Origin of the sequence: Moraxella haemolytica (assembly GCF_030177935.1) — a bacterium.
Classification (GTDB): domain Bacteria; phylum Pseudomonadota; class Gammaproteobacteria; order Pseudomonadales; family Moraxellaceae; genus Moraxella; species Moraxella haemolytica.
Window position 1 is genome coordinate 230,686 of sequence record NZ_CP089974.1, and the last position, 230,686, is coordinate 461,371.

Here is a 230,686-nt window from a genome sequence, read left to right on the forward strand (position 1 = left end):
CTGTTGATTTGTCCAATGTGTAGCCACGAGTGGATCGCAGGGGAGTTACAAGCTGATGTACCTACCATCAAAGATGCGGTGGGTAATGTGCTTGCTGATGGCGATAGCGTAACTGTGATTAAGGATTTGAAGGTTAAAGGTTCGTCCACGCCAATTAAGGTTGGTACGAAAGTTAAATCCATTCGCCTGATTTATGATGCACCTGATGACCATGACATTGATTGTAAGGTTGATGGCTTTGGGGCGATGAAATTAAAATCATCTGTCGTAAAAAAGGCTTAATGCCTAACCATTATTTTATATCGCCTTAGAAATTCACTCGTGGAAGTTGAATCAGCCATAAGGAGACGCAATGACTCAAGTAACTGCCGACCAAATATTATTTGAAAAAGCCAAACGCCATATCCCAGGGGGGGTTAATTCTCCTGTTCGTGCCTTTACTGGTGTGGGGGGTACGCCTGTTTTTATCAGTCGTGCAAAAGGGGCGTATATCTATGACACCGAAGATAAGCCCTACATAGATTATGTTGGTTCATGGGGACCTATGATTTTGGGTCATGCTCATGATAGCGTCATTGAAGCGGTTAAAATGGCTGCTGCTGATGGCTTGTCGTTTGGTGCACCAACGCCGTTTGAGACGACAATGGCGGATTTGATTTGTGAGTTAATTCCGCACATTGAACTGATTCGCATGGTGTCATCTGGCACAGAAGCAACCATGAGTGCCATTCGTCTGGCTCGTGGCTATACAGGGCGAGATAAAATCGTTAAATTTGAAGGCTGTTATCATGGTCATTCTGATAGCCTGCTGGTAAAGGCTGGTTCTGGTATGCTAGATATTGGCGAACCGACATCAAAGGGTGTGCCTGCCGATTTTGCTAAGCATACCGTTACCTTGCCCTATAATGATGTAGTGGCATTAAAACAAGCCTTTGCAAAGTTTGGTGGCGAGTTTGCCTGCGTTATTTTAGAGCCGATTGCAGGCAATATGAACATGGTCATTCCATCTCAAGAGTTTCATGATGCCTTGCGTCAGCTGTGCGATGAGCATGGTGTGGTATTGATTTTTGATGAGGTTATGACAGGTTTTCGTGTGGGATTAAAAGGGGCAAGTCATCATTTTGGCATTACGCCTGATTTGACCACCTTTGGCAAAATCATCGGAGCAGGTCTGCCTGTTGGAGCATTCGGCGGAAAGCGTGAGATTATGGAACATATCGCCCCTTTGGGTGGAGTATATCAAGCAGGTACGCTCTCTGGAAACCCACTTGCCATGCGTGCAGGCAAGGCGATGTTTGATGAGCTTGTTTGCCCAAACTTCTATGAAGAACTGACCTCTAAAACCAAGTATCTACTAAAGGGCTTGCAAGAAAAAGCAGACAAACATGGCGTTGTCTTTACTACTTGTTCGGTAGGCGGTATGTTTGGTATGTTCTTTAATGATACCTTGCCAAAGAATTTTAACGATGTGGCAGGTGCAGATACCAAGCGGTTTAATCAGTTTTTTCACGCCATGCTCAAGCAGGGTGTGTATCTTGCTCCATCTGCTTTTGAGGCGTCGTTCATGTCATCTGCTCATACTTATGAGGATTTAGACCGAACCATTGAATGTGCTGACAGGGCGTTTGGTGAATTGGCATCAGGTTAAGAATGAGCTACCAAGTCAAGCAGTCTGGTGGTTTATCAATGATAAAATGAGACTTATATCTGATGGATGTATGTAGAGTCTCCCTTGATTTTTTATCATCAATAACCATCAATCATTATTATAAAAAAATTTTGCCCTATGCAATTTGGAAAGATTAACCATGTTAAGTAAAATTATTGGTAGTGTTATCGGTACTAAAAATGAGCGTGAACTAAAGCGTATGCGTAAGATTGTGGCGACAATCAACGCCCTAGAGCCTAGTATTTCTGCGTTATCTGATGATGAATTACGCCAAAAAACCACCGAGTTTAAAGAGCGTCATGCTAACGGTGAAAGTTTAGACAAGCTACTACCAGAGGCGTTTGCGGTGTGTCGTGAAGCATCTAAACGAGTCAATGGTATGCGTCATTATGATGTACAGCTCATTGGTGGCATCACACTCCATGAGGGCAAAATCGCTGAGATGAAGACAGGTGAGGGTAAAACCCTGATGGGTACGCTAGCCATGTACATCAATGCCATCAGCGGTAAAGGCGTGCATGTTGTTACGGTTAATGACTACTTGGCAAGCCGTGATGCGGAGCTAAATCGCCCGTTATTTAATTTCTTGGGGCTAACGGTTGGCGTGATTTATAGTCAGCAGCCGCCACATGAGAAGTTTGACGCCTATCGTGCTGACATCACTTATGGCACAAACAACGAATACGGCTTTGATTATCTGCGTGATAACATGGTATTTAGCCTTGATGAGAAAAAGCAGCGTCCTTTGAACTACTGTATCATTGATGAGATTGATAGTATTTTGATTGACGAGGCTCGCACACCACTGATTATCTCAGGTCAGGCAGAAGATTCTGCCGAGCTGTACTCACTAATCAACACCATCGTGCCACGCTTGATACGCTCAGAAGATGAAGAGGCGAACAAGGAGAATAAAGATGGTGATTTTTGGATTGATGAGAAAAACCGTGCCATTGAGATTAGCGAAAAAGGCTACGAGAAGATAGAGAAATTTTTAATAGAGGTGGGTGAGCTTGGCGAAAAAGAAAGTTTGTATAGTCCTGCTCGCCTACCGCTATTGGCTCATGTACAAGCTGCCATCAGAGCACACCATATTTTCATCAAAAATATTCACTACATTGTCCATGAAGGTGAGGTCATCATTGTTGATGAAAATACAGGCCGTACCATGCCAGGGCGTCGTTGGAGCGAAGGTCTGCATCAAGCGGTAGAAGCCAAAGAAGGGGTTGAAATACAAGCTGAAAACCAGACGATGGCAACCACCACTTTCCAAAATTACTTCCGTCTATATGACAAACTATCAGGCATGACAGGTACGGCAGATACCGAAGCGGCAGAATTTAAGTCTACTTATGATTTGGATGTGGTCATCATTCCAACGCATCGTCCGATTGCTCGTATTGACATGGATGACCAAATTTTCTTAACCAAACTGGGCAAATATCAAGGCATCATCAAAGAGATTCAGCAAATCACTGCCAAAGGTGCTCCGGTACTGGTAGGTACGGCGACCATTGAAGCATCTGAAGAGCTATCACATCTACTTGATCAAGCAGGCATTGTCCATAATGTCTTAAATGCCAAGCAACACGAACGAGAAGCGGAAATTATCGCTCAAGCAGGCAGACCCCGTGCTGTTACCATCGCCACCAACATGGCAGGTCGTGGTACGGATATCATTTTGGGTGGCAACTGGCAAGCTCAGGTTGAAAATCTACACGAATTGACTGAGAATCAAAAAGCTGAGCTACAAGCTGACTGGCAGATTAAGAACGAGCAGGTGAAAGCAGCAGGCGGTCTGCATATCATCGGTTCAGAACGCCACGAATCTCGCCGTATTGATAACCAGTTGCGTGGTCGTGCTGGTCGTCAGGGCGACCCTGGTCAGTCAAGGTTTTTCCTATCTTTAGAAGATGACTTGATGCGTATTTTTGCAGGCGAGCGTGTGGTTAATATGTTCCGTGCGATGGGTCTAAAAGAGGATGAAGCGATTGAGCATAAGATGGTTTCTCGTTCCATTGAGGGTGCTCAGGGCAAGGTTGAGGCACGAGACTTTGATGCCAGAAAAAACCTACTCAAATACGATGATGTTGCCAATGAACAGCGTAAAGTTATTTACTCGCAGCGTGATGATTTACTTGGTCAAGCCAATCTAAAAGAATCCATCAAAGAGATGCACCATGAGGTATACAATGCTTTGATTGCACAGTTTGTGCCACCTGGCTCGGTTGATGACCAGTGGAATATTGATGGGTTAGAAGATGAGATTGAAGACGCATTTCGTTTTTATATGCCAATCAATGATTGGCTTGATGCTGACCGCCGTCTTGATGAAGAGGGTTTGCGTCAAAAAGTGGTGGAGACGGCAATCGCTCGCTATGAGGACAGAAGAGCTCAGATGGGTGAGGACAGTGCGGTTCAGCTTGAGCGTCATTTTATGCTACAAAGCCTTGACCGCCATTGGAAGGAGCATCTTACCCAGATGGATCAGTTGCGTAAGGGCATTCATCTTCGTAGTTATGCTCAAAAGAATCCAGAACAAGAGTATAAGCGTGAGTCTTTTGAGTTATTTCAATCCATGCTTGGTGCGATTAAATCAGATGTGGTGCAGGACTTGGCTCGCATCCATGTGCCAACACCAGAAGAATTGGCTGCTTTAGAAGAAGAACGCCGCCGACAAATTGAACAGATGCGAATGCAGTTTGAACACGAAGTGGCGGGTGCGAGTGATGAGACGGCACGCAATGTATCTAATGAAGGACAGCCTGTCTTTACTCAAAATATCACCTTTGTGCATACGCCTACTGCCATTGATGAAACCCAAGCAGAGCGTATGGCAGATGAAGATGTCATCATTCCGCCAAACATCAACCGTAATGCACCTTGTCCGTGTGGCAGCGGTCTAAAATATAAGCAGTGCCATGGCAAGATTTCTTAATGGGCTGTAAAAAGGGCGTTTGGAATGATGGTTACAATCTTTTTGATTACCCATAAATAGACGGGTATTCGCCTGTCTGGTTTTTATTTTTTGATGTGCTGATTTAAATAATAAAAGCCATCTTTCCATATGGGCTATGATATCATAAAATAGACACCTTAGTGATGATAGCGATTGGTTTTGGAGAGGGTGATGCAAAAGTTTGTTTATGCGGTATTAAGTTTGGTGGTTATGGTGAGTGCCTGTTCAAAAACAGAAGAATCGCCGATAGAAAAAGCAGAAATGATGGAGGTTGTGCCAATGTCTGCCGAGCCTGCCGAGCCGACTGTACGACCTGCTACTGATGATGAGACCGTAGATATTGATACGAACAACCAAGCATTAACAATGACCGATCAAGATGAGATGGAGCAGGAAATCATAGAATCAGTGGATGGGGAAATCCCATCGGAGCTGATTCGGTAAGCAGTGAGATTGACTTAATAAAACCAAAAGACTGTTTGTTGTAAAACACACCCCAAAAGTTAGATGCTAAACTAACCTTTGGGGTGTTTTTAATGGCAAATACATATTAGTTTTTACCATGATGGACACCGTGAGGTAAGCTCAAATACATTTTATAACAATTTCATAGCAAAACTTGGTGATTTATGTGATGAAATTGAGTTAAGATGACAGTGTAATTCTTGCTGACAGTCTTTTTTGACTGATAGATAGATAATTTTAATTTAGACTGCTTTAAGTTTGGAATTTATCAGTGGTCTTATCAATAAATGGGAGTTTTATCATGAGTATTTTTAGTTTTGCCAAAGAAATCGGCGACAAGATTTTTAATCGCAATAAACAAGAACAAATATCTACTGATGCTACACCAGTGACCACCGAACCAACCGCACAAGAAATTGCTAACTTGCTACTTGCTCGCATACAAGCCAATGCTAATATTAACGCCCTAAAGGTCAGCTACAATGGCGATACTGACACGGTGGTACTGACAGGTGAGGCGGCATCACAAGCCGATCGTGAAAAAGCAGTGCTAGCAGCAGGTAATGTACAGCATGTTGCACAAGTGGACGACCAGCTGACTGTGGCAACGCCAGAGCCTGAGTCTCGTTTTTATACCGTACAATCTGGCGATACACTATCTAAAATCGCCAAAGAAATGTACGGCAATGCCAATGAATACAATAAAATCTTTGAGGCAAATCGCCCACTACTTACGCATCCTGATAAAATTTATGTTGGTCAGGTGCTTCGTATTCCTGCATAAGTCGTAGATTAAAAAGACCGTTATAGAACGGTCTTTTTTATGAGTATTGTGAGCGGTTTTTATTATTGGCAGTGAGCTTGTAATGCTTGTTCTGTTTGGGTTTTTCTGTCATGTATTTGTTTGGCAGTCATCTCGTGGCGACTGCCTTTAGCGTCAATCTCGTATATTACACCATTGGCACTAAGTGCAGCTAAGTTATCACGCAGGGTCTGGCATTGTTGCTGTTTGATGGGGTCGTGAGTGATTGGGGTCTTGTGATGAAAGTGCAGAACCTGAAAGCTACCTTGTGGCGGTAGCTGACTATAACGAGGCTCGCCATGCGTGCCAATGCTATAATAAATCGGCAGGGCGAATGTGTGCATGGACAGGCAGATGGCAAGCAGTGATAGATATCTTATCATAAGGTCTGATGAGCAACTAGATGGGTTTATTGTAGCATGATTAGCTGGGAGTATGATGAAATAGTGGGTATTCTTTGACCTTAATCTGGCATTTAAAATGGAAATCATGTATTCAATAATTGTTAAAAATAGATAAAAAGCAGTTGGCAAAATGCTCATTTTAGGGTAATATACTCAAATTGATTTTTAATAACTTATTATTCAAGAAGTTATTTATTTTATAAACAATAGTTATTGATTGATAATTATTGAACAATTCAATAAAAGTCGGCGTAGCTCACTCAACAGCTCCGTTTGTTATCAAACCATGAACAAATTACCGTTTGCTTGTGCGTTTTTTAACATTGCTTGGACTTATCGGTCTGCAAGATAGTAGAAATTCATCCTTTCTTTGCCCTGTGGGGCTGTCTTTATATGCCTTTTGTCCTTTTGGGTCTGTATCGAGCCATGTCTATTTGGTAAATTTATCCCATGTTGGATAAAAAGGATACACCATGACATACAGTGCATTTCATGAAAATCAAGCCAAACTTGCTCGTGGCGAAACCGTTACCATGAGTGGTGGCGAGTTACTTGTACAAGCCTTGGTAGATGAAGGCGTAACACACATTTTTGGCTACCCTGGCGGGGCGGTACTGCATATCTACGATGCCCTGTTTAAGCAAGATAGAATTGAGCATATCCTAGTTCGCCATGAGCAGGCAGCAGGACATATGGCTGATGCCTATAGTCGTGTAACAGGGCGTACTGGTGTTGTGCTTGCCACATCAGGACCTGGTGTAACCAATACCGTTACCGCTATTGCCACTGCCTTTATGGATAGTATTCCGATGGTTGTTTTGGCAGGACAAGTGCCAAGCACGCTGATTGGTGATGATGCTTTCCAAGAGTGTGATATGGTTGGCATTTCTCGCCCTATTGTCAAGCACAGCTTTGTGGTGAGAGACCCAAAAGACATTCCTGCCATCATCAAAAAAGCCTTTTATCTTGCAAGCTCTGGTAGGCCCGGACCTGTGGTTGTTGATATCCCTAAAGACATGACCAATCCTGCCGATAAGTTTGATTACTTCATGCCAGAGTCGGTCAATCTGCGTTCTTATCAGCCCAACCTTAAAGGTCATGCCGGTCAAATCAAAAAGGCGGTGGATTTACTGCTATCTGCCAAACGCCCTATACTGTATTCAGGGGGTGGTGTGGTTCAAGGTGGTGCTTCTGATGAGCTTCGTGAGTTTGCCAATCTATTAAAACTACCTGTAACCAGCACCTTGATGGGGCTTGGGGCATATCCTGCCACGAGCGAGCAGTTCGTTGGTATGTTGGGTATGCACGGCACCTATGAAGCCAATATGACCATGCATCATGCTGATGTTATTGTGGCGGTAGGGGCAAGATTTGATGACCGTGTTACCAATAATGTCAAAAAATTCTGCCCAAATGCGACCATTATCCATATTGACATTGACCCAACTTCTATCTCAAAAACCATTACCGCTCATATCCCTATTGTCGGTGATGTCAAGCCTGTCTTGACAGAGATGGTGAATGTCATCAAATCAAGCGACAGACGCCTTGATGAGCACGCTCTGAATGATTGGTGGAAGCAGATTGGTGAATGGCGTAAGCGTCATGGACTGCGTTATGGTGCTGACACAGACGCACCCATTCACGCCATCATGCCGCAGCGTGTGGTTGAGACGCTTTATAAACTGACAGACGGCAAGGCAATCATTACATCTGATGTTGGTCAGCATCAGATGTTCACCGCTCTTTATTATAAATATGACGAGCCACGCCAATGGCTAAACTCTGGTGGACTTGGCACGATGGGCGTGGGCTTGCCTTATGCGATGGCGGCCAAACTTGCCCGCCCCGAAAAGACGGTGGTGTGTATCACAGGCGAAGGCTCAATCCAGATGAATATCCAAGAGCTGTCCACCTGTTTGCAGTACAATCTGCCTGTTAAGATTTTGAATTTAAATAATGCTCAGCTTGGCATGGTAAAACAGTGGCAAGATATGCTCTATGAGGCTCGCCATGCCCAAAGCTATATGCAATCGTTGCCTGATTTTGTCAAACTTGCCGAAAGTTATGGGCATAAAGGCGTCAAAATCACCAATCCTGCAACGATGGAAGCCGAGCTAAAAGCAGCCTTAGAGATGGACGGCTTGGTGTTCATTGATGTCTATGTGGATAAGGCAGAGCATGTCTATCCAATGCAAGTGGCAGGACAATCCATGCGTGATATGTGGTTATCAAAAGGGGAGCGTACCTAATGGCACAAGTACAAAAACATCTGATTTCTGTGTTGATGGAAAACGAAGCAGGCTCGCTGTCTCGTGTGGTTGGGCTATTTAGCCAGCGCGGTTATAACATTGATACGCTCAATGTGGCGGCGACCGAAGACCCTACGCTATCACGACTAACCTTGACCACGATTACCACCGCTGATAAGATTGAGCAGATTACCAAACAACTGCACAAACTCATTGAAGTCGTCAAAGTCCAAAACCTATCTGAGGTCTCTGGTGGTAATCAGATTGAGCGTGAGCTGATGCTCATCAAAGTGCGAGCGACTGGGGCATACCGTGAAGAGGTGTATCGCACGGTGGATATATTCCGAGCCCAAATCGTGGATGTGTCCGCAAACCTTTATACCATTCTTATCACAGGCGATGCAGGCAAGTTGGACGGCTTTATTGAAGTTGTTGGGCGTGATAAAATCCTAGAAGTAGTACGCTCTGGCGTGATTGGCATTGCACGAGGCGAGCGGACTTTAAGCCTATAATGCCAAAAGTTGTCTAAAAGGTCGTGCCATCATCTCCAAGACCAATCGGCAGGTTGTTTTAGATGTACCGAACACATTGGCTGATGCTTAAAGATAAGCTTTGAGTGAATGGTAAGTATGGCTTGGTATGCTTTTTAGACCATCATCGAAATTTATTATACAACATTAACCCAACGCCATTTATGGCAATTTTTAAGGAAACTCGTATGAGCTTAAATATCTATTATGACAAAGATTGTGATTTGTCTATCATTCAAGGCAAAAAAGTTGCCATCATCGGTTATGGCTCGCAAGGTCATGCCCACGCCCTAAACCTAAAAGACAGTGGCGTTGATGTTACTGTGGGTTTGCGTGCAGGCTCTGCGTCTTGGAAAAAGGCTGAGAACACTGGTCTAAAAGTTGCCGAAACTGCCGAAGCGGTCGCTGGTGCTGATGTGGTGATGATTTTGACCCCTGATGAATTTCAGCGTCAGCTTTATAAAGAAGTGATTGAGCCAAATATCAAACAAGGTGCAACGCTTGCTTTTGCTCATGGTTTTGCCATTCACTATAACCAAGTGGAACCTCGTGCCGACCTTGATGTGATTATGGTTGCACCAAAAGCTCCTGGTCATACCGTGCGTTCTGAGTTCGTCAAAGGCGGCGGCATTCCTGATTTGATCGCTATCTGGCGTGATGTATCAGGTCAAGCCAAACAAGTGGCGTTGTCTTATGCCTCTGGCGTGGGTGGCGGTCGCTCTGGCATCATTGAAACCACCTTTAAAGATGAGACTGAGACCGACCTATTCGGTGAGCAAGCCGTTCTGTGTGGCGGTGCGGTTGAGCTTGTCAAAATGGGCTTTGAGACTCTAGTGGAAGCAGGATATGCTCCAGAGATGGCGTATTTTGAGTGCTTGCATGAACTAAAACTGATTGTGGATTTGATGTATGAAGGCGGTATTGCTGACATGAACTACTCAATCTCTAACAATGCAGAATATGGCGAGTATGTAACAGGTGTAGAGGTCATCAATGACCAATCTCGTGAAGCCATGCGTCATGCGTTGAAGCGTATCCAATCTGGCGAATACGCCAAGATGTTTATCGCTGAAGGTCAACTAAACTATCCATCAATGACCGCTCGCCGCCGTAACACTGCCGAGCATGAAATTGAAAAAACAGGTGCCAAATTGCGTGCGATGATGCCTTGGATTGGCGGTAATAAAATCATTGATAAAGAGAAAAATTAATCTTTTTTGATTGATTGACAAAACAGCTGTCCTTTAAGACGGCTGTTTTGTTTTGGTTTTTTTGATTAAAAATTCTATGTGCTGTGTTAAATTTTAATAAAATTCATGTAAAATAATGGCTTTTTGGGTGTAAATGTATGAGTAAAGGGGTGTGCGGTGTTGGTAAGTTTTGAGCAGATGTTTGTCATGGCAAGTGCTGTTGTGGCGGTGTTGGTGTGGATTGAATCAAGCTGGACCTTAAAAAATGCAGGCAAACTTCCTGAAGTGAGTGCGTTTGCTATCATCAGTCTGATCAGCTCAGCATGGTTTGTGGCATCTGGCTTGGCGTTGTTTTTCTTGGAGCTGGACAACCTGCAAATGAGCGTGGCGGCTGTTTATGGTCTGTACTGTGTGGCAGGCTGGTTTTATAGCGCCAAACTCATCTCGGCAACGAATATTGATGACCCTAGGGATTTGGTTATTCCTGAAAAGTATCTTAATTTTAGCCGTTCATTTGCATTGGTTTTTTTGGCGTTGTGCATCTTTGTGCTTTTGGTGCCAAAACTGCCCATTGTCACCGCCTTTGGTTACAAATAAATATGCAATCGGTAAAAATAATCCCCAATTTCCCCGCAGAATCTGCTATAATTAAACTTGACTTCGGTCGTGGTATTTATGTATCTTTGTTTTTACCAAACGCTTAGGCGAGTGTTAAAACGACTTTGAAACTTGCGGACAAGTGGGTTTTAGGGCGTATTTGAACCATCTGTGAACTTGTTGAACTTAGTGATAGCTTGATTTATTGTATTGGTTGAGTAAGCGTCTTTCTACATTTAGGCTTATTTTGCAGTTTTGGCAACATAAATATTTATTTTCGGTAATTTTGCCATTTTCAATCATATATAGGAAAGTTCTCATGTCAAACAAAGTTCAAGGCACAGTAAAGTGGTTCAATGAAGCCAAAGGTTTTGGTTTTATTGCCCAAGACAATGGCGGTCAAGATGTTTTCGCTCATTACAGTGCTATTGTAGACAGCGGTTTTAAAACCCTAGCTGAAGGTCAAAAAGTTGCTTTCATTCTAGGCGAAGGCAAAAAAGGTCTACAAGCTGAAGAGATTAAAAAACTTTAATCTTATAAAGTAATCTTTATAAAACACCCAAATATTTTTTGGGTGTTTTTTTATGGACATTGTTTGCGAGTGATTTTTGGTATGGAGATTTTATGTGTTGGTATTGCTTGATGGCTATGGGACGGCTTTAGGTGCTAAGATGTATTTGGGGCTATCTTGGCGATTGGTGCTTTAAGAGATGATGGCGTAAGAGACAATAAGACAAGAAATAATAAGATAAAAATCTTGGTGCGTCATTTATGAATCATGACCGCCCATTCACACGAACAATTTGACCAAAAATTATAAATTTTAGATAATCTGTCATGGCACAAAGCTAATAAATGTGATATATTCTTAGCAGTTATCATTTCTTAAACGACTAAAAACGGAGTGAACCATGAAGGTATTAGTTGCTGTAAAGCGTGTGGTTGACCACAATGTGAAAGTACGAGTTAAGGCAGATGAATCAGGTGTGGAATTGACCAATGCCAAGATGAGCATTAACCCATTTTGTGAAATCGCCATTGAAGAGGCGGTGCGCCTAAAAGAAAAAGGCATTGCAACAGAAATCATCGCCGTGTCTATTGGGGCAACTCAATCTCAAGAACAGCTTCGCTCGGCATTGGCACTGGGTGCAGATCGTGGCATATTGGTTGAGACTGATGCCAAGACCTATCCGCTACAAGTCGCCAAAATCCTAAAAGGTGTGGCGGAGTCTGAAGGTGCAAGCATCATTTTGTTGGGCAAACAAGCCATTGATGATGACAACAATCAAACAGGTCAAATGCTGTCGGCACTTATGAATGCTTCCCAAGGTACTTTTGCTTCAGAGGTGGTGGTGAATGGCGATAAAGTAACGGTAACTCGTGAGATTGATGGCGGATTGCAGACGGTTGAGCTGTCTTTGCCTGCCATCATCACAACTGACCTGCGTCTAAACGAACCTCGTTTCCCAAAACTGCCAAACATCATGGCGGCCAAGAAAAAATCTTTGGATATCAAAACGCCTGCTGACTTTGGGGTGGATATGAGTTCAAAATTAAGCACTCTAAAAGTAGTAGCTCCTGCTGAGCGTAGTGCAGGCGTGAAGGTAGCGAGTGTTGATGAGCTGATTGATAAACTTAAAAATGAAGCCAAAGTCATCTAAGATGGTGTATGATTATCACAAAGTCGGTCAAAAAAGGATAAAAATATGAGTATATTAGTCTATGCTGAACACGATAATAATGAACTAAAATCTGCAACCTTATCAGCTATCACGGCAGCTGGTCAAATTGATGCTGATGTGCATGTTTTGGTGGCAGGTGCAAACGCACAAGCTGTCGCTGATGCCGCCACTCAAGTGGCAGGCGTGAGCAAGGTGCTTTTGGCGGACAACCCTGCTTTTACTCATCAACTGGCTGAGAACATTGCACCATTGGTGGTAGAGCTATCAGGTATGTATAGCCACATCATCGCCCCTGCAACCACAACAGGCAAAAACTTTTTGCCACGCACGGCAGCCCTTTTAGATGTCAGCATGGTATCAGACATCACGGCGGTCATTGATGCCAAAACCTTTGAACGCCCAATTTATGCAGGCAATGCCATCGCGACTGTACGAAGTGAAGAAGAGAAGATTGTCCTAACTGTGCGTACAACTGCCTTTGATGCCGCTGCTACCACTGGCGGTAGTGCAAGCATTGAGAATGTCGGTGTTGGCAATGATGCAGGCAAATCGCTATTCATTAAAGAAGAGCTTGCCAAATCCGACCGACCAGAGTTAACCTCGGCAGATATCGTGGTATCTGGTGGTCGTGCCTTAGCAAGTGGTGAGAACTTTACCAAATATATCGAGCCACTGGCGGATAAATTGGGTGCGGCAGTGGGTGCAAGCCGTGCAGCAGTAGATGCAGGATTTGTACCAAACGATCTACAGGTTGGTCAAACAGGCAAAATCGTTGCACCCAATCTATACATCGCTGCAGGTATCTCAGGTGCGATTCAGCACTTGGCAGGCATGAAAGACTCTAAGGTCATCGTGGCGATTAATAATGATCCAGAAGCACCGATTGCTCAAGTAGCGGATTATTTCTTGGAAGCTGATATTTTTACTGCACTGCCAGAGCTGACTGAGAAGCTATAAACCGAGAAGTTACAATAAGCTAAAAATGCTAAGCCATTAAGATGCTAGATCATCAATATGGCACGCATGAATCAGTAACAAAAATCCCTATCTTGGATGATGGGGATTTTTTTGGTTAGTCGTTAGGTATGGTCAAAAATACTAATTCTGGACGATTAAAGATTCTGGGGATAAAGCGTGTGGATTTTGTGGCAAGTCCACGACTGACGATGAACTGGCTGTGTTGGCTGTAAGATTGGCTGTTGTCAAAGTGATATTCACCGCCTGCGTATTTTGGAAACAAGCCTTGATTTGGGGCGAATAAGCCATTTAGCACATAAGGAATGCGCCATTGACCACCGTGTGCATGACCGCTAACGATAAAATCAAAGGGGTACTGTAGATAGCTATCAATATATTCAGGGCGATGAGCGAGTAGGATATTGATGTTGCTTGGATTGGCAGACTGTCCAACCGTGCGTAAGTCTTGATGAAATTTTTCTATCAGAACAGGGTCTGATACGCCATGAATGCGTAAATTACTGGCTTTGCCATCAATCGGCACAACCGCACTTTCACCGTGTAGAATCTTAATGCCGTAGCGTTGGATTTTTTGTTCTATCTTGGCATACTCGCTAGCTGGCAGATATAGCTCGTGATTGCCATTGACATAGTACACATTCGGTGTGATGGCGGTGAGCTGACTAAGCAGAGTATCGGTGTGCGTTTGTGGCATTTGATCATCATAAATATCGCCACCCAATAAAATCATCTCAGGGCGTCTGTCTTTTAGTGGTTTAATCAACTCAATCTGCCCATCGCCATAAAAATTACCATGTAAGTCGGTGATGATGGCGACGGTGATGCTCTGATCATCTGGCGTGCCTTGATGAGCGTGGTATTCTTTGATGATGAGTCTATCATCGATGGCGATGAGTGTGATGACGGCTAAGATAACAAAGCTCATCAGTAATCTTGGGGTTAGTCTGTATTTCATGATGTTTTATGATGAGATGGGTGGCTTGGCAAACTGACGCTGACGCAGTATCTCATACAGGCATACACTGCCTGCTACGCCGACATTTAGGCTTTCTTGTCCGTATTGGGGTAGGGTGAGAGGGGTGGCACTCTCTAGTAGTAGCCTGTCCACGCCAGAACCTTCATGCCCCATGATTAGTGCCAACGGCTGGGTCAAGTCTTTATGGTAGATCAGTCCATCTGCGTGCGAGGTCGTGGCGTATAATGGCACTTTGACGAACTCAAAAATCTCATCAATACTCACATTGTCATAGATATCTAAGCTAAAATTCGCCCCCATACCGGCCCTAAGCGTCTTAGGATTATAGGTGTGGGCTGTGCCTGTGGTGCAGATTACAGTATCAAAACCTGTGGCACTGGCTGTTCTAAGTAGTGTGCCTAGATTGCCTGTGTCTTGAATGCCATTGATGATCAAACAGTCTTTGATTATCTTTTGGTGTAGTGTCAAATTTGGTATCGTGATGACCGCCATGATTGGCAAGCACTCGCCTAGCGTGCGGATGTTTTTATATAGAGTGTCGCTGATGATGACAGGCTGTTTATTGAGTCTGCTTATCAAATCTTGGATTTCGGCATTTGCCAAACCGCTTTCGCTGATGATTGTGGTGATGGGTGTTTTATTTGCTTTTAGGTAAGCGTCTAATAAATGCACTCCTTCAATGACCGTTTGAGCTAATTTTTTGCGTTTTTTTGGGTCGGTGAGTAGGGCGTGGGCGGTTTTGATTAGGGGGTTGTCTTTACTTGTGATTAAGTTCATTGTGATGACCGTTTTTGAAAAAATAAAAACCGACAAATTGATGGTTTTTATTTGTATGAAGTTGATTGCAATTATGCAGGCTCACCATTTGCCAAAATTCCTGCCTGATCGTGTAGTGCCTTGACATACGACACTTCTTCTTTTGCACCCAGTACCACAGGGATACGCTGATGGATACTGGTAGGCGTGATGTCCATGATACGCTGTACACCATCTCTACTGGCACCGCCTGCTTGTTCTATGATGAAGCTCATGGGGTTGGCTTCGTACATGAGACGAAGTTTGCCAGCTTTGCCGGCAATCTTGGTATCAAATGGATACATAAATACCCCGCCACGCATCAAGATGCGATGCACATCGGCAATCATCGCTGCCACCCAACGCATATTATAATCTTTGTTGCGTACACCTGCATCGCCTTGAGTTAGCTCTTCAATGTACTGTGCAATGGGCGGTAGCCAATATCGGCGATTAGAAGCGTTGATGGCGTATTCGGCGGTATGTACGCTGATTTGGACATCATCGTTAATGAGTATGTAGCTTTGGGTGGCAGGGTCTAGGCTAAACATCGCCACACCTGACCCAAAAGTTACTGCTAGCATGGTGGAAGTGCCATAGATAAAGTAGCCAGAGGCGACTTGGTGTTTGCCTGCTTGTAAAAAGTCTGTCTCTACTGCTTGTTGTCCTTGATTATGATAAGGCAAGATAGAAAAAATCGTACCAACAGTCATGTTGATATCAATATTGCTTGAGCCATCTAGCGGATCAAAAGCGACTAGTAGTGTGCCACCAGCATTGGCAGGGCTAATCTCGTCAAGCTCTTCACTTGCCACACCTGCACAGTTGGGGTTGGCAAGTAAGGCATCGAGCAGTAGATCGTTAGAGATGACATCAAGTTTTTTTTGGGTTTCGCCCTGCACATTCATGGCATCTGCTTCGCCATGAATACCCGCCAATGCCCCTTTATCAAGCAGGTGGCTGATGGCGATACTGGCTTTAGCAAGCGTAGTCATGGTGCTAGCAATCGCTGAAGTGGTGTGGGTTTCTAGGTATTGGGCAAGGGTGGCCATGTAGTGTCCTTTATATAGATACATCAGTATAAATGCTCACAAGCATTCGCTTATGAAAGACTGGATATTTGTTATGTTTAGGGTTGGTCTTAGTTGGACAATCAGGTTGTTTGAATGTGATTATTTTAACATGATTTGGCAGGCTTTGGCTAATGTTTCAAGGTTTTTATCCAGTCAGTCAAGCCAAACACGGATACCAATTAGGCAAGGATAAAAACTAAGCTAAAAAACTAAGCCTTGTTAGTCAAGCAATCTAGTTCTTAGTCTTAGTTTTGCGACCTAATCTTTAATGTGCCATCTAAGATTGTAAGGTGTGGTTCATGGGTGTGGTTTATTGATGTGCAATCATTTTAAGTTTTTGCTAAATGTATAATAACATCTTGTTGGTTGTAAAGATAAAAGACAAATGGACTGTGTTCTAGATGTTAGTCTAGCCAAAGACCTATAAGTGGTAATCTGTGAGAAGTGCCACACTATGTGAGCCGATAAGTACTTGGAGAGACGCCATAGTGTGCCTTAAATGCACGATTAAAATGTGTCTGTGAGCCAAAACCTGTCTCAATGGCAATTTGCAAGACCGACTGCTGATTGGTACGCAAAAGCTTTGCGGCATATTCAAGACGCATGGTTTTGACAAAGGTATGTGGTGCTACTCCCAATGTTTTTTGAAATAGCCTAACGAGTGTTGAGCGAGATAAATGCAATTGTTCGCACATTGCAGATATACTAAAATCATCGTCAGGTTTGCTAGCAATCTTTGCAATCAATTCTGATAATCTAGGATGCTGATATGCCCTTAATACACCGCCTAGTTTTTCGGCAGGCAAGGCACGCAAAACATATACGAGTATTGACTGAGCTAAATTATCAACCAAAAACGCATTACCCATTTGCTTGGGATTTTGAGATTCGTCAATCATCAATGCTACTAACGGATGTAGCGTTTGTTCATTTAAAGTTACAATAAAAAAATCTGGCAGGCTTGCCAATAAGGTACTGTGCTTATCTGCATAAAAGTTTAAGCAAAGCATTGTACAATCGGTCTGATTGCTAATTTGATTGACCAAAAACGCCCCTGACATACTTTGAATGGCACAAGTGGTATCAACCAAACGATGCGTACCAGTATTGACATTTTGTATGCAGTGGTTTATTCCACAAAATAAGGCGATATCACCAGCTTTTAAGATATAAGTTTTGTTTTTTACCACAAGCTGTACTGTGCCTTTGGTTACGATGTGTAGCATGGTTTGCCCTGCTGTGGGCTGTTGTTCTATTTGCCACTCACCCCCCAAACGACAATCTATATGTACGCCTGCATGAAGTTGTGCCAGCGTTAATAAGCTATCTAACATAAACCTTCCTAATGAATTAATTGTACTATTTTTTGAAACAAAAAGATAAGTACAACAAATAAATATCTTTATAATAGCACCATCGCAACGCAATTATACTTTAATATTGCGACCAATCAAAAACTAATTTTTAATAAAGGAGACTGCCCATGTCTTTTGCTGACTGGAAACACATCACCAACCACACCAAACAATCTTTTGGCAAACTGGGTAAAACCAACCCAAAAATGCTAGAAGCCTATCAGGTTTTAGATAGTGCAGCTGCCGCTGAAGCTCTGGACGAAAAAACTCGTGAGCTCATCGCAATCGCTGTTGCCATAACCACTCGTTGTGAAAGCTGTATTGGTGTACACGCTCAAAAAGCTCTAGCTGCAGGAGCAACTGATTCGGAAATTGCAGGGGCATTGGCAACAGCCATCTCATTGAATGCAGGTGCTGCTTATGCTTATTCACTGCGAGCCTTAGAAGCGATAGAATCCCACAAATAAGATGTCTTGTCATTGATTGTTTTCTATCAACATTGTTTAATTTAAAAAGTAGTTATTTTAGAGGTAGTCATGCAAAATACAGACATCAACCAATCGCAATTACCAGATGATGGAGCAAAAATTGATCAAAACCGCCGTGATGCGTTGGGTTTTGGTACAGTCGCAATGGCAGCTGGTGTGATGGGTGCATTGGGTATTGGTGGTCATGCTCACGCCAAAACAGCTGCGACAATAGTGGCCGACCCTTATGCTGAACCAAAGCAGTATGGGCTAGAGCGATCTGGTATGACCATCAATCCTAAGCGAGTAGCTTTGGTGGTTGTGGACCCACAAAATGATTTTTTGAGCCCAAATGGTGTCATGTGGGAAGTCTTAAAAGACAGTATCCAACAAAACAACACCGTAGAAAATATTGAAGCTCTGTTTCAGGCTGCAAAAAAGGTTGATATGCCTGTCTTTGTTTCGCCACACTACTATTACCCCACCGACCATCAGTGGCAGTTTATGGCACCGGGCGAAAATTTTATGCACACAACCAATATGTTTGCTCGCAAAGGTGCTTATACCATGGAAGGTTTTGAAGGTTCTGGTGCTGATTTTGTTGAGCGCTATAAAAAATATATCTATGACGGCAAAACTGTCATCGCATCGCCACACAAAATTTTTGGTCCAGAGACTAATGATGTGGTGTTGCAATTACGCAAGCATAAAATTGACCAAGTCATTTTGGCGGGCATGGCAGCAAATTTATGCATTGAATCGCATTTGCGTGAACTTGTAGAGCAGGGTTTTGAGGTCGCTGTTGTTAAAGATGCTACCGCAGGACCACGCATTCCTGAAGGTGATGGTTATTTGGCGGCATTAATTAATTATCGTATTATTGCCAACGACCTTTGGACAACCAAAGAAGCTGTTGCCAAAATGGGTGCATGATATTCTTTTATCAAAAACGCACAAATCTTTTTGTGCGTTTTTGTTTTTGGGTTATTGGCTAATAAAGAGAAGTGTATGCACACCAATCATGGGTTTTTTGATAAGTTATTGCTACCACCTATCGCTTTTTTTGGCATACCAATGGGTCTAGGGGCGTTAAGTATTGCGTGGTATCGTGCCGAAAATGTATTTTTGGTTAGTCATTATGTTAGCGCTGCATTAGGTTTGGGGGCGTTTGCCATTTGGCTGTTTTTATTCATTTTATATGTTTGCAAAGCAGTTTCTTCTCCCAAGCATTTTTTGGGTGAATTGCATTATTCAGCACGATTGTCATTGCCAGTGCTGATACTAATTGGTGCAATGGTTGTGGGTGAAATTTGGGTTTTATGGGGATATGTTAATATTGGTCAAGCGTTTATTGTTGCTTCAATTCTACTACAGCTAAGCTACAATGTTTGGCAGATTGGCTCTTTATGGCGTGGCGATACATTTACTCAAAATACCACACTGCCACATTTTTATTTGCCCACCATTGCAGGTAATTTTATTAGTGCTAACGCATTAGCATTACTGGGTTACAAGGATTTGGCATTGCTATTTTTTGGTGCAGGTATGTTTGCATGGATGATGTTTGAGCCTGTGCTATTGCAACATATTCGCACTCAAAGTGTTGTGAAAGAATTGCGTGCTACTTTTGGTATTATTTTGGCCCCTGCTTTTGTAGGAGCAAGTGCCTACATATCGGTGGTGGGCACGGTAGATATTTTTGTAAAAATGTTGTTTGGTTACGGTATTTTGCAGTTGTTGTTTTTGTTGCGATTATTACCATGGATTGCTAAAGGAGGTGTAGGACCAAGTTTTTGGAGTTTTTCATTTGGTTTGGCATCTATGGCTAATGTCTCGGTATTGCTTTATCAGCACCAAAGTTTGTATTTTCTTGATATGGTATTATTTGCATTTGCCAATATGGTTATATTAATACTGATGGGAATTAGCATCAGGGCGTATCGGTAATTTATAAAAAAAGGTCTGTAAATTTGACCGGTAAATCTGGTAATCTGGTAATCTTGTGCTTGTGGTGTTTTTATGGTCGTTGGGGTGTTTTATAGCTTCTTTTAATAAAGTTGTGGCGATTTAACATTGATAAGTTTCAACCAGTATATCCTAATGGTTTTTGGTTTTGAAGCGTGCGTGTACTGATGGTAAATTGGTTGGTGGGTTCTTGATAGGGATTATTAAGTTGTGCTAATGTCGTTTGTTGGTGGCTTTGCGAGTATGCCATAGAGCGAGTATGCCATAGAGCGAGTATGCCATAGACCTGATGGTGTGTTTTTTTGGTATATAAAAAAGAGCCTAAAATTAGGCTCTTTTTTATAGAGAAAAGAGAGATTATTTCTTTTCTGCAGCATCAGCAGCGTCTTTTGCAGCGTCAGCAGCCTCTTGTGCATTTTCAGCAGTAGCTTCAGCTTGTTCGCCAGCACCAGCTTGTGCATTAGCGGCAGCAGTAGCAGCGGTTTCAGCAGCTTGTTCTGCAGTAGCAGCAGCTTCTTGTGCAGCAGCGTCAGCAGGAGCTTCAGCAGCGGCTTCTTGTGCTTCTACAGCAGCTTCTTGTGCAGCAGCGGCAGCGTCAGCAGCTTCTTCAGCAGGCTTTGAGCAAGCAGTTAGAGCTAGAGAAGCGATAAGAGCAGTTAGAGCTAGTTTAGTTTTCATGGTAGTCTCCATAGATTAAGTGAGTTGGCAATCGTATGAATGAAATATTTAGAAAAATCTAGGCAAGTGCAAATACACTTGCCTTTCAGTTCCATATATCTTAGCATACTTTGTTGTAAAGTGAATTATATAGTAATTTTGCAAAAATAAAAAACAATATTCTTTGAGAATTGTTGTAAAAATGTAACAAAATATTTCTACAACATTGCCTTAAAGGGTTTGTCTCTCATTGAGCTAAAAATATACCATATAGATGCTTGTTTTCTTGCATCAATAGAATCTATACGGCTGTTTATAATAACACAAAGCCCACTCAATCGCAAATATCCTGTATTTATCTAACGACATGATGGGCAGATTGTGGTGTTTTTAAGATGAGTTTGATGCTTTTTTGGTCATGTTGCTAAAAAATTCATCGTTGGTCTTTGAGTCTTTTAGGCGATCAATCAAAAACTCAACGGCTTGCGAATCATCCATTGGTTGTAGCAGTTTTCTAAGCACCCAAACTCGTCTGAGCGTCTCTTCATCAAGCAGTCTTTCCTCACGGCGAGTGGATGACTTTTTGATGTTGATGGCAGGGAATATACGGCGTTCAGCAAGGTCTCGCTCAAGGGTGATTTCTTGGTTACCTGTGCCTTTAAACTCTTCAAAGATGACGCTGTCCATCTTTGAGCCTGTGTCAATTAGGGCGGTTGAGATGATGGTTAAACTGCCACCTTCTTCAATGTTGCGTGCCGCACCAAAAAAACGCTTAGGGCGTTCTAGGGCGTTGGCATCCACACCACCTGTTAGGACTTTACCACTTGAAGGAATGACAGTATTATAAGCACGAGCCAAACGGGTAATGCTATCTAATAGAATAACGACATCCTGCTTATGCTCGACCAAGCGTTTTGCTTTTTCGATGACCATTTCAGCGACTTGAATATGACGCTGTGGCGGTTCGTCAAAGGTAGAGGCGACCACCTCGCCACGCACGGTACGCTGCATTTCGGTAACCTCTTCAGGGCGTTCATCAATAAGCAATACGATTAGATAGCACTCTGGATGGTTTTTGGCGATGGCTTGGGCGACATTTTGTAGTAGTACTGTCTTACCTGCTTTAGGCGGAGCGACGATGATGGAACGCTGACCTTTGCCGATGGGGGCAATTAAGTCAATCAAGCGACCTGTTAGGTCTTCTGTTGTACCATTGCCTTGTTCTAGCGTTAGCTGTTTGGTGGGGAAAAGGGGGGTTAAGTTCTCAAAGATTAGCTTGTGGCGACTGCGGTCTGGCGTATCAAAGTTAATCTCACTCACCTTTAAAAGAGCAAAATAGCGTTCTTGTTCTTTGGGTGGGCGGATTTGCCCTGCGATGGAGTCGCCTGTTTGTAAGTTAAAACGGCGAATCTGACTTGGGCTGACATAGATGTCGTCAGGACCTGCCAGATATGAACCCTCTGATGACCGCAAAAAACCAAAACCGTCAGGCAAAATCTCTAGCACGCCATCTCCATAGATGGGCTCGCCATTGCGGGCGTGGGTTTTTAAGATGGCAAAAATGATGTCTTGTTTACGGCTGCGTGCCATGTTCTCAAGCCCCATTTGCTCGGCAATGGATAATAGCTCGGCAACGGACTTTCTTTTAAGTTCGGTTAGGTTCATGGGTAGGTCTTTGGGGATTTGTCATAAAAGAGATGGTCAAATAGTATGGCGACCAAAAAATATGAAAAGTATAGAGAATGTCGCTAGATGTGTGCGACTGGTGCATAATAATACGAGTTTTTTGTCATAAAATCAAGGGGCGAATAAAAAAAGACCTGCAAAAAGCAAGCCTTTCTTTTTTCTTTGGAAGTTTATAGATGCTTATCAAGCAAATCGGCAAGTTCTGATTTTGGACGACTGCCAACGATGGTATCTACTTTTTCGCCATTTTTAAAGACAAATAGGGTAGGAATACTACGAATGCCATAGCGTGCAGCAGTTTCTGGGTTGTCATCAACATTGACTTTAACGATGCTGACACGACCTTCATAGTCTGTCGCTAAGTCTTCTAGGGTTGGAGCGATGGCTTTGCATGGACCGCACCAAGGTGCCCAAAAATCTACAAGCACAGGATTTTTAGATTCTAAAACATCTTGGTTAAAGTTGGCGTCAGTGGTGTTAATGATAGACATAATTAAGCCCTTTTTTTGGGTGAATGTAAGTAGTAAATGGTGTGTATGGCAAATTTTTCAAGTTTGGTGGTTGCGAAATTTGCAATGCTTTTGGGTGCATACGATACTTGGATAATGCCAAGTATCGCAGTCATTGAATGTGCTATAATAACAAAAATCTACCAAAAAGGCAGTGTTTTTGCCATTAAATTTGTCAATAATCAACATTAACTTCACCAAACCAATCCTAATAATGTACCGATGAATCAAATTACTAAGAAGCATGACCGCCTAAGCGATGATAAAATCATTGCCATGAATGCCCAAGAGACGAGTTTTAATGACGGATTTTTTCAAGATTTTATTCAATCCATCACCGTTTATGAAGATGAAGATATTTGGGTGGGTAATAAGCCAGCGGGACTGCTGAGCGTTGATGGGCGAGTGCTGAAAGTTAGCCTACAATCACGGCTACTTAGGGTCTATCCAAACATCAAGCTGATTCATCGGCTGGATATGGATACCTCAGGGCTTATCATTTTTGCCAAACATGAGCAAGCCCAAAGCCATATCTCAAAGCAATTTATAGACCGCATTCCCACCAAAGAATATCAAGCGGTGGTGTTTGGTACGGTGCTAATGGATGATAAACAAGGCGTAATTGATGTGCCTGTGCGTTATGAACCAAGCACTAAGCCACGCCATATTGTTGATACCACATGGTCAAAAAATGCTCTGACGCATTATCAAGTACTGCATCATGAACTGCGTACTGACAACAAGGGCGATGTGTATCCTGTTACACGAGTTGCCCTAAAACCCATCACAGGGCGTAGTCATCAGCTACGAGTACACATGGTGCATATTGGTCATGTGATGATAGGCGACCCTATCTATGCTGAGAGCGTGGCCTTAGAGCTTGCTCCACGCCTAAACCTGCACGCCCACAAGCTTCGCCTAAAACACCCAGTGAACGGGGCGTGGATGAACTGGCAAAGTGAAGTGCCATTTTAATGGTGCGACTGATACAAATAAAACCCACATTCATGCGAGTTTTATTTGTATATGAACTTTTTATTTGTATATGGGCTGTAGTATCTGGGCGAACAAGTTTTATAATAGACCGCTGACTATTGCACTTTGATATAGTCTTTTGGCACGGCTACCTGTGCCACAAAAGACCATCACAGGGCTAGGTAGCTCACCTAGTATCTTGGCAAACTGCGTTACCATATCAAAAGACAAACTTTCTCCATCAATCGGTAAATGACGGTACGCCAACCCTGTGCTGTTGGCACTTTTTTCCAGTTCGTCTGCTGTCGGTTGATTGCTACATTCGTCATCAAAACGAAGATTGATGATGCTTTTAAAGCCAAGATTGGCAATAGCTTGGCATTGGCAAGGATAGATTTGTTTATATAGGGTGATGGTGTTGGTGTTCATGTTATTATCCGTATAAATGGTTGTCAAGCTATCAAAAGATGTGCCTATCTTAGCGAAGTTTTTACCATGATTCAATGTTAATTTCGCATAAGGTTATTCCAAAAAAATAAAAATTAGCAAAAATTTTATCAATTAGGAATAAAAGCTCGCCGACCAATATTACATACCACCCCAGTCATCGCCCTTGTATTTTAGAGTATCAAAGGCAAGTTTGGTGCTTAAAAATATCTTGCCAGACAGATTGTTTAATAAGTCGCTGTCTTTTAGAATGTCCATGACAGGACCTTTAACTTCAGCAAAATGCAGGCGTTTGCCTTGATTTTTGATTTCTTGATTAAAAGACAACAGCATCTCTTGTGCGGTTAAATCAATGTGATTAACCGCAGTCATGATAATGATGACATTACGGCAGTCTGGGTGTGCGTAGTAGAGCTTACGCAGGGTATCGTGAATGGTAATGGCGTTGCCAAAATATAGGCTTTCATCAATGCGTACCATCAGTAAATCATCAAAAGTAGTGGCCTTGTGCCGAGCAATGTCTCGAAAATGACCACTATCGCCAATTTGCCCAATGATGGCGATATTCACACGATGCGAGCGATAAATCATCAAAATAAAGCTCATCAAAAGACCGGCAATCAGCCCAATGTTCAACCCAAAGATAATCGCTGTAAAAAAACACAACACAAAGCAAATAGCGTCTGCCTTGCCGTGTTTTAGGGCGGATTTTAGGGTGCTGATATCCACCATGGAGATGACGGAGCTTACGATGATGGCAGAGAGAACCGCATAAGGCAAGCCTGTAAGGTATTGCCCAACAAATACCAAAATCATCAAAATGCCAATCGCACACACCACTGATGCAAAAGGTGTTTTTGCCCCCAGTCCTATATTTAAGCTGGTTCGAGAGATACCGCCTGCCACTGTAAAGCCACCCGATAGACTGCTGGCAATATTGGCAAAGCCAAGCCCTAGTAGCTCTTTATTGTTATCAAAGGGTTGTTCATGAATGCGGGCGTAGTTGCTAGCAACTGCTGAACTTGAGATGAAAGCCACCAATGCGATGAGCAGTGCTGACGGCAAAAGGTCAATCAAGACGCTAAAAGATAAGATGGGAACACTCAGCTTTGGTAATCCTGTGGGCAGCGGCTCAAGCAGTCGTAAATCTAAGGCTTGCCAGTTGAACTGATTTGCCAAGATGATGGACAGTATGGTGATGACAAAGACCGTCATTCGTTTGGCGAAATCTGCTTTGGACTTGGGTAGCCATGCCCATAGTATGCTAACATAGCGGTTTGCTAGCAAGATGATGAGCGTGCCAATGCCAAGTAATACGGTGCTTGATTTGAAGTGAAAATCACTTCCTTGTAGGTTGCCAATGATGTCAATAAGGCTACCACCGATGATGGGCAATCCTGTGATGTTTTTTATTTGGCTAATGACAATCAAGACTGCCGCCGCACTGACAAAGCCACTTGATACACCACGACTGACAAATTGCATGATCCAACCAATTCTAAACAAACTGGCAAAGCATAAAATCATACCAACCATCATCGCCAAAGTGATGGATAATGCCAGATATTCGGTTGTATTTGGGGTGTAGCCTGATAAGGCACTGGCGGTCATGATGGCGGTTACTGCCACCGGTCCGACCGCACTGACATTGCTTGAGCCGATATAGGCATAGACCAAAGTGGGGACGATGGAAGCGTATAACCCTATGATGGGCGGTAAGCCCGCTAAAGTAGCATAACCAAGACTTTGGGGAATGACAAGTACCGCCATCATTAAGCCTGCAATTAAGTCATTGTTGATGAGTTGTGGGCGTTGTTTTAGAGTATTAAACCAAGCAGGAATGATAAACATGACAAAAAAATAAGCCGTAAAAAATGCGACTTATTTTGGGGGATTTTTATGCACTTGTCAAAATTTTATTGTTTTATATGGTTTTTGTGTTATTTTTCGCCATAGATTTTGATGTTTTGGGCAAAAGCACAATTTTTTTGACGAGCAGCGATGAGCATTGCATCATGTTCACCATAAAGCCGAGCAAGAGTATTGGTGCGTGCAGTGCGAGCTGATGAACCAGAGCCTACGCCAAAACTGATGGTTGGATAAATACCACTATGACCGCCAGTAATACCGATACCGATTCCTGTTGATGATAATGAAATCTGCTGATTTTGGGTTTTTTCAGCAAGTATGCTAACACGAGCCACTTCACTTTGTAGGTAATGACAATCATGGGTAGTGTAGTTATTTGGGCTGATATATTGGGGTACAATGTTGGTGGTGGCACAGCCTGTCAAAGTTACGGCGAGTATTGTTAGAGTAATGCTTATTTTTCTCATGGTTGGTATTTTATATTTGTGGTTGGTTTTGATTACTCAAAAGGCGATAAGTGTTATTTGCTGAGTTGGCGGTAGTGACATCTATTTGGTTTAGATGGTTGGTTATTTACAGGTTAATATCCATTCAAGTTAATGTAGATGTTGTCCTGCACAGTTGGGGCTATTGGGGGCTCGACCTAATGCTGCCCATTCATCTGGTGTATAGGCGTGAATGGCGAGTGCGTGAATGCTACCGCCATTTGCCATCAAAAGTGGTTGAACTGCCAAATACACCATCTGATGTCTTGCCACCAAGCGTTTGTCAATAAAACCTTGACTGACTACCACTAGCTTAAAATGGCTTTCTTTGCCCTCAAAATAACCTGCGTGTTTGTGGCTTTCGTTCTCAAGCGACAGATGGGTGGGTAGTAGGGTTTGCATGGCTTGGATGATGGCATCTTGGGTGGGTGTGTTCATTATAACTCTTACTGATCGCAACAAAAGACGGTGGATAAAAGACAGTAGGTGCGTTTTTATGTCAATTCAATTATAATAAAAGCCAATCAAAATACAAGTACCAGCTACAAAAAAGCACAAAACTTCTCATGATTTTTAAAGGTAATCCCATGACAGATATGATTGATATTCCGCCACCGCCAGAGCCACCAGAAGATGATGAATGTTGCAACAGTGGTTGTGAGGAGATGTGTGTGTTTGAGATTTATCGTCGTGAAAAGTTGGAGTACGATGCCAAATACGATATGCTAACACGCACCACAAATGACAATCGCCATGACTAAGTTGGCTGATGAATATATAGATGTTGTCGTCATCGGAGCAGGGGCATCAGGATTGTTTTGTGCATTTCAGACTGCACTTTATGGTAAGCGAGTGCTGGTACTAGACCATGCCAATAAAGCAGGTAAAAAGATTCTCATGTCGGGCGGTGGGCGATGCAACTTCATCAATCGTCATGTGTCTGCTAATGAATTTATCGGTCAAAATCGCCACTTTGTCAAATCTGCCCTTAGTCGTTATACGAGTGATGATTTTATTAAATTGGTGGAAAAACATGGCATCACCTACCACGAAAAGGCACGAGGCGAGCTGTTTTGTGATAATTCGTCTAAAGATATTTTAAATCTACTGCTTAATGAATGTAGCACGGCAGGCGTGGAGATTCGCTTAAACACAGCAATACAAAACATTAAAAAAGACACTGATTGTGATGACTTTCATCTGAGCGTATCGACAAAAGCTGGTAAATCTTATGAGATTGGTTGCCGTTCGTTGGTGATTGCCACAGGAGGGTTGTCGATTCCAACTCTAGGGGCAAGTGGCTTTGGTTATCAAGTTGCCACGCAGTTTGGACATACGATTATGCCTACTCAGGCTTCACTTGTGCCATTTACCTTTACTGACCAGTTGGGTGAGTTGATGAAGACGCTAGCAGGACTTAGCCTTGAGGTTACTGCTTTTAATGATAAGGCGAGCTTTCAGTTACCCATGCTCTTTACTCATCGTGGGTTGTCAGGGCCTGCCATGCTACAGTTATCAAATTATTGGCAGTTGGGCGAGATGATTGGCATTGATTTGTTGCCATCTTGTGATGTATCGGAGTTGCTGATTACCGCCAAAAAGATGTGTCCAAAACAGCACATTCGTACCGTGCTTGCACTACATTTTCCAAAAAAGCTGTTAATGGTACTACAAGCCATCTTTTGGGAGAAATTTTGCGATATTGAGCTGGCTAATATTAAAGATAAGGACTTAATTGATATTGCTAAACGCATCAACGCATGGCAGATTAAGCCTTCAGGCACAGAAGGCTATCGTGTGGCGGAGGTTACTCGTGGTGGTGTGAGTACTGATGAGGTTAAGGGCAAGACAATGGAGAGCAAATTATGCAATAGGCTGTATTTTATTGGTGAAGTACTTGATGTAACAGGGCATTTGGGTGGTTTTAACTTCGCATGGGCTTGGGCGAGTGCTTATGTGTGTAGTGAGGCGATAGGAGTGGATTGGTGATGGTTACTAAGACCAAAAAGTAAATAACCACTGCAGATTTTATTGCCTAAGAAGTGCGTTTTTTTATTGCGTTGTTATGAGTGTTACTAAGTCGTTGACCGCCATACTTCCTGTCATATGGGGTGTGTCGGTGTGGTTTAAGGTGGTAAGCCTATCAAGAAAATCAGATTTTTGAATCAAATATGCCCCAAGGCTGATTAGATGGGGGTTTTCAAGTTGGCAATCAATCAGTTTAACATCTGCTTGTTTTGCCAATATCGTCATTGCCCAAAAAGCAATCTTGGAGGCATCGGTGCGAGTATGAAACATACTCTCGCCACAGAATATTGCCCCAAACTGCAAGCCATACAGTCCGCCAATCAGCTCACTGTCTTTTGGTACACCTTCCCAAATCTCTACGCTGATTGCCACACCAAGTTCATGTAAGCGTGCATAGGCATCTAGCATCTCATCGTTTATCCAAGTGTCGTTAGTATAGCTTCTTGGAGCTGCACAGGCACGCATAACTTGCCTAAAAGCAAGGTTGGTGCTGATTTGCCAAGCATTCTTTTTGGCGGTGCGAATGAGTGATTTTGTTGGGTAGAATTCATCTGGGTATAGCACACAGCGAGTGGGCGGACACCACCAACAAATAGGGTCGCCATCTGAATACCAAGGAAATACCCCTGTGCGGTAGGCATTGAGCAGGGTGGCGGTGGATAAGTCTGCCCCTGCACCCACAAAACCATTTTCATCAGCCATATCTACCACGCTATTAAAATCAAAGGCAGAGCGATCAGCAATGGCGTGTAAGTCAGTAAGGCTTGGGAGGTGCATGGAGGTCATTGTTGGGTTGGTTTGACTGGCGATATTAAGACTTTAAAATAATAACACAAAATTGGTGTGCTTAGAATCACTAAAAAGGCGAGTTAAAAACACGCCTTTTTTGGTTATTTGTTAGTGATTAAGATGTCGGTAATCACAAGCCATCTAGGTATTTTTCGGCATCAAGGGCTGCCATACAGCCTGTACCTGCCGATGTGATGGCTTGGCGGTAGATGTGGTCAGCAACATCACCTGCAGCAAACACCCCTGATACGCTGGTGGCAGTGGCATTACCATTTAGTCCACTGTTTACCACGATATAGCCATCTTTCATGGTGAGTTGACCATCAAAGATGGTAGTATTTGGCTTATGTCCGATGGCAACGAACATGCCCATTGCGTCTAGTTGCTTGGTAGTGCCATCAGTGTTTTCAATGATAACGCCTGTTACACCCATCTCGTCGCCTACGACTTCTTTGACGGAGCTGTTCCACTCAATAGAGATGTTGCCGTTTTTGACTTTCTCAAACAGTTGGTCTTGCATGATTTTTTCGGCACGCAGGCTATCACGGCGATGCACGAGTGTTACATGGCTTGCAATGTTAGATAGATACAATGCTTCTTCAACAGCAGTGTTGCCACCGCCAATGACGACCACTTTTTGATTTTTATAAAAAAATCCATCACAAGTAGCACAGGCTGATACCCCTTGCCCCATGAATTTGGCTTCGCTTTCTAATCCTAGATACTGAGCAGTTGCCCCTGTAGCGATGATGAGTGCATCACAAGTATAACTGCCACTGTCACCATTTAAAGTGAAGGGACGATTGGTTAAATCCACGCTAGAAATGTGGTCGTAGATGAGCTGTGTGCCAAAGCGTTCGGCATGTTCTTTCATTTCTTCGACCAGTGCTGTACCGGTCAGACCATGGCGACCACCTGGCCAATTATCAATCTCGGTGGTGGTGGTCAGTTGCCCGCCGACAGTCAAGCCAGTAATGATGACGGGATTGAGATTTGCACGAGCGGCATAGACGGCTGCTGAATAGCCAGCAGGACCTGAGCCTAGGATGATGAGTTGATGGTGTGCCATGATAATTCCAAATGAGCCAATATCTGAATAAATCCAATAAACCTTAAAAAGCGTTTTAAAGCAGTTTGCCAAAGTATAGGGGAGGTGGGACAAAAAAACAAGATGGAATCATGAAATTTGCTGATTTATTGGCAAAAATGAGCAAATGATACATTAGAACCTGCGTTGTTGGGGGTGTTGTGAGTGCTTTTGTAAAATGGTGTGAAATATTTTGCGATATCAAGCAGTTATCCTATATAATATCTGGTTTATTCATCTATCATCATTTTTTGCCATGAAAATAAATCAGCTGTTACAAAATGAGTCCATCAATCAACTCTTAGGTAGGTTGCCTTTGGTACAGCGTCTGCTGTTTAGTGTGGTTGGTATGGCAATCTTGGCATTTTTGTTCATCTCTTTGTTGTCTTACAACCCAACCGATCCTGCATGGTCGCATATGGGTAGTAGCCAAGAGGTTAGCAATGTGGGCGGTCGTTTGGGGGCCTGGCTTTCTGATATTTTATTGTCATTTTTTGGTTTTGGGGCGTGGTTTTTATTGCTTGTGCCAGCTTATGAACTTGCCAAGCTGTGGTGGGGTCGTAATTCTGTTGTATGGGTTTTGCGTGTATTGGCTTATGCGTTTTTGTTGGCGTGTATCAGTGGTATTGCCGCACAGCTAGGTGCATGGTGGCAAGACAAGGCGGCAGACTTTGGTGGTGTTTTAGGGTATGAGTTCATGGCATCGCTGTCAAGTGTGCTAGGCGTGCCAGTATCGGTGGGCTTTTTGGTGTTGATGGCATTGCTTGTGGCAACTTTAACCTTTGATATTCATTGGTTGTCTTTGTGGCGACAATTTCGCAATACCCCAAGTAATGATGACATGACAGATGAATCATCGCCACAGACAGACGAGGGTTGGGGTGATGATGAACTGATTATTAGTCAAGTAAAACCAAAAGTACCAGCCTATCAACCACATAATCACGAGGGGGCACTTGAGAGCTTCTTGGTAAATTCTGGGCTGCGTGATGAGCTACTGGCAAAAAAACAAGCCGAAGAGGAAGCGAAAAAACAAGAAGAAGCTAAAAAACAAGAAGAGATTCAAAAGCAGGCAGAGGCTCAAAAACAAGCCGAGTTTGCTGTACAAGACTATGGTAGTATCGATGGTATTGAGCAAACTCAAGATGAACAAGATGATGTTTTTGTTCAGGATGTGCAGATAGATTCTCAAGCTGGTGATGCGATGGATTCTCCATCTGATCCATTAGAGTATCAGCCTTATAATGATACAATCCATCAAGCCGATGATCAGCTTGACCGGCAAGACATTTATAGAAATAATGCTGATGCTGATGCTGTGGCAACAATTGAGCATATTGATTACAATGCTATTGGTGTCATAGAGCGGTCAGATGAACCCACCGCTTTTGGCGGAGTGGACATGGCTTCTTTGACCAGTTTACATGACACCCCTGATGACAAAGATGAATCAGAACCTGCCAAACCGTTGGTGAATAAAATGGCAGGCGTGGCGTCAGGTACGGTACGACCGAAGTCGCACGCCATGAGCGAGCTTGAATATCGCATGAGCCTAAGTCCTGTGCCATCTCTTGATATCTTGGATCCAAGATCTCAAAAAATCATCACCTATACGCAAGAAGAGTTGCAACAGCTTTCTGAGTTGCTAGAGATTAAAATGCAGGAATTTAATATTAAAGCCAGCGTTGTCTCGGCGATGGTTGGTCCTGTAGTAACTCGCTTTGAGGTGGATTTGGCACCAGGGGTTAAGGCAAGTCGTGTGATTAAAATTTCGCAGGATTTGGCACGCTCCATGCGAATGACTTCTTTGCGTGTGATTCCTGTGATTGCAGGCAAATCATACATCGGCATTGAAGTGCCAAATCGCAAACGCCAAATCGTTGGTTTGATTGAGTTGTTAGATACCAAAGAGTATCAAGATCCAGAAGCAGGCATTAGTATCGCCATTGGTGCAAGCATTAGCGGAAAACCGATTATTGCGGATCTTGCCAAAGCACCGCATATGCTGGTTGCTGGTACGACAGGCTCTGGTAAATCGGTACTGGTGAACTCATTTTTGATGTCCATGTTATTAAAATATACGCCAGATGAGTTAAAACTGGTGCTGATCGACCCAAAACAGCTTGAGCTTGCCAACTATGCTGACATTCCGCATCTGCTTACGCCTGTGATTACCGATATGACAGAGGCAACCGCTGCATTGAACTGGTGTGTTACTGAGATGGAGCATCGCTATCGACTGATGAGTAAGTTGCGTGTGCGTAATATTGCTGCTTTTAACCAAAAAATCATCGAAGCTGAAAGACTGGGCGAGCCTATCTTAGATCCATTATGGAGTGCGTCCGAGCATATAAGTGGTACTGTGCCACGCCAAAAGCCGCTACCAAAAATTGTCGTTGTGGCAGATGAATTTGCTGATATGATCATGCAGTTAGGCAAAACTGCTGAAGAGCCGATTGTTCGCCTTGCCCAAAAATCTCGAGCTGCAGGCATTCATCTGATTTTGGCGACACAGCGACCTGTGGCGACGGTTGTTACCGGTCTTATCAAGTCCAACATTCCTGTGCGTGTTGCTTTGCGTGTCAACTCGGCAACAGACAGTCGCATCATCATCGAGGAGTCTGGTGCTGAGAATATGCTTGGACATGGTGATATGATGTTTTTAGCACCTGGTGCGATTGAGACAGAGCGTGTACACGGAGCGTATGTTAAAGACGATGAGGTCAATCGTGTTACTGATGCTTGGCGTGAGCGAGGTGTGCCAGATTATATTGACCTTAGCCAAAGTTATACTTTTGAAGGTGAAGGGTCTGGCGATAGTGGCAGCGGCATTGATGATGAGTATTTTGATTTGGCGGTGGCACACATTTTGGATACTCGCAAGGTTTCTATCTCTGCATTACAGCGTAAATTTAGCATCGGCTATAACCGTGCTGCTCGCATCGTGGATATGATGGAGGAGCGAGGTGTGGTAAGTGCTGCTGATAATACCGGCAAACGCCAAATTCTCATGTAGTGCTATCTGTATGCACAAATGCAGTCCCATCGTAAATAAGTGTTGTGGTTGGCTGACCTTTGTGATTAAAAATTTTTTGGGCGGTCTTGATAAATAAAAGGTTGGTTTGGAGTAAGGATGGATTTGCAAGGTTATTTACCGCTCATTGTGGTGCTTGGTGTGGCTGGGTTTTTACTTGGCAATATATTTGCCTTAAAGCCGAAGGCAGGAGAGGTGCGAGTGGCGGATTTTCGTCTGCTAGCAAGAACATATGGCTTTAACCCTAAATTGATTCCTAGACCAGATTGGCTGCCCACCAGAGTACAACAACACAGTCATCATGCTCCAAAAAATGATTTGGTGGTCAGTTATGGTGTTGTTTGTGATGAGTGGCGATTGTCTTTTGTGCGACTGATTGTCAAAGATGGTAAGTGGTGCGTGGTGGATGCTGACAAGGGGATTCTTTATGATAAAGCCGATGGCGTGACACTTCCAGTAGAGATAATGAGCCACGCTTTAGGACTACAGGTTAAAGCGAACAGTGTTGTGCTGTATTGGCAAGATGTTCATTATCAATCATCAAGAGGGGTACAAAAACTAGATAAAAAGCTAGCCCAAGCTGACTTACAAACACTCAAGCAAGCCCTGCTAGATTTTGGCAATCAACTCAATCAGCGTGCATGATAGATAAGATATCAAAACATAGATAATCAAAACCTAAAAGACCAACAGCAATTAGGATAAGCGATACAAATTACGCTGCCATCTTGTCATGATGGGGAATTGTGTGTTATTTTATAAAAAACGATACTTGGGCATCGTGCCCACAGATAAACGCTTAATTTTAAACACATCATCAAGCCAAGACAGTTTGGTTTATTTTATAAAAAAGTTTAAAAGGTAACTCATGGCATCATCCACCAAAAAAACCACAAAATCCAGTCAGACCGCCCCAAAAGTCTCTTCCAAAGGTAAATCACTGGTTATTGTGGAGTCGCCCGCCAAAGCCAAAACAATCAATAAGTATCTGGGCAATGATTTTATTGTGCGTTCTAGCGTGGGTCATGTGCGAGATTTGCCTGTAAGTGGTACAGATAAGACCAAAAAAACCAAAAGCGATGAGACAGGATTGTCTCGTGAAGAAAAGTCGCAGCGAGCCTTGGTTAGACGCATGGGGGTGGATCCAGAGCATGATTGGGCGGCGGTCTATGAGATTTTGCCCAACAAAACCAAAGTAATCAAAGAGCTAAAAGCACTGGCTAAAGATGCAGATGCCATCTACCTAGCAACCGACTTGGACCGAGAAGGAGAAGCGATTGCGTGGCATCTAAAAGAAGTCATCGGCGGTAGTGATGACAAATACAGTCGTGTGGTGTTCAACGAAATTACTAAAGCTGCTGTACAAAACGCCTTTGAACGCCCAGACAAGCTGAATATTGACCGTGTTAACGCTCAGCAGGCAAGACGCTTTTTGGATCGTGTGGTCGGCTTTATGGTATCGCCGTTGCTGTGGGCGAAGGTGGCTCGTGGATTGTCAGCAGGGCGTGTCCAAAGCGTGGCAACTCGTCTGGTGGTTGAGCGAGAGCGAGAAATTCGTGCCTTTGTTCCTGTGGAATATTGGGAGATTCATACCAATAATCAGGCAGGTGGCGAGACTTTGCGATTAGAGGCAGTCAAGCATCAAGGTAAGACCTTAAAACTTGCCAATGAAGATGAGACGACCGCCATCGTTAATCTGCTATCTTGTGCCGACTTTACCGTCTCTGCCATTGAAGAAAAACCTACGCAATCAAAGGCATCTGCACCGTTCATCACATCAACTTTGCAGCAGGCAGCAAGTACTCGCTTAGGCTTTAGCGTCAAAAAAACGATGATTTTGGCTCAGCGTTTGTATGAAGCAGGTTTTATTACCTATATGCGTACTGACTCAACTTTTTTGAGCCAAGATGCGTTGATGGCAGTGCGTGGCTATATCCAAGAGAATTTTGGGTCGGCATATCTGCCAGACAAGCCTAATTTTTATAGCAATAAGCAAAATGCTCAAGAGGCACACGAAGCGATTCGTCCTTCTAATGTCGCCATCAAAGCAAGCCAACTGACGGCGATGGAAAGAGACGCTCAGCGTCTATATGAGCTGATTTGGCGACAATTCGTGGCGTGTCAGATGACGCCTGCTCGCTATCGTTCGGTAAATCTACTGGTGGACGCCGGCGGTGTGGAACTAAAAGCAAAAGGGCGAACGCTTGTTTTTGATGGCTACACCAAAGTTCAGCCACCTGCCAAAAGTGATGATGTGTTGTTGCCAAATGTGCAAGTAGGTGAAAAACTGCCACTCATCAACATTGAACCCAGTCAGCATTTCACCAAGCCACCTGCTAGATATTCTGAAGCCAGTTTGGTTAAAGAGCTTGAAAGTCGTGGTATTGGGCGACCATCAACTTATGCGTCCATCATTTCTACCATTCAAGAGCGTGGCTATGTCCGCCTTGAAAATAAACGCCTATATGCCGAAAAGATGGGTGATATTGTTACTGAAAGATTGATTGAGAGTTTTCCTGATTTGATGGACTATGCGTTCACTGCAGGATTAGAAGATAAACTTGATGAAGTGGCTCAGGGTCATCAAGACTGGAAGGTGGTGCTTGATGCGTTCTATGGTGATTTTAAGGGCAAACTAGATACTGCCAAAGGCAAAGACGGCATGCGTCCGAACAATCCAACTAATATTCCAGATGTACATTGTGATTTGTGTAGTCGTCCTATGCAGATTCGCACGGGGTCAACAGGGGTGTTTTTGGGCTGTACAGGCTATAATCTACCCCCTAAAGAACGCTGTAAAGGCACAAAAAATCTCATGCCAACATCGGCACTTATCTTTGATGCTGATGATGAATCAGCAGAGGTCAATGCTCTGATGGAGAAAAAACGCTGTCCTAAATGTAATGCGGCGATGGAGAGCTATATTGTTGATGGCGGTCGTAAGTTACATATTTGTGGCAATAACCCTGACTGTGATGGCTATGTACTTGAACATGGTGTTTTTGAAGTGGCTGGTGCGGATAATAATCAAGCGGCACCGACCATTGACTGCGATAAATGTGATGGGCATATGACGCTAAAGACAGGGCGTTTTGGGGCATATTTTGCGTGCAATCAATGCGATAATACCAGAAAGGTGTTAAAAAATGGTGAAGCGGCTCCGCCACGCATGACGGCGATTAGTATGCCAAACCTGCGTTCTCAAAAATTTGATGATCATTATGTGTTGCGTGAAGGAGCGGCGGGACTGTTTTTGGCAGCAAGTAAATTCCCAAAAATCCGTGAAACCCGTCCGCCAAAATTAAGTGAGCTTCGCCCCATCAAAGATGAGCTTGAGCCAAAATTTGCTTATCTGTTTGACGCTCCTGATGTTGATGATGTAGGCAACCCAACCATTCTTCGCTGGTCTCGCAAAAATGCTGAACAATATATCGGTTCAGAAAAAGATGGCAAGGCAACTCGCTTTGCTTTGGTGTGGCGTGATGGCAAGTGGGTACAAGATTAATCATCATCTATCAAGATAACCTACCAAAGATGTTTTGTCCAAGACGGTCAAGCATAATAAAAAACCAACAAAAAGCCAATCTGTTCTGATTGGCTTTTTGTTTTATTGGGCTATCGGCTTACTGTCTTTATACCAAAATCTCATATCTTTTAGGTAATGGGGATAAAAAATAAGACAACCTAATGATTGTCTTATTGTGATGCTATTTTTTAGGATTTTTGAAAAAGATATAAACAAAATGAGGCGGTAACCTCAAAATTATTTTGGGTTTTTAGGGTGGTTTTTTTGTCTAATTTGGCCTTGTAGGTGTAGGGAGTCATGTCTATCAAATCAGATAGACTTTGGCTGTCCAAGCATAGCGGTGCGTCAATCTGCCACTCATCAATCAGCGTAAACTCTGGCGATAATTCTGCGATAAATTTGGTGGGCTCATGTAGATTGACACGCTCAAACAACTGCTGACGCATGGCGTACAGATGGTGTGGGGCGGGCGTAGCGATGAGTAAATAACCGTTTGGTTTTAGCACTCTTGCCATCTGACTTTTTGGTAAAGGGCTAAACAGACTTGTGCAAATATCCATGCTTTCATCTGCTACAGGCAACACTGCACCTGTACCCACCACCCAGTTGATATACTTACCTACTGCTTGGTTTTTATAAGTTTTTGAAGCGGTGATGATGGCTGTTTTGGCGATGTCAAGTCCGATGACTTGACGCTCATGATTGGCAAAAACGCTAGTATAGTAGCCCTCGCCACAGCCGATGTCTAGCACACGATTGGGTGCAAGTTCATTGATGATTTTTCCCACTTTATCTCTTAATGGTTCATAAAATCCACCTGACAAAAAGCGTCTGCGTGCCTGCACAGACTCTGGCGTATCGCCTGCGGTATGACTGTTTTTGTGCTGAACCACATGTAAGTTAACATAGCCGTCCTTGCTGATGTCATAGCAATGACCCTGATGGCAAATATAACTGTTGGTTTTTAAAATAAGATCGGTACGGCAAATGGGGCAATTTAGCATAAGGTGGCTCATACTGGCAAACAAGAACGATTTTACCCTTTTTGTGGGCGTAGTCAAGCGTGTATAGCGTCTTTGAGTGTGCCGCAAAAACGCCAAATCAATGTGGTATTCGCTAGCATATTACTCGGCAAGTGCGTCCGCTCCTTTTGCTCCACCGCTGATAATCGTGGTAGGTTTGGCAGGCAAACTATTGATGGCTTGGCAAAGACTCTTATAATCATCAAGGCCTTGTGAGCCGATGATGGCAAGGTTCATTTTGCTCCTGGTGTTTTTTGCTAATCAGTGCGTAAAGCATTGATACTTTAACTTATACTTGAGTCTTGAAAAATTACCGTTTTCAAAGAATCTTTAATTTGCTTTTCTAATATTTTACTTTGCTCAAACAAATCACCCAGAGTTTGTTCAAAATCTTGCATTTTGGCATTGAATTCACTCTCGCTAATATCCACATAGTCAATTTTAATATCAAAATATTGCCCCGCACTTAGACTGCAATTTTTACTGGCAATTTCATCATAACTCACCACCACACTAAAATCTTCTACTGCTTGTTTATTGGCAAAAGTTTCACAAATTTTATTTTCTTCATCAATGCTAAGTACCGTTTTTTGATTTTTGCCATCTTTGATTTTTTCGCCCAAATTGGACGCATCAATCAAAATCACTTTATCTTTATTGCTTTTATCCAAAAATAAAATAGACACATTGGTGCCAGTGTTCGCAAAAATATTAGACGGCATAGACACTACGCCAGCTAGCATTCTATTTTTTACCAAATATTCACGGATTTTTTTATCAATACCACTTTGGGCGGTAATAAAGCCAGTTGGCAATACAATCGCCGCTTTTCCTGTGTCTTTTAGGCTAGCGATAATATGCTGAATAAATAGCTGATAAATCTCCATTTTATTCTTGTTTTTTGTCTTAGTTTTCGGAATCCCTGCAAAAAACCGTTCTTTATTTTCTTTGCTGTCTAGTTGCTCTCTAAAATCACTAAAATCCAATTTAAAGGGTGGATTAGACACAATGAAATCAAACTTTTTAAGCCCGCCATTTTCTTTATGCTGTGGATTTAATACAGTATTACCTTGAATGACATTGCCAATAGAATGGGGTAGATTATTTAGAATCAAATTTAAACGCAATAAATTGGACGATTTTTGGGAAATATCTTGGGTATAAATTGCACATTTATCCTCGCCAATGATATGCGCCACACTCATCAAAAGAGAACCAGAACCTGCGGACGGGTCATAGACACTTTGACTTTTTAATTGCCCTCTTTGGTCGTATGGCACAAGGATTTGTGCCATAATTGACGCAACGGCATTTGGCGTATAATATTCGGCATATTTTCCGCCTGAATTACTGTTATAATCTTTGATAAGATATTCAAAAATATCGGCATAAAAATCATATTTTTGATTAAAAATATGTTCAAAACTAAATCCACTAATTTTACCTATAATCGCACGGCAAAAATCATCTCGTTTGCTTGGGTCGGAAATATATTGGCTTAATCGCTCAAATAACACTACTTTTGCACCGCCATCGGTTTTTACAGCGTATAATTCGGCATTCTTAGTCGCAATATCAAATAGCGTATCATCAAATAAATTGGCAAAGCCCGCTTCATTTTGGCGAACGGATAAATAAGAAATGAGATGGTGCGGCTTTAAAATTGCTGTATTGGGTAATTGTAGATACAATAGCTCCTGTTCATCATCGCTCATTTGGGTATAATAAGCCTGCCAGTCGTTACCATAGTTTGCCAATGTTTTATCAATGGCTTTAACATCATAAGCAAATTTATCATTAAGATATTTGTACAAAAATACTTGGGTAATGATTTTAAATTCATTACCATCATTGCCCAATCCAAAATTAGCACAAATGGTTTTTAGACTGTCAATCATTTGATGGGTTTTTACTTTTAGGTCGGTCATTTTATTTTCTCCAAAATTTTTAAACTATCTTTATCAATTCCCATTGATGTTAATTTGACATTCGGTAGCGTTGGAAAATCATTATCAATTAAATCAATAATCTTTTTATGCCACTGATAATGCAAAGTATATTGAGAAACCAAATACCAAATTACGATAATTCTTGCAAACAGTCGTTCTTGCTGATGTTTTTGTAATTGAAATTGCTTAAAATAATCAGCGTTTAACTGATTGATTGGATTGTATTTTCTATTCCAAATACGGCTATGATGAGCAGATTGATTTCTAATGATATTGATTTGTTCAAGCCAATTTTTTAAAACTCTTTGATTGTTAATATTAAATTGCCTAGCAATCAGTTTTTGATAACGCCCCTTTAACAAAGAATAATATTTTGACAGCATACCAAAATCCCAAGTTTCAATTACCACCCAAAAAGGCAAAGGTTTATTTGTTGTATTATGCCATATCACAAAATCATCACGACTTTTGTTGATTTTATCATTTAGTTTGTTTTTCCATTCTTGATAAGAAGTCATATATTTTGGGTCAATGTATTGGCTATCCAAATAAGCCAATGGGTCAAAACGAGCCATTTCGTGAGCAATAATAGAACGCAAATTAATTTCTAGTCGCTCTATTGCGTCCAATAATAGAATGCGTAATTTTTTATCAAAAATATAAAGCTGATACACTTGATGAAAGTCGGTATTTGGCAAAAAATCATCACTCAATGTGTTATCTACATTTGGCTTACGGCAAATATGCCAAAATCCAGACAGGCGATAATAGCCAACTTGGGTGAGTTTTTTGAGAGTGTAATCGGTATCGGTCATTTGCATTTGACGCAGACGAAGCAAATCAACCAATTCGTGATATTCTTTAAAAGGTTTGGTTGGGGGGTTAGCTTGGGTCATTATAAAAAATCATAGACAAAACAAGGGGCTAGTATGATTGCCCACCCAAAAAAGAGTAAACAAACAGAGACTAACCCACGATTAAGATCATTATAACACAAATTGTGTATCCGAGCAACCACTAAGCGTTGCCTTGTCCATCACCAATCCCCACCTGCCCATTCATCAGCATTGGTAATAAAAAATCTCGTAATTGGGTGAGTTGCTGGTTTTGAATAGAATTATTTTTAATTTTTTCAAAAAAATACTTTATCTTTAAATGGTATTCTTTTAATAAATCCAACTTAGGATATAAGACAATAATACTCTCAAAATCCGCCTTATTCATATTTGCAAATGTATTGCCAGTTTTTGCCTTACCTTTTACAAAAAAGTCATTTAAAGCAAAATACAAAAAATACATATTATAATCATTATTAAAAACAATTGAGTTAATTTGTTGATTTGTTTGAGACCTTTCTGTGCTAAAACCAATCAAACCAATTGTTGCAATACAAGATACACACAAACTATCTTTTGGAATATATTTTTTGCTTTGGCTATTAGCCCCTAATATTGATAATTTTTGTTCTACATTAACAATAAAAGCATTATTCCTAATATCGCCTATTGTAATAAACGGAATATCATTACCAAAATTATTTTCATTTTGAGTTGAGGGCGTTTTGCCTGTAATAATATTTTGTTCAATATCCCCCAATTTCTTAACCCCCCAACCCTTAGGAATTTCCCTTTTTAACACTTCATTATAAATCATCTCTCCGCCAGACGATTGATAGGGTTTGCCATTTTCATCAGGAAAATCAAACTGCACAAACCAATAATCATAAATCGTTTTTGCCATCTGCTCTAGTTGGACATTGATTTGATTGTTTAGGGCGATTTTTTGGTCTAATTGGGATAGAATTTTGGCAATAGATTGTTGGGTTTTTAGGTTTGGAATGGATAATTCCATCATATCAAAAGTTGATAAATTGATAGAACCAAAAACTGAACCTTGACTTTTAACTTGTAGATTTCTAACATAATTTTTTAAAATGTAATACAAAAAATCTTCGTTAATAATATCTTTTTTCGCTCTTAATCCAAAACAGGATTGATTAAAAGCCATTGGTTTTCCAATTTGTGATAAAGCTCCAACTGTTCCTCTTGCTGAAATAATTGTATCACCTATATTCAATATCTTTGTACTACTTTCTTTTAATCCTTTTTCGGTAATTGTTTTTTCTGAATGATAAACAAATCTATCATCATTATTAAAATCCGCAACTGATAGCCAACCAATATTACCATTCCAATATTCATTATTATTTGTTGCTGGTGTACCGCCACTAATAATATCAATAATATTACTTAATTTAACCACTTTCATTACAATTCCTCCAATCTATTCGCCATATATTCTTTGACCAATAATCCATTGATTTGGTTAATAAGTGGTGCGGTAATGTTCAGTGATTTTTCTTTAAATTCCCCAATCAAAATCGCCCCTGATTGTTTGCTAAAATAAGCCTCATTATCCAGCATTTGCTCCAAATTTAATACTTTTTCGTCAAGCCCCTCTTTGGTATTTAATAACACTTCACGCAGGGCGAGTTTATCGGTGTTTAGCGTTGGCAATATATTTTGTTCGTTTAGGCGTTTTTCTATTCGCACATATTTTTTATCGCCATTGTATTTGGTACGGATTAGCTCATTTTGGCGATTTAATTCTTTCATTTGTTTGTATAAATCATCAAGCAATGAAATGTTTTCGCTCATTTGTTCTTGCCCAACTTCGGATAGGTTTTTCTTGGCAAAAATGCGTTCTAGCTCCTCTTTTAGAGCGATAAATTTTGGGTCTTCTTGGTCAAAATTATCATTAAAAACGCCTTGTGTGCGAACAAAACTGTCTTTTAAATCTTCGGCAAGACGCAGTTCATTTTCGCCCACTTTCACAAAGCTAAAATACACATCTTCCAATGCCAAATTGAGTAGATTGCTATTATCGCCTTGTTCTAATTTTTCTTTTAGGTTTAATAAATCAATGCGATTAGCGGTCTCTTTATACAAATCATTTAATTTATCAAAATCCAGTAAAGACAATTTGTCATAATCGCCTTGAAAACGAATGATATTATAAAGCTGTCTGGATAATTCAAGGGATTTTTTGAGTGTGTGTAATGTGTCTTTATTGTCTATTTGATTGATTTGCTGACTAAAAATCTCGGCATTGTCCGTATCATAATCCGCCAATGTATTTTTGATAAAATGAATGTCGGCGATAATTTCATCGTCATTTTTAAACATTTGTGAATAATGGGTAAAGTCATCGCCAAGCTCACTTTGCAATTCATCAAAATAGGCTTTATTGGTTTTGTCAAATTCTTTACTAATATCAGCAAAATCTACAATATAGCCGTATTTATAGTCTTTATAAGTGCGATTAACCCGTGTAATGGCTTGTAATAAATTATGCTCTTTGATAATCCGCCCAAAATACAGTTTTTTTAGGCGTGGTGCGTCAAATCCTGTTAAAAGCATATTATAGACAAACAGAATGTCTATCTTACCTGCTTTATAGTCATCAACCCGATCTTTGCGAGTGGATTTATCGCCAATATCATGCAAGATTAACGCACAAGTATGTTTGCTTGCATATTTTTGATTAAATAACTCAAACATCATTTTGGCTTGTTCGCTACTATCGCAAATAACCATTGCTCCAAGTGTGTCATCATTATTGAGTTGACGAAAACGCACAAAATCCTTAATAATATAATCCAACATTGGCTCTACAAATCGTCTGTGAGCATAGACTTGTTTTTTATCAAAACTACCTTGTTCTATTTGCCACTGTTTTATGGCTTCTTGCATTTGCTCTTTAAATTGGCTTTCAATATTTTCACGAATGAGCCTCAGTGTATAACCATCTGCAATAGAATCATTATAATAATATTTATGAATATAATCGCCAAACAGTTTTTTGGACGATGAATTACCCAACAATGGCGTGCCTGTTAAGCCAATTTTTATGGCATTTTTATCTGACTGGGTCAAATTTGCCAAAAAAGACCCTGTGGGATTATAACTTCTATGCACTTCGTCCAAAAAATAAATGCGTTGTATGTTTAGATTATAATCATTTTGACTGGTTGCTTTGGCATCATCGGCAAATTTTTGGATATTCACCACGGTAATTTCATTTTTGCCTTGATGATTATGGCTAATATCGGATTTAATAGAACGAGTAAATTCATCTTTTGAATCTACTGTATGCACAAGTAGCCCACGAGCGGTAAATTCTTTTTTGGCTTGTTCTAATAAATCCAATCTATCCACAATAAAATAAAATTTTGGCACAATATGTTGTTTGGCATAATAATCGGTCAAATGACGCACATTATAAAAACTAAGTGCAGTTTTTCCACTGCCTTGTGTATGCCAAATAATACCGCTTTTTTTACCTTGTTCTAAGGCGTGTTTAATGGCAAAAGAGGCAAATACTTGCGGATAACGCATAATGTGTTTTTGATAAGGGGTATTACCACTATGATTTTGCACATAAGCAATGCTATAGCGAAGCATGAATGCCAATCTCTCACGGCTTAATAACTGCGTACATAATTGATTGGTGGGCGTATCGGCTGATTGGTTGGCAATAAACTCTTTATTATGCAATAAAGCAGGTTCATTTACATCTTTTAAGATCGTGATTTTGTCATCAGTGGTCAGATCAGATAAAATTGAAGCGGTATTTTGAGCAAACGGTTTGTCTTCTTTAAAAAAATGAAGGGTGATTTGGGTATTGGGTGTGCTATAAAATGCTCCTGTTAATTGGCTTTCTGGCATATTATTGGAACATAAAATTAGTTGGGTAATATTCATAAATGATTTAAAGCGTTGGTTTTTGATACGCTCATTCATTCTGTGTTGTTCTGCCAAAATGCCTTGTTGATTATTTGGTTTTTTGACCTCAATAAATATTAGCGGCAAGCCGTTAATCAGTAGGGTAATATCAGGGCGAAATTCATCATCGCCATTTTGATAAGTTAATTCGGTTACTACATTAAATTGATTATTATGAAAATTATCAAAATCTATGAGTTTTGGGCGGTCAATGCTAGATGATTGGTCAATTAAGCGTTCATAAAACACTTTGCCCAAATCATCATAATTTAACTCCAAATAAATATCCATCAATACTCTATCTATATCGCTATCTTGTAGATTGAGTGTTGGGTTTATTTTGTCAATGGATTGCTTGAAAATATCCGTAAAAATATTGCTCTTTTTATCCCAAACGGCATCTTTTAAAGACAGATATTGATAGCCGAGTCGCATTAAATGCAAAATGGCAGGGATTTTAACACGGGTGTTTTCATTAAAAATTTGGGACATTGTGTGGCTCGCTTAATCATCAGTGTTACTTTGGAACACTTTTATTTAATATCACATTTGTTTGTACCAAACATCAAATCAATGCTCTCTAGTCGCCCTAAATTCCACTTCAGGATACCGCTCTTGCATGAGCTGTAAATTGACACGGCTTGGGGCAAGGTAAGTCAAATAACCACCACCGTCCACCGACAGCTGGTCGTGAGCCTTTTTCTTGAATTTCTCAAACGCCACTTTATCATCACAATGTACCCAACGCACCGTTGCGATAGAAATCGGCTCAAACGCACATTGTACTTTGTATTCTTCAGCCAAGCGATGAGCCACTACTTCAAATTGTAGCACGCCTACCGCACCCAAAATAAGGTCGTTGTTGATTTGGGGCATAAATACTTGTGTTGCTCCTTCTTCGGAGAGCTGTTGCAAGCCTTTTTGTAATTGCTTGGATTTTAGGGGGTCTTTTAGCACCACACGGCGGAATAGTTCAGGAGCGAAGTGTGGAATGCCTGTAAAATTTAAGGTCTCGCTACTGGTGAAACTATCGCCAATCTGGATTGTGCCGTGATTGTGCAGACCGATAATATCGCCTGCGTATGCTTCTTCTAGGCTTTCACGGTCGCCTGCTAGGAACATCAATGCGTCCGAGACACGCACCTCTTTGCCAATGCGTACATGATTCATTTTCATGCCTCTTTCGTATTTGCCAGAGCAAATTCGCATAAAGGCGATACGGTCTCGGTGTTTGGGGTCCATGTTGGCTTGAATTTTAAAGACAAAGCCTGTAAAACTTGGCTCATCGGCACGAACAATTCTCTCTACAGCGGTATGGTCTTTTGGGGCTGGAGCATATTTGGTTAGGGTATCTAGCACCATATTGACGCCAAAGTTACCCAGTGCTGTACCAAATAGCACTGGCGTTTGTCGTCCTGCCAAAAACTCCGCTTCGTCCCAATCACCGAATGCCATTTCAGCAAGCTCTACTCCCTCAACAAACTCATTCCACAAAAGCTCACCCAGACGGTTTTTGATACTGTCGTGGTTATAACCGTCCAAACTTTCAATGGCGGTGATTTGTGTGCCAAAGCCTTTTTTATAAAGATAAGTTTTGCCGTCCAAAAAGCTGTACACACCGACAAAATCCTGCCCCATGCCAATAGGATAGCAAAATGGCACGCATTTGATTTTTAGTACGCTTTCAATCTCATCAAGCAAGGCAAGTGGATTTTGGATTTCACGGTCCAGCTTATTAACAAAGCTGATGATCGGTGTGTCTCGCATGCGACAGACTTCCATCAGCTTGATGGTGCGTTCTTCCACACCTTTTGCCCCATCAATGACCATCAAGGCAGAGTCTACAGCCGTCAGCGTGCGATAGGTGTCTTCACTAAAATCAGCGTGTCCGGGTGTATCTAGTAAATTTACCATGCAATCAGCATAAGGAAACTGCATGACCGATGTGGTGATAGAGATACCACGCTCTTGTTCCATGCTCATCCAGTCTGAGGTAGCGTGTTTGTCGGTTTTGCGAGATTTGACCTCGCCTGCACTTTGAATGACCTGTCCCCACAATAGCAGTTTTTCGGTCATTGTGGTCTTACCTGCGTCAGGGTGACTAATAATAGCAAAAGTGCGTCGTTGTTGGATCTGTTCTAGTGTTTTTTTCATAAAAATTACCAAAAAAATAATGCGATTGATTTGGGCAATTATAGCACAGCTAAAAAAAACCTGCATTTGTGGTGCAGGTTTTAGATGAAATAAGATGGTTCTGGCTAAATATCATAACTGTGGCTAATCACTTAGCATCACCCAATGATTTTGGGTGATGCTAAGTGATGGGTGGCTCCCTTTGCCTTTTTTATCAAAGCCAAAAAACCGCTCCAGATGAACACGAAAAAATCATCTTATACTTCAGATGTTGGCTTTGTGATAGAATTGATCGGTGCTATAATCAGCCATTATCTCATAGGAAAAGTTCATGTCCGAATTCAACAAAACCAAAGGTATAAAACGCATCATCAAAACCTTATCTTATTCTAAAGATGGTTTTAAAGTTGCTTTAAAAGAACCTGCTATTTTTCAGCTCTTGTTGTTACATTTGCCCCTAGCAGGCTTGGCACTGTTGCTTGATTTTACTTTGGCGGTCAAGATGGTATTAATCGTTGGTTCGTTTTTGTCGCTCATTGTGGAGTTTATTAACACCGCTGTGGAAGCTGCCGTTGACCATACTTCCATGGAAATCCACCCCCTTGCCAAAATCGCCAAAGATGTTGGTTCGTCAGCTCAGTCTTTGGCACTCATACTGGTGGCGGTGCTGTGGGGTATGGCGGTTTTTGGTACTTAAAAAAGTCATTGTGTTTACTGTTGGCTTATCAAAAGTTGCCATCACGGTAGAAATTTTGGGTATAATAGAATAAATTCTTCCTATGTTTAATACCCATGACCTACACCACCATTCCAAATCTTGCCACCTTTGACACCACAAACATTGACAAAAACCGTCCCCCTGTGGTGTTGGTGGATGGCTCGTATTACCTGTTTCGTTGCTTTCATGGTTTGCCACCGCTTGCCAACAAAAACGGCTTGCCCACCAATGCCATTCGTGGCGTCCTAAATGCTTTAGGCAAACTCATCAAAAGATATCATCCTACTCACATGGCAGTCGCCTTTGACACCAAAGCACCTACCTTTCGTCATGAGTTGTCGCAAGCCTATAAAGCTCACCGTCCGCCGATGGATGACGACTTGCGAGTGCAGATTCCTTATGTTCATCAGATGATTGAAAAATTGGGCATACCGCTCATCAAAATTGATGGTTTTGAGGCAGATGACATCATCGGTACGCTTGCCCACACTGCTTGTCAGAACGGCTATCCTGTGATTATCTCCACAGGTGATAAGGACATGGCACAGCTTGTGAACGATTGCGTGATTTTGGAGGATAGTTTTAAGGATAAAATCACCGATGTGGCAGGCGTGCTTGATAAGTTCGGTGTACACAACACCCAAATCGCCGACTATCTAACACTCATGGGCGATGCCTCAGATGGTATTGCAGGCATTCCTAAAGTTGGGGCAAAAACCGCCAGTAAGCTACTTACCGATTATGGTGATATTGATGGTATTTTGGCGAATTTGGCAAACATTAAAGGCGTGGTTGGCAAGAACATTGCCGAACATCAAGACGACATTCCCCTAAATCGTACGCTTGCTACGATTGTTACTAATTTAAAGTTGCCTGTGTCGTTTGATGAATTAAAGTTGGACGATAGCCAAAGTGCCAGCTTAGGACGAGCCAAAGCACTGTACCAATTATTCAATGAGCTAGAATTTAAAAAAGAAATGGCGGAGCAAGCGGCGTTATTAAGATTGGCTGATGAATCTGTCAAGAAAGATGTACTGGTCAGCACTGATAATGATTTTGGCAATCATCAATCAAATGATGACGCATTAACCCGTGATTTGTCAGATGGACTGGGCGTTAAGCCTTTGCCCATCAAAGATGGTGGGTATCGCACCATTACTACTCTTGATGATTTTAATGTCTTGATTGGTCAATTAAAATCCAGTCCTTATTTTGCCATTGATACCGAAACCACCGACATTAACTGGCAAAAGGCGAAGTTGGTTGGCATTAGCATTGCCACCGCCAATTATGAAGGTTATTATATCCCTGTGGGGCATACGGGTGATTTTGATATTTTGATAGACAGTCAATTAGACATAGCATTTGTGCTAAATGAGCTAAAGCCTATTTTACAAGACCCTAAGATTGGTAAAATCGGTCAGCACATCAAATACGACAGCCACATCTTTAAAAAATACGGCATTGAGATTATTAACTGGCAGATGGATACCATGCTGGCCAGCTATGTGATTAACAGTGTCGCCACTCGGCACAACATGGATGATTTGGCAAGTCATTATCTGGGTGTAAATACCACCACTTTTGAGGAGGTGGCAGGCAAGGGGGCAAAACAGATTAGTTTTGATAAGGTAGCACTGGACAAAGCAAGCGACTATGCTTGTGAAGATGCGGACATTACTTATCGTTTATTTAGTGTGTTTGATGAATATCTACAGCAAGATAAAAATGCTAAAGATTTGCTTGAAAAATTAGAAATTCCCACCGCCCAAATACTTGCCCAAATGGAATATGACGGCATTTTAATTAAGCCTGAATTTTTAAATCAGTTGTCATTGACATTTGATAATCAAATTTATGGCTTGGAGCAAAAAGCCCATGAGTTGGCAGGGGAGGCTTTTAACCTTGCCAGTCCAAAACAGCTTGGAGAAATTTTGTTTGGTAAATTGGGCATATCAGGTGGTAAAAAAACCAAAACAGGGCAATATTCTACTTCAGAGGCGACCCTTGCCAAGATAGATCATCCACTTGTAGAGATTGTGCTAGAACATAGAAGCTTGTCCAAACTCAAAAGCACCTATACAGATGCACTCATCAAGGCTTGCGATGAGAGTGGGCGAGTGCATACCAGTTATCATCAGGCTTTGACGAGTACAGGGCGGTTGTCATCATCAGATCCTAATTTACAAAATATCCCCATTCGTACGGAGACAGGTCGGCAGATTCGTAAGGCCTTTGTTGCACCAAAGGGGCGTGTGATACTGGCGGCGGATTATTCACAAATTGAGCTTAGGCTTATGGCTCATTTTAGTGGCGATGAGAGTCTGATTAGTGCTTTTAATAATAATTTAGACATTCACACTGCCACCGCTGCTGAGATTATGGGTAAAAATCTAGATGAGGTTACATCCATTGAGAGGCGTTCGGCTAAGGCGGTGAATTTTGGGCTACTGTATGGCATGGGTGTGTTTGGGCTTGCCAAACAGCTTGGCGTAACCAATGATGTGGCTAAAGATTATATCCAACGCTACTTTGCCAGATATCCTGCGATTAATGACTACATGGACAACACAAAAAATCATGCCAAAGAGATGGGCTATGTTACCACAATCTTGGGTCGTAAACTCTACACCCCTGATATCAACTCATCTAATGCAATGATAAGACAAGGGGCGCAGAGAGCCAGTATTAACGCCCCCTTGCAAGGCAGTGCTGCCGAAATCATCAAACTTGCGATGATTGCGGTCAATCAGACTCTACCCAAAGACCATGCCAAACTGCTACTCCAAGTCCACGATGAGCTTGTCTTTGAGGTGGATAGTGATAAGGTAGATGAGATTGGAGAGCTGATTAAAACTGCCATGCAAAATGTGCTAACCGACACCGCCCAAAAGTTGGGTTGGGTGGTGGATTTTGCCGTACCACTTGTGGTGGAGATTGGTGTGGGGCAAAATTGGGACGAGGCTCATTGATGGGCTAGATTGATGGTTGGTGGAATGCAAGACCATTGAGAAAGATTTGATGAAATAGCCATAAAAAACCTTATTTGCCAATAGGGCTTTTTTATTTTCAAATCGCAACCTTAGTAGATTTATGATAAAATAGCCATCAAACACCGCCATGATGCACGATTAACAACAAAAATTCATTCAAGGACTTATCATGATTAGCCAACACAAGTTTGATTGCTTAGCAGAGCAGGGCTATACGCACATTCCCCTTGTCAAAAAACGCCTGATGGATGATGCAACCCCTGTGTCAGTCTTCGCTAATTTGCGTAAATTTTTTACATCAGCGTATTTGTTTGAGTCGGTGGTGGGCGGTGAACGCTGGGCAAGATATTCGATGATTGGATTGGGCTCAGATATTATCATTGAATACCTTGATGATAAGGTGGTATTAAAAGACACTCGTGCTGATACTGTTAGTACCTACGATGAAAATCCTTTTGATTTTATTCGTCAATTTATGGCAAATTACCAAACACCAAGCCAAAACGAACTGCCCGAATTACCTGCATTCAGCGGAGGGCTTGTGGGCTATTTTGGTTATGATATGATACGAGTGATTGAGCCGTCTGTAGGAGCGTCTCACGCCCCAAATCCCTTGCAGTTGCCTGATATGTGGTTGACTTTATCATCATCGGTGGTGGTTTTTGATAATCTAGAGCATACTTTATCCATCGTTGTTTACGCCGACGCCAAAGCCAAAGATGGCTACAAAAAAGCACTAAGACACCTAGATGTCATTGAAAACTTGCTTTCGCATAAACCTGATTTGTCGGTAAAAAAACAACCGTTGCCACACTTTATTTCACAAACTGGGCAAAATAAATTCTGTACCGATGTGGATCGCATCAAAGAATACATCAAGGCAGGCGATGTCATGCAGGTTGTACCCGCTCAGCGTTTGTCAGGTGAGTTTGATGGCGACCCATTGGCGGTGTATCGAGCTTTGCGTTATCTAAATCCATCGCCTTATTTATTTTTAATTGAGGCTCAGACTTCTGGTGATGAGTCATTTGCCATTGTGGGTGCATCGCCTGAGATTTTGTCTCGCATTGAGACAGTGGGTGATGAACGCAAAGTAACAGTAAGACCGCTTGCGGGTACTCGTCGGCGTGGCGTGGATTTGGCGGAAGATTTGGCGTTGGAAGCAGAGCTTTTAGCTGACCAAAAAGAGATTGCTGAACACTTGATGCTCATTGACTTGGGGCGTAATGACATTGGGCGAGTGTGCGACATCGGCACGGTAAAAGTTACAGATAAAATGTTCATCGAACGCTATTCGCAAGTCATGCACATCGCCAGCAATGTTGAGGGCGTGGTATCGGCGGATAAAGATGCGTTAGATGTGTTCTGTGCTACCTTTCCTGCCGGTACGCTCTCAGGGGCTCCCAAGATTCGTGCCATGCAAATCATAGATGAGGTTGAGCCTGTTCGCCGTAGTGTATTTGGTGGTTCGGTCGGTTATTTGGGTTGGTCTGGCAACATGGATACTGCCATTGCCATTCGTACTGCTGTACTAAAAGACGGTCAAGTCCATATTCAAGCAGGGGCAGGGGTGGTCGCTGACTCCAACCCTGCGGCTGAGTGGGACGAAACCAACAAAAAAGCCTTGGCCATCGTCAAAGCGGTTGAGATGGCGTGTGGTGGGCTTGCGGTTTAATTATAATTTTTCACAGATTTGTAAATTTGGCTGAACAAAGTCGTCCCAAGCGATGTATTTGGCTAAATGTTCTTTATAATAATTTTCTACCTGACAAATAAGCGGGCGATCGTCGTAAATTAAACATAAATTGGTGCCATCATCAAAATGCCGACAAGCACCATCGCCACGATTCAAATAAGCGGTATGCTCACTTAAATTGACATGGCGACAGCATTTGCCACAGGAAGTGCATGGAAAAGGCGTAAGATTATCCATGTAATTTTTTAGCTTTGTTGTGTAGCCATGACATGGTACTGGCACTATCTCCCATTTTATAGGGTAGGTCTATGCCACGCCTATCTACTTCGGCTTGCAAGATTTGCCCTTTTTCAGTTTCATTGCTAGCGTAGCTAAGAGCATTGGATAGATCTTTTAGTTCCTGAGGGTTGAGATTGAACTCTATTTTAGCAAGATTGGCAACATAGATGTTTAGTTTGGCATTGATTTCTTTCATATGATCCAAAAAGGCATCGTATTTATTTTTGAAACCATTTAAATATTGCCACACTTTCTGCATGATGGGGCTGTGATAAATCAAGTAACGAATACCCATCATTAAAAGACCTGTGAATAACGCACTAATAAAAGCGGCAACCTCTGTGCCAAAAGGGAAGGTTAAGATTGTTGCCAATTTCTGATGAAGCATAACGCCTAGTATGGTAGCAATGCTTGCAAGGATAAGTTGGGTAATCTCTCTCCAAATCGCCAAATGTTAACCGTTGAGGGTTCAACACCAAAAGTTTGACGATCTGTACTAAGTTGCTAAAAGATTCACGAATGAGCTTTCCCACCAGTTTTGTACTGGTTGAAAAAAATATTTAAAACAGTTTTGGTGATGCTATTTAGGATGCCAGCAATAAAATTATCTTTAAAGGCATTCAATACATCTTGAAATCTTAATTTGACTCTGTTGAAAATACTCTTCAAGGCACTCTTTAATTTACCCCAAAGCATCTCAAGGCTGAAATCTGTTTAGCATTTCTTTAAAATATCTGGTATAGCTTTTCGTAATTCAAACCAAATTTCTGCCAGTATTAGTCCTATAGCCTGCCTTGCCCCCATGCGAAATCCTTGGCTAATGGCGGTTTGCCCTGCATTTTTAAGAAATTTGCTACTGGTATAATAAGCCTTATTAATATCTTTATTATATACACGGCGTGCTTGTTTATCAGCCTCCATTATTGCGTTTTTATCAACACTTTTTAGGGCTTTGAGATGTTCTTCATTCTTGCGTATTTCTTGTTTTAAATCTAAGACCTCCTGACCATGAGCATCCGGTGGTAGGCTAGCCAATTTTTTTGTTATCTTGGATTTTTTTGCTCGCAATTCTTGATGGTTTTAGGGAAAGTTTCATTCAAATATTTTTCAATAGAATGTTGGCTTTTGGTAATATTAATTTTGTCATATGTGGACTGAAAATTGCTATTTTGATTGGCAAGATCTGGACCATCTAGACCTGCCAAAACTCTGCCTGTGTCATCATGAACTTCTTTGGCAGATATAATATGGTCAAGATGACGCTTCTCACCTTGTTTCATTGTTGTATTGCGATAGGCATCATGCAATTCACCTGATTGATGTTTTTGCTTATCTTCTCTGCCTTTGTTGATATAATTTTTATGTGAATGATAAGCATGAGCATCATAATCTCCCCGATTTTCATAGGTAGACCGAGCTTCATCAGTTGCCCATATGCCTTGACGGGCATTGTGAATGGTATCTACATCACCGCCTTTTTTATCTTCAAATAGTAAAAAATCCAAGCCAAAAGTGGTTACAAGGCTATGAGTAACAGTCCTGTTCAGCTCGCCTGTCCAATCAAACTTTTCTGTTGTTATCATTGCTACCTGCCAAATTAAGGTGCCATCAGTCATTTTAAATGTATCCAAAATGACTGATGGATGATAGAGATTGAGTATTTTTATGATGCGTATTGCTTACTGGCTATGACTGCTTCATCCATAACCTCTTGCATTTGCTCATCATTTAGGACATTGAACCCATCTTCTTGTTGTAATACAGGCGAGCCGTTTTCATTATAGATGATCTCGCCATCGCTTGTTTTGATTTTAAATATGGGTATGGTCATGACATCTGCTAGTATGCTAGCAAGGGTATAACCATTTTCAATTTCTCGATGAATAGCCTTGTCTTGTTCAATGATGTCAAGCCTGTCGGTTTTCACGAGTTCTGCTACGGCTTTTAAATCATCTAAGTAATATATAAACTCTCCATAAATGTCATCAACATTTTTGGTGATAACTTCGACATAGCTAGTTAAATTTTTTAAATAAGCACATGATTTATTTACTTGTTCGGTGTAGTCTCTTACTTCCTGTCTGATTGACCTTGCTTTTTCTAAAGCGTCTTCGGCATGGGAGGCAAAAGCCCAACCTGTTATGGCAATCACAGGTGCTGCAACCACGCCACTTAGAATCATAGGGCCTCCAGTTATACCTAAGCCACCTGCTGCCAATGAACCACCACCAATGGCTGCCATGGTTGCATTGTAAGCTGCTACACCTGATAGAGCGGCTATCGGTGTGCCTGTAGAAGCTGCTGCCAATGCCATGGTGCTACCATAAACAGCGTAAGCTGCTGCACTACCACCTGCTACACCGCCAACAAGTTTGCCTGCATAAGCAATGGTGTTCATAGAGATGGCTTCAATTTTTTGTAATTCTAACTCTGGAAGATCAATAGTCAAGGGTTGCTTCTTATTGCTGTTGATTTTACCCAATAGCTCATCTGCAATTTCTTGAAACTGATGTATGTCCTGCCCAATTTTCAAGTAAAGCTCACCTAGATCGTCCAATCTTTTTTTAGCACGCTTATCGGCTTTTTCTAGTTGGGCTTTCTTAGACTCATATTGATCTTTGGCACGCTCAAGAATCTCATCGGCGGTGTTTTTGTCTTGATAGCCGTCTTAGGCTTTTTTAGCACCATAAATAGTACTTGCCGCAGCAAGACCGCCTAGAATAAGTGGTAATGGCATGGTTCGTCTCCTTAAAAAATGCTGATAATCAGCGGGTTTAAAATAAATTTAATTTAAATATGACCTTAATTCACTCTCAAGCCTATCTTGCCATTCTTTTGGCTCGATAATGGTCAAATGCGGTATCCAACATCGTATAATGGGCGATAATTCGTCATAATGCCAAACGGTGCTTTGTACGAGCCAGTTGCCACCGGCTTGCTCAGAGATGATGGATTGTTTGGGTAAAATTTGCCTTTGCTGAAAATAGGATATGACCTTTTGACTAACATTGATCAGAACGGTTATTTCTTGTTGCCCAAGCCAAATACTAGCATCGCTTCTAATAATTGCTTCAATGTTGCCATGTTTGACAAAGTGGTCTGTGCTGATACTTAAACTGTGAATTTTGCCCAATCGATAGTTTTTTAATTTTTCATTTTCCATGCCTACTAAGTACCAATACCCTTCTTTAAAAATCAGTTTATAGGGATGGATACTGCGTTCTTTGTTGTCATAATGACAGTGGATGATTTGGCGATGGATAATGGCATGATCTAGCTGTTTCATCATTTCATTGAGCGTTTGACTGTTTTCATAGGAATGATGATGAATGTGATATGGGCTGTCTGAATTCTGCCGAATCAGTTCTCTTAAAAACCCAATATCCATATTTGGTAGCAGGTTGTGAACACCGATGAGTTTTAAAAGCTCGCTCAATTCTTTGTGAGTTAAATTAAACCGTCGTGTATTATCCAGATAAACGACTCCTCGCTCACGCACAAGAGGTAGGTAACATTCCATGCGATTCAAATCACGGCGAATGGTCTTATCACAAACATCGTATTCTTTCGCTATCGCTTTAGTGCTTAGCTTCTCGTTGCTGTTTAGACGGATAAAAATATCGGCAAATCTGTCTGCCAATCGTTCGTGTTTATTGCTCATGTGTTTTATAATCGTTTGTTGCCTTGTTAATATATAGCAAAACGCCAATAATTGCATGAAAAAATTGTACTCATTTTGAGTAAATCATGCAATATGATGTAAATAAGTCGGCTATGACTAAAAGTATTCACACCGCTCAAATGATGAGTCTGCGAACATGGTTGTATCATGAACGCAAAGCTCAAAACCTATCCATGCGTACACTTGCTCAACGATTGGGTCGTCCTCACTCCTTCGTCCAACGGGTAGAGAATGGCGATCGTCGTCTGGATATGGTTAAATTTGTTCAATATTGCCAAGCTCTCAATGTTGACCCTAGGGTAGGGCTTAAACTGATTCTTTGTATAGAATAAATCATATGATGGACAGGTTGTGTTCGTAATAATAAGATTTGTTCTTTAAATTAAAAATTAATTGATGACAACCTTATCATCATTAAAATGGGACGATTACCCATAAAAAATACAGATATGGTGGTGGCAGTGAAATACCTGACATTGAAACATGATTTGGATATTAAGAATCTTTGATAAAATAAATCAATAAAAAACAATAGCTTATAAAATTATTTTAAAATTAATAAAAAAATAACTTGCACAATATGAAATTTATGTTATTATACGCACCACTTAGGAAACACCGCCGGCTTAGCTCAGTTGGTAGAGCAACTGACTTGTAATCAGTAGGTCGCCAGTTCGATTCCGGCAGCCGGCACCACTCCTAAGAAATCTTTCAGATATAGCCCTGTTGTTAGGCTTAATCTTTTAAATGACCATTAAAAGATATATCTGTACCAAATTGGTGGGGTTGGGGAGCGGTCAAACCCAACAGACTGTAACTCTGTCGCGAAAGCTTCGAAGGTTCGAATCCTTCCCCCACCACCATATTTATACTACCTTATATTTACTGCCCTGCGGGTGTAGTTTAGTGGTAGAACCTCAGCCTTCCAAGCTGATGGTGCGGGTTCGATTCCCGCCACCCGCTCCATTTTGCTCTTATAGCTCAGCGGTAGAGCACTCCCTTGGTAAGGGAGAGGTCTCGAGTTCAATTCTCGATAAGAGCTCCATATTTATTAGCTTTTTAATAAGTTTGTCCGTTAGATTTACTTGTCATTTAGATTTTTATTTTCTGTATTCTTAGCTAGAATATGGATTTTTTTGTATTTAAAAAATCCATATTGCCAACTTTATGCCAGAGGTAAATTTTGGCAAATGATGGTAATTATTGGTGAGACAAGAACCGTCATTCATGCAGATGAAAGCCTACAATAAAGCAATACCGCTTATTGGTGTTGGGTTTGTCTTTTGATGGCGATTATACTAAGTGTATGTTGGCTGTATGCCCATCTTATTCTATGACTTTAGAACAGTTCTCCTGTAGTTTTGCACCAAATGGGTGTATATGTGCAACAAAATGGCTATCAAAGCATGCAATGATGACAACCAAAAACAGCAAATATTGACTAACTTCTGAATGCACAAAGGATGTTAAATTGATATTTGGCTTGACTGTTTATTGGTGATGATGTTTTATTTAGTAGGTGTGCTGATTGCTTGTGAGAAATGATGATGTGGGGGTTTTATGGGGCATCTTTGCTGTTGCTGACTGATATACAGATTGGGCGATGGTGATTTTTGTGAGCTACGCCATGCGAAGAAAAGCCATGTAAAACCTGTTTGATGGTTGCAAACACTTGGTTGTGTGTTATAATAGAAGAGATATAGCAAATAATTTGCTAGATGGCTCGATAGAATAATGGGCAATCATTATTTTATTTTTTAAACAACATGAGGATATACTTATGGCCAAAGCCAAGTTCGAACGTAACAAACCACACGTAAATGTAGGCACCATCGGTCACGTTGACCACGGTAAAACCACACTAACTGCTGCTATCGCTACTGTTGCTGCTAAGCACCACGGTGGTGAAGCTAAAGACTATGCTGCTATTGACTCAGCTCCTGAAGAAAAAGCACGTGGTATTACCATTAACACTTCTCACATTGAATACGACACTCAAGCTCGTCACTACGCACACGTAGACTGCCCAGGCCACGCTGACTATGTTAAAAACATGATCACTGGTGCAGCTCAAATGGACGGTGCTATCTTGGTTGTTGCTGCAACTGACGGCCCAATGCCACAAACTCGTGAGCACATCCTACTATCTCGTCAGGTTGGCGTACCATACATCATGGTATTTATGAACAAGTGTGACCTTGTTGATGACGAAGAGCTACTAGAGCTAGTAGAAATGGAAGTGCGTGAACTTCTATCTGACTACGACTTCCCAGGTGATGACACACCAATCATCAAAGGTTCTGCACTACTAGGTCTAAACGGTGATCAAGGTCAATATGGCGAACCAGCTATCCTTGAGCTACTAGACACTCTAGACAGCTATATCCCAGAGCCAGAGCGTGACATCGATCGTCCATTCCTAATGCCAATCGAAGATGTATTCTCAATCTCTGGTCGTGGTACTGTTGTAACTGGTCGTGTTGAGTCTGGTATCATCAAAGTTGGTGATGAAGTTGAAATCGTTGGTATCAAAGACACTGCTAAGACTACCTGTACTGGTGTTGAAATGTTCCGTAAGCTACTAGACGAAGGTCGTGCTGGCGAGAACTGTGGTGTACTACTTCGTGGTACTAAGCGTGAAGAAGTTCAGCGTGGTCAAGTACTTGCTAAGCCAGGTTCAATCACTCCGCACACTCAATTTGACGCAGAAGTATACGTACTATCAAAAGAAGAAGGTGGTCGTCACACGCCATTCCTAAATGGCTATCGCCCACAATTCTACTTCCGTACTACTGACGTAACTGGCGCCATCACTCTACAAGAAGGTACTGAAATGGTTATGCCTGGCGACAACGTTGAGATGAGTGTCGAGCTTATCCACCCAATCGCTATGGACAAAGGTCTACGCTTCGCTATCCGTGAAGGTGGTCGTACTGTAGGTGCTGGTGTTGTTGCTAATGTTAAAGGCTAATCTTTAACAAACCAACACAAACCAAAACAAAGCATCAGCTTTAACCCAAAACCCCTGCCAGAGATGGTGGGGGTTTTTGGTTGGGTGGTAAAAAATTATAATTAAGACTTGTATTTTTAAAAAAACCTGCTATAATAGCAGTCCTTAACACCTTAGGCGATTGGCTCAATTGGTAGAGCATCGGTCTCCAAAACCGAGGGTTGGGGGTTCGAGTCCCTCATCGCCTGCCATCTTATCTTTCCATACCATTCTTTTAATCATAAAAAATTGGTCACTCCAAGGCAATCTTCTGCATGAGCGATAATAAACATTTTGATTCACAAGCTGAAACTGTGGCGTCAAATAGCTCAGGCCAGCAAAAAAAACCAATTATCATATCCAAAGAAAATGTTGTCGAAGTTGCAAAAAAGCGTTCGGGAACAGACTACATTCTTTGGCTTTTAGCGATTGTTGTGTTGATTGGTGCAACCCTTGCTCCTGAATATTTGCCAAGATACTGGGTTTATGCAAATGACATTTGGATTCAGCTTGGAATTACGGTGGTTTTGGTTGTTTTTGCTATTGTGTGTTTAGCACTTACTCATCAAGGCAGAGCTTTTAAGACCTTGCTAAAAGATGCAGGCATTGAGCTAAGACGAGTAACTTGGCCAAGTAAAGACGAAACCATTCGCTATACTTGGCAGACAGTTTTGGCAATAATTATTTTTGGGCTAGTCATTTGGCTTTTAGATAATGTTTTTAACAAAATTGTTGGTTTTATTTTAAATTAATTCATTTTTAAATTGATTCAAGGGTGATGCGATGCGTTGGTATATTATCCAAGCATTTTCAGGTTATGAAAAGCAAGTACAAAGGTCTTTGATTGAGCGTATCAAACGCAGTGAATTTGCTGAATCTTTTGGTGATGTGCTTGTGCCAACCGAAGAAGTTATCGAGATGCGTGACGGTAAAAAACGCACAGTTGAGCACAAGCTGTTCCCTGGTTATGTCTTGATTAATATGGAGATGACCGAAGATACTTGGCATATCGTTAGAAGCTGTCCGAATATCACAGGTTTTATCGGAGGCACTCCAGAAAACCCAGCACCTATTACCAAAGCTGAAGCTGACCGTATCTTAAACCGCATTCAAAAGGGTAACGATGCCCCTCGTCCAAAAACCATGTTTGAACCTGGCGAAGAAGTGCTGGTGATTGATGGTCCATTTACCGACTTTAAAGGCTTGGTTAAAAAAGTTGATTACGATAAATCAAAATTACATTTGACTGTCAGCGTGTTCAATCGCCCAACGGAAGTTGAGCTTGAGTTCACTAAAGTTGAAAAGATTAATTAGTTTTGATATAATTTAATTTTTGCTCTAGGCGTTGCTTAGGGCTTTTCGTTGAATTAAATATTGATTTAATTCTTAACCCTGGGGAGCTATTTTAGCGTTATTACCCACCATTGGAGAGAATCTCATGGCAAAGAAGATTGATGGCTACATCAAGCTACAAGTGCCTGCTGGTAAGGCAAACCCATCACCACCGATTGGTCCAGCTTTGGGTCAAAAAGGTGTGAATATCATGGCTTTTTGTAAAGAGTTTAATGCAGCATCTGCAAACTTTGAGCCAGGCTTGCCAATCCCAGTTGTTATCACTGTTTTTAACGACAAGTCTTTCACTTTCATCATGAAGTCGCCACCTGCGGCAGTCCTACTGCGTAAAGCAGCTGGCATTGCTAAAGGTTCTAGTGTACCTAACAAAGACAAAGTTGGTACAGTAACTCGTGCACAACTAGAAGAAATCGTAAAAACCAAAGAGGCAGACCTAACCGCTGCTGAACTTGAAGCGGCAATTCGTACTATTGCAGGTACTGCTCGCTCAATGGGTCTAAATGTGGAGGGTGTATAATGGCTAAGCTAACTAAGCGTCAAAAGCTAATCAACGAGAAAGTTGATACTAAAAAACTATACACCATCGAAGAAGCAGTTGCGATTTTGAATGATTTGCCAGCAGCAAAATTCAAAGAGTCTATTGATATCGCCATCAATCTAGGTGTTGACCCTCGTAAGTCAGACCAAGTTGTTCGTGGTGCTACCAATCTACCTGCAGGTACTGGTAAAACTAAGCGTGTTGCAGTATTTGCTCAAGGTGCGGCTGCTGAAGCTGCTAAAGAAGCTGGTGCTGATGTTGTTGGTTTTGAAGACTTGGCAGAAAGCATTAAAGCTGGCAACCTTGACTTTGATGTGGTAATCGCATCTCCAGACGCAATGCGTGTGGTTGGTCAATTGGGTACTGTACTTGGTCCACGCGGTCTCATGCCAAACCCAAAAGTTGGCACAGTAACTGCCGATGTTGCTACTGCGGTTAAAAACACCAAAGCAGGTCAGGCACAATACCGTGTTGATAAAGCAGGTATTATCCATGCTTCTATCGGTCAAGTTGGTTTTACTGGTGAGCAAATCGAACAAAACGCAACTGCTTTATTGAACGATTTAAAGCGTGCTAAACCAGCGACCTCTAAAGGTATTTATATTAAGAAAATTACCTTGTCTAGCACCATGGGTCCTGGCATCGCCATCGATCCAGTACCGCACCGTGCGAACAAGTAAGAGATAATTGTGGCGGACGCTTAGTCAGATAATTCTTGATTTTTTCGGCGTTTTGCTTATAATACTCAATTTCGTTGCTAGTTTTCCCGTTATCAAAATTAGCAACGCCATATTTTTAGTTCAGCACAGCGGGTTGTGCTGTCTAAGACCGTAGGTGTGATTGATTGTTTTCAAGCAATTACCTAAATTATGAATAAAACCATAAGCCTACGCAGACGGAAAGACGATAAGTCGCCGTATTTTGGTGTAGATTTTTTAAATCTATAAAACTTGCTTATTATCCGCATGGATAATAAATATGGAGACAACCCATGGCACTAAATCTTCAAAACAAACAAGCAATTGTTGCTGAAGTAAATGAAGCTGCCAAAGGTGCGCTCTCTGCTGTTGTTGCCGATTCTCGTGGCGTAACAGTAGCACAGATGACCGAACTTCGTAAATCGGCTCGTGCAGCAGGTGTTGATATGCGTATCGTGCGTAATACTTTATTACGCCGTGCCCTAGAAGATACCGATTTTGCTTGCATGAACGATACATTCGTTGGTCCTACTCTAATTGCATTTTCAAATGAACACCCAGGTGCAGCAGCACGCTTGTTCAAAGAATTTGCAAAGGGCAACGACAAGTTCGAAATCAAAGGCGCAGCTTTTGAAGGCGAATTTATTGATGCAAAATCAATCGATAAACTTGCAACACTACCAACCTACGACGAAGCTATTGCTCGTTTGATGGGTACAATGAAAGAAGCGGCAGCTGGCAAACTTGCGCGTACTTTGGCTGCACTTCGAGACAAACTGCAAGCAGAAGCGGCTTAATTTTTCCAAATATTTTAAAAATTATCCGTTTAATTTATTTTATACTCTTATTTCATAGGAACAATTGCTATGTCACTAACTAACGAACAAATTCTAGATGCAATCGCAGAAAAATCAGTAATGGAAATCGTTGAGCTTATCTCTGCGATGGAAGAAAAATTCGGCGTGTCTGCAGCAGCTCTAGCAGCAGCTCCAGCAGCTGGCGGCGAAGCAGCAGCAGCTGAAGAAAAAGACGACTTCAATGTTGTTCTAACTTCTGGCGGCGACAAGAAAGTAGCTGTTATTAAAGTAGTTCGTGAAGTAACTGGTCTAGGTCTAAAAGAAGCTAAAGACCTAGTTGAAGGTGCTCCACAAACTATCAAAGAAGGTGCATCTAAAGCTGAAGCTGAAGAGCTTAAGAAGAAACTTGAAGAAGCTGGCGCAAGCGTTGAGCTTAAGTAATTTTAGTCATCAGTTGCCATTGATGATTTAATGGTCTGATTAAAATGATTTAAAAAAGCCAATTTTGCATTTGCAATTTTGGCTTTTTTATTGGTTTTAAATCAAGGTTTGGTATATATACCAAATCTATCATGCGTTATCTTGCTTTGGTTCATCTGATGGCAAGTGGTTTTGTCATACTTGACAATAATTTGTATTGTGAAATATGTAGTATTTTAGACAACGACTGTTTGATTGATATATTTGCAGATTGTTAGATTGGCTACCTAGCTGGATTATCCCAAATTGATGCAAATTATTTATGTTATGCTTGCTTTTTATGATTATTTTTGTTAGAATTTATTATTTGACCTTTTGTGTTAGTTGTTCTTGTCAAGCAGAAAACACAAACTAAAAGGACAAACATACCCTATGCAAAACGACTTAATTTGTAATTAACCAAAGAAATAGCTAAATATCGCTTGGTATTTGGCATTTTGTCGTGTTTGTTTGATATGCAGTAGGGGCGTATCTGACAAATTGCGTGGGTTTTATGGGCGTTTGACAGCCGTCCCTTTATTGACAGTATTTCATTTTTAAAGGTTGGCTCTTGTTTTTGCAATGGGCTTTTCCAAATTAACGTAAGGAATCTTAATGGCTTATTCTTATACCGAAAAGAAACGCATTCGTAAAAGTTTTTCTAGACTTCCAGACGTCATGGATGTACCGTATCTATTGGCAATCCAAGTAGATTCTTACGAGCAGTTCTTACAAGAACACAAAAAGCCAAAAGAGCGTGCTAATGTTGGTCTGCAAGCTGCTTTTTCATCAATTTTCCCAATCGCTAGCCACTCTGGTAACGCTGAGCTTCAGTTTGTTGAGTATTATTTGGGTGAACCTGAATTTGATGAGCGTGAGTGTATCATGCGTGGCTCAACTTTTGCTGCACCACTGCGTGTAAAAATTCGTTTGGTCATTAAAGATAAGGACAGCAAAGATAAAGATAGCAAGGCGGCAATCAAAGACATTCGTGAGCAGAGTGTCTTTATGGGCGAAATTCCGCTGATGACAGACAATGGTACTTTCATCATCAATGGTACCGAGCGTGTCATCGTATCGCAGCTGCATCGTTCGCCAGGTGTTTTCTTTGACCATGATAAGGGCAAATCGCATTCAAGTGGTAAGGTGCTTTATAATGCTCGCATCATTCCTTATCGTGGTTCTTGGCTTGACTTTGAGTTTGATGTTAAAGATTTGGTGTATGTGCGTATTGACCGTCGCCGTAAGTTGCTTGCCACCATTATTTTGCGTGCAATCGGTATGGAGACAGCAGACATTCTATCTACCTTCTTTGAAACGGTTGAGGTTTATAAAGGTGATGAATCGTTTGAAATTGAGCTGATTGCTGAACACTTGCAAGGTGAAATGGCTCAATTTGACATTGTATCGCCTGAAGGTAAGGTCATTGTTGAGCAAGGTAAGCGTATTAATGCTCGCCGTATCAAGGAAATCCAAGCATCCGGTATGACAAAACTTGCTGTGCCTGATGAGTATCTGTATGAGCGTATTTTAGCAGAGGATATTGTTTATCACGATGAAGTGATTGCCCGTGCCAATACCTTAATCAACCATGATCTTTTGGTAAAATTGGCGGACAAGAGCATTAAAGGCTTTAAGATTTTATTCACTAACGACATTGACCATGGTGCGTACATTGCCGATACCTTGCGTGCTGATACCGTGATGTCTCGTGAAGAGGCATTGATTGAGATCTACAAGGTGATGCGTCCAGGTGAGCCGCCAACGCTAGAAACTGCTGAAAAATTGTTTGAACAAATGTTCTTTAGCCAAGAGCGTTACGATTTGTCCAATGTCGGTCGCATGAAGTTCAATCGCCGTTTGGGTCGTGATTTTATCGATACTGATGACATTGATGTACAGCGTGAACAAGGCGTACTATCTAATCAAGACATCATTGATGTACTAAAAGAGCTGATTGAAATTCGCAACGGTCGTGGCGAAGTGGATGATATTGATCATCTGGGCAACCGCCGTATCCGTTCAGTGGGCGAGATGACAGAGAATCAATTCCGTATTGGTTTGGCTCGTGTGGAGCGTGCAGTTAAAGAGCGTCTGACAACTGCAGAGTCAGATAGCCTATCGCCACAAGATTTAATTAACTCAAAACCTGTGGCAGCAGCGATGAAAGAATTCTTTGGTTCATCGCAGTTATCGCAGTTTATGGATCAAAACAACCCGCTTTCAGAGATTACCCATAAGCGTCGTGTATCAGCACTTGGTCCTGGTGGTTTGACTCGTGAGCGTGCAGGCTTTGAGGTGCGAGATGTGCATAATACGCACTATGGTCGTGTCTGTCCGATTGAGACACCTGAAGGTCCAAACATTGGTTTGATTAACTCTTTGGCAGTATTTGCTAAGACCAATAACTTTGGCTTTTTGGAGACGCCGTATCGCCGTGTTATCGATGGCAAGGTAACTGACGACATTGAATACATGTCAGCCATTGAAGAGGTGGGTTCGGTGATTGCACAGGCAGACTCGCCAATGAACGAAAATGGCGAACTGACCGAAGAGATGGTCATGGTGCGTTATCAGGGTGAATCGGTGCGTATGGGTGTGGATAAGGTTACCCATATGGATGTATCGCCACGCCAAGTTGTCTCGGTGGCAGCGTCTTTGATTCCGTTCCTTGAACACGATGATGCTAACCGTGCCTTGATGGGTGCGAACATGCAGCGTCAAGCTGTACCGACTTTGCGTTCTGATAAACCGCTTGTGGGTACTGGCATGGAGCGTCATGTGGCTCGTGATAGTGGTGTGTGTGTGGTCGCTAAGCGTGGTGGTGTGATTGAAGAAGTTGATGCCAGCCGTGTCATCGTGCGTGTTAATGAGAGCGAGATGACCGTTGGTGAAGCGGGCATTGATATTTATAATTTGATTAAGTACACCCGTTCCAACCAAAATACCTGTATTAACCAACGCATTATTGTCAACGAAGGCGATGTGATTGCTCGAGGAGACATCTTGGCTGATGGACCATCGACCGATTTGGGTGAATTGGCACTTGGTCAGAACATGCGTGTGGCGTTCATGCCGTGGAATGGCTATAACTTTGAGGACTCCATCTTATTGTCCGAGCGAGTGGTACAAGAAGATCGGTTTACTACCATTCATATCCAAGAGCTAACCTGTGTGGCTCGTGATACCAAGCTAGGCCCCGAAGAAATCACTGGCGATATTCCGAATGTGGGTGAGGCAGCGCTTGCCAACCTTGATGAGGCAGGTATTGTCTATATCGGTGCTGAAGTGGATGCGGGTGATATTTTGGTCGGTAAAGTAACACCAAAAGGCGAAAGTCAGCTAACCCCAGAAGAAAAGCTACTTCGTGCCATCTTTGGTGAAAAGGCAGCCGATGTTAAAGATACTTCACTTCGTGTACCATCATCAACTAAGGGTACAGTAATTGATGTGCAGGTATTTACTCGTGATGGTTTAGAAAAAGACAGTCGTGCCAAAGCCATTGAAAAGGCAATGTTGGACAACTATCGCAAAGACTTAAAAGAAGAGTTGGTGATTTTTGAAGCGGCGGCTCGTGGTCGTATCGTACATCTGCTTGATGGCGAGGTAGTAAGTGGCGGTGCAGGCTTTAAGGCAGGTACAGTATTGACAGCAGTGGATATGGAGCATTTATCTCTTGAAAGTTTGTTGGACATTCAACCCGCCAAAGAGGAAGTCTCTGAGCGTTTGACCCAAATCTCTGAATATCTGACTGACAAGCAAAAAGAGATTGATAACAAATTTGCTGAGAAAAAACGCAAATTGACCGCAGGCGATGATCTGGCACATGGTGTACAAAAAATCGTTAAGGTGTATTTGGCAGTGAAACGCCGTATTCAACCTGGTGATAAGATGGCAGGTCGCCATGGTAACAAAGGTGTTGTTTCTCGCATCATGCCTGTTGAGGACATGCCGTATGATGAAAAAGGCAATCCTGTTGATATCGTACTAAACCCACTGGGTGTACCTTCTCGTATGAACATCGGTCAGGTGCTAGAGACGCATTTAGGTATGGCGGCTCGTGGTCTTGGCGACAAAATCAATGAGATGATGCGTGCTCAGGCAGCTGTAGGCGAACTTCGTGAATTCTTGGATAAGATTTATAACAAAGTTGGCGGCGAGCAGGTGGATTTAGACAGCTTGTCAGATGAAGATATCTTGGCAATGTCTGAGAACCTGCGTGCTGGTGTGCCGATGGGTACAGCCGTCTTTGATGGTGCTAAAGAGAGTCAAATCAAAGAGCTTTTAGAGTTGGCAGGTCTTGATAAATCAGGTCAGCAAACACTGTATGACGGAAGAACGGGCAAGAAATTTGACCGTCCTGTTACGGTGGGCTATATGTATATGCTTAAATTGAACCACTTGGTTGATGATAAGATGCACGCTCGTTCAACAGGTTCATACTCACTAGTAACACAACAACCACTTGGTGGTAAAGCACAGTTTGGTGGTCAGCGTTTTGGTGAGATGGAGGTTTGGGCACTTGAGGCATACGGTGCAACTTATACTTTACAAGAGATGTTGACTGTGAAGTCGGACGATGTTGAAGGTCGTACACGCATGTATAAAAACATCGTTGACGGTGAGCAATACATGAACCCAGGTATGCCAGAGTCGTTTAATGTATTGACCAAAGAAATTCGCTCACTGGGCATTAACATTGACTTAAAAGAAAAGAAAAAATAAGCCAAGCCTAAAAGATGAGCATTAATCCAGACACAAGGGTGTCTGGATTACCGAATTGACGAATATAACGGAGAATCCTTTTGAAAGATTTATTAGACATCATGAAAGGCCCTGCCGATACAGGCATCAAAGAGTTTGACAGTATTCAGATTTCTTTGGCAAGTCCTGATACCATCAAATCTTGGTCGCATGGCGAAGTTAAAAAACCTGAAACCATCAATTATCGTACCTTCAAACCTGAGCGTGATGGTCTATTCTGTGCCAAAATCTTTGGGCCTGTCAAGGATTTTGAATGTCTGTGTGGTAAATACAAACGCCGCAAATTCCAAGGCATCATCTGTGAAAAATGTGGTGTAGAAGTTACTGCCGCTAAAGTGCGTCGTGATCGCATGGGTCATATTGAGCTTGCCAGTCCTGTGGCTCATATCTGGTTCTTAAAATCACTACCAAGTCGCATCGGTCTATTACTTGATATTACGCTTCGTGATATTGAGCGTGTTCTATATTTTGAAAGCTATATCGTTACTGATCCTGGCATGACTGCTCTTGAAAAGTATCAGTTGCTTGATGATGAAGAATATTTTACCGCACTTGAACAATATGGCGATGAATTCATTGCTAAAATGGGTGCAGAAGCGGTTCAAGACCTATTAAAAGATATTGATGTTGATGGTGAGATTGATGAGTTGCGTGCGGAGATTCCACAAACCAGCTCTGAAACCAAGCTAAAAAAGATGGCAAAACGCTTACAGCTACTTGAATCATTCCGTGATTCTGGCAACAAGCCTGAATGGATGGTAATGACCATTTTGCCAGTATTGCCACCTGATTTGCGTCCGCTTGTGCCACTTGAAGGTGGTCGCTTTGCTACCTCTGATTTGAACGACTTGTATCGCCGAGTTATTAACCGTAATAACCGTCTAAAACGCCTACTTGAGCTAAACGCCCCTGATATTATCGTGCGTAACGAAAAGCGTATGCTACAAGAAGCAGTGGACGCATTACTTGATAATGGTCGTCGTGGTCGTGCAATTACTGGCTCAAATAAACGCCCACTAAAATCACTTGCTGACATGATTAAAGGTAAGCAAGGTCGCTTCCGTCAAAACCTATTGGGTAAGCGTGTAGACTATTCTGGTCGTTCGGTGATTGTGGTTGGTCCTACTCTTCGTCTGCATCAGTGCGGTCTGCCTAAGAAAATGGCACTTGAGTTGTTCAAACCATTTACTTACGCCAAGCTACTACAAAATAATATTGCTCAGACTATTAAAGCCGCCAAGAAAATGGTAGAGCGTGAAGAGCCTGCGGTTTGGGATATGTTGGCGAGCGTGATTCGTGAACACCCTGTATTGCTCAACCGTGCACCAACGCTACACCGTTTGGGCTTGCAAGCATTTGAACCTGTGCTGATTGAAGGTAAAGCAATTCAGTTACACCCTCTTGTCTGTGCGGCATTTAACGCCGACTTTGACGGTGACCAGATGGCGGTGCATGTGCCATTGACATTAGAAGCTCAGCTTGAAGCCCGTGCACTGATGATGTCAACGAACAACATTCTATCGCCAGCTAATGGTGAGCCAATTATCGTACCGTCTCAGGATGTGGTCTTAGGATTGTATTATATCAGCCGTAGCCATATCGGTGCTAAAGGCGAGAACATGGTGTTTAGTACGGTCAATGAAGCACTGCGTGCGATTGGCTCAGAAGATTTGTCGGTCAATGCTAAAATCAAAGTTCGTGTTACTGAGACCATCATTGATGAAAGAACCGGTGAAAGAACCACCAAAACCGAAATTAAAGACACTGTTGCAGGTCGTCTTTTGATTTGGAATATCATGCCAGAAGGTATGGCATTTAGTGAATGCAACCTTGAGATGACCAAGAAAAACATCTCTAAGCTACTTAATTCATGCTATCGTAAACTGGGTGTGAAAGAGTCGGTTCTTTTTGCTGACCATTTGATGTATCTAGGTTTTGCCCAAGCGACCTTGTCGGGCATTTCTATTGGTATGGAAGACATGGTCATTCCACCAACCAAAAAAGAGATCATGGATGCTGCCGATTCAGAAGTGCGTGAGATTGAACAGCAGTTTGAACAAGGCTTTGTCACTGCAGGTGAACGCTATAACAAAGTCGTTGATATCTGGTCTAGAACTTCTGATAAAATCGCCAATGCGATGATGGATAACCTATCAACCGATGAAGTTGTGAACAGCGAGGGTGAAGTTGAGCGTGAAAAATCTTTCAACTCAATTTATATGATGGCGGACTCTGGTGCTCGTGGTAGTGCCACGCAGATTCGTCAGCTTGCTGGTATGCGTGGTCTGATGGCAAAACCAGATGGTTCGATTATTGAGACACCAATTAAAGCAAACTTCCGTGAAGGTCTGACGGTACTTCAGTACTTTATCTCAACGCACGGTGCGCGTAAGGGTCTTGCTGATACCGCACTTAAGACAGCGAATTCTGGTTATCTAACCCGCCGTTTGGTTGATGTGGCACAAGACTTGGTCATTACCACTGATGACTGTGGCACGCAGGCAGGTCAGCGTATGACTCCTGTTATTGATGGTGGTGAGATTGTTGAGCGTCTAGGCGACCGTGTATTGGGTCGTGTTATTGCCAAAGATGTGCTTGATGCTGACAATCAAGTGATTGCAGAGGCAGGTACTTTGATTGATGAGCGTATGGTTGAAAAGTTAGATGCCAATGCCATTGATGAAGTTTATGTGCGTTCGGTGATTACCTGTGAGTCAGGACATGGGGTGTGTGCTAAGTGTTACGGTCGTGATCTGGCTCGTGGACACCTTGTGAATATCGGCGAATCTGTGGGTGTCATGGCGGCACAGTCTATCGGTGAACCTGGTACACAGCTGACCATGCGTACATTCCACGTGGGTGGTGCGGCATCGGCAGCAGCTGTTGATAACAGTGTATCGGTAGGTAGCAATGGTTCTGTGCGTTTCCATAACATGAAGACTGTTGAGCATGCTGATGGTCATCTGGTGGTTGTTTCTCGTTCAGCTGAAATCGGTGTGGCAGACAGTCAAGGTCGTGAGCGTGAACGCTATAAAGTGCCTTATGGTTCAAATATCTTGCTTCGTGATGGTGCAGAAGTGGCTGCAGGCGATGTCATTGCCAAATGGGACCCACACACCCACCCAATCATCACCGAGTTTGCAGGTACAGCACGCTTTAGCGACATCACTGATGGCATGACCGCTACTGTAAAAGTGGACGAAACCACCGGTATGAGCTCTTTTGAAATCTTGGCAAGTAAAGACCGCCCAAGTATTGCCAAAGACTTGCGTCCTGCGATTATCTTGGATACTAAAGAAGGCAAAGAAGTGGTTTATTTCCTGCCTGCCGAGACGGTTATCCGTGTATCAGAAGGTGAGCAAGTAACAGCAGGTTCGGTGCTTGGTCGTGTGCCACAAGCCACTTCTGGTACTAAAGATATTACTGGTGGTCTGCCACGAGTTGCCGACCTATTTGAAGCACGCCGTCCAAAAGATCATGCAATCATGGCAGAAATGAGTGGTGTGGTGTCATTTGGTAAAGAAACTAAAGGCAAAAACCGCTTTATCATCACCGATGAAGATGGCAATGTCCATGAAGAGCTGATTCCAAAATGGCGTCAAATCAATGTGTTTGAAGGTGAAACGGTTGAGCGTGGCGAGGTGGTATCTGATGGTCCGCTAAATCCCCATGACATCTTACGCCTAAAAGGTGAAACAGCACTTGCGAACTACATTGTAAATGAAGTGCAAGAAGTGTATCGCTTACAAGGTGTTAAGATTAACGATAAGCACATTGAAGTTATTGTGCGTCAGATGTTGCGTAAAGTTGAGATTGTTGATGGCGGTGATTCTAGCTACTTTAAAGGCGACCAAGCTGAATATACCAAGATTCGTGCTCTCAATGAGGAATTGATAGCCAATGACAAGTTCCCAGTACAGTATGAGCGTCAGCTATTAGGTATTACCAAGGCATCGCTTGCAACGGAGAGCTTCATTTCAGCAGCGTCGTTCCAAGAGACTACCCGTGTCCTAACAGCAGCAGCAACAATGGGCAAAGTCGATGACCTAGCAGGTCTAAAAGAGAATGTCGTGGTTGGTCGTCTGATTCCGGCAGGTACAGGTTTGGCATATCATCAAAACCGCCAACGCAAAGCACAGCTAGAAAAAGAGGCTGAGATGGCAAGTGCAGATATTGGCTTGAGCGATGAACTGCTCACTCCTATTGAAACTTTGCCAACAGAAGACAGCTTTGCTAAAGCCTTCGCTGATGAATTGGGACAAAACAGCTAATCAGCTCATCAAAAAGCTCATCATATGTGGTGGGCTTTTTGTTTATGACGGTATTTAAGGCGGTATCACAAGTTGGAATTATCTGAATTAGTATCGCCAGTTTTATGGATATTTAAGCGAAGATAATTTGCAATCAATATCTGATGTGTGACATACTTTTTGCTTACCTTATTAGTTGAGAGTTTTTTATGACCTTATCACTCCAAAAAGACAAAATTCGCTTCTTATTATTAGAAGGTGTGCATGAAAATGCCCTAAAGGTGCTAAATGATGCAGGCTATACGAATATTGAATACATTAAATCAGCACTTGATGAAGCCGTTTTGATTGAAAAAATCAAAGATGTGCATTTCATTGGTATTCGTTCTCGCACACAGCTGACTCGTCAGGTGCTAGAATCTGCCGAAAAGTTGATTGCAATCGGCTGTTTTTGTATCGGTACCAACCAAGTGGATTTGGATGCAGCTCTTGAGTTGGGTATTCCTGTGTTTAATGCACCATATTCAAATACGCGTTCGGTTGCAGAACTGGTACTTGCCGAGACCATCATGCTCATGCGTGGCATTCCTGAAAAAAATGCAGTTGTGCATCGTGGTGGTTGGAATAAGTCTGCCAAAGACAGTTATGAAGTGCGTGGAAAGACGATGGGTATTGTCGGCTATGGTTCTATCGGCTCACAACTGTCTGTGCTGTGTGAGGCACTGGGAATGAAAGTGATTTATCATGATGCGGTTACCAAACTTCCGTTGGGCAATGCTTCGCAGGTGGGTAGTTTTGATGAACTGCTTGCTCAAGCAGATGTTGTTACCCTGCATGTCCCTGATTTGCCAAGCACTCGCAACATGATGACCAAGACAGAATTTGCCAAGATGAAAGACGGTGCGTTGTTTATCAATGCGGCTCGTGGCGGATGTGTGGATATTGATGCATTGGCTGATGCACTAACCAGCGGTAAAATCTTAGGGGCGGCGATTGATGTTTTCCCAAAAGAACCAAAGTCAGCTGATGAAGAGTTTGCCTCGCCACTGCGTAAGTTTGATAATGTTATCTTAACTCCGCATGTGGGTGGATCAACCCAAGAAGCACAGGCGAACATTGGTCTTGAAGTAGCCGAAAAATTCGTGAAGTATTCGGATCAAGGCGACACCACCAGTGCGGTGAATTTCCCGAATGTTTCTATCCCATTCACCACAGGTACGCACCGCCTATTACACATTCATCGCAATGTTCCAGGCGTATTGTCTCAGATTAACGCATCATTTGCTGATGCAGGCATTAATATCGCCGCACAGTCTTTGATGACTAAAGGCGATATCGGTTATCTGGTGATGGATGTCGATGACAACGATTCATGCAAGGCAATGGAGCGTCTGCGTGCTGTGCCTGAAACCATTAAGGTGCGTGTTTTATTCTAAACGCAGACTTAGAAGATTGCTTTTATTTTATAGTACTTTTCTTGGTAAAATACAAAGAAGATGATTTAGATGGAGAGTATCATGATAACTGATTTTGATGTGCAATTTGATTATGATTATATCGCTATTGGTGGTGGGTCTGGTGGCATTGCCTCTGCCAACCGTGCAGCAATGTACGGACAAAAAACCGCCATTATTGAAAGTACGCACATTGGCGGTACTTGTGTGAATGTCGGCTGTGTACCAAAAAAAGTCTTGTGGTATGGAGCGAATCTAGCGGAGCATATCCATAAATACGCACCCGATTATGGCTTTGGGTTAACTGTAAAAGAGTTTAATTTTAAAACTTTGGTGGATAATCGCACCGCTTATATCAATCGCATTCATAAATCCTATCAAAAAGGCTTTGATAAAAACAATGTTACCGTCATTCGTGGCTTTGCTAAATTTATTGACAAGCACACTCTTGAGATTGATAAGGGTAATGGTGAAAAAGAGACGGTTACCGCTCGCCATATTCTCATTGCCACAGGGGGTAAGCCGATGGTTCCCAATATTGATGGAGCTCAATTTGGCGAGACTTCTGATGATTTTTTTGAATGGGAAAATTTACCAAAATCAGTTGCAATCGTTGGTTCTGGCTATATCGGCGTAGAGCTTGCAGGAGTGTTAAATGCTCTTGGGGTAGAGACGCATTTGATTGTGCGAGGCGATCGAATCTTAAAGAATTTTGATGAAGCAATCATTGATGAACTTGGTCATATTATGCAAAATGATGGCATTATTTTTCATTATCAAAAAGAACCAAGTAAGATTGACAAGAATGATGACAATTCATTAACCATTCACTGTGGCGATACAATCATTACAACTGAAAAACTTATCTGGGCAACAGGGCGAAAAGCCAATACGGATCAGTTGAATTTGGATAAAGTTGGGGTAAAAACCAATAATAAAGGCGAAATCATTGTAGATGAATATCAAAACACAAGCGTAGATAATATCTTTGCGGTGGGCGATATCATACAAAATGGCATACAGCTTACCCCCATAGCGGTGGCGGCCGGACGCAGACTGTCTGAGCGACTATTTAACAACAAACCGAACGAGCGTTTGGATTATCATAATGTCCCTAGCGTAATTTTTAGTCATCCGCCTGTTGGTACAGTGGGCTTGTCTGAAAAAGAAGCAAAAGCCCAATTTGATGATGTTAAAGTCTATACCTCTACCTTTACACCAATGCTATCTGCCATCACCAGTCATCGTCAACCTTGCAAAATGAAGCTTATCTGTGCAGGTGATGATAAAAAAGTCGTAGGACTGCACGGCGTGGGCTTTGGGGTGGATGAGATGATTCAAGGCTTTGCTGTGGCGATCAAGATGGGAGCAACCAAGGCAGACTTTGATGATACTGTTGCCATTCATCCGACAGGGAGTGAAGAGTTTGTAACAATGAGATGAGTTAGACTTACCATAAAAAAGACAAATCATATTGGTGATTTGTCTTTTTCTTATTTGCGTAAAGCGTGTATCTGTGTTTTAATTCAGTTTAATTTATTTTCCTATCACTCTCTCAAATCCAATCATCTGCCCATCAATCAGTCGCATGAATAGGGTGTCTGGGTAATTATCCGCCACATATTTTTGTAAAAATGCTAAAGTGTCACTACTGATGTCTGGGTCGGTGTCAAAGTGATGGTTAAACACCATGCCAAACAGAGTAAGTCCACGAGAGCGTATCGCTTCAAGGGTCAATAGTGTATGATTGATACTGCCTAAGCGTGCCGATGTTACCACGATGACAGGATAACACTGTGTGGCAATGTAGTCTAGTGTGAGCAGATTATCGGTGATTGGTGCAAGCACACCACCTGCTCCTTCTAGTAGTACGATGTCAAAGTGAGTGTGTAGTTTTTTGGTGGCGTGTGTGATGATGTCGGTATTTAAAGAGCGGTTTTCTAGGCGTGCTGAGAGATGCGGACTGGCGGGCTTGGTCAGGACAATGGGGCAAGTTGTGCCGTCTATGTCAAGCTCGTGCAGTTTTATGCCCATCAGCTTTCGATGAGTTATGATGTCATCAGCAATGTCGCCTGTTACACCTGTTTGGATTAATTTTTGGGTGATGACAGAGTTGCCATGTAACATGAGGTGGCGAGCCAGTATGCCTGTGGCATAGGTTTTACCAATATCTGTATCTATGCCTGTGATGAAGTAGGTGGTCATGATTAACCTTATCTTTGGTGGTTAAAATATTCGTGCAGTAACTTGATGAGATTGGCACATAACATCTTTAAGTCCTCATCGCTTATAATATAAGCAGGCATGAGATAAACGAGTTTGCCAAAGGGTCGCACCCAAATGCCATATTTGGGCAATAGTCGCTGAAAGGTTGGCATATCTATCATCTGCTTCATCTCAATGACTGCAATTGCTCCAAGTACTCGCACATCATAGACCTCCTTCCATGAAATTAGCTGTTGTAGGTGGGTGTTTAGTTTGTTTTGCATTTTCTGTGCTACATAGGCACTGTCGTGCTGCCATACTAGGTCAATGCTGGCAGAAGCAATCGCACAAGCAAGCGGATTGCCCATAAAAGTTGGGCCGTGCATGAGTGCAGGGTAGGGGCTATTGTGTAGAGTGTCGGCGATTTTGGCTGTACTCATTACTGCTCCAAAACTCATATAACCCCCTGTCAATGCTTTACCCAGTGTCATGATATCAGGGCAGATATTAGCGTGGCTGACAGCGAACATCTGTCCGCTTCGTCCAAAGCCTGTGGCAATCTCATCGCAGATGAGTAATACATCGTAATACTGACACAAGGCGTGCAGATGTGCTAGATATTGGGGTGAATAAAACCGCATACCGCCTGCACCTTGCACGATAGGCTCGATGATGAACCCTGCTAGCTTGTCATGATACCGCCCAAAAAAATTATCCATCTGTAAGCGAGTATCATCATCTAGGGGTGTATCAAATCCCATCGGCGGTGCTGGCAAAAAGTACTGTACAGGTAATTGACTACCATACAGGGTGTGCATGCTGTTCACAGGGTCGCAGACGCTCATGGCGTGCCAAGTATCGCCATGATAGCCAGAGTGTGTGCTACCGAAAGCATTTTTATGTGGTGTGCCACGAGCCATTTGATATTGTAGTGCCATTTTTAGGGCGACTTCTACCGCCACGCTACCACTATCAGCATAAAAAATTTTGGTTAGGTTTTTTGGGGTGATGCCAAGCAGTTTTTGCCCAAGCTCTATGGCGGGCGTATGAGTCAGCCCACCGAACATTACATGGCTCATTTTACCGATTTGCTCTGTTACGGCTTGGTTTAAAATAGGGTGATTGTAGCCGTGAATGCTTGCCCACCATGATGACATGCCGTCAATCAGTGATGTGCCATCAGCCATATACAGACGCACGCCGTTGGCATGGCTAATGAGATGATTGTCATAGCTTGGTGGTAAGCTGGCGTATGGATGCCATAGATGTGTACGGTCAAAGGTGGTTAATTGGTCTAAGATGTCAGGGTTGGTCAAATCATAAAGATTCATTTACATCTGCCCTAAAATATGTGTGGATTTGGGGTATTATAAAGGATTTACTAACTGTGGAACAATCTTTTTGGCAATCGGTCAAACCAAACAGACCGATCAATAAAAAAACCGCTCATCAAGAACGGTTTTATCTATGATTTAAGCATGATGTATCTTAAAGCAGTTTGACTGAAAGTCAAATCATGCTTTTTGTACAGCCAAAGCTTGCAGTGCTTCGGGCGATGACCATAAGCCTTCTAGGTCATAGAATTCACGGGCTTCACGAGTCATGATATGCACGACTACCGCTCCTAAGTCCACAAGCGTCCAATCGCTGTCTTTGTCGCCTTCACGACCTAGTGGCATAAGCCCTGATTCCTTGGCTTTTGCTCCGAGCTTATCCGCCAGTGCTTTAACATGGCGTTTGGAGGTGGCATTGGCGATGATGATGCGTTCAGCTACTTCGGTTAAATGCTCTACTGTCATCACGGTGATTTCGGTAGCTTTTAGGTCGTCTAGTGCTTCGGTAGCAAGGGCGACTTGTTCATCTAAAGTCAGTTTTTGGGTGTTGGTTTGGTTTGTCATTGTAGATACTTTAAAATTTTTACCAGATAAACTGATTATTATAGCACATTTTAATCAGTTTCGCCATAAAGTGCGTTGCGGTAAATATAATCTAGCACACTGGGGGCTAAGCCCTCGCCTGCTTTTGGGTCTTTTTTGGCAATCTGTGTCCGAATTTGGCCAGATGACATGGCATAAATGGGGGTGTGGTCTTGATAAATTTTACCGTTGTTATCCAAAAAATCACCCAGATTATCGGTTAAATTCTCCAAAATCTGTGGGCTAAATTCGCCATGTTGGATAAAATCACCACGCCAAAATGCCCAAATTTTGACAAAATCTAAAATCTCATTGCTATCTTTCCAAGTCGGTAGAGTGTACAGGCTGTCTTGCCCTAGGATAAAAATCAGTTGGTCGTTAGGGTGGGCTTGCCTAAGTAGTCGCACGGTATCAATGGTGTAGATGGGCGGTGTGCGGTCAAGTTCGCAGGTCTCAATGCCAATCGGCGTGCCATCGGTGGCAAGGCGTAACATGGTAAGGCGATGCTCATCAGTCGTAGGCTTACCCTTAAATGGGTTACCCTTGGTGGGCATGAGCGAGACGCTGATGGGGTCGGTGGCAGCCTGACTTAAAGCATGATGCACGCTCATTGCCATTGATAGATGTGATGAATGCACAGGGTCAAAGGAGCCACCAAGAAAGGCACGAATGGTCATGGCTGATTGGGTAAATGGATTTGTGCTAGTGTAGCAGAAGTTGGTTAGAGTGGCAAATGACCTAGCTTTCCGTCTTATTATGAAAGGAAAAAAAGAGAGGTTAATCTTTGATGGGCTTTGTAACTAGCCTTTGAATGTTGAAAAAGAGCGATAAATTAACAAAATGATAAAAACGATGAACATAACCTGTGTGATGATTGCCCATCGCCTAAGCAATCATCAGTGCTGATGAGATAATTTGTTTAAATAAACCTTAATGTTGCTTTAAAAATCACATCTTTACCCCATTAAGTCAATATCAATCAGATAATCCATCAAAGGCAACCTATGGCACACGAATTTATCAGCATTAAAGGTGCTCGTACGCACAACCTAAAAAATATCGATGTGGACATTCCACGAGATAAGCTTGTGGTGATTACAGGTCTTTCAGGTTCTGGAAAATCATCACTCGCTTTTGATACGCTTTATGCTGAAGGGCAACGCCGTTATGTCGAAAGTTTATCCGCTTATGCTCGCCAATTTTTAAGTCAGATGGATAAGCCTGAGGTGGATAGTATTGAGGGTCTTTCTCCTGCCATCGCCATTGAACAAAAATCCACCAACCACAACCCTCGTTCTACCGTTGGTACGATTACCGAAGTCTATGATTACCTACGCCTACTATTTGCAAGAGTTGGTACACCCCATTGTCCAGAACATGACTTGCCAATGGTCGCCCAAACGGTCAGTGAAATGGTGGATGATATTCTTGCTAAACCTGATGGCACAAAACTGATGCTTCTAGCACCTGTTGTGCGTGAACGAAAGGGCGAGCATCTTGCCCTGTTGGAGAGGTTGCAGGCACAAGGTTTTACCAAATTTCGCATTGACGGTGCGGTCTACGATGTGGACGAGCTACCCACTCTTGCTAAGACGCACAAACACACCATTGAGGTGGTGGTGGATAGATTTAAGGTGCGAGATGATTTGGGTAATCGAGTGGCAGAAAGTTTGGAGACTGCCTTAAGATTGGGTAATGACATTGTCATCGTCCATCATATGGACGGGGCTGATGAAGCTGTTTTGTCCGCCAAGCATTCTTGTCCTGTCTGTGATAGGGTGGTTAGTGAGTTAGAGCCACGCCTTTTTAGTTTTAATAATCCTGCTGGGGCTTGCCCATCGTGTGATGGTCTGGGCAAGCGTCAGTATTTCTCTGCCGAGCGGATTGTTGCCGAGCCTGCAAAATCCATCAATCAAGGGGCAATACATGGTTGGGACAAACGCCATGCTTATTATTTTGGGCTGTTGACCACAGTCTGTACGCATTTTGGTATTGATATGGATAAGCCGTGGCAGGAATTACTCAAAAAAGAGCAAAACATCATCTTAAACGGTTCTGGCAAAGAAAAGATTGTCTTTAATTTTACCGATGAAAGGGGGCGTAAGACAACTAAGACCGTACCGTTTGAGGGGATTTTACCTTATCTAGAACGCCGTTATCATAGCACTACCAGTAACATTGTGAGAGATGAGCTGGCTCAATACCTTTCGGATACTACTTGTAATGTCTGCAATGGTGTGCGTCTAAACGACATTGCTCGTCATGTCAAAGTGGACGGTCGTGGCGTGGGGGATATCATTCATCTTCCCATCGGTCAGGCATGGCAATATTATGAAAATCTGCACATTAGCGGACTTAAAGGCGAGGTGGCGGATAAGATTTTTAAAGAAATTCGTGAACGGTTGGGATTTTTGACTAAGGTGGGCTTAGAATATCTAACCCTTGCTCGTTCTGCTGAGACATTGTCAGGAGGTGAGGCACAGCGAATCCGTTTGGCAAGTCAAATCGGTGCAGGGCTCATGGGAGTCATGTATGTGCTTGATGAGCCGTCCATCGGACTGCACCAAAGAGATAATGACCGTTTGTTATCCACTCTAACGCATCTTAGGGATTTGGGCAACACGGTTATTGTCGTGGAGCATGACGAAGATGCCATCTGTATGGCAGATTATATCATTGATATTGGTGTGGGAGCAGGCGTGCATGGCGGAAGAGTGATTGCTGCAGGAACGGCAGATGAAATTGCCAAAAATAATGACTCCTTAACAGGGCAGTATTTGTCAGGTAAAAAACGCATTGAAGTCCCTAAAGTTCGTCATACTGCCAAGATGGGTGAGGTCAAAAAAGGCAAAAAGACGGTATCTGAACCTTTATATATCCGTCTAGAAGGAGCAAAAGGCAACAACCTAAAAAATGTTAATCTAGAAATTCCCATCGGTGTGATGACCTGCATCACAGGTGTGTCAGGCTCTGGCAAATCTACGCTCATCAATCGTACGCTCATGCCACTATCTGCCACATACCTAAATAATGCCACGACATTAGTACCCGAAAGTTACGATAAAATCACAGGGCTTGAGCATCTTGATAAGATGGTGGATATAGACCAAAGCCCCATTGGTCGTACCCCTCGTTCTAATCCTGCTACTTATACAGGGGTGTTTACGCTCATACGAGACCTATTCACCCAAACGCCTGAGGCAAGAGCTAGGGGATATAAAGCAGGGCGTTTTAGCTTCAATGTTAAGGGTGGTCGCTGCGAGGCTTGTCAAGGCGATGGCATGATTAAGGTGGAAATGCACTTTTTACCCGATATGTATGTGCCGTGCGATGTCTGTGATGGTAAACGCTACAATCGTGAGACGCTAGAGGTGCATTATAAAGGCAAGTCCATCAGTCAAGTGCTAGACATGACGGTGGAAAATGCACTTAGTTTCTTTGAGGCGATTCCTGCGATTCATCGCAAATTAGAAGCACTCATGCAAGTGGGACTGGGTTATATTCAGCTTGGTCAATCTGCCACGACATTATCGGGAGGTGAAGCCCAAAGGGTGAAACTTGCCAAAGAACTTGCCAAACGAGACACAGGGCAGACTTTATATATCCTAGATGAACCGACCACAGGACTGCATTTTCATGATATCAAAAAACTACTTGATATCCTGCACACCCTTAGAGATAAGGGTAATACGGTGGTGGTTATTGAGCATAATCTGGATGTAATTAAGACTGCTGACCATATCGTTGATTTGGGCTACGAAGGTGGTGATGGCGGTGGCATGATTGTTGCGACAGGAACGCCAGAGAAGGTGGCACAAGATGAGAAATCTCATACAGGGCGTTTTTTAAAAGGTGTGCTTGAAAAGGGATAAGTAGCAAAATTTTTGATGGTTGATTGTGCATCTGATGACGGTAGCGATGATGATTTATGCTATCGTCATGATGGAGCAAAAACATGATGGGTGTTTGATTAAATTTGCTACCATGAAAGCAAATTCCCAAAGATGTACAAGGCGAGCAAAAAAAGACTGGTAATTTTGCGAAATTTTCGTTAAAGTAGGCATACAGGCTTAGTTGAATAACAAGAATGGTCTGTGTAATAGGTGTTTTATATTTATATTAGTTAATGATAGAGTAGCTTATGAGTAGTGTGAATAAGGTAATCATTGTTGGTCGCTTGGGCAATGACCCAGAAGTGCGTTCTTTTCAAAATGGCGGCGGCGTTACGAATATTTCAGTAGCGACAAGCGAGCGTTGGACAGATAAAAATACAGGCGATCGTAAAGAGCAGACAGAATGGCATCGCATCAGTCTCTTTAACCGCTTGGGAGAGATTGCAGCTCAGTACTTGCGTAAAGGCAGTATGGTTTATATTGAAGGTAGCCTACAGACTCGTAAATACACAGATTCACAAGGCATTGAGCGATATAGCACAGAGATTCGTGCGTCAGAGATGCGTATGCTAAGCTCAAATAATGAGCAAGGTGGCTTTGGAGGCAATCAAGGCGGTTTTGGTAATAACTATAACGGCGGTAACAACTACGGCAATCAAGGTGGCTACCAAAACCAAAATAACCAACAGTGGGGCAATAACCAAAATCGTAATTTTAATAATAATTACAACCAAGATTACCCACAGGCAAATCAGGGTTTTGGTAATCAGGGCAATCCGAATGCTCAATATCAAAATGGATTTGCCAACCAAGCCAATCAGGGCGGACAGCCACCAATTCAAAGTCCAAACGCCAATCAAAACAACATGGCACAAAACAATTCTTTTGGTACGCCTAGTATGGCAAAACCAGAATCCACACCACCTGCTGCCAGTAAGCCAACACCTTCTACGGTGGTGGCAGATGATGACATGCCGTTTTAATTCATCAAGACTGGCAGTAATAACAAAAAAAAACAGCTGTATTTCAGCTGTTTTTTGTTTTTGGATACCTTTTTGATAATATGATTGCTTTGTGGGTGTCACAAACCTTTGGTGGTTGAGTGCTGATTATGCGTTCGTTTAAACGCATAAATTAAGACATTAGCGGAAAATATGTGGCACAAAAAGACTGGTATCCTTGGTGATGGCAGTATAATCTTCTCTTACGCCAATGCCTGCTGCACCATGCCCAACAATCCAGCTGCCAACTAAAGTATGCATGGTTTGACCTTGATTGTTGGTAAAGGTGGGTAGGGCGTGTGCTTGCTGATAGACATGACCTTCTTTGCCATAAATACCCTCAGTTTGCTCGGTTTTATTATCATGATACAGTGTGATATTTGCCCCTTCACGGGAAAAAAAGGGTTTTTTGACATAATTGCCACCAAGCATTTTTTCATCAAGATAAGCAGGCAGTAGATTTGGGTGATTGGGGAATAGCTCCCATAGTACAGCAAGCAGAGCTTTGTTGCTAAACAGTAGTTTATAAGCAGGTTCGATAAACTGGGTGCTACTGTTTGCAATGTACTGTCCAAACTCTTCTTCAACAAGCCACTCCCAAGGGTATAATTTGAACAGCTGATGAATGGAGTTTTCTTGTAGATCTACGAATGCTTTATCATGATGGCGATAACCAATGTCGTGAATATCAATAAACTGTGTATCAAGACCTGCCTGTATCGCCACATCTTGTAGGTAGCGAGTGGTAATGTAGTCTTCTTGATTACCGGCAACAGCAGTAAAGTATAATGGATGCTCACTTTTTAGGGCTTGAAATTCCACCAAAAGACGCTCGTGAATGCTGTTGAATTGGTCAGCGTCAGACAGCTCGCTACCTCGTGCTTGTAGCCAATACCACTGTGCCACGCTACCTTCAAAAAGTGATGTGGGTGTGTCGGCATTGTACTCATACATTTTGGGTGGATTGGTGCCATCATAGCATAAATCAAAGCGACCATAGAGAGTTGGCAGGCGTGCCTTAAAACTCTGTTCAATTAAGGTGGCGGTGTGATCATTGATGCCCAATTTATCATAATCGCCTGTTTGTATGATGTGATTGGTGGCAGCAAAGTACATACGATGTAGGTCTTCGGTAACACGCTCAAGCTCATCAATCTGCGACTCGCTAAACACATAACACGCATCTTCTTGCCAGTAGTTGCCATCAACACTGTGGTAATCAAAGCCGATGCGATTCATCTCATCTTGCCAGTTGGGGCGTGGGGTGATACTGATGCGTTTCACGAGGTTGCCCCAACGCTTGAGCTTGAAGCACTGTTGCCAAAGCCGCCACGAGTTGTGCCATCTTGGTTCTGAGCTTGGGGACTTTGATAATTTTGTGTGCTTTGGGCGGCACTTTGGCGAGTGCCTGTGTTTTGATTGCCGGTAGCATTATTGGCATTGGCGGTGTTGGTATTTGTACGATTGACTGGTTGCTGTGTGGTGGTTGGTGTCTGAGAGGCACGAGATGCGTCCGCCACTCGGTTGTTGGCGGCTTTGGTTGCAAGGTAGCCTGCCGCTGCACCTGCCGCTGCTCCCGCCAGCAAAGCCGTACCAGCACCCATGCCATCTTGTGCTTCGCTTGTTGTAGCTTGTTCATCGACCTGCTCTTGGGGTAGTATTCCTGTTGCTTGTGCTTCTAGTTCGGCAGCAGCGGTATTCACGGCTTCTGCTTGTTGGCGTGCTTGGGCGGCAGCTAGGCGTGCTTGGGCTTCAGCAAGCTCTCGTTCAGCGTCTGCCAATAATTGCTCATTGGTTTTTGGGGTATCGTTTGGAGCTGGATAGCAGGCACTAAGCCCAATGGCACTGGCACCTAGTAGAACAAGTGAGATGTGAGAGGACTTGCGAGACTTTCTAGAAAGTGGGACGGTGTTTGACATTAACTTTTGACCTCGGTTTAATTGAATAAATGATTAAAATTGATAATATCATACGAAGAATAATATCGTATAGTTAATAATATTATGCGGATAAATGAATGATTTTACAAGAATTTTTTGCATCAAAAAAATTGCTTGTTTTTGGTAGGTATATTCCCCAATTGGTCAAGTCGTGATATAATTTAGGTGATTTATGGTCAGTATTTTGATTTCTTTATCCAATCAAGTGGTAATTCCCATGTCTGATAACACTCGCAATAGAGGTGTGCAAACAGGTTTTTTTGGTCGTCTGTGGCAAGGTTTTTTGACGACAGTTGGCACAGAGCGGTTCTTTCATATTTTTTCACCATGGGTGAAATGGCTGTCTGTGATTGCAGTAGTGCTGTTGGGTGTGGGAACGGTTTGGGGTCTGGGTTTTGCACCACCTGACTATCTACAGGGCAACAGCTATCGCATCATCTTTATTCATGTGCCGGCGGCCAGTCTTGCGATGAGTATTTATTTTGCTTTGGCAGCACTTGGTGTGATTTTTTTGGTATGGAAAATCAAAACTGCCAACATTGTCGCCCAAGCCATTGCCCCTATTGGATTCATTTTTTGTGTGCTAAGTTTGCTGACTGGCTCTATCTGGGGCAAGCCCACTTGGGGTACTTATTGGGTGTGGGACGCACGCTTAACCAGTATGCTTATTTTGGCGTTTTTGTATGTGGGTGTTATGGCGTTATTCTCCGCTTTTGAACATAGCCAAAACCGTGGTAAGGCAGCAGCAATCTTATCCGTTGTGGGGGCGGTTAATTTACCCATCATCAAATATTCGGTGGAGTGGTGGAATACCTTGCATCAAGGGGCGACTTTTACCATCACCAACGCCCCAAAGATGTCGCCAAGTATGTGGGTGCCACTATTGGTGATGCTACTTGGTATGTATTTTTTGGTGGCGGCACTTGCCATCTATCGTACCAACTCTTTGATTTTATCCCGTGAATATAATAAAGCATGGGTACAAAAACTACTCAACAAGCCAGCAAACCATTCATCATAAGGTAGCAAGCGATGACACCATATTTTTCAACTTTTAGTGATTTGATTGATATGCAGGGGCATGGTGCATTTGTATGGCTGTGCTATGGCATTACTTTTTTATCGCTCGTTGCACTGATTATCTATGTCATCTCTGAACGCAAAAACACTTTAATTAGGCTAAAGCGACAATCAGGATCTCATCAAAAAAATGATCGCCTAACCAATAAACAACGAAAGGCACTGGGTAATCAGCACGCTAGCCAATCCTGATTTTTAAGTGCGATAGCAATACAAACAGACAATCCAAAAAAAGATACCGTCATGAACAATGTAAGACAAAAAAAACTGATGTGGGTGATTGCCATGCTTATTGGGACAATCATTGCAGTTGGGCTGATTTTATACGCCATTCGCCAGCAGACTGACTATTATTTTGATCCGACTGCCATCGCCACAGGGCAAGCTCCTGAAGCAAAGCGTATTCGTGCAGGTGGTATGGTGGTGGCAGGTAGTGTCAAGCGAGACCCAGTCGATCAGCTAAACATTCAGTTTCAGATCACTGACTACAAAAAAATCGTGCCTGTAACCTATCGTGGGGTTTTGCCTGATTTGTTTGCCGAAAACTCTGGTATTGTGGCAACAGGCGAGTTAAAAAATGGTGTCTTTGTGGCGTCAGAAGTGCTTGCTAAGCATGATGAAAACTATATGCCGCCAGAAGTAGCAAAATCTCTCAAGCAAGAACACGCAGCACAAGGCACGGATGTCAGCGGTGAACAGTTCACACCTGCTGCACCAATGAGTGAGATTGATGGGCGATCAAGTGATTAAACATAATGTTTGGCATTCTTTGATGATTAGATATTGGCTGCCTTCAACAATTTGATTTACCTAAATCATTTAAATAAACCCCTTTGAGCAATGAATACTCAAAGGGGTTTTGCTTGGGATAAGGCTTGAATTACCAGCCTTTAACCACGCCGTCTTTAAATTGTTTTTTCGCTTCAGCTTCCACTTCATCAGTTTGATAGGCTTTAACGAAGTTTTGTACCGCCTCTGAATCTTTATTATCGCTACGAGCCACGATGATATTGACATACGGTGAATCTTTAGCCTCAACAAAGATGCCGTCTTGAGCGGTTAAGCCTGCCTGACCTGCATAGTTGTTATTAACAACTGCTAGGGCAACATCATCTAGAGCACGAGCTGCCACAGAAGTATCCACTTCTTTGATGACTAAATTTTTTGGGTTTTCAATGATGTCTAGCGATGTTGAAAGTAGGTTGGTGTTGTCTTTTAGCTTGATCAGACCTTGTTTTTCAAGCAAAATTAACGCACGAGCTAGGTTTGATGGGTCGTTTGGTACAGCGATGGTTGCACCGTCTTGTAACTCATCAAGTGATTTGATTTTTTTAGAATAGCCAGCCAATGGATATACGAAAGTATTGCCCACGATTTCAAGGTTGGTCAGTCCTTTTTTCTTGCTGTCTTCGTCAAGATAAGGTTTGTGTTGCATGGCGTTGGCATCTAGATCGCCTTTGGAGACAGCTTCGTTTGGTAAGGCGTAGTCGTTGAATTCAACATATTCAACAGTCAGACCGTATTTTTCTTTGGCGACTTTAGCAGCTACTTCTGCCACAGCGTGTTCAGGACCGCTCATTACGCCTACTTTAATGGTTTGAGCGTCAGCAGGGGCGGATTGCTCAGCTTGTCTGTCGTTGCCACAACCGACCAATGCGATGCTAGAAGCTAGGATGCACAGTCCAAAAAATTTATTTAATTTCATGATGATTACCCTGTATGGTAAAATGGATGATGATAAAAATGCCTATAAAAAAATAACATTTTGGCATATTAAACCACAAATCGCCAATGCAATTCAATATGCAATGAAGAAAAGTTTAATCATTTAGTTATTCTTTTTTGGAATATGTTATTTGATGGATTATTGTCAATCAGCGGTGATCAACCCGTGTCGCCAAAGCATCACCTAATTTTTGGCAAATCATGACAATCGCAACAATGATGATGGTTGCAATCCATTTAACATAAACCATGCCACGATGCTCGCCGTAGCTGATGGCAAGATTACCCAGTCCACCACCACCGACCACACCTGCCATCGCTGAATAACCAATGAGTGTAACGAGTGTTAAAGTGATGGCATTGATAATCATGGGCAGGCTTTCTGGCAGATAGTATTTGCTGATAACCTGCCAATGTGTTGCCCCCATTGATTGTGCTGCTTCGGTCAGCCCTGTGGGAATTTCAGCAAGTGCGTTAGCGGTTAGGCGTGCCATAAAGGGAATGGCGGCGGCACTTAATGGGACGATGGCAGCGGTTGTGCCAAGCGTTGTTCCTACCAAAAAGCGTGTTACAGGCATCAATACAATAAGCAAGATAATAAATGGCACAGAGCGACCAATGTTGATGATGGCATCAAGCAGGCGAAACAAAGCTATGTTTTGTAGAATTCTTCCTTTGCCTGTTAAGAATGCCACAAAACCAAATGGCACACCCACCAGCACGGCGATCAAAGTTGCCACCAGACCCATATAGATGGTCTCATAGGTGGATTGAGCGACCATCTGCCACATCTTGGGGTGTAGCTCGGTCATAAAATCGGTATAAATCTTATCCCACATAACCCAAAACCTCCAAACCTACACCGTGTGCCGTCAAGTATTCATTTGCCTGCATGATGGCGGTTGAACTACCCATTAACTCGGCAATGGTAAAACCAAATTTCACACCACCTACATAATCCATCTGCGAAGTTAAGATGCTAAATTCTACACCAAACTGCTTACTCGCTTGCGAAAACAACGGCGAGTCCACAGAGTTGCCACTAAATTCGTATTTCACCACAGGATAAGCGGTATCATGACTGGGTTTGGTGTGTAGCTTTGCTAAGAACTCGTCGGGCAATCCTAGATGAAAGGTGGAATCAATGAATGTTTTGGCGACTTGTGTTTTTGGATTGGCAAAAATCTCGCTTACTTTGCCTTGCTCTATTAGCATGCCTTTGTCAATCACTGCCACTTTATCGCAGATGCGTTTGACCACATCCATTTCATGCGTGATGAGCAAAATGGTGATGCCAAGCGTTTTATTGATATGCTTTAATAATGCTAAGATGGTTTGTGTGGTAGCAGGGTCTAAAGCGGAAGTTGCTTCATCGCACAGCAACACTTTAGGGTCTGATGCCAAAGCTCGTGCGATGGCGACTCGCTGTTTTTGACCGCCTGACAGATTGGCAGGATAGGTGTCGTGCTTATCGTTTAATCCGACAAGTTGGGTCAGCTCGCCCACTTTTTGGCGAATCATACTTTTGGGCGTGCCTGATAGTTCAAGTGGTAGGGCAATGTTCTCAAAGACTGTGCGAGAGTGCAACAAGTTGAAATGCTGAAAAATCATGCCAATCTTTCGTCTTGCCTTGATTAGCTCAGCTTCAGATAAGTTGGTCAGCACTACGCCATCAACCGTTACTGTACCTGAGCTTGGTCGCTCTAGTAAGTTGACGCAACGGATGAGAGTGGACTTACCTGCCCCTGATGAACCGATGATGCCAAAAATCTCGCCTTGCTTAATCGTAAGATCGGTTGGCTGTACGGCGGTGAAGCTGGTGGACTGCCCATCTTTTTGAATGTGAAATACCTTGCTGACTTGGTGCAACTGTATCATAGATGTGGTCATAAGTGATGAAATATTGTCAATAAAATCAATAAAAACTGTGCAAAACCACATAGTATAGCACAGTTTTTGATTTGGCGACTGTATCTGTGTTGGGTGTTGAAAGGGTCATCATTAGACTGTATAAGTTTTGATAAACTCATCTATCTGCGTACAAAGAATCTGCCACAGCCTTGCTTGTGCATCTAGGCTACCCCATGCGTTGTGCGGTGTAAAAAAGACTCTGGGGTGGTCTTTTAGGGTGAGTAGTGGGTCATCATCAGTGAACGGTTCGGACCCAAACACATCAGCACCATAACCTAAAATCTGACCTTGTGTTAATGCCTGTGCGATGGCATGACTATCCACCACACCACCGCGTGCAACATTGATGATGGCGGGCTGTTTTTGCATTAGGGCGATGGTATCATGATTGATAAGATATGCTGTATCGTCAGTTAAGGGGCAATGCAAGCTGATTACATCGGCTGCTGCCAACACCTCTTCAAAGGTGGTGTAGTTGTCATCTCTTGGTGGTTTGCCACGGCGTTCGGCAAGTAGTACTGTCATGCCAAAAGCTTGTGCAATGCGTGCGACATTTTGACCGATATTACCACCGCCAATGATGCCTAAGGTCTTGCCCGATAAATCAAAAATTGGTTCATCAATCAAACAAAACCGCCCATCTGCCTGCCAAGTACCATCGGTCGCCTGCTTGTGATAGGTGCTGGCGGCTCGCATGACATTAAGCATGAGCATAAAGGTATGTTCTGGCACGGTTACGGTTGAATAGCCTGTAACATTTCGCCATGCCACACCTTGTTCATCACAGGTCTTAGTATCGATGTTGTTGATGCCTGTGGCGGTTATATGAATGAGCTTAAGATTGGGTAGGCTTTTGATGATGTTGGCGGTGAGATTAACTTTGTTGGTAATGATGATGTCGGCATCAGCACAGCGTTCAATGATGACTGCTTCGTCATTAGGTGTGTTGTCATAGCGGACATATTCACTGACGGATATGGGTAAGGACAAATCGGTCTTGTTTGAAAAAGTGTCGGTGTCTAAAAATACAGCTTTCATGGGTGTGCCTTAATATGAACAGATGGTGTGCTAATCATAGTGACTGATGAGATAGTTTATCATATCGTACAATCTAATAAATATCAAACGAAGTTGGTTTATCCTTTGATGAACATTTTAGCAAAATCCAACCACTTGAAATCATTGAAATCGCCATCATCAATAAACAAAGTGCTAAATGTATAAATTTTTAGTAAAATAGTTTATTTATAACGATAATTTAATTTTGCATAAACCTTAAAAAGAGTGTTGTATGAGTCAATTTGCCATCGGTCAGCGTTATCTGTCGGATTCTGAAAGTAATCTTGGGCTTGGGGTTGTCATTGATGTTAATGACCGTTGTGTATCAGTGTTATTTCCGCAGTCTGAAGAGACTCGTGTCTATGCCAAAGCATCTGCTTTACTGTCTCGTGTGGTGTTTTGTGCTGGCGATACAATCAGTGACCAAGATGGCAATCAGTATGTTGTGGCACACTGTGAAGATGTCTCTGGGGTCATGCGTTATCATCTCACTTGCGGTAAATCGCTGATGGAGACTCGTTTGGCGGCGAACATTACCCTTGCTAAGCCATTGGAGCGACTGTTGGCAGGTCGCATTGAAAATGGCGAGCGATATGACTTACGCCAAGATGCCCTAAAATTACAAGCCATGCTATCACGCCATCCCTTGCGTGGCTTAATGGGGGCTCGTGTGGACATCATTCGCCACCAGCTTTATATTGCTCATGAAGTTGGCAAACGCCTATCGCCTCGGGTGTTGTTGGCAGATGAGGTGGGTCTGGGCAAGACCATTGAAGCTGGGCTTATTATCCACCAACAAATCATCACAGGCAAGGCAGGTCGTGTGCTTATCTTGGTGCCTGATAGCTTACAATACCAATGGATGATTGAGCTAAAACGCCGATTTAATTTGAATTTCTCAATTTTTGATTTGGTGTGTACGGCATCGATTAAAGAGCATAACCCTGAACAAAATGTCTTTGCGACCGAGCAGTTCATCATTGCAGGTATTGATCTTTTATTAGACCATCATGACTTGTATGAGCAGGCATTTGCTGCAGGTTTTGATTTACTTGTGGTGGATGAGGCACACCATTTGCAATGGGGCAGTGACAACGGTGGCAATGATAAATATGAATTGGTGGCAGATTTTGCCAATCACACCGTAGGCGTGCTGTTATTAACCGCTACGCCAGAACAGCTTGGTATAGAGAGTCATTTTGCTCGCTTAAGATTGCTTGATCCGCATCGTTTTGATGATTTAGATGATTTTATTGCATCGCAAGAGGCTTTTGCTGATGTGGCGATGGTTGCTAACTTACTCATCGAGGGTCAGTCATTATCCGATAAGCAAATCAAAGCAATCGCAGGGCTACTTGGCTTTGAGGTGGCTCAGCTTGCCGATATCAATCATAACGACAAACTTCGCACGCACATCATCAACGAGCTACTGGATCGTCATGGCACAGGGCGTGTGCTGTTTCGTAATACTCGTGATAGTGTGCAAGGTTTTTATGGTCGTACCAGTATTCCGTATCCACTGCCCCTACCGACTGCTTGGCAGGGGACACATTATACGCATGGTAAATTGCGTGAGCAGCTGTGGGGCGAGGAAAACTATCCAGATGGCTCTTGGCTTGAATCTGATCCACGAGTCAGCTGGTTGATTGACTTATTAAAAGAAAAACTTCGCCACAAAAAAGTGCTACTCATCGCCAGAAGTGGAGCAACGATTGAGAGTCTTGAGGCGGTGTTGCGACTGCACGCAGGTATTCGTACGGCAATTTTTACTGAGCAGATGAGCTTGTTGGAGCGAGATCAAGCGGCGGCATATTTTGTCGATGTTGATGGTGCACAGATTCTGCTATGCTCAGAGATTGGCTCGGAGGGGCGTAATTTTCAGTTTGTTCAGGATTTGGTATTGTTTGATTTGCCCGCCAATCCCGATACGCTAGAACAGCGAATCGGTCGTCTTGATCGCATTGGGCAGATTGCCAAGATTAATCTGCATGTGCCTTTCGTTGCAGGGACTGCCCAAGAACGCTTGTATAATTGGTATGACGGGGCTTTAAATATCTTTAATCAAATCAGCCCAACCGCCCAAACTGTGCAAGAGCATTTTATTGCTGATCTAAAACCTTTGCTTGAAAGTGGCAATGACAAAGAGAGTTGCGAAGCACTTGCTCAGCTTATTGCACAAGGCTCGTTGTTGCGTGCCGAGCTAGAAGAAGAGCTACAAATGGGCAGAGACAGACTGCTTGAATACAACTCATGCCGTCCGAATGTGGCATCTCGCATTGAGCAGGCGATGGCAGAGCTTGATGAAGCGGAGCTACTACCGATGTTCCTTGACCGTTATTTTGAAGCGGTGAACATTGATTATAGCATACAGCGTGATGATTCATGGGTAGTGCATCCTATTGACAGTCAAGAAGCAGACATTGAAGGTGTTGATTCTTTGCCTTTTGGCGAAGATGGCATGACTTTAACCTTTAATCGCAAGCAGGCACTTTGTCGTGAAGACATGGACTATATGACCTGTGAACATCCGCTTGTTACTGGTATTCTTGAGCTTGTTACAACAAGCACTTTTGGTAATACGCAGGTTGCTTTACTGAAATCGGCTGCTATGCCACAGGGCATGATTTTGGTGGAAAATCACTTCCGTGTGGAGGTGGTTGCACCTAAGCACCTAAACCTATCTGCCTATTTGCCGCAGCAGGTATTAAGAGTGCTTTTGACCGAGCAGGGCAATGACTTGACGACACTTGCCACGCCAGAAAAAATCATGCCACTCATTGAGCGATTGGATAAATCTCGAGCCAGACAGGTCATTAAAGCACGCACCGTTGTTATTGAAACACAAGCAGATAAGGCAAAACAAATCGCCCAAAATCAGCTTGCTACTATCGCCCAAGAGAGCATCGCAAGCTATCAAGAGTATCTAAATAAGGAAATTGGTCGCCTAAAACGACTTCAGCAGGTCAACCCCAATGTCCGAGATGATGAGATTTTGGCATTAGAGAAAATGCTTGCTCAGGGTGTAGAGGCATTAAGCAATCTTTCTTTGGTGCCTGATAGTATTCGTGTGTTGGTGTGTGTTAAACCAAGCTAATTGTTGTATTACTAAGACACAAAAAATCTTAAGGAAAAGCCATGCCACATCTAACCATAGAGATTAGTCAAGACCTAAAGATTGACGAGGCTCAGTTACTGATGCATCTGAATCAAGCCCTGTTTGCAACAGGAGAATTTAAGGCAGCTAAAGACATCAAAAGTCGAATTCATCGCACTGATGCCAGCTTGATTGGACTTGGTGATGATGGTTTGTTGTTTGTCTCAGCACGCCTTGCCATCATGGCTGGGCGTAGTGAAAATACCAAACACGAGTTGGTTGCTTTGGTATTAAAAAACCTGCAAGAAGTGGTGGGCAAATACAACACCCAAGTACAATACACAGTGGACTTACAAGAGCTGTCTTCTTATTATCAAAAAGTCATCGCCTAATAGCCATGTTGCCATTCATGGTTATCATCAATGAAATGGCTAGCGATTTAAAACATTATCTTAAGAAAAGTCATCTTAAGACAGGCTATCAACCATGGCTGATGAAAATCTATTTAAGGGAATATCATGTCGTTTGCACAAGTTTTTACTCGTTCGGTCGTTGGTTTGCACGCTTCATCGGTGATGGTGGAGGTGCATCTGTCTCAGGGTATGCCTGCTTTGACGATTGTGGGTCTGGCAGAGGCGGCAGTGCGTGAGAGTAAAGATCGTGTGCGTTCAGCACTCATCAATAGTGATTTTGATTTTCCTAGTCGCCGCCTGACAATTAACCTTGCCCCTGCAGATTTGCCAAAAGATGGCTCAAGGCTTGATTTGCCGATTGCGATTGGTATTTTGGCGGCAAGTGGTCAGCTTGATGAACGGATTTTAAAGGATTTTGAATTTGTGGGCGAACTTGCCCTAAATGGAGAGCTTCGCCCCATCTCTGGAGCGTTGGCGATTGCTCTTGCCATCAAGCAGATGGACAAGCCAAAAGTGCTTATCGTCCCAAAAGATAATGCACAAGAAGCCACTAGGGTGTCTGGGGTGGTGGTGCTTGGGGCGGACAGTTTGCAGGCGGTATGTCGCCATTTAGATGTAGTGTGTGGGATAAGTCATGAGCAGAGTGATTTGATTGCACCGACTATCGTGCAGCCAACCCAAGATGAGGCGGTTTATCCGTTGGATTTGGCAGATGTCAAGGGTCAAAACCATGCACGCAGAGCACTTGAGGTGGCAGCGGCAGGTGGGCATTCATTGTTATTTAAAGGACCACCAGGTTCAGGAAAGACCTTAATGGCAAGCAGATTACCCAGTATTTTGCCACCGTTAATGGATGTGGATGCCTTGGAGGTGGCGAGCGTGTATTCGGTGGCAGGTGTGCCTTGTGATTATGGCGTGCGTCCATTTAGGCAGGTTCATCATACGGTCTCTGGTGTGGCCTTGGTTGGTGGTGGCTCACGCCCAAAACCAGGAGAGATTTCGTTGGCTCATAAAGGCGTGCTTTTTTTAGACGAATTGCCAGAATTTGATAAAAAAGTGCTAGAAGTACTAAGACAGCCCATTGAATCTAAACAAATCATCATCAGTCGTGCCAACAGTCAGGTGGCGTTCCCTGCCGATTTTCAGCTTATCGCCGCCATGAATCCTTGTCCGTGTGGTTATCATGGTGATGGAAGTAATCGTTGCCATTGCAAGAGCGATCAGGTGCGTCGCTATCAAGATAAGGTGTCAGGACCGCTACTTGATAGAGTTGACTTACATATCCATGTGCCTGCATTGCCGTTAGATGATCTGCAAAACGCTCCTGCAGGAGAGAGTTCATCAAGTGTTAGGGCTCGTGTGGTTAAGGCTCATCAAAGACAGCTAGACAGACAGGGCAAGCTAAACAGTCAGCTATCACCCAGCGAGGTGGATCGATTTATCCATCTAGGCGAGTCGCAGCAGATGCTGATTAAGACTGCCCAAGCCAGATTAAATCTATCTGCTCGTAGTTATCATCGCATCCTAAAAGTTGCCCGCACTTTGGCGGATTTGGCAGATGCTAATGAGATTGGTGTGACTCATGTGGCTGAAGCATTGAGCTATCGTGGCTAAAATGAATAATAATGAATAATTAAAGGTCTAACAAAGCGGTAAACTGGCAATTTTGTTGGCTATCCATATTACCTGTTGATGTCGTTCATGTAATTGCTATAAGCAGACGGCATCATCAATACAGTGCAGGTGGTCAGTCATCACGATGGTGGTTTAGAATAAACGCTACCAACGAACCAAAGTCATCAAAAATCGCATCAGGCTTGCTGATTGCGATTGATTCACCGTAATTATAACCATAGCTTAGGGCAAGCGTTGTCATGTTTGCACTTTTGCCTGCTAAGATGTCATTTTTTGAGTCGCCTACCATGATGGACTGACAGACATCAATACTTAGTGTTTGACAAATGTGGTATAGCGGGTCGGGATTGGGTTTTTTGGTGGATAGGGTATCACCATCAACCACGCAATCAAACATATCCAACCAGCCCATATTTGCCAAAATCTGTGGTAAAAACTGGGTGGGTTTGTTGGTGCAGATGGCGAGCTTGAATCCTTGTTGCTTTAGGCAAATCAGTCCTTCTTTGACATTGGCGTAGGCGGTTGTGTTGTCATGGCAGTCGTGATAAGTTGTCAAAAATAACTCATGAGCTTCATCTAATCGCTCGAGAGTGATACCTGCCCAGTTGATGGCACGCTCAACCAGTTTTAATGAACCATTGCCCACCCAAGTCCGTACAAGCTCTTCGCCAGCAGTACAGCTACCCAAGATTAGCAAAGTCTTATCAATGGCGTCTGTCAAATCAGGCACGCTGTCAATGAGTGTGCCGTCTAGGTCAAAGATAACAAGTGATTTTGGGGTGGTATTCATTTTTCTGGTCTTTTTAATGATTTTGGTCAATGACCTTAAAACTAAAAATGACGCAACTGGCATCAAACATACCATGCTGACAGTTGGTTTATCATTTTGATGGGTTGGGCGGTTATTTAGGCATTGTAGCATAAATTATTTTTTTAAAAAACTTACCAATGGTGCAATAAATAGCCATTTACCATCAACCATGCCGAACGAATGACTAAAAATCTGCCTATCGTTGTTTGGATTGACAATCTTATTGTTTGAATAAAATGACGGCGGGTCTAGAAATGCTAACGGAATGTTGCAAGAAATGAGAAAATGTTGTTAATATGGGAATAATGTTTGCAAAAATTTACATTTTAATCTATAAACACATACAGCTATTAAGAAATATTCTGTTACTATAGTCTCAATGCCACAGAGCGTAAGTTTTAGCTCTTGGCGTATTTTAAAAACTTTATAAACAAAAGCAAGCGGTGCTTAACCGCATTTTAGGAGAACTCAATGAAAACTCTAAATAAAGCAATCCTAGCACTAGGCATCTCATCAGTTTTGGCAGTAAGTGCAAACGCCGCCATCACTTATGGTTCATTGACATCAGGTCAGCCTTATGTTGGTTTGAAAGCTGGTCAGATTGATATCGATGGCGTTCCAGGTAAAGCGACTGCTTATGGCATTTATGGTGGCTACAACTTTGATCAAAACTTGGGTGTAGAAGTAGAATATATCGATTCTAAGAACAAAAATTATACTACAAGTGCAGGCAGCTACAAAGCTGATGCCAAAACTTATGGTATCTATGGTACTTACCGTTATAACTTCAACAATACACCAGTTTATGCAAAAGGTAAGCTAGGTCTGGCAAAAACTGATGTAGAGAAGAAACAACTTAATGGTGCTAGCACTGTTAAATCAAATACCACTGGTTTAGCAGGTGGTGTTGCAGTTGGTTTTAACGCCACACCAAATGTTAGCCTAGAAGCAGGCTTTAACTACCTAGATTCAAATGCTAACATGGGTAGTGTTGGTGCTCACCTAAAATTCTAATCTAATAAGTTTATTAGAACAGAATCAAAAACAGCCGTCATCATGATGGCTGTTTTTTTGTTTTAAGTTGTCTAAAGTACAAATACGGTTAAAATAAAGCAGTACCACAGACGGGTACTGCTGTATCAACTGGCTACAATAGATTATTTGCGGTCAGGTAAGCTGATGCTCATCTCTAGCATATCAATATCATCTTCGTAATGATGATTGATATTGACATTGTCCAACTGTACGCCATTGACATATTTATTGACCACCTCTAAAATCTCTCGTTTCATTTGTTCGATACGGTCAGAAGTTAGGCGAGTGTTTAGACGGTTGGAGCTTGCAACGATGACCTTTAAGCGGTCTTTGGCAATATCAGCACTGCTTGGTGTTTCATTACCACCAAATAATAATGCCCAAAATCCTTTTTTCATGGATTAACCCCCAAATAGCTTAGCAAAAAAACCTTTCTTTTTCACTTCTATATGACGAAGTGGACGTTCTTCACCTAAGAATCTTGCTACGATGTCATCATAGCATTGACCTGCGGCTGATTCTGGGTAGTGGATTACGGGCTGACCATGGTTTGATGCTTCTAGCACGGCATTGCTTTCAGGGATTACACCGATGAGTGGCACACGCAGAATTTCGTTGGCAATGGTGTCAAGATCCATCATCTCGCCTTGAGCGACACGCTCTGGATTGTAGCGATTGATTACGAGATGCTCACGCACTGATGAACCTTCTTCAACTTTTTTGGTACGAGATTGCAAAATACCGATGATGCGGTCAGAGTCTCGCACGCTCGATACCTCTGGATTGGTTACGATGAGTGCTTCATCGGCGTGGTACATGGCAAGCTGTGCGCCACGCTCAATGCCTGCTGGACTGTCGCAGATGATATAGTCAAAACTTAGGTCTTCTGATAACTCTTTGATGACATCTGCTACGCCTTCATCGGTCAGAGCATCTTTATCACGGGTTTGTGAAGCAGGTAGGATATATAAGTTTTCTAGTTGTTTATCTCTGACTAGGGCTTGAGTTAGTTTGGTATTGCCACTGATGACATCAACAAAGTCATAAACGATACGATTCTCACAGCCCATGATCAGATCAAGATTTCGCAGACCCACATCGAAGTCGATGATGGCAGTTTTGTAACCTCGCTTCGCCAAACCTGCACCAAATGATGCACTTGTGGTGGTCTTGCCAACGCCACCTTTACCTGAAGTAACTACAATAATTTTCGCCACAGTGGCACTCCTTATTATCCAAAATAGCACACTGTCAAAACCTATGGTGGATAAGCCTATGGATTTGACAAAAAAATGTTAAATTTTATTAGCTTAGCATAGCACATTTTGCTTTTTTATCATAGATTATCTGATGGCTAGATAAAAAGCACAATATAAAACCATCGGTTGCTAAGATGACCACCATTTGCAATACAACCATGGGTAAACCACCAAAAGCTTTATCCGCTTAGTAGGTGGTTTTTATTTTCTTAATCGGGTAGTCTGTTAAATACCAAGCCTATTTCTTGATCGTAGCTGACCTTGACCGCTTTGCCAATTAGCTCGCTAGGGATATCTTCAGATAAGCAGTAAGTGCCTGCGACCGCAACTAGGGTTGGGTTGAATTTTTGACAAAATATGTGTGCATCCTTGTCGCCTGTCGCACCTGCCACCAAGCGACCTAAACCATGACCGTAGATATGTAGATTGCTGTCGGTAATGGCTTCTCCACCTTGATTGACACCACCTAAGATGGTTAGGTCGCCACCGAAGTGATGGACGCTTTGTCCTGAGCGTATCAGCTGTTCATGCAGATTTTGGGTGCTGATGGTCTCATCAGGTAGGTCAGGGTGGTCAGCTTTGTTGGTTGATTGTGTATTTTGCGATTTGGGTTTTTCGGTGGTGGCTAATTGATCTAGGCGTTTACCATCAGTAGGTAAGATGGCAAGACGCAGTTTTTTTGCTTGCTTATTGAGTGCTCCATCGACCACGCCAATAGGCTGTACACCAAGTTTCCATAACAGCTCAACCAATTTATCCAAATCTAAGTCGGTATCACTGTCAATCATGACAGGAATATTCTTGGTGATTTGACTGTCTTGTAGTGTTTTGGTCAATTCTTTTTGAATATCGCCCAAGTTGTCAGTATTGATTTTGATTCGGCTAAAGGTTAGCATTTTTCCGAATAATTGAATGGCTTTACTCATGATAATCAACCGTTAATTGTTTGGTTAGAATACAACAATGCTTTTATTAAAAGTAAGATTGTAGCATTTTTTTAATGGTGAAAAAACACCGCTCAGGCATTATTTTACAGGCTGTTTGCATTGGTCATCTTTTATGAATCCCATCAATGTTCTGATACGGCTGTTTTTAGTTGCACGCTGTGTTTCCATTGCTGAATTTTAATTTGTTGCTCAAAGGCAGTGATGCTATCTTCAACAATGTTGAAAATCAGATGTTGCAAGGCGGTTCGGTCGGTGTCAATACTTGAGACGCCTTTGGCGATTTGTACCATCAGGGCATCTAGCGTCTGAGGTGAGAACAGATGAGCATTGATGGCGGTGGTAACATTTTCACCGATATGCTTGCCAATATGAGTGATTTGATTTTCAATCAGATGTCCTGCTATCGGAATGAGTTTAAGATATTTTCGGAACTCGGGTGTGTCTATAAGAGCTCGTTCAACCGCAAGTCCAATATCACTAGATAGCTGTTCGCCTGTTTGGTGCATAAATGCCTGTTGAAGTCTAGGGCTAAGCTCATCTCTTAACAGTTCAAGCAAGGCGGCCTCAAAGGTATCCCGATTTTTATTGATGGTGTCTTGAATGAGTTTGTCGTGTGTGTTTGAGTGTCGCAGTTGTTCACGGATATTATCAGTGGCGGTTAAGATGACACGGTCAGACAGCTCTTCAAGTACCACGCCATAATAAAATTTTCCCGAGTTAATCCAGCGTTTTGGAATGATTTGAATGCCAACATCATGCAGTCTTTTGATGATGACACCTGCACGCAAAAGACGCAACGCACGCAACGCAGGAAAGCAACCAAGTGTCTCGTACCAATGCACAAAAGGAAAGAAAAACCAGCGATGATAAGTATGATTGACAATCGCAAGCACCCAGCGAATAGACAGCTCAATCACCCAAAATGCAGTAAATATACCGCCGATGAGTGTCAGTTGCTCATGATGATGGTGTTGATAAGTCATCAATAATCCTTCAAGCCCTGTCCATTTGGCAATATAACCGCTCAACGCACTCATTAAAATGTTGTCGGCAAAAATCAACAACAAATCCACCACAAGCAACGCCAGCATGATGATGTCGTAGGCGATTTTTAGATGTCTGGGACGCTGTTGGTGCTCACCACCAAATAATGGTATGACATCTTGTGGAACTTCGTGTGGCTGTGGAATGCTCAACTCGTCTAGCTGGGGTGTTTGTCGCATGGTAATCTTAGTTGGTTATTGGTGAAATGAAAGTGATCTGATGTGCACAATGATGGGCTGTCAGGCCGTATCTTAAAAGACTGTTAGTCAAATTCATTGAGCATAGCATCAATACGGCGGTCTTTGGCTTGCCATATCTCATCAAGCCAAGCAAACAGATTGGCTTTGACTTCATCATTTTGGTTGTATTGTCCATCTTTTAGTGCCAAAAACAGCTCACCATCCATGTTTAGATGACGAATATCTACGCTAAGGCGAGACAGTTTTCCTTGCCATAGGTCGCTATATTGTGGTGTGCCATCTGGGTAAACTAAGGTCATATCCAAGATGCCGTCAATTTTATCACCAAGACTACTGATGGCAAGTGCCAATCCGCCTGCCTTAGGTCTTAATAAGTGTTTGTAGGGGGATTTTTGAGCGGTATGTTTGGCAGGGGTGAAGCGTGTACCCTCCAAATAGTTAAGTAGCACAAAGGGCTTATCAGCAAGCAGCTCACAGGCACGGCGAGCTTCGTTTAAGTCTCGGTTGGCAAGTTCGGGGTTTTTTTGGATTTGTTCTTTGGTGTGCCGTTTCATCATCGGAAAGTCAAGAAAATAAAAGGTCTGCCCAACGATGGGGATATAAATGAGCTCATGCTTAGCAAAAAATCTCGTGATGGGCAAGATGCCTTCACTAACATACTGAATAATACTTGTATCCACCCATGACTGATGGTTACAAATCAATAGGTATTTACCGTTTGGATTTAGGTCGTCAGGCACGCTAATACGCCAGTCTTTGGCGGGCAAAACTTTATCAATGATTAGGTTGTTTGAATGAATCCAATAATTTGCCATGCCGATGACGGCTTTATCAGCGATTTTGGATTTTTTGAGCATTTTAGCTAAACCTGCAGTATATAAAGGGATGGATAATCCAACACTGTTAGCGACAATACTGCCTGCACCGATGGCAAATGAGAGTTTTTGGGCAAGTTTTGGGGATGTGTCATATAGTTTTTGAAAAAAGGGCAAAGTACTGCGTTGTTTTTTTTGGGTGGCTGTATTCATAAGATTATCCGAGTTGGTATTTTGATGGCTTATCTAGAGCTTGTTTTTGAGTGTTTTTGCATTTATTATTACCGATGATGCAATAAAATATTCAAAATATGCCACCGCAAGAAAATTACATTTATTTTACCAAATTTTTATTAAAAAGATGAATAAATGTTTCTTAAATGATGCAGAAAACCGCTGTTGAAACTTTTTGATACAATATTGATGATAATTTATCGTCATTTAATTAACAGATGATTGGTGTAGTATGGCAGGTGTTGTGAAATTTGGGTGTGATTTTATAAAATGATGAACAATGAGAGAAGGTTATGCGTAGGAAGTAGATGGCTCCATAAAAACTACACCAATAAGATACAGACTTATAACAGATAAGTAGGTTTTTTCATTCATAATACATTACAATAAGCGTCCCAATGTACATTTGGGTTCATGTGGATTGCTTTGAATTGATTTTAAGACCTTAAGGAGTCTATCATGAACATCAAAATGAAACTATTGGCAGTATCTGTAGCATCTAGCGTAGTCATTGCAGGTTGTGCCAGTACAGGTGTCCAAGTTAATGACAATGCCAAAAAAGCTGGTATTGGTGCATTGGCAGGTGCTTTAGGTGGCTTGGTTATCTCTAAGGCTACAGGTGGTGAAAAGACAAGTCGTGATGCTGCCATTGGTGCGGTGGTTGGTGCAGGCGTTGGTGCATATATGAGCAAGCAAGAAGTTCGCCTAAAACAGCAGACCGCAGGCACGGGCATTGGAGTTACTCGTGACCCCATGACCAATAATATTCATCTATCAATCCCAGAGGCGATTACTTTTAATGTGGGTCGCTATGACATCAAGCCAGGATCATACAGTACTCTAAACCAAGTGGCGGCCACCCTAAATCAGTATCATCAGACCAATGTGGTTGTGAATGGTTATGCGTCTATTGAGGGTAGTCGGAATGCCAACCAAATTTTATCACAAAACCGAGCCAATGCCGTTGCGAACTATCTGACCAATCGTGGCGTAAGTGCCAGCCGCATCACTGCCATCGGTCGTGGCGTAACCACCCAGTTTGGCAATGGTTATGAGCCAAACCGCCGTGTTGAATTAACCATTATCGCCCCAAAAAGTCTCAATTAATCAGTTTAGAGACTTTGTAATTATCATAGAATAATAAAAAACAGGTTGGGCAATACCAATCTGTTTTTATTTTATGTGGATTGTTTATTGTGTCTGGTATAATTGTAACTAGACTTTACCTTAAACCGACCTTTGTGGCATCCTTTTTTAATTAAGCAAAACGCACATGGATATAACCAATTTAACACTGCTGTATGCTGAGCATGGCATTCGCCTTGTCATCACCAAAAAATCGGTGAAGAACATCAATTTTCGTATTAAAGCAGGCGAGTGCTTGGTAAGCGTACCATATTTGGCAGATGAGATGGTGGTGATTAAGGCGGTGCAAGGCCGTCTAACTTGGGCATATCATGCCAGTAATAAATTAAAGCAAAGACAGGAATCCTTACAGTCTGGTTTGATGACGCTGTGGGGTGAGACGGTTGATTGGTCTTTAGATCAAGAAGTGGTGCTGATGTTGTATCGTCAGGCATTGACCGAAAAAATCCCCACCTTGATGCAAAAATGGCAACCCATCGTTGGCAAAAGTGCCAAAGAGGTGCGTATCAAAACCATGACAACCCGATGGGGAAGCTGTAATACTCGTGATGCTAGAATTTGGCTTTCTACTTATCTGCCGGCCTATCCTTATGAATGCACTGAATATGTCTTTGTGCATGAACTATGCCATCTGATTCATGCCAATCATGGGCAATACTTTTGGCAAGAAGTAAAAAAAGCCATGCCAGATTATGAGCGTTGGCATGGTCTTTTAAGGGGTCGTATTGATGGTTAAATATTGCTCTTACGCTTGTTGTGAGTCGCTGGCATCAGCAGACAAGGTTTTACTAAATATCTCGCTAAGCAGACGCACATCATCAACTCTGGCGTAATTGAGACGAGTAATGAATGCCAATCGGCGATGTGGACCTTTCTCGGCTAAGGGCATGCTATTAATATCATGCGTGTTAGACAGTTGGTCAAGTGCCATTTTTGGTATGAGTGTCGTACCCATGCCTGATAATGCCATCTGTATGATTGTGTTTAGGCTAGCATCAGAAAAACCTGTTCTTATCTCTGCTTTATTCATCTGACACACCGACAGCACCTGATCGGTTAGGCAATGCCCCTCGCCCAGCAATAATAGATTGGTCTTGGATAGCTCATCGCTTGTGATGTGTTTGGCATCGATATGTTTTTTGCCTTTTGGGAAAATTGCAAAAAAGTCCTCCGCCCAAAACTCAAATACATGCAATCCTTCTATGGGATAAGGTAGGGCGATGATGGCGGTATCAATATGCCCATAGCGTACCTGCTCGATGAGTCGTTCGGTTTGTTTTTCGGTGATGGACAGTTCAAAATCTTGATACTGTTCTTTTAAGGTGGGTAATACTTTTGGCAGTAGGTAGGGGGCGACAGTTGGGATAATGCCGATGGACATGGGGTAGGCGAGTGGCGATTGATGGCTATGAGCACGAGTTATCAAATCGTTAATCTCGCTAAAGATACGCTGTGCTCTGTCCAAAATCTCTTCGCCAATGGGTGTGATGAGTACCTGCTTGTTATTACGCTCAAAAATCTGTGTATCCAACTGTTTTTCAAGTTCGGCAATCCCTAGACTCAAGGCGGATTGAGAAATATTGCATTCTTCGGCGGCACGCTTAAAGTGTTTGTATTTGGCAACTGAAAGTGCAAATTCTAACTGGCGTAGGGTAATCATAAAATACCTTTTTTAAATGTTAAAATGCAAAGTCTGTGCACCTAGATCATATTAAAGCAAAATAAAACCGTTGGCAGTTTTAACGGTGGAAACGCTCGGCTTTTTTCGTTATAATAACAAAGTAGGCAGTAAATTGCTACTGCATAATTCAACCCACAATAAAAAAGGTGAAGTTATGACCGCAATCATCAATCAACATATCCCAGAATTTACTACCGAAGCATTCGTTAATGGAGAGTTCAAAACCATCTCTACTGCCGATGTTAAAGGCAAGTGGGCAATCTTCATGTTCTACCCACACGACTTTACTTTCGTATGCCCAACAGAACTAGAAGATATGGCTGATCATTATGAAGAGCTAAAAGCTCTTGGTGTGGAAGTATATGCTGTATCTACCGACACACATTTTGTTCATAAAGCATGGCACGACGCTTCGCCTGCGATTGGTAAAGTAAAATACCCGATGCTAGGTGATGGCACTGGTGCGATTACTCGTGGCTTTAATGTCATGATTGAAGGTCAGCACGCTGCACTTCGTGGCACTTTCTTGGTTGACCCAGAAGGATTGATTAAGGTTGCTGAGATTCATGATTTAGGTATCGGTCGTTCTGCTAAAGACATGATTCGTAAAGTAAAAGCTGCTCAGTATGTGCGTGATAATGATGGTGATGTTTGTCCAGCGGCTTGGGAAGCAGGTCAAGAGACCTTGAAGCCTAGCCTAGACTTGGTTGGTAAAATCTAATCTTGGGATTTAAAATCAACCAAATTGGTATCTAAGCTAGCATAAACAATAAAAATCGTCTCGTTTGGGGCGATTTTTATTGCTTTTATGATTTAGGTGTAACAAAGACTTAAAATAAAAAGCCCAAGTCTTACAACTTGGGCTTGTAGCATAAGCAGTGATGGTTAATGACCAATCATGCTTTGGTTTGTAGGTATTTATATAGCTCGTCTTTGAGTCCAAGTTTTTTACGCTTGAGACCTTCAATCTCTTCAGCACGGCTAGCAGCTGCCACAGGGTCATTTTCTAGATTGGTGATTTCTTCGTCTAAATTATTGTGTTCATCAAAAAGCTTGATAAAATGCAGGTCATTTTCAGTTTTTAATTTGGTAATAAGTTCTCGGTATTCTGGGAACATGACATTCTCCTTGGGTTTCATTGGTTTTTTACACCCTATTTTTTGGGGTGTAAAAGTATCTTATCAAAATTACCCTGCTTTAGCAAGGGTTAAAAAGTGCATAAAATGGGCGGTATGGACACTTGAAAAATAGGTGTTTAAAAATCCAAATTTACATTTTGGGCGGATAACCTTATAATGTGATGATACTGCTTTTTTATCAATATAAATTCAATTTTAGGTAAATACCATGTTAGATAAATCATTACTTGATGCTGTTACTACATATAGTGCTAATATGAGTCGCCCAATCCAGATGGTCATTGGTCAAGGTGAACACGCTAAGCGTGCTGAACTGATTCATTTTCTTGAGCAGATTGCTAATTGCTCGGATAAAATCGGTTTTGATAAATCGGTTGTGGATATTGATTTGTCGCCCATGAGCTTTAAAATCACCACAGAAAATAAAGATACAGGCATCGTATTTAGTGGCATACCAGGAGGTCATGAATTTACTTCATTGATTTTGGCAATTCTGCAGGCGGGTGGGCATACGCTAAAATTGGATGAGAGTATTCAGGATTTGGTCAAGCGTATTCAACAGCCACTAAAATTCCAGACCTTTGTTTCTTTGTCTTGCCATAATTGTCCTGATGTGGTACAAGCCCTAAATCAGTTTGCTCTGCTTAATCCTAGCATTGACAATGAAATGATTGATGGCGGTGTTTTCTCAGAGCTTGTGGCAGATAATAACATTCAGGGTGTGCCTGCAGTCTTTTTAAATGGTAAGCCGTTTTTAAATGGTAAGGTAGATACCGCACGCATCATTGATAAATTACAAGCTGAGTATCCAGACCTATTGGCGAAGGGTGTGACAGAACAGCTTGAAACTCAAGATGTTACTGTCATTGGTGGTGGACCTGCAGGTTCGGCTGCTGCCATCTATACCGCTCGTAAAGGTCTTAAAGTAGCGTTGGTTGCTGACCGTATTGGTGGGCAAGTCAAAGATACCCAAGACATTGAAAACCTAATTTCTATACCACTGACCAATGGTAATACTTTGGCGGCAAATCTTTCAACCCATATCAAAGAATATGACATCACTGTCAAAGAGCATGTGAGTGTATCTGCCATTGAAGAGGTTGAAGAGGGTTATCAAGTAACACTAAATACAGGCATGAGCTGGATTTCACGCACGCTAATCATTGCCACAGGAGCGAAATGGCGTAAACTTGGTGTGGCTGGCGAAGATGAAAATATTGGTAATGGTGTGGCGTATTGTCCGCATTGTGATGGTCCATTCTTTAAAGGCAAGCCGGTTGCGGTCATCGGTGGCGGTAACTCTGGTGTGGAAGCAGCACTGGACTTGGCGGGCATTGTTAAGCATGTTACGGTGTTAGAATTTGGCGACAAATTGCGTGCTGACCAAGTGCTGATTGACAAGGCTAAAGCTCGTGATAACATCACTATTATCAAAAATGCTGCCACACAGCAAATTACTGCTAATGGTGGCAAAGTGGACGGCTTGATTTACCAAGACCGAGTGTCTGGTGAAAATGTAACATTGCCTTTGAATGCGGTATTTGTACAAATTGGGCTGGTGCCAAGTTCTGAGATGGTGAAAGATTTGGTTAATATTACACCGCAAGGTGAGATTGAAATTGATGCCAAATGCCGTACCAATAAAGCAGGTATCTTTGCCTGTGGCGATGTTACCACTGTGCCGTATAAGCAAATTAATATTGCAATGGGTGAAGGTTCAAAAGCAGGTTTGTCTGCCTTTGAATATCTAATGATGAATTCTTGATTGATAATAAAATCAAAACACGCTCATAATGGGCGTGTTTTTCTGGGGGTTTTTATATACCAACCGAAACCCAATATACTACAATACCAACCTAGCAGTAAATCATAAAAGACCACCAATGACATACTCACCCAACTTAAGCTTCATTAAGTGGTTTTGAGGTCAGATTGAGGGATTCGGCAAGATTGGATATTGGATTGCCTTAACAAGTTGTTCTTTTATTTTATGTGGATTTGTGGTGGTTTTTTGGGTTCGGTTGATATAAAGTAATAGGGAAGTCTTTTTTATTTGTTGTAGTTAGATTGTATATTTAAGTATCAAAAACACCCCAAAGCCCTATAAAATTTTGGGGTGCGGTTTGGTTTGATTGGGCATTATTTTTCAAATGCCCGACTTGGTATTCCTTGCTCTTTTAACCATTGTTGATTTTTTGTTTTGACGGCATGAATTTCTTCATCCATAAAGGCTTGAGATTTTCCAGGGAATTTGTTTAAAGCATAAATGTACAACACGACGCCCAATACCATCCATCCTGCAAAAATTGCCCATTCCATAGGGGTGAGTGCGGAAGCACTACCAGGCAAATACAAAGATGCCATTGCGATTGCACAGATAACAGCAATCACACCGACCGTCTGACCCAAGGGAATGATGATAGGACGCACCATAGAAGTTGGCTCTTTGATACGCAGCACCAAAAATGCTAAAGCGACCAACATATAAGCTATGATAACCCCAAAGCCACTTGCATTCACCAGCCAAACAAGCATTTTACGTCCAAATAATGGGGCAAGTGTCGCTAGGCTACCAAGTAGCAAAATGGCAGTTGCGGGCGTGTTGTATTTTGGGTGTAATTTGCCTAAAAAAGCAGGTAGCATATACGATTTTGACATGGCATAAATCAAGCGACTGCCACCAATCAAAAACGCATTCCAACTAGACAAGATGCCCAAAATCCCTGCAATAACAAGCAATGTACCTGCCCATTTGCCATTCCATGCCAAAGTCATGGCATCGGCGGTTGCCAGTTTGGACTCAGTGGCTTGGGTCATATCCAGTACCGAACCAACGCTCCACGCCACACCCATGTACCAAACCACTGCAATAATGAGTGATATCATCAAATACAGGGCGATTTTTGGGCGAGTTAGGTCAATTTCTTCGGCAGCTTGGGGAATGACATCAAAGCCAACAAACAAAAATGGAATCATAATCATCACGCTCATAATACCCGACCATTTGTTTTCCGTAAAGGTCGGTACTCTGTCAAACCCTGCTTCTGGATTAAAAAGTAATGCCCCAATAAACAGCATAATACCTACTGATAAAATACCGAAGACAGTCAATTTTTGAAACCATGAGCTTACTTCAATACCACGAATGTTCAGCCAAGTGACTAAAATAGAGCCAATAATTCCAACCAGCACCCAAGTGGCATATACATCCCAGCCTGCGACATTATAAAGATAACCTTGATTATAGTTTGGAATCAGATATTCAACCACCGTTGGCAGGGCAACTGCTTCAAATGCTACCACTGCTAAATAGCCAAATAGCATACACCAAGAGCATAAAAAAGAAATGTGAATGCCCATCGCACGGTGTGTATAAGTATGTTCACCACCTGTAACAGGCATCGATGCAGCAAGCTCGGCGTAGGTCAAACCGATAAATAAAATTGCCAGACCACCCAAAAAAATTGCCAACATTGCTCCAATGAGCCCTGCTGACTGCACCCAGCCACCTGCCAAGACGACCCAGCCCCAACCAATCATTGCCCCAAATGCTAAGGCAATGACATCGCTGGTTTTTAAAGATTTTCTAAATTGTATTTGTGACATAGTATCTCCTTGCTGTTATGGTAAGTTGTATTTACCACAATGATTCCTTATATTTGAAGGTATGCAATGCATTGACCAATTCAATGCCGCACACCTCACAACCTTATTTACGGCAAAGATTTAGAGATAATTGCCAATGCCTCGTCCAATACTTCATCTTGTATAGTCAAAGGCACCATCACACGAATGCTGTTAAAATACATACCGCAGGTGGCAATCATTAGTCCGTTTTCAAAGCAGTTGTTTTTAAGTGTTGTCGCCGCCGACACATCAGGATTGCCATCTTTATCCACAAGGTCAAAGGCGAGCATTGCCCCTTTGTGGCGGATATGGGCGATTTTAGGGTGGTTTAATCCTGCTAAGAAAGTAGCGATTTTTTCGCCAATTTGACGACTTTTTTCTAGCAAATTTTCTTCTTCAATAATTTCTAATACTTTTAATGCCGCCACACAACCTAAAGGACTACCTGCATAAGTACCACCCAATCCGCCTGCTTGCGGTGCGTCCATAATATCGGCACGACCAATGAGTGCTGAAATTGGATAGCCGCCTGCCAAACTCTTGGCACTGGTAATCAGGTCAGGCTCAACGCCAAGTTGCTCGGCAGCAAACAGCGTACCTGTCCGTCCAAAACCACATTGCACTTCATCAAAAATCAATACAATGCCATGCTCATCACAAATTTCACGCAGTTTTTTGGCGTAGCTTGGGGTCAATTGATGAAAGCCTCCTTCGCCTTGCACGGGTTCTACAATGATGGCTGCTACTTCAGATGGGTCAATATCCGCCTTAAAAATCATCTCCAAATCTTTTAAGGCAGCTTCTTCGCTAATACCTGTTGCTGGCGATGGGAATGATGCATGAAAGATGGAAGCGGGCATTGGACCAAAGCTTTTTTTATAGGGAATGACCTTGCCTGTCAAACCCATTGTCAAAAGTGTGCGGCCATGCCAACCACCAACAAAGGCAATGACGCCTGCACGCCCTGTTTTGGCACGAGCAATTTTAATAGCATTTTCAACAGTTTCAGCACCTGTGGTTAGCAAAAATGCTTTTTTGTCGCCACTGATGGGGGCTTTTTCGCACAAGGCAACATAGCTTTCGTAGCTTACTATTTGCCCTGATGTATGGGAAAAATTGTCCAGTTGTGCCTTGACTGCCTCTACAATTTTGGGGTGGCTGTGTCCTGTATTGAGCACACCAATACCTGCTACAAAGTCAATGTAGCGTTTGCCGTCCACATCCCAAATTTCGCTGTTGTTGGCTTTTTGAGCAAAGACAGGAAATGAAACACCAAGCCCTTTGGGTAGGGTTTTGAGACGGCGTGCCAATAAGTCTTGATTAGTTGCCATAAAAATACTCCTTATGTATTTGGCTAAAAAATTATGAAAAAATCGTATTTAGAAATGATCAATTAACCAACATCTGCGCACCAATATTTGATGGTAATGTAGTCTTCAATACCGTATTTTGAGCCTTCACGTCCAAAACCGGACTGCTTGACACCACCAAATGGGGCAACTTCCGTTGAAAGCAGCCCTGTATTTTGGGCAACCATGCCGTATTCTAGCCTTTCTGACACACGCCATGACCTTCCCAAATCATTAGTATAAAAATACGCTGCCAAGCCATAGATGGTGTCGTTCGCCTGTTGAAGTACTTCTTCTTCGGTGTCAAAAACAAACACAGGGGCGATTGGACCAAAAATTTCTTGGCTAAAAATATCCATATTGGATGTAATGTCGGTGATGATGGTTGGGTTAAAGGTGAGCTTGCTAATAGGATTTTTGTCGCCCCCTGCGATGAGTGTCGCCCCTTTATCTAAGGCATCTTTTAATAAACCTTGTACTTTTTCCATTGCCTTGTCATTAATCAGTGGTCCGATGGTGATATTTTCGTCCAAGCCATTGCCGACTGTTAGGCTGTTAAGTTTATTTGCAAAGCGTTTTAAGAATTCGTCTTTAATGCCTGCCTGCACATAAACACGGTTGGTACAGACACACGTTTGCCCCGCATTTCTGTACTTAGATACCATTAAACCATCAATAGCTTTATCAAGATCGGCATCATCAAAAATGATAAAGGGGGCGTTGCCACCAAGCTCTAAGGATAGTTTTTTTATTGTGTTGGCACATTGCGACATTAAGAGTTTGCCAACAGCTGTTGAGCCTGTAAAAGAAAGTTTGTGTATGCGTGGGTCGGATGTTAAAACGCCACCTATAGTACTGGCATCGCCTGTCACCACTTGCAAAACACCATCAGGTAAGCCCGCCTGTCTTGCCAGTTCCATCAGGGCAAGTGCGGAAAAGGGTGTTTGGGTGTCAGGCTTAACAATCATCGTACAGCCAGCTGCAAGGGCGGGGGCGACTTTTCTAGCAATCATTGCTGATGGGAAATTCCATGGTGTGATGGCGGCACATACGCCAATGGGCTGTTTTAAAATGGTATAGCGCAAGGCTGGGTTTGGAGCGGGAATGACATCGCCATAGACACGCTTGCCTTCTTCGGCATACCAGCGAATGTAACTGTTGGCGTAGTTAATTTCACCCTTTGCTTCAGCTAAGGGCTTGCCTTGCTCTAAGGTCAAAATGCGGGCAAGGTCATCAAGATTGACATCAATCAAATCTGCCCATTTATGCAAAATCTTGCCTCGTGCGGCGGCGGTGAGTTTTGCCCAGTTTTTTTGGGCATTTGTGGCGGCAGTTACCGAATGGGTGACTTCTTCGGCAGATAAATCAGGTACATTTCCCAAAAATTCGCCATTAAAGGGATTGTGAATGGCAATCACTGCCCCGCTCTTGGCAGACATCCAGCTATTATCAATGAAGCAGGCGGTTTTAAATAGGGCGGGATTGTTTAAATTCAAGGGGTTGGTCATGCGTTGTTCCTTTATTTGGTTCAGTATAATGAACTATTATTCAAAATTTGGGACTCAAACTTATTATAAAGATGAATTGGGTTGTTTGGCAAGGGATTTTTTGCAAAAAAAGCATTAAATTGTTACAATAACGGCAATATCCTTAAGGTAACCTCTCATGTCCCAGATACCAACCAGCGTCCCCGCTTTAGACAAGGCCTTTGCTATTTTGGATTATGTAACCGAATCGCCACGCCCTGTCAGTGCCGCTCAAATTGCTAAAGATTTAGGCTTACCTAAAAGCAGTATGCATAATCTTTTAAATACCTTGCTTCAAAAAGGCGTGCTTAGGCGAGATGAGAACAATTTGTTTTTTTTGGGGTCGTATTTACTATATTGGGCGGGCAAATTTGAACAGCAACAAGAAGTAATTGCCTTGTTTTATGAGCTGATTTTGTCTGAGCCTATGTTGGCATTAAATACCATTACACTATCTACGCTTGACCATGCCAAAGGCGAAGTGGTGTATTTGGCGTGCCATGAAAGTCCATTGCCACTTGGGTTTACCTTTCGGGCAGGCGTACGCGTGCCAGCGGCATTTTCGGCAACAGGTAAGGCGATGATGAGCACTTTGCCTTTTGAAGATGTGCGTGCGATGTATGCTGATGGCCTGCCTATACCCTTTACACCAAACAGTGTACAGAGCTTTGAAGTGCTGGCAGGCGAATTTGAACAAGTTAAACAAACACACACTTCACTGGACAATGGGCAACTTAGAATGGGTATGTATTGTTTGGGGACCTATATTAGAAATGTGCATGGCAAGGCGGTAGCAGGGCTTGCCGCCAGTTTTCCTTATCATGAGTATGAACAAAAAAAGGAAGAGGTGAGCGTGTCTTTAATTGCCCTTGCTAGTAAAATAGAGAATCGGCTTGGGTTTGTGGAGTAAGTAATTAAACTAAAGGGGGGCTGACGTAGATTAAGTTCAAGCCCCACACCATTTTCTCAAAGTTCTCAGCTTTTGTGATGATGTACTGTAATTAAATCTAAACTCACATTCTTTGATAAAAAGATGAAAAGTTTTTCTTGTTAATACCATTGTATTTGCTAAGTGCTCAAATGCCTTTATGAATGCCACCAAAATAGCTTTCATCAAGCCTTATCTTGCCATCAAGGGGTTTTTAGCTTTTTGAGCTAAATGACATTCTATCGCAAGTTAAGATTTTTTGGCGGAATAAGGCTGTTATTTAAGTGTGACTGTCTAAGTACTCCTAACAAATAAAACAAACCCCAAGTTATTTTGGGGTTTGTTGTTTTGGGTAGTTGTTTTTTATAGCAAATATTTAATGCTTATGTTTATCAAAAAAAGCAATTAAGTCTTTTTTGATTTGCTTTTCTCGTTGGGTAATATCTTCTTTTAGCCAGTCATCTTTTGGATAATTTGCCAATTCTTGTATAACAGTAATTTTTGATTGGCTGTATTTTTCTTTCTTTTTACCAAAATAACCATTACCTGCTTGGATATTTAGTTTTGTTTCAAGAACAATTTTATTCCCAATATTATTCAAATAAGTATCCGCATCATTTTTGTTCCAACCATTGTAATTGGTGTCTTGCCATTTGGTTGGAAAAATATGCTCAATATCAAAATTACCATCTATTAAGTCTTTTTGATTTTTATTTAAATAAGCGTGTAAAATCAATAAAGCTCTTGTTATTTTTGATGATGAATGCTCACTAATTCTTTGCAAAAACAAATCACTATGTAATTCAAAATCATATTGGTATTGATGATTGGTTGATTTTTCAAATGCAACACAGGCTTTAAAAATATTATCTTTAATTGCATTGACGGTGGGCTTATCAATAAATTTTGCAAATAAAAATGACAATAAATTTTCCAACATCTGTTCAAAAAGACTTTCAAAATTTTCATCATCTTTATATTTCATAAAGAAAACACTTACCGCATATCTCCAATAGTCATTGGGGTAATGACGAAAGCAATTTAACCATTTTTTTGAATTGAGTGAAAATTTGTAATTAACACCACTATCTTTATAGTTTTGAAAAATAAACTTCCAAAAATTTGCTAATTCAAGAATTTCTAAAATATTAACTTTATCAAGCTGTGCGGATTTATTTTCTGTATAAAATCTACGCAAGCCAATTTCTTTTCCAGCATTACCGTCCCTTGCTCTTAAAATGTGCATATAATAACGAAACACATCATCAATACTAATATTGGCTTGTTTACAAATTTGCGTTAATTCTTTCCAAGTATCGGTAAAGTCTTTTCTATCTTTGCTCTTTTTATACAGTTGAGCCTTAAAAATATCTGCATCAGATAGCGGTAAACCACGATTATTTAATGTGGAAAAAATTGTGAGTGCAGTATCTTGGGTATCGCATTCAATCGGTAAAATAATACATTGGCTAATAATGGTAATGCACAGTTCTTTCCAAGCCATTGGACTTTTTTGTGCAAACTCATTACACTTTTTTTGAAAAAACAAATAATTTTTTGAATAATTGTCATTGTTATTTTGGTTGGCGATACCATTTTCTAAAATATCACGAAATATTAAGTTGTCTTGCTCGGTAATGACTTCTGAGACGATGTGAATTTTGCTTTTGTCATCTACTTTTTGGGAAATTTTATTGATATCCCAAAGGCAAGGAGCTAATTGGTTTTTAAGACCAATAACTTGTTCATCTTCTTGCATTTCTTCTAATTGCTTATAAAATGCTCTCAATAATAACATCAGCGATGTGGTTCGTTGCTGACCGTCAATTAGTTCAGATTGCTTTTTGTTTGGATAATAGACAATTGTTCCCAAAAAATAATTATCGTCATCACTTTCTTGATTATTAAAAAAATCAATAATATCATTCCAAAGCGTTTCACAATTTTCAATATCCCACTCATAAGGTCTTTGATAATCTGGAATAAAAAAATGTGTATTTGTAAACAATTCACTAATGGATTTTTTATTAACGGTGAGTTCTGCCATTGCATCGCTCCTGAATTTACTTAAAAACTTTAAAAAAATTCAAACACCAATTTGGTATTTGAATTTTATCGCATTAAATCAACTTCTTCAACAATTCATTCACCTGTGCTGGATTGGCTTTACCACGACTGGCTTTCATCACTTGTCCGACCAGTCCATTAAAGGCTTTTTCTTTTCCGCCTTTATATTCATCAACCATTGCTTGATTATTTGCCAAAACTTCTTTAATAATCGCTTCAATCGCCCCTGTGTTGGTTTCTTGTTTTAGCCCTTGCTCATCAATAATGCCATCGGCACTTTTATCAGATTCCCAAAGATAATTAAACACTTCTTTGGCGATTTTACCACTGATGGTATTATCCAAAATACGGGCGATAAGTCCTGCTAAGCGTTCGGCATTGATGGGTGAATTGATAATGCTTAGCTCGTTTTTATTTAATGAGCCTAATAAATCGCCCATGATCCAGTTGGCTGCAATTTTGGCATTATTCTTACCGACTTTTTCAATAACTTCTAGAAAATAATCAGATAATTCTCGGCTGCCGTTTAACACATTGGCATCATAAGCTGATAGACCTAACTCATTGGCAAAGCGTTCTTTTCGCACGCTTGGCAACTCTGGCATTGCTTTTTTAATTGCTTGTAATGTTTCATCGCTAATCAGCACAGGCAATAAATCAGGGCAGGGGAAGTAGCGATAATCGTTGGCTTCTTCTTTGGTTCGCATTGCTCGTGTTTCGTCTTTTTGAGGGTCATAAAGCCTTGTGGCTTGAATGATTTTTCCGCCATCTTCTAGCACATCAATTTGACGCTCAATTTCTGACTTAATCGCTCGTTCAATAAAGCGAAATGAGTTTAGGTTTTTTAATTCACAGCGAGTGCCAAAGGGTGTGTTCGGCTTATGCACTGAGACATTGATGTCAGCACGGAAACTGCCTTCTGCCATAATCGCATCTGATATGCCAAGCCATGTAACCAGTTCGTGAATGGTTTTAACATAGGCAACTGCTTCGTCTGCTGAGCGAATGTCAGGTTCGGAGACGACTTCAATAAGTGGTGTACCAGCACGGTTTAAGTCCACGCCTGTCATCTGTGGCACGGCATCGTGTACGGATTTACCTGCGTCTTCTTCAAGGTGGGCTCTTGTGATGCCAATGCGTTTGGTGTATTCATCTTTTGCCCCTGCGTTTACAAGGATATCAATATAACCTTGCCCTACGATAGGGTGTGCCATTTGGCTAGTTTGATAGCCTTTTGGTAAGTCTGGGTAGAAGTAGTTTTTGCGGTCAAAGGCGTTCATTTGTCCGATTTGGGCGTTTACCCCTAAGCCAAATTTGACCGCCTTTTCAACGACATCGGCGTTCAACACTGGCAATACGCCGGGCATTGCCAAATCAATGATGTTGGCTTGTGTGTTGGGTTCTTGCCCAAATTCGGTACTGGCGGGCGAGAAAATTTTGGTGGCGGTGTTTAATTGGCAATGGATTTCAATGCCGATAACAACTTCATAGCCGTCAATTAGGGGGGCTTGGTTAGTCATAAATTTTCCTATTAACTATAAAAATTTAATGGGTTATAAAAATGGATAAATTTCTTTACCAATTTGTGCCATTATTTCATCTTTTTGATTTTTAAAATCAAGGGATTTACCATCATGTGGCTGAGTGATAAATAAGCTGACAAAATAAGATTTATTATTTTCATTCCAAATCACAGCAATGATATTTTTTGATTCACTACCTGTGCCTGTTTTGTCGCCAATTCGCCAATTTTTTGGTAAATATTTTCTCAATAAATTATCAGCAACTTTATCATTGATAAGCCAAGTTATCAACTGTTCTTTGCTTTGATTGGATAGGATATTGTCTGTAATCAATGCTTTTAGGCTTCTTGTATAAGGAATTGGTTTTGCGGTATCACTGGTTTCACCATAATGTGAGCGATTTAGTAAAGGTTCATTATTTGCTAACACCATATCCGCCCCAATCTCTTTCAAAAATTGATTGAATGCAGTCAAGCCCCCAGCTCTATCCAACAAGATATTGGCAGAGCCATTATCACTCAGTGTTATGGTAGCTTCGCACAATTCACTAATAGAAATTGGTTTATTTTCATTAAAGTATTTTTTGCAGACAGGAGAATATTCTATCAAATCGCTTTCTTTAATAATGATTTTTTCATTTAAATCCAATTTTCCTTTATCTACAAGTAATAATATATGGCTTGCGATAAAGGCTTTAATGGTGCTATTAACAGGAAAATATTCATCACCACGATGGCTGGATATTTCACCACTGTCAGCAATAATCGTCATACCAATTTTGGCATTAAATTTATTTTCCCAAATTGGCAATATTTCTTTTAATTTATTTTGTAATAAATTTGGATTTTTTGTTATCTTGTCATTAGGTAAATGGTTATTGGATAAACTCGTTTTGCATCCAGTTAATAAATTGCCAGAAAAAATAATAGGTAGTGCCAATAAGGTTTTTTGTAAAAAATGACGGCGTTGCATCATTATCTCCTTTTATTGCTTGGGATAAATTTATCATTTATCCCAAATCCAAAATCACTTCACCAAATCCGGCATCTCTTGATGAAACTTGGTATTCGCCTGATACACATGAGCGGTTTTTAGAAGTTCGCTTTCCGCCCAATGTTTGCCAATCAGCTGTAAGCCCACAGGCAAGCCACCAACAAAGCCCACAGGGTGCGACAAACTTGGTAAGCCCGCCAAATTCACGCCAATGGTATAGACATCGCCCATATAGATTTCGGCAGGGGAGAGATTTTCGCCAAGTTTATAGGCAACCGTTGGGGCGGTTGGCGTGGCGATGATGTCGCAGGTTTCAAAGGCTTTTAAAAAGTCGTTTAAAATCAATCGTCTTACCTTTTGAGCCTTGACATAATACGCATCAAAATAACCTGCACTTAGGGCATAAGTTCCCATAATGATACGGCGTTGCACTTCCGCCCCAAAGCCTTCCGAGCGTGAACGAGTGTACAAATCGTGCAAATCGGCAGGATTTTCACAGCGATAGCCATAGCGGACACCGTCAAAGCGAGATAGGTTGGAGCTGGCTTCGGCAGGGGCAAGAAGATAATAAGTGGCAAGGGTAATTTGTGGGTCGGTCAAATGCACATCTACCAAAGTCGCCCCTAAGTCTTGATAGACTTTTAAAGCGTCTTCAATTTTGGCTTTAACATCAGCATTTAACCCTATGCCAAAATATTCTTGCGGTACGCCCACTTTTAGTCCGCTAAGTGGTTTGTCGCTTGGTACTTTGTCAAGCTCGCCCACCCAGTTGGGTACTTGTAAATTGACACTCGTACTGTCTTTTGGGTCAAAGCCTGCCATCGCCTGTAAAAGATAGGCACAATCTACAGCTGACCGCCCAAACGCTCCTGCTTGATCTAGGCTTGATGCATATGCCACCATGCCAAAGCGAGATACTCGCCCATAAGTGGGCTTGATGCCTGTTACCCCACAGAAACTGGCGGGCTGGCGAATTGAGCCACCTGTGTCTGAGCCTGTAGCAACAGGCACAAAGCCACTTGCTACCGCAGAAGCACTGCCACCAGACGAACCGCCAGGCACTCGATCCAAGTCATAGGGATTGTGTACTGCTCCGAAGTAGGATTTTTCATTGTCCGAACCCATGGCAAATTCGTCCATGTTGAGCTTGCCAAGACTGATAAATCCTTGATTTGCAATATTTTCTACCAAAGTGGCACTATAAGGGGCGACAAAGTTTGACAGCATTTTTGAGCCACAAGTGGTCAAAACGCCTTGGGTGCATAAGTTGTCTTTGTGAGCCATCGGTACGCCCAATAGGGGGCGAGTGTCGCCATTTGCTCTTAACTCATCGGCAAGTTTGGCTTGTTCTAGGGCAGATTCAGCCGTTACGGTAATAAAACTATTGATTGCCTTATCGTGGGTGGCGATACGGTCTAAAAAGTGCTGGGTTAATTCAACCGAGCTAAATTGTTTGGTTTGTAAACCATCGGCAAGTTCACGGACGGACAGGGTGTGGAAGTTTGTCATGATTTTCTCTTAATTGGTATGTTTTAAAGTAAGTAATCTTGGGCTATTGCTTTGTTGATTTGGGGTTGTATGACCTTTTGACGCATGGTCTTTAAAAAAAGTTTTTGTGTGGGCGATGTTCTTTTTGATGCTTAAGCTTATAAAAATAAAGTTTTAATACTTTTGGCGTATTTTAAAAACTTCTATCATCTGCCCAAACACTGATCATGTTTGAGATATTGGATGGGGTCTGTGTTTAAGACTCCAAGTTTTTATCCCTTAGGGCTCCAATGTTACCAAATCAAGTTTTGCCCCTGTGATATGCTTCTTATTGCCATCTGTGTGATACAAGATGCACTGTTGGCGACAAGGTTTAGGTTGCTTCATGGGGCTTAGTCATTGTGCTATTCAATCACCTGCGGAACCAAATATAACCCATCTTGTACAGCGGGGGCGATCTTTTGATTGGCTTCACGATTGACCCCAAGACCGTTTGCGTCCACTACATCTGGGCGTAGCATTTGCACGCCATCATGAACATTGGTCAGGGGTTTAATATCATCAGTGTTCACTTGTGATAGTACATCCATCATGGATAAGATTTTGCCAATATCTTTAGCGTAACTGTCGCACTTGACATCGTCAATGGCAAGGCGAGAGAGTTTGGCGACATTTAAGATATCAGTACTGGTTAGGGTATTGCTCATGATTAATCCTATTTGCTGACTTATTTAGTAGAAAAATGCTTTGGTATCGGTTGTATAAAATGGTGCTTATTGTAACATATCTTGATAATTGACAACATCTTTAACACTTATTTTGCTCAAAACTTGATCATAAAAATCCCAAAAAACCATGTGTCTTACTTGTTTTTGGGGTTTTTGGGTGTAAAATAAGGTATAATTTGAGCTTGTCGTGCTTTTTTAAGATTTTAAATGAAAGCTGGTTGGTCATGGGTACTGATAGATTAGAGGGTTTGGTATGCGTGTGATTTTGGCATCTACTTCGCCACGCCGTCAAGAGTTGCTAAGAGTGGCAGGTGTGGATTTTGATATCATGAATGCACCGATTGATGAATCTTGCTATGACAACGAGCGTGCGACAGATTATGCCATGCGTATGGTGCATGCCAAAGCGGATAGGGCGATTGAGCTGATGGGTGATGATGAAGCACTTATTATTACTGCAGACACCATTGGCGTGTTAGAAGATGGTCAGGTGCTGACCAAACCCACCGATAAAGACGATGCTTTTGCCATGTGGGCTAAGCTATCAGGGGCGACACATGAGATTTGGACGGCGGTGTGTGTCAGTGGTATTCAAGGTGGTCGATTGACTGCTAGGCAGAGCATGATTTGCCGTACTCAAGTCCACTTTGTGAAACTGAGCAATCAGATGATGGTGCGTTATTGGCAGACAGGCGAGCCTGCGGATAAAGCAGGAGCGTATGCCATTCAGGGCGGTGCGATGGCGTGGGTTAAGGAAATTAACGGCAGTTATACCAATGTGGTGGGGTTACCCCTTGCTCAAACGCTAGAGCTGATGACTCAGGTGGTGGATATGATGAAAACTGATTGTGCTAATTAAAACCAAAATATCACTCATTAAAAAACCAATCGTATTTAAATACAATTTACAAACAAACTTAAAAAGACCAATTAGCATGACCAAAGAAATTTTAATCAATCATCTGCCCATGCAGACACGCCTTGCTGTGGTACAAGATGGCGTACTTGATGAGATATACATTGAAAATCATCGTCAGCTAGGACAAGTTGGTGATGTTTATTTGGGAACGGTGGTGCGTATTTTGACAGGTATGCAGGCGGTCTTTGTGGATATTGGTTTGGCTCGTACAGCCTTTTTGCACATTGATGATGTGAAACAGTCCGCCCAAAAATCTAACTTTAAGATAGAGCAGTTATTTTATCAGGGTGAGCGTATCTTGGTGCAGATTATCAAAGGTGGGGTGGGGGATAAAGGGGTAAGATTGACCACGGACATTGCATTGGTCGGTCGTTACTTGGTCTATCGCCCTTTGGGTGTGGGTGTTGGCTTGTCATCACGCATTAAACCACAAAAAGAACGCCAACGATTAAAGCATGTGCTATCCACCCTAATAACACAAAAAGGCGTGATGGGGGGTGTCGTTGTGCGTACGGCAGCGACCAAGATGGATGAAGATGGTCTAGATGGGGATTTAAATCGTCTGTATCATCTTTGGCAGGCACTCAGCGATGGTTTCACCAAAGCTAAAACTCACAAGCTCAAACATCAGCTCATCCATCAAGAGCTACCCTTGCCTTTACGCCATCTAAGAGACAGTTCGCTTGATGATTTGCAAATTTGGGTGGATGATGAACAGATGTATCACAGTATTCAGGATTTTTTCTTGCAAATTGTGCCATCTGGTCTATCACAGCTTCATCGGTACGCCTACCATAAGCCACTGTTTGATAAGTACGATGTAGAAGAACAAATTCAGCAGGCACTAAAGAGTAGGGTTGATTTGCCTTTAGGCGGTTATTTGGTGATTGACCAAACCGAAGCCATGACAACCATTGATGTCAATACGGGTTCATATGTGGGTAAGCATTCGCCACAACAGACCATCTATCAGATTAACTTAGAGGCGGTTTGGGCTATTGTCAGACAGATTCGTTTGCGACAGCTTGGCGGTATCATCATTCTCGATTTTATTGACATGAAAGCACAGCACCATAAAGATGCGGTATTAAGCACCCTAAAGCACGAACTAAGCCGTGATAAGACGCCAACGCATATCATGTCCGTAAGTCCATTGGGGCTGATTGAGATGGCACGCAAACGAACCCATCAGAGCCTTGCTCAGCAGCTTTGTCAGCCTTGTGAGGCGTGTTGCGGTACTGGTATGGTAAAAAGTAACGAGACGGTTGCTTTTGAGATTATTCGCAAAATTGTGCAGACGATCGGGTGTTCTGCTCACAAGCCTATTGTCATTGATATTCTTGCTGCCCCAGTGGTGATAGACCATTTAGCTGTCCATGAAAAAAGCATGGTGCAACACTTGGAGCATACGCTCAATGCACAAATACAACTAAAAGTTGCCACCAACTATCATCAAGAGCAGTACGCCATCAGCCATCATTCAGCCATCATTGATGATTTTTAAAAGATGATGTTAAAATAACTGAAAAAATAAATGAGCCTGACATTGTTTTTGGTATGGTTAATGAGATAAGCCCAAAAGATTGGGGTATGTTTTTCACAAAAACACAAGAGCCAATAAGCGAAGAATATCCAATAAAAATATTGTCATTCACCCATAAAAACTGAATAAAAAACTTGCATTAAGTCATTTTTAATGTATAATATGGTTTCATTATATTTTAGCGTTGCGCTTTTTGATCCGCTTTATCGTGATTGAAAAGAATAAATTTGATAAAAATTGTTCTCTACAAAAATGATAGAGAATTAAAAAGGACAACGCCACAGCCGAAGCATCGTTTTTGGCACTATAACAACACCCCTGCTGTCTAGTATTTTTACATGACGGGCAGGGATTGGATTATTTTGTCTAAAAGCATTGCTTTTGACAAAAGAGTTGAAAAAAATGGTATAGCTGAAGTCATCTTGTGATGATGGAAGTTTTATAAAGCACTTAATTTAGGAGCTTGTTGGCATGGCTAACCAGAGAATCCGTATCCGACTAAAGTCTTTTGACCATCGTCTGATTGACCAGTCGGCACAAGAGATTGTCGATACTGCAAAGCGCACAGGCGCACAAGTTTGTGGCCCTGTTCCCTTGCCGACTCGTATTGAGCGGTTCAATGTATTGACATCACCACACGTCAACAAAGACGCTCGCGACCAGTATGAAATTCGCACCCACAAACGCATGATTGACATCGTACAGCCTACTGATAAAACAGTAGATGCATTGATGAAATTGGATTTGGCTGCCGGTGTTGATGTTCAAATCGCCCTAGGCTAATTGAACTTAACTGGTTTAATATAAACTATTATTAAAGTAAGAGGTCTAAAATGGCGATTGGTTTAGTCGGTAAAAAATGCGGCATGACCCGAATCTTTACTGAAGCAGGTGTATCTATCCCTGTAACAGTAGTCGAGGTTGACGCAAACCGCATCTCTCAAATCAAAACAGTAGACACCGATGGCTATAACGCAATTCAAATCACTACTGGTGTGCGTCGTGACAGCCGTGTAACTGCTGCCCAAAAGGGACACTTCGCAAAAGCTGGCGTAGCCGCTGGTCGTGGTGTTTGGGAATTCCGTGCAGACGAGAGCGAATTAGAAGGTCGTGAAGTCGGTGCAAACATTTTGGTAGATTTATTTGAAGTTGGTCAGCTAGTTGATATTACTGGCCAGTCTAAAGGTAAAGGCTTCCAAGGTGGTGTAAAGCGTCACAACTTCCGCACTCAAGATGCAACTCACGGTAACTCTGTATCACACCGTGTACTTGGTTCTACTGGTCAAAACCAGACTCCAGGTAAAGTATTCAAAGGCAAAAAGATGCCAGGACAAATGGGTAACAAGCGTGTTACTGTACAAGGTCTTGAAATCGTGTCTATTGATGCTGAAAAAGGTGTACTGGTTATCAAAGGCGCACTTCCAGGTGCTAATGGTGGCGATGTAATCGTCCGTCCGTCAGTCAAAGCCTAGTTGAGGGGATTAACGTGAATTTAAAAACTGTTACAGGTGCGGCGGTTGAACTATCAGAAACGACTTTTGGTCGTGAGTTCAATGAAGCCTTGGTACACCAAGTCGTAACTGCATACCTAGCTGGTGCTCGTCAAGGTACTCGTGCACAAAAAACTCGTGGCGAAGTTTCTGGCGGTGGTAAAAAGCCATGGCGTCAAAAAGGTACTGGCCGTGCTCGTGCTGGTTCTATCCGTAGCCCAATTTGGGTTGGTGGTGGCCGTGCATTTGCAGCAAAACCACAAGACTGGTCACAAAAAGTAAATAGAAAAATGTATCGCGGTGCAATGCAATGCATTTTGGCAGAGCTAGTACGCCAAGAGCGTTTGGTATTGGTTGACAACATCACTGTTGATGCACCAAAAACCAAAGGTTTGGTTGCAAAATTAGCAGAGCTAAATGCACCACGCGCATTGATTGTTACTCATGAAGTTGATGAGAATTTGTACTTAGCTGCTCGCAATATCCCACATGTAAATGTATTGGGTACTCGTGAGGTTGACCCTGTAAGCTTGGTTTCTTTTGATAAAGTTATCATGACTGTGGAAGCTGCCAAACAATTTGAGGAGACACTAGCATGAGTAACGCAAGATTATATCAAGTGCTAAAAGCCCCTGTATTCTCTGAAAAATCTCAGCGTCTTGGCGACAGCTTGGGCGTTCAAGTTTTCAAAGTTGACAGCAATGCAACAAAACGCGACATCAAACAAGCTGTTGAGCTAATGTTTGAAGGTGTTGAGGTTGTTAAAGTAAACACCCTAAATACTAAAGGTAAAACTAAGCGTTTTGGTCGTATTGTGGGCAAACGCTCTGATGTTAAAAAAGCGTATGTAACCTTAAAGTCAGGTTCAGACGTACAAATCGGTGCTGGTGAGGAAGTCACTAGTGAAACAGCGACTAACGAATAAGGATACAAGACATGCCTATCGTAAAAGCAAAACCTACATCACCAGGTCGCCGCTTTGTTGAAAAAGTAGTGCATCCACACCTTTATAAAGGTCGTCCTTATGCACCACTTGTTGAATCAAAAGCAAAAACTGGTGGCCGTAACAACAACGGCCGTATCACTACCCGTCATATTGGTGGTGGTCACAAACAACATTACCGTCTGATTGACTTTAAACGCAATAAAGATGGTATCGTTGCAACTGTTGAACGCATTGAATACGATCCAAACCGTACTGCACACATTGCTCTATTAAAGTATGCAGATGGTGAGCGTCGTTATATCATTGCACCTAAAAAATTGGCTGTAGGCGATCAGGTTCAATCTGGTGAGAATTCTCCAATTCGTCCAGGTAACTGCTTGCCACTTAAAAATATCCCAGTGGGTACTGTTATTCACAACATCGAACTAAAAATCGGCAAGGGTGCACAAATCGCTCGTTCTGCTGGTGCTGCAGTTCAGCTGTTGGGTCGTGACGGTGCTTATGTGATTGTTCGTTTGCGTTCGGGCGAGACCCGTCGTATTCACGCTAATTGCCGTGCGGTTATTGGTGAAGTGTCCAACACTGAAAACAACCTAAAATCACTTGGTAAAGCAGGTGCAGCACGCTGGCGTGGTGTTCGTCCTACCGTTCGTGGTACGGCAATGAACCCGATTGATCACCCACACGGTGGTGGTGAAGGACGCAATTTTGGTAAACATCCTACCAGTCCTTGGGGTCAGAAAGCTAAGGGTCTTAAGACTCGTTCTAACAAGCGTACTGACAATATGATCATCCGTCGCCGTCGTGCCAAGAAATAAAGGAAAAGTTTCATGCCTCGTTCATTGAAAAAAGGCCCATTTATCGATGCGCATTTGTTTGCCAAGGTTGAAGATGCTCTTGAGAGCAACAGTCGCAAACCAATCAAGACTTGGTCACGCCGCTCGATGATTCTGCCACAAATGGTAGGTCTAACCATCTCAGTTCACAATGGTCGTACTCATGTACCTGTTATTGTGAGCGAGCAAATGGTTGGCCATAAACTTGGTGAATTCGCCCCAACCCGTTCATATCGTGGTCATGGCGTTGATAAGAAATCTAAGAGATAAGGTGCTACCATGGAAGTAACTGCAAAATTACGTGGTGCTGCTATTTCGGCACAAAAAGTAAGATTGGTTGCGGACGAAGTTCGTGGTAAGCCAATTGAGCGCGCTTTGGATATCTTGACCTTTAGTAATAAAAAAGGTGCTAAACTGGTTAAGAAATGCTTGCAATCAGCCATTGCTAATGCTGAGCACAACAATGGCTTGGATATTGACACCTTGCGTGTTTCCACCATCTATGTTGATGAAGGCATTACTTTGAAGCGTATTATGCCCCGTGCCAAGGGTCGTGCTGACCGCATCAGCAAACGCACTTGTCACATCACTGTTAAAGTAGGAGCATAATCATGGGTCAAAAAGTTCATCCAATTGGTATTCGCTTGGGCGTTGTCAAAAAGCACAATGCAAACTGGTACGCAAGTCCAAAGCAATACTCAGAATACCTACTAAACGACTTTAAGGTGCGTGATTTTCTACGCAACAAGCTAAAAGAGGCAATGGTAAGTAATATTAGTATTGAGCGTCCTACGGGTGCTGCTAAGATTACCATTCACTCAGCTCGTCCTGGCGTGATTATCGGTAAGCAAGGGGCGGATATTGAAGCTCTGCAAAAAGAACTTACCAAAATCATGGGTGTTCCTGCACAAGTTAATATCAAGGAAATCACTCAGCCTGACCTAGATGCTCGTTTGGTTGCTGTTGGTATCGCCAACCAGCTAGAACGCCGTGTGATGTTCCGTCGTGCGATGAAGCGTGCGGTACAAAACAGCATGCGTTCAGGTGCTCAAGGTATTAAAGTTGAGCTATCTGGTCGTCTAGGCGGTGCAGAAATCGCTCGTACTGAGTGGTATCGTGAAGGTCGTGTGCCTCTACATACTCTTCGTGCTGACATCGATTACGCAGAAGTGCGTGCAGAAACCACTTATGGTACCATCGGTGTAAAAGTGTGGATTTTCCGTGGTGAAATTCTAGATGGCATGAACAGCGTCTATAACCCAGTGGTTGAAGAGAAAGCCCGTGCACCAAAACGCCGTGGCCGTACCAACAGCCGTCGTAATTCAGACAAGGGGTAAGCTATGTTGCAACCAAAACGTACCAAATTCCGTAAAATGCACAAAGGCCGTAATACAGGTCTTGCTCAACGCGGTAACACCGTTGCATTTGGTGAAATTGGTCTAAAATCTATCGGTCGTGGTCGCATGACTGCTCGCCAAATTGAAGCAGCTCGTCGTACCATTACTCGTCGCATTAAGCGTGGCGGTAAAATTTGGATTCGTGTATTCCCAGACAAGCCAATTACCGAGAAACCTTTAGAAGTTCGTATGGGTAAAGGTAAAGGTCCAGTTGAGTACTGGGTAGCTGAGATTAAGCCTGGTAAAATGCTATACGAAATCCAAGGTGTCAGCGAGGAATTAGCGCGCGAAGCTCTAACTTTAGCATCGGCAAAACTACCCTTTAAAACAACTATTGTTAAACGGACGGTTATGTAATGAAAACCAACGAATTACGCGAAAAATCAGTAGAAGAGTTGGCTCAATTGCTTGACGAAAAGCAGCTTGATGCATTCCGTCTGCGTATGGCAAAAGCTACGGGTCAGCTGGGCAATACTCACGAAGTTAAGGCAAATCGTCGTACGATTGCAAAAATCTTGACTTTGATTAACGAAAAACAAAGAGGCGACGCATGAGCGAGAACATCCAAACTCAAGAAGTTGGCGTTGTAACTGGTAAAGTTGTTAGCAACAAAATGGACAAATCTATTACCGTCCTTGTTGAACGCCAAATTCGCCACCCAATGTATGGCAAGCAAGTTCGCCGTTCTACCAAGCTAAAAGCTCACGACGAGAATAATGTTTGTCAAGAAGGCGATATCGTTCGTATCAAAGAAACTCGTCCTATCTCAAAAACCAAGTCTTGGACTTTGGTTGATGTGGTCGAGACTGCGGTAAAAATTTAAGTGATTTGCATTAAAAGTCATTTACTAGTATAATGTACATCTTTATAGATGTTCATCCATTAAATATGTACAAGCATTGTGCATATTTAATGGCGAATGGCTTTTATTGCTTTATTTATTATGGAGTAATGCGATGATTCAGACTGAAACAATGCTGGAAGTTGCAGATAACAGTGGTGCAAGACGCGTTCAGTGTATCAAAGTACTGGGTGGCTCGCATCGTCGTTACGCATCAGTTGGCGACATTATCAAGGTAACGGTTAAAGAAGCCATTCCTCGTGGTCGTGTTAAAAAAGGCGACGTGATGAATGCGGTAGTTGTGCGCACTAAGAAAGGTGTGCGTCGTCCAGATGGTTCTGTATTACGTTTTGATGACAATGCGGCGGTTATTCTAAACAATAACAAAGCCCCAATTGCAACTCGTATTTTTGGACCTGTTACCCGTGAACTACGTGGTGAACAATTCATGAAAATTGTTTCACTAGCACCTGAAGTACTGTAACCTTTTAGAGGCTATTATGGCAAAGTTACGCAAAGGCGACACCGTGGTTGTGATTGCTGGCAAAGATAAAGGCAAGCAAGGCACAATTTTGGCGGTTAAAGCAGACCGTGTAAAAGTTGAAGGCATCAACATTGTAACCAAACACCAAAAACCTAACCAAATGCTAGGTAAAGAAGGTGGCATTGTTAAGCAAGAAGCATTTTTACACATTTCAAATGTTGCAATTTATAATGCAGCAACCCAAAAAGCAGATCGTGTTGCTTACCAAGTAAACGAAGAGGGCAAAAAAGTCCGTATCTATCGTTCTACTGGTGAAGTAGTGGCGACTGCATAAGAGACCAAGGGTATATAGTAATGGCAAGATTAAAATCTTTATACAATGACGAGCTAAAGCAAAAAATCAAAGATGAGCTTGGCTTGGAAAATGTAATGCAAGTGCCAAAAATCACCAAAATCACTCTAAACATGGGTGTTGGCGGTGCGGCACAGGATAAAAAACTATTAGAAGGTGCGTTGGCTGACATGACCGCAATCGCTGGTCAAAAACCTGTAGTAACCAAAGCACGCAAATCAGTGGCCGGCTTTAAAATTCGTGAAGAATGGCCGATTGGTTGTAAAGTTACTCTTCGTGGCGAACAGATGTATGAATTCTTAGATCGTCTTATTGCCATTGCGATTCCTCGTATTCGTGATTTCCGTGGTTTTTCAGCAAAAGCATTTGATGGTCGTGGCAATTACTCATTGGGCATCAAAGAGCAGATCGTTTTCCCAGAAGTTGATTTTGATAAGATTGATCGCATCCGTGGTCTAGACATCACTATCACTACTACAGCTGCTAATGATGATCAAGGTCGTGCATTGCTAAAAGCATTCGGCTTCCCATTTAGATAAGGTAAATGTTATGGCTAAGAAAAGCATGATTAATCGCGAACTAAAACGCGAAAAAACAGTTGCTAAGTACGCCGAAAAGCGTGCAAAATTAAAAGCGGTAATCAGTGACATCAATGCAAGTGATGAAGAGCGTCTAGAGGCAATGCTTGCTCTGCAAACACTACCACGCAATTCTTCACCAGTACGCCTACGCAATCGTTGTGGCTTAACTGGTCGTCCACATGGTTATTTCCGTAAATTTGGTTTATCACGCAATAAATTGCGTGAGCGTGTAATGCAAGGTGATGTACCTGGCGTTCGTAAAGCAAGCTGGTAAGGAGTATCGCAATGAGTATGCAAGATCCTGTTGCTGATATGCTAACCCGCATTCGCAACGCACAATCAAGAAACAAGCCATCTGTTGCAATGCCTGCTTCTAAGCTTCGTAAATCTATTGCTGACCTATTGGTTGCAGAAGGTTACCTAGCTGGTGCAGAAGTTAGTGACATTGAGAATGGTAAAAAAGTTCTAACTGTAGAACTTAAGTACTACCAAGGAAAAGGCGTTATTGAGACTCTAAAACGCTACAGCCGTCCTGGTCTTCGTCAATACCGTGGTAAAGATGAGCTACCAAGTGTTCAAAAAGGCTTGGGTGTTGCCATCATTTCTACAAGCAAAGGCATCATGAGTGATCGTGCTGCTCGTGCTGCTGGTATTGGTGGTGAAGTAATAGCATTGGTTGCCTAATAAACAACTGATAAAATTACAAAAAGATAAAAATCCTTGGTTTACGCCAAGGATTTTTTCTGTTATAATAATTTGCTTATTTAAATAATCTCTAAGTTTTATGTACAAAACTTTTATTTTTATTTAAAAAAGCATGGTTTCATTGCCATCATTTGATGGCGTTTTATTATCATTTAAGGAAAACTCCTATGTCTCGTGTGGCTAAAGCCCCTGTAACGCTACCAGCTGGTACCAGCGTTACTTTGAACGGTCAGCAGGTTGAAGTTAAAGGCAAGAACGGTTCTTTGTTTTTACGCCTGCATGATTTGGTCGAGCTAAAACAAGAAGATGGCGTTGTTACGCTTTCTCCTATTGCTGACACTAAAGAAGCGTGGATGCACACTGGTACAGTGCGTGCATTAATCAACAACATGGTTCATGGTGTAAGTAATGGTTTTGAGCGTCGCCTACAACTTATCGGTGTTGGTTATCGTGCACAGGTTGCAGGTAACAAAGTAAACCTAAGCCTAGGCTTTTCTCATCCAATCGAGTATACGCTACCTGAAGGCGTTACTGCAGAAAGCCCAAGCCAAACTGAAATCGTTTTGAAATCAAGCGACAAGCAAAAGTTGGGTCAAGCAGCAGCAAAAATTCGTAGCTTCCGTCTGCCTGAGCCTTATAAAGGTAAAGGTGTTCGTTATAGCGACGAAGTGGTTCTTCGCAAAGAAGCTAAGAAAAAATAAGTAAGGTGAGCAAACATGTTCGATAAAAAATCAGCTCGTCTTCGCCGAGCGAAAAAAACCCGTGCACACATCCGTCACTTAGGCGTTAATCGTTTGACTGTCACTCGCACTCCACGCCATATCTATGCTCAAGTTATCTCACCAACAGGTGGTGTCGTTGTTGCTCAGGCTTCAACTTTAGATGCTACTCTTCGTTCTGGTGCTACTGGTAATGTTGAAGCAGCAAAAGCTGTTGGTGCACTCATCGCTGAGCGTGCAAAAGCAGCAGGCATCACTAAAGTTGCATTTGACCGTAGTGGTTTTAAATATCATGGCCGCGTAAAAGCACTAGCAGACGCAGCCCGTGAAAATGGATTGGAGTTCTAATCATGGCAAAAGTTGAACAAACTGACGGTTTGGTAGAAAAATTGGTTGTTGTTGATCGTGTAGCAAAAGTTGTAAAAGGCGGTCGTATCTTCTCTTTCACTGCTCTAACAGTAGTTGGTGATGGTAATGGTCGTGTAGGTTTTGGTCGTGGTAAAGCCCGTGAAGTGCCTGCTGCTATCCAAAAAGCACTTGAAGCTGCCAAGCGTAACATGATTACTGTTGAATTGGCAGGGCATACCCTACAACATCCAATCAACGCACGCCATGGTGCATCTAAAGTGTATATGCAACCAGCATCTGAAGGTACAGGTGTTATTGCTGGTGGTGCAATGCGTGCAGTTCTTGAAGTTGCAGGCGTTCAAAACGTATTGGCTAAGTGCTACGGCTCAACTAATGCAGCCAATGTTGTACAAGCGACTTTCAAAGGCTTGCGTGACATGGTTTCACCAGAACAAGTTGCCGCTAAGCGTGGTAAATCTATAGAAGAAATTTTGGGTTAAGAAGTAGGTAAGTTACGATGAAAACAATTAAAGTTACTCAAGTAAAATCGAGTAGTCATCGCTTAGCAAGCCACAAAGCTTGCCTAAAAGGTTTAGGACTACGTCGTATCGGTCATACTGTTGAAGTTGAAGACACTCCTTCAATTCGTGGTATGGTAAATCGTGTAAATTACATGGTTAAAGTGGAGGAAGCGTAATGGGTCTGCGTTTAAATGAATTAGCACCTGCACTAGGTGCAAAAAAGACCGCCCAGCGTCGTGGTCGTGGTATCGGTTCTGGTCTTGGTAAGACTGGTGGTCGTGGTATCAAAGGTCAAACTTCACGCTCAGGTTCAAGCATTCCAGCAGGTTTTGAAGGCGGTCAAATGCCGATCTATCGCCGTTTGCCAAAATTTGGTTTCACCAGCCAACTAGCACTAACTACTGCTGAAGTTCGTCTGTCTGAGCTAAATAAAATCGAAGGCGATGTGGTTAGCGTTGACACTCTAAAAGCTGCTAACATTATCCGTGGCGATATGAAGCGTGCTCGCGTCATCCTATCTGGCGAAATTAGCCGTGCTTTGACCTTTAAAGGTGTAAAAGTAACTAAAGGTGCAAAACAAGCAATCGAAGCTGCTGGCGGTAGCATCGAGGAGTAATGTCGTGTCAAAACATTCAGCGTCCAAATCAAATATTCCATTAAATCCTTTCGTGTTTATCCGTAAATACGACGAGCTTTGGAATCGTATTCTTTTTTTAATTGGTGCGTTGATTGTTTATCGTCTAGGTTCACATGTACCTGTACCAGGCATGAATCCAATACGCTTGGCTGAGTTTTTTGAAGCTGGTGAGAATACTTTTTTGGGCATGTTTAACATGTTCTCTGGTGGTTCTCTTGAGCGTATGTCCATTATGGCACTTGGAATCATGCCTTATATCTCAGCATCGATTGTGGTGCAGATGATGTCGGCTGTTGTGCCTTCTTTGGAAGCACTTAAAAAAGAAGGTGAAGCAGGGCGTAGAACATTAAATAAATATACCCGCCAAGGTACTTTGGCATTGGCTTTTGTGCAGGCGGTAGGTATGTCGGCAGGGTTAATTTCACAGAATCTAACTCTATCGACAGGTTCGAGTTTCTATATTCCTGCGGTAACATCTCTTGTTGCAGGTTCCATGTTTTTGATGTGGTTGGGTGAACAAATTACTGAGCGTGGTATTGGTAACGGTATTTCTATGCTGATTCTTGCCAGTATTGTGGCAAGTGCACCAAACATGATTGGAGGCATCTTTGCTAATAGCACAGGTGGCAGTAAGGAGCTTTTAACCGCTTTCGTTTTTGCCATTTTGGGTATTGCTGTTACTGCTGCTATCGTTTTTATTGAACGAGCTCAACGCAGAGTGCCAGTGAACTATGCTCAAAAACAGCAGGAAGGACGCAAGGTTTATGCTCAGCAGCAATCTCATTTGCCATTAAAAATCAATATGGCGGGTGTGATTCCTGCAATTTTTGCCAGTTCTTTGCTTATGTTACCAGCCAGTTTGGGACATTTTTCAACTCCAACTGAAAACCCAACGCTGTTCCAAAGTTTTATTCAAAATATTTCTTTGGTTTTGCAGCCTGATGCACCGCTTTATTTACTGCTTTTTGGTGGGATGGTTATCTTCTTCTGTTATTTTTATACAGCTTTGATGTTCAATCCCAAAGAGGTTGCTGAAAACCTAAAGCGTAGTGGTGCATATATCCCAGGTATTAGACCTGGACAACAGACCAAGCGTTATTTAGACTTTGTTTTAAATCGCCTAACATTTATTGGTGCAATGTATATGGCAATCATTTGCTTGATGCCAATGATTGTACAATCATCATTTGGTCAAGCCATTCCGTTAGGTGGTACATCTTTGTTGATTATGGTAGTTGTTTTGATGGATTTCATTGCTCAGATTCAAGCACATTTGATGACTCATCAATATCATAATCAGACTTTAATTAAATCGCCAAACAACCAATAGTTGGTGTACTTTAGGAGCATGACATGAAAGTTCAAGCATCAGTTAAAAAGATTTGCGGCAGTTGCAAAATTGTTCGTCGCAAAGGCAAGGTTCTAGTTATCTGTAGCTCAGAACCACGCCACAAGCAACGCCAAGGTTAATTGTTACAAATTAATCCTTGCAAATTAGTAGCGGATAATGTATTATCCGCTAATTGCCATATCAATCTGTTATTTGAACAGATTGTTAGAGTAAACCTAGCAAATACAATTGTATTTGTGCTAATGGAGAGAAGTTAATGGCTCGTATTGCCGGTGTAAACATTCCGGACAACAAACACGCTGTGATTTCACTAACTTACATTTTTGGTATAGGGCGTACTACAGCTAAGCAAATCCTTGCTACTGTTGGTATCAACGAAACCACTAAAATTGGTCAGTTGGATGATGTACAGCTAGATGCTGTCCGTGCTGAAGTTGCAAATTACACTACTGAAGGTGACCTTCGTCGTGAAATTTCAATGAATATCAAGCGTTTGGTCGATTTGGGTTGCTACCGTGGTCTTCGCCACCGTCGTGGTCTACCTGTAAATGGTCAACGCACTAAAACTAACGCGCGTACCCGTAAAGGTCCACGCAAAGCAATTAAAAAGTAACTAATTTAGGAAGCTAAAAGATGGCAAAAGACACCCGTAGCCGCAAAAAAGTGGCTCGCCGTTCGGTATCTGAAGGTATCGCCCATATTCATGCGTCTTTTAATAACACCATTGTAACCATTACCGACCGTCAAGGTAATGCATTGGCTTGGGCCACCTCAGGTGGACAAGGCTTCCGTGGTTCACGTAAATCAACACCTTTTGCTGCACAGGTTGCTGCTGAAGTTGCTGGTAAAGCAGCTCAAGAAACCTATGGTGTTAAAAATGTTGATGTCTTGGTTAAAGGTCCAGGACCAGGTCGTGAGTCTGCGGTTCGTGCATTAGGTGCATTGGGTTATAAAATTAACAGCATTAGTGATGTAACCCCAATTCCACACAACGGCTGCCGCCCGCCTAAGAAACGCCGCGTTTAAGGAGAAAGACACATGGCCCGTTATATTGGTCCAAAATTAAAATTATCACGCCGTGAAGGTACTGATTTGCAGCTCAAATCAGGTGTAAAGCCTTATGATGTGAAAACTAAGAAAGCTAGTCGTGCACCTGGTCAGCATGGCAACAGCCAAAATAAAACTTCTGAATACGCATCGCAACTTCGTGAGAAGCAAAAAGTAAAACGCATGTATGGTGTGCTTGAGCGTCAATTCTCAAACTACTATAAAGAAGCTGCCCGTATGCGTGGTGCAACTGGTGAAAACCTATTAGGCATGCTAGAGCGTCGCTTAGATAATGTTGTGTATCGTATGGGTTTTGGTGCAACGCGTGCAGAAGCTCGCCAGCTTGTTAGCCATCGTGCAATCTTGCTTAAAAAAGCAGGTCGTGATGAGTTTGTTCGTGTGAACATTCCATCAATCCAAGTACAAGATGGTGATGTAATCGCTGTTCACGAAAAGTCAAAAGAGCAATTGCGTATCAAAAATGCTATTGAACTTGCGACTCAACGCGGTATTCCAGAATGGCTAGAAGTTGATCACAGCAAACTTCAAGGTACTTTCAAAACTGCACCAGAGCGTAGTGAACTACCTGCTGAAATCAACGAAAGCTTGATTGTTGAGCTATATTCTAAATAATCCGAATTAATCATCGAGGTGACACTATGACAAATGCAACTGAGTTTCTAACACCTAGTGCCATTCATGTGGATGCGGTTAATGAAACGACTGCTAAGGTCACGCTCGAGCCGTTAGAAAGAGGTTTTGGGCATACGCTAGGTAATGCCCTTCGCCGTATTCTACTTTCTTCATTGTCTGGTGCTGCAGTTATTGAAGCAGAGATTGAAGGTGTGGATCATGAATATTCTACACTTGAAGGCCTGCAAGAAGATGTGCTTGATTTGCTTTTAAACCTAAAAGGTTTGGCAATCACACTGCATGACCAAAATGAAGCTTATTTGACTTTGGACAAGCAAGGTGCAGGTGTTGTTACTGCTGCTGATCTTGAGTTGCCACACAATGTAGAGATTGCTAACCCTGATTTGGTGTTAGGAACTCTTAGTGAGCGTGGTCATCTGAAGATGCGTTTGCGTGTAGTAACAGGTCGTGGCTATGAGCCTGCCAACCAACGCCGTGAAGATGCAAACTCTAAAGCAATTGGTCGCTTAAAACTTGATGCAAGTTTTAGCCCAATTCTGCGTGTTGCTTATGATGTTGAAAATGCTCGTGTTGAGCAGCGTACCGACCTAGACAAGCTTATCATTGAGCTTGAGACTAACGGTACCATCGATCCAGAAGAAGCAATTCGTAAAGCGGCAACCATTTTGCAACAACAAATCGCAATTTTTGTGGATTTGGAAGCAGAAGAAGTGGTTGAGCCTGTCAAAGAGAAAGAAGAGATTGACCCTGTGCTATTACGCCCAGTGGATGATCTTGAACTAACGGTTCGCTCAGCAAATTGCTTAAAAGCTGAAAACATTTATTATATTGGTGATTTGGTACAGCGTTCAGAAACTGAACTGCTTAAGACCCCAAATCTTGGTAAGAAATCATTGACCGAAATCAAGGATGTACTTGCGTCTAAGGGCTTGGAGTTAGGCATGCGTTTAGAGACATGGCCACCAAGCGATTTGAGAGTTGATGATCGTTTTTCTTATCGTAGCCGTTAATTTAAAGGATACTGACCATGCGACATCGTAATAGTGGCGTAAAGCTGGGTCGCACCAGCAGCCATCGTAAGGCAATGTTCCAAAACATGACTAATTCTTTGTTTGAACATGAGCTAATCAAAACCACTTTGGTTAAGGCAAAAGAGCTACGCCGTGTAGCTGAGCCTCTAATCACATTGGCGAAAGAAGATAGTGTTGCTAACCGCCGTTTGGCATTTAACCGCACTCGTAACAAGGTAATCGTTGGTAAACTATTCAACGAACTAGGTCCTCGTTACAAAACTCGCCCAGGTGGTTACCTGCGTATCATCAAGTGCGGTCATCGTGATGGCGATAATGCACCGATGGCATATGTTGAGCTAGTTGACCGCCCATAATTGGTTTTCTACTCAAAAAAATCCCAGTCTAGACTGGGATTTTTGTTTTGGTGCTTTAAATTTTAAATGATGAGACTTGGATTGTTATTTATGACGGTTGGGTGATTTGATTGGATTGAATTTATTGTATCTGCATTTACCGCTAAAATGTATGTCATGTATGTCAAAGCGATCTAATCTGATAAATCACTCAAATTAACGACTTCTATTGTTTGGATATTTTCAATCATATCAATATTGACCAGTACATCAATTTGATTGCTTAATACATCTTCAATGTCATAGGGGGTCTCGGTGTTCATCAATTGACCATCTAGGTCGCTGATGACCAAAGGTTCGCCAACAACATCAAGTAGGGAGGCAAGTGGTGTGTATTCGCTAAACTGTATGCCAATCAACTTCTTTTTGTTGAGCAGGTGCTTGGGTGTCTGCTTACTTGCTTCTAGAATAAATCGTTTGGCAGATGTGTCGCATGATTTGATTTGGCGAAATTGGGCATTATTGATGTTGGCGTAGTTTGTCGCATCGCTGATGTTTTTGCAGATTAGCGTTGATGGCTCGCTTTGTACGATTTGATTGATATGAGCAAGATGATTTGTTGTATGCTTAGCCTGAGAGTGTGTCAATAAAGCATAGCCTGATTCGGTTGGATAAGCGATAATTTTGCCTTCTTTTAATGTATTGGCGATTTGTTCTAGTAGTCTGGTTTGTGGATTTTTTGGGTGTAAATAAAGTGTTTGCATGACTTATCTCTTGTATTGTTAGTGAAAGTGGGTTGGTGTAAATCCTTGACAAAGGCGTAGCAATATCCACAGCAACCTTTTGGCATCTCTAGGCAGGGTGTTTGGCGTGCTTAGATAGTCTTGTGCCTTAGCATAAACATCGGTGGCAAAAGTGCTTTTACTGGTATCAAAATCTGCATTCAGATTGTCTTGAGAAACATAAAAATAGCGTCCACAGGCTTGATTGAGTAAGCACTCAATGGCTTGGGGCTTGATTTCTACTTGTTCAAAGATGGCTTGGGTCTGTTCATTTCGTCCGTCCGATTCATACCAATAACCAAAGTCATTGAGAGTGCGTCTTGCTTTGCCGGCGATACACCAATGACTGATTTCGTGCAGGCTACTGGCAAAAAAACCATGAGCAAACTCAATTCTTGCAGGATTTTTGTCGTCAGCAGGGAAATATTCAGGTTCGCCATCGCCCCGAACGAGCGTGGTGGGCATCATGCCAATGTCGGGTTGGTTAAATAAATGATTAAATAAACTGATGAGCCAGTCGGTGAGTGCCTTATCATCATTTTTATCGATACTCTGCCAGTGTGAGGCATATGTTTGCCATGCTGTGGCATCAATGTTTTGACTGAGTTTGGCAATGTCTTTTGTGAGAGATTCATCAAAAAACAACTGTTGCCATAGTGATTGAATGTGTATTTTTTGGTCAGATGGGTTGATATTAAGATTTGGGGATAATGTGCTAAAATCAACAGATTGCATAAAAAACACCATGAAATTTTGTTGTTTGTTATTATAGCATTATTTATTTGATGGGCGTTGAGGATAATTTTGTCAGTCAAGTGTAATCAAGCATTATAAAAATTATCGTGAAAATTTATTGATTTTATGAAATAATAAGGCAATACGAATTAGGAATTTATAATGAACAAGGCAACAAACCCATCTTTAGATTTGGCAAATAAAGAATTTCCTGCCAATATCGTGCTTGAAAAGTGGGCGGATATTGGTTTTGTGTGGTCTGGCGAGGTAGCGGTGGCGAGCTTTGAGCGTCTGTCCACTCATGTTAATCTAACCAACCAAACAAGACAGCATAAGAACCTGACCGTTCAGGTTAATTTACAAAAAACTTTAGGCATCTTGTGGCTAACTTTTGATGTTGTTGGTGAGCTTATCGTGTCCTGTCAGCGTTGTTTGGAGGATATGAATATTGACATAATCAATCAGTATCGTTTGGCGATTTTATCGCATGAGAGCCAAATTGAGCAGGTAAAAGACGCTGAATATGTACTGGTTGATGAAATCAATGGCGAAGGGGTGAGAAAAATGCTACCCATTCAAGATTTGCTTGAAGATGAGCTGCTGCTTGTCTTGCCACTATCGCCACGCCACAGCGAATGCGAGATGCCGATTGAGATGGTAGATGCCAATGACGATGATGAGATGGCGGATAACCCATTTGCGGCACTGGCTGCATTAAAAGGCAAGCTCAATTAAAAGATTATTTGGCATAAATTGGCATAAAATAGAAAGTTTTGTAATTTTTTGCGTTTATGCTTTGAAAATAGTGAAATTTTTTAGTATAATACAGCGTTTATTGTGCTTATTAAAGATGTCAAAGCAAAAGGTGCTATGCTTTGAGTTGTGTTAATGCAACGGTCATCCATAAAACGCACGACCATTTTTATTGTTTATTTGGCGATTTAGGTGTTAAATTGCCTTAATTTGACGAATTTTAGGAGCTATCATGGCAGTTCAACAAAACCGCAAAAGCCGTTCACGCCGCGACATGCGTCGTTCACACGACCGTATGGTAGTGAGCACTATCAGCATTGATTCTACTACTGGCGAAAAACATCTTCGCCACCATGCGACCAAAGATGGTTTCTACCGTGGTCGCCAACTGTTCAAGGTAAGCCAAAACAGCTAATCGGTAGATTATGATTGCAAAAGCCAGGCTGTATTGTTCATCAATACACTTGGCTTTTTTGTGCTTACGATGAGCAAGATTTCGTTATGTTATATTAAAAATTTACACAAAAATTAGTAAACAAATGTTTATTTTTTTATGATAAAATGCACATCAATTTTTATGTTAATTGTTTAAATGCAGTGATTAAAAATCCATAACAAGGTGTTTTATGACAGAAAATAATACAGCCAAACGCATTGCCGTTGTTTTTCCAGGTCAAGGTTCGCAGACTGTGGGAATGATGAATGAGTTGGCAGAGCATTTTTCAGTAGTTAAAGCGGTCTTTGATGAGGCGAGTGCAACTTTGGGTTTTGATCTCTGGGAGATCACTCAAGACGAAGAGCGTCTGCACAAGACACAGTACACACAACCTGCATTGGTGGCAGCGAGTGTCGCCATTTGGCGTGTTATCAGTGAAAAATTATCTGTTCAAGGTTTGACGCCTGTGTGTTTGGCAGGGCATTCTTTGGGTGAGTACAGTGCGTTGGTGGCAAGTGGCGTATTAAGTTTATCTGATGCGGTTAAACTTGTGCATGAACGAGGAAAATATATGACAGATGCGGTTCTTGGTATTGATACGCAGATGGCGGCGGTGCTTGGGCTAGATGATGAGCAAGTGGTTAGCCTATGCGAAGACGCAACCAATCAAGCAGGCATCGTCAATCCTGCCAACTTCAATAGTCCAGCTCAGGTGGTCGTAGCAGGTACAGAGGTGGGTGTCTGCCATGTGCTAGATGCGGTTGAGAATTTGGGTAAAAAAGCAGTCGCTCTTAAGGTATCCGTGCCATCGCATTGTGCGTTGATGAATCCTGCCACCGATAAATTAGCGACCTTGCTTGGCGAAACGACATTCAATCTGCCACAGATTCCTGTCATACAAAACCGCCATGCACAGGTTCATGAGAGTATCAGTGAGATTAAAACTGCCCTAATTGAGCAGTTGTCCATGCCTGTACAATGGGCAAAAACCATGCAAAAACTGGCGGATAAGCATATTGATGTTGTGATTGAATGTGGTCCAGGTAATGTTCTGTCAAATCTTGCAAAACGCCAAGCACAGCCAATCACCGCACTGCCAAGTGATAAACTGGCTCGTATTGAGAAATTGGAGAATTTACATGAGTAGAAAAATTGTTTTAGTAACAGGTGCAAGTCGTGGCATTGGTCGAGCCATCGCTCAGCGTTTCGCTGATGAGGGTCATTTTGTCATCGGCACAGCAACGAGCGAAAAAGGTGCTTGTGCCATTGAAGAGTATTTGAGTGAATCAGGTGGCATCGGTCGTGTGCTTGATGTGTGCGATGATGAAGCCATTGATAAACTGTTTGAAGAGATTGATAGCGTCTATGGTGGCGTGAATGTGTTGGTGAACAATGCAGGCATCACCAAAGATGGGCTTTTGATGCGTATGAAAAATGAAGATTGGTTTGATGTGCTTGATACCAATTTAACATCTATCTATCGCACTTCTCGCCGTGCGGTGCGTAGCATGATGAAGGCTCGCTTTGGTCGTATCATCAATATCACTTCGGTGGTGGGTCAGATGGGTAATGCAGGTCAGGCGAACTACGCTGCCAGTAAAGCAGGTGTTGAGGGGTTCACTCGTGCATTGGCACGAGAGATAGGCTCTCGTGGCGTTACAGTAAACTGTGTAGCACCAGGTTTTGTGGAGACTGACATGACCGAAGAGCTTGATGAGCGTCTGATTAACTCCATGCTTGATGCTGTGCCACTTGGTCGCATGGCTCAACCTGAAGAGATAGCAGTAGCCGTTACTTTCTTGGCAAGTGATGAAGCAAGCTACATCACAGGCGAGGTACTTGCTGTCAATGGTGGTATGTATATGTAAGGCATGATACAGTGATAATCAAATTTGGCATTCATCATGATGGCAATGACGATGGATAAAATCATTGACAAATGACGAGCTTGTGATTATCATTGAGTGCAAATTGTGAACATATGTATCCATAAAACTTGCACTATCGGCAAAAATGTTTTATGATATATACATTGAAAAAATTATTGTAAGATAAGTCGCTAAGCTCGGCATGGTGTCGATACTGGCGTTTATCCATTTCATTAAAAGGAAACTCTCATGAGCGATATCGAAGCTAAAGTAAAAGACGCAGTGGCTGAGCAACTTGGTCTAAATGTTGCTGACATCAACAATGAAGCATCATTTATGGATGACTTGGGTGCTGACTCTCTAGATTTGGTTGAACTGGTGATGGCATTTGAAAGCAACTTTGGTATTACCATTCCTGATGAAGATTCTGCTGAATTGACCACCGTACAAAAAGCCATTGACTATGTAACTGCTAAGCTATAATTGCCAAGCATCATGGTAAAGACTGCTTGGATTGAACCATGCCCTAAATCTTAGATAATAGATGATGGGCTAGGGTGTTCTTCAGTGGTTTTACTCAAGGCGAAAATGGGGACTAAGTTTCTTAATCAATAGGGCTTAGTCCTTTTAGTTTGGTTGTTAATCTTGCTTGATGGGTGTCTTTTATGAGTTAGTCTTGGGGTTATTGCTTTTTTGGGTTGTTGATTCATTTAGCCCATCATTGATACATAAAATATAAAACTAGCAACAAATCAGTCATAAAATTACAAGAATATATAAATATTTACAAAAAAAAGATTTCATTCCCCCCATGCGTATAATGGCACATAATAGGCTGGTAGAGCGTATGGGTTGTCCTAGTGTATTCTACCCACTTATATTTTATAGGCCGTGCTGACCGCAGGGCCGTTTTTTCATCGGATTATGGATCATTAAAATGTTAAAAAAATTGCGACCGCCATGGCGGTATTGGGTGCTAGTGTATCTGTGGCAACAGCTCAAGTAAATTCTATCTCTGGTTCTATGGACTTGCAGGTGGAGCTACCTGATGTGCTCGTATTGTATCACTGGCAAACTGTAGGTATTGAGTTTCATTCTGCCATCCGAAATGTGGCAATAGGTTGTGGCACTGGCATTGGTAATTTTGGTAGACCGGATATTGAAATTAAGGATAATGATTCAATAAATGGTGCAGATCTAACAGATGACCAACTAGTTACTACCAGTACCCCTAATACTAAAAGTGAAAACAAAATTTCGGTTACTCTAAAAGATGCGTGGGCGGTACGCAGTATATCAGAAAATGGCGTCAAATTAAGCATTTGGAATTCAGATGACACACATAAGAGCGATTCAGATCCAACTTCTATAGTTAAAACTGAAAATGTTAAGGTTAAAGGTAATGGGGGGTCTGGACCCTCAATTGATTTGGTAGACTCTAAATGGACTCCCACCAAAGGTGATATTACTTTTGACTTAAATTTTGAACAAGTAAAAAAACAGGGCTGCATAAATCAGATGGGCAGACTTTTCTCTTGAAACTGGAAGCTAGACAATAACCTCGATCCTAATCTATCCTGATTAACTTAAATAAAAAGCATCAAACACCGGTGTTTGATGCTTTTTATTCAAAGAGTTTGTTAAAATGCCAATGCTATTGTTGAGAGTTGGCACAGTTGATGAAGTAGATGAGTAACTGCTATGAATACCATACAACGCATAAAGTACATCCATATCGCCATCATGACCACCATCGTGGCGACACTTGGCACGACCAGTCACGCTGCTAGCTTGCAGACTACCGTAGAGCGAGACGCACAGGGTTCAAGATTGGTCGTGATACAAAAAGACGCACATGGGCGTGAGATAGACATGCCACCACCCCAGTTGGGCATCTCGCCACCGAGTATCAGCGTGATGGCTCACGGCAGAGTTGATGAGTCGGTTACTTTTTATAACTATGGCGAAGAGCCTAAGCTGATAGAGCTGTCTTTGCTAGACGCTGACGAACAGCTGACAGTCATAGAAGATGGGGCTAAGATACAAAGTTGGACTGTGGTCGCACCGCAGTCATTCACGGTGCCATCTGGGGGCTATCAGACCATTCGTCTGTCGTTTCGCCCACCTGCTGACCTGCCCAAAACAACCCATTATGGACTATTGGTCATCAATCAAAAAATCCAAAACCCCATCGTAGAGCAGACAGAGTCGTCAGTGGTGGTAAAAATCGGCTCGCAGTATCAGTTGCCCATTCGTATCATGCACCGCTGATGACAGATGATGGGTTGAGGCGTGGCTATGATAAATAGAGTACTTCGTGGGGCGATCATTGTAGCGATGACAGGGGCTGTGGCATTGCCTGCATGGGCAGGCGAGCTACAGTTGGTCGGTCTAAAGATTAACCACCAAGACAAAGGTGGTATTGATGCACTGTGGCATGATGAGCGTTATTATGTCAGTGTGTCTGATTTGGCTGTGCTTGACATCACCACTGACGACCAAGAAGAGAGTATGCTATTTAAGACACCGCTTGGAGAGGCGAAGATTGCTTTTGATGAGCTGGTGTATCATGATGGCTTGGCGTATATTTCGTTTGATTCACTAAAGCTACTAGGCATTACGGCAGAGTATCTGCCATCGGATTTACAGATTCATCTGATGGTAGCAACCCTACCCAAAAAACAACCCGCCCCAAAACCACGCCCCATTGTTCGCACACGCCAAGTGTGGCAGGATTACAGGGCTTGCAGATGAACACTCAGCTATCAGGTCGTACGAACAACGATGATAAGGTGCGTATCATCATCAGCTAGATGCTTTTGGTTATGCACTGGGCGGTACTTGGGGCGTATCAGTCAGTAAAGACAATGACGAAAAAACCAAACTTGATAATGCCTACTGGCTAACATCAACGCCCAAGACGGCCATCAGACTTGGTAGCACCAATACCGTGTTTAATACCATCACAGGTCTGAATGTGGCTTTTAGCAGTGCCAATATCGCAAGAACATCTAACAGGTCATGTAGATGGCAAAACCAGTATGCTGATAGACGCACCTAGCCATGATTATCAGCACATCAAAGGTGTGGGTGTGGCAGGCGGTCTGGCAGAACTTCGTATCAACGGCAGGACGGTGGCTCGTGTACAAAGTTTGCTTGATGGTCGGTATGAGTTTTTAAATCTGGATATGTCAGCCATTGACCGCCACAGTCTGATTGAGGTGGCGATATTTGACAATCCGCTATCGGCTGTGCCTATGCGTGTAGAGCGTGTGTCTTTGGGCAAGCGTTATGGCTCAGTGGCGACCAATGAGCCATTGGTGCAAGCCGGTGTTGGTCGTCTGGGCGTGTTTGATGAGCATAGCGAACAGACCGCTTACGCACACCTTGCTTATGGCTTGCATAATAAACTTAGCCTAAGAGCAGGGCTAAAGCATCAGCAAAATCAAGATAACGACTGGCAGGTGGGGCGAACATAGCACCGAACCGCTACACCAACATAGATGTGGACTATCATCGTGATGGTAATGTTCATGTAGATGCTCGCTACGAGAAAGAAGTGTGGCGAGCGAACTATCGCTACGCTCGCTCCACTTATGATGACCGCCATCATCTAGGACTGTATTACACCCCCAATGAACGCACGCACATATCAGTTACCCAAGATGGCGATAATACCAGTTCATATGCTCGTTTTCATCTAAGCGATCGGTTAAGTCATGACTTGCAGTATCAGTCGCATAATGACTATTGGCGTTATCATGCTAGCTATCGCCATCTACAGAGCCGATTTAATAGCAATGATCAATACAGCGTTGATCCGCATAAACACCATTTGTCATCATCGCTACGCCTAACAGACAGAACCACGCTACAGTCAGGGGTGTATGTAGGGCATAGTGGTAATAGCACGCATGACAACAAGCGAGCCTTTGGTATTGAAAGTAGCTTGCAACACCGCCTATCTAACCATCAATCGCTGTCTGTGGGTGCGTCTTGGCATAACTTGACCAAAAAAGACAATGTTGCTTTGCAGTTTTATTGGCAACACCGCACAAAAAAAGGCATTGATATCGGTGCAAGCTATCGCCATGGCGGTAATGCTTGGCGTGGGTCTTATGAGAACCGCATCGGCAAGGTGGATCTTAGCGACACTAAGCGTAGTGAAGGCGAATGGTTCTTGCGTATTGGCCTAAATGCCTACAAACCCCCTGCTAGCTTGCCAAAATTGGGCAGGTATGTCGCCAGTGGCAATGCTGGTGGGCAGGCGGTGATTACCTTGTTGCATGACTATGAAGATTTTAAAATAACGCCTGATGAACCGATGTTCTTTAATGTGAATAACAAACTGACATCAGCCAATCTGCTGTCTAGCACCAACAAAAAAAGCACCTATCTGATAGACCTACCCAAAGGCGTGTATGAGATTGAGCTAGACGGACGCAACATACCGATTGAGTACGCCTTGCCAAATAAGGCGGTGGCAAAGATAGATGCACGCTTGCCTACCCATATTCAGTGGCAGATGACCCAGTCCTATGGTATTCGTGGTCGCATTTCGGTTGGTGGCGAACAGGTGCAAGCATGGAAAGATGATAAAATCATGACTCATACTAAGACCGATAAAAATGACTATTTCTTATTAGATGGACTGCCAAAGGGTAAGTATATCATTCGTGCTGATGGTCATACCCCTAAGCAAGTGGTCGTGGTAGATGACTATGTTCTTGGCGTGGTGCTAGACGCAGCATCAACTGAAGCGAGATATCGATGAACAAGCTAACAGATTTTTTAACACTTCCTGCAACATTTTCCCCAAAAAAATCAACGATGATATGGGGTGTATTGTCTTTTTTGACGATGTCGCAGGCTTATGCAGGGGACTGCTATAGTGATCCAGATATTGATAATGGCAGGGTAATCAGCGGATATGCCGAAGTTGGCAATCATAATGGTGTTACAATCTATGGCTGTTTTCGTGATATCAATTTGGCAGCACTGCAAAGAAAAATCAATGTATCTGAGAATGTGATCATCAGGGGAGATAGTCAGGCAATCGGCGTGGGGCGAACCACAAAAGTGGCAGACTTTAGCGTAAGCTCTGTGGAGGTGACCGGTCCTGATTTTCCTGACACACCGCTTTCACAGAACCATGTCTTTAAAGAGGCGAAAAGTTTGCGTGATCCGTTACAAGAAGCGTTTCATTTTGCTACTTTTGCAAGAAACGCCACCCTTAGAGATAAGAGTAGGAACCGAGATTTTCTTAACGAATGTTGTCAAGGATTATCAAGACCTAATCATGGTAATTATCGAGGAACCATGAGAGACTATCTGGTCCAAAATGCTCATCGGTTTACGGTCAATGGTCAGCCTGCCAGCCCTGTTATTCCGCCACAACAGATAGACTTCTTTACTCATAAAATTGCCACCAAACAGGTTGAGGTTGGTAACGGCGTAAGCATGACGGTTGATTTTGTATCCAGAGCACGAAATGGCTTTTTTTATGCCAAGGCAAGAGGAGGAGAGGGTTGGGTTTATTGTCTTCTCACCGTAGGGGTGCAGGCGAGCGTGGATCTAAACACTGCCAAGCCAGGTGTTCATACATTAAACATCGGCTATAATAGTGGTAATTAAATCACTTAGTAATCATCTTCATCATGATGGTTGCTAAGCGGTCGGTAAAGGTTGGGTGTTTTTTGTTTGGCAAATATGGGCAGAACCAGTATAATGTAGTATAATGCATCAATTTTTACTGTATTCTTGCTGTATCTAAACCATATTTAAATAGGAGACACCATGAAGGACCTTGACATTTGCACTCGTCTACAGCAATCTTTGGCTCGCCCACAACTGACTGATGATTGTATTTGTCATTTTATCTGTGTGGAAGGGCTGTCTCGCCTTCAGCTAGAAAGCATCCTTGATAAGGCGATGGGATATTTTGATGGTCATGGACGACTGATTAATACCGATGAGTTGGTCGGTAAGACAGTCATGAATCTGTTTTTTGAAAATTCTACTCGCACACGCACCACATTTGAGGCAGCACAAAAAAGACTCGGCGCTAATGTACTTAATCTTGACATTGCCAAATCAAGTGCCAACAAGGGCGAGAGCCTGCGTGATACACTATGGAACCTAGAGGCGATGAGTGCTGATATGTTCGTGGTGCGTCATTCATCTAGTGGTGCGGCTCACTTTATGGCGACTGAGGTTACACCAAATGTTGCCATCATCAATGCAGGCGATGGCTGGCACGCCCACCCCACCCAAGCCATGCTTGATATGCTGACCATTCATCGTGAATTCTGCCTAAAACATAATAAATCGTTTGACGAGCTGTCTGTTGCCATCATTGGCGATATCAAGCACAGCCGAGTGGCACGCTCGGACATCTCGGCACTGACCACACTTGGGGTAAAAGACATTCGAGTGGTTGCTCCGCATACGCTATTACCAAAGGGCATTGAGCGGTATGGCGTAAGCGTCTTTGATAATATGGAAGAAGGTCTGGCGGGTGTTGATGTCATCATTGGGCTTCGTATCCAAAACGAGCGTATTGGCTCGCCGTTACTGCCATCAACTTCAGAATATTTTAAGGTATATGGCATCACTGAGGATCGTGTCAAACTTGCCAATCCAAATGCCCTTGTCATGCATCCAGGTCCGATGAATCGTGGTGTTGAGATAGCGTCAAGCGTGGCTGATGGTAAGCAATCTGTGATTTTAAAGCAGGTCAATAATGGCATCGCTGTGCGTATGGCGGTGATGGCAATGGCGATGCATGGACAGCAGTCATTAAGGGGTGTTTAGGGGGTTTTATCTCTGATGGCATATTTATATAGAGCGTTTCGCAGGCAGGACATTTAATTTTTTAGGATAAAGATTAGGATAAAGATAATGAAAAACCTACTCCCAAATGATTGGCAATTTAATACTGAGCTTCTAAAAGATACCGATACTAGCAATGCATGGCTTATTCCACCGATTGTCGATTTGTGTGCACGCCTGCGTGAACCAGGTCATCAGTCGCATGGCACATTGGCAAGCGAGGGTAGGGCGGCAAGAGAAAACGGCATTTTGCATATCGTATTACCACCTGATACCAATCCTGTGCTAGAAAGTGGGTCATTATTAAAGGGTCTGCGTGAAAAAGCCTTTCAAGATGGCGGTGTGTATCTGCATATTTTGGGGGCATTGACGCAAGGGCTAGATGGCAAGCAACCAGCCAATCTGTCAGGGCTAAAGCATGGCGGTGCTATTGGTGTTACCAATACCGCCAAAGGATTTGATTCTGATTTGGTCATGCTTCGTACTTTGGAGTATGCTTCTACTTTTGATTTGAAAGTGTTTTTTTATCCTGATGAGCCAAGCCTATCTACTGGGGGTGTGGCACACGATGGCTATATCGCTTCGTTTCATGGGTTGGCAGGCATTCCGTGGCTAGCTGAGACCATCGCACTATCAAAACAACTTTTGATGGTGGAGGAGACTGGGCTTACAGCTCATTTTAGCCAGATTACTTGCCGTACTTCGGTAGAGCTGATTCGTTGGGCAAAATCTAAGGGCTTGCCGATTACCTGTGATGTCGCCATGCATCAGCTTCATCTGACCGATGACGACATAGAAGGGTATAATGCCCACGCCTATGTTCTGCCACCACTTCGCTCTAATACCGATCAGCAGGCACTCATCAAGGGACTGCAAGACGGTACGATTGATGCCATCTGTTCTCATCATGAGCCACTATCAAGCAGTGCCAAGCAAGCCCCATTTGCTGAGAGTATGCCAGGTATTAGTAATTTTGATACCTTTGTTTCGCTTGGGTGCAAACTGGTGGCGGACGGTATTTTGACCGCTGAGCAACTGGTGGATAAAATCTGTCTCAACCCTGCCAAGATTGCAGGCATTCAAGACTACCAAGCTGTTGGTGGTGCGGTACTCGTAGACCCAGCCCATGCTTGGACGGTAAATAAAGACACCATGCTGTCAGCAGGTAAGAATACGCCATTTTTGGGGCAAAAGCTGACCGGAAAAGTGGTGCAGACTTTCTTTGATGTGTGATGTTGTTGCCATCATCATTAAAAAACCGCTCTGATGTTGAGCGGTTTTTGTTTGGGTTGTTTAGACTGACAACAGGGGTGTTTGCTATTTTAGCCCTTGCTTGATGTCGTCTTTGGTTTTTTTACCCTTACCAAAGAAATGACGGGCTTTTTTGATTAGCCGAACAGCTTTGGTCAGACGACTTTCGGTGAATGATGCTTTGCCATTGGGGATAATCATGGTGTCGCCATCGTTATCTATCTCACGGTGGGTACTGCTAGAAAAGCCGTCTGCATCGCTCTTGGTGTCTGCATCTTCATCAACAATGCGCACGATTTTGTCTTTTTGACGCAAAGGAGTGCTATCAAATAGATGTGACAGTCTGACATCTAGCTCGCCTTTAGCGGTGCGTTCAATTTTGGTCAAGTTTTTATAAATCTCAACAAACCAAGGGTCGTAATCCGCCGCCTTTAGCATATCTAGTTCATCTTTGATGGGTAAAGGATAGGGTAGAGTCTTATAAAATTGCCATAAACTGATGCTACTTAAGTCTGTTTTTAGGACATATTCATCATTTTTGGTGTGGGTGATTAGATCAGCGTCAACCAACTGCTCAAGATATAAGCTCCACTTTGGCAACTCACGGCGACCTAGCACTTCACGCAATTCATGCTCGCTGACGGTTTTGCTTTCTTTGTAGCGTTTGTAAGCTAGGTTTAGCATATCAAGCAAGCTAAGGAGTGGGTGGCGTGTAGGCACTTCTTTGGTATCAAAGATGGTCAATGTATAGCTAATCTGCACACCAAGCAAGATAATGTTCCACGAAAGATAAATCCAAAGTAGAAAAATCGGCAAAGCGGCAAATGCCCCATAAATCGCTTCATAGCTAGTGAAATTGGTCATCACAGTGCCAAATACTCTGCGTAAAATCTCAAAGAGTGCCGCAGAGATGACACCTGCGATGGCGGCATTTTTTAGGGGAACTTGAGCCTTTGGAATGAACCAATACATGCCAATAAAGCCTGCGGTGGTAATTAGCACAGAGATGATGTATGCCCAGATTGACCAGTTAATGCCATAACCGGCAATTTGACGATTTAAAAAATCCACGCTTTGAATGGCACTAGAAGCACCAAATGCCACACCAAGCACAATCGGACCTAGTGTAATGAGTGTCCAGTAGCGAATGATGCTTGCTGTACCGCCAGTGCGTTCTTTGACACGCCAGATTTGATTAAAGGCGGTTTCTATGGTGATGAGCGTCATGATGGTGGTAATGAATAAGCCAAGTACACCCACAACGCCCAGATTGCTTGATTTTTCAGCAAAGCTATTAAAATACTCGCTAATTTGTGCACCTGATGATGGCAAAAGGTTGTTATAAATCATTGACTGTAGCTGTTCTCTCATGTCTGATAAGGCAGGTATGCTAGAGAACACCACCAAAATCACGGTTAAAATCGGCACAAGCGACAGCAGTGTTGTGTAGGTTAGGCTAGCTGCTTTTTGAAGGCAGTCGTCTTCGTTAAAATGCCGAATTAGTAGACGCAAGTACATGAACCAGCCATGATGAGCAAAAGGCAGTTTGTTTAAAAAATTCGTCATAAATCATTCCGTGTTCGCATTGCTGTTACAAAAAATTATGATTGATTAGTGTAACAAATATCTGATATTTTTAAAGTATTTTTTGTAAGATGTGGTAAATTTTTGCTAGTGTTGGGTGTGATGATTGTTAAATTCTGATTGATTTGGCGTGTGGTTTTTAGGCTTTTTGCGTTATAATGAATGACGCAAAAAGCCTGATGGTCTGATGGTGGTCTGGTTGTTTCATCGCCTAAGATTTTGCTTGAATGAAGGGTGGTCAGACAAGGTAAGCTGACAAAAATTGATGGAGAGAATAATGAGTGAACATTATATTTTGGTGCTATATGATACCAATCAAAACCGCACAAAAGAACTCGCCTACGCCATTGCAGAGGGGATAATGAATGCAGGCGTGAGTGTCAAGACACGCCGAGTGCCAAAAGTTTCAGCACGCACAGAACAGCTTGACCCTAGCATTCCTGATGATGGAGATTTGTACTGTACGGCAGATGAGCTGTCAGGCTGTATGGGGCTTGCGGTGGGTAGTCCGACTCACTTTGGCAATATGTCAGCTAGCATGAAGTACTTTTGGGATAACACGGTAACCCAGTGGTTATCAGGTCGTCTGCAGGGCAAGCCTGCGTGTGTCTTTAGTAGTACAGGTACGCTACATGGAGGCAATGAGGCGACTTTATTGAGCATGATGATACCGCTTTTGCATCATGGTATGCTGATGGTGGGCTTGCCTTATGCACACGCAGAGCTGAGTCGTACTACTCGTGGTGGAACGCCTTATGGGGTGACAAGCGTGGTTGGGTCATCGCACGAATTTGCCATGACGGCAGATGAACGAGTGCTGGCGATTCATCAAGGCGAGCGACTGGCTTGTATTGCTCAAAAGTTGATTGATTAACAACACCAATTAACGCCAGTCATATATCTGTTCTACAGACAATTAACCAATCACATTCACCAGACATCTTATTTGACATGAAAACCAACAAAACTCAAAAATCCACCAAACCCATCAAGCCTATCCACATCAAGCTCATCGCCTGCTTGTGGGCTTGGCTTGTTTTTGCCATCATTGGCTATCCTGTGTTGGTGGCGGTGGCGACAGGTGTGTCATTGGTGAGTGGTGTGCTGATACAGATGCTAATATTGCTACCTGCTTTGTTCTCTACCCCCTATGTCTTGCGTGGTAACTCGCCTTATGCGTTGATTGTGGTGAGTTTGGTACTACTTGTCTATTTGGGGATATCAGGTGTTTTGGTGTTGATTGGTTATTATGAGTCTGCTTCTGTATTGATTTGGGGTGGGCGACTGGTGGAATTTGTGCTGATTGGTGGAGTTTTGTATTATTTGTTTGTGTTATTAAGATGTCTACCACCCATGCATCGGCAGTGAGTGTATGGATTGTAGGCGTACTGTTTTTGATGCCATTGGCTTAAGTATACTTGCTTGATGAAAGCTAAAAAATCAAAGCCTTTAAGGGCTTTGATTTTTTTTGTTTGGCTATTTGTTTAGCCAGAGTGCATGACTTGGTAGGGTTTTAGTTGAATTTGGTTAGCTCCATTGAGATGGATTTGCCATCGCTTGTTTGGCTGACTTTAACAGGTAGGTAGCTTAAGCTTGGGGCGAGCCAAAAACTGGTGGTGCGACCACGACCATCATGCACACGGTCAATTCTAACGACTTCATAAGTGCCAGCAGGGACGGTGATTTTTGAAGTGCCAGATTTTTTGAATTTGGTGGTTTCTATGCCGGACTTTTTGACTAATGAATAAGAGCCTGTAAACCTACCATTGATGAGTTCGTGGCGAATTTGGGCTTCTAGGCTTAGGTCGTCATAGGCTTGCTCACCCATCTTAAAGGTACTGGTTTTGCCTTTATAGGTAGAATTGACGGTTTTTGTGCTGTTATTAAAGGTAATATTGTGCGTATTTCCCAAGCCCAAAAATTTCACCGACATGGATGAGCTTGATGGGGCAATCTTATTACCTGACAGGTTAAATTTTGCCGATTGGCTAAGTGTGGCAATGCCTGCAGCCAGTCCTTTGACGCTATAGTGATAGCCATTGCCAGATTTGGTGAGTGTGCGAGTGGCGGTGCCGTTCTTGCCATGAGCTTTGATGGCATAAGTCGCTGAAAATTCTGACAAATCAGCTGCATAAGCCGTAGCACCGCTGATTGATATACCTAGCCCTAAGATGGCGATATAGGTGTTTTTGCTTGTTGTTGTTAATTTTGTAAATAAACTCATGAATGATTCCTTTTTAATTTTTACAATCTGTGATGATGGTGTCATATGATAATAGACAAGAATTGTTACAATTTCAAGATAAATGTGTGAATATTTTGTAGATTATCTTAGTGATATTTTTGTTGAGAACAGCGATCAAAGTTCAAGCCGATGGCAATCAGTGATGCTAATGATAGTGAGTTGTTATATTATTCATTATTTTTTATGAAATGATGATGTTGTCGTCATGTCATTATTTTGTTATAATATAGCTATTTTTGTTGTTTGTCTTTTGTGGTGATTTTGTTGATGATTAAATCTTTTTTTAAATATTTGGGTTTTTTGTTGTTGGGTGTGGTATTTGTTCTAGGTTGTGGTTATTTATATTTAATCTCAAAACAAGTCCAACAAGGCGATGTTACTTGGCATTCTTGCTATCGCCCCAGTTACTGGTCGTGGTTTGTGATACCGCCATCTGTCAAGTTACAATGTGCAACCGTTGTTGTGCCTGTAGATTATGATAAACCTGATGGCAAAACTTTTGAGCTTGCACTGACTCGCCTGCCTAGCCAAACACCCAATCCGATTGGTGATTTGTTAATCCTAAATGGTGGACCAGGAGGGCATAGCCTAGACATGAGCGATACACTCATTGCTGATGATGAATACGGTCAGCGTATCAAAGATAATTTTAATCTGATTGGCTACACTCCCAGAGGCATTGCTCCTGCCAGTCCTGTCATTAGTTGTGGTCAAGCCACAGAAGATGATGATGCCAAAACCTATCTGGATGCCTGTATTGCAGAGATGGGGACGGATATTTTACCGTTCATCAGTTCAAGAGAGGTCATCAAAGACTTGGACAACATTCGTCAAAAGCTAGCACAAGAGACTTGGTCGATGATTGGTTATTCTTATGGCACTAAACTTGTTGCCAATTATGCCAAATACTACCCAACCCACCTAAGAGCAGGCGTTGCTGATGGTGTGGTGGATACCGCTGAATCTTTGACGACTATTTTGATTAACCACAATAAGCAGGCACAGGCAACTTTTGAGGATTTTATGGAGGCTTGCCAAGAGGATTGTCCTTTTGCTGATAAAAGCAGTCAAGGCTTTATTCAAGCCCTAAAAACTATAGAAAATAAAAATCTAAAAGACGCCAAAGACAACCCAATTGATGCTGCAAGCCTACTTGGTGTGTTTATTGAAAATCTAAATAATGGAGATAACTGGGCGGATTTACGCACGATGTTTGCACAATTAAATGAAAATAAAACAGATACTTATAAGACGCTGACCTTGTATAGTGAGCTTGGTAATATTGGCTTTAATGAAGATGCTTTAAGTTTGATTAACTGTGCTGACTCTGCCCCAAGGCTTAGTAGGGAGGACTATCTAGGCTTTGCCAAACAGCTTGATGATGTCGCCACCTTTGATAATCTTGAGACCAAAAGTGATGAGGAATATCTAGATGCTTGCTATCATTGGCAATGGCAGGCAACCGATGCCCAAGATGAGCATCTGGTCAATGACCAAACGCCAAACTTGCTATTCGTCTCTTATGAACACGACCTAGCGACACCGTATGCCAATGCCAAGACGATGGCACAACGCTTTGACGATCCGCTCGTTGTGATTTTAGGTAAGCATGGGCATACAGCCAGTCTATTTGGGGCGAATGCTTGCGTGGATCAGCATGTTAGTGATTATCTACTAAATCCTAAGATGGACTTTGGCAAAAAGCTCTTGATGTGCTAAGCCCAAAACGCTTTGGTAATCAAATGTTGCGGTGCTGATTGATTGCGATAATTAAGTTGATTGCATCAAAAGCACCGCATTTCTTAAAAAGTGTGCAGTATAAAAGACTTTGGTTAAAAAAATTTTTAAATTTTCCCTTGAAAAACTTTGTGCATAACACCATTTTTTAACCGATCCATTTTGATGGTATCGCAAGGCAAAGCTGACACTGACCATATTGCCTTGTCATCTTTATTATATCAACAAAAAAACTGGAGAAATTCTTATGTCAATCCGTCCTTTATATGATCGCATCGTCGTCCGCCGTACCGAAGAAGAGCAAAAAACTGCAGGCGGTATTTTACTTCCAGGTTCTGCCCAAGAAAAACCGCAACAAGGCGAAGTCATCGCTGTGGGCAATGGTTATCATGTTGAGAATACTGGACTGTTCTCAAATGGTGTGCGCCCTTTAGATGTCAAAGTGGGCGACAAAGTATTGTTTGGTCAATATGCAGGTCAGGTCGTTAAAGTTGATGGCGAAGAGTTGCTAATCATGAAAGAATCTGATGTGTTGGGTGTGTTGGAATAATTGATTTTCCGCCACTTAAGCTGTCCACACAGTAAAAAACCGTGATTTTTCCAAGCTGATTAAAAGCGATTTGGTAGCTTAATGGTTTTTTAGTTTAAATTGTAAACAATCGCATTTCAATAATTTAAGAGAGTATTAAAAATGGCAAAAGATGTAAAATTTGGTGTATCTGCCCGTGAAAAAATGATTGATGGCGTAAATATCCTAGCAAATGCCGTCAAAGTAACCTTAGGTCCTAAAGGTCGCAATGTCGTGATTGACAAGTCTTTTGGCACGCCAACCATCACCAAAGATGGCGTAAGCGTTGCTAAAGAGATTGAGCTTGAAGATAAGTTTGAAAACATGGGTGCTCAGTTGGTGCGTGAAGTAGCATCAAAAACCAACGATGTGGCAGGTGATGGTACAACCACTGCAACCGTACTTGCTCAAGCCATCTTAACTGAAGGCATGAAAACTGTCGCTGCCGGTATGAACCCAATGGATCTAAAGCGTGGTATTGACAAGGCAACTCGTGTTGCCGTTGAGCAAATCCATGCTTTATCTACCCCTGCAGATGATTTTAAGGCGATTGCTCAAGTTGGCTCAATTTCAGCCAACTCTGATAGTAAAATTGGCGAGCTTATCTCAGAAGCCATGAAAACTGTCGGCAAACAAGGCGTGATTACTGTAGAAGAGGGTTCAGGCTTTGAAGATACCTTAGAAGTGGTTGAGGGTATGCAGTTTGACCGTGGTTATATCAGCCCATATTTTGCTAATAAGCAAGACAGTCTAACTTGCGAATTTGACAACCCATTTATCCTACTGGTGGATAAAAAGATTTCTAATATCCGTGAGATTGTGCCACTATTAGAACAAGTCATGCAAACTAGCCGTCCGCTACTGATCATCGCCGAAGATGTGGAAAATGAAGCGTTAGCAACGCTTGTGGTGAATAACTTGCGTGGCGGTCTTAAAGCTTGTGCAGTAAAAGCTCCTGGTTTTGGCGATCGTCGCAAAGCCATGCTACAAGACATTGCTATCTTGACTGGCGGTGTTGTGATTTCAGAAGAAGTTGGCTTAAGTCTAGAAACAGCAACGCTTGAGCATTTGGGTACAGCCAAAAAAATCACTGTGGGCAAAGAAAATACAGTGATTGTTGATGGTGCAGGCGACAAAACTCAAATTGACAGCCGTGTAGATGCCATCAAACGCCAAATTGAAGAGTCTACTTCTGATTATGACAAAGAGAAGCTACAAGAGCGTGTTGCTAAGCTCTCTGGCGGTGTTGCTGTGATTAAAGTTGGTGCAGCCACCGAAACCGAGATGAAAGAGAAAAAAGACCGTGTTGATGATGCCTTGCACGCCACCCGTGCAGCTGTGGAAGAGGGCATTGTACCTGGTGGCGGTGTGGCGTTGGTGCGTGCATTGACGGCATTGGCTGACCTAAAAGGCGACAATGACGACCAAAACGCAGGCATTAACATTCTAAGACGCGCAATGGAAGCACCGCTTCGCCAAATCGTAACCAACGCAGGCGAAGAGGCTTCTGTGGTTGTGAATGAAGTGAAAAATGGCTCTGGCAACTACGGCTACAATGCAGCGACTGGTAGCTATGGCGATATGCTAGAGATGGGTATTCTTGACCCTGCTAAGGTAACTCGCTCAGCCCTAGAACATGCCGCATCTGTGGCAGGTCTGATGCTAACCACCGAAGTGATGATTACTGAGCTACCAAAAGAAGAGCCAGCCATGCCAATGGGTGGCGGTATGGGTGGCATGGGCGGTATGATGTAATCCTTGCCAGTCATTCAATAAAACCTTCCAAGCGTGAGCTTGGGAGGTTTTTTAGATTGATTATCATGATTATAAAAGGCGTGTTGGCATTCGGTTTTTTAAGAGTTGTTATTGTCTTTGGATTTTAATAAAACAATGGTTAAATCCTACAAATTTACTATGATTTTTGTTGTTAAAATTTGCTATAATAAAGCAAAATCAATAACACAAAATAGCCAAACCTATGAGCCAACTGAATCGCAAACCTGAACTTCTATGCCCTGCCGGCACCTTTAAAAATATGCAGTACGCTTTTGCTTATGGAGCAGATGCGGTATATGCAGGGCAGGCACGCTATTCTTTGCGAGTACGCAATAACGACTTTGATGAAGACAATCTAAAAAAAGGCATTGACTATGCCCACTCTTTGGGTAAAAAGTTTTATGTGGTGGTGAATATTCAAGCCCACAATGCCAAATTAAAAACTTTCATTGAGGACATTCGCCCTGTTATTGAGATGAATCCTGATGCACTGATCATGTCGGACGCAGGCATGATTATGATGGTGCGTGAGCATTTTCCCCATCAAGACATTCATCTGTCAGTACAAGCCAACGCCGTAAACTGGGCGACGGTCAAGTTCTGGAAACAAATGGGCGTGAGCCGTGTGATTGTTAGCCGTGAATTATCCTTGAAAGAAATTGAACAAATCATCTTTGAGGTTCCTGACATGGAGATTGAGGTGTTTGTTCATGGGGCGTTATGCATGGCATATTCTGGACGCTGTTTGTTGTCAGGATATATCAATAAACGAGATGCCAATCAAGGCACTTGCACCAATGCGTGTCGTTGGTCTTATAACACTTATAAGGCAACCGAAAATGAAACAGGCGACATTGTGCCTGTCATGCAAGACAGTAAACAAAATGCCATCTCTAATGCCGAAGTATTTATCCCTAACCAAAGCGAAAACAGCATTGCTAATGTGAATTTAAATAGCGATGTGGTCATGGGCGATGAGTATGTGGAGAAACCGTCTGATGAAGTGGTATTATTGGAAGAGCAGGGTCGCAAAGGCGAATTGATGGCGATGTATGAAGATGAGCATGGTACCTATATCATGAACTCTAAAGATTTGCGTGCGGTGGAGCTTGTGCCAGAATTAACACAAATGGGCGTGCATTCATTAAAAATTGAAGGGCGTACCAAATCACATTATTATGTGGCTCGTACCGCACAAGTCTACCGCCGTGCCATTGATGATGCCATTGCCGGCAAACCATTTGATACCAGTTTAATCACTGCCTTAGATGGGCTAGCAAATAGGGGTTACACTGAAGGCTTTTTAAGACGGCATGTGCATTCTGACTATCAAAATTATGAATACGGCTCATCAAAAACAGACCACCAACAATTTGTAGCAGAAGTGCTTGATGTTACAGACGATAAACTAACTTTGACCGTCAAAAATAAACTCAGCGTGGGAGATGAGATTGAGATTATGACTCCGCAAGGCAATATCGTTTATCGCCTTGATAAACTATGGGATAAAAAAGGCAATGAAATAGATGCCGCCTTAGGTTCTGGCTGGATATGCCAAATTGATAATCCTTTTACTGAGTTGGGTTTTGATGTGTTGCAATTTGCCCTTGTGATGAAAACAGTAGATGAGCCGGTTTTTACTTAAAAACAACAACGCCATGATTTTTTATTATGGCGTTTTTTATGAAAGAACAATATGCCAATCAAGAAAAATTATGAACTCACCAACACATGAAATCACCCCATACTTAAAAGATGATCTTAAGTCGTCCTTTTATATCTTGCCAATTTTTATATCATCAAGTAGGCTTTAGATTTGGTGGGTGGTGAATGATATGCTATAATGACCCAAAATCAAAAACTTAGGAACAACCGATGACCACCCAAAACCGAATTAACGAAATCCAAGCCATCTATAAAGAGTGGCTGACTGTCTTTGAAAGACTACAGACCGCCAAACAAGACTTGGCAAAAAGTGCCGAACTGATGAGTCAGTTAGAAGATTTTTATTTTGATGGGCAATGGCGTGAGATTTATGAAGCCATTGAAAACGGCGAAAACTTTGATCTGACAACAGATGGCGAATACAGTGTGATGAGTGAAGATACATTATGGAATGCCTTTAATGATCAACAAGATCTATTGTGGGATAATTTACGCTTTGCTGTGAAGCACCTTGATAAAAAAGATGATTAAGGCAACCGATAAGCTATTTTAATGGCACTAAAAATCACCACCGATTGCATCAATTGCGACATTTGTGAGCCAGAATGCCCTAACGAAGCCATTTTTTATGACCAAAAAGGGCAAAAAACCTATGTCATCAACCCAGACTTATGCACCGAATGCGTAGGCTTTTATGAAGAGCCGACCTGTGATAAGGTCTGCCCGATTGACTGTATCATCAAAGATGATGCTCGCTTGGAAACCACAGACGAGCTGATGGCAAAATATAAGCGAATTTGGGGAAAGTAGTTTGGCTTGGTTGATTTAAGTCTGACGAACTGCAGTGTGGTCATTGTCCCAAAAAAACTCTAATAGAACTCTTGTATTGACAAATGTCGCACACTGATGATACAGTTAAATATCAACACCAATGCCGTTTTGTATTTTAATCAAGAATGTATTAAGCACTGATTTGATAAAGGGCAAAAACTTTTAATAAATAATCTTAGGAGAATGTGATGAGCAATGACAGACTACAAGGCAAATGGCAGCAGCTAAAAGGCGAAATCAAGCAACAATGGGGCGAGCTGACTGATGATGAAGTTGTCAAGTTGGACGGCAAGACAGACAGTCTTATTGGTGTGCTTCAAGAGCGTTATGGCAAGGCAAAAGATGCCATCGCTCAAGAAGTCAATGAATGGCTTGATAAGCTTGATAATGATGACAAGACAACGCCTTGATGTGTCTTAACAGTCTTGCTTGGTTTTGTATACTAAGCAGTCATCAGATAAATCAATCAAAACCTCAGCTGTATCTACAGATGGGGTTTTGTTTTTTTGTGCTTAAGTGATGATTTACCCAAAAATATTGCCGATATTTTTTTGTTATAAAAACATAAATGATAGCAATTTTTATTTGCAAATTTATTTTTAGTTATGTATAATTGTTAATACTTACTTACCAAACGCTAAAATTTTGTAATGTATTTAGAATTTTGGCACTTTATTGTTTTTAGACATCATAAGGTATGATATGAACAAGACTCTTAAGCGTCTGCCACTTGCTGTGGCTATATTAAGTGCACTTGGCACACAGTCTGCTGTTGCTCAAGTCTCTCAAGATGAGTCGTCAGTTGTATTGGACACCATTCATGCAACGCTGGACCGTCAAGGTGCTAAGGTTAAAACAAATGTTGTAACCTTGCAAGAAAAAGATAAATCTACTGAAACAGACTTGCGTGGCTTGCTAAAAGAAGAGCCTGCCATTGATTTTGGTGGTGGTAATGGTACCTCTCAATACATCGCTATTCGTGGCATGGGTCAAAACTCGGTAGATGTTAAGATTGACGGTGCTTATACCGACAGCCAAATCCTTTATCACCAAAGTCGTCATATGCTTGACCCATCAATGGTGAAAATTGTCAGCGTTCAAAAAGGTGCTGGTTCAGCATCAGCTGGCATCGGTGGCACCAATGGAGCGATTATTGCTAAGACTTTGAGTGCTGATGACCTATTAAAAAATGGTCAAAATATCGGCTTTAGAGTAGGAGCGGGCTATAGCTCTAATGATGAACATTCTTATAATGCGGCTGCTTATGGTAAGTTGGACAATGTTGATTTTCTATTAAGTGCAAACAAAGTTGACCAAGATGACTATACAGCAGGCAAAGATAAGAAAATTGCCTTTACTGCCCTAGATAAGACTAGCTATTTGGCAAAAGTCGGAGCAAATTTTGGTAATCATCGTTTTGAACTTAGTCATCTAAGTCAAGAAAACAAAGGTGTTCGTCCAATTCGTGAGGAATTCATCAACTTTAATACAGAGTCGCAAGATCCTCAATATCGTAAAGTGAAGACCGAGAATACCAACTTGCAATGGAATGCCAAGAATTTGGGCGTGGTTAGTGGGGTAGATGCCAATGTGTATCACATCGTCAATTCTCGCTACACTACAGACGATAGTAAGGCAGGCTACGCAGGAAAGTTAGCGGGTTCAAGCAAGTCTAGGATTGACACTAAAGGTTTGAACATTAATCTTGATAGCCAGGTCAATGATGATGTTCTGCTAAAATATGGTGTAAACTACCGCCAACAAGAAATCACGCCAAACCGCTACAAAGCTGGCATCGTCAATCAAGAAAAAACAGATACGGGCGTGTATGTAGAAGCAATTGCTGATATTGGTAAGTTGACCGCTACAGCAGGGCTTCGTTATGATCATTTTGATATCAAAGATATGACAGGTGGGCGTGTTAAAGGCGATAATTTAAATCCAAGTGTTGGTTTAATTTATCAGGCAACGCCAAGTCTTAGCTTTAGTGCCAACCACAGTTATGCCACTCGTAGCCCAAGATTGTATGATGCTTTGACAGCTCACGGATATCGTGCTGTGGTTAAAGTAACCGACAGTCTAAAAGCAGAAAAAGCTCAAAACACTGAGATTGGTTTCAACTTCAATCAAGGCAATGCTTTTGTTAATGGTAGCTATTACTGGCAGAGTATCAATAACCTGCTAAAAAGTGCAAGTAATGGTAGCAAGCATGAGAATGGCACAAGTATTGATGAAATGAAAAATGTTGGCTATGCCAAAAACAAAGGTTATGAGTTAAATGCTGGCTATAAATGGCAAGGTCTAACCGCTCGTGTGGGTATATCGGACAGTAAGCCTGAATTCTACAGTTCGCAAAACTTTAGCAACCGTGAATATGCATCACGACTCGGTCGTACTTGGACGGCAGCTTTATCTTATCGTTTCGCCCAACCGAACCTAGAGGTAGGCGTGCGTCATCGCCGTGCTGATGATGTTATTGGTGATTCAGCTTGGACAGGTAAAGTTGTTAGTACTGACCCAAGAAAAAATCACGACCCTAAGAAACTGCGTCCTGGCTACAATACCACAGATGTGTTCGCCAACTGGAAACCTTTAGGCAACGACAAAGTCAATGTTAATATGTCGGTTAATAATATCACTGATGAATATTACACTTCGCATATTTCTAGTTCTGGTGTGGCACTTCCTGCTGTAGGTCGTGAATACCGTATTGGCGTGAACTTCACTTACTAATCTGAATAGTTTTTTAGGTTTTTTCTCCACCCACCCTGTTATTAACAGGGTGGTTTTTTATTTTATACTTTGATAAAAAATATAGACCGGTCAAAACCTATCTACGATTTTTGGGCGATTAAAAACTCATACCTGCCAGAGGCGGTAATAAAGATGGTGTGGTCTAAGGCGGATTTGGGATTAAGTTAGGCTAAGATAGAGCTGATTTTGTGGGTGTTTGGTCTTGGCTGATTGATGAAGTTAAACCAATCAATCATCTATGCTATCTAGCACATGAGCCACTGCTCGAGGATGTGCTTTGTCATAGACACGAGTAAGTGCTCCAAAATCAACTTGGGTGTAAATCTGAGTGGTACTGATATTGGTATGACCAAGCATCTCTTGAACTGCACGCAAATCACCGCTTGATGACAGCATATGTGAAGCAAAACAGTGCCTGAGTAAGTGCGGGTGCAGATGTTGGGCAATGCCTGCATTGGTGGCACAGACTTTTAAGCGTAATTGTATGGCTCGGTTACTAAGCCTTGTGCCATGTCGCTCACTGATGAATAAGGCGTCCGTGCCTTCTTGCCACAGAGTGCGATGCGGTAGGTAAATCTTTAGGGCATCGATGGCTTTTTGACCTACAGGAGCTAAGCGTACTTTATTACCCTTACCCAAGATGCGTACCATGCCTGCACGCAGGTCAATATCACCAACATCAAGATTGGAAAGTTCGGACAGACGCAAACCGCTACTATACATAAGCTCAAACATTGCTCTGTCTCGTATCCATAGCCTTGCTTTGTTGGCATCGTCAGGCATGGGTTGGTCAAGCAGCTGCATCATCATGTCCACATCACCAAGTTTTGGCAATGGTCTAGGCTGTGCTTTTAAGCGGTAGCCTGTGGTGGGGTTATGTTTGATTTGACCTGATTGAATGAGATGAGCGTAGAATTTACGAATGGCGGACAGCTCTTGTTTTGCACTGGTGGATTTGATATTGTCTTTTTCTAGGCGTTGGGTGATATAGCGGGTTAAATCCTTTTGATCAAACAATAAGTAATCGCCTTGTAGTCTGACATCTTTTTCTATGAAGTTCATGACACGCATCAAAGTGGTGGTATAAGCGGTGATGGTGTGTGCTGAATAGTTTTGTATTGATAATACATCAAGCCATGCCTGAACGATACTCCAATTTTTGGGTAGTTGGGTATCTTGTTCGGCAGGGGGGCTGATGAGTTGGTTTAGTAGGTTGTTTAGACGCATAAGATACCAGCGATACCAAAGGTAGAAAACCTACCTTTGGCAGGGTTAATCAATCAAGGCTATCATGATGAGTAGTCGCCTGTTGTATTGGGTGCTGTGCTGATGCCTGCTTGGGCTGATAACCCATCTGGGCTAAATACGCCCTCAAAGACAAAGGCGGTCGGACCTGTCATCATGACAGGATAGCCTTCTTGCCAGCGAATGGCAAGACTGCCACCGTACAGCTGAGCACGAATATCTACGCCTTCATCAAGCCAGCCTTCTTTGATGCCTGTTACGACTGCCGCACACGCCCCTGTGCCACAGGCTTGGGTCTCTCCCACCCCTCGTTCATAGACACGCAGGCGAATGTGTCTTTGATTGACGATTTGCATGAAGCCAACATTGACATGCTCAGGAAAAGCCTTGTGTGACTCAATTAATTTGCCAAGTCGTTCTACATCGGCGGTAAGCACATCATCAACTTTAATGATGGCATGGGGGTTGCCCATGTTGGCGATGTAAAGTTCAATCGGTTCGCCATCAACATTTAGACGGTAGCAGTTGCCAATTTTGGTAATGGCTTGGGGGGTAAAAGGAATCTCGTGTGGTTTAAATTTTGGTTTGCCCATGCCAACTTGTACCCAGCCATAGCGGTCAGTGGTCAGAGTGATGATACCGCTGGCGGTCTCAACACGAAGTCTTTGTTTAAAAGATAGTTTGCGAGCCTGTATAAAAGATGCAAAGCAACGAGCACCATTGCCACATTGACCAACTTCTGTGCCATCGGCGTTGAAGATACGATATTTAAAATCCACATCAGGGCGACTTGGTGGCTCAACAATGAGTAGCTGGTCAAAACCGATGCCCAGATGGCGGTCTGCCAATAGACGCACCAGTTCGGTGGTGAGAGTCATGCGCTGTGTTACTAGGTCAATAACCATAAAATCATTGCCTAGACCGTGCATTTTGGTAAATTCGATTAGCATTGTTATCCCTTATGTCTTTAAAGCATCAAGATGGGCATTCCTTACCTAAAATCTATCCATATATAGCATGACTATCTTATCATGATGTATCAGAATTTGCCTAGTAAATTTCACAAATTTCAATGAACTGATGAAAAACGGTAATAATCTGGTTTTTTTATTGATTTTTGATTTGGTCATTCATCAAAAAAAGCACTCGCTCATGAGTGCTTTTTGGATTGATGGGTGGTCAGATGGATTCGCCACGCCATAGGTCTTCAAGCGTCTCTCGCTCTCGTACGATGCGATGCGTGCCATTGTCAACCATAACCTCAGCAGGGCGTGGACGACTGTTGTAGTTACTTGACATGGTAAAGCCATAAGCTCCTGCACCTGTTACTGCCAATAAGTCGCCCACTTCTAGGGCAAGATGACGGTCTTTGCCTAAAAAATCGCTTGACTCGCACACTGCACCAACAATATCCCAAGTCTGTGCCTGTTTGTTGTCATCAAGGGCGGTGTTAATGATTGCCATGACTGATTCATAAAGAGCAGGGCGAATGAGTTCACTCATGGACGCATCAACAATGGCAAAATTTTTGTGATCAGTGGGCTTTAGGGCAATGGTACTGGTCAATAACACCCCTGCATTGGCGGCGATGTTGCGTCCAGGCTCTAGGTGTAGCCCAAGATTATATTTTGCTTGTAGGCTAAGTAGCTTGGGGAGCAAAGCTTCGGCAAACTCATGCACACTAACAGGGCTTTCGTCAATATAGCGTACGCCCAAACCACCACCAAAATCAAGATGTTTTAGTTTAATGCCACGATTGGCAAGCTCATCAATCAGCTCAATCATCTTATCTAAAGCATCAACAAAAGGTTTGACCTCGGTTAGCTGTGAACCGATGTGGCAATCAATGCCGATGATGTCAAGATGGGGCAGGGTTTTGGCATATTCATAAGCACTGATGGCAATGTCATGTGAGATACCAAATTTATTATCTTTCATGCCTGTAGAGATATAAGGGTGTGTTTTGGCATCAACATCAGGATTGATGCGTAGAGCGATGGGGGCTTTTACCCCCATGCTTTGAGCGACTTCATTGATGGTATCAAGCTCGCTCATGGCCTCAACATTAAAGCAACCAATACCAGCTTGCAGGGCTTGAGCAATGTCGCTTTTGGTTTTGCCAACACCAGAATAAACGATGCTGTCGGCTTGACCACCTGCTTTTAGCACACGAGACAACTCACCGATTGAGACGATATCAAAGCCAGCCCCTGCTTTAGCAAGAGTGGATAGTACTGCAAGGTTGGAATTTGCCTTGACTGCATAGCAGATATGCACATCGTTTAAAGCACTAAAACTCTCAACATAAGCAGTATAATTGGCCAATAAAGTGTTCTTAGAATATACATAAAGCGGTGTGCCATACTGCTCTTTTAGGGCATGGGCATTCACGCCATCAATGTGGAGTATGCCGTCTTGATAGTCAAGGGCAGGCAGGGCATCAACAAGTTGGGCGGCGTTAATATGAAGCGTGCCATCGGTGGTTTGGCTTACCGTACTAAAAGTCATCATACATTCTCAAAAAAAATAAAAAGTAATAAAATAATAAAAGTGATCGGAGTTGGCAGGTTATTTGTATCAAGCGTTAATATGCCGATAACTAAGTGAGAGTATTTAAGCCGATTAGTAATCGTTTGGGCTGGTGGCGGCTGATTGTTCTTGGGTTTGGGTAGTTGGGATTGTTTGGGGTTTTTCGGGTAAGTATAATGCCCCTTTTTGACCACAAGCAGTCAGGCTGATGGCAAGAAGTGTGCAGAGTAAGGTAGGGATTAAAGTGGCTTTCATGGTTGATTTTTTTGTTACGAATTGAAAAATTATTTTACCTAAATTTTAACCAAATACCAATTAATTTTCAAAAAATTAGTCTAAGATGATGAATTTAAAGGAAAAAAGTTGGTGGTATCTTGATAATCACTGACAGGGTTTGGTAAGATTTGCTAAAGACTTTTGGGTGATTTATTGCTATAATGCCAAAGAAAGCATTTGGCTTTCTTGGGGCTTGTATTCCTAATATTTGGCGATACAAGCTCTAAGATTTTCTACCCATCCAAATTCAGGATAAGGAAATAAATAATGTCATTAAATAATCCAACCTTAGTGCTTAACTGCGGTTCTTCATCTATTAAATATGCACTCATCAGCGAAGATGGCGAAAGCCGTATCGAAGGTTTGGCAGAAGCATTGGGCAATAGCGATGCTCGTATCAAGCACAAAGACCTAGATGGTAATAAAACCCAAATCAATATTCCAAATTCAGGTGCTCATGCCGAAGCTCTACAAATCATCTTAAATGACCTAATCAGTGAGTATAAGCCTGTAGCGGTTGGTCATCGTGTGGTACATGGTGGTGATAAGTTTAAATCAGCGACCATCATCACCCAAGAGGTGCTAGAGGCGATTGAATCACTAGCGACGCTAGCACCACTGCACAATCCTGCTAATGCAGCAGGCATCAAGGCGATATCTGCCATCTATCCAGATTTGCCACAGGTGGCAATTTTTGATACTGCGTTCCATCAAAGTATGCCTGAGCACGCTTATCGCTACGCCATTCCAAAGGAATTGTATACCGAGCATCAAATCCGTCGTTACGGCTTTCATGGCTCATCGCACGCCTATGTATCAAGCCGTGCTAGCGAGCTGACAGAGGCGGCAGGCGAGCATGGTTGGATTGTGGCTCACTTGGGTAATGGCTGTTCTGCTACAGCGATTTATGATGGTAAGAGCTTAGATACTTCTATGGGTATCACGCCGTTAGAGGGCTTGATGATGGGCACTAGATCGGGGGATATTGACCCAAGTATGCACATTCATTTGCATCGCACCTTAGGTCTGTCTATTGAAGAGATTGATACACTACTGAACAAAAAAAGTGGTCTGCTAGGCGTTTCTGGCATATCAAATGACATGCGTAACCTTGAGCAGGCTGACGCAGAGGGCAATGCCGATGCTTCATTGGCACTGGATATGTTTGCTTATCGCACCGCCAAATACCTACTTGGTCTGACCGCTGCTTTGCCAAAACTAACAGGGATTGCCTTTACAGGTGGTGTGGGCGAGAATGGTACTGCCATGCGTGAAAAAATCATCAGTCATCTAAAACACATCGGTGCAAAAATTGACAGCGATAAAAATGCAGCCTTGAGATTGGGTGCAGAGGGTAGTTTTCATGCTGCAGATTCCACCTTTGAGTTTTGGGTAATCCCAACCGATGAAGAATTCCAAATCGCCAAAGAGACGAAAGTTGCTTTGGGTTTGTGATTGGTATTTTTAAGGAATGATTATGACGACAATTTTATTAGTACCAGTACAAGATGTTAATCTTGACGGCTTGATTGCCAAAGCGGACAAAGTTGCCTTTGATCCATTAGCGACTTTTGGGCAGTCTGAGTTTGAATCCGCCTTAGCAAACAAAAACTTGGACGATTTGCTTGAGCTTGTATATGCCAAAGTTCAAGAAAATGGCGATGACATTCAGCTAGTGAAAGGCATCAGCCTTCAGCATTCGTACGCTAGCCGTGTGAATGGCGACTTGGCAAAAGCACTTGATGCTGATGTGATTTTGGTAGGTGATAATGAAGCACTGTTAAATATTGCTAAGGCAGAGTTTGCTGAGCGTGTTATTGGGCAAGTGAGCGAAGATGGTGAACTGACGGCTCTTATCAAGCCAAGCACTCGTGCAAAAAATCTATCTCCATCAGCATTTCGCCATGAATTGGTCAAAAAAGCACAAGCCGCCAAAAAACGCATTGTCCTACCAGAAGGCGATGAACCACGCACCATCGAAGCTGCAGCGATTTGCCAGTCTCGTGGCATTGCTCAATGTGTGCTACTTGGCAATCCTGACAAGATTCGTGCGGTGGCGGACGAGCATGGCGTAACTTTGCCTGACGACATAGAAATCATTGACCCCACAACCATTCTTGATAAATATGTTGCTCCGATGGTAGAGCGCCGTAAGGGTAAGATTGATGAAGCAGGTGCAAAATCTGCTTTGGAGGACTCTGTTTATCTAGGCACAATGATGCTACAAGTTGGCGATGTAGATGGTCTGGTTTCAGGTGCGGTACATACGACCGCAGATACCATTCGCCCAGCATTCCAGCTGATTAAGACCGCTCCTGAGTACAGCTTAGTATCGAGTGTGTTTTTTATGCTACTGCCTGATTCTGTAGTGGTATACGGCGACTGTGCGGTCAATCCAAATCCGACTGCCGAGCAGTTGGCTGAAATTGCCATTCAATCAGCAGAATCCGCCAAAGCCTTTGGCATTGACCCAAAAGTTGCACTCATCAGCTATTCAACCATGAACTCTGGTGCAGGCGAGGATGTGGATTTGGTTAAAAACGCTCTGACCATCGTGCGTGAAAAAGCACCAGATTTAAAAGTAGATGGCCCTTTGCAGTTTGATGCAGCTTGTGTGCCATCTGTGGGCAAACAAAAAGCTCCTAATTCTGTAGTAGCAGGCGAGGCAAATGTCTTTATCTTCCCAGATCTAAATACAGGCAATACCACCTATAAGGCGGTACAGCGTACAGGTAATGTAATCAGTGTAGGTCCAATGCTTCAGGGTCTTAATAAGCCTGTCAATGACTTGTCTCGTGGCTGTTTGGTAGATGATATTGTTTATACCATCGCCTTGACCGCCATTCAGGCCATCGATGCTTAATCGGCTTTGATGTGAATCTGATAAAAATCCCTGCTACATGGCAGGGATTTTTTGTTTTGTGATGATGTTGATTGGTTGAATGATGGATTATGTCCGTTCAGCTCTTTTAAATACCCATTCGTCATCACTGCTTGCGTTTTCATCAAAATAATAGCCGTCTGTATCAAAGTTTTTGAGTTCATTGGGGTCTGTGATATTGTGTGTACAGGCATAGTTTACCATCATGCCACGAGCTTTTTTGGCATAGAAACTGATGATTTTATATTGCCCATTTTTTTGATCTAAAAATTTTGGTGTGATGATGGTGGCGTCTATTTTATTGGGCTTGACTGCTCCATAGTATTCGGTGGAAGCAAGATTGATGAGTACATTAGAACCACTTTGTTGGATACGCTCATTGATTAGGTCGGTGATGGTATCACCCCAGTATTGATAAAGGTTGTCAGCGTTTGGCGTTTTTAATTTTGTGCCCATCTCCAAGCGGTAGGCGAGCATATTGTCAAGTGGTTTTAGCAGTCCGTACAGCCCTGATAAGATGCCTAAGTGCTTATTTAGGTATAAGATTTCATCTTTATTTAGTGAATAAGCGTCCAAACCTGTATAGACATCGCCATCAAACAGATAGACGGCTGGTTTAGCCAAGTTATTAAAAGGGTATGCCCAATCGGCATTTCTTGCGACATTAAGCTCGGCAATCTTAGCAGAGATGTGCATTAATTCTTGTAAGTCTAAGACATCTTTGGTTTTGAGTGTCTTCATTAAATCAATGGCGTGCTCAATCAAAGAAGGCTGGCTAAGATGGTCGCTAACATCAATGGGCAGGGCAGTTTTTTCATCTAGGTTTTTGGCAGGAGATAATAAAAAATACATGGGCAATCCTATGGGGTGCTTGTTGTGTTACTTGCTTTATGTTCTTGCTTTATATTATAGGTAAAAACCATCAAAATACAAAGTTAAAATTGCCAATTCATGTATTTGGGTGCCTTATCATTGATTGCCCCCATAAAATCTGTTATGCTAAATTGGCACTGATGAATAAGATTGATATGAATGAATAAGGAGCGGTTATGACGGATTTTGTTTTATTTCGCTTGATGCCTACTACGCAAGGCAAGGCGGTTGCTGTGATTACATTGAACAACCCAAAAGCTCTAAACGCCCAGAACCTAGCGATGGTCAAGCGTACCCATGAGCTGTTAAATATGTGGCGAGATGATGAGTCGGTGGCGATGATTGTGCTACATGGAGCTGGCGAGAAGGGGCTGTGTGCAGGAGGTGATATCAAGGCACTGTATGGCGATACGGACGGTACAACTGCTCACGAATTTTTTACGCATGAATATGGGCTGATGTACGCCATGCACATTTATCCTAAGCCAATTTTGGTATGGGGGCATGGCATCACGATGGGTGGCGGTATGGGGCTGTTTACTGCATCTAGCCATAAAGTTGTTACCCAAAATACGCTGATGGCAATGCCTGAGGTGTCTATTGGATTGTTTCCTGATGCAGGAGCGTCTTATTTTTTAAACCATTTGGCAGGCAAGGTTGGGTTGTTTTTGGGCTTGACAGGTGCAAGGTTTACAGGGGCGGATGCTTATGCTTTTGGTGTGGCGGATTTTGCGGTTAGTCATGAGCGATTTGACGATGTATTAACCCATCTTTGCCAAATTGACTTTCAGGATAATGCAACCAATCACCATTTGTTATCAGCTTGTTTGAATGAATTTCACGACATCTCTATCCTAGCAGACAGCGGATTGTTAAATGCGTTTGATGACATCAATACACTGATGAATGCAGGAAGTTTGGCGGATATTGATAAGGCTTTAAAGGATTATCAAGGTGATGATGAGTTCATTAAATCTGCCATAGCACTGTATAATCATGGTTCGGATACAACTAAGGCGATTACCTTTAAAATTTATCATGACCTAAAAACTGGTAAAAAAGACCATTCATTACGCCAAATCTTTGACCTAGAGACCATCATCGGTACTGCCTGCGTAGAAAAGGGCGACTTTAAAGAGGGTGTGCGAGCCTTGCTGATTGATAAAGATAAAAACCCAAATTGGCGATATACTCTATCTGATATGCCGACTGGCTATATTGATGAGTTTTTTGGGGAGGCTTCATGCAATTAGCCTGCTTTTCAACTTATCTGTTCGTCCCTGCCACTCGCTTAGATAGAGTGGCTAAGGCTATGGATAGTGGTGCGACCCACATCATCATTGATTTAGAGGATGCTGTAGAGTCAAGCCATAAAGCAAAGGTGCGTGCCAACCTAAAGGATTTTGATCGCCAAAGTAATCGGCCGTATTGGTTGCGTATCAATGCGGCACATACTTATGATTATGCTCATGATATTGAGCTATTAAATGATCTAAATCATGTGCAGGGCGTGCTACTACCAAAGGCGGAATCTGCCTTGTCTGTTACCGCTGTGCATCAGGCGACATCGTTGCCTATCATTGCTGTGATTGAGACGGCTAAGGGCGTATTAAACATTCCGCAGATTGCTACCGCTACAGGGCTATTTGCCATGACTTATGGCTGTTTGGATTTGAGCAAGTCGTTAGGCTTACTACCAAAAACGCCATCAGCGAAAGTGGTGTTTGATAAAATCCGCACAGAACTGCTACTGCATTCGGTTGCCAATCAGTTATCCGCACCGATTGAGACGATTTTTGCAGATTTTCATGATGGGCAGGGTGTGGAGAGATTTGCTCGATATGCCAAAGAGTTCGGTTTTGGCGGACAGTTGCTCATACACCCAAATCAAGTTATCCCTGTACAGCGTGCCACCGCCCCTAGCGATGAGGTGATGAATTTTGCCAAAAAAGTATTGGCGACACATAAAGAAACAGGGCGGGCGGTGTTCTCAGTTCAGGGTGAGATGGTGGACTTGCCTGTCATTGATTGGGCGAAAAAACTGCTAGGGCTACCACCAGATAAGGCATCAGTTGATTAAAATAAACCACCTATTTGTATCAAGCACGCTCAGTAGTTAAGGCGATGGCTTGTGTGATATCAGATAGATTGGCACTCACCATCAGCAGTCTGTCCACACCCAAGGCGATACCACTGCATGGCAGCAAATCATCGCAGGCACGCACCATGTTCATGTCAATCGGCATGATGGGGCGACCTAATCTCTCTCGCTCAGCGTTGTCTGCATAAAAGCGTGCCAGCAGTTCATCGCTTGATGCTAGCTCATCGTAGGCGTTGGCGATTTCTATGCCGTTGATATACAATTCAAATCTTTTGGCGACTAGAAAGCCCTCATCATCATGGGCGGTTTTGGCAAGAGCGGCGGTAGCAGGCGGGTAGTTTGTTACCAAAGTTGGTGCATCTTTGCCCAAATGTGGCTCAACCAAATGACTAAATAATAAATCAAGCCAACCTTGTCTGTCATCACCCATGTCTAGTGTGATGTTGTGTGCTTTGGCACAATCGCGCATCTTATCAATACTGCTTAAAAAAGGGTGGATGCCTAGTGATTCAAAACTTTGGCGGTAACTTATTTTTTTGAGTGCGATGGGTTGATTAAATACCAAGCTGATGAGCTCCCCAAGCTCGCAGGCAAGCTCATCAAGCCCAAAGTGTGGGCGATACCATTCTAGCATGGTAAACTCAATGTTATGTTTATGACCACTCTCATTATCTCGAAAGACAGGGCATATCTGATAAATCGGTACTTGCCAAGTGGCAAGTAGGCGTTTCATCGCAAACTCTGGTGAAGTGTGTAGATAGCCTGTTGTTGCCTTACCTGCTTGATGAAAATTGACGGATACAGAATCAATGAATACATCGGTGTTGCCTGCATGAGACAGTAATGGGGTGCTAACTTCAAGGACGCCTTTATCGGAAAAAAACTGGCGAATCTTGGCAAGCAGGACGGCACGCTTTTGGGCGTGGACTAGGCTTTGGGTGGGTTGATATGTCATGATGAAAATATTGATTTAAAAATATGATTTAGTATTGCCATTCGTGGCGTAGAGCATAGTGCTTGCGTAGGGCATCAAAATCTTGGGCGGATACACCGTCCTTATTGACCGCTCTTAGACTTTGGTCATCTTTGTATATATCATAAAAATATCTTAGCGTGCTTTGACTGTCTTGTGTGACACTTTTTTTAAAGTTTGCCCAATGATAACAATTAGGTGGTAGCAAGGCTTCAAGGTTTTGTATGATTGGTAAATCAAATGCTTTGCAAAAATCTTGATAAATCATGTCTGTACCACGCATTTTACCTTCAATCGTATAGCCTGCGATGTGTGGTGTAGCAAGGCTAATCTGATTAAGTAATACCGCATCAATGCTAGGCTCGTATGGAAAGACATCTAAGGCTGTGCGTAGCTTTTTGTCGGCAATGGTAAGCAGTAAATCCGCCTGATTGATAATCTCGCCACGAGCGGTATTAATCAGTATGGCGTGGCTTTTTAGGTGAGATAAGACGGTTTTATCAAATAATTGATGCGTTGGATAATCGCCTGTGTGGGTGAGTGGTGTGTGTATGGAGACGATGTCGCTTTGTGCCAACAGTTCGTACAATTCGCTGTTATTTAACTGTGATTTTGGTAGATAAGGGTCATATCCTAATACCTGCCAGCCCAAATCCTGTGCGTATTTGGCAAGGGTGCTACCAATATTGCCAAGCCCGATAATGCCAAGAGTGGTGGGTGTGTCAATCGAGTGTGAGCGTAGGTGCAAGATGGCACAGATGACATATTGAGCGACCGAGTGCTTGCTTGATCCTTGAGCATTGGCAAAGCAGATACCCTTACGGTGTAGATAATCAATATCAATGTGGTCAGTGCCGATGGTTGCTGAACCGATAAAGCGAATCTTACCAAAATCGCTGATGGTTTGTGGGTTGATGGGGGTTACCGACCTAACAAATAAAGCGTCAGGCTGGTGTTCATCAAGAGCGACTTGATTAATGCAACGCCCTTTCATTTTGATGAGACGAATGTCATGATGAACAAGATAGTTATCTAGATTGGCAATATTTTCATCAGCGATGATGGTAATCATGGTGTCAATACTCTTATCTGGTTGCTGGCTAATGACCATCATCTGGTGTGTGCTTAGGATTGGTATCAACCAAAAGTCCTGCACCATCACCTACAACGAGTTCGCCATCTTTTTTGGCGAAGATTTCATTTTTGTGCTGACTTACCCATTCACGCCATACGGCAAGTCCAATGGCAAGCACCACAGGACCGATGAATAACCCCACAAATCCGAACGCTGTCAATCCACCAAGCACCCCAATAAAGATGATGATAAAAGGAATCTTGGTTGCACCACTAATTACGATAGGGCGAATCAGATTATCCACCCAGCTAATCACCAATATTCCCCATAAGCCAAGTCCGATGCCTTCGGTGGTATGACCCTGCGACAGTAGCCATAAAGCGACACCACCCCAAGCAAATGGCGTACCAAAAGGAATGAGTGCCACCACAAAGGTAATGACGGTAAGTAAGATGGGGTTTGGTGCTCCTGCTATCGCATAGCCCACTCCTGCTAGTAGGGCTTGTACCACTGCTGTAAGACCGATACCATAAATGACAGCCTGTGTTGTTGCTCCTACAGAGTCAATGTAGTTATCAATGCGGTCGCCGATGATGTTTCGCATGGCTTGGCGAATTTGCTTCATTAGAATATGACCGTCTCGATAAAAGAAAAATAAAGTCATTAAAGCCATGCCAAGTTTGGCAAGATTTTTTAGTATGGCATCAAATGCCATCTTGCCATAGTATAGATGCGACTGCACCCATGTACGCACTGCTGTCATTGATGCTTCTGGGTCTTTATTGATTTCCCATAGGATATTTTTAATCTGCTGACCGATGACAGGTAGGTTTTTGATGTTGTTGGGTAAATCAATGTAGCCTGCCTGCAAGCGATGAATTGCCATGCTATAAAAACTGATGACTTCTTGCTGTAAGAAAAAAACACCTGCCACCAGTGGTACGCCGATTGCCAAAGAGATGCCAACCGTCATAATGAGTGCACTTAGCGTTGGGCTAAGATGAACCTTTTTGTGAAAAAATCGGTACAAGGGAAAGGTGATATACGCCAAAATCGCCCCCCAAATGGCAGGCGAAATAAAAAACTTGACTATCTGAAAACATAAGAGGATTAAGATGGTAAGCAAGGTTAGGGCGAGTAGGCGTTGTAGTGCGACTTCTTTGGTCCAAGTTTCTAGCATGAGAGTGTGTTTAGGTGGCAAAATATGAGTTTTATTATGCCAAATTTTTTGTCATTGTGCTTGAGGTTTTTGTGGTTTTTTGCATATTTGTGTTGCTAAAATTTAAGTGGTATCTTGAAGCTGAATCAACCTTTACCACCACTGCTGATTACCAGTCTATTTAGTCCATTAGCGAAGGCCTGTTTGTCTTTATCGCCATAAGGCTTTTGACCGCCCATCTGTTTTGGGTCTAGTACGCCTGTTCCACGCAAGGTTTCCATGAAATCTCTTGCGTTTAGTTTGGGCTTGATGTTGTCTAAAGTGAATTCTTCGCCACGACTGGTTAAAACCTTTGCTTTTTTGCCCAGTACATCGTTAGCAAGTGGAATGTCGCTTGTGATGACCAAATCGCCTTGATTGGCATTGCTGACGATATATTCATCGGCTTTATCAAAACCTTGATTAACCACAATCATGTGCAACCGGGGAGATGGGGGTAATTTAATAAAGCGATTTGCCACAAAAATGGCTTCTACACCTGTGCGATTGGCAGCCTTAATGATGAGTTCTTTGGCGATGATGGGGAGTGCGTCTGCGTCTATGTAGATTTTCATGGTGCGGTGCTTGGTATGATGTCTGGTACTAGCTTGGTAATGTATGCTGTGGCGTTTGATGACTTGATGGGGTTGTCAGCCTGTTTTATTGGCTCATGACTACAGATAAAGTATGAAATAAGCCTTTGTCGTCTGATACAACATACAAATGACTATAAACAGGCAATGACAACACGCCAAAAGCAAGGCTAATTATCGTTAGTTGGGTCTTAGTTATCCAGACCTAGCTTATTTGGTAGCAATGACACAACCTTTGCTACTGTCTCGTCTAGTTGGTCGCTGTCGGTTGGCATGATGGTGATGTGGGCGATTTTACGACCTTCTCTTTCATCTTTGTGATAGTGATGAAAGTACACGCCATCAATAGCAAGGATTTCTTGTAAATTTGGATAGCTGCCAATCACATTGAGCATCACAGATGGCTTAATCATGCTGGTATCGCCAAGCGGTAAGCCTGCCACTGCACGCATGTGATTTTCAAACTGGCTACACACCGCCCCTTCAATGCTGTAATGCCCAGAATTATGTACTCGTGGGGCGATTTCATTGGCAATCAGTCCGTGTTCTGTTACAAAGAGTTCTAAGGTTAAAATACCGACATAGTTGAGATGTTCAAGCAATTTTTTGATGTTTTCTTGGGCTTGACTGGTTAGGTGTTGGGCGTCTGGGGCAGGAGCGATGGTTTTGGCAAGAATGCCATCTTTATGGATATTTTCTACAAGAGGATAGTAGCGAATCTCACCACTTTGTGAACGCACAGCGATGATGGAGACTTCTCGACTAAAGTTGATGAAGCCTTCAGCGATGAGTGGGGCAGTCGCACACGCCTGACCAAGCTCGCCCCAAGCGGTGTTGATGTCGTCAGCTGTCTTGATGACAAATTGTCCTTTGCCATCATAGCCACCCCGAGAGGTTTTTAGTACTAAGGGTAGTCCTAGTTCATCACAGGCTTGTTGTAATTCGTCTTGGGAGTTGACCGCCAAAAATGGCACGGTAGTGATGCCCAGTTTATTGAACAGATTTTTTTCGTTTAGGCGGTCTTGGGCGATGAATAATGCTTGTGATGGTGGATAAAGTGTCTGCTGTTCTAGGCGTTGGGCGACATCTAAAGGCGTGTTCTCAAACTCTAGGGTAACAAGGTCGCACGCTTTGGCGAAGTTATCAAATTGGGCGGTTGTGTAGACTTGCCCTGCCAGTGATGCAGGCGGATTGGGTGCGTCTTCTAAAAATACCGTCTTGATGCCTAAGGGGCGAGCAGCATTACCTAGCATAAGACCAAGCTGACCACCACCGAAGATGCCGATGGTGCGAATGGGGGCGAGTGTTGTCATAGTAAACCTTTTAACCTTGTGCGTAACTTGTTTGTGGTGTTGATGATTGCTTGATTGTTTAACGGATAAGTGACTAAATATTAAGCAAAATCGCCCCTAGGTGGGACGATTATTTGTGTTTTAATTGATAATGCCAGGCGTTGGGTTATCTAGGATAGATTGGGTCTGCTTGGTGCGAAATTCACTTAACTTTTTGCCCAATGCTTCATCAGTGATGGCAAGCATTTGCACAGCGAGCAATCCTGCATTATATGCACCTGCCCCACCGATGGCAAGCGTACCGACCGAGACACCACGAGGCATCTGAACGATAGAAAGCAAGCTATCCCAACCTGAAAGTGTGCTTGATTTGACAGGTACGCCAAGCACAGGCAAATCTGTTTGGCTAGCACACATACCTGGCAGATGTGCTGCACCGCCTGCCCCTGCGATGATGATGGACAGCCCACGAGTTTTGGCTGATTTGGCATAGTCAAAAAGCTTGTCAGGGGTGCGATGTGCTGAGACGACCTGACACTCAAAAGGCACGCCAAAGTCGGCAAGTACTTGAGCGGCTTCAATCATGGTTGCCCAGTCTGACTGACTGCCCATGATGATGCCAACTTTAGGTATGCCATCTGGCGAGGCGATGGGTGCAGGTTGTGCTTGGCTAGACATATTTTTTTCCTTAAAAATGGTGCTATGAAGCGATTTATTATATCAAAGTTTTACACAAAGTTAGCGAAAAATTGATGTCATTCATGCCAAAGGGGATAAATCGCTGTTTTTGGTGAACGACTTGGCAGTGTGTTGTATTAACCAATAAACTGTACAAAATTATTTAAGCTAATGGTAGGGTTGTCTGTGTCAAATTGATAAGCGGTTAAATACCCATCTTTACCTGCCGAATAGTCAGTGCAGACAACTTGAGAAGATAAAGGCAGGGGTTCGCCTGTCAGCCAATAATGTCCGATGATAATGGGTTTGGTTGTGCTTAGATAAAAATCAATCGGACAGACCAAATCATCAGGTAGGTCGGATATGTCGCAGTTACTGGCAGCAGATAACTTAACGATGGGCTGTTTTAGGTCGTTCTCCCACCAGCGAATGCGGATATCTTGTCTAAGATGACCCATGCTATCTTTGATGTAGATGTCATTAGGTAGTGTTGTCTGCAAGCCTGCCAACAGTTTTAAGATGTGGTGGTGAGTCTCTTTGGGCAGTTTTTCAAAGTTATTTTGGCTTAGTCGCCCATTATACAGATGGGGAGTAAGTGCTTGAATAGCACGGGCATCATAGCAGGCGTGAACGACAATGAATGCATCAAATTCAAGCCAAAGCGGTAACTCAAAAAAGCGAGACAGCCAATACCGATGGCGTGGCGAACCTTCGCCAACAGCGTCCAAAAAAGCCCGATGTACTTCATTTTGGCGTGGGGTGGGTGTATAGATTTGCTTGCCTGCTTGATCGGTTGAGGCATAACCGATGGCATTATATTCATGATTACCCATGACGGCTAAGGCTTGATGATTATCTAGCATATCAAAAACAATGCTTAGCGTCTCAAGCTGTAATTGCCCACGGTCAATCAAATCGCCAACAAATATCGCCATGTGATTGGGCGGGGCGATGTGGCTTGTGCCATCATGCTGGTAGCCAAGCTGACTTAACAGCCCTTGTAGCTTGTCTGCTTGACCATGTATGTCGCCAATAATGTCGTAAATCATATCAAAATATATCAGCCAAATTGTTTTTTAAAGATTTATTGTTCAATACCAATGCAAAAAATCACGCTTTAAGCATTATTATCAACACTGCTATAAACAGTATTCTATCTGATCACACCGTTAAAAGTTTGGTCTTAATAGGGCATTTATAAAGTGCAGTAACAACGCAGGTTCTATAGCGATGGTGGCGATGACACCAAAGGCAGCACCGAATAGATGTGCTGAATGGTTGGTGTTACCCATGCCACGGCGGTCAGCATAGAGACTATAAGCGGTATATAGTACAGCAAAAATAATGGCAGGGATTGGTAAAACACCAAAGAAATACAAAGTCTCCCACGGTGCAAACAAAACAAAACTAAACAGTACCGCTGATACTGCCCCTGATGCACCAAGGCTTAGGTAGCGAGTGTTATGTTTGTTTTTTAGATAAGTGGGTATGATGGCAACGATGACGGATAGCACATAAAATGCCACAAAACCTAAAGAGCCAAACTTGGCGATATAAAAACGCTCAATCACACGACCAAAGAAGTACAGCGTAAACATATTAAATAATAAGTGCATGCCATCGGCATGAATAAAGCCATGCGTGATAAAACGGTCATATTGTTTAAAACGACTGACCGAAATGGGGTCAAAAATCAGCCGTCCCATGATGTTTCTGTTTTGCCATGCAAGCAGGCTAATGATGACGGTAATGGCGATGATAGCGGTGGTATGGTTCATGTGGTGTTACTGGTACTGGAAAATAAATTGGCTAAATATTGGCATAATGATAAAAAGACTGCCAAGTAGAAAGAGCATAAGTAAATAGTATAAGTATAACAGGTTAAATCAATTTGGCAAATTGCAAACTTGCAATACCAAAAAACAAGCCAGATAAGCTGATGTAGCCAAAAGATATTTAGATAACCAATGGAGTGCGGTACAGCTTTTGTGTAAAAAAAGCGACTTTATATTGAGATTGATGATAGTTTTGTTTGAGTATTGTTGCCAGCCCTTTATTATTGGCGAAAGTTAAGTCACAATAGCGATATTAAAAAATTTGTTCCTGCACAGTGTATTTTTAGCGGTGTGTGGAATTGTTTGTTAAATACACTAATAATATGAATACGCCAAATCAATCCACTGGAGTTTTTATGAGTCTTATCAATACCCTTTCCCAATCGGTTACTCCGCATGTTTTAGCAGCGACTGCAACTCACGCAGGCGATAATACCACCAAATCAAAACTACTTTCTGCATTCTACGCCATCTTTGTCTCACGCCTAGCAGATGAAGCTGTATATAATCGCCTATTGGCACTAAGTCCTGTGGATTTAGATAATGGTCGTACTGTTTTTGATGTGGTGTTTAATGACAACGATGTCAATCACGCCACCAGTCTCAATGACAAACTAGCAACCGAGTTTAACCTACCTGCAACAACCGCCAGTACCTTAACCGCTGTATCAGCACCACTTATCCTACAAAAGCTAAAAGAGCTGTCGGGCGCTGCTGTTTTGCCAGTGTTTTTAAAAGACAATTCATCTGCGTTTAGCTCACTTGTTCCATCATGGGCGTATGCCTTATTGCCTGTTGGTTTATTTGGTGGAAAGAGCGTTGCAAGCCAGTTGGACGCCAAGCCTGTTGAGCCACAAAAAGTCGCTCCTGAAACCATTGCAGCCAAACCTGTAACAACCACGCACATGGGGCATGATGAGCAAGAAAAGGGCGGTTTCTTAAAGAGCTTATTACCAATCATTGGACTAATCATTTTGGCAGGTCTGGCATGGTTGCTACTACGCAGCTGCCAAGACAGACCAGTGCCTGTAGCTGCCCCTGCTGAAAAACCAGTCGAGTCAGCTCCTACAACCACTGTGGCAACAGATGCTACGCCTGCCACTTTAAATATTGCTGTTGATGAGACTGGCGATGCCATCTATTCATGTCATGGTCAGGCAGGTACAGAAAGTGTTCTTGGTAGTATCCGCATCGCCATTGCAGGTGTGTTTGGTGTTGATAAATGCAAGTTACAAACAGCAACTGGCTATTCTGATACCATGCCAACAGCAGAGCATCTGCCTGCCATCTTGGGTTTAATGAAAGGTGTGCCAAGCTCAAGCGTGAGCATCGCTGATAAGGTCATTCGCTTTAATGCAGCTAATGAAGCCGATATTCAAAAGTTAATTGATGGTGCTAAGGGTATTTTGCCGACTGACTTTACTGTAGAAGTAGAGCCAAAACTTGATATTGCGGCGGCTGTGGCAGAAAGTATCAATTCAGCTAAAGAGATTATCTCTCGACTTGGCGATAAAACAGCGACTGATGATATTATTCGTGCTTTAAACCTACAAATCATCAACTTTGAGGTTGATTCAGACGAAATCCCCGCCGAGAACAAAGAAATCCTTGATTTGGCAGCCATGAAAATGGCAGACCTGCCAGAGCTGACCCTAAAAATTATCGGTCATACTGACAATCAAGCATCGCATGAATATAACAAAACACTATCAGAACAGCGCGCTGCCGCTGTCCGTGATTATCTGGTATCAAAAGGTGTGCCTGCTGAGCGTCTTAGCATTGAAGGTGCCAGTTATGACCACCCAGTAGCCTCAAATGCTACCGAACAAGGTCGCTTCCAGAACCGCCGTATTGAGTTTACTTTATCTCAAGCAGGCGAGCAAATTGCAGCAGTGGGTAACGCACCCACCAGTAAAGCAACCAAAAAAGCACAAGCCAATCAAGCATCAGAGGCTAAGACTGACAAAAAATAATTGATGGATTTGTCCATGACTTGTTAGGCTTAAGGGCTGAATTTAGAAAATTAAGTTTGGAAAATTCAGTTTGGGTGATTTGTCCAAGCAATCAAAACCAGATGATGTTAAACTATCATCTGGTTTTTTATTGATTTTATAAGCGTGTTGGTTTAATTGGTGATGGAAAAGTTGGTTTTGTTTAATAAGCCGTATGGGGTGCATAGTCAATTTCGTAAAGAGCATGACCAGATGCAGACTTTGGCGGATTTTTTTGATGATAAGAGTTTGCGTGTCGCAGGGAGATTGGATAAAGATAGTGAAGGTCTGCTTATCTTAACCAACAGCGGTGGTATTAATCATGCCATCACCACGCCAATGCACAAAGGCGGCGAAAAAAAGTTTGGTAAGACTTATTTGGTGCAGGTAGAGAATAATCCGACTGCTGAGCAGATAGCACAGTTAGAACAAGGGGTTGTGCTAAAAGATGGTAGGACGCTACCTTGTCAGGTGCGACTGCTAGATGAGTTGCCCATTAACCTATGGGAGCGAAACCCACCCATTCGTGAACGAAAAGCAATACCAACGGCATGGCTTTCCATTACCATTTATGAAGGTAAAAACCGCCAAGTTCGCCGCATGGTTGCTCATGTGGGTCTGCCGTGTCTTAGGCTTATTCGTTACCAGATTGGCGTGTGGTCGCTGGCTTGGGGTGGCTGTCAGCTCGGTGTGGGCGAATCTTATGAAATTACCATGGATAAACAAACAATGGCTTGCTTAGGTCTTAGCACCCTTGATAATGGCTCATCAAATCCCAAAAATAAGCCAAGCGGTCGCATAAAACACAACAAAAGAGTTACCGCTTCTCACAAAAGGCACAAGACAAATAAAGGTGCTTATTCATCAAAACCTTTAAAACCGTCCGCTTTATCGTAAAGTGGACGGCTTGAAAATCAAGTTTAACCAAGCCATTGGTTTGGACGGTTTTCTTGTAATGTAAATTGACGATATTCATAGGTGTCGAAGCCTACTTCAAATATCATCAACTCATCACGGCGAAAGGCGTGTATGCTGACACTTTGGTGGTGACAAGATTGATGTTTGCTTGCGGTTTGTAGCTGTTTTTGGTTGGCTTTGATACCATCTATGGCGATGATGACATCGCCTGTAGATATACCTGCCAAACTTGCTGCACCGTGACGCACCAAATGCTTGACGGTCAATCCTACACCAGATTCATCACAAGTCATACCCCAAGGCTTTTGGGTGGTTTGAGCTTGAATGGTGATGCCAATGTCGCTTAACATCTCTTCAATTGGCAAGGCGACACGACCAACCACATAATCATCAAAGAATGATTGCCATACCGCATAAGGAATAAAGCCTGTGATGACCTCGCCTAAGTTTTCATGTGTCATGCCAAATCGCTTGTTATCTTGGGCAAGGGCTTTTTGATAGAAGGCTTTAATGACATCGAACAAGCGATACTTTCCATTTGAGTGCTTAATAAGGGTTAAATCAAGCAACAAGGCAATCAGTGTCCCTTTATTATAATAACTGACGCCCTGATTGGTGTAGTTTTCATCAGCACGATATAGCTTAATCCACGCATCGAAGCTAGATTCTGCAACGCTTTGCAAATCCCTACCTTCAGTCTGATAGTAGCGATTGATTGCTGCTGTTAAGCGGTTTAAATAAGAGATTTTGTCAATCACGCCAGAGCGTAGCAACATAAGGTCATCAATATAACTGGTAAAGCCTTCAAACACCCATAATAATGGCGTAGGAGCTTCTGTTTGCAGGGTTGTTGTCATCATGACATCAGGTCGCACAGTCTTAACCCACCATGCGTGAAAATATTCATGGCTACACAGACCCAAATACCGCTGATAATCATCGCTTGGTATGGCAGGTTCAAAGGCGGTGGGCAGGTCGGTGCGTGGGCTGACTAGGGCGGTTGAATTGATGTGTTCTAATCCACCATAATCACTGCCTGTAATCATTGTCATGAAGGTATAGTCATTAAAAGGGGCTGTACCCAGTTCATCTAGGTAGGTTTGGCAGATTTTGGCGACATCTGTTTTTAGACGCTCAAGATTGCCACGATGCTTGCCTGCAATAAAGAAGCGGTGTGATAAAGCTGTGCCATGCTCATCATGCACCACAAAATCAAACTCATCTTGACTGGCAATCTCAAAAGGATAATCATAGCATTCAAAGGCGGTTATGGGAGAAAGCTGGTAAGATACCAAATCATCATCACTATGCTTGGTATGACCAAGACCGCAAGCAAGCGTTGCGTTGGGGTTTTTGGCATAAAAAGCATTTGGCACTTGCAAGGTGATATTGGCAAGATTGTTTTCCTGCCCTTGCACCATGAGTAAGAGTGAGCTAAAGTTACCAAACAAGCGAGTATTATCAACAAAAGCTGCACGCACTGACAAATCATGACAGTAAACCTCGTAATGCACCTTGACCTCATCGCCTGCCTTGATGTGGCTCAGCTGATAGCTGTTTTTGGATAACTTGAGAGAGTCGCACAGTTTGCCGTTATGTTCATACTGCACCAAAGTGATGTTTTTACTAAACTCACGAATCATGTAGCTACCTGCTATCCAAGTGGGTAGCCACAGTATCGGTGCATCCTCGCCCGCCACAAAACTTAGTGATACATCCACCAAATGGGCGTAAAAACGGCGAAAATTAACTAAATAGTTCATCTTTATTTTCTCATGATGGTTGGTTTGGTATATCATAGCATTTTTGGTGTGAGCTTAAAAGTGATAAGCACAAAAGCAGGTTTTTGCAATTTTACCAAACAATTTGCCAAAAGTCTGTTATAATGGGTGGGAATATGTTTGTGGTAGTGATGCCACTATCCAATGAATCTTTTTAAAGGAAAACTTTTATGACAGCAATCAGCAAAGACACCATTGTTCAGTTTAACTATACCCTCACCAATGAACAAGGCGAAACTCTTGACCAGTCTCGTGGCGAGCCATTGGCTTATTTACATGGTCATCATAACATCATTGCAGGCTTAGAAGCTCAAATGGAAGGTAAAGTTGCTGGCGATAAATTCGTTGTTACTGTTGCTCCAGCCGATGCTTATGGTGAATACTTGGCAGAAGCGGTGCAATCTGTACCTCGTGCTAACTTTCAAGGTGTGGATAATATTGAAGTGGGCATGCAATTTCAATCGCAGACTGATGATGGTCATGTGATGCTTGTTACCGTTAAAGAAGTCACGGACGAAGAAGTGGTGGTTGATGGTAACCATCCGCTAGCGGGTCAGACGCTAACCTTTGATGTAGAGATTGTAGAAGTGCGTGCTGCTACCGCAGATGAAATTGCTCACGGTCATGCACATGGTGTGGGCGGACATCATCATTAATAAACTGACTGATTAGCAAAACACCCCAAACACTAATGGCTGTTGGGGTGTTTTTTTATTTAATGGCTGTCTATGTTGTTCGTGGCAAATGGTTTGTTTGATTGTCGTAAGTCAATGGGTGGTTTAAGCTGATATTGGTGCACTGGTTCTCTTAAAATAATAAAAGCTCTTTAGAGACGAAGTTTACTTTGCTCATACACCCATGGACTAAGTGGTATCCAAGGCCCATCAAGTACGCCAAGCAAATAAGATTGCTTATTTGGATTGAAAAGTGGATTTGATGATTTTGATTGAAATAAAAAACCCGTCCAAATAGGACAGGTTTTTTGAGCTGATTATTAGCCCCCAAAGTCATCAAGCAAGATATTTTCATCTTCTACGCCCAAGTCTTTGAGCATTTTGATGACAGCGGCATTCATGACCGGTGGCCCACACATATAGAACTCACAGTCTTCTGGAGCCGGGTGGTCTTTTAGGTAGTTTTCATACAGAACATTGTGAATAAAGCCTGTATAACCTTCCCAGTTGTCTTCTGGCATTGGGTCGGACAGGGCGACATTCCAAGTAAAGTTTGGAAATTCTGCCGCTAGACCATCATAATCCTCAACATAGAACATCTCACGCTTGGAGCGAGCCCCATACCAAAAGCTAATCTTGCGGTCAGATTTTAGGCGTTTTAGTTGGTCAAAGATGTGCGAACGCATCGGTGCCATACCTGCACCACCACCGATAAAGACCATCTCTGCCTTAGTGTCTTTGGCGAAGAATTCACCATAAGGACCTGATACGGTAATCTTATCGCCTGGCTTTAGGCTAAATACATAAGATGACATCTTACCAGGCGGAATGCCTTCGCCACCACGAGGTGGGGGACTGGCGATTCGGATATTAAATTTGATGATGCCTTTTTCTTCTGGGTAGTTTGCCATAGAGTAGGCACGAATCACAGGTTCATCAACTTTTGAGGTGTATTGCCATAGGTTGAATTTATCCCAGTCTTCATGATACTCTGGGTCAATGTCAAAATCTTTGTAATGCACGGTATGTGGTGGTGCTTCTAGTTGCACATAGCCACCTGCACGAAATGGGACAACCTCGCCCTCTGGGATTTTAAGGGTAAGCTCTTTAATAAAGGTTGCCACATTGTCGTTTGAGATGACCTCACATTCCCATTTTTTAACATCAAAGAATTCAGGGTCAATCTCAATCGCCATGTCTTGCTTGACCGCCACTTGGCACGCCAGACGCATGCCATCACGAATCTCGCCTTGGGTAAAATGACCTTCTTCGGTAGGCAAAATATCACCACCGCCAGAGATGACCTTACAGCGACACTGACCACAAGTGCCACCACCACCACAAGCTGATGATAGGAATATGCCTTGATTGGCAAGGGTCTGTAGAAGTTTACCGCCTGCTTCGACCGAGATGTTATTATCAGGGTTTTCGTTAATATTAATGTTGACATTGCCTGTACTGACAAGCCGACTGCGTGCGATGAGAATCACCACCGCAAGGCCCATAATAATGGCGGTAAACATTATTACGCCAAATATTGCTGTTCCAAATTCCATTCTTTTCCCCTTATAACGACATACCGCCAAAAGACATAAAGCCTAGCGACATCAGTCCTACGGTAATAAAGGTAATGCCAAGACCACGCAAAGGTGCTGGCACATCAGAGTACTTGAGCTTCTCACGAATACCTGCCAGTGCTGCAATCGCAAGTGCCCAGCCAGTACCTGCACCCACACCATAGACGATGGACTCGCCAAAGTTATAGTCTCGCTCCACCATAAACAGTACGCCACCCATGATGGCACAGTTTACGGTAATCAGCGGTAGATATACACCCAGTGCGTTATATAGGCTTGGCATGAATTTATCCAAGAACATCTCCATGATTTGTACTACCGCTGCAATCAAGGCGATATAAGAGAGTAGTCCTAGGAACGATAAATCCATGTCAGGATAACCTGCCCACGCAAGTGCTCCATCTTTTAGTAGGAATTGATACAACAGGTTGTTCAGTGGTACGGTGATTGCCATGACCACGATGACTGCAATGCCAAGACTGATCGCTGTCGAGACTTTCTTGGAGATGGCGATGAATGTACACATGCCCAAAAAGTAGGCAAGTGCCATATTCTCAATAAACACCGAAGTGATAAATAAATTTAGATAGTGTCCCATTAGTGTGCTCCTCCCTTAGAATTTGGCTTGATGACAAATTCGGCAGGCTCAACTTGATTTGGTTTCCCAAGACGAATGATGGCAATAAACAGAGCGATGATAAAGAATGCTGATGGTGGTAGAAGGAGTAAGCCATTTGGCACATACCAACCGCCATCAGTAACTTTGCTTAAAATCTCAATGCCAAAGAGCGAACCATTGCCCAGTAGCTCACGAATCACTGCCACAAAAATCAGCACTGCTGAGTAGCCAAGACCATTACCGATACCATCTAGGAAGCTAGGAATTGGTGGATTACTCATGGCAAAGGCTTCGGCACGACCCATGACGATACAGTTGGTGATAATCAGACCAACGAATACCGATAGAGCCTTGCTGGTGTCATAAGCGACTGCCTTTAGGATCTGATCAACCACAATCACCAACGAGGCAATGACAACCATCTGTACAATGATACGGATAGATGATGGGATATTGTTGCGAATGATTGAGATAAAAAAGCTAGAAAATGCCGTTACCAAAGTCAAGGCAATACTCATAATCAATGCGTTTTTAATACTGGTCGTAACCGCCAGTGCCGAACAAATGCCCAAAATTTGTAGTGCGATGGGGTTGTTATTAAATATCGGCTTGGTTAAGATTTCTTTGGTGTTAGCCATTTTATGCCCCTCCTTTTTTCAGATTGTCCAAAAATGGCTTATAGCCTTGTTCGCCAAGCCAAAATTGTAGCAAGTTATGCACACCACGACTGGTCAAAGTCGCACCACTCACACCATCTACATAGTTTGGATTTGGCTTGGGTGTGCCTGCTTTGACAACGCCTGTAGCCACTTGACCGTTCTCATTGTAGGCTTGCTTGCCTACCAGCTGATTACGCCATTTTGGCTCAGCCACAAGTGCACCTAGACCTGGGGTTTCTTTATGCTCATAAAAGCTAATGCCCTTAATGGTGTTCAAATCACCCTCTAAGGTCAAAAAAGCGTACATCGTGCCCCAAAGACCGTAGCCGTGCACAGGCAGTACCACAAGCTCTGGCTTGCCTTCTGTATCAGGCTTGACATAGATCTCGGCAAATTTTGGAGTTGCCTTGATGCCTGCTGGATCTTCTGTTAACGGATTGTTAAGTTTTGGGTCTTTAGAGGCTGCATTGGCATCATAAGCACTAACATCGCCAATCCCCATAGATGATAATTCCTCACTGGTGGCGTATTTGCCTGTGGCAAGGTTGACTAACTTAACCTCAAAGTCTTTAAACTTATCATCAACTTCACTGCTTGTGGCAGTTACTTCTGCCAAACCACCTGCAATCAAGATGTTCTTGTTGCGGTCAAGGGCTTGGTTGGCTTGTTGTTTTGGTTTTAAACCAACAGCGACTGCCGATACCAAAATCGAGCAGACCAAACACAAGATTAAGGCAACCATTAGAGTCTGACCATTACCGCCTTTTTTTGGGGTCGGAGCATCTGCTTGGTTGTCTTGCACATCTTCGCTTTGAGCAATACTAGATTCTTGGTTGTTCGTCTTTAACACTGCTTCGTCATTGGCATTTTCGTCTGCTTTTACCTCATCTGGTAGAGAGTCGTTGGTTTGACCACTTGGTGTGATAAGGTCGTTCGCCCTTACTTTATCAATATCATTTTGAGACATAATGCATTCTCCGTGCTGTTTGGCGTTTGATGTTGGCTTGGGTTACAAAGTAATCAAACAAAGGTGCAAACAAGTTAGCGAATAAAATCGCCAGCATGATACCCTCTGGGAACGCAGGGTTAATCACACGAATGACCACTGTCATAAAGCCGATAAGTAGTCCATACGCCCAGCGTCCTGTGTTGGTGTGTGCGGCGGATACGGGGTCAGTTGCCATAAATACTGAACCAAACATAAATCCACCAACAACCAAATGCCAATGAGGTGCAAGACCCATCATTGGATTCTCACCGCCAATCATATTAAAGATAAAGGCAGTAACCACAAGACCGATGATAGAACCTAAAATCACTCGCCAACTGGCGATTTTCATATAGCAAAGTACGATACCGCCAATAATGATCGCAAGGGTTGAAACCTCGCCAATAGAACCTTGCATTTGCCCTAAGAATGCTTGACTCCAAGATAGGGTATTGCCATAAGCATCAACAAATTTGTCCGCTGTGATACCTACTGCTGCTTGCCCTAGTGGGGTTGCACCAGAAAAGCCGTCCACAGCTGTCCATACCGTATCGCCTGACATAGATGCAGGGTAAGCAAAATACAAGAACGCACGCCCAGCCAATGCAGGGTTTAGGAAGTTTTTACCTGTACCGCCAAAGACTTCTTTAGCAACGACCACACCAAAGCTAATGCCAAGTGCAACCTGCCATAGTGGCGTGTCTGGTGGTAGCGATAGGGCAAAGAGTACTGAAGTTACAAAGAAACCTTCGTTCACTTCATGCCCACGCACGACTGCAAAAATAATCTCCCACAAAATACCCACCACAAAGGTTACGGCATAAATTGGCAAAAACTGCATCGCTCCATAAGCAAAAGACGCCAAAATGCTATTTGGGTCATAGCCAAAAAGCCCTGTAATAATGGTACGCCAGCCATCAGGAGTAATGCCAGCGTGAGCCATGTAGGTCAATGCTTGAAAGCCGACATTGTACATACCCCAAAACATCGCAGGGAAAGTACATAGCCACACGGTAATCATAATGCGTTTTAAGTCAATGCCATCACGGACATGAGAGGCACTATAAGTTTGAGAGCTTGGTTGACGAAAGAAAGTGTCAAACATCTCAAAAATGGCATAGTATTTTTCGTATTTTCCGCCTTTGGTAAAGGACGGTTCCATACGGTCAAAGATATTGTGAATAAATTTCATCGCTTCTTTTTCCTTGTTGTTATGTCCTAGCCTTCAGCTTCAATACGAGTTAAGTTATCACGCAAAATGTCGCCAAACTCATATTTTCCAGGCGATACAAAAGTGCATAACGCCAAATCTTCTTCATCAAGCTCCAACGCTCCAAGCTCCACTGCTTTTACAATATCTTCTGTGATTAATGCACGCAGTAGCTGGGTGGGTAGATAATCTTGAGGCATTACTTTTTCATAAGAGCCAATCGGCACCATTGCACGAGGTGAGCCGTTGGTGGTGGTAGTAAACTTGTATTTCTTGCCTTTGAAAAATTGCGATAAGTAGATTGGCAAGAATGAGAAGCGGTTTGTTCCCAAAGTAAAAAAGTGCATGGTAGGGCGTTCAAAACCTTCCGCTAAGACGGATACTTGATTGTGAAAGCGACCTAAATGAGCAACAGTAGAGCTGTACTTACGACCTGATAACACCGAACCTGAGATGATGCGATTTACCTCATCTGTCAGCTCGCCACGAGTCAATTCTGCCAAATCTGCTCCCCGAGTAGTGCGAATTAGGCGTGGGTTTTTGACTGCAGGGCCTGCCAAACTGATGATGCGGTCGGTATAAATTTTACCTGTGGTAAATAGCTTACCAATAGCAATCACATCTTGATAACCAATCGTCCAGACTTGTACGCCACGAGCCAGTGGATGTAAAAAGTGAATATGCGTACCTGCATTACCCGCTGGGTGTTTGCCTGTAAAGCTGTGATATTCGGTGCTGTTAGCGACATTGGTTGCTTTGGCTGGGGCTGTCTGACCATGGCAGACAAATGTCTTTGGTGATAAGGTTGAGATGATTGCTAAGCCGTCATTGAATGCCTCAATATCAGCATTGATGATGTCGCTGGCATCGGCACATAATGGGTTGGTGTCGGTGGCGGTAACAAAAATCGCTGACGGTGTGCTGTCAATTTCTGGTGTGCGACTAAATGGGCGAGTACGAAATGCTGTCCACTCGCCTGATGCAACCAATTGTTCTTTAACAACTTCTGTATCAATAGATGCCAAATCTTTAGAAGAATAGGCGTTAAAAGTGATTTCTGGTGCCGCCGCTTCATCAACAGCGATGACGATGCTTTCAAAGACACGACGCTCGCCACGATTGATGGCCACCACATGACCACTGGTTGGGGCGGTGTATTTGACACCTGCACGCTTTTTATCTTCAAACAGCACTTGTCCTTTGGCAACAATATCGCCTTCCTTGACACTCATGGTCGGACGCATACCGATGTAATCATAACCGATAAGGGCGACTTGAGTTGGCGTGTGCTCACTAATCTCTTTGGCGGGTTCGCCCATGATGGGCAGGTCCAAGCCTTTTTTGATGGTAATCATAAGCGCATACTTAAATTAAGACCAAAACACACCAGCACAGGCAAATCCAACATCAAGTATTGTTGTGGCTGCCCAAAGGCTGGCTACCAAAATCCTAAAAACATCCAAAACTTACTGGCGTGGTCATGCCAGCTGGTAAGTTGATTTTGTCTGAAGGTGTGTATGTGTGGGTAAAAGTGGGTATGTGCTTTATTGCTAAAACTTTACCAAATTGCCCCAATTCATACAATAATCCTATCAATTATACGCTAAATTATCAAAAATTTACAGAGTTTTTAGTGATTTGGCTGTCAAAAAGTTCATCAAATCCATGATATTTAATGATTTTTCAGTTAATCTAAAATTTTTGTATAAAAAATTAAAAATATTGCCTAAATTTATTATTATTTGTTACAATCGCAGGGCTAATCATTTTGGTTGTTTTTTGTTATTTGAAAAGAAAAAAGAGTGTCTTATGTCTATGTTAATTATTCCTGCAATCGATCTTAAAGATGGTAAATGTGTCCGTCTCAAACAAGGACGCATGGAGGATGATACGGTATTTAGTGATGACCCTGTTGCCATGGCGACACAGTGGGTGGCACAAGGGGCAAGACGCTTGCATTTGGTGGATCTAAACGGGGCGTTTGATGGCGTGCCTGTACATAAAGAGGTGGTTGCCGCCATCGCTAAAGCTCATCCACAATTGCCCATTCAGTTGGGTGGCGGTGTACGCAGTCTTGAGACCATTCGCCATTATCTAGAGGTGGGGCTAAACTATATCATTATTGGCACCAAAGCTCTTGAAAATCCTGAATTTGTTGATGAAGCTTGCCGTGGGTTTGCAGGGCATATCATTGTTGGTATTGATGCTAAAGATGGCTATGTGGCGACACATGGCTGGGCAAATGTTACCGATACTCGTGCCACCGACCTTGCCAAGCGATTTGCTGATGCCGGTGTGTCGTCCATCGTTTATACCGATATCGCCAAAGATGGCATGATGCAGGGTGTTAATATTGATGAAACAGTCAAGCTTGCTAAATCTTGTGGTTTGCCCATCATTGCATCTGGTGGGGTAACTAATATGTCAGACATTGAGCAACTAAAGCCTCACAGTGAGTATTTGCTTGGGGCGATTACAGGGCGTGCCATCTATGAAGGGACGCTGGATTTATCAGAAGCACAGACCTTTTTGGATAAATAAGCACAATAAAAAAGAGCGAGATGATTCGCTCTTTTTTATTGGACGGCATTTAGTTGTTTTGATGAGCATTCAACACCCAAATTGTGCCATTGCTAAGTAGTGGATAAGCAATGCCTTGTGTCAACAATTCTACTCTACTGGTAATGGTTTAATAACTGTATTAAAAGTTAATAGATCAACTTGACTTTGAAATCAGGTGATGAGCAATATAATCATCCCCGCTTATCCTGCAAATGCCAAAATGATGCAATGGCTCGTGTTAATCATAGTACGGCTTTTTCAATTTTGTGATATAAAAGCAATGTATGGCAAAGTGCTATAAGTACAGCTAAATCATCCTTTTGCGAAAATCACTGGGTGACAAACCTGTAAGCTGCTTAAACTGTCTACTAAATGCACTGTGGTCTGTATATCCGCACTGAATGGCAATCTCAATCACCGATTCATTGGGGTTTTGTAGTAATTTGACAGCTTTTTCTAGACGAATTTTTTGCAACATTTGCTGTGGTGATAGATTTAATACTGAACGAAATAGTCTCTCCAGTCCAGAAATACTAAGTCCTGCTATGGTTGCAAGTTTATTGATGGTAATTTTGTGCTCAGCATTGTCTTGCATATAATTAATGATTACTGCAAGCTTTTCATGGGCTTTTAATTTGTAGCTATTATCCTTGTCAATATCAATGGAAACACCGACCATTGCTATGATTTCATTTGTTTTATTATAAATTGGGATTTTGTGTGTAATACACCAACCTAGCTTGCCAGATGGATAAGTATGTAGTTCTAACCTGTCTACGATGGGAGAGCCTTCCAAAACTTTTAGGTCTTGTATCATATACTCCCTCCCTTGTTTGTCGCCAAACATCTCAGTAGGAGTTCTGCCAATAATTTGTGCATCATTATTGACATCTAGCCTAGTTTTTAACGTTTGATTCACCGCCATGTATTGTGCTTGAGTGTTTTTTATAAAAAACACTGTTGAGCTTAGCAGATCAAGAAGGGGAATGATGGCTTGGATACTGGTGATGAAGCTATCAAAATCATTAACCAGATATTGGATATCGGCACTATTTTTATTAAACCCTAGTATTTGTAATTGGGGTAAGGCGTATGTGTGCATGCTTTTTGCTCCAAAGTATGGTGCATTGTATCAAATCTGAATGATTGATTGTATGCAAATTGTGCTAAATTCGGCGTTTTTTTAAAGAAATATATCAAGCTTGGTTTTTAAAAAATCACTAACATAAACTCAAGGATTAATTGAGGCATTAAAACAGGAATAAGATTTATGAGTCATCAAAATTTTTCTCTACACCTAATTGACTCGCACACAGGAGGTGAGCCTACACGCATGATTTATAAGGGATTCCCTGAATTGATTGGACGGAGTGTTGCTGAGAAGTTGAAGGATTTTAAACAAAATTATGACCATCTTCGCCGATCTATTATCTTGGAACCTCGTGGTAGCGAAGTGATGGTTGGTGCCTTGCTTGTGCCGCCAAGTGATGATTCTGCTGTGGCAGGTGTTATCTTCTTTAATAATGAAGGATATCTTGGCATGTGTGGACATGGCAGTATTGGCGTGATTACTTCTTTGGCCTATCAAGGGAAAATTGGTGTTGGCGATCATCGATTAGAAACTCCAGTTGGGATTGTTACAGCAACACTGCATGAAGATGGTAGTTGTAGCATTCGTAATGTGCCATCTTATCGTTACCGCAAACAAGTGGCGGTAAATGTACCTGACCTAGGCATTATCCATGGTGATATCGCATGGGGTGGTAATTGGTTCTTCTTAATCAATGATCATGGGCAAGATTTGCAACCTTCAAATATCAAGCAATTAACGCAAGTGAGTCTAAAAATTAAATCAGCACTTAAAAATCAGGGTATTACAGGTGATGATGGTGGCGAGATTGATCATATTGAACTGTTTGGCAAATCTAATATCGCTGATAGCAAAAGTTTCGTTCTTTGTCCAGGTGGGGCGTACGATCGTTCACCCTGTGGGACAGGCACTAGTGCCAAAGTTGCTTGTTTGGCTGCTGATAATAAACTTAAGCCAACCACCATTTGGCGGCAGGAAAGTATCATTGGTAGCGTATTTTTGGCAAGCTATGAGCTTGGTGATGATGGCTATAATCAATCTGAAAGCGTAACAATTATCCCAACAATCAGAGGAAGTGCGTATATTAGTGCTGAAACCAAACTTGTAATGCAGGCGGATGATCCATTTCGTTGGGGGTTTTAAAATGAGTGAAATTAAGACTGATGCTGATTTTTATATCATTGGTGGCGGTGTGATTGGATTGTGTACGGCAATGCGATTGCAGTCTCAAGGTCAGTCTGTGGTAATTTTGGAGGCTGGTACGGTAGGTACTGGTGCTTCTTTGGGCAATGCAGGACATATTGCAACGGAGCAGGTTTTTCCCATTGCAGATCCAAGCGTTATTAAGCAACTACCCTCAATGCTCTTTGATCCGCTTGGTCCGTTGAGATTGGATTGGGCTTATTTGCCAAAACTGTTTCCGTGGGCAATCAAGCTGTTGTTATCTATGAGAGATGAGTCATTTCAAAGAACTCATGAGGCGTTAAAGCAGATAAATGGTGTTAGCCTATCTGCTTGGCAGAATTTTGCAGACAAGTGGGGCTTGGATAAGTGGGTTCATACTCACGGCTCTCTGCTGACAGCTGAATCCCAATCTTCTTTATTGCAACTAAAGCAACATGGTGAGAAATTAGCTGCTCTTGGTGTGGCAAATGACTTTGTTTCTCAAGATGAGCTGGCAGAACGAGAGCCTGCATTGGCAAGCAATCAATTAGGTGCGTTATTTTTCCCTAATACCGGTCATATCAGTAATTTAGAGGGGGTATACAAAGTATTGATTGCTCACTTTGTTGGGATGGGTGGTGTCATTTGCGAGAATTGTAAGGTCAATAAAATTGACGCCACAGAACAGACTGTGCGTTTGATAACTACTAAGGGTGAGATTCTTGCTCCGCACATTATAATTAGTGCAGGAGCATTCTCAAAACCCTTGGTAATGCAAGCGACAGGCGTTGAAGTTGCACTGGATACAGAGCGGGGCTATCATTTGATGCTACCCAATGAATCAAGCCGTCTTTGCGTGCCCGTAACAAGCATGGACCGTCGTTTTATTATGACGCCGATGTATGCAGGACTTAGATTGGCGGGTACGGTTGAATTTGCAGGGCTTAAAAAGCCGGCCAATATGCAGCGTGCTTATAACCTGCTTAAGCTTGCCAACCCCATGTTTAAGCAAAATTTAGATGATTCACAATCTGAACCTTGGATGGGATTTAGACCTTCTACAGCAGATTCATTACCTGTTATTGATAAGCTTGGAAGGGTCTATCTGAATTTTGGACATCAGCATTTGGGGCTAACACAAGCAGTGATCAGTGCACAACTAATTAGTGATTTGTACTTTAATCAACCATCAGCTATTGATCGCAATCCGTATAAGCTAGAGCGATTTGGTCGCTCTAATATAGGTGATTTGATTGACAGTTAATTTAATTAAACATAGCTAAATTAAGGAGAAGCTATATGAATATCCATGGTATTTTGGTGCCAATTGTTACTCCATTTGACAAAAATGGTGCAGTGGATGTGCCAACATTGCAAAAGTTGGTTACTTCTTTTATTGACAAAGGTGTGGCTGGTATCGTTGCTTGCGGTACAACTGGTGAATACTACACCCTATCACAAAAAGAGCGTGAAGTGGTAATGACAACCATCGCCAAGCATGCCAAAGGCAGAGTCAGTCTGATTGCTGGGGTGAATAGCTTGTCAACTGACCACACCATTGAGCTTGCTCATCAAGCCAAGGAGATGGGTTGTGAGGGGTTAATGCTATCAGCAAACCCATATAGTCTGCCGGAACAAGCAGGCATTATTGCTCATTTTGAAAAAGTGGCCGATGCGGTAAAACTGCCAATCATTATGTATAATTTTCCTGCTCGAGTGGGTGTGAATATTGAATTTGAAACTGTTGAGCGTTTATCTAAGCATCCTTACATTGTGGGCATCAAAGAAAGTAGTGGTAATTTTAGCCACGCACTTCGTATGCTACAAGCTAAGTTTGAAAATTTTGAGATTGTTTGTGGCTGTGATGATCAGCCTGTTGACTTCTTCTTTTGGGGGGCAAGAAGTTGGATTGCGGGGGCTGCTAATGTCTTTCCAGAAGAGCAAGTTGCGATTTATCAAGCTGCTTGCAATGGCGATTGGGATGAGGCACGCCGTATTATGACAGAGATTTATCCCGCCATTCATTCAATGGAATCTGGCGATTATAATCAAAAAGCCAAAATTGGTTGCTTGAAAGGTACAATTGATGTTGGTGGCGTACGCTTGCCATTGGTTGATGTTCGTGATGAAGATAAACAAGCGTTTTTATCATTGTTAAATGGTTAAGGTTGTGTATTATGATGGCAAAAAATAAAGAAGCTGTTTTTGAGGCAGCAAAGCAGGGTGCATTGTATGCAGGCAATTTAATTGTTGATGCCAGTCCGTGTCAAGCCACAATGCCAAACACTACTCCAATTGACAACAGTGTCATTGGTAAAATTGACGATGCCACCGAAGAGCATGTCAATCAAGCGGTGGCATCGGCTCGTAATTGCTTTAATAAAGGTACTTGGAGGGATAAGCATCCTGCTGAACGAAAGAAGATTATGCAAGCATGGTCGGCCCTACTAAAAGAACATGTCGAAGAATTGGCGGCATTGGACTGTATTGATGCAGGCAAGCCAATTAGTGAGTGCATCAATACCGATATGCCAGCAACGCTAGATACTTTTGATTGGTATGCTGAGGCGATTGATAAGGTTTTTGGCAAAGTTGCACCAACGGATAATGGTGTTGTTTCATGGATTGTTAAAGAGCCGATTGGTGTGGTGGGTGCTGTACTACCATGGAACTTTCCAGCTCAAATGTTTGCATGGAAAGTAGCACCTGCACTCATCATGGGTAACAGCGTTATTGTAAAGCCTGCTGAGCTTACCAGTCTTTCAGCGTACCGCATGATTGAATTGGCTTATGAGGCAGGTGTACCAAAAGATGCCCTGCAGATGATCTGTGGTCGAGGTGAAGTGGTGGGTGCTGCTATTGGCAAGCATATGGATATTGATATGGTATCCTTTACTGGTTCAACCGAAGTTGGGCGTTTATTCTTGCAGTATTCGGCACAAAGTAATCTTAAAGAGATTGTTTTGGAGTGTGGGGGTAAAAGTCCGCAGATTATCTTTGAGGATGCTATCATTGATGAAAATATGATTAACAATGTACTATCTGCAGCATTTTGGAATATGGGTGAAAACTGTAGCTGTGGCTCTAGATTGTTGGTGCATAGCAGTAAAAAGCAGCTTCTACTTGAAAAGTTGATTGAAGGCTTGTCTGCTTGGAAAATTGGCGACCCACGCCATGACGATGTTGTCTTAGGACCCATGATTGAACAAGCACACTTGGACAAGGTGGTTCATTACCTAGAAACCGCCAAATCAGAGGGGGCGTCACTGGTAACGGGTGGCAATTTGCTTTCAGACTTGGGTAGTGGATGGTATATCGAGCCGACGATTTTTGATAATGTGACTGCTGACATGACTTTGTTTAAAGAGGAGGTATTTGGTCCTATTTTGGCTGTGACGACATTTGAGAGTAAGGAAGAAGCTATCAATTTGGCGAATGATAGCAGTTACGGTCTAGCTGCATCGTTCTATACCCAAAGTCTTAAGTGTGCATTGACGGTTGCCAGAAAAATACAAGCAGGCACAATATCTATTAATGGATTTTCAGAGGGTGACATCACAACCCCATTTGGTGGCTATAAGCAATCAGGATTTGGTGGTCGAGATAATGGGATTGAGGCGTTGGAGCAATACTGTCAAACCAAGACCATTTGGGCGATTTGCTAAGTAATAAGGACATTCAAGACCCTACCATGCATTAAATGCAAAACCTTTGGGATGTATATTCCATTGGTGGGGTTTATACAACTCAAGGAAATGAATATGGAAGATTTCATCAATACCGTAGTAGGTTATATTTGGAGTGATGCTCTGGTGTATCTGGCTTTGGCTGTAGGCATCTACTTCACCATCGCTACAAAAGGTGTGCAATTTCGCTATCTAAAAGAAATGATTCGTCTATTGTTTGATAAGAATAATTCAGATCAAGGTGTTACTTCATTTCAGGCGTTTTGTATGGCGTTATCTGGTCGTATTGGCGTGGGTAATATTGCTGGCGTAGCTACTGCGATTGCAACTGGTGGTCCAGGGGCGGTTTTTTGGATGATTGTCATGGGACTGTTGGGCGGTGCCAGTGCTTTTATTGAATCTACTTTAGCACAAGTCTATAAAGAAAGCTCGGATAAGCAGTATCGTGGTGGCTCGCCTTATTATATTGAAAAAGGCTTAAAAATGAAGTCTTTTGCGATATTTGTCGCCGCTGTAGTTTGCCTATCGTACGGTGTACTTGTACCAGGCGTGCAGGCAAACACCATCAGTGATTCATTCAAAACCGCTTTTGGATTATCGCCCATAGTGACAGGATTGATGGTCATTGTGCCTTTGGCTTTTATCATTTTTGGTGGCATTAAGCGTATTGCTAGATTTGCCGACAAAGTCATTCCTTTTATGGCAATCTTCTACATTCTTATGATGTTGGTGATTTTAACCTTTAATGCCGTTGCCATTCCTAGTATGATTGCTTTGATTGTAAAAAGTGCGTTTGGTATGGATGCTGTGTTTGGTGGCATCGTTGGTATGGCAATTTCTTGGGGTGTTCGCCGTGCAGTCTTCTCTAATGTTGCTGGTGCAGGCGAGGCGACATTCAGTTCTGCTGCTGCAGAAGTTTCACATCCTGCTAAGCAGGGTCTCGTACAGGGATTTTCTGTCTATGTGGACACAGTGCTTGTATGCACCGCTACAGCATTGATGATTTTGTCAACAGGCATGTATAATGTTCAAGGTCCAGATGGCACTATGTTGGTTGAAAATATGCCTGGTGTTGCCGCTGGTACAGCATTTACCCAAGCGGCGGTTTCAACGATTTTTGCTGACTTTGGACCAGCATTTGTTGCATTGGCTATATTCTTGTTTGCCTGGACCTGCTTGCTTGCCTATTATTATATTGCCGAGACAGCCTTGGTATACTTGGATAATCAATTGCGTTATCCTTATTTAAAAACTGTACTTAAGGTCGTATTTTTGATAATCTGTTTCTTTGGTAGCGTGCAATCAGCAGGTATGATGTGGGCATTGGGCGATATTGGTTTTGGTGTTATGTGTTATTTAAATTTCATCGCCATTCTGCTGCTAAGCAGAGTAGCTTTCAAGGTTCTAAAAGACTATGATAATCAGATGAAGCAAGGCTTAGATCCAGTATTTGATCCCAGAAAGGTGGGTATTGAAAATGCAGATTTTTGGGTGGAGTATAGCGATAAACACCGCTGATGAATACCTAAGATATGTATCATTGAATGGGGTGTTATTAAAAACAGCACAATAAATACCTTCTCACTACAATCCCCACCCTATTCTTTAATGGATATTTTCCTGTTTGCAGAAAAGGGAATATCAAGTGGGGGTGGGTTGAGTATAACCCTGCAAGAAACTCCCAATAAACTTCTGTATTTTGTGTTTGATTGGTCTTTGATAATAGTGTAAGGACTGTTTAACATGACTAAACAGTCCTTCTGATACCTTATCAAGTCGTTTTTGCATGGTGGTTCTGACTGATAGGTTGTGCCTCTTAGCAAGCTGTTTATAAGTTTATTTTCCTTGTGTGTATTCTTGCCAAATTTGATCATTGCTGATGTCAGCTCTCTCAACAAAATACCAAAAAACATTCCTACGCCGTCTTTCTTGCTTACCTTGTTTTTTACCATTGCTCTTGGTATTTGTAGAGTCATGGTTATGGCATGTTTTTTAATTTCCATAAAACCTATTTAAAACCATATGGCATCAGACTTTGAGTGGGACAGAGCAGAGATTTTGTCTATTGATTCTGAGCATTCAACACCCAAATTGTGCCATTGCTAAGTAGTAGATAGGCTTGATTATCATTGGAGAGAATTTTGATGATTGGTGCTGGTAAGTTATCAGATAAAGATACAATATCGCCCTCGGTGGTCAAAATACTGATTTGACGATAGCCTTTATGGGGAATGAGAGCAAAATTGTTACGACCTGCCACCAAATTGGTATCAAATTCACCAATCGCATGATTAGAGTAACCTTCGCCCAAGACTTTTTCATTCAGTTGATCGCCAGATTGTGTGTATTTGACCAACCGTCCGACCAAATGGGGCATTTGTATGGCATAAAGATTATCACCAAACACAAAAGGTGACTGCCAGCGATTGTTTGATAAAGGCGTGCTTTGGGCAATGATTTGTAGTTGGTTATCTACATTGCCAATAACAACCGTGCTTGCTCCATACCCACCACCTGCAATGGTTGTTACCAAATGATTGCCCTTGCTGTGAGGTAAAATCTCAAAGATATTTGCCTCAAAAACCAAGCCTCTAACCGTTAAGGGCTTGCTAAGCGGTGTAAGACTATGCCGTTCTAAAAATTGCACCTGCCTTGCCTCAATATCATCGCCTAGTACGCCATGCCGATAAGTTCTGCTGTCTGGGTGGGATAGGACGGCAATGTGTCCGTTGGTATTATCGCCTGTAAAATTGATTTGTACAGGGCGAGCGTCTGGCATGACAGAACCAAAGCGAGCAACTGCTTGTACACGATTTCCTACCACTTCAAGGCGAACAAGGCTTGCCGTACCGTCATCATGAGCCTCCACAGCAATGGTTGCCAAAGGTAGCATGAGCATGGCGGAGTGGGGCGATAGGCGAATGGATGAGTGGTAACGCTGTCCATTTTGGATTAGGTTAAAGTAACCATCTTTGTCGGCAAAAGCCACTTTATCAAACTTTGCCACAGCGGAGACGCTTGATGATACGCCCTTAGCAAGTTTGATTGGTTTGTCTGGGTGTGGCACTTGCCAAAGCTCGGCTTTGTCATTGATGATGAGTGGACTGGTGTCATCAACAAGGGTGATTTGTTTGGCAACTCCCACTTCAGATAAATCAAGCTCGCTGAACGCATAAAACCGCTCACGCATGGACTGACTGGTTGAGCTTGTGTGTTCGGTGCTGGGTTTGGCACAGGCGGATAAGTTTGCCCCAAGTAGGGTAAGACTTAAGGTTAGGGCGAGTTTGCGAAAATGATTCATTTTACTGCACATCCAAAGTTTTAATGAGTTTTCCTGTATGGTCGTAGCGTTCAGCTTTGGTGATTTTGCCGTATTGATAAAGTATTCGACTCATCGTTGTGCCTGTTTCATGATGAATACTCCAATGACTTTTACGGTTAGGTTGAGTGGTTTAGGATTTTTTCTTTTTACCTTTACTGGTTTTGGTTTTTTTGGGTGTTTTGTCCGTCTTTTCTACCAATACAAAGTCCACCTGCAACAAATCCATATTCACGCCAGCAACCTTAATCAAAAGCTGTTCGCCCAGTTTAAAGATGCTACCACGCTCGCCAATGAGTGCTTGCTCTCGCTCATTGTATTCATAATACTCAGCTGATAGATTTGAGATGTGAATTAGCCCATCGATAAATAGATCATTGAGTGTGATGAATAGCCCAAAATTTGTTACGGTGGTGATTGTTCCCATAAATTCATCACCCAAGTGCTTTTGCATATAATGGCACTTCAACCATGCCTCTACATGGCGGCTTGCCTCTTCAGCACGGCGTTCGGTGATGGAAGTTTGTTCACCTGCTTCATCTAAGGTTTTATAAATCGTGTTTTTAGATTTTTTTCCTGTTGTTTTATCCTTAATGGCTCGATGGAGCATAAGGTCGGGATAACGGCGAATTGGACTGGTAAAATGGCTGTATTCATCATATGCCAAACCAAAATGACCGATATTATCAGGGCTATAATTTGCCTGCATCATAGAACGCAGTAGCATAGAGTGAATGCTTTGGGTATCAGCTCGTCCTTCGGTCGCCTTGATGACTCGTTGATAGTCAGCATGACTGGGCGATTCATCAGGGAAGGATAAGCCAAAGGATTTAAGATATTCAGAAAGTTTGGCGGATTTTTCATCGGATGGCTTGTCATGGTTGCGATACAAGGCAGGTAAATCGTGTTTAAGAGCAAAATTTGCCCCACAAGTATTAGCAAGTAGCATCATCTCTTCAATGAGTTTGTGAGCATCGCCACGAGTGCGTTTTTTGATGTCTTTAATGTCGCCATCTTTGCCAAAGACGATGTAACTTTCCGCTGTTTCAAACGCCATTGCACCACGCTCGGTACGCTTTTTATCCAAAATTTGATAAAGTTGATACAGGGTATCTACCGATTTACACACAGCAGGGTTCTTGACCAAATCATCAGGCAAGGTCTCATTGGTGGGGTCGTCAAAATAAGCATTTACTTGATTATAAGTCAAGCGAGCTTGCGAATGCATGACAGCAGGATAAAACTCATAGCCTGTTACCTTGCCTGCTTTAGATAGCTTAATATCCGCCACCATACAAAGGCGATCTACTTTGGGGTTGAGTGAGCATAGACCGTTAGACAGTACCTCTGGGAGCATGGGAATTACACGGTGGGGAAAATACACGCTTGTGCCACGCTCATAAGCATCTATATCAAGAGGCGACTGGGGGGTCACATAGTGGCTGACATCAGCGATGGCAACCACCACACGGTAGTTGCCTCCTGCCCGTTTGCACGCATAGACCGCATCATCAAAGTCTCTTGCATCCTCGCCATCAATCGTGATGAGTGGCAAATCTCGCAAATCCACTCGCCCTGCACAATCTGCTATAGTTGGCTCACCATAGCTGTCTGCTTGTTCTAGTGTAGCTTTACTAAACTCAAACGGTATGCCGTGATTTAGTAAGGTGGTCTCAATGATTAATTCACGGTCGTTTAGGTGGGTTAGAACCTCACTGATTTTGCCTGTGGCGTATTCTTGATAAGTGGGCATATCAATAATTGCCACTTTGACGCTATCGCCCACACCCACGCCAAAGCGTGCCACCTCATCATCGGTCAGTGTGATGGGTTGATGACTATTTGCTCCTGATAACTGAACAAAGTAGCCGTCATCATCACGCTGTATGACACCAACAAACTCAGTACTGGCTCGGCTGATGATGTTTGTAATGCGAGCCTCTGGGTTGCCACGAAATTCGCTTGCCACAGCCTCTACCACATCACCATCAAAGACCACACGCATTTGTTTTTCATGGACAAATAAGTCAGGCATGTCATCTAGTGTGATAAAACCAAAGCCTTTAGGATTGGCGATGATTCTACCCGTTACGGTGGTAGGCAAGGGTGCAATGCTAAAATGAATGCCATCAGTGCGTTCTAATTGCTTGTCTCTTAGCATTGCTTTTAAGCGGTTGGTTAGGGCAAAAAATCTCTCTTCGTCGCCCAAAATTTCAAAATGTAGTCCCAAACTTTCCATTGTGGCAGGTTTGCTGTCGTTATTTAATTGGGCAATGGTTTGTAGGATAAGCAGGCGTGAAGGAATGGGGTTTTGGTATTTATTTGCCTCATCGTGGGCATTGGGGTCGTTCCAGATAGGTGTTGTTTGATTTTTTTTCATAAACTTCTCATCAAAATTTTTACAATTTTACTAAAAATAAAATAGATTTTCGTTTATCATATCACACTTTTAAGGGAAATTTTTAGTTAAATATGATGGCTACAGTATTTCAAATTGATGACGCACGCCGTGCTGAGCAGGGTGGTTATGTCAGTCAAATAGCTCGCATTGAGCGTGAGCTGTTTTTTGATGCTTGGGACAGTTTGTCGGTCTGTTCAATGCTGTCGCAGTTTGGGGTTGGGCTTTTGATCGCATTGAATGATGAAGATGAAGTGGTGGGTTATTTGATTTATCAGATTGTCTTTGAGGTGGCGGAGGTCTTACGCATTGCGACAGATATTGGTTTTCAAAAACAAGGCATGGGCAAGATGCTTCTTGATGAGTTTGATGTGTTGTGCAAGGATAAGGGGGCGGAAAGAATACTGCTGGAGGTGAAAGCTGATAACACCTCTGCAATACGCTTATATACAAGGCAGGGTTTTCATCAGATAGATGTTAGAGTGGGCTATTATAAAGATGAATGGGGAGTGGTTGATGCTTTAATCATGCAAAAGGAGTTGTCATCAGCCGAGTATCAATAACCATCAATATGAAAAAATGGCATAAAAATAGCAAGAGTAAATATTCTTGCTATCTATGCTCTTTTGCTAAAGCATGGTCGGTTATTTCTTTTTGGCAGGACCTAATAGCATGCCCATTTGACGACCTTCAACTTTAGGGGCTTGTTCCACAGTTGCTACTTCTTCGGTGTCTTTGATGATGCGTTCTAGCTGAGCCTTACCAATTTCTTGGTGAGCCATCTCACGACCACGAAAACGGATAGAAACCTTGACTTTGTCTTTATCTTCCAAAAATTCCACAATCTTGCGTAGCTTAACCTGATAGTCTGCTTCTTCGGTGCCTGGTCTAAGCTTGATTTCTTTAACTTGGGTTTGCTTTTGGTTCTTTTTGGCTTCTTTTGCTTTTTGTTTTTGGTCGTACAAATAGCGTTTATAATCCATAATTTTAGCAACGGGTGGCTTGGCATCAGGGACGATTTCAACCAAATCCAGTCCTTCGTCGCTGGCGGCTTTTAAAGCAGTTTTTAAATCTACCACACCCAATTGCTCGCCATCTTCTTTGACTAAGCGAACTTCTTTGGCACGAATATCTTCATTGATATTTAAACGGTTTGACGGTTTAATGATGGTTACTCCAAAAATAAAAAACCACCCCATTATACTTAAGCAATAATAAAATTGCAAGAGTTTTGTCCTAATGTCGGACTTCCACTACCAATGTACTTGTTGCGATTTCATCAATCAATTCATCAAGGGTGGCTTTATTTTCTTTGTCTAGGTTGGCGTCCCATTCATCAAGAATGATGACACCGACATCGTTTTTGTGATTTTCAATCTCAATCAGCTGTGAAAATAATTTTTGACCGGTTGATTTTTGATCATTTTGACGAAAAAACAAATCATGACTGACAGGCAGATAAAAAGCCCTGCCTGACAACCGTGTCTTTAAGTGTAGCAACAGACTGCTTTTGCCAGCACCATTACACCCCCTAATCGTCATTCTGCCAGTTGTTGGCAAATCACTCAGATCAAACTCGCTTAGTGGAATGTCGTTGATAACCATCCGCTGAAAATCAATCCTGCTTAATACATCGACATCAGGTGCATTTAAAGAATGCTTCAAGCCAGTCAATTTGGCTTTGATGCTAGAAAAATTGGTCTGATGAAAAACAAGTGCTTGCCCCATTTGCAGAAGCTGGATTTGTCTTGGTAGTGTCGCCACCAACAACGCCAAAAATACATAATCTTCATGATTTTGAATGAACAGATACGAAATAAAACCCAGTACAGGCAACATGAACAATATCATGCCAAGACTTGAAATCAGATGATTGAACGATTGGTTGGCGACTTGAAGTTTTTTTGAGCGTTCAAAATGATGTCGGTAAATTTTAGTAAAAATGCCCATGTTATATCGATTAAAAATGACGACATGGTCCCAGATTCTATTTAAGGTGGCGATGAAAGAGATTCTGGATTTTTGAGACATGGTGGACAGTCTTGATATGTTCTTTTGATGATAAAAAATAAACATCTCCACAAGCAAAAACCCACAGACATAAGCCATCAGTAGGTAACGATCGAGAAAAAATCCCAAAATCAACACATTGATTGATAAGTTTAAAATCAATGCCACACCATCAAAGACGAAATCAAGCGTGTCATCAATCACAGATTTACCCTCTTGGCTGACAAAGACCGTACTTTGGGCTTTTAATTGTTTGTCGCTTAACAAAAAAGTTTTGCCACAAAAGATTTTAACAAATCTTTGCACATAATCATCTAACAACTCAAATTTTGACTTTTCCAAATAAACACTTGCCAAATAAGCAGGAACATACACAACGATCAATGACACAACGAAGCCAATCAAATTGATCAAAAAGTCTTGATGTTGAGCGATGTCTATGGCAAGCTTGGCAATGAAATAGGTGGATAAGCCGACAATCACTTGTTGTACGACCAAAAACGCAAGCGAGATGTATAATGATGGGGTGATGATTTTCATAACAAAGAATAATAAAGCCACTTACTGATATATCTACTCACCGTATGTGACTGGTTAATAAAAAAGCATGATTTAAAAATAAAGCTATTTTTTAAATCTGTAAGGATTTGATTGAGATTTGGAGTATTTGTGAACACTCAAATCAAGTGTTAATTTAAAAAATCCACCCAGAATTGCCTTTGGATGGATTTTTTAATTAAGCCAAATTATTCGCTATCTGCCTTCGGCTCAATTCTACCTTTTTTCTCAATCGCTGTATCCAACACTTTGATAAAGTCATCAAGCGACATACTACCTAGATTCTCGCCTTCACGAGTGCGGACATTGACCGTGCCACTTTCTACTTCTTTATCGCCTAGAACTAGCATAAACGGAGTGCGTTCAAGGGTGCGTTCACGGATTTTAAAGCCGATTTTTTCGTTGCGTAGATCACCAATGGTACGGTAACCTTTGTCGTTTAAGGTTTTAACAGTGTCTGCCACAGCATCGGCTTGTTTATCTGTGATATTCATTACTACGATTTGTTGAGGGGCAAGCCACGCTGGGAACCAGCCTGCATAATGCTCAATCAAAATGCCAATAAAGCGTTCAAATGAACCTAAAATCGCACGGTGAAGCATCACAGGACGGACTCGCTCGCCTGTTTCGCTGATGTATTCTGCCCCTAGTCGATCAGGTAGGTTAAAGTCTAGTTGGAGTGTGCCACATTGCCACACACGACCCAAGCAGTCTTTTAGGCTAAATTCAATCTTAGGTCCATAAAACGCTCCTTCACCCTCTTGTAGCTCCCATGCAAGTCCTGCAGTATCAAGAGCATCTGCTAGGGCTTTTTCAGCATCGTCCCACAGTGCATCCGCCCCAACTCGTTTTTCTGGGCGAGTGGAGAGTTTCATTTGTACTTCATCAAAGCCAAAATCTTTATAGACGGCAAGAGTGAGTTTAATGAAGGCTTGGGCTTCGTCTCGGATTTGTTCATGCGAGCAGAAAATATGGGCGTCATCTTGCACAAAACCACGTGCACGCATGATGCCATGTAGTGATCCTGATGGTTCGTTACGGTGGCACGAGCCAAATTCGGCAAGGCGTAGGGGCAGATCACGATAGGACTTTAATCCTTGATTAAATACTTGCACATGACAAGGGCAGTTCATTGGTTTGACAGCGTAATCTCGTTTTTCACTTGATGTGGTGAACATCATTTCGCCATAATTTTCCCAATGTCCAGATTTTTCCCACAGACTTCTGTCCACGACTTGTGGCGTTTTGATTTCCAGATAGCCGTTGTCTTTTTGTACTTTACGCATATATTGCTCAAGCACTTGCCATACCGTCCAGCCATTGGGATGCCAAAACACCATGCCTGGTGCTTCTTCTTGCAAATGAAATAAATCAAGTGCTTTGCCGATTTTGCGATGGTCTCGTTTTTCGGCTTCTTCTATGCGTTTGATGTAAGCGGCAAGTTCTTTTTTGTCCGCCCATGCCGTGCCGTAGATGCGTTGCAACTGCTCGTTTTTAGCGTCGCCTCGCCAATACGCACCGCTCATTTTGGTCAGTTTGAATGCCTTTAAAAAGCGAGTATTAGGAACATGTGGTCCACGACACATATCAATGTATTCTTGATGGTAATACAGTCCCATCGCCGTCTCATCTGGCATATCATCAATTAAGCGAAGTTTATATTCTTCGCCACGAGCCTTGAATACTTCAATGACCTCATCTCTTGGGGTCATTTTTTTGATGACATCATAATCTTGATTGATAAGCTCATGCATGCGAGTTTCAATCACTCCCATATCCTCTTGGGTGAAGGGCTTATCGCTATAGATGTCATAATAAAAGCCATCTTCAATCACAGGTCCTATGACCATTTTAACTTCTGGAAACAGTTGCTTAACAGCGTGTCCTAAAAGGTGAGCACACGAGTGGCGGATGATTTCTACGCCCTCAGCGTCTTTTGGCGTAACGATTTGTACGGTCGCATCTTCGGTGATGGGATCGCATGTGTCCACAAGTTTGCCATTTACTTTGCCTGCAACGGTGGCTTTGGCAAGACCTGCACCGATGGATTGAGCGATGTCCATGACGGTTGTTGCACCGTCAAAGTGCTTGACATCGCCATTGGGAAGGGTGATTGCGACCATAAAAGTACTCCTAAAATTGGCGTTGGCAGTGATATTTGCTACCATCAAATATTTGACCGCTACCAGTGGATTTTAAAAAAACAAAAAGATTTATCTGGTTTGCTAGATAAAAAGAGCTATTATAACAAATTTTTGAATAATAAAAACAAGGGATTTTGATATACTGCTGATGTCATCATGATATGCAATCACTTGACTAATTAAATAAAAACAGTTATTATTATCATATACAATGTTATCATTAAGAGTGCAACAAATTCAAACAACTTAAAAAAAGAGGATATATGATAAATAACAGCCTAAAAAAAATGCTCCCTGCATTCATTGGCTCGGTACTACTATTAACCGCTTGCGGTGCTGATAAGCCTGCTGAACAAAGCAAGGATACCTTGTCTGTTCAAAAGGATAAAATGATGGTTGTAACGACTTTTACCATCATTGCTGACATTGCCCAAAATGTGGCAGGAGATGTGGCAGATGTTGAATCCATCACCAAAGCAGGGGCGGAGATTCATGATTATGAACCGACCCCAAAGGACATTGCTAAGGTTAAGGAGGCGGATTTAATCTTGCATAATGGCATGAATTTAGAACGCTGGTTTGATAAATTTTACCAAGATGCCAAAGATACGCCCGAGGTGGTTGTTACCGAAGGCATCACGCCCTTGATGATTAAGGCTGGTTCTTATAAGGATTTGCCAAATCCGCACGCTTGGATGTCGCCAACCAATGCACTGATTTATGTAGAAAACATCAAAAATGCTCTGATTGCTCATGACCCAAAAAATAAAGATATTTATATTAAAAATGCCGAAGTTTATCGCCAAAAAATCAAAGCATTAGATGAACCGTTGCGTGCCAAATTTGCAAGCATTCCAAAAGCTCAGCGTTGGCTAGTAACAAGCGAGGGGGCGTTTAGCTATCTTGCAAAAGATTATGGGCTTAATGAGGCGTATCTGTGGGATATTAATGCTGAACAGCAAGGCACTCCTAAGCAGGTCAGAACGCTCATTGAAACCATCAAAACTCACAAGATTCCTGTGGTGTTTAGTGAAAGCACCATCAGTGACAAACCTATCAAGCAAGTCGCTAAAGAGACAGGTGTTTCTTATGGTGGCGTGCTGTATGTTGACAGTCTGTCCGAGCAGGGTGGTAAAGTGCCAACATACCTTGACCTATTAGATGTAACAACTTCTACCATTGTGCAGGGTTTTGATAAGGCAAAAAAATAGCAAAATAATTCTAAAATTTGGCAGGATAGTAGTCTTGCCAAATTTTTTGTAATTTTGGATATTTATCGGTACAATAATCATGATTGGATTGGAAAATGCCCGATGGTCTACAGCATTGTTAATTTATTGAGCTATTAGATGATTAAGTGTGTTTTGATTGATTTTTTCAATCAATAATCTTATTTTAAATAAATTTTAAAAAGTCAAACTGGTGGTTTAAAATATAAAAACCTTATTTCTGTTAGGGTTTTTTATATTTGAAAAGTTGCCAGTTGCAGTCTTTTGATGCTTTTTTAAATAAAAGAATATCGTCATTATTCTTTTTTGATTTAACAAACATGACAATCGCCGTTATGCCTGTTGTCATATTTGTTAAATTAACTGTTTTTTAATGATTTATGGAAAAAATTTCTCGTTTGGTTGCCAGTATTGATGTTAAGGCGTTAAATGTCCGTTATACCAATGGGCATCACGCTCTTGATGATGTTAACTTCACCCTAATAGGTGGTACGACTTGTGCTTTGGTCGGCGTTAATGGTTCTGGTAAGTCCACATTGTTTAAATCCATTATGGGATTGATTAAACCTCAGACAGGGCAGATTTTGCTCTGCGGTATGCCAATTCACCAAGCCCTAAAACGAAATTTGGTCGCTTATGTCCCTCAAAGTGAGGAGGTGGACTGGCAGTTTCCTGTGTCAGTTTATGATGTGGTGATGATGGGTCGTTATGGCTACATGAATTTTTTGCGATTGCCCAAAAGCATTGATAAGCAAAAAGTGGCGGACGCTATGGTAAGAGTGGACATTAGCCATCTAAAACACCGCCAAATCAGTGAGTTGTCTGGCGGTCAAAAAAAACGAGTATTCTTAGCAAGAGCACTCGCCCAAGAAAGTCGGGTTATCCTATTAGATGAACCATTTACAGGCGTGGATGTCAAAACCGAAAAAGCAATCATGGCATTGCTAGATGATTTGCGAGCTGAAGGGCATCTGATTTTAATCTCAACGCATAATTTAGGGACGATTCCAGAGTTTTGTGATCAGGTGGTGATGATAAATCGTTCCATTGTGGCAGAAGGGGTAACCAAAGACACTTTTACCCAAGAAAATCTAGAAAAGGTTTTTGGTGGCGTATTAAGGCAAATTCGTTTATCTGGCAAGGATTTGCATGATGATGACGATAATCGCTCAGTAACGATTTTGGCAGATGATGAAGTCCCAGCGGTGTTTTATGGTATTCAGCAAGGCACGCCAGAGAGTGTCCACTGCACCGCCAGTGAGATGAGTCAAGCAAGTCAGGCGAGCCGTATTGGTCAGGTAAATATGAACCTGCCCAAAAAACCCAAAAACGACGGCGTGCAACTATTTGACCCTAAGGCGAACACAACCATGTCATCAGTGGCTCAAGGAGGGAATCGTGATTGAATTATTCTCCTTACTGACTGAGCCTTTTGCTTATGAATACATGCTTAAGGCAATGGCGTTGTCATCATTGGTTGGTGGGGTGTGTGCATTGCTATCTGCTTATCTTATGCTCAAAGGCTGGTCGCTTATTGGTGATGCTTTGTCTCATGCGGTTGTACCTGGTGTGGCGATTGCGTACGCATTGGGGTTGCCTTTTGCGGTGGGAGCGTTTTTTTCGGGAATTTTGGCGGCTTTATCAATTTTATGGGTAAAGTCTTTAACTCAGCTTAAAGAAGATGCGGTCATTGGTTTTATATTTACTGCTTTTTTTGCTTTAGGACTGTTCATCATCTCTATCAGCCCCACGCCAGTTAATGTCCAAGAGATTATCTTTGGCAATATTTTGGGTATTTCTGATGGGGATATGATACAAGTTGGCATTGTCATGGGCATGGCACTTATTTTTTTACTCATTTTTTGGAAAGATTTGCTTGTGGTCTTTTTTGATGAGATTCATGCTAGGTCGGTGGGGTTATCCCCAAAAGTTTATCAGGTGCTATTTTTTATTTTATTGTCAGCTTGTGTGGTTTCGGCCTTGCAGACAGTGGGGGCGATTTTGGTCATTGCGATGGTGATTACACCAGGAGCAACCGCTTATCAACTGACCGACCGTTTTGCATCCATGCTGTTGATTGCAGGGTTTTTGGGGGTGATGACAGGTGGCGTGGGTGTGTATTTGAGTTATTATCTTGATGGGGCGACAGGTGGGATTATTGTGTGTTTGCAGACTTTGGCGTTCATTTTGGCTTTTTTGTTTTCGCCAAAGTTTGGTATCATTACTGAGCGACTAAAAAGAAAAAAAGCCCAACAAAGTGCGATACACGCCTAAAGTTTATCTAATTAACCAATTTTATTGTATAGCCTGATGACACCATGCCAATGCTAGATTTATTAACCAGTCCGCTTACCCATACTTTTATGCAGCACGCACTCATCTCAGCTGTGGCAGTGGGGGCGGTGTGTGCCATTTTATCCTGCTTTGTGGTATTAAAAGGGTGGAGTCTTATGGGGGATGCCATCAGCCATGCTGTATTTCCAGGTGTGGTTGTGGCTGCTTGGTTAGAATTGCCGATATTACTCGGAGCGTTTATGGCGGGATTGCTTTGTGCGACTTTAGTGGGGTTCTTAAAGAATAATACTCGCATAAAGGAAGATACGCTCATGGGGATTGTTTTTGCAGGGATGTTTGCATTAGGTCTTGTGATGTTTACCAGAATTGACACCGACCAGCATTTAAAACATATTTTGTTCGGCAATCTTTTGGGTATTGATAAGGCTGTTCTTATGCAGACCCTTGCCATCTGTGGGGCAGTGCTGTTTGTGGTGCTATTAAAAAGCAAAGATTTACTACTGTATTCATTTGACCCACATCATGCAAAAGTGGCGGGATTATCGCCTAAGTTCTTGCACTATGGATTGCTTATCTTATTATCCGCCACCATTGTGGTTGCCATGCAGGCGGTGGGCGTTATTTTGGTGGTGGCAATGCTTATTTCACCAGGGGTTACCGCCTTTGTGCTGTGCAGACGCTTTTATACCATGTTGGCTGTGGCTGTGGCAAGCTCTTGTTTGACAAGTTTTTTTGGTGTCATCATTAGTTTTCACTTAGATTCAGCGACAGGGGCTACCATTGTATTATTGCAGGCACTGGTATTTATATTAGCGGTAATATATGCTAAGTTAAAACAAAAGCGTATCTAACAGTAACTTGCCCCAATCAACTGCTTCTTAAGAAAATTAGTACACGAAACAGAAGTATAAGGAACTTTCATGAGAAATTTTGCATCGGACAATTATTCAGGGGTGCACCCAAATGTCATGCAAGCACTGGCTGCTGCCAATATCGGACATGTGCCGGCGTATGGTTATGATGAATATACCGATTCTTTACAGCAGATTGTCCGCCAGCATTTTGGCGATAAAGCTCATGCTCTACCAGTATTTAATGGGACAGGGGCAAATGTAGTAGGGCTGCAATCCCTTAACCTGCGTTGGGGTGCGGTTATTTGTGCTGAGTCAGCACACATTCATCAAGATGAAAGTACTGCTCCGCAGGTTGTGGGTGGATTGAAGCTTTTAGCAATCCCAACAAGTGATGGTAAACTTACCCCAGAGTTGATAAGGACGCAGATGTATAATATCGGCAGTGAGCACAGAGCTCAGCCGAGTGTGGTGTACATCAGTCAGACAACCGAATTTGGTACTTGTTATACGGTTGATGAAATTCGTGCAATTTGTCAGGTGGCTCATGAGCATCAGATGAGAGTTTTTGTTGATGGAGCAAGGTTGTCAAACGCAGCAGCTTACTTGGGCGTTGGTTTTCAAGAGATGATTTTTGAAGCAGGTGTGGATATGGTATCGTTTGGTGGCACAAAAAACGGACTGATGATGGGCGAGTGTCTTATCACCTTTGACGAATCGTTAGCACAGTCGCTAAAATTTCTTAGAAAAGTAAGGCTACAGACCGCATCTAAAATGCGTTTTATCTCAGCTCAGTTTATTGAGCTGTTAAGCAATGATTTGTATCTGCATAATGCTAAGCATGCTAATGATATGGCGACTTTATTAGCGGATAAATTAAAGGAGCTTGATATCAATCCAATTTACCAAGTGCAATCAAACGGCGTATTTGTCAAACTCTCAGAAAAGGCTGTTAAATACGCACGCCAAAAATATGCCTTTTATGATTGGGATACTCAAGGAGTAGTGCGTCTGATGTGTAGCTTTGATACCACAAAAGAAGATGTTGTAGATTTGGTCAATTTAATCAGGCAAAATTAGTTTTATAGTATTATATTAATGGCATTATATAGAGCTAACATCAAAAAATCAGAAGGAATCTTAAGCAAAGTGGCTTAAAATTCCTTCTTAAATTGAAGTACTTGATAACAGTTCATCGTGATGAATCAATGGTTTGTTAAAAGAATACTGATTTTTCAACAAAAAACCCCAACAAAATCAACAACCTAAAAAATTAATTAACTTTTTTCAAAAATACCTATTGACCTTAGATGATTTCCCTGTATAATACGCACTCATTCGAACGATGGTTGGTTGCAAAACATCAACAAACAACAAGTTTGAAACCAAATATAAAAGCAAGCCAAATCAAGCCTTTTTAATCTGAAAATTGTCATTAAAAAAAACTTTAAAATTTTTAAAAAAAGCTTGACACCAAATAAAAACAGCGTATAATACGCACTCATTCGCTGGACGACAACGAATGACACTATTTAAAATCCAAACTAAAGAACAACTTGTGTGGATTTTTGCTAATACAAGATAATACAAAAATTATCATTTATCAAGCAAAAATACTCAAAGTTAATTCATTTACACGATGAGCAAATTTGCTAGTAATAAATGAGCCAAGATTGACCCACTTAATGGGTTACTTAGAAAGATTAAACTGAAGAGTTTGATCATGGCTCAGATTGAACGCTGGCGGCAGGCTTAACACATGCAAGTCGAACGATGACGCTCTAGCTTGCTAGAGAAGATTAGTGGCGAACGGGTGAGTAATGCTTAGGAATCTGCCTAGTAGTGGGGGATAACGTAGGGAAACTTACGCTAATACCGCATACGTCTTACGAGAGAAAGGGGGCTTTTAGCTCTCGCTATTAGATGAGCCTAAGTCGGATTAGCTAGTTGGTGGGGTAAAGGCCTACCAAGGCGACGATCTGTAGCTGGTCTGAGAGGATGATCAGCCACACTGGGACTGAGACACGGCCCAGACTCCTACGGGAGGCAGCAGTGGGGAATATTGGACAATGGGCGAAAGCCTGATCCAGCCATGCCGCGTGTGTGAAGAAGGCCTTTTGGTTGTAAAGCACTTTAAGTGGGGAGGAAAAGCTAGTTGCTAATACCAGCTAGCCCTGACGTTACCCACAGAATAAGCACCGGCTAACTCTGTGCCAGCAGCCGCGGTAATACAGAGGGTGCAAGCGTTAATCGGAATTACTGGGCGTAAAGCGAGCGTAGGTGGCTGCTTAAGTCAGATGTGAAATCCCCGGGCTTAACTTGGGAACTGCATCTGATACTGGGTGGCTAGAGTAGGTGAGAGGGAAGTAGAATTCCAGGTGTAGCGGTGAAATGCGTAGAGATCTGGAGGAATACCGATGGCGAAGGCAGCTTCCTGGCATCATACTGACACTGAGGTTCGAAAGCGTGGGTAGCAAACAGGATTAGATACCCTGGTAGTCCACGCCGTAAACGATGTCTACCAGTCGTTGGGTCTCTTGAAGACTTAGTGACGCAGTTAACGCAATAAGTAGACCGCCTGGGGAGTACGGCCGCAAGGTTAAAACTCAAATGAATTGACGGGGGCCCGCACAAGCGGTGGAGCATGTGGTTTAATTCGATGCAACGCGAAGAACCTTACCTGGTCTTGACATACAGAGAATTCGCTAGAGATAGCTTAGTGCCTTCGGGAACTCTGATACAGGTGCTGCATGGCTGTCGTCAGCTCGTGTCGTGAGATGTTGGGTTAAGTCCCGCAACGAGCGCAACCCTTTTCCTTAGTTACCAGCGATTTAAGTCGGGAACTCTAAGGATACTGCCAGTGACAAACTGGAGGAAGGCGGGGACGACGTCAAGTCATCATGGCCCTTACGACCAGGGCTACACACGTGCTACAATGGTTGGTACAAAGGGTTGCTACACAGCGATGTGATGCTAATCTCAAAAAGCCAATCGTAGTCCGGATTGGAGTCTGCAACTCGACTCCATGAAGTCGGAATCGCTAGTAATCGCAGATCAGAATGCTGCGGTGAATACGTTCCCGGGCCTTGTACACACCGCCCGTCACACCATGGGAGTTGATCTCACCAGAAGTGGTTAGCCTAACGCAAGAGGGCGATCACCACGGTGGGGTCGATGACTGGGGTGAAGTCGTAACAAGGTAGCCGTAGGGGAACCTGCGGCTGGATCACCTCCTTAACGATATTATCTGATTAGCAAGAATTCACAACAAGTTGTTCTTTAGTAAGATGTTTAAAACGGGTCTATAGCTCAGTTGGTTAGAGCACCGTGTTGATAACGCGGGGGTCATAAGTTCAAGTCTTATTAGACCCACCATATTGGGGTTATAGCTCAGTTGGTAGAGCGCCTGCCTTGCACGCAGGAGGTCAGGAGTTCGACTCTCCTTAACTCCACCATATTTAAACATCAAAAGCATACATAAGCAATTTGATAAGAGATTTCTTATTTATGCTTTAACTTTATGAACTGACGAAGTTCATATCATTATTTAACAACGAAAATATGAGTCTGGGTTAATTATTTAATTCCAACAAATAATTAACCATTCCAATCACACTCCACTTCTTTTATAGAAGGTGATTGGATAAAGTAAAGAGAACTGAATCAAGCGTAAACATAGGTAAATCGTTACACATTACCCATAAGACCCCTTGGGGTTGTATGGTCAAGTAATGAAGTGCACATGGTGGATGCCTTGGCAGTCAGAGGCGATGAAAGACGTGATAGCCTGCGATAAGCGTCGGTGAGGTGGCAATATCCTGTGACCCGGCGATTTCTGAATGGGGAAACCCACTTATCATAAGATAGGTATTCTATTCTTTGGATAGAAGGCAAACCGGGAGAAGTGAAACATCTCAGTACCCCGAGGAAAAGACATCAATTGAGATTCCCCAAGTAGCGGCGAGCGAACGGGGAGGAGCCGATCAAATTTACAGTAGCAAAATGGCGTGGGAAAGCCAACCATAGTAGGTGATAGTCCTGTATGCGAAACTGTTTATGAGACATATTAAGTAGGGCGAGACACGTGAAATCTTGTCTGAAGATGGGGGGACCATCCTCCAAGGCTAAATACTCCTGACTGACCGATAGTGAACCAGTACCGTGAGGGAAAGGCGAAAAGAACCCCTGTTAGGGGAGTGAAATAGAACCTGAAACCGTGTGCATACAAGCAGTCGGAGCGGACTTGTTCCGTGACGGCGTACCTTTTGTATAATGGGTCAGCGACTTATATTCTGTAGCAAGGTTAACCGTTTAGGGGAGCCGTAGGGAAACCGAGTCTTAATAGGGCGTCTTAGTTGCAGGGTATAGACCCGAAACCGAGTGATCTATCCATGAGCAGGTTGAAAGTGCCGTAACAGGCACCGGAGGACCGAACCCACTGTCGTTGAAAAGCCAGGGGATGACTTGTGGATAGGGGTGAAAGGCTAATCAAACTCGGTGATAGCTGGTTCTCCCCGAAAGCTATTTAGGTAGCGCCTCGGACGAATACCATTGGGGGTAGAGCACTGTTTCGGCTAGGGGGTCACACCGACTTACCAAACCGATGCAAACTCCGAATACCGATGAGTACTATCCGGGAGACAGACGGCGGGTGCTAACGTCCGTCGTCAAGAGGGAAACAACCCAGACCGCCAGCTAAGGCCCCAAATTCCTAGTTAAGTGGGAAACGATGTGGGAAGGCACAGACAGCTAGGATGTTGGCTTAGAAGCAGCCATCATTTAAAGAAAGCGTAATAGCTCACTAGTCGAGTCGGCCTGCGCGGAAGATGTAACGGGGCTCAAACTAGGAGCCGAAGCTGCGGATTTAATTGTTTCAATTAAGTGGTAGGGGAGCGTTGTGTAAGCCTGTGAAGGTGTATCGTAAGGTATGCTGGAGGTATCACAAGAGCGAATGCTGACGTGAGTAACGACAATGCGAGTGAAAAGCTCGCACGCCGGAAGACCAAGGGTTCCAGTCCAACGTTAATCGGGGCTGGGTGAGTCGACCCCTAAGGCGAGGCCGAAAGGCGTAGTCGATGGGAAATTGGTTAATATTCCAATACTTGTTTATGATGCGATGGAGGGACGGAGAAGGTTATGTCAGCCTGGCGTTGGTTGTCCAGGTGGAAGGATGTAGGTAGGTTTAGTAGGCAAATCCGCTAGACTATTACTGAGATCTGATAGCAAGCCAGTTTACTGGCAAAGTGGCAAATACCATGCTTCCAGGAAAAGCTTCTAAGCGATAGTCATAAACAAATCGTACCCGAAACCGACACAGGTGGTCAGGTAGAGAATACCAAGGCGCTTGAGAGAACTCTGCTGAAGGAACTAGGCAAAATGGTACCGTAACTTCGGGAGAAGGTACGCTGCCGATGGTGATAAGACTTGCTCTTTGAGCTGTTGGCAGTCGCAGATACCAGGCTGCTGCAACTGTTTATTAAAAACACAGCACTCTGCAAACACGAAAGTGGACGTATAGGGTGTGATGCCTGCCCGGTGCTGGAAGGTTAATTGATGGGGTTAGCGTAAGCGAAGCTCTTGATCGAAGCCCCAGTAAACGGCGGCCGTAACTATAACGGTCCTAAGGTAGCGAAATTCCTTGTCGGGTAAGTTCCGACCTGCACGAATGGCATAATGATGGCAGCGCTGTCTCCAGCAGAGACTCAGTGAAATCGAAATCGCAGTGAAGATGCTGTGTACCCGCGGCTAGACGGAAAGACCCCGTGAACCTTTACTACAGCTTTACATTGAACTTTGACCTAACTTGTGTAGGATAGGTGGGAGGCTTTGAAGTGGTGACGCCAGTTGCCATGGAGCCAACCTTGAAATACCACCCTGGTTATGTTGGGGTTCTAACTTAGATATAACAGTATCGAGGACAATGTATGGTGGGTAGTTTGACTGGGGCGGTCTCCTCCTAAAGAGTAACGGAGGAGTACGAAGGTGCGCTCAGAACGGTCGGAAATCGTTCAAAGAGTATAAAGGCAAAAGCGCGCTTAACTGCGAGACCCACAAGTCGAGCAGGTACGAAAGTAGGTCTTAGTGATCCGGTGGTTCTGTATGGAAGGGCCATCGCTCAACGGATAAAAGGTACTCTGGGGATAACAGGCTGATACCGCCCAAGAGTTCATATCGACGGCGGTGTTTGGCACCTCGATGTCGGCTCATCTCATCCTGGGGCTGAAGCAGGTCCCAAGGGTATGGCTGTTCGCCATTTAAAGAGGTACGCGAGCTGGGTTTAGAACGTCGTGAGACAGTTCGGTCCCTATCTACCGTGGGCGTTGGAAATTTGAGAGGATCTGCTCCTAGTACGAGAGGACCAGAGTGGACGAACCTCTGGTGTTCCGGTTGTTTCGCCAGAAGCATTGCCGGGTAGCTACGTTCGGATGGGATAACCGCTGAAAGCATCTAAGCGGGAAGCCCACCTCAAGATAAGATTTCCCTAAAGAGCCGTTGTAGACTACGACGTTGATAGGTTGGGTGTGGAAGCATGGTGACATGTGTAGCTAACCAATACTAATTGCTCGTTTGGCTTGACCATACAACACCCAAGTGGTTTAAAACCATTTCATGTGTTGTATAAGTAAGTGTAAAGATTTTACCTAACAAGCTTGAATCAATCTTGAATAAAAATAAAAAAACAGACTCATACAGCGTTGTTAATCCTTTTACGCTGACGACAATAGCAAGATGGAACCACCTGATCCCTTCCCGAACTCAGAAGTGAAATGTCTTAGCGCCGATGGTAGTGTGGTTCGCCCATGTGAGAGTAGGTCATCGTCAGCACCTTATTTCAAACCCCTCACATTGGAAAATGTGGGGGGTTTATGTTTGGGGTTGGGTTTCATGATTGAAAAGCATCAAGAAGGATTTGGGTTGTTTGAGATGATGATTGTGCTATTCATCATTTCCATCTTATTATTTTTTGCCTATCCTTATTATGAAGTATTGGCGCAAAGATTTGAATCCAATGCGGTGCGTCGCTATATTTATGAGTCTATTCGTGTGGCAAAAATAGAAAGCTATGTACAAGACAAGGATGTGATTATTTGTGCGATGAATACATCAGATCAGTGCAGTAAGGTGGCTCAACAGAGGCTTGTGGTATTTTTGGATAACAATCATAACAACCAGTTTGACATAAAAGACGATATTGTTAGCAGCCAACCATTAATTTTAAAATATGGTATAATCGATATGCGTGCTTCGCTAGGTCGAGATTACATGAAGTTCATGGGTGATACAGGTAAACCCCGTGGTAATTTTGGACATATTAAATATTGTAATATTGCTGATAATAAGCAGAACAGCTTTCAAGTAGTGATTAATGCTCACGGCGTGGTTTCTTTAAAACAAGGCGACATGATTGAGATTGGTTGTTAGGTGGTGGTTAGATGGCGGTGGATTTTTCTCAGACTTTGATTGTGGCAATTTCAGCATCGGCATTATTTGATTTATCTGCCATTGAGGATAAATTGCTTACATTAACCCAACAGAATGCAAAAACTGCCGCTAAGCGTTTTCGTGAGTATATGCAATCTCAGGAAAGTGAGCCGTTGCAACATGGTGCAGGCTACCCACTTATTCGTGCCTTATTAAATCTCAATAAGTATCAACAATCAAAGGATTATCATGATGAATCGCCTTTTGTAGAGGTTGTGATTGTTTCTAAGTCCACGCCTGATATGGGTATACAAGTGTTAAATGCAATTCGTACGCACGGTTTGGGTATTACTCGTTCTGCCTTTATATCAGGAGCATCGGTGGCAGATTATATCAAAGACTTTGATGTGGATTTATTTTTAACGACCAATCAAGAGGATGCTCAAAAGGTAGCTGATGCTAAAATTTGTGCTTGTGCGATTTTAGATGCAACCCCTATTGATATCTCTGAGTTAGATACTGAGCAAGTGCGTATCGCTTTTGATGGTGATGCGGTGTTGTTTGATGAAGCTGGTGAGTTGGTATTTCAACAACAAGGTCTGCAAGCATTCCATCATCATGAAGATGAGTTAATGGATTTGCCCATGCAAAAAGGCCCTTATGCGGATTTTTTGATTAAGCTGTCTAAATTGCAAAATAAATTGCCCAATGAGACTGAAGATGCGGTGCACAACCCAATTCGTATTGCTTTGGTTACCGCTAGAAATGCCCCTGCGGATATGAGAGCGATTAAAACTTTGCGTGAATGGGGCGTAAGTGTTGATGTGGCATTCTTTTTGGGTGGGCTTGGTAAAACTAGGGTACTAAAAACTTTTGCTCCGCATATTTTTTTTGATGATTCCATCAGGCATATTAATGCAGCACGGAGTGTGGTACCATCTGCCTTAGTGCCATATCACTCTACTTCTCCACTTAATGAATTGACTAAATCTTTAGACAGCCAAGTTTTTCAACCGGTTAATCCATGTGCGCAGAAAAAATCATAAAGAACAACACGGTTAAAACTTCGTTGTTGTCATTTTATTATTGTTACCAAGATGAAGTAGCCTAAAAAATGACCATTGAATTGATTGATACCCATACACATTTTGATATGTCTGATTATGATATGACGCGAGATATGCTCACCAAAAGAGCCTACGATGTTGGTGTGCGTCATTTGTTGCTTATTGGTCTTACGGCAAAAAACTTTGAACGGATGCTTAAAGTGCATAAGTTGGTATCTAATCAGCAGTTGGTTCAAGCTCATTTGGCATTTGGACTACATCCTTTATACATCTTTGAACATTGTGATGAAGATTTATCAATGCTTGATGCGTACTTATCTGCTCATCAAAATATTGCTATTTCGGAAATTGGGTTGGATACTTTTGATAAGTCGTTGGCGATACCTGAGATATTTGCCAAACAAGAGCGGTTTTTTATTGAACAAATTAAGCTTGCGCAAAGTCATGACCTGCCCATCATTTTACACATTCGTAAGGCACATGGGCGAGCATTGCAGATTCTAAAAGCACAAAAATATTCTGCTAAGGCACTAGGTGGTATTGCTCATAGCTTTAGTGGTGGTGAGCAAGAAGCACTTGCTTTTGTAAAAATGGGATTTAAATTGGGTATTACAGGGCAAATCACCAATCCCAATGCGAAAAAATTACGCCGAGTGGTCATGATGTTATTTCGCCAATTTGGAACATCGCCTTTTGTGATTGAGACTGATTGCCCCGATATGATGCCAGTGCCTTGCCAACACCAAGGATTTTTGAATGAACCTGCCAATTTGACCTATGTGCTTGACGAGTTGGCAGTCCTATTTAAGATGGATAAAGAAGTACTGGCAAGGCAACTGTGGCAAAATACGAACGAAGCTTTGCGTCAAAATTGGATTTATAAATCATGAATGATGAGATGTTGAGTGCTCGCGGATTTACTGGCACTCGTACGCTGTATGGTCAAAATTTTGAGAAATTCTGTCAGGCTCATGTCTATGTGATTGGTGTGGGTGGTGTAGGTTCTTGGGCGGCCGAAGGTCTTGCTCGAACGGGCGTTGGTGAGATTACTTTGGTGGATTTGGATGTGCTTGTTGAGAGCAATATCAATAGACAATTACCCGCCTTAGCTTCGACGCTTGGTGAGTCAAAGATAGAGGCGATGGCATACCGACTAAAACAAATCAATCCTAACCTTGTGCTAAACTTGGTTGATGATTTTGTTACGCCTGACAACATTAAGACCATACTGCCTACCAAAGAGATGGTGCAAGATGCCTTAGCGATGGGTCGCCGTATTGTGGTGCTTGATTGCGTTGATGACATGAGTGCCAAACTTGCCATCGCCTTGCACTGCCGATTTAATAAAATAAGATTGGTTGTCTCAGGTGGTGCAGGCGGTAAAATTGACCCAACTCAGATTCAGGTTGCCGACCTAAAAGATGTGAGTCAAGACCCACTACTTGCTAAGCTGCGAGTTCGCCTTAAAGAGAAAAATATCAGTCAAAATAAAAAGGGTAAATTTGGCATCAAGTGTGTTTATTCTGCTGAGCAGTTAAAATTGGCGACAGTGTGTGAAAGTGGTCTAAACTGTGGTGGTTATGGCTCAGCGGTGGCGGTAACAAGCGTGGTGGGTATGGTGATGGTATCTGAGTGTCTATCGATGATTGCTAAATAAATAAGGCTTTGGCTTGAATATGGTAATAAAAAATCCCCAAAATTGGGGATTTTTTATTAGGATTATACACGAGAGAGGTATTCACCTGTACGAGTATCAACCTTGACAATCTCTTCTTGCTGTACAAATAGTGGTACACGAACGACAGCACCTGTTTCTAGGCGTGCAGGCTTACCACCACCGCCAGAAGTATCGCCACGAAGACCAGGGTCTGTCTCAACGATTTGTAGTTCAACGAAGTTTGGTGGGGTAACACTCAATGGTGTGCCGTTAAAAAGGGTGATGGTGCAAAGTGCGTTTGAGTTTTCTTTTAGCCATTGTGCTGCATCGCCCATGGCGTTTTTATCAGCAGACATTTGCTCAAAGGTTTCTGGGTGCATGAAATGCCAAAACTCGCCATCATTGTACAGATAGTTCATTTCGGTATCAAGCACATCCGCACCTTCTAGGTTATCGCCAGATTTAAAGGTTTGTTCTAGAACTTTACCAGTTTTTAGATTGCGAAGTTTTACACGGTTAAAGGCTTGACCTTTACCTGGTTTTACATATTCGTTTTCGATGATGGAGCAGGGGTTGCCATCAAGCATAACTTTTAGACCTGCTTTAAAATCATTGGTAGAATAACTTGCCATGATGATTACCTTTTTTAAAAAAGAAAAACTTGTTAAAAAACAAACTGGGGCGAAAGTGCGGTATAATAAAACGCCCGAAAATGTCGCTAAACAGCACATTATATATAGTTTTATTGAATGTTGTCAAAAGATAATGAACGATTTTATGAAAAATTCCGCCATACCAGTGGTTGATGAATTAAAAAGTACTACTTGGCAAGAGGAGCTTGGTCAAGCGGTCAGTAGCGTCCATGAGCTGTATGAGATTTTGGGTCTTGATTGTGCTAAAATACACACCCCTAAGTCATTTGGGCTAAAAGTACCAAGAGCTTTTGTTCGTAAGATGAAGCAAGGTGATTTAAACGACCCTTTGCTCTTGCAAGTATTGCCAGATACGCAAGAGACAATAGCGATGGCAGGATACAGCAACGACCCTTTGCTTGAACATGAACATAATCCCATTAAGGGGTTGTTGCACAAATATAAAAGCCGTGTGTTGATTACGACCACAGGGGCGTGTGCGGTGCATTGTCGTTATTGCTTTCGCCAGCATTTTGATTATCAGGCGAATATGCCAACAGCTGCTCAAATGGGAGAAATTGGGAGTTATATTGCCGCTTGCGATGACATTGATGAAGTGATTTTTAGTGGTGGGGATCCATTAAGTCTAAGTCATCGCCGTTTGGCATTATGGTTTGAGATGATAAATGCTCTGCCCAATATCAAAACCATTCGCATTCATACTCGTCTGCCAGTAGTGTTGCCAAGCCGTGTTGATGATGCGTTACTAACCTTATTAAAAAATTCGCCTAAGAACATTGTCATGGTGTTGCACATCAATCATGCCAATGAAATAGATACGGTTTTGCAGGATAAATGTCAAGCCTTAAAACAAGCGGGTATTACGCTATTGAATCAAACTGTGCTATTAAAAAGTGTGAATGATGATGTAGATACGCTATGCAAACTGAGTCATGCGTTGTTTGGGGTAGGGGTGTTGCCGTATTATCTGCATGTACTGGATAAGGTGCAGGGGGCGGCTCATTTTGATGTGCCTATTGCTCAAGCGGTGGAGATTTATTGGCAGATGCTTGAGCGATTGTCAGGATATTTGGTGCCAAAGCTAGTTCAGGAACTGCCTAACAAGCCCTATAAGACCCCTGTTAATCTGTATCGTGAATAAAAAGTAAAAAAGTGCTTGCAAAATTTTCAAAAATTGATAAAATAATCAACACTTTTTAGGCGTATAGCTCAGTTGGTTAGAGCACCACCTTGACATGGTGGGGGTCGATGGTTCGAGTCCGTTTACGCCTACCATATTTAAACCCCTGTAACCGTAATGGTTGCAGGGGTTCTTGCTTTATATTTATTGTAAGTGGTGATTCTTTTATTAAGTAAACTAAATGTAGTCAAGCAATTAAAGATGAAATTTTGCGGATTTGATTTGTCAGTGGATGACAAAGTTGTGATGAAGTGATAAACTATTTGTTAAATATTTTGTAACATTTGGAATAGCCATGATTTATGAACGCACCATCGCTCAAGAGATTACAGCGACTGGCATCGGACTTCATAGTGGAAAGCAGGTGGTGCTGACCTTATCGCCTGCCGAAGCTGGTGCGGGTATTGTCTTTGAACGCATGGATTTGAATAATGCACATATTCCGATGAGTGCCAGTTTGGTACAAGACACCATGATGTCGTCCAATCTGGTTTGTGGCGAGGCTCGTGTCGGTACGATTGAGCATTTGCTATCGGCAGTGGCGGCGTGCGGTCTTGACAATCTTGTCATCAAGGTTGATGCTCCCGAAATGCCTATCATGGATGGCTCTGCAGCACCGTTTTTGCATCTGATTCATCAGGCCGGCATTCAAGAGCAAGACGCCCCCAAGCAGTTCTTAAAGATTGTAAAGTCCGTGCGTGTTACTGATGGTGATAAATGGGCACAGTTTGAGCCTTATGATAAGGGGTTTTTGATGGATTTTGAGATTGATTTTGATCATAAAGCCATCAAAGCTACCAACCAAAAAATTAGTCTAGACTTTAATACTGCCAATTTTGCCCAAGAAATCGGCAGGGCACGTACTTTTGGATTTTTAAAGGATTTGGAGTACCTAAGAGCCAGAAATCTAGCCCTAGGCGGTAGTTTGGATAATGCAGTGGTGCTTGATGACACTTCGATTTTAAATAAAGAAGGTCTCCGTTATCCTGACGAATTTGTCCGTCACAAGATGCTTGATGCAGTGGGTGATTTATTTGTTATCGGGTATCCGATTTTGGCACATTTTTCTGCTTATAAATCAGGCCATGCGGTGAATAATATGCTAATTCGTGCCGTGCTTGCTGACCCAAGTTGCTATGAAATTGTAAGTTTTTGTAACAAAGAAAACGCACCCATTGAATATTTAGAGCCTGTTTTTTCTATCAAAAATTAAGTCAAATTTGCTAAATAACCAATAATAAGTAAGTTTTGTGCAATTAAATAGTAAGATTGGATGGGTTTTGCCAACTGCATTATCAAGCTGGTTATTACAATCAAGGAAAAACCGCCAAATTGTAGCATCAGGCGGTTTTTCTTTTGATAAGCCTTTGTGATTCTAGGCTTTAACAATGGCGGGCCATCAGTTATCGTAGAATACGAATCATTGATTGATGTTGGCATGATGGTCTGATTTTGGTTTTTTTGATTACATAACTTTACAAAACTAGGCAATATTTACCCATCTATTCACAAAACTATGACAATAAACAGTCGTTCACTGATTAGTCATTACTCAGACGCAATAGTGCTTGCTTTAACCCTTCATGGGTGATGACAGTCGTTGCGGTTTGGTTTATAATACGCTTCGTGTTTTCGCTTAAGGTTTTTTTGGAACTGAATTGGCGAGAGTCTGATGATTGAGTTTTTGGCGTTACTATGACGCTAAGCTCTTCTAAAAAACAAAACCGTTTATCATATGTACGCAAAGCTTGAACACAACTATCGGTAAGATAGCGCATATGATTGGCAGCGGTTGTTGAAGGTAGAGCTATTGTAAGGCGATGCTTGTCGACATGAGCAATGATGCAGTCGTTAAGTAGCTCACTTGGAAACAGTGCTTGTAAAGCATTTTTTACCAAAATACCATAAGAGTGCCGTTGTTCTATCTGCTCTGCAAGGTGTTTGGGAATGCTTGCACCAGCGGCGGCTTGTTTTTCAAGCGTGCTTGCTAAGTGGTTTGGGGTGTTATTTTTGACCAACAAATCATCAATATGCTTTGGTTTTGTTAAATCGGACATACTCTTACCTATTATAATGCCAAAAAACCATGGACATGGTGTCCAACAGAGCAAGTGTATCATGCCTTACGAGTAGATTACCAACAAAATTGTATGGCTTTTTAAAAGACTGTTAAGCTGTGTTGTTTTTTGTTGTATGTGTATTGTGTTAGGTAATCTTGGTGCATTCGGATGTGTATCGCTGTTCACAAGCTTTTAATCAAAACCCAATTAAGGCCGACCAAACAAAGGGGCTAAGCCAAGTATGTTTTGGGCGTGCAAGGACTATATCTATGAAAAGAGTATTTTGGTTGATGTCAGCAGTTGGGCTGACTTTTGGACAATCTAGTATTGCCCAGTCAAATAGCATCCAAGTAGATCAAGTGGGCTATACGAATGTTGATGTGGTAAATATTGATGATACCATCAACCAGTTGATTGCTAGACAGTCAGCGACACCAACATCATACACCAACCAATCTTCAAACGCATCAAATCTTAGTGGTAATTACCAGTCTTTAGCCAAACCTGCTCCGCTCACTGCAAATAGTGCACCAAGTATTGCTGCTAAGGCTGCTTCAAGAGTGGCACACGGTAAGAGTATGGGTCGCTGTGCTTTGTATGTTAGAAAGGCCTTGCAATCAGCAGGTTATGAGTTTACTCCAAACCCATCAGCGTATCAGTATGCAAATGGCACATTGGCAAGTGCAGGATTTACCAAAATCAGCAATGATAATTATCAACCGCAGATTGGTGATGTGGTTGTATTTAACCGCACTGCTCGTAACCCACACGGTCATATTCAGATTTATGATGGCAATCAATGGGTTTCTGACTATCGCCAACCAAAATTCAGCCCATATAGTGCACATAATGGCTATACCGTGTGGCGTGATATGCGTCATGCGGATGCATCGGCAGACACAGGCATTATGTTGGCTTTAAATGAACAATAAACGATGAACTGATATAGAACCGACCAATAAGGTCGGTTTTTTTGGCACTCAAAGAGATTTGTTTGCACAGGGTGTCTGATGGGGGTGGAGTTTTGAGTTAGTCTTGAACTAGAGTTTGCCAAAATGCCTTGTTGTGAAAGTCGGGTGGGCTTGCATGGCAAGAAGCATAAAAAATGGGTGTGCCATTATGATATAAGATGGCGGTAGGATTGATGTTGTTGATGTTCATCTGCTTGATGCCATCGAGTGTAACGCCTAAGTGATAGACATTAATTGTGATTTGATTTTGATAAATATGTTCGTTTTTATTGACTGTTACAGAGCCATCTGCTCGCATGGGCGGTAGCGTGCTTGGTGAGCGATAATCATCAAAGCGATACAGATTAAATGCACCATTTGGCGAAAAATTCAGCTCAAAATAAGATTTGCCATCACCGCCTTGCAAATCAAAAAAGCATTCTAGGCAATGCTCTTCCCATAAAAAATCTTGGCGTTCTAGTTTGTCAGTAGGGTGGTAGGATACATTTAACCAGTCGCATTGCTCAATATAATAGCTTAATTGTAGGGTGTCTTTTTGGGTGCTGACGATGACTTGTATTTTTGGGGCGTCATCTGTAGTGGGTGTGAGTATAAAGCGTTTTGTCGTGGATGGCATAGCCAACCGATGAAAAAACAGGTGATGTGAATGTATGGTCATGATTTTTCTAAATGACTAAGATAGAATTGCTTAAATAAAAAGTCGCTTATACAAACGACTTTTCGATGATTAGTATCCAAATCTTGCTAAGTTAGACAGCTTAGGATTGGGTTCTGGGTTTTTGCGAAGTAACAGTACCATGCGTCCAATGTGATGAATGACTTCACTCTCGGTTGCTTCTGCCAGTGTATTGGCACACTCTTTTCTTGCGTCAGAAGAGCCTGCAGGAATTTTGATTTTGATGAGTTCGTGGTCATGCAAGGCACGCCCAACTTCTTCAATAACAGCAGGGCTAAGACCATCGCTACCAACGATGACAACAGGATTTAGGCGATGACCGATGCCACGCAACTCTTTTAGGTCTTGTTTTTGTGCTTTTTTGTTGCTCATAAATATTTCCAAAGTGAAAAATTTGCGAATTTTATGAACATTATAGCAGAAATTATCCCAAATTATCTGAGAAAATGGTAAACTAGAGCGTTATTGAATTTATTTAGTAAAATTTATCATAGACATGACGGTGATTGTTGAACGCTACCGTCGTTGTTACGGATTATTAAGGCATCATGGCAACTCGCATCACCAATAAGAAATTTTCAAAATCTAGTCGTGCTTGGATGAAAGAGCATATTGATGATTTTTATGTGCAAAAAGCCCAAAAAGATGGCTATCGTGCTAGAGCGGCTTATAAATTGCTTGAGATTAACGAAAAGACAGGTCTTATTAAAAAAGGCATGACGGTGGTGGACTTGGGTTCTGCCCCTGGCTCGTGGTCGCAAGTAGCAGGTCAGCTTGTGGGTGATGAGGGTGTGCTGATTGCTTCTGATATTTTACCGATGGATACTTTGGAGAATGTTACCTTTATTCAAGGTGATTTTCGTGAACAGGAAGTTTTTGATAAAATCATGGCTGAGGTTGATGGGCGAAGCGTCAATGTGGTACTCTCTGATATGGCACCAAACACTTCAGGTA

216 protein-coding genes, 8 tRNA genes, 3 rRNA genes and 4 pseudogenes (2 of these 231 running past the window's edge) are annotated in these 230,686 nt (G+C 42.5%); 142 read left to right on the forward strand and 89 right to left on the reverse strand.

Annotation, left to right across the window (positions count from 1 at the left end; translation table 11 throughout):
• The 5 genes from LU276_RS00995 to lysM form a co-directional block, all read left to right on the forward strand.
• Window positions 1–282 carry the 3' portion of a zinc ribbon domain-containing protein YjdM gene (locus LU276_RS00995; RefSeq protein ID WP_284673849.1) on the forward strand. Its footprint begins 57 nt before the window's first position, so only the last 282 of its 339 coding nucleotides appear in the window; its start codon lies beyond the left edge, outside the window; its stop codon occupies window positions 280–282.
• A gap of 70 nt (window positions 283–352) precedes the next feature.
• Window positions 353–1,648, forward strand: coding sequence for a glutamate-1-semialdehyde 2,1-aminomutase (hemL, locus tag LU276_RS01000; protein WP_284673850.1), 1,296 nt, complete (start codon window positions 353–355; stop codon window positions 1,646–1,648).
• 160 nt (window positions 1,649–1,808) lie between these two features.
• Window positions 1,809–4,607 carry a preprotein translocase subunit SecA gene (secA, locus tag LU276_RS01005; RefSeq protein ID WP_284673851.1) on the forward strand — a complete coding sequence of 933 codons (2,799 nt, stop codon included), beginning with the start codon at window positions 1,809–1,811 and terminating at the stop codon, window positions 4,605–4,607.
• A gap of 192 nt (window positions 4,608–4,799) precedes the next feature.
• Window positions 4,800–5,072, forward strand: coding sequence for a hypothetical protein (locus tag LU276_RS01010; protein WP_284673852.1), 273 nt, complete (start codon window positions 4,800–4,802; stop codon window positions 5,070–5,072).
• Between the two features lie 322 nt (window positions 5,073–5,394).
• Entirely contained in the window at window positions 5,395–5,877 is a 483-nt protein-coding gene (lysM, locus tag LU276_RS01015) for a peptidoglycan-binding protein LysM (RefSeq protein ID WP_284673853.1), read from the forward strand.
• A gap of 62 nt (window positions 5,878–5,939) precedes the next feature.
• Here lysM and LU276_RS01020 read toward each other — a convergent pair whose 3' ends face one another.
• A complete protein-coding gene (locus tag LU276_RS01020) occupies window positions 5,940–6,278 on the reverse strand; it encodes a hypothetical protein (protein ID WP_284673854.1) in 339 nt (112 codons plus the stop codon).
• Between the two features lie 494 nt (window positions 6,279–6,772).
• Between LU276_RS01020 and LU276_RS01025 the strand changes: the two genes are divergently transcribed.
• From LU276_RS01025 to LU276_RS01055, 7 genes are all read left to right on the forward strand, one after another.
• Entirely contained in the window at window positions 6,773–8,551 is a 1,779-nt protein-coding gene (locus LU276_RS01025) for an acetolactate synthase 3 large subunit (RefSeq protein ID WP_284673855.1), read from the forward strand.
• Window positions 8,551–9,063: an acetolactate synthase small subunit gene (gene ilvN / locus LU276_RS01030; RefSeq protein ID WP_284673856.1), complete on the forward strand. Its 513-nt coding sequence runs from the start codon at window positions 8,551–8,553 to the stop codon at window positions 9,061–9,063. The genes LU276_RS01025 and ilvN overlap by 1 nt, the downstream gene beginning before the upstream one ends.
• 206 nt (window positions 9,064–9,269) lie before the next feature.
• A complete protein-coding gene (gene ilvC / locus LU276_RS01035; protein WP_284673857.1) occupies window positions 9,270–10,292 on the forward strand; it encodes a ketol-acid reductoisomerase in 1,023 nt (340 codons plus the stop codon).
• A 156-nt stretch (window positions 10,293–10,448) separates the two neighbouring features.
• Window positions 10,449–10,868, forward strand: a complete 420-nt coding sequence (locus tag LU276_RS01040) for a hypothetical protein (RefSeq protein ID WP_284673858.1) — start codon at window positions 10,449–10,451, stop codon at window positions 10,866–10,868.
• Between the two features lie 319 nt (window positions 10,869–11,187).
• On the forward strand, window positions 11,188–11,400 hold the full coding sequence (locus LU276_RS01045) for a cold-shock protein (RefSeq protein ID WP_284673859.1): 213 nt from the start codon (window positions 11,188–11,190) through the stop codon (window positions 11,398–11,400).
• Window positions 11,401–11,779: 379 nt separating this feature from the next.
• Window positions 11,780–12,529 (forward strand): electron transfer flavoprotein subunit beta/FixA family protein, encoded by a 750-nt coding sequence (locus tag LU276_RS01050; RefSeq protein WP_284673860.1) that lies wholly within the window; start codon window positions 11,780–11,782, stop codon window positions 12,527–12,529.
• A 45-nt stretch (window positions 12,530–12,574) separates the two neighbouring features.
• Entirely contained in the window at window positions 12,575–13,507 is a 933-nt protein-coding gene (locus tag LU276_RS01055; protein ID WP_284673861.1) for an FAD-binding protein, read from the forward strand.
• A gap of 115 nt (window positions 13,508–13,622) precedes the next feature.
• Here the strand turns inward: LU276_RS01055 and LU276_RS01060 are convergent, their stop codons facing one another.
• The 4 genes from LU276_RS01060 to LU276_RS01075 all read right to left on the reverse strand — a co-directional run bounded on the left by LU276_RS01060 (window position 13,623) and on the right by LU276_RS01075 (window position 17,706).
• Window positions 13,623–14,483 carry a metallophosphoesterase gene (locus LU276_RS01060; protein WP_284673862.1) on the reverse strand — a complete coding sequence of 287 codons (861 nt, stop codon included), beginning with the start codon at window positions 14,481–14,483 and terminating at the stop codon, window positions 13,623–13,625.
• Between the two features lie 6 nt (window positions 14,484–14,489).
• Complete coding sequence (locus LU276_RS01065) at window positions 14,490–15,281, reverse strand: TrmH family RNA methyltransferase (protein WP_284673863.1); 792 nt, start codon at window positions 15,279–15,281, stop codon at window positions 14,490–14,492.
• 71 nt (window positions 15,282–15,352) lie between these two features.
• A complete protein-coding gene (locus tag LU276_RS01070) occupies window positions 15,353–16,351 on the reverse strand; it encodes a class 1 fructose-bisphosphatase (RefSeq protein ID WP_284673864.1) in 999 nt (332 codons plus the stop codon).
• A 473-nt stretch (window positions 16,352–16,824) separates the two neighbouring features.
• Window positions 16,825–17,706 carry an AraC family transcriptional regulator gene (locus tag LU276_RS01075; protein ID WP_284673865.1) on the reverse strand — a complete coding sequence of 294 codons (882 nt, stop codon included), beginning with the start codon at window positions 17,704–17,706 and terminating at the stop codon, window positions 16,825–16,827.
• Between the two features lie 149 nt (window positions 17,707–17,855).
• Between LU276_RS01075 and LU276_RS01080 the strand changes: the two genes are divergently transcribed.
• From LU276_RS01080 to LU276_RS01090, 3 genes are all read left to right on the forward strand, one after another.
• Window positions 17,856–18,194: a carboxymuconolactone decarboxylase family protein gene (locus tag LU276_RS01080; RefSeq protein WP_284673866.1), complete on the forward strand. Its 339-nt coding sequence runs from the start codon at window positions 17,856–17,858 to the stop codon at window positions 18,192–18,194.
• A 69-nt stretch (window positions 18,195–18,263) separates the two neighbouring features.
• Window positions 18,264–19,127, forward strand: a complete 864-nt coding sequence (locus LU276_RS01085; protein ID WP_284673867.1) for a cysteine hydrolase family protein — start codon at window positions 18,264–18,266, stop codon at window positions 19,125–19,127.
• A 75-nt stretch (window positions 19,128–19,202) separates the two neighbouring features.
• Window positions 19,203–20,141, forward strand: coding sequence for an SLAC1 family transporter (locus tag LU276_RS01090; RefSeq protein ID WP_284673868.1), 939 nt, complete (start codon window positions 19,203–19,205; stop codon window positions 20,139–20,141).
• A 375-nt stretch (window positions 20,142–20,516) separates the two neighbouring features.
• Here LU276_RS01090 and LU276_RS01095 read toward each other — a convergent pair whose 3' ends face one another.
• The 3 genes from LU276_RS01095 to trxA form a co-directional block, all read right to left on the reverse strand.
• Entirely contained in the window at window positions 20,517–20,837 is a 321-nt protein-coding gene (locus LU276_RS01095) for a hypothetical protein (RefSeq protein ID WP_284673869.1), read from the reverse strand.
• A 369-nt stretch (window positions 20,838–21,206) separates the two neighbouring features.
• Entirely contained in the window at window positions 21,207–22,481 is a 1,275-nt protein-coding gene (gene rho, locus LU276_RS01100; protein WP_284673870.1) for a transcription termination factor Rho, read from the reverse strand.
• Between the two features lie 191 nt (window positions 22,482–22,672).
• A complete protein-coding gene (trxA, locus tag LU276_RS01105; RefSeq protein WP_284673871.1) occupies window positions 22,673–22,993 on the reverse strand; it encodes a thioredoxin in 321 nt (106 codons plus the stop codon).
• A gap of 45 nt (window positions 22,994–23,038) precedes the next feature.
• Here trxA and LU276_RS01110 point away from each other — a divergent pair, with 45 nt between their 5' ends.
• Window positions 23,039–23,203, forward strand: coding sequence for a hypothetical protein (locus LU276_RS01110; protein ID WP_284673872.1), 165 nt, complete (start codon window positions 23,039–23,041; stop codon window positions 23,201–23,203).
• Window positions 23,204–23,233: 30 nt separating this feature from the next.
• Complete coding sequence (locus LU276_RS01115) at window positions 23,234–23,986, forward strand: RluA family pseudouridine synthase (protein ID WP_284673873.1); 753 nt, start codon at window positions 23,234–23,236, stop codon at window positions 23,984–23,986.
• Between the two features lie 99 nt (window positions 23,987–24,085).
• On the opposite strand, the gene LU276_RS01120 is transcribed toward LU276_RS01115, so the two are convergent.
• The 4 genes from LU276_RS01120 to LU276_RS01135 all read right to left on the reverse strand — a co-directional run bounded on the left by LU276_RS01120 (window position 24,086) and on the right by LU276_RS01135 (window position 27,225).
• Window positions 24,086–24,415, reverse strand: coding sequence for a protein tyrosine phosphatase family protein (locus LU276_RS01120; protein ID WP_284673874.1), 330 nt, complete (start codon window positions 24,413–24,415; stop codon window positions 24,086–24,088).
• A gap of 159 nt (window positions 24,416–24,574) precedes the next feature.
• On the reverse strand, window positions 24,575–26,284 hold the full coding sequence (locus LU276_RS01125; RefSeq protein WP_284673875.1) for a SulP family inorganic anion transporter: 1,710 nt from the start codon (window positions 26,282–26,284) through the stop codon (window positions 24,575–24,577).
• Between the two features lie 89 nt (window positions 26,285–26,373).
• Window positions 26,374–26,769 (reverse strand): hypothetical protein, encoded by a 396-nt coding sequence (locus tag LU276_RS01130; protein ID WP_284673876.1) that lies wholly within the window; start codon window positions 26,767–26,769, stop codon window positions 26,374–26,376.
• Window positions 26,770–26,898: 129 nt separating this feature from the next.
• Window positions 26,899–27,225 (reverse strand): BolA family protein, encoded by a 327-nt coding sequence (locus LU276_RS01135; RefSeq protein WP_284673877.1) that lies wholly within the window; start codon window positions 27,223–27,225, stop codon window positions 26,899–26,901.
• Window positions 27,226–27,374: 149 nt separating this feature from the next.
• Between LU276_RS01135 and LU276_RS01140 the strand changes: the two genes are divergently transcribed.
• Together LU276_RS01140 and LU276_RS01145 are read left to right on the forward strand one after the other, a co-directional pair.
• Window positions 27,375–27,548, forward strand: coding sequence for an oxidoreductase-like domain-containing protein (locus LU276_RS01140; protein WP_284673878.1), 174 nt, complete (start codon window positions 27,375–27,377; stop codon window positions 27,546–27,548).
• Window positions 27,541–28,776 (forward strand): BaiN/RdsA family NAD(P)/FAD-dependent oxidoreductase, encoded by a 1,236-nt coding sequence (locus LU276_RS01145; protein WP_284673879.1) that lies wholly within the window; start codon window positions 27,541–27,543, stop codon window positions 28,774–28,776. The genes LU276_RS01140 and LU276_RS01145 overlap by 8 nt, the downstream gene beginning before the upstream one ends.
• A 63-nt stretch (window positions 28,777–28,839) precedes the next feature.
• Here the strand turns inward: LU276_RS01145 and aat are convergent, their stop codons facing one another.
• A complete protein-coding gene (gene aat, locus LU276_RS01150; RefSeq protein ID WP_284673880.1) occupies window positions 28,840–29,592 on the reverse strand; it encodes a leucyl/phenylalanyl-tRNA--protein transferase in 753 nt (250 codons plus the stop codon).
• Window positions 29,593–29,734: 142 nt separating this feature from the next.
• The gene (gene trxB / locus LU276_RS01155) at window positions 29,735–30,676 is read right to left on the reverse strand and encodes a thioredoxin-disulfide reductase (RefSeq protein ID WP_284674541.1); all 942 of its coding nucleotides are present in this window, start codon (window positions 30,674–30,676) and stop codon (window positions 29,735–29,737) included.
• Between the two features lie 358 nt (window positions 30,677–31,034).
• Here trxB and LU276_RS01160 point away from each other — a divergent pair.
• From LU276_RS01160 to topA, 3 genes and pseudogenes are all read left to right on the forward strand, one after another.
• A pseudogene (locus LU276_RS01160) lies at window positions 31,035–33,707 on the forward strand (DNA translocase FtsK); the annotation flags it as partial.
• 117 nt (window positions 33,708–33,824) lie between these two features.
• A complete protein-coding gene (locus tag LU276_RS01165; RefSeq protein WP_284673881.1) occupies window positions 33,825–34,370 on the forward strand; it encodes a hypothetical protein in 546 nt (181 codons plus the stop codon).
• Window positions 34,371–34,593: 223 nt separating this feature from the next.
• Window positions 34,594–37,230 carry a type I DNA topoisomerase gene (gene topA, locus LU276_RS01170; protein ID WP_284673882.1) on the forward strand — a complete coding sequence of 879 codons (2,637 nt, stop codon included), beginning with the start codon at window positions 34,594–34,596 and terminating at the stop codon, window positions 37,228–37,230.
• Between the two features lie 209 nt (window positions 37,231–37,439).
• On the opposite strand, the gene LU276_RS01175 is transcribed toward topA, so the two are convergent.
• The 7 genes from LU276_RS01175 to LU276_RS01205 form a co-directional block, all read right to left on the reverse strand.
• The gene (locus LU276_RS01175; protein ID WP_418001271.1) at window positions 37,440–38,255 is read right to left on the reverse strand and encodes a methyltransferase domain-containing protein; all 816 of its coding nucleotides are present in this window, start codon (window positions 38,253–38,255) and stop codon (window positions 37,440–37,442) included.
• Window positions 38,256–38,375: 120 nt separating this feature from the next.
• A complete protein-coding gene (locus LU276_RS01180) occupies window positions 38,376–38,510 on the reverse strand; it encodes a hypothetical protein (RefSeq protein ID WP_284673883.1) in 135 nt (44 codons plus the stop codon).
• 47 nt (window positions 38,511–38,557) lie between these two features.
• Window positions 38,558–40,201 carry an HsdM family class I SAM-dependent methyltransferase gene (locus LU276_RS01185; RefSeq protein ID WP_284673884.1) on the reverse strand — a complete coding sequence of 548 codons (1,644 nt, stop codon included), beginning with the start codon at window positions 40,199–40,201 and terminating at the stop codon, window positions 38,558–38,560.
• Window positions 40,198–41,118, reverse strand: coding sequence for an Abi family protein (locus LU276_RS01190; RefSeq protein WP_284673885.1), 921 nt, complete (start codon window positions 41,116–41,118; stop codon window positions 40,198–40,200). Before LU276_RS01190 ends, LU276_RS01185 begins: the two co-directional genes overlap by 4 nt.
• A 121-nt stretch (window positions 41,119–41,239) precedes the next feature.
• Entirely contained in the window at window positions 41,240–42,490 is a 1,251-nt protein-coding gene (locus LU276_RS01195; RefSeq protein WP_284673886.1) for a restriction endonuclease subunit S, read from the reverse strand.
• Window positions 42,490–45,498, reverse strand: a complete 3,009-nt coding sequence (locus LU276_RS01200; RefSeq protein ID WP_284673887.1) for a type I restriction endonuclease subunit R — start codon at window positions 45,496–45,498, stop codon at window positions 42,490–42,492. The genes LU276_RS01195 and LU276_RS01200 overlap by 1 nt, the downstream gene beginning before the upstream one ends.
• Before the next feature lie 78 nt (window positions 45,499–45,576).
• Window positions 45,577–47,160: a peptide chain release factor 3 gene (locus tag LU276_RS01205; protein ID WP_284673888.1), complete on the reverse strand. Its 1,584-nt coding sequence runs from the start codon at window positions 47,158–47,160 to the stop codon at window positions 45,577–45,579.
• A 310-nt stretch (window positions 47,161–47,470) separates the two neighbouring features.
• On the opposite strand from LU276_RS01205, the gene LU276_RS01210 reads away from it, so the two are divergent.
• The 3 genes from LU276_RS01210 to LU276_RS01220 all read left to right on the forward strand — a co-directional run bounded on the left by LU276_RS01210 (window position 47,471) and on the right by LU276_RS01220 (window position 52,525).
• Window positions 47,471–47,836 (forward strand): diacylglycerol kinase, encoded by a 366-nt coding sequence (locus LU276_RS01210; RefSeq protein ID WP_284673889.1) that lies wholly within the window; start codon window positions 47,471–47,473, stop codon window positions 47,834–47,836.
• A 95-nt stretch (window positions 47,837–47,931) separates the two neighbouring features.
• Window positions 47,932–50,829 carry a DNA polymerase I gene (gene polA / locus LU276_RS01215; protein WP_284673890.1) on the forward strand — a complete coding sequence of 966 codons (2,898 nt, stop codon included), beginning with the start codon at window positions 47,932–47,934 and terminating at the stop codon, window positions 50,827–50,829.
• A 190-nt stretch (window positions 50,830–51,019) separates the two neighbouring features.
• Window positions 51,020–52,525, forward strand: a complete 1,506-nt coding sequence (locus tag LU276_RS01220; protein ID WP_284673891.1) for an anthranilate synthase component I family protein — start codon at window positions 51,020–51,022, stop codon at window positions 52,523–52,525.
• On the opposite strand, the gene LU276_RS01225 is transcribed toward LU276_RS01220, so the two are convergent.
• The 6 genes from LU276_RS01225 to LU276_RS01250 all read right to left on the reverse strand — a co-directional run bounded on the left by LU276_RS01225 (window position 52,526) and on the right by LU276_RS01250 (window position 56,486).
• On the reverse strand, window positions 52,526–52,783 hold the full coding sequence (locus LU276_RS01225; protein ID WP_284673892.1) for a YkgJ family cysteine cluster protein: 258 nt from the start codon (window positions 52,781–52,783) through the stop codon (window positions 52,526–52,528).
• Window positions 52,776–53,276: a hypothetical protein gene (locus LU276_RS01230; RefSeq protein WP_284673893.1), complete on the reverse strand. Its 501-nt coding sequence runs from the start codon at window positions 53,274–53,276 to the stop codon at window positions 52,776–52,778. Before LU276_RS01230 ends, LU276_RS01225 begins: the two co-directional genes overlap by 8 nt.
• 263 nt (window positions 53,277–53,539) lie before the next feature.
• Entirely contained in the window at window positions 53,540–53,893 is a 354-nt protein-coding gene (locus LU276_RS01235; protein ID WP_284673894.1) for a hypothetical protein, read from the reverse strand.
• Window positions 53,869–54,441 carry a CBS domain-containing protein gene (locus tag LU276_RS01240; RefSeq protein WP_284673895.1) on the reverse strand — a complete coding sequence of 191 codons (573 nt, stop codon included), beginning with the start codon at window positions 54,439–54,441 and terminating at the stop codon, window positions 53,869–53,871. Before LU276_RS01240 ends, LU276_RS01235 begins: the two co-directional genes overlap by 25 nt.
• Before the next feature lie 47 nt (window positions 54,442–54,488).
• On the reverse strand, window positions 54,489–55,358 hold the full coding sequence (locus LU276_RS01245) for a chemotaxis protein (protein WP_284673896.1): 870 nt from the start codon (window positions 55,356–55,358) through the stop codon (window positions 54,489–54,491).
• 252 nt (window positions 55,359–55,610) lie between these two features.
• Window positions 55,611–56,486, reverse strand: coding sequence for a helix-turn-helix transcriptional regulator (locus tag LU276_RS01250; RefSeq protein WP_284673897.1), 876 nt, complete (start codon window positions 56,484–56,486; stop codon window positions 55,611–55,613).
• A gap of 113 nt (window positions 56,487–56,599) precedes the next feature.
• Between LU276_RS01250 and LU276_RS01255 the strand changes: the two genes are divergently transcribed.
• The 17 genes from LU276_RS01255 to gorA all read left to right on the forward strand — a co-directional run bounded on the left by LU276_RS01255 (window position 56,600) and on the right by gorA (window position 75,252).
• Window positions 56,600–56,839: a helix-turn-helix domain-containing protein gene (locus tag LU276_RS01255; protein WP_284674543.1), complete on the forward strand. Its 240-nt coding sequence runs from the start codon at window positions 56,600–56,602 to the stop codon at window positions 56,837–56,839.
• A gap of 288 nt (window positions 56,840–57,127) precedes the next feature.
• Window positions 57,128–57,203 (forward strand) — tRNA-Thr (locus tag LU276_RS01260).
• Between the two features lie 83 nt (window positions 57,204–57,286).
• Window positions 57,287–57,370 (forward strand) — tRNA-Tyr (locus LU276_RS01265).
• 29 nt (window positions 57,371–57,399) lie between these two features.
• Window positions 57,400–57,473 (forward strand) — tRNA-Gly (locus LU276_RS01270).
• A 4-nt stretch (window positions 57,474–57,477) separates the two neighbouring features.
• Window positions 57,478–57,552: transfer RNA gene (locus LU276_RS01275), tRNA-Thr, on the forward strand.
• A gap of 735 nt (window positions 57,553–58,287) precedes the next feature.
• A complete protein-coding gene (gene tuf, locus LU276_RS01280) occupies window positions 58,288–59,478 on the forward strand; it encodes an elongation factor Tu (protein ID WP_284673437.1) in 1,191 nt (396 codons plus the stop codon).
• A gap of 154 nt (window positions 59,479–59,632) precedes the next feature.
• A tRNA-Trp gene (locus tag LU276_RS01285) sits at window positions 59,633–59,708 on the forward strand.
• A 63-nt stretch (window positions 59,709–59,771) separates the two neighbouring features.
• Complete coding sequence (secE, locus tag LU276_RS01290) at window positions 59,772–60,248, forward strand: preprotein translocase subunit SecE (RefSeq protein ID WP_284673898.1); 477 nt, start codon at window positions 59,772–59,774, stop codon at window positions 60,246–60,248.
• A gap of 31 nt (window positions 60,249–60,279) precedes the next feature.
• The gene (gene nusG, locus LU276_RS01295) at window positions 60,280–60,810 is read left to right on the forward strand and encodes a transcription termination/antitermination protein NusG (protein ID WP_284673899.1); all 531 of its coding nucleotides are present in this window, start codon (window positions 60,280–60,282) and stop codon (window positions 60,808–60,810) included.
• 124 nt (window positions 60,811–60,934) lie between these two features.
• The gene (gene rplK, locus LU276_RS01300; protein ID WP_284673900.1) at window positions 60,935–61,366 is read left to right on the forward strand and encodes a 50S ribosomal protein L11; all 432 of its coding nucleotides are present in this window, start codon (window positions 60,935–60,937) and stop codon (window positions 61,364–61,366) included.
• Window positions 61,366–62,067, forward strand: a complete 702-nt coding sequence (gene rplA / locus LU276_RS01305; RefSeq protein ID WP_284673901.1) for a 50S ribosomal protein L1 — start codon at window positions 61,366–61,368, stop codon at window positions 62,065–62,067. The genes rplK and rplA overlap by 1 nt, the downstream gene beginning before the upstream one ends.
• 311 nt (window positions 62,068–62,378) lie before the next feature.
• Complete coding sequence (rplJ, locus tag LU276_RS01310) at window positions 62,379–62,882, forward strand: 50S ribosomal protein L10 (protein ID WP_284673902.1); 504 nt, start codon at window positions 62,379–62,381, stop codon at window positions 62,880–62,882.
• Window positions 62,883–62,951: 69 nt separating this feature from the next.
• Complete coding sequence (rplL, locus tag LU276_RS01315; protein ID WP_284673903.1) at window positions 62,952–63,323, forward strand: 50S ribosomal protein L7/L12; 372 nt, start codon at window positions 62,952–62,954, stop codon at window positions 63,321–63,323.
• A gap of 633 nt (window positions 63,324–63,956) precedes the next feature.
• Complete coding sequence (rpoB, locus tag LU276_RS01320) at window positions 63,957–68,066, forward strand: DNA-directed RNA polymerase subunit beta (RefSeq protein ID WP_284673904.1); 4,110 nt, start codon at window positions 63,957–63,959, stop codon at window positions 68,064–68,066.
• A gap of 80 nt (window positions 68,067–68,146) precedes the next feature.
• Window positions 68,147–72,376 carry a DNA-directed RNA polymerase subunit beta' gene (rpoC, locus tag LU276_RS01325; protein ID WP_284673905.1) on the forward strand — a complete coding sequence of 1,410 codons (4,230 nt, stop codon included), beginning with the start codon at window positions 68,147–68,149 and terminating at the stop codon, window positions 72,374–72,376.
• A gap of 188 nt (window positions 72,377–72,564) precedes the next feature.
• On the forward strand, window positions 72,565–73,791 hold the full coding sequence (gene serA / locus LU276_RS01330) for a phosphoglycerate dehydrogenase (protein ID WP_284673906.1): 1,227 nt from the start codon (window positions 72,565–72,567) through the stop codon (window positions 73,789–73,791).
• An 81-nt stretch (window positions 73,792–73,872) separates the two neighbouring features.
• Window positions 73,873–75,252 (forward strand): glutathione-disulfide reductase, encoded by a 1,380-nt coding sequence (gene gorA / locus LU276_RS01335; protein ID WP_418001272.1) that lies wholly within the window; start codon window positions 73,873–73,875, stop codon window positions 75,250–75,252.
• A gap of 93 nt (window positions 75,253–75,345) precedes the next feature.
• Here the strand turns inward: gorA and bioD are convergent, their stop codons facing one another.
• From bioD to nadD, 4 genes are all read right to left on the reverse strand, one after another.
• On the reverse strand, window positions 75,346–76,014 hold the full coding sequence (bioD, locus tag LU276_RS01340) for a dethiobiotin synthase (protein ID WP_373627923.1): 669 nt from the start codon (window positions 76,012–76,014) through the stop codon (window positions 75,346–75,348).
• 8 nt (window positions 76,015–76,022) lie between these two features.
• A complete protein-coding gene (bioA, locus tag LU276_RS01345) occupies window positions 76,023–77,345 on the reverse strand; it encodes an adenosylmethionine--8-amino-7-oxononanoate transaminase (RefSeq protein WP_284673907.1) in 1,323 nt (440 codons plus the stop codon).
• Between the two features lie 183 nt (window positions 77,346–77,528).
• Window positions 77,529–77,912 carry a ribosome silencing factor gene (gene rsfS, locus LU276_RS01350; protein ID WP_284673908.1) on the reverse strand — a complete coding sequence of 128 codons (384 nt, stop codon included), beginning with the start codon at window positions 77,910–77,912 and terminating at the stop codon, window positions 77,529–77,531.
• A 50-nt stretch (window positions 77,913–77,962) separates the two neighbouring features.
• The gene (gene nadD, locus LU276_RS01355; RefSeq protein WP_284673909.1) at window positions 77,963–78,607 is read right to left on the reverse strand and encodes a nicotinate (nicotinamide) nucleotide adenylyltransferase; all 645 of its coding nucleotides are present in this window, start codon (window positions 78,605–78,607) and stop codon (window positions 77,963–77,965) included.
• A 327-nt stretch (window positions 78,608–78,934) separates the two neighbouring features.
• On the opposite strand from nadD, the gene uvrA reads away from it, so the two are divergent.
• Together uvrA and LU276_RS01365 are read left to right on the forward strand one after the other, a co-directional pair.
• Window positions 78,935–81,802: an excinuclease ABC subunit UvrA gene (uvrA, locus tag LU276_RS01360; RefSeq protein WP_284673910.1), complete on the forward strand. Its 2,868-nt coding sequence runs from the start codon at window positions 78,935–78,937 to the stop codon at window positions 81,800–81,802.
• A 269-nt stretch (window positions 81,803–82,071) separates the two neighbouring features.
• On the forward strand, window positions 82,072–82,806 hold the full coding sequence (locus LU276_RS01365; RefSeq protein ID WP_284673911.1) for a single-stranded DNA-binding protein: 735 nt from the start codon (window positions 82,072–82,074) through the stop codon (window positions 82,804–82,806).
• Between the two features lie 159 nt (window positions 82,807–82,965).
• Here the strand turns inward: LU276_RS01365 and LU276_RS01370 are convergent, their stop codons facing one another.
• Window positions 82,966–84,108 (reverse strand): glutathionylspermidine synthase family protein, encoded by a 1,143-nt coding sequence (locus LU276_RS01370; RefSeq protein ID WP_284673912.1) that lies wholly within the window; start codon window positions 84,106–84,108, stop codon window positions 82,966–82,968.
• Window positions 84,105–84,743, reverse strand: a complete 639-nt coding sequence (locus tag LU276_RS01375) for a hypothetical protein (RefSeq protein ID WP_284673913.1) — start codon at window positions 84,741–84,743, stop codon at window positions 84,105–84,107. Before LU276_RS01375 ends, LU276_RS01370 begins: the two co-directional genes overlap by 4 nt.
• Before the next feature lie 238 nt (window positions 84,744–84,981).
• Here LU276_RS01375 and LU276_RS01380 point away from each other — a divergent pair, with 238 nt between their 5' ends.
• The 3 genes from LU276_RS01380 to ccmE are packed head-to-tail and all read left to right on the forward strand — an operon-like array spanning window position 84,982 to window position 86,594.
• Entirely contained in the window at window positions 84,982–85,785 is an 804-nt protein-coding gene (locus LU276_RS01380; protein ID WP_284673914.1) for a heme ABC transporter permease, read from the forward strand.
• Window positions 85,786–85,796: 11 nt separating this feature from the next.
• Window positions 85,797–86,036, forward strand: a complete 240-nt coding sequence (gene ccmD, locus LU276_RS01385; protein WP_284673915.1) for a heme exporter protein CcmD — start codon at window positions 85,797–85,799, stop codon at window positions 86,034–86,036.
• A gap of 51 nt (window positions 86,037–86,087) precedes the next feature.
• Window positions 86,088–86,594, forward strand: coding sequence for a cytochrome c maturation protein CcmE (ccmE, locus tag LU276_RS01390; RefSeq protein WP_284673916.1), 507 nt, complete (start codon window positions 86,088–86,090; stop codon window positions 86,592–86,594).
• A gap of 130 nt (window positions 86,595–86,724) precedes the next feature.
• Here ccmE and LU276_RS01395 read toward each other — a convergent pair whose 3' ends face one another.
• The 4 genes from LU276_RS01395 to LU276_RS01410 form a co-directional block, all read right to left on the reverse strand.
• Complete coding sequence (locus LU276_RS01395; RefSeq protein ID WP_284673917.1) at window positions 86,725–87,549, reverse strand: MetQ/NlpA family lipoprotein; 825 nt, start codon at window positions 87,547–87,549, stop codon at window positions 86,725–86,727.
• A gap of 169 nt (window positions 87,550–87,718) precedes the next feature.
• Window positions 87,719–88,408 (reverse strand): methionine ABC transporter permease, encoded by a 690-nt coding sequence (locus tag LU276_RS01400; RefSeq protein WP_284673918.1) that lies wholly within the window; start codon window positions 88,406–88,408, stop codon window positions 87,719–87,721.
• Window positions 88,398–89,447, reverse strand: coding sequence for a methionine ABC transporter ATP-binding protein MetN (gene metN, locus LU276_RS01405; RefSeq protein WP_284673919.1), 1,050 nt, complete (start codon window positions 89,445–89,447; stop codon window positions 88,398–88,400). The genes LU276_RS01400 and metN overlap by 11 nt, the downstream gene beginning before the upstream one ends.
• Before the next feature lie 123 nt (window positions 89,448–89,570).
• Window positions 89,571–90,518 carry an NAD(P)-dependent oxidoreductase gene (locus LU276_RS01410; protein WP_284673920.1) on the reverse strand — a complete coding sequence of 316 codons (948 nt, stop codon included), beginning with the start codon at window positions 90,516–90,518 and terminating at the stop codon, window positions 89,571–89,573.
• 253 nt (window positions 90,519–90,771) lie between these two features.
• Here LU276_RS01410 and rapA point away from each other — a divergent pair, with 253 nt between their 5' ends.
• The 3 genes from rapA to LU276_RS01425 all read left to right on the forward strand — a co-directional run bounded on the left by rapA (window position 90,772) and on the right by LU276_RS01425 (window position 95,660).
• A complete protein-coding gene (gene rapA, locus LU276_RS01415) occupies window positions 90,772–93,633 on the forward strand; it encodes an RNA polymerase-associated protein RapA (RefSeq protein ID WP_284673921.1) in 2,862 nt (953 codons plus the stop codon).
• Between the two features lie 41 nt (window positions 93,634–93,674).
• Window positions 93,675–94,025, forward strand: a complete 351-nt coding sequence (locus LU276_RS01420) for a 5-carboxymethyl-2-hydroxymuconate Delta-isomerase (protein ID WP_284673922.1) — start codon at window positions 93,675–93,677, stop codon at window positions 94,023–94,025.
• A gap of 126 nt (window positions 94,026–94,151) precedes the next feature.
• On the forward strand, window positions 94,152–95,660 hold the full coding sequence (locus LU276_RS01425; protein WP_284673923.1) for a YifB family Mg chelatase-like AAA ATPase: 1,509 nt from the start codon (window positions 94,152–94,154) through the stop codon (window positions 95,658–95,660).
• 133 nt (window positions 95,661–95,793) lie between these two features.
• On the opposite strand, the gene LU276_RS01430 is transcribed toward LU276_RS01425, so the two are convergent.
• Window positions 95,794–96,471 (reverse strand): phosphoglycolate phosphatase, encoded by a 678-nt coding sequence (locus tag LU276_RS01430; RefSeq protein WP_284673924.1) that lies wholly within the window; start codon window positions 96,469–96,471, stop codon window positions 95,794–95,796.
• 492 nt (window positions 96,472–96,963) lie between these two features.
• Here LU276_RS01430 and LU276_RS01435 point away from each other — a divergent pair, with 492 nt between their 5' ends.
• Window positions 96,964–97,506, forward strand: coding sequence for a porin family protein (locus LU276_RS01435; protein WP_284673925.1), 543 nt, complete (start codon window positions 96,964–96,966; stop codon window positions 97,504–97,506).
• Window positions 97,507–97,649: 143 nt separating this feature from the next.
• Here the strand turns inward: LU276_RS01435 and minE are convergent, their stop codons facing one another.
• The 5 genes from minE to LU276_RS01460 all read right to left on the reverse strand — a co-directional run bounded on the left by minE (window position 97,650) and on the right by LU276_RS01460 (window position 102,005).
• A complete protein-coding gene (minE, locus tag LU276_RS01440; protein WP_284673926.1) occupies window positions 97,650–97,925 on the reverse strand; it encodes a cell division topological specificity factor MinE in 276 nt (91 codons plus the stop codon).
• A 3-nt stretch (window positions 97,926–97,928) separates the two neighbouring features.
• Complete coding sequence (gene minD / locus LU276_RS01445; protein ID WP_284673927.1) at window positions 97,929–98,744, reverse strand: septum site-determining protein MinD; 816 nt, start codon at window positions 98,742–98,744, stop codon at window positions 97,929–97,931.
• A 251-nt stretch (window positions 98,745–98,995) separates the two neighbouring features.
• Entirely contained in the window at window positions 98,996–99,712 is a 717-nt protein-coding gene (minC, locus tag LU276_RS01450) for a septum site-determining protein MinC (protein ID WP_284673928.1), read from the reverse strand.
• Between the two features lie 143 nt (window positions 99,713–99,855).
• On the reverse strand, window positions 99,856–100,956 hold the full coding sequence (locus tag LU276_RS01455; protein ID WP_284673929.1) for a hypothetical protein: 1,101 nt from the start codon (window positions 100,954–100,956) through the stop codon (window positions 99,856–99,858).
• An 83-nt stretch (window positions 100,957–101,039) separates the two neighbouring features.
• Window positions 101,040–102,005: an acyltransferase gene (locus LU276_RS01460; RefSeq protein WP_284673930.1), complete on the reverse strand. Its 966-nt coding sequence runs from the start codon at window positions 102,003–102,005 to the stop codon at window positions 101,040–101,042.
• A gap of 480 nt (window positions 102,006–102,485) precedes the next feature.
• Between LU276_RS01460 and LU276_RS01465 the strand changes: the two genes are divergently transcribed.
• Window positions 102,486–103,133, forward strand: coding sequence for an OmpA family protein (locus LU276_RS01465; RefSeq protein ID WP_284673931.1), 648 nt, complete (start codon window positions 102,486–102,488; stop codon window positions 103,131–103,133).
• Window positions 103,134–103,299: 166 nt separating this feature from the next.
• Window positions 103,300–103,908, forward strand: a complete 609-nt coding sequence (locus tag LU276_RS01470) for a M48 family metallopeptidase (RefSeq protein ID WP_284673932.1) — start codon at window positions 103,300–103,302, stop codon at window positions 103,906–103,908.
• A gap of 9 nt (window positions 103,909–103,917) precedes the next feature.
• Here the strand turns inward: LU276_RS01470 and LU276_RS01475 are convergent, their stop codons facing one another.
• Window positions 103,918–104,832 carry a hydrogen peroxide-inducible genes activator gene (locus LU276_RS01475; RefSeq protein WP_284673933.1) on the reverse strand — a complete coding sequence of 305 codons (915 nt, stop codon included), beginning with the start codon at window positions 104,830–104,832 and terminating at the stop codon, window positions 103,918–103,920.
• Between the two features lie 175 nt (window positions 104,833–105,007).
• Between LU276_RS01475 and ahpC the strand changes: the two genes are divergently transcribed.
• Window positions 105,008–105,574: an alkyl hydroperoxide reductase subunit C gene (gene ahpC / locus LU276_RS01480; protein WP_284673934.1), complete on the forward strand. Its 567-nt coding sequence runs from the start codon at window positions 105,008–105,010 to the stop codon at window positions 105,572–105,574.
• Between the two features lie 175 nt (window positions 105,575–105,749).
• Here ahpC and LU276_RS01485 read toward each other — a convergent pair whose 3' ends face one another.
• On the reverse strand, window positions 105,750–105,971 hold the full coding sequence (locus LU276_RS01485; RefSeq protein ID WP_284674546.1) for an HP1242/YdcH family protein: 222 nt from the start codon (window positions 105,969–105,971) through the stop codon (window positions 105,750–105,752).
• Window positions 105,972–106,200: 229 nt separating this feature from the next.
• On the opposite strand from LU276_RS01485, the gene ahpF reads away from it, so the two are divergent.
• Entirely contained in the window at window positions 106,201–107,757 is a 1,557-nt protein-coding gene (gene ahpF, locus LU276_RS01490; RefSeq protein ID WP_284673935.1) for an alkyl hydroperoxide reductase subunit F, read from the forward strand.
• A 374-nt stretch (window positions 107,758–108,131) separates the two neighbouring features.
• On the opposite strand, the gene LU276_RS01495 is transcribed toward ahpF, so the two are convergent.
• From LU276_RS01495 to LU276_RS01505, 3 genes are all read right to left on the reverse strand, one after another.
• Complete coding sequence (locus LU276_RS01495; RefSeq protein WP_284673936.1) at window positions 108,132–109,598, reverse strand: APC family permease; 1,467 nt, start codon at window positions 109,596–109,598, stop codon at window positions 108,132–108,134.
• A gap of 107 nt (window positions 109,599–109,705) precedes the next feature.
• Window positions 109,706–110,950, reverse strand: coding sequence for a 4-aminobutyrate--2-oxoglutarate transaminase (gene gabT / locus LU276_RS01500; protein WP_284673937.1), 1,245 nt, complete (start codon window positions 110,948–110,950; stop codon window positions 109,706–109,708).
• 62 nt (window positions 110,951–111,012) lie between these two features.
• Entirely contained in the window at window positions 111,013–112,476 is a 1,464-nt protein-coding gene (locus LU276_RS01505; RefSeq protein WP_284673938.1) for an NAD-dependent succinate-semialdehyde dehydrogenase, read from the reverse strand.
• A gap of 157 nt (window positions 112,477–112,633) precedes the next feature.
• On the opposite strand from LU276_RS01505, the gene LU276_RS01510 reads away from it, so the two are divergent.
• Window positions 112,634–113,404, forward strand: a complete 771-nt coding sequence (locus LU276_RS01510) for an IclR family transcriptional regulator (RefSeq protein WP_284673939.1) — start codon at window positions 112,634–112,636, stop codon at window positions 113,402–113,404.
• A 36-nt stretch (window positions 113,405–113,440) separates the two neighbouring features.
• Here the strand turns inward: LU276_RS01510 and LU276_RS01515 are convergent.
• From LU276_RS01515 to gatC, 6 genes and pseudogenes are all read right to left on the reverse strand, one after another.
• Window positions 113,441–113,567 (reverse strand): annotated as a pseudogene (locus LU276_RS01515) (IS1595 family transposase); the annotation flags it as partial.
• A 231-nt stretch (window positions 113,568–113,798) separates the two neighbouring features.
• The gene (locus tag LU276_RS01520) at window positions 113,799–115,469 is read right to left on the reverse strand and encodes a DUF262 domain-containing protein (protein WP_284673940.1); all 1,671 of its coding nucleotides are present in this window, start codon (window positions 115,467–115,469) and stop codon (window positions 113,799–113,801) included.
• A gap of 73 nt (window positions 115,470–115,542) precedes the next feature.
• On the reverse strand, window positions 115,543–117,009 hold the full coding sequence (gene gatB, locus LU276_RS01525) for an Asp-tRNA(Asn)/Glu-tRNA(Gln) amidotransferase subunit GatB (protein WP_284673941.1): 1,467 nt from the start codon (window positions 117,007–117,009) through the stop codon (window positions 115,543–115,545).
• Window positions 117,010–117,042: 33 nt separating this feature from the next.
• Window positions 117,043–117,984 carry a class A beta-lactamase gene (gene bla, locus LU276_RS01530; RefSeq protein ID WP_036364342.1) on the reverse strand — a complete coding sequence of 314 codons (942 nt, stop codon included), beginning with the start codon at window positions 117,982–117,984 and terminating at the stop codon, window positions 117,043–117,045.
• A 54-nt stretch (window positions 117,985–118,038) separates the two neighbouring features.
• Window positions 118,039–119,514, reverse strand: a complete 1,476-nt coding sequence (gene gatA / locus LU276_RS01535; RefSeq protein ID WP_284673942.1) for an Asp-tRNA(Asn)/Glu-tRNA(Gln) amidotransferase subunit GatA — start codon at window positions 119,512–119,514, stop codon at window positions 118,039–118,041.
• A 383-nt stretch (window positions 119,515–119,897) separates the two neighbouring features.
• Complete coding sequence (gatC, locus tag LU276_RS01540) at window positions 119,898–120,200, reverse strand: Asp-tRNA(Asn)/Glu-tRNA(Gln) amidotransferase subunit GatC (protein ID WP_284673943.1); 303 nt, start codon at window positions 120,198–120,200, stop codon at window positions 119,898–119,900.
• A 274-nt stretch (window positions 120,201–120,474) separates the two neighbouring features.
• Between gatC and LU276_RS01545 the strand changes: the two genes are divergently transcribed.
• From LU276_RS01545 to rplQ, 30 genes and pseudogenes are all read left to right on the forward strand, one after another.
• On the forward strand, window positions 120,475–121,080 hold the full coding sequence (locus LU276_RS01545) for a Maf family protein (protein ID WP_284673944.1): 606 nt from the start codon (window positions 120,475–120,477) through the stop codon (window positions 121,078–121,080).
• A gap of 76 nt (window positions 121,081–121,156) precedes the next feature.
• Entirely contained in the window at window positions 121,157–122,644 is a 1,488-nt protein-coding gene (locus LU276_RS01550) for an Rne/Rng family ribonuclease (RefSeq protein ID WP_284673945.1), read from the forward strand.
• Window positions 122,645–123,154: 510 nt separating this feature from the next.
• Complete coding sequence (gene rpsJ / locus LU276_RS01555; protein ID WP_003656991.1) at window positions 123,155–123,466, forward strand: 30S ribosomal protein S10; 312 nt, start codon at window positions 123,155–123,157, stop codon at window positions 123,464–123,466.
• Between the two features lie 50 nt (window positions 123,467–123,516).
• The gene (gene rplC, locus LU276_RS01560; protein ID WP_284673946.1) at window positions 123,517–124,155 is read left to right on the forward strand and encodes a 50S ribosomal protein L3; all 639 of its coding nucleotides are present in this window, start codon (window positions 123,517–123,519) and stop codon (window positions 124,153–124,155) included.
• 14 nt (window positions 124,156–124,169) lie between these two features.
• Window positions 124,170–124,772: a 50S ribosomal protein L4 gene (gene rplD, locus LU276_RS01565; protein WP_284673947.1), complete on the forward strand. Its 603-nt coding sequence runs from the start codon at window positions 124,170–124,172 to the stop codon at window positions 124,770–124,772.
• Entirely contained in the window at window positions 124,769–125,098 is a 330-nt protein-coding gene (gene rplW / locus LU276_RS01570; RefSeq protein WP_284673948.1) for a 50S ribosomal protein L23, read from the forward strand. Before rplD ends, rplW begins: the two co-directional genes overlap by 4 nt.
• Before the next feature lie 11 nt (window positions 125,099–125,109).
• A complete protein-coding gene (gene rplB / locus LU276_RS01575) occupies window positions 125,110–125,937 on the forward strand; it encodes a 50S ribosomal protein L2 (RefSeq protein ID WP_284673949.1) in 828 nt (275 codons plus the stop codon).
• 12 nt (window positions 125,938–125,949) lie between these two features.
• Complete coding sequence (rpsS, locus tag LU276_RS01580) at window positions 125,950–126,225, forward strand: 30S ribosomal protein S19 (RefSeq protein WP_284673950.1); 276 nt, start codon at window positions 125,950–125,952, stop codon at window positions 126,223–126,225.
• Between the two features lie 9 nt (window positions 126,226–126,234).
• The gene (gene rplV / locus LU276_RS01585) at window positions 126,235–126,564 is read left to right on the forward strand and encodes a 50S ribosomal protein L22 (protein ID WP_036364312.1); all 330 of its coding nucleotides are present in this window, start codon (window positions 126,235–126,237) and stop codon (window positions 126,562–126,564) included.
• A 2-nt stretch (window positions 126,565–126,566) separates the two neighbouring features.
• Window positions 126,567–127,398, forward strand: a pseudogene (gene rpsC, locus LU276_RS01590) (30S ribosomal protein S3).
• Window positions 127,296–127,709: a 50S ribosomal protein L16 gene (rplP, locus tag LU276_RS01595; protein WP_029102635.1), complete on the forward strand. Its 414-nt coding sequence runs from the start codon at window positions 127,296–127,298 to the stop codon at window positions 127,707–127,709. The pseudogene rpsC and the gene rplP overlap by 103 nt, the downstream one beginning before the upstream one ends.
• Entirely contained in the window at window positions 127,709–127,906 is a 198-nt protein-coding gene (rpmC, locus tag LU276_RS01600; protein ID WP_036364307.1) for a 50S ribosomal protein L29, read from the forward strand. The genes rplP and rpmC overlap by 1 nt, the downstream gene beginning before the upstream one ends.
• On the forward strand, window positions 127,903–128,175 hold the full coding sequence (gene rpsQ, locus LU276_RS01605) for a 30S ribosomal protein S17 (protein ID WP_284673951.1): 273 nt from the start codon (window positions 127,903–127,905) through the stop codon (window positions 128,173–128,175). The genes rpmC and rpsQ overlap by 4 nt, the downstream gene beginning before the upstream one ends.
• Window positions 128,176–128,308: 133 nt before the next feature.
• Window positions 128,309–128,677 (forward strand): 50S ribosomal protein L14, encoded by a 369-nt coding sequence (gene rplN, locus LU276_RS01610; protein ID WP_029102638.1) that lies wholly within the window; start codon window positions 128,309–128,311, stop codon window positions 128,675–128,677.
• A gap of 16 nt (window positions 128,678–128,693) precedes the next feature.
• A complete protein-coding gene (gene rplX, locus LU276_RS01615) occupies window positions 128,694–129,011 on the forward strand; it encodes a 50S ribosomal protein L24 (RefSeq protein WP_029102639.1) in 318 nt (105 codons plus the stop codon).
• A gap of 20 nt (window positions 129,012–129,031) precedes the next feature.
• Window positions 129,032–129,568: a 50S ribosomal protein L5 gene (gene rplE, locus LU276_RS01620; protein ID WP_284673952.1), complete on the forward strand. Its 537-nt coding sequence runs from the start codon at window positions 129,032–129,034 to the stop codon at window positions 129,566–129,568.
• A 10-nt stretch (window positions 129,569–129,578) separates the two neighbouring features.
• Window positions 129,579–129,884 (forward strand): 30S ribosomal protein S14, encoded by a 306-nt coding sequence (gene rpsN / locus LU276_RS01625; protein WP_284673953.1) that lies wholly within the window; start codon window positions 129,579–129,581, stop codon window positions 129,882–129,884.
• A gap of 11 nt (window positions 129,885–129,895) precedes the next feature.
• The gene (gene rpsH, locus LU276_RS01630; RefSeq protein ID WP_284673954.1) at window positions 129,896–130,294 is read left to right on the forward strand and encodes a 30S ribosomal protein S8; all 399 of its coding nucleotides are present in this window, start codon (window positions 129,896–129,898) and stop codon (window positions 130,292–130,294) included.
• A gap of 188 nt (window positions 130,295–130,482) precedes the next feature.
• Window positions 130,483–131,016 carry a 50S ribosomal protein L6 gene (gene rplF, locus LU276_RS01635; RefSeq protein WP_284673955.1) on the forward strand — a complete coding sequence of 178 codons (534 nt, stop codon included), beginning with the start codon at window positions 130,483–130,485 and terminating at the stop codon, window positions 131,014–131,016.
• Window positions 131,017–131,031: 15 nt separating this feature from the next.
• Window positions 131,032–131,382: a 50S ribosomal protein L18 gene (rplR, locus tag LU276_RS01640; protein WP_284673956.1), complete on the forward strand. Its 351-nt coding sequence runs from the start codon at window positions 131,032–131,034 to the stop codon at window positions 131,380–131,382.
• Between the two features lie 2 nt (window positions 131,383–131,384).
• Window positions 131,385–131,882 (forward strand): 30S ribosomal protein S5, encoded by a 498-nt coding sequence (gene rpsE, locus LU276_RS01645; RefSeq protein WP_284673957.1) that lies wholly within the window; start codon window positions 131,385–131,387, stop codon window positions 131,880–131,882.
• A 17-nt stretch (window positions 131,883–131,899) separates the two neighbouring features.
• Window positions 131,900–132,079, forward strand: a complete 180-nt coding sequence (gene rpmD, locus LU276_RS01650) for a 50S ribosomal protein L30 (RefSeq protein WP_284673958.1) — start codon at window positions 131,900–131,902, stop codon at window positions 132,077–132,079.
• Window positions 132,079–132,519 (forward strand): 50S ribosomal protein L15, encoded by a 441-nt coding sequence (gene rplO / locus LU276_RS01655; RefSeq protein WP_373627873.1) that lies wholly within the window; start codon window positions 132,079–132,081, stop codon window positions 132,517–132,519. Before rpmD ends, rplO begins: the two co-directional genes overlap by 1 nt.
• 4 nt (window positions 132,520–132,523) lie before the next feature.
• Window positions 132,524–133,870, forward strand: a complete 1,347-nt coding sequence (gene secY, locus LU276_RS01660) for a preprotein translocase subunit SecY (RefSeq protein ID WP_284673959.1) — start codon at window positions 132,524–132,526, stop codon at window positions 133,868–133,870.
• Window positions 133,871–133,893: 23 nt separating this feature from the next.
• Window positions 133,894–134,010, forward strand: coding sequence for a 50S ribosomal protein L36 (gene rpmJ / locus LU276_RS01665; RefSeq protein WP_036364264.1), 117 nt, complete (start codon window positions 133,894–133,896; stop codon window positions 134,008–134,010).
• A 137-nt stretch (window positions 134,011–134,147) separates the two neighbouring features.
• Window positions 134,148–134,504 (forward strand): 30S ribosomal protein S13, encoded by a 357-nt coding sequence (gene rpsM, locus LU276_RS01670; protein ID WP_284673960.1) that lies wholly within the window; start codon window positions 134,148–134,150, stop codon window positions 134,502–134,504.
• Window positions 134,505–134,524: 20 nt separating this feature from the next.
• Entirely contained in the window at window positions 134,525–134,917 is a 393-nt protein-coding gene (gene rpsK, locus LU276_RS01675) for a 30S ribosomal protein S11 (RefSeq protein ID WP_036364258.1), read from the forward strand.
• Window positions 134,918–134,929: 12 nt separating this feature from the next.
• Window positions 134,930–135,571, forward strand: a complete 642-nt coding sequence (rpsD, locus tag LU276_RS01680) for a 30S ribosomal protein S4 (RefSeq protein ID WP_277808221.1) — start codon at window positions 134,930–134,932, stop codon at window positions 135,569–135,571.
• A 26-nt stretch (window positions 135,572–135,597) separates the two neighbouring features.
• Window positions 135,598–136,602 carry a DNA-directed RNA polymerase subunit alpha gene (locus tag LU276_RS01685; RefSeq protein WP_284673961.1) on the forward strand — a complete coding sequence of 335 codons (1,005 nt, stop codon included), beginning with the start codon at window positions 135,598–135,600 and terminating at the stop codon, window positions 136,600–136,602.
• A 17-nt stretch (window positions 136,603–136,619) separates the two neighbouring features.
• Window positions 136,620–136,979, forward strand: coding sequence for a 50S ribosomal protein L17 (rplQ, locus tag LU276_RS01690; RefSeq protein ID WP_284673962.1), 360 nt, complete (start codon window positions 136,620–136,622; stop codon window positions 136,977–136,979).
• A gap of 173 nt (window positions 136,980–137,152) precedes the next feature.
• Here the strand turns inward: rplQ and LU276_RS01695 are convergent, their stop codons facing one another.
• Both LU276_RS01695 and LU276_RS01700 read right to left on the reverse strand, forming a co-directional pair.
• Entirely contained in the window at window positions 137,153–137,722 is a 570-nt protein-coding gene (locus LU276_RS01695; protein ID WP_284673963.1) for a Sua5/YciO/YrdC/YwlC family protein, read from the reverse strand.
• A gap of 18 nt (window positions 137,723–137,740) precedes the next feature.
• Window positions 137,741–138,475: an elongation factor P hydroxylase gene (locus LU276_RS01700; RefSeq protein WP_284673964.1), complete on the reverse strand. Its 735-nt coding sequence runs from the start codon at window positions 138,473–138,475 to the stop codon at window positions 137,741–137,743.
• Window positions 138,476–138,637: 162 nt separating this feature from the next.
• On the opposite strand from LU276_RS01700, the gene LU276_RS01705 reads away from it, so the two are divergent.
• The 13 genes from LU276_RS01705 to LU276_RS01765 all read left to right on the forward strand — a co-directional run bounded on the left by LU276_RS01705 (window position 138,638) and on the right by LU276_RS01765 (window position 149,596).
• A complete protein-coding gene (locus tag LU276_RS01705; protein WP_284673965.1) occupies window positions 138,638–139,210 on the forward strand; it encodes a YceD family protein in 573 nt (190 codons plus the stop codon).
• Between the two features lie 250 nt (window positions 139,211–139,460).
• Complete coding sequence (gene rpmF / locus LU276_RS01710) at window positions 139,461–139,643, forward strand: 50S ribosomal protein L32 (protein ID WP_284673966.1); 183 nt, start codon at window positions 139,461–139,463, stop codon at window positions 139,641–139,643.
• Between the two features lie 211 nt (window positions 139,644–139,854).
• The gene (gene fabD / locus LU276_RS01715) at window positions 139,855–140,811 is read left to right on the forward strand and encodes an ACP S-malonyltransferase (protein ID WP_284673967.1); all 957 of its coding nucleotides are present in this window, start codon (window positions 139,855–139,857) and stop codon (window positions 140,809–140,811) included.
• Window positions 140,798–141,532, forward strand: a complete 735-nt coding sequence (fabG, locus tag LU276_RS01720; protein ID WP_284674548.1) for a 3-oxoacyl-ACP reductase FabG — start codon at window positions 140,798–140,800, stop codon at window positions 141,530–141,532. The genes fabD and fabG overlap by 14 nt, the downstream gene beginning before the upstream one ends.
• 249 nt (window positions 141,533–141,781) lie before the next feature.
• A complete protein-coding gene (gene acpP / locus LU276_RS01725) occupies window positions 141,782–142,015 on the forward strand; it encodes an acyl carrier protein (protein ID WP_284673968.1) in 234 nt (77 codons plus the stop codon).
• 477 nt (window positions 142,016–142,492) lie between these two features.
• Window positions 142,493–143,071, forward strand: coding sequence for a hypothetical protein (locus tag LU276_RS01730; RefSeq protein ID WP_284673969.1), 579 nt, complete (start codon window positions 142,493–142,495; stop codon window positions 143,069–143,071).
• Window positions 143,072–143,233: 162 nt separating this feature from the next.
• Window positions 143,234–143,803, forward strand: coding sequence for a COG1470 family protein (locus tag LU276_RS01735; protein WP_284673970.1), 570 nt, complete (start codon window positions 143,234–143,236; stop codon window positions 143,801–143,803).
• A gap of 27 nt (window positions 143,804–143,830) precedes the next feature.
• Window positions 143,831–144,286: a hypothetical protein gene (locus tag LU276_RS01740; protein WP_284673971.1), complete on the forward strand. Its 456-nt coding sequence runs from the start codon at window positions 143,831–143,833 to the stop codon at window positions 144,284–144,286.
• A gap of 221 nt (window positions 144,287–144,507) precedes the next feature.
• Complete coding sequence (locus tag LU276_RS01745) at window positions 144,508–145,011, forward strand: hypothetical protein (protein ID WP_284673972.1); 504 nt, start codon at window positions 144,508–144,510, stop codon at window positions 145,009–145,011.
• Between the two features lie 26 nt (window positions 145,012–145,037).
• The gene (locus LU276_RS01750) at window positions 145,038–146,306 is read left to right on the forward strand and encodes a hypothetical protein (RefSeq protein ID WP_284673973.1); all 1,269 of its coding nucleotides are present in this window, start codon (window positions 145,038–145,040) and stop codon (window positions 146,304–146,306) included.
• Window positions 146,303–147,166: a hypothetical protein gene (locus LU276_RS01755; RefSeq protein ID WP_284673974.1), complete on the forward strand. Its 864-nt coding sequence runs from the start codon at window positions 146,303–146,305 to the stop codon at window positions 147,164–147,166. Before LU276_RS01750 ends, LU276_RS01755 begins: the two co-directional genes overlap by 4 nt.
• 162 nt (window positions 147,167–147,328) lie before the next feature.
• The gene (locus LU276_RS01760; protein ID WP_284673975.1) at window positions 147,329–148,345 is read left to right on the forward strand and encodes an aspartate carbamoyltransferase catalytic subunit; all 1,017 of its coding nucleotides are present in this window, start codon (window positions 147,329–147,331) and stop codon (window positions 148,343–148,345) included.
• 87 nt (window positions 148,346–148,432) lie between these two features.
• The gene (locus LU276_RS01765; protein WP_284673976.1) at window positions 148,433–149,596 is read left to right on the forward strand and encodes a dihydroorotase; all 1,164 of its coding nucleotides are present in this window, start codon (window positions 148,433–148,435) and stop codon (window positions 149,594–149,596) included.
• A gap of 84 nt (window positions 149,597–149,680) precedes the next feature.
• On the opposite strand, the gene LU276_RS01770 is transcribed toward LU276_RS01765, so the two are convergent.
• The gene (locus LU276_RS01770; protein ID WP_284673977.1) at window positions 149,681–151,180 is read right to left on the reverse strand and encodes a YihY family inner membrane protein; all 1,500 of its coding nucleotides are present in this window, start codon (window positions 151,178–151,180) and stop codon (window positions 149,681–149,683) included.
• Between the two features lie 295 nt (window positions 151,181–151,475).
• On the opposite strand from LU276_RS01770, the gene wrbA reads away from it, so the two are divergent.
• Both wrbA and LU276_RS01780 read left to right on the forward strand, forming a co-directional pair.
• Entirely contained in the window at window positions 151,476–152,072 is a 597-nt protein-coding gene (gene wrbA / locus LU276_RS01775; protein ID WP_284673978.1) for an NAD(P)H:quinone oxidoreductase, read from the forward strand.
• Between the two features lie 77 nt (window positions 152,073–152,149).
• The gene (locus LU276_RS01780) at window positions 152,150–152,566 is read left to right on the forward strand and encodes a hypothetical protein (RefSeq protein WP_284673979.1); all 417 of its coding nucleotides are present in this window, start codon (window positions 152,150–152,152) and stop codon (window positions 152,564–152,566) included.
• 145 nt (window positions 152,567–152,711) lie between these two features.
• Here the strand turns inward: LU276_RS01780 and LU276_RS01785 are convergent, their stop codons facing one another.
• Window positions 152,712–153,356, reverse strand: coding sequence for a DUF3108 domain-containing protein (locus LU276_RS01785; RefSeq protein WP_373627935.1), 645 nt, complete (start codon window positions 153,354–153,356; stop codon window positions 152,712–152,714).
• 354 nt (window positions 153,357–153,710) lie between these two features.
• On the opposite strand from LU276_RS01785, the gene LU276_RS01790 reads away from it, so the two are divergent.
• The 8 genes from LU276_RS01790 to LU276_RS01825 all read left to right on the forward strand — a co-directional run bounded on the left by LU276_RS01790 (window position 153,711) and on the right by LU276_RS01825 (window position 162,753).
• Complete coding sequence (locus tag LU276_RS01790) at window positions 153,711–155,162, forward strand: alpha/beta fold hydrolase (protein WP_284673981.1); 1,452 nt, start codon at window positions 153,711–153,713, stop codon at window positions 155,160–155,162.
• 265 nt (window positions 155,163–155,427) lie between these two features.
• The gene (locus tag LU276_RS01795; protein ID WP_284673982.1) at window positions 155,428–155,730 is read left to right on the forward strand and encodes a co-chaperone GroES; all 303 of its coding nucleotides are present in this window, start codon (window positions 155,428–155,430) and stop codon (window positions 155,728–155,730) included.
• A gap of 141 nt (window positions 155,731–155,871) precedes the next feature.
• Window positions 155,872–157,503, forward strand: coding sequence for a chaperonin GroEL (groL, locus tag LU276_RS01800; RefSeq protein WP_284673983.1), 1,632 nt, complete (start codon window positions 155,872–155,874; stop codon window positions 157,501–157,503).
• A 223-nt stretch (window positions 157,504–157,726) separates the two neighbouring features.
• Window positions 157,727–159,169: a prephenate-dependent tRNA uridine(34) hydroxylase TrhP gene (gene trhP, locus LU276_RS01805; RefSeq protein WP_418001273.1), complete on the forward strand. Its 1,443-nt coding sequence runs from the start codon at window positions 157,727–157,729 to the stop codon at window positions 159,167–159,169.
• Window positions 159,170–159,399: 230 nt separating this feature from the next.
• Entirely contained in the window at window positions 159,400–159,720 is a 321-nt protein-coding gene (locus LU276_RS01810) for a DUF4298 domain-containing protein (protein ID WP_284673984.1), read from the forward strand.
• Window positions 159,721–159,741: 21 nt separating this feature from the next.
• A complete protein-coding gene (locus tag LU276_RS01815) occupies window positions 159,742–159,999 on the forward strand; it encodes a YfhL family 4Fe-4S dicluster ferredoxin (protein ID WP_284673985.1) in 258 nt (85 codons plus the stop codon).
• 209 nt (window positions 160,000–160,208) lie between these two features.
• A complete protein-coding gene (locus LU276_RS01820; RefSeq protein WP_284673986.1) occupies window positions 160,209–160,430 on the forward strand; it encodes a CsbD family protein in 222 nt (73 codons plus the stop codon).
• A gap of 292 nt (window positions 160,431–160,722) precedes the next feature.
• On the forward strand, window positions 160,723–162,753 hold the full coding sequence (locus tag LU276_RS01825) for a TonB-dependent receptor domain-containing protein (protein ID WP_284673987.1): 2,031 nt from the start codon (window positions 160,723–160,725) through the stop codon (window positions 162,751–162,753).
• Window positions 162,754–163,002: 249 nt separating this feature from the next.
• Here the strand turns inward: LU276_RS01825 and LU276_RS01830 are convergent, their stop codons facing one another.
• The 4 genes from LU276_RS01830 to lptM all read right to left on the reverse strand — a co-directional run bounded on the left by LU276_RS01830 (window position 163,003) and on the right by lptM (window position 166,803).
• The gene (locus LU276_RS01830; protein WP_284673988.1) at window positions 163,003–164,001 is read right to left on the reverse strand and encodes a tyrosine recombinase XerC; all 999 of its coding nucleotides are present in this window, start codon (window positions 163,999–164,001) and stop codon (window positions 163,003–163,005) included.
• A gap of 62 nt (window positions 164,002–164,063) precedes the next feature.
• Window positions 164,064–164,969 (reverse strand): diaminopimelate epimerase, encoded by a 906-nt coding sequence (gene dapF, locus LU276_RS01835; protein ID WP_284673989.1) that lies wholly within the window; start codon window positions 164,967–164,969, stop codon window positions 164,064–164,066.
• Between the two features lie 229 nt (window positions 164,970–165,198).
• Window positions 165,199–166,527, reverse strand: a complete 1,329-nt coding sequence (lysA, locus tag LU276_RS01840) for a diaminopimelate decarboxylase (RefSeq protein WP_284674550.1) — start codon at window positions 166,525–166,527, stop codon at window positions 165,199–165,201.
• Between the two features lie 114 nt (window positions 166,528–166,641).
• Entirely contained in the window at window positions 166,642–166,803 is a 162-nt protein-coding gene (lptM, locus tag LU276_RS01845) for an LPS translocon maturation chaperone LptM (RefSeq protein ID WP_284673990.1), read from the reverse strand.
• Between the two features lie 288 nt (window positions 166,804–167,091).
• Between lptM and LU276_RS01850 the strand changes: the two genes are divergently transcribed.
• Together LU276_RS01850 and pta are read left to right on the forward strand one after the other, a co-directional pair.
• A complete protein-coding gene (locus LU276_RS01850) occupies window positions 167,092–168,279 on the forward strand; it encodes an acetate/propionate family kinase (RefSeq protein ID WP_284673991.1) in 1,188 nt (395 codons plus the stop codon).
• 343 nt (window positions 168,280–168,622) lie between these two features.
• Window positions 168,623–169,687, forward strand: a pseudogene (pta, locus tag LU276_RS01855) (phosphate acetyltransferase); the annotation flags it as partial.
• A gap of 87 nt (window positions 169,688–169,774) precedes the next feature.
• Here pta and yaaA read toward each other — a convergent pair.
• Complete coding sequence (gene yaaA, locus LU276_RS01860) at window positions 169,775–170,557, reverse strand: peroxide stress protein YaaA (RefSeq protein ID WP_284673993.1); 783 nt, start codon at window positions 170,555–170,557, stop codon at window positions 169,775–169,777.
• A gap of 197 nt (window positions 170,558–170,754) precedes the next feature.
• Here yaaA and LU276_RS01865 point away from each other — a divergent pair, with 197 nt between their 5' ends.
• Window positions 170,755–171,831 carry an enoyl-CoA hydratase/isomerase family protein gene (locus LU276_RS01865; RefSeq protein ID WP_284673994.1) on the forward strand — a complete coding sequence of 359 codons (1,077 nt, stop codon included), beginning with the start codon at window positions 170,755–170,757 and terminating at the stop codon, window positions 171,829–171,831.
• Entirely contained in the window at window positions 171,822–172,658 is an 837-nt protein-coding gene (locus LU276_RS01870; protein ID WP_284673995.1) for an HpcH/HpaI aldolase/citrate lyase family protein, read from the forward strand. The genes LU276_RS01865 and LU276_RS01870 overlap by 10 nt, the downstream gene beginning before the upstream one ends.
• Window positions 172,659–172,677: 19 nt before the next feature.
• Here LU276_RS01870 and epmA read toward each other — a convergent pair whose 3' ends face one another.
• The 8 genes from epmA to LU276_RS01910 all read right to left on the reverse strand — a co-directional run bounded on the left by epmA (window position 172,678) and on the right by LU276_RS01910 (window position 180,266).
• Window positions 172,678–173,643 carry an EF-P lysine aminoacylase EpmA gene (gene epmA / locus LU276_RS01875; protein WP_418001281.1) on the reverse strand — a complete coding sequence of 322 codons (966 nt, stop codon included), beginning with the start codon at window positions 173,641–173,643 and terminating at the stop codon, window positions 172,678–172,680.
• Window positions 173,644–173,662: 19 nt separating this feature from the next.
• Entirely contained in the window at window positions 173,663–174,724 is a 1,062-nt protein-coding gene (locus LU276_RS01880; RefSeq protein WP_284674551.1) for a 4-phosphoerythronate dehydrogenase, read from the reverse strand.
• A gap of 28 nt (window positions 174,725–174,752) precedes the next feature.
• Window positions 174,753–175,907 (reverse strand): AI-2E family transporter, encoded by a 1,155-nt coding sequence (locus LU276_RS01885; protein WP_284673997.1) that lies wholly within the window; start codon window positions 175,905–175,907, stop codon window positions 174,753–174,755.
• Between the two features lie 125 nt (window positions 175,908–176,032).
• Window positions 176,033–176,500 (reverse strand): YaiI/YqxD family protein, encoded by a 468-nt coding sequence (locus LU276_RS01890; protein WP_284673998.1) that lies wholly within the window; start codon window positions 176,498–176,500, stop codon window positions 176,033–176,035.
• 209 nt (window positions 176,501–176,709) lie between these two features.
• Window positions 176,710–177,831 carry a 5-(carboxyamino)imidazole ribonucleotide synthase gene (locus tag LU276_RS01895; RefSeq protein ID WP_284673999.1) on the reverse strand — a complete coding sequence of 374 codons (1,122 nt, stop codon included), beginning with the start codon at window positions 177,829–177,831 and terminating at the stop codon, window positions 176,710–176,712.
• A gap of 120 nt (window positions 177,832–177,951) precedes the next feature.
• A complete protein-coding gene (gene purE, locus LU276_RS01900; RefSeq protein WP_284674000.1) occupies window positions 177,952–178,488 on the reverse strand; it encodes a 5-(carboxyamino)imidazole ribonucleotide mutase in 537 nt (178 codons plus the stop codon).
• Window positions 178,489–178,625: 137 nt separating this feature from the next.
• Window positions 178,626–179,537, reverse strand: coding sequence for a metallophosphoesterase (locus LU276_RS01905; protein WP_284674001.1), 912 nt, complete (start codon window positions 179,535–179,537; stop codon window positions 178,626–178,628).
• A 120-nt stretch (window positions 179,538–179,657) separates the two neighbouring features.
• Window positions 179,658–180,266, reverse strand: coding sequence for a rhomboid family intramembrane serine protease (locus tag LU276_RS01910; RefSeq protein WP_284674002.1), 609 nt, complete (start codon window positions 180,264–180,266; stop codon window positions 179,658–179,660).
• Between the two features lie 413 nt (window positions 180,267–180,679).
• On the opposite strand from LU276_RS01910, the gene LU276_RS01915 reads away from it, so the two are divergent.
• Both LU276_RS01915 and LU276_RS01920 read left to right on the forward strand, forming a co-directional pair.
• Window positions 180,680–182,296 (forward strand): OmpA family protein, encoded by a 1,617-nt coding sequence (locus tag LU276_RS01915; protein ID WP_284674003.1) that lies wholly within the window; start codon window positions 180,680–180,682, stop codon window positions 182,294–182,296.
• A 162-nt stretch (window positions 182,297–182,458) separates the two neighbouring features.
• On the forward strand, window positions 182,459–183,211 hold the full coding sequence (locus LU276_RS01920; protein ID WP_284674004.1) for a pseudouridine synthase: 753 nt from the start codon (window positions 182,459–182,461) through the stop codon (window positions 183,209–183,211).
• Window positions 183,212–183,234: 23 nt separating this feature from the next.
• On the opposite strand, the gene LU276_RS01925 is transcribed toward LU276_RS01920, so the two are convergent.
• Window positions 183,235–184,995 (reverse strand): M61 family metallopeptidase, encoded by a 1,761-nt coding sequence (locus tag LU276_RS01925; protein WP_284674005.1) that lies wholly within the window; start codon window positions 184,993–184,995, stop codon window positions 183,235–183,237.
• 188 nt (window positions 184,996–185,183) lie between these two features.
• On the opposite strand from LU276_RS01925, the gene LU276_RS01930 reads away from it, so the two are divergent.
• Window positions 185,184–185,669 (forward strand): FKBP-type peptidyl-prolyl cis-trans isomerase, encoded by a 486-nt coding sequence (locus LU276_RS01930; RefSeq protein ID WP_284674006.1) that lies wholly within the window; start codon window positions 185,184–185,186, stop codon window positions 185,667–185,669.
• Window positions 185,670–186,007: 338 nt separating this feature from the next.
• Here the strand turns inward: LU276_RS01930 and nqrF are convergent, their stop codons facing one another.
• The 6 genes from nqrF to LU276_RS01960 are packed head-to-tail and all read right to left on the reverse strand — an operon-like array spanning window position 186,008 to window position 192,095.
• Complete coding sequence (gene nqrF, locus LU276_RS01935; RefSeq protein WP_284674007.1) at window positions 186,008–187,243, reverse strand: NADH:ubiquinone reductase (Na(+)-transporting) subunit F; 1,236 nt, start codon at window positions 187,241–187,243, stop codon at window positions 186,008–186,010.
• Between the two features lie 10 nt (window positions 187,244–187,253).
• Window positions 187,254–187,862, reverse strand: coding sequence for an NADH:ubiquinone reductase (Na(+)-transporting) subunit E (gene nqrE / locus LU276_RS01940; protein ID WP_284674008.1), 609 nt, complete (start codon window positions 187,860–187,862; stop codon window positions 187,254–187,256).
• Window positions 187,862–188,521, reverse strand: coding sequence for an NADH:ubiquinone reductase (Na(+)-transporting) subunit D (locus LU276_RS01945; RefSeq protein ID WP_284674009.1), 660 nt, complete (start codon window positions 188,519–188,521; stop codon window positions 187,862–187,864). The genes nqrE and LU276_RS01945 overlap by 1 nt, the downstream gene beginning before the upstream one ends.
• 1 nt (window position 188,522) lies before the next feature.
• Window positions 188,523–189,509, reverse strand: a complete 987-nt coding sequence (locus LU276_RS01950; protein ID WP_284674010.1) for a Na(+)-translocating NADH-quinone reductase subunit C — start codon at window positions 189,507–189,509, stop codon at window positions 188,523–188,525.
• Window positions 189,496–190,722 carry an NADH:ubiquinone reductase (Na(+)-transporting) subunit B gene (locus LU276_RS01955; RefSeq protein WP_284674011.1) on the reverse strand — a complete coding sequence of 409 codons (1,227 nt, stop codon included), beginning with the start codon at window positions 190,720–190,722 and terminating at the stop codon, window positions 189,496–189,498. The genes LU276_RS01950 and LU276_RS01955 overlap by 14 nt, the downstream gene beginning before the upstream one ends.
• A 26-nt stretch (window positions 190,723–190,748) precedes the next feature.
• The gene (locus LU276_RS01960) at window positions 190,749–192,095 is read right to left on the reverse strand and encodes a Na(+)-translocating NADH-quinone reductase subunit A (protein WP_284674012.1); all 1,347 of its coding nucleotides are present in this window, start codon (window positions 192,093–192,095) and stop codon (window positions 190,749–190,751) included.
• Window positions 192,096–192,555: 460 nt separating this feature from the next.
• Here LU276_RS01960 and hisA point away from each other — a divergent pair, with 460 nt between their 5' ends.
• Window positions 192,556–193,281, forward strand: a complete 726-nt coding sequence (gene hisA / locus LU276_RS01965; RefSeq protein WP_284674552.1) for a 1-(5-phosphoribosyl)-5-[(5-phosphoribosylamino)methylideneamino]imidazole-4-carboxamide isomerase — start codon at window positions 192,556–192,558, stop codon at window positions 193,279–193,281.
• A gap of 328 nt (window positions 193,282–193,609) precedes the next feature.
• On the opposite strand, the gene LU276_RS01970 is transcribed toward hisA, so the two are convergent.
• Window positions 193,610–194,404, reverse strand: a complete 795-nt coding sequence (locus tag LU276_RS01970) for an AraC family transcriptional regulator (RefSeq protein WP_084260562.1) — start codon at window positions 194,402–194,404, stop codon at window positions 193,610–193,612.
• Window positions 194,405–194,572: 168 nt separating this feature from the next.
• On the opposite strand from LU276_RS01970, the gene LU276_RS01975 reads away from it, so the two are divergent.
• From LU276_RS01975 to LU276_RS01995, 5 genes are all read left to right on the forward strand, one after another.
• Window positions 194,573–195,535 carry a proline racemase family protein gene (locus LU276_RS01975; protein ID WP_284674013.1) on the forward strand — a complete coding sequence of 321 codons (963 nt, stop codon included), beginning with the start codon at window positions 194,573–194,575 and terminating at the stop codon, window positions 195,533–195,535.
• A 1-nt stretch (window position 195,536) separates the two neighbouring features.
• Window positions 195,537–196,820 (forward strand): NAD(P)/FAD-dependent oxidoreductase, encoded by a 1,284-nt coding sequence (locus LU276_RS01980; RefSeq protein WP_284674014.1) that lies wholly within the window; start codon window positions 195,537–195,539, stop codon window positions 196,818–196,820.
• A 35-nt stretch (window positions 196,821–196,855) separates the two neighbouring features.
• Entirely contained in the window at window positions 196,856–197,722 is an 867-nt protein-coding gene (gene dapA, locus LU276_RS01985; protein ID WP_284674015.1) for a 4-hydroxy-tetrahydrodipicolinate synthase, read from the forward strand.
• 11 nt (window positions 197,723–197,733) lie between these two features.
• Window positions 197,734–199,221, forward strand: a complete 1,488-nt coding sequence (locus LU276_RS01990; RefSeq protein WP_284674016.1) for an aldehyde dehydrogenase — start codon at window positions 197,734–197,736, stop codon at window positions 199,219–199,221.
• A gap of 96 nt (window positions 199,222–199,317) precedes the next feature.
• Entirely contained in the window at window positions 199,318–200,760 is a 1,443-nt protein-coding gene (locus tag LU276_RS01995; RefSeq protein WP_284674017.1) for an alanine/glycine:cation symporter family protein, read from the forward strand.
• Between the two features lie 544 nt (window positions 200,761–201,304).
• Here LU276_RS01995 and LU276_RS02000 read toward each other — a convergent pair.
• Both LU276_RS02000 and rnr read right to left on the reverse strand, forming a co-directional pair.
• Complete coding sequence (locus LU276_RS02000; protein ID WP_284674018.1) at window positions 201,305–202,543, reverse strand: hypothetical protein; 1,239 nt, start codon at window positions 202,541–202,543, stop codon at window positions 201,305–201,307.
• A gap of 151 nt (window positions 202,544–202,694) precedes the next feature.
• The gene (rnr, locus tag LU276_RS02005) at window positions 202,695–204,941 is read right to left on the reverse strand and encodes a ribonuclease R (protein ID WP_284674019.1); all 2,247 of its coding nucleotides are present in this window, start codon (window positions 204,939–204,941) and stop codon (window positions 202,695–202,697) included.
• Window positions 204,942–205,033: 92 nt separating this feature from the next.
• On the opposite strand from rnr, the gene rimI reads away from it, so the two are divergent.
• Window positions 205,034–205,522, forward strand: coding sequence for a ribosomal protein S18-alanine N-acetyltransferase (gene rimI / locus LU276_RS02010; RefSeq protein WP_284674020.1), 489 nt, complete (start codon window positions 205,034–205,036; stop codon window positions 205,520–205,522).
• An 81-nt stretch (window positions 205,523–205,603) separates the two neighbouring features.
• On the opposite strand, the gene infC is transcribed toward rimI, so the two are convergent.
• The 3 genes from infC to thrS form a co-directional block, all read right to left on the reverse strand.
• On the reverse strand, window positions 205,604–206,158 hold the full coding sequence (gene infC / locus LU276_RS02015) for a translation initiation factor IF-3 (RefSeq protein ID WP_284674021.1): 555 nt from the start codon (window positions 206,156–206,158) through the stop codon (window positions 205,604–205,606).
• 37 nt (window positions 206,159–206,195) lie between these two features.
• Window positions 206,196–207,509: an ATP-binding cassette domain-containing protein gene (locus tag LU276_RS02020; RefSeq protein ID WP_284674022.1), complete on the reverse strand. Its 1,314-nt coding sequence runs from the start codon at window positions 207,507–207,509 to the stop codon at window positions 206,196–206,198.
• A 206-nt stretch (window positions 207,510–207,715) separates the two neighbouring features.
• Window positions 207,716–209,650, reverse strand: coding sequence for a threonine--tRNA ligase (gene thrS / locus LU276_RS02025; RefSeq protein ID WP_284674023.1), 1,935 nt, complete (start codon window positions 209,648–209,650; stop codon window positions 207,716–207,718).
• Window positions 209,651–209,934: 284 nt separating this feature from the next.
• Between thrS and LU276_RS02030 the strand changes: the two genes are divergently transcribed.
• The 14 genes from LU276_RS02030 (at window position 209,935) to LU276_RS02095 (ending at window position 224,192) form a co-directional block, all read left to right on the forward strand.
• Entirely contained in the window at window positions 209,935–210,882 is a 948-nt protein-coding gene (locus LU276_RS02030; protein WP_284674024.1) for a metal ABC transporter substrate-binding protein, read from the forward strand.
• A 398-nt stretch (window positions 210,883–211,280) separates the two neighbouring features.
• Window positions 211,281–212,306: a metal ABC transporter ATP-binding protein gene (locus LU276_RS02035; protein WP_284674025.1), complete on the forward strand. Its 1,026-nt coding sequence runs from the start codon at window positions 211,281–211,283 to the stop codon at window positions 212,304–212,306.
• The gene (locus LU276_RS02040) at window positions 212,299–213,174 is read left to right on the forward strand and encodes a metal ABC transporter permease (RefSeq protein WP_284674026.1); all 876 of its coding nucleotides are present in this window, start codon (window positions 212,299–212,301) and stop codon (window positions 213,172–213,174) included. Before LU276_RS02035 ends, LU276_RS02040 begins: the two co-directional genes overlap by 8 nt.
• A gap of 50 nt (window positions 213,175–213,224) precedes the next feature.
• Window positions 213,225–214,046, forward strand: a complete 822-nt coding sequence (locus tag LU276_RS02045) for a metal ABC transporter permease (protein ID WP_284674027.1) — start codon at window positions 213,225–213,227, stop codon at window positions 214,044–214,046.
• A 69-nt stretch (window positions 214,047–214,115) separates the two neighbouring features.
• Window positions 214,116–215,126, forward strand: coding sequence for a threonine aldolase family protein (locus LU276_RS02050; RefSeq protein WP_284674028.1), 1,011 nt, complete (start codon window positions 214,116–214,118; stop codon window positions 215,124–215,126).
• A gap of 625 nt (window positions 215,127–215,751) precedes the next feature.
• A 16S ribosomal RNA gene (locus LU276_RS02055) occupies window positions 215,752–217,283 on the forward strand.
• A gap of 61 nt (window positions 217,284–217,344) precedes the next feature.
• Window positions 217,345–217,421 (forward strand) — tRNA-Ile (locus LU276_RS02060).
• A 4-nt stretch (window positions 217,422–217,425) separates the two neighbouring features.
• Window positions 217,426–217,501: transfer RNA gene (locus LU276_RS02065), tRNA-Ala, on the forward strand.
• 267 nt (window positions 217,502–217,768) lie between these two features.
• Window positions 217,769–220,626, forward strand: a 23S ribosomal RNA gene (locus tag LU276_RS02070).
• A gap of 131 nt (window positions 220,627–220,757) precedes the next feature.
• A 5S ribosomal RNA gene (rrf, locus tag LU276_RS02075) occupies window positions 220,758–220,871 on the forward strand.
• Together the 16S, 23S and 5S rRNA genes with 2 tRNA genes alongside form the textbook arrangement of a ribosomal RNA operon.
• 60 nt (window positions 220,872–220,931) lie before the next feature.
• Window positions 220,932–221,468 carry a pilus assembly FimT family protein gene (locus LU276_RS02080; RefSeq protein ID WP_284674029.1) on the forward strand — a complete coding sequence of 179 codons (537 nt, stop codon included), beginning with the start codon at window positions 220,932–220,934 and terminating at the stop codon, window positions 221,466–221,468.
• An 11-nt stretch (window positions 221,469–221,479) separates the two neighbouring features.
• The gene (locus tag LU276_RS02085; protein ID WP_284674030.1) at window positions 221,480–222,514 is read left to right on the forward strand and encodes a 5'-nucleotidase; all 1,035 of its coding nucleotides are present in this window, start codon (window positions 221,480–221,482) and stop codon (window positions 222,512–222,514) included.
• 68 nt (window positions 222,515–222,582) lie between these two features.
• Window positions 222,583–223,425, forward strand: a complete 843-nt coding sequence (locus LU276_RS02090; protein ID WP_284674031.1) for a TatD family hydrolase — start codon at window positions 222,583–222,585, stop codon at window positions 223,423–223,425.
• Window positions 223,422–224,192, forward strand: coding sequence for a tRNA threonylcarbamoyladenosine dehydratase (locus LU276_RS02095; protein ID WP_284674032.1), 771 nt, complete (start codon window positions 223,422–223,424; stop codon window positions 224,190–224,192). Before LU276_RS02090 ends, LU276_RS02095 begins: the two co-directional genes overlap by 4 nt.
• A gap of 62 nt (window positions 224,193–224,254) precedes the next feature.
• Here LU276_RS02095 and efp read toward each other — a convergent pair whose 3' ends face one another.
• A complete protein-coding gene (efp, locus tag LU276_RS02100) occupies window positions 224,255–224,824 on the reverse strand; it encodes an elongation factor P (RefSeq protein ID WP_284674033.1) in 570 nt (189 codons plus the stop codon).
• A 145-nt stretch (window positions 224,825–224,969) separates the two neighbouring features.
• Here efp and epmB point away from each other — a divergent pair, with 145 nt between their 5' ends.
• The 3 genes from epmB (at window position 224,970) to lpxC (ending at window position 227,238) form a co-directional block, all read left to right on the forward strand.
• On the forward strand, window positions 224,970–225,986 hold the full coding sequence (gene epmB, locus LU276_RS02105; protein ID WP_284674034.1) for an EF-P beta-lysylation protein EpmB: 1,017 nt from the start codon (window positions 224,970–224,972) through the stop codon (window positions 225,984–225,986).
• A 57-nt stretch (window positions 225,987–226,043) separates the two neighbouring features.
• Window positions 226,044–226,120: transfer RNA gene (locus LU276_RS02110), tRNA-Val, on the forward strand.
• 200 nt (window positions 226,121–226,320) lie between these two features.
• Window positions 226,321–227,238, forward strand: a complete 918-nt coding sequence (gene lpxC, locus LU276_RS02115) for a UDP-3-O-acyl-N-acetylglucosamine deacetylase (protein ID WP_284674035.1) — start codon at window positions 226,321–226,323, stop codon at window positions 227,236–227,238.
• On the opposite strand, the gene LU276_RS02120 is transcribed toward lpxC, so the two are convergent.
• Together LU276_RS02120 and LU276_RS02125 are read right to left on the reverse strand one after the other, a co-directional pair.
• The gene (locus tag LU276_RS02120; protein ID WP_284674036.1) at window positions 227,235–227,465 is read right to left on the reverse strand and encodes a hypothetical protein; all 231 of its coding nucleotides are present in this window, start codon (window positions 227,463–227,465) and stop codon (window positions 227,235–227,237) included. The genes lpxC and LU276_RS02120 overlap by 4 nt on opposite strands.
• Before the next feature lie 101 nt (window positions 227,466–227,566).
• Window positions 227,567–228,082 (reverse strand): hypothetical protein, encoded by a 516-nt coding sequence (locus tag LU276_RS02125; protein WP_284674037.1) that lies wholly within the window; start codon window positions 228,080–228,082, stop codon window positions 227,567–227,569.
• A 272-nt stretch (window positions 228,083–228,354) separates the two neighbouring features.
• On the opposite strand from LU276_RS02125, the gene LU276_RS02130 reads away from it, so the two are divergent.
• Window positions 228,355–229,017 (forward strand): CHAP domain-containing protein, encoded by a 663-nt coding sequence (locus tag LU276_RS02130; protein ID WP_284674038.1) that lies wholly within the window; start codon window positions 228,355–228,357, stop codon window positions 229,015–229,017.
• Window positions 229,018–229,114: 97 nt separating this feature from the next.
• Here LU276_RS02130 and LU276_RS02135 read toward each other — a convergent pair whose 3' ends face one another.
• Together LU276_RS02135 and LU276_RS02140 are read right to left on the reverse strand one after the other, a co-directional pair.
• Window positions 229,115–229,714 carry a DOMON domain-containing protein gene (locus tag LU276_RS02135; protein WP_284674039.1) on the reverse strand — a complete coding sequence of 200 codons (600 nt, stop codon included), beginning with the start codon at window positions 229,712–229,714 and terminating at the stop codon, window positions 229,115–229,117.
• Window positions 229,715–229,783: 69 nt separating this feature from the next.
• The gene (locus LU276_RS02140) at window positions 229,784–230,104 is read right to left on the reverse strand and encodes a YhbY family RNA-binding protein (protein WP_284674040.1); all 321 of its coding nucleotides are present in this window, start codon (window positions 230,102–230,104) and stop codon (window positions 229,784–229,786) included.
• A gap of 176 nt (window positions 230,105–230,280) precedes the next feature.
• Here LU276_RS02140 and LU276_RS02145 point away from each other — a divergent pair, with 176 nt between their 5' ends.
• A protein-coding gene (locus LU276_RS02145; RefSeq protein ID WP_284674041.1) for an RlmE family RNA methyltransferase crosses the window boundary here: on the forward strand, window positions 230,281–230,686 show its 5' portion. It continues 227 nt past the right edge of the window; only the first 406 of its 633 coding nucleotides appear in the window; its start codon is at window positions 230,281–230,283; its stop codon lies off the right edge, out of view.

Coding starts and splice junctions, on each gene's coding strand:
- LU276_RS01890 (WP_284673998.1), bottom strand. CDS start 176,500: ATGAAAATCTACATAGACGCAGACGCACTCCCCATCATCGCCAAAGAA.
- dapF (WP_284673989.1), bottom strand. CDS start 164,969: ATGCTAATCGAATTTACCAAAATGCACGGTCTAGGCAATGATTTTATG.
- LU276_RS01205 (WP_284673888.1), bottom strand. CDS start 47,160: ATGAAAAAAACACTAGAACAGATCCAACAACGACGCACTTTTGCTATT.
- rapA (WP_284673921.1), top strand. CDS start 90,772: ATGAGTCAATTTGCCATCGGTCAGCGTTATCTGTCGGATTCTGAAAGT.
- LU276_RS02095 (WP_284674032.1), top strand. CDS start 223,422: ATGAATGATGAGATGTTGAGTGCTCGCGGATTTACTGGCACTCGTACG.
- gatB (WP_284673941.1), bottom strand. CDS start 117,009: ATGACTAACCAAGCCCCCCTAATTGACGGCTATGAAGTTGTTATCGGC.
- rplB (WP_284673949.1), top strand. CDS start 125,110: ATGCCTATCGTAAAAGCAAAACCTACATCACCAGGTCGCCGCTTTGTT.
- rplO (WP_373627873.1), top strand. CDS start 132,079: ATGGGTCTGCGTTTAAATGAATTAGCACCTGCACTAGGTGCAAAAAAG.
- nqrF (WP_284674007.1), bottom strand. CDS start 187,243: ATGGAATTTGGAACAGCAATATTTGGCGTAATAATGTTTACCGCCATT.
- LU276_RS01380 (WP_284673914.1), top strand. CDS start 84,982: ATGTCTGATAACACTCGCAATAGAGGTGTGCAAACAGGTTTTTTTGGT.
- LU276_RS01815 (WP_284673985.1), top strand. CDS start 159,742: ATGGCACTAAAAATCACCACCGATTGCATCAATTGCGACATTTGTGAG.
- LU276_RS02080 (WP_284674029.1), top strand. CDS start 220,932: ATGATTGAAAAGCATCAAGAAGGATTTGGGTTGTTTGAGATGATGATT.
- LU276_RS01365 (WP_284673911.1), top strand. CDS start 82,072: ATGAGTAGTGTGAATAAGGTAATCATTGTTGGTCGCTTGGGCAATGAC.
- thrS (WP_284674023.1), bottom strand. CDS start 209,650: ATGGTCGCAATCACCCTTCCCAATGGCGATGTCAAGCACTTTGACGGT.
- LU276_RS01955 (WP_284674011.1), bottom strand. CDS start 190,722: ATGAAATTTATTCACAATATCTTTGACCGTATGGAACCGTCCTTTACC.
- wrbA (WP_284673978.1), top strand. CDS start 151,476: ATGAGTGAACATTATATTTTGGTGCTATATGATACCAATCAAAACCGC.
- rpsD (WP_277808221.1), top strand. CDS start 134,930: ATGGCCCGTTATATTGGTCCAAAATTAAAATTATCACGCCGTGAAGGT.
- LU276_RS01865 (WP_284673994.1), top strand. CDS start 170,755: ATGACGGATTTTGTTTTATTTCGCTTGATGCCTACTACGCAAGGCAAG.
- LU276_RS01060 (WP_284673862.1), bottom strand. CDS start 14,483: ATGAAATACAGACTAACCCCAAGATTACTGATGAGCTTTGTTATCTTA.
- rho (WP_284673870.1), bottom strand. CDS start 22,481: ATGAACCTAACCGAACTTAAAAGAAAGTCCGTTGCCGAGCTATTATCC.
- rpsS (WP_284673950.1), top strand. CDS start 125,950: ATGCCTCGTTCATTGAAAAAAGGCCCATTTATCGATGCGCATTTGTTT.
- LU276_RS01850 (WP_284673991.1), top strand. CDS start 167,092: ATGTCATTAAATAATCCAACCTTAGTGCTTAACTGCGGTTCTTCATCT.
- LU276_RS01085 (WP_284673867.1), top strand. CDS start 18,264: ATGCAAAATACAGACATCAACCAATCGCAATTACCAGATGATGGAGCA.
- lpxC (WP_284674035.1), top strand. CDS start 226,321: ATGATTTATGAACGCACCATCGCTCAAGAGATTACAGCGACTGGCATC.
- LU276_RS01470 (WP_284673932.1), top strand. CDS start 103,300: ATGGATATAACCAATTTAACACTGCTGTATGCTGAGCATGGCATTCGC.
- LU276_RS02030 (WP_284674024.1), top strand. CDS start 209,935: ATGATAAATAACAGCCTAAAAAAAATGCTCCCTGCATTCATTGGCTCG.
- LU276_RS01755 (WP_284673974.1), top strand. CDS start 146,303: ATGAACAAGCTAACAGATTTTTTAACACTTCCTGCAACATTTTCCCCA.
- LU276_RS01705 (WP_284673965.1), top strand. CDS start 138,638: ATGAACAAGGCAACAAACCCATCTTTAGATTTGGCAAATAAAGAATTT.
- LU276_RS01810 (WP_284673984.1), top strand. CDS start 159,400: ATGACCACCCAAAACCGAATTAACGAAATCCAAGCCATCTATAAAGAG.
- LU276_RS01165 (WP_284673881.1), top strand. CDS start 33,825: ATGGATTTGCAAGGTTATTTACCGCTCATTGTGGTGCTTGGTGTGGCT.
- LU276_RS01735 (WP_284673970.1), top strand. CDS start 143,234: ATGAATACCATACAACGCATAAAGTACATCCATATCGCCATCATGACC.
- LU276_RS01125 (WP_284673875.1), bottom strand. CDS start 26,284: ATGTTTATCATTCCTGCTTGGTTTAATACTCTAAAACAACGCCCACAA.
- LU276_RS01400 (WP_284673918.1), bottom strand. CDS start 88,408: ATGTGGGATAAGATTTATACCGATTTTATGACCGAGCTACACCCCAAG.
- lysA (WP_284674550.1), bottom strand. CDS start 166,527: ATGACTTTTAGTACGGTAAGCCAAACCACCGATGGCACGCTTCATATT.
- LU276_RS01190 (WP_284673885.1), bottom strand. CDS start 41,118: ATGACCCAAGCTAACCCCCCAACCAAACCTTTTAAAGAATATCACGAA.
- LU276_RS02125 (WP_284674037.1), bottom strand. CDS start 228,082: ATGTCCGATTTAACAAAACCAAAGCATATTGATGATTTGTTGGTCAAA.
- LU276_RS02090 (WP_284674031.1), top strand. CDS start 222,583: ATGACCATTGAATTGATTGATACCCATACACATTTTGATATGTCTGAT.
- LU276_RS01520 (WP_284673940.1), bottom strand. CDS start 115,469: ATGGCAGAACTCACCGTTAATAAAAAATCCATTAGTGAATTGTTTACA.
- LU276_RS01830 (WP_284673988.1), bottom strand. CDS start 164,001: ATGCGTCTAAACAACCTACTAAACCAACTCATCAGCCCCCCTGCCGAA.
- LU276_RS01880 (WP_284674551.1), bottom strand. CDS start 174,724: ATGATTACCATCATCGCTGATGAAAATATTGCCAATCTAGATAACTAT.
- groL (WP_284673983.1), top strand. CDS start 155,872: ATGGCAAAAGATGTAAAATTTGGTGTATCTGCCCGTGAAAAAATGATT.
- LU276_RS01395 (WP_284673917.1), bottom strand. CDS start 87,549: ATGAAATTAAATAAATTTTTTGGACTGTGCATCCTAGCTTCTAGCATC.
- rplN (WP_029102638.1), top strand. CDS start 128,309: ATGATTCAGACTGAAACAATGCTGGAAGTTGCAGATAACAGTGGTGCA.
- rpsK (WP_036364258.1), top strand. CDS start 134,525: ATGGCAAAAGACACCCGTAGCCGCAAAAAAGTGGCTCGCCGTTCGGTA.
- rplL (WP_284673903.1), top strand. CDS start 62,952: ATGTCACTAACTAACGAACAAATTCTAGATGCAATCGCAGAAAAATCA.
- LU276_RS01130 (WP_284673876.1), bottom strand. CDS start 26,769: ATGAGAAAAATAAGCATTACTCTAACAATACTCGCCGTAACTTTGACA.
- LU276_RS01115 (WP_284673873.1), top strand. CDS start 23,234: ATGAATCAAATTACTAAGAAGCATGACCGCCTAAGCGATGATAAAATC.
- ahpF (WP_284673935.1), top strand. CDS start 106,201: ATGTTAGATAAATCATTACTTGATGCTGTTACTACATATAGTGCTAAT.
- rplK (WP_284673900.1), top strand. CDS start 60,935: ATGGCAAAGAAGATTGATGGCTACATCAAGCTACAAGTGCCTGCTGGT.
- LU276_RS01495 (WP_284673936.1), bottom strand. CDS start 109,598: ATGTCACAAATACAATTTAGAAAATCTTTAAAAACCAGCGATGTCATT.
- LU276_RS01505 (WP_284673938.1), bottom strand. CDS start 112,476: ATGACCAACCCCTTGAATTTAAACAATCCCGCCCTATTTAAAACCGCC.
- infC (WP_284674021.1), bottom strand. CDS start 206,158: ATGGGGTGGTTTTTTATTTTTGGAGTAACCATCATTAAACCGTCAAAC.
- LU276_RS01425 (WP_284673923.1), top strand. CDS start 94,152: ATGTCGTTTGCACAAGTTTTTACTCGTTCGGTCGTTGGTTTGCACGCT.
- rpsQ (WP_284673951.1), top strand. CDS start 127,903: ATGAGCGAGAACATCCAAACTCAAGAAGTTGGCGTTGTAACTGGTAAA.
- rplP (WP_029102635.1), top strand. CDS start 127,296: ATGTTGCAACCAAAACGTACCAAATTCCGTAAAATGCACAAAGGCCGT.
- serA (WP_284673906.1), top strand. CDS start 72,565: ATGACCTTATCACTCCAAAAAGACAAAATTCGCTTCTTATTATTAGAA.
- epmB (WP_284674034.1), top strand. CDS start 224,970: ATGAAAAATTCCGCCATACCAGTGGTTGATGAATTAAAAAGTACTACT.
- LU276_RS02120 (WP_284674036.1), bottom strand. CDS start 227,465: ATGCCAACATCAATCAATGATTCGTATTCTACGATAACTGATGGCCCG.
- LU276_RS01045 (WP_284673859.1), top strand. CDS start 11,188: ATGTCAAACAAAGTTCAAGGCACAGTAAAGTGGTTCAATGAAGCCAAA.
- LU276_RS01760 (WP_284673975.1), top strand. CDS start 147,329: ATGAAGGACCTTGACATTTGCACTCGTCTACAGCAATCTTTGGCTCGC.
- LU276_RS01730 (WP_284673969.1), top strand. CDS start 142,493: ATGGCGGTATTGGGTGCTAGTGTATCTGTGGCAACAGCTCAAGTAAAT.
- rpsM (WP_284673960.1), top strand. CDS start 134,148: ATGGCTCGTATTGCCGGTGTAAACATTCCGGACAACAAACACGCTGTG.
- LU276_RS01945 (WP_284674009.1), bottom strand. CDS start 188,521: ATGGCTAACACCAAAGAAATCTTAACCAAGCCGATATTTAATAACAAC.
- LU276_RS01180 (WP_284673883.1), bottom strand. CDS start 38,510: ATGAACCTTGCCATCATCGGCTCACAAGGCCTTGATGATTATAAGAGT.
- rplV (WP_036364312.1), top strand. CDS start 126,235: ATGGAAGTAACTGCAAAATTACGTGGTGCTGCTATTTCGGCACAAAAA.
- LU276_RS01475 (WP_284673933.1), bottom strand. CDS start 104,832: ATGATTACCCTACGCCAGTTAGAATTTGCACTTTCAGTTGCCAAATAC.
- LU276_RS01915 (WP_284674003.1), top strand. CDS start 180,680: ATGAGTCTTATCAATACCCTTTCCCAATCGGTTACTCCGCATGTTTTA.
- LU276_RS01410 (WP_284673920.1), bottom strand. CDS start 90,518: ATGAAAGCTGTATTTTTAGACACCGACACTTTTTCAAACAAGACCGAT.
- gorA (WP_418001272.1), top strand. CDS start 73,873: ATGATAACTGATTTTGATGTGCAATTTGATTATGATTATATCGCTATT.
- minC (WP_284673928.1), bottom strand. CDS start 99,712: ATGAGTAAAGCCATTCAATTATTCGGAAAAATGCTAACCTTTAGCCGA.
- LU276_RS01110 (WP_284673872.1), top strand. CDS start 23,039: ATGGCAAATTTTTCAAGTTTGGTGGTTGCGAAATTTGCAATGCTTTTG.
- fabD (WP_284673967.1), top strand. CDS start 139,855: ATGACAGAAAATAATACAGCCAAACGCATTGCCGTTGTTTTTCCAGGT.
- LU276_RS01885 (WP_284673997.1), bottom strand. CDS start 175,907: ATGCTAGAAACTTGGACCAAAGAAGTCGCACTACAACGCCTACTCGCC.
- aat (WP_284673880.1), bottom strand. CDS start 29,592: ATGCACCTCCCAAGCCTTACTGACTTACACGCCATTGCTGATCGCTCT.
- rplX (WP_029102639.1), top strand. CDS start 128,694: ATGGCAAAGTTACGCAAAGGCGACACCGTGGTTGTGATTGCTGGCAAA.
- rpmD (WP_284673958.1), top strand. CDS start 131,900: ATGAAAACAATTAAAGTTACTCAAGTAAAATCGAGTAGTCATCGCTTA.
- bioD (WP_373627923.1), bottom strand. CDS start 76,014: ATGACCACCTACTTCATCACAGGCATAGATACAGATATTGGTAAAACC.
- hisA (WP_284674552.1), top strand. CDS start 192,556: ATGTTAATTATTCCTGCAATCGATCTTAAAGATGGTAAATGTGTCCGT.
- efp (WP_284674033.1), bottom strand. CDS start 224,824: ATGGCAAGTTATTCTACCAATGATTTTAAAGCAGGTCTAAAAGTTATG.
- LU276_RS01025 (WP_284673855.1), top strand. CDS start 6,773: ATGACATACAGTGCATTTCATGAAAATCAAGCCAAACTTGCTCGTGGC.
- LU276_RS01210 (WP_284673889.1), top strand. CDS start 47,471: ATGTCCGAATTCAACAAAACCAAAGGTATAAAACGCATCATCAAAACC.
- ilvC (WP_284673857.1), top strand. CDS start 9,270: ATGAGCTTAAATATCTATTATGACAAAGATTGTGATTTGTCTATCATT.
- LU276_RS02045 (WP_284674027.1), top strand. CDS start 213,225: ATGCTAGATTTATTAACCAGTCCGCTTACCCATACTTTTATGCAGCAC.
- LU276_RS01695 (WP_284673963.1), bottom strand. CDS start 137,722: ATGCAAACACTTTATTTACACCCAAAAAATCCACAAACCAGACTACTA.
- LU276_RS01420 (WP_284673922.1), top strand. CDS start 93,675: ATGCCACATCTAACCATAGAGATTAGTCAAGACCTAAAGATTGACGAG.
- lptM (WP_284673990.1), bottom strand. CDS start 166,803: ATGAAAGCCACTTTAATCCCTACCTTACTCTGCACACTTCTTGCCATC.
- LU276_RS01790 (WP_284673981.1), top strand. CDS start 153,711: ATGATTAAATCTTTTTTTAAATATTTGGGTTTTTTGTTGTTGGGTGTG.
- rplW (WP_284673948.1), top strand. CDS start 124,769: ATGAGTAACGCAAGATTATATCAAGTGCTAAAAGCCCCTGTATTCTCT.
- rplE (WP_284673952.1), top strand. CDS start 129,032: ATGGCAAGATTAAAATCTTTATACAATGACGAGCTAAAGCAAAAAATC.
- LU276_RS02140 (WP_284674040.1), bottom strand. CDS start 230,104: ATGAGCAACAAAAAAGCACAAAAACAAGACCTAAAAGAGTTGCGTGGC.
- rpsH (WP_284673954.1), top strand. CDS start 129,896: ATGAGTATGCAAGATCCTGTTGCTGATATGCTAACCCGCATTCGCAAC.
- LU276_RS01090 (WP_284673868.1), top strand. CDS start 19,203: ATGCACACCAATCATGGGTTTTTTGATAAGTTATTGCTACCACCTATC.
- minE (WP_284673926.1), bottom strand. CDS start 97,925: ATGAAAAAAGGATTTTGGGCATTATTATTTGGTGGTAATGAAACACCA.
- LU276_RS01950 (WP_284674010.1), bottom strand. CDS start 189,509: ATGTCTCAAAATGATATTGATAAAGTAAGGGCGAACGACCTTATCACA.
- rpmC (WP_036364307.1), top strand. CDS start 127,709: ATGAAAACCAACGAATTACGCGAAAAATCAGTAGAAGAGTTGGCTCAA.
- LU276_RS01200 (WP_284673887.1), bottom strand. CDS start 45,498: ATGTCCCAAATTTTTAATGAAAACACCCGTGTTAAAATCCCTGCCATT.
- LU276_RS01770 (WP_284673977.1), bottom strand. CDS start 151,180: ATGACGAATTTTTTAAACAAACTGCCTTTTGCTCATCATGGCTGGTTC.
- LU276_RS01990 (WP_284674016.1), top strand. CDS start 197,734: ATGATGGCAAAAAATAAAGAAGCTGTTTTTGAGGCAGCAAAGCAGGGT.
- uvrA (WP_284673910.1), top strand. CDS start 78,935: ATGGCACACGAATTTATCAGCATTAAAGGTGCTCGTACGCACAACCTA.
- LU276_RS01225 (WP_284673892.1), bottom strand. CDS start 52,783: ATGGATAATCTTACGCCTTTTCCATGCACTTCCTGTGGCAAATGCTGT.
- lysM (WP_284673853.1), top strand. CDS start 5,395: ATGAGTATTTTTAGTTTTGCCAAAGAAATCGGCGACAAGATTTTTAAT.
- LU276_RS01485 (WP_284674546.1), bottom strand. CDS start 105,971: ATGTTCCCAGAATACCGAGAACTTATTACCAAATTAAAAACTGAAAAT.
- LU276_RS01140 (WP_284673878.1), top strand. CDS start 27,375: ATGACAGATATGATTGATATTCCGCCACCGCCAGAGCCACCAGAAGAT.
- LU276_RS01430 (WP_284673924.1), bottom strand. CDS start 96,471: ATGAATACCACCCCAAAATCACTTGTTATCTTTGACCTAGACGGCACA.
- LU276_RS01185 (WP_284673884.1), bottom strand. CDS start 40,201: ATGACCGACCTAAAAGTAAAAACCCATCAAATGATTGACAGTCTAAAA.
- LU276_RS01435 (WP_284673925.1), top strand. CDS start 96,964: ATGAAAACTCTAAATAAAGCAATCCTAGCACTAGGCATCTCATCAGTT.
- LU276_RS01145 (WP_284673879.1), top strand. CDS start 27,541: ATGACTAAGTTGGCTGATGAATATATAGATGTTGTCGTCATCGGAGCA.
- secE (WP_284673898.1), top strand. CDS start 59,772: ATGAGCGATAATAAACATTTTGATTCACAAGCTGAAACTGTGGCGTCA.
- LU276_RS01070 (WP_284673864.1), bottom strand. CDS start 16,351: ATGGCCACCCTTGCCCAATACCTAGAAACCCACACCACTTCAGCGATT.
- rplA (WP_284673901.1), top strand. CDS start 61,366: ATGGCTAAGCTAACTAAGCGTCAAAAGCTAATCAACGAGAAAGTTGAT.
- secA (WP_284673851.1), top strand. CDS start 1,809: ATGTTAAGTAAAATTATTGGTAGTGTTATCGGTACTAAAAATGAGCGT.
- rpsN (WP_284673953.1), top strand. CDS start 129,579: ATGGCTAAGAAAAGCATGATTAATCGCGAACTAAAACGCGAAAAAACA.
- LU276_RS01980 (WP_284674014.1), top strand. CDS start 195,537: ATGAGTGAAATTAAGACTGATGCTGATTTTTATATCATTGGTGGCGGT.
- gatA (WP_284673942.1), bottom strand. CDS start 119,514: ATGACAAACTTCCACACCCTGTCCGTCCGTGAACTTGCCGATGGTTTA.
- rpmF (WP_284673966.1), top strand. CDS start 139,461: ATGGCAGTTCAACAAAACCGCAAAAGCCGTTCACGCCGCGACATGCGT.
- nadD (WP_284673909.1), bottom strand. CDS start 78,607: ATGACCATTCGTGCCTTTCTTGGTGGCTCCTTTGACCCTGTGCATTCA.
- LU276_RS01960 (WP_284674012.1), bottom strand. CDS start 192,095: ATGATTACCATCAAAAAAGGCTTGGACCTGCCCATCATGGGCGAACCC.
- rpmJ (WP_036364264.1), top strand. CDS start 133,894: ATGAAAGTTCAAGCATCAGTTAAAAAGATTTGCGGCAGTTGCAAAATT.
- ccmE (WP_284673916.1), top strand. CDS start 86,088: ATGAACAATGTAAGACAAAAAAAACTGATGTGGGTGATTGCCATGCTT.
- gatC (WP_284673943.1), bottom strand. CDS start 120,200: ATGAGCAATACCCTAACCAGTACTGATATCTTAAATGTCGCCAAACTC.
- LU276_RS02035 (WP_284674025.1), top strand. CDS start 211,281: ATGGAAAAAATTTCTCGTTTGGTTGCCAGTATTGATGTTAAGGCGTTA.
- topA (WP_284673882.1), top strand. CDS start 34,594: ATGGCATCATCCACCAAAAAAACCACAAAATCCAGTCAGACCGCCCCA.
- LU276_RS01255 (WP_284674543.1), top strand. CDS start 56,600: ATGACTAAAAGTATTCACACCGCTCAAATGATGAGTCTGCGAACATGG.
- LU276_RS01870 (WP_284673995.1), top strand. CDS start 171,822: ATGCAATTAGCCTGCTTTTCAACTTATCTGTTCGTCCCTGCCACTCGC.
- acpP (WP_284673968.1), top strand. CDS start 141,782: ATGAGCGATATCGAAGCTAAAGTAAAAGACGCAGTGGCTGAGCAACTT.
- tuf (WP_284673437.1), top strand. CDS start 58,288: ATGGCCAAAGCCAAGTTCGAACGTAACAAACCACACGTAAATGTAGGC.
- bla (WP_036364342.1), bottom strand. CDS start 117,984: ATGCAACGCCGTCATTTTTTACAAAAAACCTTATTGGCACTACCTATT.
- LU276_RS01095 (WP_284673869.1), bottom strand. CDS start 20,837: ATGAAAACTAAACTAGCTCTAACTGCTCTTATCGCTTCTCTAGCTCTA.
- rplQ (WP_284673962.1), top strand. CDS start 136,620: ATGCGACATCGTAATAGTGGCGTAAAGCTGGGTCGCACCAGCAGCCAT.
- yaaA (WP_284673993.1), bottom strand. CDS start 170,557: ATGTATTTTTTATTATCTCCTGCCAAAAACCTAGATGAAAAAACTGCC.
- LU276_RS02000 (WP_284674018.1), bottom strand. CDS start 202,543: ATGAATCATTTTCGCAAACTCGCCCTAACCTTAAGTCTTACCCTACTT.
- LU276_RS01930 (WP_284674006.1), top strand. CDS start 185,184: ATGACAGCAATCAGCAAAGACACCATTGTTCAGTTTAACTATACCCTC.
- rsfS (WP_284673908.1), bottom strand. CDS start 77,912: ATGACAAACCAAACCAACACCCAAAAACTGACTTTAGATGAACAAGTC.
- nqrE (WP_284674008.1), bottom strand. CDS start 187,862: ATGGGACACTATCTAAATTTATTTATCACTTCGGTGTTTATTGAGAAT.
- LU276_RS01700 (WP_284673964.1), bottom strand. CDS start 138,475: ATGCAATCTGTTGATTTTAGCACATTATCCCCAAATCTTAATATCAAC.
- LU276_RS01135 (WP_284673877.1), bottom strand. CDS start 27,225: ATGAACACACCCACCCAAGATGCCATCATCCAAGCCATGCAAACCCTA.
- LU276_RS01460 (WP_284673930.1), bottom strand. CDS start 102,005: ATGAATACAGCCACCCAAAAAAAACAACGCAGTACTTTGCCCTTTTTT.
- LU276_RS01050 (WP_284673860.1), top strand. CDS start 11,780: ATGAAGGTATTAGTTGCTGTAAAGCGTGTGGTTGACCACAATGTGAAA.
- LU276_RS01970 (WP_084260562.1), bottom strand. CDS start 194,404: ATGCACACATACGCCTTACCCCAATTACAAATACTAGGGTTTAATAAA.
- LU276_RS01510 (WP_284673939.1), top strand. CDS start 112,634: ATGTCCCAGATACCAACCAGCGTCCCCGCTTTAGACAAGGCCTTTGCT.
- LU276_RS01465 (WP_284673931.1), top strand. CDS start 102,486: ATGAACATCAAAATGAAACTATTGGCAGTATCTGTAGCATCTAGCGTA.
- LU276_RS01195 (WP_284673886.1), bottom strand. CDS start 42,490: ATGAAAGTGGTTAAATTAAGTAATATTATTGATATTATTAGTGGCGGT.
- hemL (WP_284673850.1), top strand. CDS start 353: ATGACTCAAGTAACTGCCGACCAAATATTATTTGAAAAAGCCAAACGC.
- LU276_RS02050 (WP_284674028.1), top strand. CDS start 214,116: ATGAGAAATTTTGCATCGGACAATTATTCAGGGGTGCACCCAAATGTC.
- bioA (WP_284673907.1), bottom strand. CDS start 77,345: ATGAATCTTTATGATTTGACCAACCCTGACATCTTAGACCAATTAACC.
- dapA (WP_284674015.1), top strand. CDS start 196,856: ATGAATATCCATGGTATTTTGGTGCCAATTGTTACTCCATTTGACAAA.
- LU276_RS02085 (WP_284674030.1), top strand. CDS start 221,480: ATGGCGGTGGATTTTTCTCAGACTTTGATTGTGGCAATTTCAGCATCG.
- LU276_RS01740 (WP_284673971.1), top strand. CDS start 143,831: ATGATAAATAGAGTACTTCGTGGGGCGATCATTGTAGCGATGACAGGG.
- trhP (WP_418001273.1), top strand. CDS start 157,727: ATGAGCCAACTGAATCGCAAACCTGAACTTCTATGCCCTGCCGGCACC.
- LU276_RS01825 (WP_284673987.1), top strand. CDS start 160,723: ATGAACAAGACTCTTAAGCGTCTGCCACTTGCTGTGGCTATATTAAGT.
- LU276_RS01905 (WP_284674001.1), bottom strand. CDS start 179,537: ATGATTTACGACATTATTGGCGACATACATGGTCAAGCAGACAAGCTA.
- LU276_RS01780 (WP_284673979.1), top strand. CDS start 152,150: ATGAAAACCAACAAAACTCAAAAATCCACCAAACCCATCAAGCCTATC.
- metN (WP_284673919.1), bottom strand. CDS start 89,447: ATGATACAGTTGCACCAAGTCAGCAAGGTATTTCACATTCAAAAAGAT.
- LU276_RS01545 (WP_284673944.1), top strand. CDS start 120,475: ATGCGTGTGATTTTGGCATCTACTTCGCCACGCCGTCAAGAGTTGCTA.
- LU276_RS02135 (WP_284674039.1), bottom strand. CDS start 229,714: ATGACCATACATTCACATCACCTGTTTTTTCATCGGTTGGCTATGCCA.
- LU276_RS01240 (WP_284673895.1), bottom strand. CDS start 54,441: ATGACTGATGGCACCTTAATTTGGCAGGTAGCAATGATAACAACAGAA.
- rplF (WP_284673955.1), top strand. CDS start 130,483: ATGTCTCGTGTGGCTAAAGCCCCTGTAACGCTACCAGCTGGTACCAGC.
- LU276_RS01250 (WP_284673897.1), bottom strand. CDS start 56,486: ATGAGCAATAAACACGAACGATTGGCAGACAGATTTGCCGATATTTTT.
- ahpC (WP_284673934.1), top strand. CDS start 105,008: ATGACCGCAATCATCAATCAACATATCCCAGAATTTACTACCGAAGCA.
- purE (WP_284674000.1), bottom strand. CDS start 178,488: ATGTCTAGCCAAGCACAACCTGCACCCATCGCCTCGCCAGATGGCATA.
- trxA (WP_284673871.1), bottom strand. CDS start 22,993: ATGTCTATCATTAACACCACTGACGCCAACTTTAACCAAGATGTTTTA.
- LU276_RS01080 (WP_284673866.1), top strand. CDS start 17,856: ATGTCTTTTGCTGACTGGAAACACATCACCAACCACACCAAACAATCT.
- rpoB (WP_284673904.1), top strand. CDS start 63,957: ATGGCTTATTCTTATACCGAAAAGAAACGCATTCGTAAAAGTTTTTCT.
- LU276_RS02130 (WP_284674038.1), top strand. CDS start 228,355: ATGAAAAGAGTATTTTGGTTGATGTCAGCAGTTGGGCTGACTTTTGGA.
- rnr (WP_284674019.1), bottom strand. CDS start 204,941: ATGAAAAAAAATCAAACAACACCTATCTGGAACGACCCCAATGCCCAC.
- LU276_RS01765 (WP_284673976.1), top strand. CDS start 148,433: ATGAAAAACCTACTCCCAAATGATTGGCAATTTAATACTGAGCTTCTA.
- LU276_RS01975 (WP_284674013.1), top strand. CDS start 194,573: ATGAGTCATCAAAATTTTTCTCTACACCTAATTGACTCGCACACAGGA.
- LU276_RS01075 (WP_284673865.1), bottom strand. CDS start 17,706: ATGTTAGATAGCTTATTAACGCTGGCACAACTTCATGCAGGCGTACAT.
- LU276_RS01550 (WP_284673945.1), top strand. CDS start 121,157: ATGACCAAAGAAATTTTAATCAATCATCTGCCCATGCAGACACGCCTT.
- rplC (WP_284673946.1), top strand. CDS start 123,517: ATGGCGATTGGTTTAGTCGGTAAAAAATGCGGCATGACCCGAATCTTT.
- LU276_RS01745 (WP_284673972.1), top strand. CDS start 144,508: ATGTGGCTTTTAGCAGTGCCAATATCGCAAGAACATCTAACAGGTCAT.
- LU276_RS01895 (WP_284673999.1), bottom strand. CDS start 177,831: ATGACAACACTCGCCCCCATTCGCACCATCGGCATCTTCGGTGGTGGT.
- LU276_RS01020 (WP_284673854.1), bottom strand. CDS start 6,278: ATGATAAGATATCTATCACTGCTTGCCATCTGCCTGTCCATGCACACA.
- LU276_RS01375 (WP_284673913.1), bottom strand. CDS start 84,743: ATGTCAAACACCGTCCCACTTTCTAGAAAGTCTCGCAAGTCCTCTCAC.
- rplJ (WP_284673902.1), top strand. CDS start 62,379: ATGGCACTAAATCTTCAAAACAAACAAGCAATTGTTGCTGAAGTAAAT.
- rpsJ (WP_003656991.1), top strand. CDS start 123,155: ATGGCTAACCAGAGAATCCGTATCCGACTAAAGTCTTTTGACCATCGT.
- LU276_RS01795 (WP_284673982.1), top strand. CDS start 155,428: ATGTCAATCCGTCCTTTATATGATCGCATCGTCGTCCGCCGTACCGAA.
- gabT (WP_284673937.1), bottom strand. CDS start 110,950: ATGGCAACTAATCAAGACTTATTGGCACGCCGTCTCAAAACCCTACCC.
- LU276_RS01065 (WP_284673863.1), bottom strand. CDS start 15,281: ATGAACTTAATCACAAGTAAAGACAACCCCCTAATCAAAACCGCCCAC.
- LU276_RS01920 (WP_284674004.1), top strand. CDS start 182,459: ATGGAAAAGTTGGTTTTGTTTAATAAGCCGTATGGGGTGCATAGTCAA.
- nusG (WP_284673899.1), top strand. CDS start 60,280: ATGCGTTGGTATATTATCCAAGCATTTTCAGGTTATGAAAAGCAAGTA.
- LU276_RS01010 (WP_284673852.1), top strand. CDS start 4,800: ATGCAAAAGTTTGTTTATGCGGTATTAAGTTTGGTGGTTATGGTGAGT.
- LU276_RS01220 (WP_284673891.1), top strand. CDS start 51,020: ATGATTAGCCAACACAAGTTTGATTGCTTAGCAGAGCAGGGCTATACG.
- LU276_RS01995 (WP_284674017.1), top strand. CDS start 199,318: ATGGAAGATTTCATCAATACCGTAGTAGGTTATATTTGGAGTGATGCT.
- polA (WP_284673890.1), top strand. CDS start 47,932: ATGACCTACACCACCATTCCAAATCTTGCCACCTTTGACACCACAAAC.
- LU276_RS01685 (WP_284673961.1), top strand. CDS start 135,598: ATGACAAATGCAACTGAGTTTCTAACACCTAGTGCCATTCATGTGGAT.
- LU276_RS01910 (WP_284674002.1), bottom strand. CDS start 180,266: ATGAACCATACCACCGCTATCATCGCCATTACCGTCATCATTAGCCTG.
- rplR (WP_284673956.1), top strand. CDS start 131,032: ATGTTCGATAAAAAATCAGCTCGTCTTCGCCGAGCGAAAAAAACCCGT.
- LU276_RS01055 (WP_284673861.1), top strand. CDS start 12,575: ATGAGTATATTAGTCTATGCTGAACACGATAATAATGAACTAAAATCT.
- LU276_RS01820 (WP_284673986.1), top strand. CDS start 160,209: ATGAGCAATGACAGACTACAAGGCAAATGGCAGCAGCTAAAAGGCGAA.
- rimI (WP_284674020.1), top strand. CDS start 205,034: ATGATGGCTACAGTATTTCAAATTGATGACGCACGCCGTGCTGAGCAG.
- LU276_RS02020 (WP_284674022.1), bottom strand. CDS start 207,509: ATGAAAATCATCACCCCATCATTATACATCTCGCTTGCGTTTTTGGTC.
- LU276_RS01455 (WP_284673929.1), bottom strand. CDS start 100,956: ATGCGACAAACACCCCAGCTAGACGAGTTGAGCATTCCACAGCCACAC.
- LU276_RS01925 (WP_284674005.1), bottom strand. CDS start 184,995: ATGAACTATTTAGTTAATTTTCGCCGTTTTTACGCCCATTTGGTGGAT.
- LU276_RS01120 (WP_284673874.1), bottom strand. CDS start 24,415: ATGAACACCAACACCATCACCCTATATAAACAAATCTATCCTTGCCAA.
- rpsE (WP_284673957.1), top strand. CDS start 131,385: ATGGCAAAAGTTGAACAAACTGACGGTTTGGTAGAAAAATTGGTTGTT.
- ilvN (WP_284673856.1), top strand. CDS start 8,551: ATGGCACAAGTACAAAAACATCTGATTTCTGTGTTGATGGAAAACGAA.
- ccmD (WP_284673915.1), top strand. CDS start 85,797: ATGACACCATATTTTTCAACTTTTAGTGATTTGATTGATATGCAGGGG.
- LU276_RS01175 (WP_418001271.1), bottom strand. CDS start 38,255: ATGCTAAATTGCCCCATTTGCCGTACCGATCTTATTTTAAAAACCAAC.